This window comes from Novipirellula aureliae, from assembly GCF_007860185.1.
GTDB lineage: Bacteria > Planctomycetota > Planctomycetia > Pirellulales > Pirellulaceae > Novipirellula_A > Novipirellula_A aureliae.
Map to the genome: position 1 here is coordinate 519,118 of NZ_SJPY01000002.1, position 230,686 is coordinate 749,803.

159 protein-coding genes, 1 other RNA gene and 1 pseudogene (2 of these 161 running past the window's edge) are annotated in these 230,686 nt (G+C 52.9%); 61 read left to right on the forward strand and 100 right to left on the reverse strand.

Annotated features, from left to right (window positions below; genetic code table 11):
* The 3 genes in view from Q31b_RS07755 to Q31b_RS07765 are tightly spaced (each overlapping or abutting the next) and all read right to left on the reverse strand, a layout consistent with a single transcriptional unit that may run on beyond the window.
* On the reverse strand, positions 1–782 hold the 5' portion of the coding sequence (locus Q31b_RS07755; RefSeq protein ID WP_231617385.1) for an ABC transporter ATP-binding protein. Its footprint begins 172 nt before the window's first position; only the first 782 of its 954 coding nucleotides appear in the window; the start codon lies at positions 780–782; its stop codon lies off the left edge, out of view.
* Positions 779–3,013 (reverse strand): hypothetical protein, encoded by a 2,235-nt coding sequence (locus Q31b_RS07760; RefSeq protein WP_146599106.1) that lies wholly within the window; start codon positions 3,011–3,013, stop codon positions 779–781. The genes Q31b_RS07755 and Q31b_RS07760 overlap by 4 nt, the downstream gene beginning before the upstream one ends.
* Positions 3,010–3,333 (reverse strand): hypothetical protein, encoded by a 324-nt coding sequence (locus tag Q31b_RS07765; RefSeq protein ID WP_231617386.1) that lies wholly within the window; start codon positions 3,331–3,333, stop codon positions 3,010–3,012. Before Q31b_RS07765 ends, Q31b_RS07760 begins: the two co-directional genes overlap by 4 nt.
* Before the next feature lie 108 nt (positions 3,334–3,441).
* Here Q31b_RS07765 and Q31b_RS07770 point away from each other — a divergent pair, with 108 nt between their 5' ends.
* Positions 3,442–4,239, forward strand: a complete 798-nt coding sequence (locus tag Q31b_RS07770) for a CPBP family intramembrane glutamic endopeptidase (protein WP_231617387.1) — start codon at positions 3,442–3,444, stop codon at positions 4,237–4,239.
* A gap of 137 nt (positions 4,240–4,376) precedes the next feature.
* Here the strand turns inward: Q31b_RS07770 and Q31b_RS07775 are convergent, their stop codons facing one another.
* Positions 4,377–7,301, reverse strand: a complete 2,925-nt coding sequence (locus Q31b_RS07775; RefSeq protein ID WP_146599108.1) for a serine/threonine protein kinase — start codon at positions 7,299–7,301, stop codon at positions 4,377–4,379.
* 166 nt (positions 7,302–7,467) lie between these two features.
* Between Q31b_RS07775 and glgA the strand changes: the two genes are divergently transcribed.
* Positions 7,468–8,964: a glycogen synthase GlgA gene (glgA, locus tag Q31b_RS07780; protein ID WP_146599109.1), complete on the forward strand. Its 1,497-nt coding sequence runs from the start codon at positions 7,468–7,470 to the stop codon at positions 8,962–8,964.
* Between the two features lie 205 nt (positions 8,965–9,169).
* On the forward strand, positions 9,170–10,426 hold the full coding sequence (locus Q31b_RS07785; RefSeq protein WP_146599110.1) for a galactose-1-phosphate uridylyltransferase: 1,257 nt from the start codon (positions 9,170–9,172) through the stop codon (positions 10,424–10,426).
* A gap of 42 nt (positions 10,427–10,468) precedes the next feature.
* Here the strand turns inward: Q31b_RS07785 and Q31b_RS07790 are convergent, their stop codons facing one another.
* Positions 10,469–12,151 carry a DUF6798 domain-containing protein gene (locus Q31b_RS07790; protein ID WP_231617388.1) on the reverse strand — a complete coding sequence of 561 codons (1,683 nt, stop codon included), beginning with the start codon at positions 12,149–12,151 and terminating at the stop codon, positions 10,469–10,471.
* Between the two features lie 15 nt (positions 12,152–12,166).
* On the reverse strand, positions 12,167–13,162 hold the full coding sequence (gene pdxA / locus Q31b_RS07795; protein ID WP_146599111.1) for a 4-hydroxythreonine-4-phosphate dehydrogenase PdxA: 996 nt from the start codon (positions 13,160–13,162) through the stop codon (positions 12,167–12,169).
* Positions 13,163–13,301: 139 nt separating this feature from the next.
* On the opposite strand from pdxA, the gene Q31b_RS07800 reads away from it, so the two are divergent.
* A complete protein-coding gene (locus tag Q31b_RS07800) occupies positions 13,302–14,918 on the forward strand; it encodes a C25 family cysteine peptidase (protein WP_146599112.1) in 1,617 nt (538 codons plus the stop codon).
* Between the two features lie 53 nt (positions 14,919–14,971).
* On the opposite strand, the gene Q31b_RS07805 is transcribed toward Q31b_RS07800, so the two are convergent.
* The 7 genes from Q31b_RS07805 to Q31b_RS07835 form a co-directional block, all read right to left on the reverse strand.
* Positions 14,972–17,029 (reverse strand): hypothetical protein, encoded by a 2,058-nt coding sequence (locus Q31b_RS07805; protein WP_146599113.1) that lies wholly within the window; start codon positions 17,027–17,029, stop codon positions 14,972–14,974.
* Positions 17,030–17,046: 17 nt separating this feature from the next.
* Positions 17,047–17,547 (reverse strand): hypothetical protein, encoded by a 501-nt coding sequence (locus Q31b_RS07810; RefSeq protein WP_146599114.1) that lies wholly within the window; start codon positions 17,545–17,547, stop codon positions 17,047–17,049.
* Positions 17,544–19,025: a helix-turn-helix domain-containing protein gene (locus Q31b_RS07815; RefSeq protein ID WP_197171129.1), complete on the reverse strand. Its 1,482-nt coding sequence runs from the start codon at positions 19,023–19,025 to the stop codon at positions 17,544–17,546. The genes Q31b_RS07810 and Q31b_RS07815 overlap by 4 nt, the downstream gene beginning before the upstream one ends.
* Positions 19,026–19,072: 47 nt before the next feature.
* On the reverse strand, positions 19,073–20,026 hold the full coding sequence (locus Q31b_RS07820; protein WP_146599116.1) for a CPBP family intramembrane glutamic endopeptidase: 954 nt from the start codon (positions 20,024–20,026) through the stop codon (positions 19,073–19,075).
* Positions 20,027–20,314: 288 nt separating this feature from the next.
* Positions 20,315–21,715, reverse strand: coding sequence for an O-antigen ligase family protein (locus Q31b_RS07825; RefSeq protein WP_197171131.1), 1,401 nt, complete (start codon positions 21,713–21,715; stop codon positions 20,315–20,317).
* Positions 21,712–22,845 (reverse strand): acyltransferase family protein, encoded by a 1,134-nt coding sequence (locus Q31b_RS07830; protein WP_146599118.1) that lies wholly within the window; start codon positions 22,843–22,845, stop codon positions 21,712–21,714. The genes Q31b_RS07825 and Q31b_RS07830 overlap by 4 nt, the downstream gene beginning before the upstream one ends.
* A 144-nt stretch (positions 22,846–22,989) precedes the next feature.
* Entirely contained in the window at positions 22,990–23,913 is a 924-nt protein-coding gene (locus tag Q31b_RS07835; RefSeq protein WP_146599119.1) for a methyltransferase domain-containing protein, read from the reverse strand.
* Positions 23,914–24,233: 320 nt separating this feature from the next.
* Between Q31b_RS07835 and Q31b_RS07840 the strand changes: the two genes are divergently transcribed.
* Together Q31b_RS07840 and Q31b_RS07845 are read left to right on the forward strand one after the other, a co-directional pair.
* The gene (locus Q31b_RS07840) at positions 24,234–24,560 is read left to right on the forward strand and encodes a prepilin-type N-terminal cleavage/methylation domain-containing protein (RefSeq protein WP_146599120.1); all 327 of its coding nucleotides are present in this window, start codon (positions 24,234–24,236) and stop codon (positions 24,558–24,560) included.
* A gap of 859 nt (positions 24,561–25,419) precedes the next feature.
* On the forward strand, positions 25,420–25,788 hold the full coding sequence (locus tag Q31b_RS07845; protein ID WP_197171133.1) for a response regulator: 369 nt from the start codon (positions 25,420–25,422) through the stop codon (positions 25,786–25,788).
* Between the two features lie 74 nt (positions 25,789–25,862).
* Here Q31b_RS07845 and lysS read toward each other — a convergent pair whose 3' ends face one another.
* The gene (lysS, locus tag Q31b_RS07850; protein WP_146599122.1) at positions 25,863–27,461 is read right to left on the reverse strand and encodes a lysine--tRNA ligase; all 1,599 of its coding nucleotides are present in this window, start codon (positions 27,459–27,461) and stop codon (positions 25,863–25,865) included.
* 414 nt (positions 27,462–27,875) lie between these two features.
* Here lysS and Q31b_RS07855 point away from each other — a divergent pair, with 414 nt between their 5' ends.
* Both Q31b_RS07855 and Q31b_RS29615 read left to right on the forward strand, forming a co-directional pair.
* The gene (locus Q31b_RS07855) at positions 27,876–29,150 is read left to right on the forward strand and encodes an MFS transporter (protein WP_146599123.1); all 1,275 of its coding nucleotides are present in this window, start codon (positions 27,876–27,878) and stop codon (positions 29,148–29,150) included.
* A gap of 237 nt (positions 29,151–29,387) precedes the next feature.
* A complete protein-coding gene (locus Q31b_RS29615) occupies positions 29,388–29,843 on the forward strand; it encodes an integrase core domain-containing protein (RefSeq protein ID WP_146599124.1) in 456 nt (151 codons plus the stop codon).
* Positions 29,844–30,455: 612 nt separating this feature from the next.
* Here the strand turns inward: Q31b_RS29615 and Q31b_RS07870 are convergent.
* On the reverse strand, positions 30,456–30,815 hold the full coding sequence (locus Q31b_RS07870; protein ID WP_146599125.1) for a hypothetical protein: 360 nt from the start codon (positions 30,813–30,815) through the stop codon (positions 30,456–30,458).
* A gap of 305 nt (positions 30,816–31,120) precedes the next feature.
* On the opposite strand from Q31b_RS07870, the gene Q31b_RS07875 reads away from it, so the two are divergent.
* Entirely contained in the window at positions 31,121–31,534 is a 414-nt protein-coding gene (locus Q31b_RS07875; RefSeq protein WP_146599126.1) for a transposase, read from the forward strand.
* Here Q31b_RS07875 and Q31b_RS28005 read toward each other — a convergent pair.
* The 4 genes from Q31b_RS28005 to dxr form a co-directional block, all read right to left on the reverse strand.
* Positions 31,512–33,926, reverse strand: coding sequence for a hypothetical protein (locus Q31b_RS28005; RefSeq protein WP_197171135.1), 2,415 nt, complete (start codon positions 33,924–33,926; stop codon positions 31,512–31,514). The two genes, Q31b_RS07875 and Q31b_RS28005, sit on opposite strands and share 23 nt — an antisense overlap.
* A gap of 440 nt (positions 33,927–34,366) precedes the next feature.
* On the reverse strand, positions 34,367–35,248 hold the full coding sequence (locus Q31b_RS07890; protein WP_146599128.1) for a deoxyribonuclease IV: 882 nt from the start codon (positions 35,246–35,248) through the stop codon (positions 34,367–34,369).
* Between the two features lie 4 nt (positions 35,249–35,252).
* Positions 35,253–37,415, reverse strand: coding sequence for a site-2 protease family protein (locus Q31b_RS07895; RefSeq protein ID WP_146599129.1), 2,163 nt, complete (start codon positions 37,413–37,415; stop codon positions 35,253–35,255).
* A 26-nt stretch (positions 37,416–37,441) separates the two neighbouring features.
* Positions 37,442–38,671: a 1-deoxy-D-xylulose-5-phosphate reductoisomerase gene (dxr, locus tag Q31b_RS07900; protein WP_231617389.1), complete on the reverse strand. Its 1,230-nt coding sequence runs from the start codon at positions 38,669–38,671 to the stop codon at positions 37,442–37,444.
* A gap of 321 nt (positions 38,672–38,992) precedes the next feature.
* Here dxr and ftsH point away from each other — a divergent pair, with 321 nt between their 5' ends.
* On the forward strand, positions 38,993–41,089 hold the full coding sequence (gene ftsH / locus Q31b_RS07905; protein WP_146599130.1) for an ATP-dependent zinc metalloprotease FtsH: 2,097 nt from the start codon (positions 38,993–38,995) through the stop codon (positions 41,087–41,089).
* Positions 41,090–41,312: 223 nt separating this feature from the next.
* On the opposite strand, the gene Q31b_RS07910 is transcribed toward ftsH, so the two are convergent.
* From Q31b_RS07910 to Q31b_RS28015, 11 genes are all read right to left on the reverse strand, one after another.
* A complete protein-coding gene (locus Q31b_RS07910) occupies positions 41,313–42,779 on the reverse strand; it encodes a dicarboxylate/amino acid:cation symporter (RefSeq protein ID WP_146599131.1) in 1,467 nt (488 codons plus the stop codon).
* A 6-nt stretch (positions 42,780–42,785) separates the two neighbouring features.
* Entirely contained in the window at positions 42,786–43,172 is a 387-nt protein-coding gene (gene acpS / locus Q31b_RS07915; protein ID WP_146599132.1) for a holo-ACP synthase, read from the reverse strand.
* 3 nt (positions 43,173–43,175) lie between these two features.
* Positions 43,176–44,138, reverse strand: a complete 963-nt coding sequence (gene trpS / locus Q31b_RS07920; protein WP_146599133.1) for a tryptophan--tRNA ligase — start codon at positions 44,136–44,138, stop codon at positions 43,176–43,178.
* Between the two features lie 137 nt (positions 44,139–44,275).
* Complete coding sequence (locus Q31b_RS07925) at positions 44,276–45,208, reverse strand: hypothetical protein (RefSeq protein ID WP_231617390.1); 933 nt, start codon at positions 45,206–45,208, stop codon at positions 44,276–44,278.
* Positions 45,209–45,486: 278 nt separating this feature from the next.
* Positions 45,487–46,506, reverse strand: coding sequence for a flagellar motor switch protein FliG (fliG, locus tag Q31b_RS07930; RefSeq protein ID WP_146599134.1), 1,020 nt, complete (start codon positions 46,504–46,506; stop codon positions 45,487–45,489).
* A gap of 130 nt (positions 46,507–46,636) precedes the next feature.
* Positions 46,637–50,512, reverse strand: coding sequence for a hydantoinase B/oxoprolinase family protein (locus tag Q31b_RS07935; RefSeq protein WP_231617391.1), 3,876 nt, complete (start codon positions 50,510–50,512; stop codon positions 46,637–46,639).
* Positions 50,513–50,597: 85 nt separating this feature from the next.
* Positions 50,598–52,397, reverse strand: coding sequence for an oligoendopeptidase F (pepF, locus tag Q31b_RS07940; RefSeq protein ID WP_146599135.1), 1,800 nt, complete (start codon positions 52,395–52,397; stop codon positions 50,598–50,600).
* A 275-nt stretch (positions 52,398–52,672) separates the two neighbouring features.
* Positions 52,673–52,978, reverse strand: a complete 306-nt coding sequence (locus tag Q31b_RS07945; protein WP_146599136.1) for a hypothetical protein — start codon at positions 52,976–52,978, stop codon at positions 52,673–52,675.
* A gap of 473 nt (positions 52,979–53,451) precedes the next feature.
* Entirely contained in the window at positions 53,452–54,444 is a 993-nt protein-coding gene (locus tag Q31b_RS07950; RefSeq protein ID WP_146599137.1) for an NAD-dependent epimerase/dehydratase family protein, read from the reverse strand.
* Positions 54,445–55,326, reverse strand: coding sequence for a hypothetical protein (locus Q31b_RS07955; RefSeq protein WP_146599138.1), 882 nt, complete (start codon positions 55,324–55,326; stop codon positions 54,445–54,447).
* A 659-nt stretch (positions 55,327–55,985) separates the two neighbouring features.
* The gene (locus Q31b_RS28015) at positions 55,986–56,177 is read right to left on the reverse strand and encodes a hypothetical protein (protein ID WP_197171139.1); all 192 of its coding nucleotides are present in this window, start codon (positions 56,175–56,177) and stop codon (positions 55,986–55,988) included.
* Positions 56,178–57,043: 866 nt separating this feature from the next.
* On the opposite strand from Q31b_RS28015, the gene Q31b_RS07960 reads away from it, so the two are divergent.
* The 7 genes from Q31b_RS07960 to Q31b_RS29330 all read left to right on the forward strand — a co-directional run bounded on the left by Q31b_RS07960 (position 57,044) and on the right by Q31b_RS29330 (position 88,262).
* Complete coding sequence (locus Q31b_RS07960) at positions 57,044–61,132, forward strand: DUF4332 domain-containing protein (RefSeq protein ID WP_146599139.1); 4,089 nt, start codon at positions 57,044–57,046, stop codon at positions 61,130–61,132.
* A gap of 230 nt (positions 61,133–61,362) precedes the next feature.
* The gene (locus Q31b_RS07965; protein ID WP_146599140.1) at positions 61,363–61,833 is read left to right on the forward strand and encodes a hypothetical protein; all 471 of its coding nucleotides are present in this window, start codon (positions 61,363–61,365) and stop codon (positions 61,831–61,833) included.
* Between the two features lie 80 nt (positions 61,834–61,913).
* On the forward strand, positions 61,914–63,407 hold the full coding sequence (locus tag Q31b_RS07970; RefSeq protein WP_231617392.1) for an efflux RND transporter periplasmic adaptor subunit: 1,494 nt from the start codon (positions 61,914–61,916) through the stop codon (positions 63,405–63,407).
* 4 nt (positions 63,408–63,411) lie between these two features.
* A complete protein-coding gene (locus tag Q31b_RS07975) occupies positions 63,412–66,483 on the forward strand; it encodes an efflux RND transporter permease subunit (RefSeq protein WP_146599141.1) in 3,072 nt (1,023 codons plus the stop codon).
* A gap of 400 nt (positions 66,484–66,883) precedes the next feature.
* On the forward strand, positions 66,884–80,893 hold the full coding sequence (locus Q31b_RS07980) for a dockerin type I domain-containing protein (RefSeq protein ID WP_197171141.1): 14,010 nt from the start codon (positions 66,884–66,886) through the stop codon (positions 80,891–80,893).
* Positions 80,894–81,892: 999 nt separating this feature from the next.
* Positions 81,893–82,744 (forward strand): transposase, encoded by an 852-nt coding sequence (locus Q31b_RS07985; protein WP_197171143.1) that lies wholly within the window; start codon positions 81,893–81,895, stop codon positions 82,742–82,744.
* 277 nt (positions 82,745–83,021) lie between these two features.
* Positions 83,022–88,262 (forward strand): choice-of-anchor Q domain-containing protein, encoded by a 5,241-nt coding sequence (locus tag Q31b_RS29330; RefSeq protein WP_146599144.1) that lies wholly within the window; start codon positions 83,022–83,024, stop codon positions 88,260–88,262.
* Between the two features lie 52 nt (positions 88,263–88,314).
* Here the strand turns inward: Q31b_RS29330 and Q31b_RS07995 are convergent, their stop codons facing one another.
* Entirely contained in the window at positions 88,315–90,159 is a 1,845-nt protein-coding gene (locus Q31b_RS07995; RefSeq protein WP_146599145.1) for a chloride channel protein, read from the reverse strand.
* A 302-nt stretch (positions 90,160–90,461) separates the two neighbouring features.
* Here Q31b_RS07995 and ssrA point away from each other — a divergent pair.
* Positions 90,462–90,839: a transfer-messenger RNA gene (gene ssrA, locus Q31b_RS08000) on the forward strand.
* 249 nt (positions 90,840–91,088) lie between these two features.
* Positions 91,089–92,069, forward strand: a complete 981-nt coding sequence (locus Q31b_RS08005) for an ISL3 family transposase (RefSeq protein ID WP_146599146.1) — start codon at positions 91,089–91,091, stop codon at positions 92,067–92,069.
* Positions 92,070–92,090: 21 nt separating this feature from the next.
* Here the strand turns inward: Q31b_RS08005 and Q31b_RS28020 are convergent, their stop codons facing one another.
* The 5 genes from Q31b_RS28020 to Q31b_RS08020 form a co-directional block, all read right to left on the reverse strand.
* Positions 92,091–92,264 carry a hypothetical protein gene (locus Q31b_RS28020; protein ID WP_197171267.1) on the reverse strand — a complete coding sequence of 58 codons (174 nt, stop codon included), beginning with the start codon at positions 92,262–92,264 and terminating at the stop codon, positions 92,091–92,093.
* Positions 92,227–93,330 carry a DUF3307 domain-containing protein gene (locus tag Q31b_RS08010; protein WP_231617425.1) on the reverse strand — a complete coding sequence of 368 codons (1,104 nt, stop codon included), beginning with the start codon at positions 93,328–93,330 and terminating at the stop codon, positions 92,227–92,229. Before Q31b_RS08010 ends, Q31b_RS28020 begins: the two co-directional genes overlap by 38 nt.
* 223 nt (positions 93,331–93,553) lie before the next feature.
* On the reverse strand, positions 93,554–94,240 hold the full coding sequence (locus Q31b_RS08015) for a hypothetical protein (RefSeq protein WP_146599148.1): 687 nt from the start codon (positions 94,238–94,240) through the stop codon (positions 93,554–93,556).
* Between the two features lie 2 nt (positions 94,241–94,242).
* The gene (locus Q31b_RS28025) at positions 94,243–94,401 is read right to left on the reverse strand and encodes a hypothetical protein (RefSeq protein WP_197171146.1); all 159 of its coding nucleotides are present in this window, start codon (positions 94,399–94,401) and stop codon (positions 94,243–94,245) included.
* Between the two features lie 36 nt (positions 94,402–94,437).
* Entirely contained in the window at positions 94,438–94,647 is a 210-nt protein-coding gene (locus tag Q31b_RS08020) for a helix-turn-helix domain-containing protein (RefSeq protein WP_146599149.1), read from the reverse strand.
* Between the two features lie 99 nt (positions 94,648–94,746).
* Here Q31b_RS08020 and Q31b_RS28915 point away from each other — a divergent pair, with 99 nt between their 5' ends.
* Positions 94,747–94,914, forward strand: a complete 168-nt coding sequence (locus Q31b_RS28915) for a hypothetical protein (protein WP_231617393.1) — start codon at positions 94,747–94,749, stop codon at positions 94,912–94,914.
* Between the two features lie 130 nt (positions 94,915–95,044).
* Here Q31b_RS28915 and Q31b_RS08030 read toward each other — a convergent pair whose 3' ends face one another.
* The 4 genes from Q31b_RS08030 to Q31b_RS08050 all read right to left on the reverse strand — a co-directional run bounded on the left by Q31b_RS08030 (position 95,045) and on the right by Q31b_RS08050 (position 97,738).
* Positions 95,045–95,320 (reverse strand): DinB family protein, encoded by a 276-nt coding sequence (locus tag Q31b_RS08030; protein WP_146599150.1) that lies wholly within the window; start codon positions 95,318–95,320, stop codon positions 95,045–95,047.
* Positions 95,321–95,362: 42 nt separating this feature from the next.
* Positions 95,363–95,635, reverse strand: a complete 273-nt coding sequence (locus Q31b_RS08035; RefSeq protein WP_146599151.1) for a DUF6868 family protein — start codon at positions 95,633–95,635, stop codon at positions 95,363–95,365.
* Between the two features lie 239 nt (positions 95,636–95,874).
* Positions 95,875–96,363 (reverse strand): hypothetical protein, encoded by a 489-nt coding sequence (locus Q31b_RS08045; protein WP_146599152.1) that lies wholly within the window; start codon positions 96,361–96,363, stop codon positions 95,875–95,877.
* A gap of 49 nt (positions 96,364–96,412) precedes the next feature.
* A complete protein-coding gene (locus tag Q31b_RS08050; protein WP_146599153.1) occupies positions 96,413–97,738 on the reverse strand; it encodes a serpin family protein in 1,326 nt (441 codons plus the stop codon).
* A 295-nt stretch (positions 97,739–98,033) separates the two neighbouring features.
* On the opposite strand from Q31b_RS08050, the gene Q31b_RS08055 reads away from it, so the two are divergent.
* The gene (locus Q31b_RS08055; RefSeq protein WP_197171148.1) at positions 98,034–98,600 is read left to right on the forward strand and encodes a class I SAM-dependent methyltransferase; all 567 of its coding nucleotides are present in this window, start codon (positions 98,034–98,036) and stop codon (positions 98,598–98,600) included.
* An 11-nt stretch (positions 98,601–98,611) separates the two neighbouring features.
* Here the strand turns inward: Q31b_RS08055 and tsaA are convergent, their stop codons facing one another.
* The 3 genes from tsaA to Q31b_RS08070 are packed head-to-tail and all read right to left on the reverse strand — an operon-like array spanning position 98,612 to position 100,410.
* Positions 98,612–99,127: a tRNA (N6-threonylcarbamoyladenosine(37)-N6)-methyltransferase TrmO gene (tsaA, locus tag Q31b_RS08060; RefSeq protein ID WP_197171150.1), complete on the reverse strand. Its 516-nt coding sequence runs from the start codon at positions 99,125–99,127 to the stop codon at positions 98,612–98,614.
* Between the two features lie 15 nt (positions 99,128–99,142).
* The gene (locus Q31b_RS08065; protein WP_146599155.1) at positions 99,143–99,766 is read right to left on the reverse strand and encodes a preprotein translocase subunit SecA; all 624 of its coding nucleotides are present in this window, start codon (positions 99,764–99,766) and stop codon (positions 99,143–99,145) included.
* A complete protein-coding gene (locus Q31b_RS08070) occupies positions 99,766–100,410 on the reverse strand; it encodes a hypothetical protein (protein WP_146599156.1) in 645 nt (214 codons plus the stop codon). Before Q31b_RS08070 ends, Q31b_RS08065 begins: the two co-directional genes overlap by 1 nt.
* 80 nt (positions 100,411–100,490) lie before the next feature.
* Here Q31b_RS08070 and Q31b_RS08075 point away from each other — a divergent pair, with 80 nt between their 5' ends.
* The gene (locus Q31b_RS08075) at positions 100,491–100,829 is read left to right on the forward strand and encodes a hypothetical protein (protein ID WP_146599157.1); all 339 of its coding nucleotides are present in this window, start codon (positions 100,491–100,493) and stop codon (positions 100,827–100,829) included.
* Between the two features lie 62 nt (positions 100,830–100,891).
* On the opposite strand, the gene Q31b_RS08080 is transcribed toward Q31b_RS08075, so the two are convergent.
* The 10 genes from Q31b_RS08080 to Q31b_RS08125 all read right to left on the reverse strand — a co-directional run bounded on the left by Q31b_RS08080 (position 100,892) and on the right by Q31b_RS08125 (position 110,204).
* The gene (locus tag Q31b_RS08080) at positions 100,892–101,218 is read right to left on the reverse strand and encodes a DUF1580 domain-containing protein (RefSeq protein WP_146599158.1); all 327 of its coding nucleotides are present in this window, start codon (positions 101,216–101,218) and stop codon (positions 100,892–100,894) included.
* A gap of 41 nt (positions 101,219–101,259) precedes the next feature.
* Positions 101,260–101,490, reverse strand: coding sequence for a DUF1580 domain-containing protein (locus Q31b_RS08085; protein ID WP_146599159.1), 231 nt, complete (start codon positions 101,488–101,490; stop codon positions 101,260–101,262).
* Positions 101,491–101,921: 431 nt separating this feature from the next.
* Entirely contained in the window at positions 101,922–102,599 is a 678-nt protein-coding gene (locus Q31b_RS08090) for a hypothetical protein (protein WP_146599160.1), read from the reverse strand.
* Positions 102,600–102,790: 191 nt separating this feature from the next.
* On the reverse strand, positions 102,791–104,080 hold the full coding sequence (locus tag Q31b_RS08095; RefSeq protein WP_146599161.1) for a lipase family protein: 1,290 nt from the start codon (positions 104,078–104,080) through the stop codon (positions 102,791–102,793).
* Positions 104,081–104,085: 5 nt separating this feature from the next.
* Positions 104,086–104,487: a DUF6508 domain-containing protein gene (locus tag Q31b_RS08100; protein WP_146599162.1), complete on the reverse strand. Its 402-nt coding sequence runs from the start codon at positions 104,485–104,487 to the stop codon at positions 104,086–104,088.
* Between the two features lie 265 nt (positions 104,488–104,752).
* The gene (locus Q31b_RS08105) at positions 104,753–105,826 is read right to left on the reverse strand and encodes a DUF4917 family protein (RefSeq protein WP_146599163.1); all 1,074 of its coding nucleotides are present in this window, start codon (positions 105,824–105,826) and stop codon (positions 104,753–104,755) included.
* Between the two features lie 37 nt (positions 105,827–105,863).
* On the reverse strand, positions 105,864–107,783 hold the full coding sequence (locus tag Q31b_RS08110; protein ID WP_146599164.1) for a helicase-related protein: 1,920 nt from the start codon (positions 107,781–107,783) through the stop codon (positions 105,864–105,866).
* Positions 107,783–108,553 carry a BREX system ATP-binding protein BrxD gene (brxD, locus tag Q31b_RS08115; protein ID WP_197171153.1) on the reverse strand — a complete coding sequence of 257 codons (771 nt, stop codon included), beginning with the start codon at positions 108,551–108,553 and terminating at the stop codon, positions 107,783–107,785. The genes Q31b_RS08110 and brxD overlap by 1 nt, the downstream gene beginning before the upstream one ends.
* 2 nt (positions 108,554–108,555) lie before the next feature.
* Complete coding sequence (locus Q31b_RS08120; RefSeq protein WP_146599165.1) at positions 108,556–109,842, reverse strand: ATP-binding protein; 1,287 nt, start codon at positions 109,840–109,842, stop codon at positions 108,556–108,558.
* Positions 109,839–110,204, reverse strand: a complete 366-nt coding sequence (locus tag Q31b_RS08125) for a hypothetical protein (protein WP_146599166.1) — start codon at positions 110,202–110,204, stop codon at positions 109,839–109,841. The genes Q31b_RS08120 and Q31b_RS08125 overlap by 4 nt, the downstream gene beginning before the upstream one ends.
* Before the next feature lie 51 nt (positions 110,205–110,255).
* Between Q31b_RS08125 and Q31b_RS08130 the strand changes: the two genes are divergently transcribed.
* From Q31b_RS08130 to Q31b_RS08150, 5 genes and pseudogenes are all read left to right on the forward strand, one after another.
* Positions 110,256–110,819 (forward strand): alpha/beta hydrolase, encoded by a 564-nt coding sequence (locus Q31b_RS08130; RefSeq protein WP_146599167.1) that lies wholly within the window; start codon positions 110,256–110,258, stop codon positions 110,817–110,819.
* Between the two features lie 71 nt (positions 110,820–110,890).
* Positions 110,891–111,321, forward strand: a pseudogene (locus tag Q31b_RS28030) (DUF2199 domain-containing protein).
* 34 nt (positions 111,322–111,355) lie between these two features.
* The gene (locus Q31b_RS08140) at positions 111,356–112,042 is read left to right on the forward strand and encodes a class I SAM-dependent methyltransferase (protein WP_146599168.1); all 687 of its coding nucleotides are present in this window, start codon (positions 111,356–111,358) and stop codon (positions 112,040–112,042) included.
* 146 nt (positions 112,043–112,188) lie between these two features.
* Positions 112,189–113,127: a hypothetical protein gene (locus tag Q31b_RS08145; protein WP_146599169.1), complete on the forward strand. Its 939-nt coding sequence runs from the start codon at positions 112,189–112,191 to the stop codon at positions 113,125–113,127.
* A gap of 669 nt (positions 113,128–113,796) precedes the next feature.
* Positions 113,797–113,985 carry a hypothetical protein gene (locus Q31b_RS08150; protein WP_146599170.1) on the forward strand — a complete coding sequence of 63 codons (189 nt, stop codon included), beginning with the start codon at positions 113,797–113,799 and terminating at the stop codon, positions 113,983–113,985.
* 6 nt (positions 113,986–113,991) lie between these two features.
* Here Q31b_RS08150 and Q31b_RS08155 read toward each other — a convergent pair whose 3' ends face one another.
* The 5 genes from Q31b_RS08155 to Q31b_RS08175 all read right to left on the reverse strand — a co-directional run bounded on the left by Q31b_RS08155 (position 113,992) and on the right by Q31b_RS08175 (position 118,631).
* Complete coding sequence (locus tag Q31b_RS08155) at positions 113,992–114,441, reverse strand: hypothetical protein (protein ID WP_146599171.1); 450 nt, start codon at positions 114,439–114,441, stop codon at positions 113,992–113,994.
* Positions 114,438–115,223, reverse strand: coding sequence for a class I SAM-dependent methyltransferase (locus Q31b_RS08160; RefSeq protein WP_146599172.1), 786 nt, complete (start codon positions 115,221–115,223; stop codon positions 114,438–114,440). Before Q31b_RS08160 ends, Q31b_RS08155 begins: the two co-directional genes overlap by 4 nt.
* A gap of 468 nt (positions 115,224–115,691) precedes the next feature.
* A complete protein-coding gene (locus Q31b_RS08165; RefSeq protein WP_146599173.1) occupies positions 115,692–116,453 on the reverse strand; it encodes a class I SAM-dependent methyltransferase in 762 nt (253 codons plus the stop codon).
* The gene (locus Q31b_RS08170; RefSeq protein ID WP_146599174.1) at positions 116,450–117,673 is read right to left on the reverse strand and encodes a DUF3419 family protein; all 1,224 of its coding nucleotides are present in this window, start codon (positions 117,671–117,673) and stop codon (positions 116,450–116,452) included. Before Q31b_RS08170 ends, Q31b_RS08165 begins: the two co-directional genes overlap by 4 nt.
* A 55-nt stretch (positions 117,674–117,728) precedes the next feature.
* On the reverse strand, positions 117,729–118,631 hold the full coding sequence (locus Q31b_RS08175) for a UDP-2,3-diacylglucosamine diphosphatase (protein WP_197171157.1): 903 nt from the start codon (positions 118,629–118,631) through the stop codon (positions 117,729–117,731).
* Here Q31b_RS08175 and Q31b_RS08180 point away from each other — a divergent pair.
* The 3 genes from Q31b_RS08180 (at position 118,630) to Q31b_RS08190 (ending at position 120,913) form a co-directional block, all read left to right on the forward strand.
* Positions 118,630–118,941: a hypothetical protein gene (locus tag Q31b_RS08180; protein WP_146599175.1), complete on the forward strand. Its 312-nt coding sequence runs from the start codon at positions 118,630–118,632 to the stop codon at positions 118,939–118,941. The genes Q31b_RS08175 and Q31b_RS08180 overlap by 2 nt on opposite strands.
* Positions 118,931–119,686 (forward strand): HAD family hydrolase, encoded by a 756-nt coding sequence (locus tag Q31b_RS08185; RefSeq protein ID WP_146599176.1) that lies wholly within the window; start codon positions 118,931–118,933, stop codon positions 119,684–119,686. Before Q31b_RS08180 ends, Q31b_RS08185 begins: the two co-directional genes overlap by 11 nt.
* 381 nt (positions 119,687–120,067) lie before the next feature.
* Positions 120,068–120,913 carry a glycosyltransferase family 2 protein gene (locus tag Q31b_RS08190; RefSeq protein WP_146599177.1) on the forward strand — a complete coding sequence of 282 codons (846 nt, stop codon included), beginning with the start codon at positions 120,068–120,070 and terminating at the stop codon, positions 120,911–120,913.
* 38 nt (positions 120,914–120,951) lie between these two features.
* Here the strand turns inward: Q31b_RS08190 and Q31b_RS08195 are convergent, their stop codons facing one another.
* Positions 120,952–121,509: a hypothetical protein gene (locus Q31b_RS08195; protein ID WP_146599178.1), complete on the reverse strand. Its 558-nt coding sequence runs from the start codon at positions 121,507–121,509 to the stop codon at positions 120,952–120,954.
* A gap of 169 nt (positions 121,510–121,678) precedes the next feature.
* On the opposite strand from Q31b_RS08195, the gene Q31b_RS08200 reads away from it, so the two are divergent.
* Together Q31b_RS08200 and Q31b_RS08205 are read left to right on the forward strand one after the other, a co-directional pair.
* Positions 121,679–121,879 (forward strand): hypothetical protein, encoded by a 201-nt coding sequence (locus Q31b_RS08200; RefSeq protein WP_146599179.1) that lies wholly within the window; start codon positions 121,679–121,681, stop codon positions 121,877–121,879.
* On the forward strand, positions 121,873–122,610 hold the full coding sequence (locus tag Q31b_RS08205; protein ID WP_146599180.1) for a hypothetical protein: 738 nt from the start codon (positions 121,873–121,875) through the stop codon (positions 122,608–122,610). Before Q31b_RS08200 ends, Q31b_RS08205 begins: the two co-directional genes overlap by 7 nt.
* Positions 122,611–122,693: 83 nt before the next feature.
* On the opposite strand, the gene Q31b_RS08210 is transcribed toward Q31b_RS08205, so the two are convergent.
* Entirely contained in the window at positions 122,694–123,953 is a 1,260-nt protein-coding gene (locus tag Q31b_RS08210) for an esterase-like activity of phytase family protein (RefSeq protein WP_146599181.1), read from the reverse strand.
* Positions 123,954–124,330: 377 nt separating this feature from the next.
* Here Q31b_RS08210 and Q31b_RS08215 point away from each other — a divergent pair, with 377 nt between their 5' ends.
* The 6 genes from Q31b_RS08215 (at position 124,331) to Q31b_RS08235 (ending at position 128,910) form a co-directional block, all read left to right on the forward strand.
* Positions 124,331–124,579, forward strand: a complete 249-nt coding sequence (locus Q31b_RS08215; protein ID WP_146599182.1) for a hypothetical protein — start codon at positions 124,331–124,333, stop codon at positions 124,577–124,579.
* Between the two features lie 462 nt (positions 124,580–125,041).
* Positions 125,042–125,218 carry a hypothetical protein gene (locus tag Q31b_RS28045; protein WP_197171159.1) on the forward strand — a complete coding sequence of 59 codons (177 nt, stop codon included), beginning with the start codon at positions 125,042–125,044 and terminating at the stop codon, positions 125,216–125,218.
* A 55-nt stretch (positions 125,219–125,273) separates the two neighbouring features.
* A complete protein-coding gene (locus Q31b_RS08220) occupies positions 125,274–125,609 on the forward strand; it encodes a DUF3302 domain-containing protein (protein ID WP_197171161.1) in 336 nt (111 codons plus the stop codon).
* A complete protein-coding gene (locus Q31b_RS08225) occupies positions 125,606–126,727 on the forward strand; it encodes an HlyD family secretion protein (RefSeq protein WP_146599183.1) in 1,122 nt (373 codons plus the stop codon). Before Q31b_RS08220 ends, Q31b_RS08225 begins: the two co-directional genes overlap by 4 nt.
* A gap of 28 nt (positions 126,728–126,755) precedes the next feature.
* Entirely contained in the window at positions 126,756–127,880 is a 1,125-nt protein-coding gene (locus tag Q31b_RS08230) for an HlyD family secretion protein (RefSeq protein ID WP_146599184.1), read from the forward strand.
* Positions 127,881–127,941: 61 nt separating this feature from the next.
* Positions 127,942–128,910 (forward strand): hypothetical protein, encoded by a 969-nt coding sequence (locus Q31b_RS08235; RefSeq protein WP_146599185.1) that lies wholly within the window; start codon positions 127,942–127,944, stop codon positions 128,908–128,910.
* 42 nt (positions 128,911–128,952) lie between these two features.
* Here the strand turns inward: Q31b_RS08235 and Q31b_RS08240 are convergent, their stop codons facing one another.
* From Q31b_RS08240 to Q31b_RS08250, 3 genes are all read right to left on the reverse strand, one after another.
* Positions 128,953–129,384: a hypothetical protein gene (locus tag Q31b_RS08240; protein WP_146599186.1), complete on the reverse strand. Its 432-nt coding sequence runs from the start codon at positions 129,382–129,384 to the stop codon at positions 128,953–128,955.
* Between the two features lie 198 nt (positions 129,385–129,582).
* Complete coding sequence (locus tag Q31b_RS08245) at positions 129,583–131,271, reverse strand: efflux transporter outer membrane subunit (protein WP_231617394.1); 1,689 nt, start codon at positions 131,269–131,271, stop codon at positions 129,583–129,585.
* Positions 131,272–131,358: 87 nt separating this feature from the next.
* Positions 131,359–132,609: a carbohydrate porin gene (locus Q31b_RS08250; RefSeq protein ID WP_197171166.1), complete on the reverse strand. Its 1,251-nt coding sequence runs from the start codon at positions 132,607–132,609 to the stop codon at positions 131,359–131,361.
* Positions 132,610–133,180: 571 nt separating this feature from the next.
* On the opposite strand from Q31b_RS08250, the gene Q31b_RS08255 reads away from it, so the two are divergent.
* The 3 genes from Q31b_RS08255 to cls all read left to right on the forward strand — a co-directional run bounded on the left by Q31b_RS08255 (position 133,181) and on the right by cls (position 136,515).
* Positions 133,181–133,798, forward strand: a complete 618-nt coding sequence (locus Q31b_RS08255) for a MarC family protein (protein WP_197171168.1) — start codon at positions 133,181–133,183, stop codon at positions 133,796–133,798.
* A gap of 462 nt (positions 133,799–134,260) precedes the next feature.
* Positions 134,261–134,881, forward strand: coding sequence for an HdeD family acid-resistance protein (locus tag Q31b_RS08260; protein ID WP_146599190.1), 621 nt, complete (start codon positions 134,261–134,263; stop codon positions 134,879–134,881).
* A gap of 179 nt (positions 134,882–135,060) precedes the next feature.
* Positions 135,061–136,515, forward strand: coding sequence for a cardiolipin synthase (gene cls, locus Q31b_RS08265; protein WP_146599191.1), 1,455 nt, complete (start codon positions 135,061–135,063; stop codon positions 136,513–136,515).
* 99 nt (positions 136,516–136,614) lie between these two features.
* On the opposite strand, the gene Q31b_RS08270 is transcribed toward cls, so the two are convergent.
* Positions 136,615–137,241, reverse strand: a complete 627-nt coding sequence (locus tag Q31b_RS08270; protein WP_146599192.1) for an RNA polymerase sigma factor — start codon at positions 137,239–137,241, stop codon at positions 136,615–136,617.
* Between the two features lie 168 nt (positions 137,242–137,409).
* On the opposite strand from Q31b_RS08270, the gene Q31b_RS08275 reads away from it, so the two are divergent.
* Together Q31b_RS08275 and Q31b_RS08280 are read left to right on the forward strand one after the other, a co-directional pair.
* Positions 137,410–137,985, forward strand: a complete 576-nt coding sequence (locus Q31b_RS08275; protein WP_146599193.1) for an ECF-type sigma factor — start codon at positions 137,410–137,412, stop codon at positions 137,983–137,985.
* The gene (locus Q31b_RS08280) at positions 137,982–139,715 is read left to right on the forward strand and encodes a serine/threonine-protein kinase (RefSeq protein WP_146599194.1); all 1,734 of its coding nucleotides are present in this window, start codon (positions 137,982–137,984) and stop codon (positions 139,713–139,715) included. Before Q31b_RS08275 ends, Q31b_RS08280 begins: the two co-directional genes overlap by 4 nt.
* A gap of 121 nt (positions 139,716–139,836) precedes the next feature.
* Here the strand turns inward: Q31b_RS08280 and Q31b_RS08285 are convergent, their stop codons facing one another.
* Positions 139,837–140,967: an AI-2E family transporter gene (locus Q31b_RS08285; RefSeq protein ID WP_146599195.1), complete on the reverse strand. Its 1,131-nt coding sequence runs from the start codon at positions 140,965–140,967 to the stop codon at positions 139,837–139,839.
* Positions 140,968–141,357: 390 nt separating this feature from the next.
* On the opposite strand from Q31b_RS08285, the gene Q31b_RS08290 reads away from it, so the two are divergent.
* The 10 genes from Q31b_RS08290 to Q31b_RS08335 all read left to right on the forward strand — a co-directional run bounded on the left by Q31b_RS08290 (position 141,358) and on the right by Q31b_RS08335 (position 162,149).
* The gene (locus Q31b_RS08290; RefSeq protein WP_146599196.1) at positions 141,358–143,613 is read left to right on the forward strand and encodes a serine/threonine protein kinase; all 2,256 of its coding nucleotides are present in this window, start codon (positions 141,358–141,360) and stop codon (positions 143,611–143,613) included.
* Between the two features lie 531 nt (positions 143,614–144,144).
* Positions 144,145–145,347 carry a DUF1559 domain-containing protein gene (locus Q31b_RS08295; protein ID WP_146599197.1) on the forward strand — a complete coding sequence of 401 codons (1,203 nt, stop codon included), beginning with the start codon at positions 144,145–144,147 and terminating at the stop codon, positions 145,345–145,347.
* Positions 145,348–145,475: 128 nt separating this feature from the next.
* The gene (locus Q31b_RS08300) at positions 145,476–145,661 is read left to right on the forward strand and encodes a hypothetical protein (protein WP_146599198.1); all 186 of its coding nucleotides are present in this window, start codon (positions 145,476–145,478) and stop codon (positions 145,659–145,661) included.
* 460 nt (positions 145,662–146,121) lie between these two features.
* Positions 146,122–147,930 (forward strand): alpha-L-fucosidase, encoded by a 1,809-nt coding sequence (locus tag Q31b_RS08305; RefSeq protein WP_315860383.1) that lies wholly within the window; start codon positions 146,122–146,124, stop codon positions 147,928–147,930.
* 354 nt (positions 147,931–148,284) lie between these two features.
* Positions 148,285–150,450: an alpha-L-fucosidase gene (locus tag Q31b_RS08310; RefSeq protein ID WP_146599199.1), complete on the forward strand. Its 2,166-nt coding sequence runs from the start codon at positions 148,285–148,287 to the stop codon at positions 150,448–150,450.
* Between the two features lie 262 nt (positions 150,451–150,712).
* Entirely contained in the window at positions 150,713–152,857 is a 2,145-nt protein-coding gene (locus Q31b_RS08315) for a right-handed parallel beta-helix repeat-containing protein (RefSeq protein WP_146599200.1), read from the forward strand.
* A 233-nt stretch (positions 152,858–153,090) separates the two neighbouring features.
* On the forward strand, positions 153,091–154,650 hold the full coding sequence (locus tag Q31b_RS08320) for an alpha-L-fucosidase (RefSeq protein WP_146599201.1): 1,560 nt from the start codon (positions 153,091–153,093) through the stop codon (positions 154,648–154,650).
* 104 nt (positions 154,651–154,754) lie between these two features.
* Positions 154,755–156,347 (forward strand): hypothetical protein, encoded by a 1,593-nt coding sequence (locus Q31b_RS08325; protein ID WP_146599202.1) that lies wholly within the window; start codon positions 154,755–154,757, stop codon positions 156,345–156,347.
* A 138-nt stretch (positions 156,348–156,485) separates the two neighbouring features.
* Positions 156,486–159,152 carry a GH116 family glycosyl hydrolase gene (locus Q31b_RS08330; protein WP_231617426.1) on the forward strand — a complete coding sequence of 889 codons (2,667 nt, stop codon included), beginning with the start codon at positions 156,486–156,488 and terminating at the stop codon, positions 159,150–159,152.
* Positions 159,153–159,182: 30 nt separating this feature from the next.
* Entirely contained in the window at positions 159,183–162,149 is a 2,967-nt protein-coding gene (locus Q31b_RS08335; RefSeq protein ID WP_146599204.1) for a right-handed parallel beta-helix repeat-containing protein, read from the forward strand.
* A 69-nt stretch (positions 162,150–162,218) separates the two neighbouring features.
* Here the strand turns inward: Q31b_RS08335 and Q31b_RS08340 are convergent, their stop codons facing one another.
* The 35 genes from Q31b_RS08340 to Q31b_RS08505 form a co-directional block, all read right to left on the reverse strand.
* The gene (locus Q31b_RS08340; RefSeq protein WP_146599205.1) at positions 162,219–162,707 is read right to left on the reverse strand and encodes a Dps family protein; all 489 of its coding nucleotides are present in this window, start codon (positions 162,705–162,707) and stop codon (positions 162,219–162,221) included.
* Between the two features lie 293 nt (positions 162,708–163,000).
* Entirely contained in the window at positions 163,001–167,854 is a 4,854-nt protein-coding gene (locus Q31b_RS08345) for a chemotaxis protein CheB (protein ID WP_146599206.1), read from the reverse strand.
* A gap of 66 nt (positions 167,855–167,920) precedes the next feature.
* Positions 167,921–168,289 (reverse strand): hypothetical protein, encoded by a 369-nt coding sequence (locus tag Q31b_RS08350; protein ID WP_146599207.1) that lies wholly within the window; start codon positions 168,287–168,289, stop codon positions 167,921–167,923.
* Positions 168,290–168,678: 389 nt separating this feature from the next.
* The gene (locus tag Q31b_RS08355; protein WP_146599208.1) at positions 168,679–169,833 is read right to left on the reverse strand and encodes a putative glycoside hydrolase; all 1,155 of its coding nucleotides are present in this window, start codon (positions 169,831–169,833) and stop codon (positions 168,679–168,681) included.
* 209 nt (positions 169,834–170,042) lie between these two features.
* A complete protein-coding gene (locus Q31b_RS08360) occupies positions 170,043–171,551 on the reverse strand; it encodes a sulfatase family protein (RefSeq protein ID WP_146599209.1) in 1,509 nt (502 codons plus the stop codon).
* Between the two features lie 345 nt (positions 171,552–171,896).
* Entirely contained in the window at positions 171,897–173,057 is a 1,161-nt protein-coding gene (locus Q31b_RS08365; protein WP_146599210.1) for an alpha-L-fucosidase, read from the reverse strand.
* 53 nt (positions 173,058–173,110) lie between these two features.
* Positions 173,111–175,300: a putative glycoside hydrolase gene (locus Q31b_RS08370; protein ID WP_146599211.1), complete on the reverse strand. Its 2,190-nt coding sequence runs from the start codon at positions 175,298–175,300 to the stop codon at positions 173,111–173,113.
* A gap of 64 nt (positions 175,301–175,364) precedes the next feature.
* On the reverse strand, positions 175,365–176,855 hold the full coding sequence (locus Q31b_RS08375) for an alpha-L-fucosidase (RefSeq protein WP_146599212.1): 1,491 nt from the start codon (positions 176,853–176,855) through the stop codon (positions 175,365–175,367).
* A 71-nt stretch (positions 176,856–176,926) separates the two neighbouring features.
* Positions 176,927–179,098, reverse strand: a complete 2,172-nt coding sequence (locus Q31b_RS08380) for a hypothetical protein (protein ID WP_146599213.1) — start codon at positions 179,096–179,098, stop codon at positions 176,927–176,929.
* On the reverse strand, positions 179,099–179,263 hold the full coding sequence (locus tag Q31b_RS28050; RefSeq protein ID WP_197171170.1) for a hypothetical protein: 165 nt from the start codon (positions 179,261–179,263) through the stop codon (positions 179,099–179,101). It abuts the gene before it with no gap.
* Between the two features lie 59 nt (positions 179,264–179,322).
* Entirely contained in the window at positions 179,323–180,567 is a 1,245-nt protein-coding gene (locus Q31b_RS08385) for a hypothetical protein (protein WP_146599214.1), read from the reverse strand.
* A gap of 217 nt (positions 180,568–180,784) precedes the next feature.
* Positions 180,785–182,197, reverse strand: coding sequence for a sulfatase family protein (locus tag Q31b_RS08390; protein WP_231617395.1), 1,413 nt, complete (start codon positions 182,195–182,197; stop codon positions 180,785–180,787).
* Positions 182,198–182,201: 4 nt separating this feature from the next.
* Positions 182,202–183,767, reverse strand: a complete 1,566-nt coding sequence (locus Q31b_RS08395) for an alpha-L-fucosidase (RefSeq protein ID WP_231617396.1) — start codon at positions 183,765–183,767, stop codon at positions 182,202–182,204.
* Positions 183,768–183,815: 48 nt separating this feature from the next.
* On the reverse strand, positions 183,816–186,005 hold the full coding sequence (locus Q31b_RS08400) for a right-handed parallel beta-helix repeat-containing protein (RefSeq protein WP_146599215.1): 2,190 nt from the start codon (positions 186,003–186,005) through the stop codon (positions 183,816–183,818).
* 68 nt (positions 186,006–186,073) lie between these two features.
* Positions 186,074–188,200: a hypothetical protein gene (locus Q31b_RS08405; protein ID WP_146599216.1), complete on the reverse strand. Its 2,127-nt coding sequence runs from the start codon at positions 188,198–188,200 to the stop codon at positions 186,074–186,076.
* Between the two features lie 63 nt (positions 188,201–188,263).
* Positions 188,264–190,366 carry a glycoside hydrolase family 20 zincin-like fold domain-containing protein gene (locus tag Q31b_RS08410; RefSeq protein WP_146599217.1) on the reverse strand — a complete coding sequence of 701 codons (2,103 nt, stop codon included), beginning with the start codon at positions 190,364–190,366 and terminating at the stop codon, positions 188,264–188,266.
* 75 nt (positions 190,367–190,441) lie between these two features.
* Positions 190,442–190,852, reverse strand: a complete 411-nt coding sequence (locus tag Q31b_RS08415) for a hypothetical protein (protein WP_146599218.1) — start codon at positions 190,850–190,852, stop codon at positions 190,442–190,444.
* 356 nt (positions 190,853–191,208) lie between these two features.
* Positions 191,209–192,585: a sulfatase-like hydrolase/transferase gene (locus Q31b_RS08420; protein ID WP_146599219.1), complete on the reverse strand. Its 1,377-nt coding sequence runs from the start codon at positions 192,583–192,585 to the stop codon at positions 191,209–191,211.
* A gap of 26 nt (positions 192,586–192,611) precedes the next feature.
* Positions 192,612–194,078, reverse strand: a complete 1,467-nt coding sequence (locus Q31b_RS08425) for a sulfatase family protein (RefSeq protein ID WP_231617397.1) — start codon at positions 194,076–194,078, stop codon at positions 192,612–192,614.
* A 10-nt stretch (positions 194,079–194,088) separates the two neighbouring features.
* Complete coding sequence (locus tag Q31b_RS08430) at positions 194,089–196,458, reverse strand: PDZ domain-containing protein (RefSeq protein ID WP_231617398.1); 2,370 nt, start codon at positions 196,456–196,458, stop codon at positions 194,089–194,091.
* Positions 196,459–196,510: 52 nt separating this feature from the next.
* A complete protein-coding gene (locus Q31b_RS08435; RefSeq protein ID WP_146599221.1) occupies positions 196,511–198,064 on the reverse strand; it encodes a sulfatase family protein in 1,554 nt (517 codons plus the stop codon).
* An 83-nt stretch (positions 198,065–198,147) separates the two neighbouring features.
* Positions 198,148–199,962, reverse strand: a complete 1,815-nt coding sequence (locus Q31b_RS08440; RefSeq protein WP_231617399.1) for a DUF5060 domain-containing protein — start codon at positions 199,960–199,962, stop codon at positions 198,148–198,150.
* Between the two features lie 86 nt (positions 199,963–200,048).
* Entirely contained in the window at positions 200,049–201,410 is a 1,362-nt protein-coding gene (locus tag Q31b_RS08445; RefSeq protein ID WP_231617400.1) for a sulfatase-like hydrolase/transferase, read from the reverse strand.
* Between the two features lie 17 nt (positions 201,411–201,427).
* Positions 201,428–202,906 (reverse strand): alpha-L-fucosidase, encoded by a 1,479-nt coding sequence (locus tag Q31b_RS08450; protein ID WP_146599222.1) that lies wholly within the window; start codon positions 202,904–202,906, stop codon positions 201,428–201,430.
* 47 nt (positions 202,907–202,953) lie between these two features.
* Complete coding sequence (locus Q31b_RS08455) at positions 202,954–205,596, reverse strand: carbohydrate-binding family 6 protein (protein WP_146599223.1); 2,643 nt, start codon at positions 205,594–205,596, stop codon at positions 202,954–202,956.
* A gap of 47 nt (positions 205,597–205,643) precedes the next feature.
* On the reverse strand, positions 205,644–206,849 hold the full coding sequence (locus tag Q31b_RS08460) for a putative glycoside hydrolase (protein WP_231617401.1): 1,206 nt from the start codon (positions 206,847–206,849) through the stop codon (positions 205,644–205,646).
* Between the two features lie 1,076 nt (positions 206,850–207,925).
* Entirely contained in the window at positions 207,926–209,311 is a 1,386-nt protein-coding gene (locus Q31b_RS08465) for a sulfatase-like hydrolase/transferase (protein ID WP_231617402.1), read from the reverse strand.
* Between the two features lie 77 nt (positions 209,312–209,388).
* Positions 209,389–211,647 carry a right-handed parallel beta-helix repeat-containing protein gene (locus Q31b_RS08470; protein ID WP_231617403.1) on the reverse strand — a complete coding sequence of 753 codons (2,259 nt, stop codon included), beginning with the start codon at positions 211,645–211,647 and terminating at the stop codon, positions 209,389–209,391.
* 90 nt (positions 211,648–211,737) lie between these two features.
* Positions 211,738–213,261, reverse strand: a complete 1,524-nt coding sequence (locus Q31b_RS08475; protein WP_146599224.1) for a sulfatase family protein — start codon at positions 213,259–213,261, stop codon at positions 211,738–211,740.
* A 306-nt stretch (positions 213,262–213,567) separates the two neighbouring features.
* Positions 213,568–215,712: a right-handed parallel beta-helix repeat-containing protein gene (locus Q31b_RS08480; RefSeq protein WP_231617427.1), complete on the reverse strand. Its 2,145-nt coding sequence runs from the start codon at positions 215,710–215,712 to the stop codon at positions 213,568–213,570.
* A 52-nt stretch (positions 215,713–215,764) separates the two neighbouring features.
* Positions 215,765–216,712: an alpha/beta hydrolase gene (locus tag Q31b_RS08485; RefSeq protein ID WP_146599226.1), complete on the reverse strand. Its 948-nt coding sequence runs from the start codon at positions 216,710–216,712 to the stop codon at positions 215,765–215,767.
* Between the two features lie 8 nt (positions 216,713–216,720).
* Positions 216,721–218,535 carry an arylsulfatase gene (locus Q31b_RS08490; protein ID WP_146599227.1) on the reverse strand — a complete coding sequence of 605 codons (1,815 nt, stop codon included), beginning with the start codon at positions 218,533–218,535 and terminating at the stop codon, positions 216,721–216,723.
* 110 nt (positions 218,536–218,645) lie between these two features.
* Complete coding sequence (locus Q31b_RS08495) at positions 218,646–220,103, reverse strand: alpha-L-fucosidase (protein ID WP_197171176.1); 1,458 nt, start codon at positions 220,101–220,103, stop codon at positions 218,646–218,648.
* A 99-nt stretch (positions 220,104–220,202) separates the two neighbouring features.
* Positions 220,203–221,978, reverse strand: coding sequence for a LamG-like jellyroll fold domain-containing protein (locus tag Q31b_RS08500; protein ID WP_146599229.1), 1,776 nt, complete (start codon positions 221,976–221,978; stop codon positions 220,203–220,205).
* 3 nt (positions 221,979–221,981) lie between these two features.
* A complete protein-coding gene (locus tag Q31b_RS08505; RefSeq protein ID WP_146599230.1) occupies positions 221,982–222,551 on the reverse strand; it encodes a sigma-70 family RNA polymerase sigma factor in 570 nt (189 codons plus the stop codon).
* Between the two features lie 656 nt (positions 222,552–223,207).
* On the opposite strand from Q31b_RS08505, the gene Q31b_RS08510 reads away from it, so the two are divergent.
* The 8 genes from Q31b_RS08510 to Q31b_RS08545 form a co-directional block, all read left to right on the forward strand.
* Positions 223,208–223,546: an ArsR/SmtB family transcription factor gene (locus Q31b_RS08510; protein WP_146599231.1), complete on the forward strand. Its 339-nt coding sequence runs from the start codon at positions 223,208–223,210 to the stop codon at positions 223,544–223,546.
* Positions 223,547–223,683: 137 nt separating this feature from the next.
* Positions 223,684–224,229 carry a rhodanese-like domain-containing protein gene (locus tag Q31b_RS08515; RefSeq protein WP_146599232.1) on the forward strand — a complete coding sequence of 182 codons (546 nt, stop codon included), beginning with the start codon at positions 223,684–223,686 and terminating at the stop codon, positions 224,227–224,229.
* Positions 224,217–225,041: a sulfite exporter TauE/SafE family protein gene (locus Q31b_RS08520; protein WP_146599233.1), complete on the forward strand. Its 825-nt coding sequence runs from the start codon at positions 224,217–224,219 to the stop codon at positions 225,039–225,041. Before Q31b_RS08515 ends, Q31b_RS08520 begins: the two co-directional genes overlap by 13 nt.
* Positions 225,042–225,069: 28 nt before the next feature.
* Positions 225,070–226,494 (forward strand): MBL fold metallo-hydrolase, encoded by a 1,425-nt coding sequence (locus Q31b_RS08525; RefSeq protein ID WP_146599234.1) that lies wholly within the window; start codon positions 225,070–225,072, stop codon positions 226,492–226,494.
* Positions 226,495–226,582: 88 nt separating this feature from the next.
* Positions 226,583–227,650, forward strand: coding sequence for a cytochrome-c peroxidase (locus tag Q31b_RS08530; protein WP_146599235.1), 1,068 nt, complete (start codon positions 226,583–226,585; stop codon positions 227,648–227,650).
* 41 nt (positions 227,651–227,691) lie between these two features.
* The gene (locus tag Q31b_RS08535) at positions 227,692–228,180 is read left to right on the forward strand and encodes a bacterioferritin (RefSeq protein ID WP_146599236.1); all 489 of its coding nucleotides are present in this window, start codon (positions 227,692–227,694) and stop codon (positions 228,178–228,180) included.
* A gap of 485 nt (positions 228,181–228,665) precedes the next feature.
* The gene (locus tag Q31b_RS08540; protein ID WP_197171178.1) at positions 228,666–230,153 is read left to right on the forward strand and encodes an alpha-L-fucosidase; all 1,488 of its coding nucleotides are present in this window, start codon (positions 228,666–228,668) and stop codon (positions 230,151–230,153) included.
* 91 nt (positions 230,154–230,244) lie between these two features.
* A protein-coding gene (locus Q31b_RS08545; RefSeq protein WP_146599238.1) for a hypothetical protein crosses the window boundary here: on the forward strand, positions 230,245–230,686 show its start. 1,805 nt of this gene lie beyond the right edge of the window; 442 of the gene's 2,247 nt are visible here — the first part of the coding sequence; its start codon is at positions 230,245–230,247; its stop codon lies beyond the right edge, outside the window.

The following is a 230,686-nucleotide window of genomic DNA, read 5'->3' on the forward strand; positions in this document are numbered from 1 at the left end:
GAATGGACGAACGCGTGTTTCGATAACAACTCCACCGCCGCGTTTACATTGGTCGCAACCTTTAGACGCACCTGACGATCGGGCTGCAAATTTTGCCGGATCTCGTCTACGGAACCCGTCGCCAACAATTGGCCACGTTCGATGATCCCCAACCGATCACACATCTCCGCTAGCTCGGTCAAAATGTGGCTGCTAATGAGAATCGTCTTTCCTTCGGCTGCCAACGAGCGAATGATTTGCCGAAGCTCAATCCGAGCACGCGGATCGAGCCCCGCCGCTGGTTCATCCAAAACCAAAACGGGTGGATCGTGAATCAAGGCTCGACCTAAACACAACCTCTGACGCATCCCCTTGCTGAGACCTCGAATCGGTTTCATCGCTAACGGTTCAAGCCCAGTGAAGTGCATCACATAACGCAGCCGCCGCATGCGGTTTCGTCCGACCAAACCGTACGACCGAGCAAAGAAGTCGAGGTACTCGATACAATTGGTATCGGAGTAAGTGCCGAAGCCATCCGGCATGAACCCCAATCGGCCACGAACGCGATCTGGATCATTGACACTCGATAAGCCATCGACAAGTGCATCGCCCGACGTCGGCAATTCCAATGTCGCCAAGATCCGCATACTAGTCGTTTTGCCTGCCCCATTGGGGCCGATATACCCGAATACGCTGCCGCGAGGCACCGAGAACGAGACATGATCGACCGCTCGTGTTGCACCAAAGTCTCTACATAAATCGTGAAGCTCAATCATTGCAGCATTCGATGGCGTCGCGATCATGGCAATTCCCCCATAATGACATGAACAGACTTCTCGGCCTCGGGGCGATCGATGCCGAGCGATTCACTCCGTAAATTCGTTGTCGCGATGAAGGTTCCCTTTGGCAACGCACCGAGCCAACGATTCAAGTTTTCCTCGACTGCCGAGATCGCAACCCCGGAACTTCCTCGCCGATAATACGAATAGGAAAGCGTCGGAACAAAACTTGCCAACCGAAGCGGCGAAACGTTGATTTGGTCTTGGACGCCTTTGCCGCTGAGCGGTTCCATCTCGACGGTCGATTCGGGCTGTACTTGGTCAGCTTTCCATAACCGCCCTTGGTCGTCGCAAACGACAACCGCTTCGATCGGCGACGATGAATTATTTTTGGCACCAATGGCATCGTTCGTCATTGAAAACGTCACCAACGGTGCCGAGCGAACAGGACGTAGCGACAGATACTGGACCTGAGCGCGACTGGGCAGGAATTGCCCCGTAAAACGATTCTGGTTTCCAAGATCCGAGACCGTCCGAAGCGACGTCGAATTCCCACTGCTACCGTAATACTGATTCTCTGCCGGCTGACTCAAGACAGGCAGTAGCTCCGTTTCTTCGGGAACCAGAATCCCGTCACCCCGTCCGACGGCTGAAAAGTAAGTGGCTCGGTCGTGATGGACCAAATACCCCGCATCGCTATCTTGCCAAGTGATTTGACGTGCTCGGACGCGAGTCGCAAAGCCATCCGCAAGAATGGCTGACATAAAAAGCCCTGCAGTGACGAGAAACGCAATCGCAGGTGCAACGAACAACAACAAGTAAAGCCGTTGCTTCCGTCGGAAAAAGATGTAGGCAACTGGGCCGACTACCAAGATGAACAACGTGTTGATTAGGAAAAAAATCTTGACGGGTGGTCCACCAACCGACTCGATCAGCAGACTCCAGTAGTGATCGTCACCGTAGCGAACATCGATGCCATTTCGCTCAGACCAATGGAGTTGCTTATTGCCAGAAAGATCGGCAACGGATTGCCACAGTTGAAAGGATCCTGGAAATGGATCCGTTCGTTCGATCGCAACAATACGGCCTGTACCGTAAGCTACCGTTTGAATCGCCTTGGCCAGTTGATCGGGCGGCTCAAACGCGATGCTTGGATGTTTGACCGCGACCATCTTGTCGTAAATTTTCCTTCGCAGTTCGAGCTCGCGGCCATTTTGGTTCCATTGCCAATCTTGCGATTCTTTGCGAACTTCGCCCCAAGCTTCGTACAACAGGTCACTCGTGTCATTTTTCAGCGAAAGGTATAGACGAGCGATCGACTCCGGCTTGCGAACCACCTTGCTTTCGATTGTCGACCAATTCAAATCGGCGAATGCACTCGGTAATTTCGCGGCATCGTAGACCCACAAATTGCCTCCCGCTGCCACAAAGTCACAAAGGGCAGCAAACCGATCCGTTGCCGAATCCTCCGCAACTTCGATGAGCGTTGGCCCATGAATCAAGATCACATCCAATTGACTGTAGCCCAACCACGAAGGGAACATCGCACCCGGCGTGATCGATCGAAATTGCACAAACGCTGGCTGGACTGCCTCGGCCCTCTGGCGTGACGCCACGTCCGACAAACGAGAAACCTCAACATCTTCGGCAATCGGACCTTTGACGCTTTGGCCACTTCCGAGCAGCGTCACCAAGGTTCGCACATCAGGAAACGGACCGAGGTTGGCCCCCTTTAAAGGATGGATAATGCCGACGGTCATCGTTTGGTTGGCAATCCGTAGTGGCATACTGCCCACGTTACACGTTCGCCGATTCCCTTGGATCGTTTGTCCAGGCTCGTTGACGATCACTTCCAATCGGTCCCATGGCACGTAATAGGGAACGTAACAAACGAACGTTTCAGAGACCGACGCTTGAGGGACGGTGACACGTGTTCGAAACAGGAAATCAAGATCTGATTTCGATTGAGAAATGGGCCGAAGCGTAAAATCAAACGTTCGATCGGCTATAAACCGGCCTGCCGGGGAAGCGAACGTGAAATAGATCGGTTGGTAACCGTTGGCTGGTGATTTGGCCATTTCAACCGCAACGGAAAAACCATAACGGCTCGGGTTGGTGGGTAGCGTCGCCAAAGAACTAGCGTTCGGCTCAGGCGATCCGAGACGGTCGGCTGCACGACCCTGTTCGGAGCTTGCTGAGGCGTAACCGAACATGATTAGCACAACGCAGCAGCAGAGCATGCGATTGGCGATCATTCGGTCCCCTCCGTTTGCTTCGCAGACGCCTTCATCGTATCCGTTTGTTGGAACGGCTCAATGATCGATCCTGATAGTCGAGCCAGCGCCGAAGCGACGCAGAACAGCCCAGCATACAAGGTGAAGCAGCCGATCGTTGCTGCCAATATCACTGCAAAGACCTGAGCCCAAAAGACGTTCCCCGAGAATCCTGCTTGTAGCAACGCCATCACGACTGCAAATCCAGCGGTCAACTTTATGAGGAACATAAGCGACAATTGTGGGAACAACCGCTCATGAAGTGGCTCGCTATTGGAATCGGTCGTCAAGGGAAACTCCATGGAAAAAAGGATAAAGCCTGCAAAACGGTTGTGCTCACCAGAATACCACGTATGGAGTAGGCTGGGTCAAGGAGCCTTTTTTTAGGTGACACCGACCTGGCAAAAAACATGGCGATGGTTGCAATTCATTATCTGGCAAATGCCGTGTCTCCCACTGATTTCCCCAGCCAAAGTCGTCGATTTGCCAATCCTGCTGAGATTTGCGAAAACGGGGGTGGGGGGATGGCAAAACGGTGTGGGGTGTTTAACCTTTGGGCTATGGATGAAAATGAAGATGAGTCGATCGAACAATCCGCCGATGATCTGTTTCTAACTGCCGTTCTGTTTGAATCGGCCCTGGGGTTGATCGCGCTGCTGCTGGGATGGCTACTCGGCCCCGATACGCGGGCGATGATCCCGGAAGCCAACGCGGACGGTTGGATGTCGATCGGATCAGGGCTCGCGTACGGTGTCGCGGCAGCGGTCCCCATTTTGATCGCAATTGAGCTGGTTCGACGATTGCCTTTCGAGGCAGTCCGTGAACTCGAGCGGCTCGGCGATGACGGCATGCTCAAGACGCTGTTAAATTTGGGCACTGCCGAACTATTGGTGATTAGCCTATGTGCGGGCGTAGGCGAAGAACTATTGTTTCGCGGCTGGTTGTTGCCTTGGTTGGCAAACGGAGGAGCCGAAGCAGCCACGGCGACGACTTTCGAATGGGGTTTTGCCCTCGCTGCTTCTTCGATCGCTTTTGGTTTGGTCCACCCGATCACCCGTTTATACATTGTGTTAGCTGCCTTGATGGGACTTTACTTCGGTGGGTTGCTCTTATGGACAGAAAACCTACTCGTTCCGATCGCTGCCCATGCTACCTACGATGCCGTGCAGTTGATCATGCCAAAGTTCAAGGCCGACGCTCAAGGCTGAATAAGCTTCCTACGAGCCCCCTTTGTTCTTGGCCGCCGAGGCTGTGATTTTCTGTAGCGAAACTCAGCCAGCGTTTCGGCGGCGGTCAACAGGACGTCCAAAAGACGAAGATCCTGGCGACTTTCGCTACCGATCGGTCATTTAAATTCGGATGGTAGTTCGTACCGACCGTCGGCAGCTTGGCGAGTGGTGATTAGTATCTCATTCTTGCCACCATTTGCGTTCCCTTCGCTGACAACCCAAATCAAAGCCTGCTTCGGATCGTGAGATCCCGTAGCCGTTTTGTCAGGATTGGCCCCGAGCAATAGATCGGTGAGGATCGTTCGAAAGGGCAGATTCACTTTGTTGAAGCCACGAATTTGCTGGTTCTGCGTAATCCCCATCTTTTGCAAATCACCACCGACGATCCGCACTTCCGGGACGTCGGTGCCATCGGGTAGACTTGCTGCCAACTGCTCAACGATGATATCCACGCCGAACTGCAACGATTCTTGATCGAATGCAACCGATATCTCTTGATTCAATAGCTCATCAAACGTCAGCACTTTGGCTGGCATTGGTCCAACACCTTCGGTTTGGCTCGGCATCGTGTTCATTGCCAACGCAGCTGCCAAGCTGACTTGGGCCGCAGCATTCTCGGGCAAATAGACGTTGCCGATCGCAGTTTGGTCGATCACTCCGAAACGCGATTGATCCTTGACAAAGCGAAGCATGGTAGGAAGCCGGTTGGCAAGCAATCGCCATGAAGCATCGGGAACCGAGTCAAGAATAAAATCTTCCGCCCAGGCCGGTGTCGCATCGATCGCTTGCCTCATTCGCTGCATCAACACTGGACTCGAAACGCCGCCGCTTGGGCTAAAGCGAAGCTCGGCGTAGAATTTGGCGTCGGCAAACGTTGCCGTAAACATTGCCGCCGCCACATCAGGGATCAAGAGCGATTTGAGGTGTGACTCCCATCGCGGTGCTGCTGTTTTTAATATCGCTCTCGCATCGCTGAACAAGAAGTTCGGAGTTACCAAGACGGCCAAGTCGGATTCCGGGCTGGTGGCATCCCAAAGAGATTTCAGATTCCGTGACAAGCTAATTTCCGAACCTCCAAATTCAGCGACTTCGCTGATGCGATCAATGCTGCCGACTGAAAATTGGCTGATGGGGCCGCCGGATTGCTGGTCCCCCGCGTTGACATAGTAGGCATCGACACCAAGTTGATCGCTCGCATAGATAGTCGCTCCTTCTGCCGTGCGCGAAGCCACCGCTCCCCATGAATCGACCAATTGAGCCAGCGGCATGGGCGTGCGAAGGGTGACCGCGAGTGAGCACTGCGGCCACCCCTCCCCAGTGGCGGAGTCGTTGGATCGGTGCAACGCGACGGCCAATCGAGCGATCGAATCGACCGGAACCTTGGCCCGCTGTGCCGCGGCTTCGATCAGCTCGTTCAAATCAGGTGAAAAGGCCTCCACGATCCTCTGAAAACCACCCTGCGTGCCCGGCGGCGGCAGGTTGACGACAAGAATGACCCCAGGACCAGGCGGCAACATCGACAAGGAAGCGGAATCGTTGCTCGGGTAAGGCGGTTCCCAAAGTAATTTTGGGTCGTCGACGATGGTGTATCCCGATTCCTCTTCCTGTGACTCGGGTTCTGCCTCGGCTGTTTGCGGTCGGCTGGTCGGCGGCTTCCACGGAGGCATCGCTGCCGATGGTGAGACCGGACGAGTGCGTTTTTTGACTGTAATCGTTGTTTGAGCAGGCCCGCCGACCAACAATGCGATCACCAACATCAACACAACCAATCCCAACCCACCTAAAACGAAAGGCGCCACGCGACGTCGTCTCCTTCGTCTCGAAGCCGTTTGAATTGGCTGCGTCGTTGTCACGCGTGGCTTGGGAGCAACAGATGCTATCGGTGCGGCGGGCGTTTGCCTTGCGGCGGGCGTTTGCGTCATTGCGGGTGCAAGGGCTGACACCGGAGGTTTTACCGCGGACTTGGCCATTGGCAATGGAACAGAATCCGGCATCGATTCGGCCACTCGCAACGCCTTGGCAAACTGATCCGCGTTTTCGAAACGAGACTTCGGGTCTTTCGCGATCGCATAGGCAATGACCCTAAGCAGCGGATTGCCGTAAACGCCTTGCTCAACGGCTTGAACGACGTCCTCGGGTATCGTGGTCTGATGCAGAGCACGAAGCTCGGACTCCGAATCGGACTCATACGGGAACCGACCTGTTGACAATCGGTAAATCAAACACCCCAAACTGTAGATATCCGTAGCGACCGAGGTCAAAGCGGGTTCCCCATGTTGCTCAGGAGCCGCATAGAACCGTGGCGATTCGAGCGTATCGAGCCAATTTGGCAAATCACGCAGCAAAATTGCATCACCTTGTTTCGTAATCCAAATGCGATCGATACGAACACTACCGTGATAGAGCGACTCACGGTGTAGCGAATGCAAGGCATCGGCAATGGCAATCGCAATTCGATATACCTGTTTCCGCGGCAGCCCTTTCCGCGACGCCACAGGCTCGCGTATTGACATTCGTCCACCACCACTCAAACACTCAAACAAACAAGCGCCTTGCGGCAGCGGCGAAAACACGACCGGCAGGTCGCCGATCGACTCAATTTGAAGCGGTTGTAGTGACCGAGCTTGGACTTTCGCGTGAGCATTCACACGATCGGAATATCCGTCATTCGAATCCGTCTCGTTGGGGCGAGCGTTCCGAAACAGAAAACCGTCAACCTTCTTGACATCAACTTTCTTGGCATCAATGGGTCGGTCGCAGACAACGGTAACCCAGTTTCCGAGCGGCGATGGTGTTTTTTCGTCGCGAATGAGATAGCGACCGAGCCTCAGCGTGATTGCATCGTCAGCCACCAGTGCCTTGGCTTGAAAGGGTGTAATTTCTTCGCATTGGACGAGATACTTTGCCAGCGAAACCGCATTCGATGGTGGAGAGCCGTTGTTTGACAGCGCGTACTGGGCAGCATATTGCTTACAACCATTCGCATCGGTCAGACCGTTCCGAACTAACCGGCTCCAAAACTCGCTAAGGGCGACCGCCATCAAATATCATCACTAGGGTGTAAAAAAACGTTAACTTTGAGCTACATTCTAACGGAGTTATATTGCTCGGACGACCATCGCGACCAATTCCTATCGTATCATTGATGGCGAATCGAGTGCATGACCATTCTAAATTAAACGCAGCCTCCATCGAACGAGTCAAATCTTGAATATCGTTTACTTAACGACCGAAGCGGTACCATTCGCTAAAACGGGCGGACTGGCCGATGTTTGCGGAACCCTACCATCAGAAGTCGCTGCGTTGGGGCATCAATGCACGGTCATCATGCCAGCTTTCCGAAGCATACGCCACACTGGTCTAGCGATTGAAACGACGAATATCACATTCGCCATTGCGATGTCCGATCAAAAACTGGTGGGTGCTCGGCTACTCAAAACGACATTCCGCGATGGGAATGTCACGGTTTGGTTTATCGAGCAACCGCAGTATTTTGATCGCGATTCGCTCTACGGTACCGCTGATGGCGATTACAGCGACAATGCGGAACGCTTTACATTTTTCTGCCGAGCGGCCTTACAAGCCATCGATCGAATCGGAGAACCGGTCGATATCGTTCACTGCAATGACTGGCAATCGGGATTGGTTCCCGCATTGATGGCCGCTCGCCCCAAATCCTATCCCTGGATTGCCAAAGCTCGGACGCTGCTGTCAATTCACAATCTTGCCTATCAAGGCCAATTTTGGTCAGAAGCCTTTCGCTTTACCGGGCTCGATTGGTCTCATTTCAATCATGAGGAATTCGAGTACTTCAACCAACTCAACTTCTTAAAAACAGGGATCGTTACAGCGGATCGAATCAGTACGGTAAGCCCGCGATATGCCCAAGAGATTTGCACGGTTGAGCAGGGATGTGGTCTAAATGAGATTCTGCAAGGACGATCGAATGAATTGCATGGCATTCTAAATGGCATTGACGAATCGATTTGGAATCCGAAAACCGATCCGAAACTCGTGGTCAATTATGATGTGGACACTTTCGAACACGGCAAACGGGAAAACAAGGAATCATTGCAACGACGTTTTGGAATCGATGTAGACGATTCCTTACCGTTAATCGGAATGGTCGGGCGATTAGCTTCTCAAAAAGGCTGGGACATCATCTTGCCGGTGCTGCGTTGGCATCTAAGCGAAAACCGTCCGACTCAATGGGTAGTACTTGGCAGCGGGGATCCCATCTACGAAGCCGAGTTGCGATTGTTGGCGGAAGAGTTTCCTGGTCGGCTTGCGCTTTACTTAGGATTTAGCGACGAGCTCGCTCATCAAATTGAAGCAAGTTCTGATTTGTTTTTAATGCCAAGTTTGTATGAACCGTGTGGTTTGAACCAACTTTACAGTCTTCGCTATGGAACGGTGCCGGTAGTCACTCAAACAGGCGGCTTGGCCGATACGGTCATCAACACAACAGCGGAAACGTTGGATAGCGGCACCGCCACGGGGTTCTTTTTGCCGACACCAAGTGCATTGTCACTCGATGAAACGATTGGCCGAGCATTGCAGCTTCGCTACCACCAACCGGAAAAATGGAAACAAATCGTAAAAACCGGAATGTTGATGGACTTCTCTTGGAGGAAGAGCGCCGACCAGTACATTGAACTTTACGCTAAAACAATTGCCCTTAAGAAACGATCGGTGCTACCGTAAACAGGCAATGCTCAAAACCGCATGAAAAAATCCTGTTTTTCCTTTGCAACCGGTGCCCCAAATGGGTTACGATCACAGCGCCAAGTGTCGATGTTTTGATTTGTAGCACCCGCATTCATTGCGGTTCTTACCACCAGAAAATACATCGCCTGGTTCGTACCACCCAAAATCGTACTGCCAAATCAAACCGATCGTGAAGTGACGCGTGATCGAGAAACTACAATCGAATACGTTGGAGCAGCAAATCAGCGCTCCAATTCAAATCGTAGAATCGCCGGATTTACTCGCTGAGGTTGGGGTAGCCGAATCGAGGCTCGATCCAATCAGCGGCGAATGGACCATCTTCGCGACCAATCGCGGAAGCCGGCCTGATCAGTTTGGGTCAGCGAAAAGCGTTGCGGCAAGAGAGGACGTTGAATGCCCATTCTGCACAGGCAACGAACATACGACGCCTCCTGCATCCTGGGCTGCCCGCATTGATTCACGCGATCAGTTTCATGTATTCGGAGATCCCTCCGACGTTGATGCCCTCGACTGGAATGCTCGCGTTGTCCCAAACAAGTACCCCGTTGTTGCCCGTCGTGCCGACGAGTTGAGAAACCATTCATCAACCCACGGTATGGCGGATTGTCGTCAAGCCGGAAATCGGCCGCCACCCGCATCCGCTAACGCAAAATCCGAAGCGAAAACGAAACGCTCTGCGTCACTGTTCCAATCCCGTCAACTTACGGGCGGCCACGAAGTCATCATCGAATCCCCCAACCATGTTCAATCGATCAGCGAGCTTGATTTAAGCGAAACTCGGCTGATGTTATACGCCTACCAACAACGGCTGCGTTATTGGCGGAACCAGCCGGGCGTCAAGTACATTAGCCTGTTCAAAAATGTTGGAGGCGATGCCGGCGCGTCTTTGCAACATAGCCATAGCCAACTCATCGCCATGGACCAATTGCCCAACTCGGTGTCGAACGTTTGCGACCGCATGAGCGCTCACCAAGCCAGGACCGGTTGTTGTCTGCAATGCGACTTGGTGCGGGCAGAACTCAAACAGAAAACTCGCATCGTAGCTCAAACCGATTCGCTAATTGCTTATTGTCCCTACGCCAGCCGTTTGCCGATGATGATTCGCATAACGAGCAAATCGCATTTGGACCATTTCGATAATTTACCTGCCACATCGCTCGACGAATTGGCCAGACTACTGCAAAGGGTCACGCGCTGGCTCGAGGCGATCGTCCCTGGTGCAGCATATAACGTGCTCGTACATTCCCGCCCGCCTGGATTCACCAGCAATTGCGAAGCATTTCATTGGTCGATCGAGTTCTTTCCTCGCATCAATCGCATTGCCGGTTTTGAATGGAGCAGCGATTGCATGATCAACACGGTATTGCCAGAAACCGCCGCGAAAAAGTATCGTCGCCGAGCCGCTGCCGAAGATCCTCGGTTAGTGCTCGAACGATAACCCTCCCGAAATCAGTTAGCGGACGATACAATATGCCCCTGCTTAAGGTTGCCCCTGCTTAGGTTGCCCGTGCGGCAGCTCATACACCGCATACGTGTCGTTGCTGTCATCGCCAAGCGGGTAGAGTTGAACGAGCGGCAAGTGATTTCCGACCACGCGGCGATCGACGACGATCATGTCGACGCCATAACGTTCTCGATAGGCTATCAAACTCGAGTAACGAATGGTAACCCGAACCGTCCCCAACCGTTGTGGAAAGACGTCTCGAAACCTTCGATACCACTCAAGCAAATCCATGGTGTTTTGAGGGACGTCTTTCCAATTCACCACTTCCGCTCGCTCGGCATACCATTTGAACGTTTGCTGGTGACGTGGCGTCAACAGCACGGCATCCGACCGCGTCGAACTTCGCACCCATCGACAAACGGCTATCCAATCTCGCCAGACGTCTTGTTGCACTTCGGCCGGTGCATCGGCGTCCCACTGTAACACACGATTGCTGGCCGCAGGAGGAACGGGCAGGTGAATCGAACGCTGACTACTGAGCAAGAACAGTCCTATCGCAAGCGTCATCATCGCGAAACAAACTCGGCGCATCGGCTTTTGGGCGTTGCGGCTGAAAATGCCTCGGACGACCAATAGCGACAAGAGCAAGGGAATGACGGCATCGGATAAGCGGAACCAATAGTAGCGAAGAAGCCGTGCCTCCAAATCGCGGTCGACAATGGTCATCCATCCGAGCAATAAGCCGATCACAGCGATCGCGAAGGCCCCCATTGCAAAAGCTTGCAGCCGATCCCATTTCGCCTGTTCCTCCGACGATATGGCTGCGAACCCAAATTGTCTGTCGATCGCTAGCGATAAGCCCACCGCTGCAAACGTGAGGACGCCAAACCGGAAATACCAAATCGGTGCAAAGGCGGACGGCACCAAATGGTGACTTAGCCGAAAAAAAGTATAGATTTTGGCTGCCATCGTCGATTGATCTGGTGGATTTCCGATCGTCAACCACACGGCAGGTACGACACCGAACAACGCAATGGCTCCGCCGAGAAAGAGATAACGCGTGAAGAAAGGATGCCGACTTGATCGCTTTCGCTCGGTGATCCACCATGCGATCGACGCAGCGATCACCGACCAACCACCTGACAAAACGTGAATCGCGGAGGCCGTTCCCAACAGAACCCAAACGCGATTCCACCGTCGATCGACCATCTCCGCCATCGCCAACAACACGAACCCATAGGCGGGCACTTTCGCTTCAATGCCACCGATCACCCATTCGCCAGCCAAATTTCCATACTCAACCCCAGCGATCCAAAGGATCGCCACCGCCAAACAAGCATAGCGAACATCGAGCAACTGACGGGTCAACCGCTGGACCCCAACGGCGATCAACAACCATCCGACAATCCGCCCCATCCAGGCGGTTGTTTCGAGCGAAAAGAAAAGCGTGGGCCATCCAAACAGTGCATAGAAGACTGCATGGGCTTTCCCCGAAGAAGCGAATAGATCGTTTGCGCACCACTCAGGTTGCCAAAAATTCTTAGCCTTGACCAAGTAGTGAGCTTCATTGATCATCGGCGGTGCATCGCCCGCGTAGATAAAGCAGAGGCAGACCAGTAGCAGCACCTCGACGATTGTTTGCCTGGACAGGGGCGAATCGACGTTCTGCATATTAAGACGAGTTGGCTTTTCAACCTGGTTGTTGGGTTGCGATTCCATGAACTGGCTCACTTCCTAATTGTCAGAAGTGGGGCAAGAAAGATCGATCGCCATTTGGATGGCCGCCATCATACTGGTCCTCTTCGCTACGCCCTTCCAGGCCAAATCTAACGCGGTCCCGTGATCGACGCTGGTTCGGACAATCGGCAATCCGAGTGTTACATTCACGGCATCATCGAAGGAAAGAGCTTTCAGGGGAATCAACCCTTGGTCGTGATACATACAGATGTAAACATCAACCTTCTCTCTCATCATCGGAGTAAAAGCCGTATCGGGCGGCAGCGGGCCGATGATCTCAAGCGCGGTTGACGCCGCCCACTCTCGGCGGACTCGGGTCATCGCAGGCTCGATGATCCGCGTCTCTTCACCATGACTAAATAAACCGTTTTCACCGGCGTGCGGATTGAGGGCACAAACAGCAATCCGTGGCGACCGGCCAAGGCGCCGGTAAAGAGCGTCCGCTCCGTGACGAATCGCTCGGGCGACTAAATCGATCGACAATACCGTGGGGACGTCAGCAAGTGGGACGTGAATCGTCGCCAACACGCACGAGATCGTATCACTGGTCAGCATCATCGAGAACTCATTGGTCCCCGTACGATCGGCCAGCAGTTCGGTATGACCGGGGAATTCAATTCCGGCTGCGTGCCAAGCTTCCTTTTGAATGGGGCCGGTTACCATCGCGGCCGTCTGGCCGGTCATCGTCGCATCCATCGCTCGGCAAACGGCATCGTAGGAAGCTTGCCCGGTGGCTGCCGTGAATCGCCCCGGTTCGACTGCCGAAGCGCCATCGATCGGGACGTCGATCATTTCGGGAATCGACAGGTTTAAGCGTTCGGCGACCCGCTGCAGCACGTCGAGGGGTCCGAACAAAATCGGCTGACATCGCTTGGCAATTGCCTCCGACGTCGCGCACGCGATCGATAATTCGGGGCCAATTCCAGCCACGTCGCCAACAGAAATCGCGATTTTCGGAAGTGGGTATGACTTAATTTTCGTAAAATCAGACATTGATCTAGCGTCAAAAAGACAATTTCGTTGTGATGGTGAGATTCGTTGTAGCTGTATGGACCTGCTATAAATAGCTTTTCAATTCCGTTGAGTGCTACAATAACAAGGTAAGTCTACTCTTATTAACCCCTCGGTTTGAATGACACGCAATTCCACTCATCGAGTCATTTCCCGCCCCTCTGCTGAGTGGGCCGGTCACGATTCGTCGGTGATTTTGATCATCACCTTTTGTCTGTTTCTCGCCAGCACGCTCCTTCAACGCTCCCATGCGTCGGATATTGTGGTCGTTTGTCCCGACGGCTTTCGCACATCGATGCAACGATGGATCGATCACCGACATCGCGATGGTTTGACGACCACGACGATTGCAAGTTCTTCCGATTGCGAAAGTTTGCGGCGAAAGATTGCTCAGGCGGCAACGGCCCAAACCCGCTACGTCGTTCTCGTCGGCGACACACCGGTGATCGGATCATCATGCAACCCTCGTTTCGAGACTCCAACTTCTTACCATGCAACGACGGTTACTGCGGCATGGGGGTCGACGCCAACATTGTCAAGCGATTTGTCGTTTGGCGACCTGAATGCAGACGGGATTCCCAACGCCGTTGTCGGCCGACTTCCAGTAAACAACGTCGCGGAACTCGATAATTTGGTGAATCGCATCATCGCTTACGAAACCACTCCCGACTTCGGGCTTTGGCGAGGCAACGTCCAATTGGTGGGCGGCGTCGGTGGGTTCGGTGGCTTGATCGACACGGCGATCGAATCCGTAGCTCGGACCATGGTTACCGGAGTGTTGCCAGCCGAAACTCGTACATTTGTGAGTTACGCCAGTCCCAATCATCCGTTTTTCCCTAAGAACCAACCCTTCACCGAGGCGGTCTTGGCCGACTACGAGCGAGGAGCCCGATTCTGGGTCTATGCAGGTCATGGTTTCGTCACCGAATTGGACCGTGTCCCTGCAACCGCCGCAGGCCGACCGGTACTCGATGTACAAAGTGTCAAACGGCTTCGTCGTCCGGCTTCCAGTTCACCGATCGCGTTGTTGCTTGCCTGTTTCACCGGCGCAATCGATGCAAGGGAGGATTGCTTGGCCGAGCGGATGCTATTGACCGATGGCGGTCCGATCGCCGTCTTTGCCGGCAGCCGAGTTACCATGCCCTATGGGAACGCCACCGCAACGATCGGTTTAATCGATGCGATCTATCATCAAAAAATGCGTAGGCTTGGCGATGCATGGCTTCAGACACAACTCGACATGCAGCGAGACACGGAAAATCCTGCAGATAAATTAGACACCAATCGATCGACAGCGCGATTGATGATTGACGGATTGGCGACGATGATCAGTCCTTCCGGAACCAAATTGGTCGATGAAAGGTGTGAACATACGAAGCTCTACAATTTGCTCGGCGACCCGACGTTGCATTTGAATCCTCCGCTGTCTTTGTCCATTGATGTTGCTTCCGGGTTTGATCCCGGCCAATTGATTTCTGTCGATGCCGTCAGTCCGATCGATGGCGAATTGACACTGCTTTTACATCGTCCACTTGGCAGCGTTCCCGACGACGAAGCCGATCCGAACGAAACCACGGTAGCATCACTTACGCAGAAGATCGTTGCCAATCAGCCGACAGTAAACGAAATTCGTGTCCCCGCAATGCTGAGCGGTCCGCTCACGGTGCGGGCATTCGTGAACGGCACGACCGCATGGGCAACCGCCGCAGCGAAGACTCGGATCCGTGCTGTCCGATAGCCGATTTCCAGAGATGATGCCACGCGATTTACCTCAGCCAGCTGTGTGATCCCCTAAAGCAATATCTTGGGCATTTGCCGGACCACGAAGCGAGGCAGCATCATCATCGCTCGATCACTCTTGGGATCATAGAGGATTCGAAATGTATCGGCGGTCGCCCCCGCCATCGTTGCCTTTATTCGAGCAAGCCGTTTGTCACGCCCTTCACCGAGCGGCTCGGTCCAAACAAGCGTTGACAATCGATCGTACGAGGCATCGGTTCCTACCCACCAATGCTTTTCATCGACGACTCGAACCTGTACCTCGAACGGATCGAGCAATCGCCTGAAGACTTCGCCTGCGTTATCCTTGGCGTATGGCATCATCAATTGCTCCGGTGACAAGCGGCGACGGTTGGCATCGAACCAATTGACGACGCACGTGGCCTTGTTTTGGCGAGACACTCGGCGCAGCAGGCCTGCGATGGTAACTGGAGCGTACAACGGCGGACCAAGATCACCGTCCGAAAGTACCGGCCAATCCGCTTTGGGTGACGTAACGAAATAGGCCCATCGCGAAAAACTCTTTTCCTCAATCTTCGGCCCGATTCCTCGAAGACGACGCATGGTATCAACCGCTAGCATCAGCAGTTGTTGTTCGGTCCGAGTCGCAGGAGTTTTTAATTGGTCGAGCTGGTCGTCCGAATCGTTCTCTGCCGTGGACATGAATTGATTGAGTAGCGAAATGACCTCACCAGCATCATCGCCGAAATCGTCGAGCGTGGTCACAGCCTTGAATCGATCGGCGAAAAGCTTGTCGTCAATCGTTAGCACAATCAAGGACTCTTCGATACTCATCTTGCCGCCAAACGATTCACATAGCTTCTCGAGATGCTGCTTGGCTGACAACGTTCCGCGCGACGGGATAATAGGGTCGGCCACATCGATTTGCATGATGTCGAGGGAAACCCAATCGAGTTGAATCGGCACTCCCGTTATTTGGCTAATCAGCAGAACGAAGTCGCCCAGCGGGTAGCCTTGCGAATCGATTGCAAATTCGACCGACAAGACCCGTTTTGCATTGATGGTTGGAGGTGGTGTGGCGATCATCATCGGATCGAGCGTCTCTTCAGCGGCTTCCTCTAAATCGGCTCGATCCAAACCAGGCGGGGTTTCGATCGTTGGCGTCACCTCATTCGCCTCGCCATCGAGATCCAAGAGATCTAAAAACGGCGCCAAACCCTTGGGGATTTCTCGGAGTTCAGGACTCGGATTTTCGTCGTCTGGCGGCGCCGCGGGGGACGCATCGCCTGATCCGGGTGGCGAGGACGGCTCGCGAGCAGGTTCGACCGAAGGATCGGGTTCCGCAAGCGGATCGATTGGCATCATATCGATCGGGATTGCCCCCGACCCGATTCGCTCGCTCGATGGCTCTACGTCATTCGGCTCGCTGGTTTCGCTCTGTTCGCTCTGTTCGCTAGTATCGGTATCGGTATCGGTATCGTTATCGTTGTTCAGCGGTTCCGCTTCAGGATCGGCCTCGGCCTCAGACCGTGGCTGCTGCGGTTCATTTTCGTTGAGCTCGAGGGCACTCGATTGTCGATCGTTTTCAAGTGCTGGGGGCGTCTCGGTGAGCCCAGCTTGCTGCGTGCCGCGAGATCTGACAAACCAAACAAAGACGAAGACGGCCATCAGGAACGTCGCCGCCGAGACGGCTGCAATCAAAGCAACTTGCCGTTTCTGTTTCGTTCGATCACTTTGCCAAGCGTCGGGTGCGACTGCTCCAGGTGCATCGTCGAACGTTTCCTCGGCGACCGAACCCGACCCTTGAAACCCGCCATCGGAGGCTGCCGCAATGTTCAATGAATCGGGTGCATCAAGATCCGTTGCCGAATAAGCGTCACGAGTGATCTGGTCACTGTCGACGATGCGACTTCCAATCGCGACTTGGCTCGGTGTGGCAGGTTGAGTGGCAGGCTCGGGCGGCTCACCAGAATTCTCTTTCGGTGCATCAACCTGGACCATTGATCCACACTTTGGACAGGATGCAATGGTACCGATGACAGCCGGATCCGAAACTCGTAACCGACTACCACAAGTCAAACACTGAACGAAATAAGGTACAAATGACAACCGTCAACTCTCCTGAGCTACATTCTATGTCTGAAATCTTTGCTATAAAAGCCTAGCCGCCTACCGATTGCTTTGACAATGGCTTGCAAGTCCTCCGGTTGTTGCACCTGTAGCGATGCACCAAACTCGGAAAGCATGATCTGATACTTTTCGGGGATCGAACTCGTTGCAGCGATCTGCAGCCCGCTCCCGTTCGACGTTTGCAGCATCGTGATCCGCCTGCACTGCTCCATCAAGGCTTTTGGTGTAACGCTCCAGACAACAACGATATTGGATTGTCCCGCCTTTTGACATTGCATCGCCAGCGAGAGACCTTGATCGGGCAATGCAGGTTGAACAATCATTCGATGATTCAAAAAAAGTCCATCAATGCTCGCTCGAAGCGTTTCGGTCCATCGCCATCGGTTCTCGTTGCCATCCTCACAGACGATCCAACGGATGTCGACAGCGGAATCCGTATTTCCCGGAAAGGCCCTGATAGACGGGTTGGATTTTGCGGACTCGGTTGAGTGATTCATTTTCCGTCGCCTCGCTTGAGCGAACGGTTTGCATCCTTTTTCGCTTTGGATGCTTCGATTCGTCGCAGTAGGCGGGAACGGGTAATGCCCAGCGAGCGGGCCGCTTCAGCACGGTTGCCCTCGGCAGCTTCTAACGCTGTTTCAATAAGCCTACGCTCAAACACTTCCAACTTTTGATCCAGAGAAACACTTTTTTTCTTTTCGACTCTTGATTGGGAACGAGGGTGGTACGAGCGAATCGACAAAGGCAAATTATCAGGAGTTAGCGTGTCGCCAGATGCGGTTCGGAACGAATGACGAATCGCGGCATCGAGTTCGTCATAGTTTTTTGGCCAGGGATACTTAACGAGCAAATCCATTGCCGCTCGGCCAATCCGTTCGAGCTGACCCTCCTTGGCCGCGAAGCGGGCGTGCAGGATCGCCGTTGCAATCAAAGGGATATCCTCGACACGAACCGATAGCGGCGATAGCGTCACGGTCAAACCGCAAATGATTTCCGCCAAATCTTCGACAATCGTAAACGCCGGTTGATGCGGATCCCCTACGAATGAATCTCCAGCCGATGATTCATTCGTCTGCGAATCACCGATCAATGATTCAGAGATTGTCCTGACATGGTGACTGCACAAGCCGATGATCCGAAAGCGACCTTCAAACAGCTTGACCAGATGAACCAAGTGGCGCTGAGCATCGAGCGGCATTTCATCCAAATCACGAATGATCGCGGTCGCTAACGTTTCATTGGAATCGGTCAACCCACTGATCGCAGAAGCAATGGTTGCATCGAGTAATTCGGGATCCATCAAGGCACCGTCGACCAGCACGAGCGGTTCACGTGGTGAGCTTTGCAGATGGATTCGGCGGGCAATCGATTCGCCTGCACAACCGGGTGGCCCAAACAAAGCCAAATGCGTCCGGATCGATGCAGCGACTCGCAACCGCGAACGAATTTGACGCGCTTCGGCAGATTTGCCAATCGTGGCAAGTTCGGCGATCGACGTATGCTGTTTACGCCAAGTATCGAGATATTGTCGTATCGCGGCCGCGTCTTCCAGCTCCTGGTTTAACTTTGGACTTAACGAGCGGTCTTCAAACGTTCCTCCGATTGCCAACGCGACTCCTCGACCGTCCTCTCGATCTGAATTCCCAACGCGAATAAAACGGACGTCCAACGGTTGAATCGGCTGAAACGACGGAGACGATTCCGCCGATGCAGGCGATCCTGGCGTTGATTTTAGATAGGGTTGAACACGCAGGGATGCCGTACCACGTTGATACAGCCCCGGTGGTGGCGATAACGATGCCGCCAGTTGATCGAGCGGGTCGTCCGAACAAGGGCTACCCGCGATACACCTTCGATTCAGTAGCGTTTCAACGTCGATACCCAACCAACGTGCCGTCGATGCGGACAAGTAGACGAGCATACCCTCCGCGTCGATCGCCCATACTGGGGCGTCGGATGCGTCGAATAAACGCATCAACGTTCGAATCTTTGTGCCCGATCTGGTCATAGTAAAACTTGTATTCACGCGGTAGCGACTTCCGCCGGACGCCCGAAGTAAATCGACGCCATAATCACGGTGGTTACCCCTAATACCCCCATCCCTAAAATCACTAGAAAAATGGCAACCGTGGGTGCTCCTACCATCTCGGCTTGCTCCGCCGGAGCCAAAGTGACGGCCACGACACTGATAAAGTTGTTAACGAAGTGAGCCAGCATCGCGGGGAACAACGAACCACTGCGCCAACTCAACCACCCCAAATACAAGCCAATGGGAAAGACTGCGATGATGTGAACAAAATCCATGTGGAACGCAGCGAACAAAAAGGAGGATACCAGAATGCCCAACAGAGGCCCCCAGGACTGGTTCAAGCGAGTTTGAACATAGCCGCGAAACAGCAACTCTTCACAAATCGCAGGCGTCGCTCCGATCAGAAACGCGATCGGAATCAGAAAACCGGTTTTGCCGTGAAAACGGAATGCTTCGCTCATCTGTTTCAAACTTTCGCTGTCCTGCATAAAACTGCCAACGATCATCGATGAGACCATGCCAACGAGCGGCGTCGCAAACGCTGCAGCAATCCATACCCAAATCGGCCAATGACCACGGACCAACGACAACCGCTTTCGCATCTCCACCGGCGATAAATAGGCGGCAATCAACGGCGGTATAATCATCGAACATTGTGGCACGAGAATCAGCAGCACCATGCCAACGCGAGATTCAAAAACCTTCGTCGTGTTGGCTGGATCCGCAAACATCGCTGGCGATGGGCTACCATGAACGATAAAAAACGCCAAAAAAGTCGCCACAAAACTGACAAACAGGAAAACTCCCAACGAAATCCCAACCACTGCCAACGGTGTCCACCAACGAGGACGCCGAGCCAAAGAGGCGATAATGATGGGTAATTCATCCTTCCCGTCCATCAAGGTCTCCGGTGGAGGATAGGGAACGGGTGGTAACGATGATTCCATAACGAAAAACCGGGATAATGGGGCGGGCAAGCGAACGTTAAATGACCGTTTCTCTAGTGTAAGCAAAACACCGAACGAGGCGAACCTAGGCGAACGGCAGAAAAGCTAACCCATTGTATAACAAGGCGGCTGTTTTGACATTTCGGTTTGCAGTGCCAGGATATCACCTCTCTTGTCCGCCCGATCGGATGTCGCTAATCGTTGGACTGCAAAATAGTCGTGATCGCTTGCGCTTCTTCGTCCTTTTTTTTGCCTCGCATCTTTTGCCTCTCCCAATCCAGCGTCAGCCTAACGCAACACGGCAATCGGCAACCCCGTGCCCGAAATCGTGACTGGCGGAGACGCTAACGGACTGGCATTCAGACTGCGGCCATAGACCGTCACAGCCAAAGCGGCGATAAAGAACATGAACATGTTCGACATCGGAATCATCGTCACGTCCTGGAACATCCCGTTGCAGAAGTAACCGGCAAAGCCGCCGAGCCAAATGAATCCGGCATGGCGGGCCATTTGCGATTTCCCTTTGTCGTTGACCATTTGCCACGAGACAGCGGTCGTAATCGTTAAGATACCAAGAAACAACAACAATCCGACCAAACCCGCGTCCACCAAGATCGAAAGAAAAATGTTGTGTTGCGTATACGGGCGAGCTTGATCGAGCGGCAATCCGTAGGACCGAACCGTGTGATAGGGTTCGCTATTCTCAAGATAATGGCCAAATCCATGGCCTAGAATCGGACGTTCTTTGAACATTTCCCAAGCCACGATGGCTAACAAGGGACGTAGTTGAACCGATTTTTCGGCGTCGGCAGCACTCAGATTCTTATCACGCTTCATTTGCATAAATTGATCTTTTAGCCCGGCAGCCCCCGCCGCTCCGAGCAGGAACATCGACGCCAACCCGAGAACTCGAAGCCAACGTGGTGAATAGACCCAAACAATAACAGCAACCGCCGCGATCCCCCCCATCCACGAGCTTCGCGTCAGCGTGCAATAGATACCCGCCAGAATCAACGTTACCAATCCGGCATAGGCAAATTTTACCCGGTGGTTCGATTGGATGAACCCAAGAATCGCTATGACCAAAGAAATCGTCATGACCACCGCGTTGCCCGAAGGATTTAGCAGCGGTCCCCGAGCGCGTCCAAAAAACTCCCAGATCTTTCCGTTGACGATGTAGCGTGGAAACACCAACGCATGAAATCCTGATACTTCAAGGATTGCGGTGACCGACAAGTAGATGCCTAACCCAAGCAACAAACGTTCGACCCACTTCATATCCTTCGCTGTAATCTCGCTGACACGCACGACCGCGTACGTTCCAATCGGCATGGCTACATAAAACAGCCATCGGGCAATGGGCGAATTTTCTTTCGCACCCGGCCCACCCATCAAAGCACTTATGAGTAGCCAACCCATCCATGCGATGACGGCGATATCAATTCTCGTTAAACGCGATAAAACCAATTCGCCTTGACGTAGCCGCACCAAGACGAGTCCGAACATCGCCAACCACAACACCCGGTCGACTGTGATTGGAATCGGAGCTGGGATCGACAAAAACGCGGGCCCTACCACCGTACCAACCAACAACACCATCGTTGCCAATAGGATCGTTCGCCCGTATGTCAACAACGGACCGATCCAAACAGCAGACGCGATGGAAAAGAGGACGATTAGAAATATCATCGCGACATACCTTTGCCTGGAGTATCTGCTTGGCTCAAACTTACTGCCTGCTGGGACGACCGCCCGCCCGTAAAAATTGCAAAAGCGGTTGGCAGTACTCGCTCCAGCAACCATCCGGCGGTAAAGCATCCTATTACCGTGATTGGAAACAAAATCCAAAACCGCATGGGTACTTCAATCACGCGATCTGCGATTCGATAAAGTGCGGTTTGCAGGGGAAATTCATGGACCAAATAAACGAAAAATGCCAGACCCGACAATCGAGAAAGCAACGGACTTCGAAGGTGCCAACTGATCGCCCACATCGCAACCATCCCACACAGAATCGATGCCTTTTGAATCAATAAACTGGTGATCGTATACTGCTGCACATACCACGAGTCATAATCGGGCTTTAAGATCAATCGAACGAGAATCAAGCTAAACCAGAGCAGGACGATGCATGCGGTCAAGCTGCGCCGGAAATTGCCCAACTGTACGAGCCAATCCACATATTTCGTCGCGATTGCACCGAGACAGAAAAAGAACAGCGTCTCGATGTTTAACAGGTAGAGTTCTCCGATCACTGGAAAAGGCTGGAAATGAATCATCCATAAAACCGCCAACCCTATCAAAAACGATTGATACGTTTTTTCGAGCAGCAAGCGAAGTAATGGTGCAACCGCCACAAGCACAAACAAATCTCGCAAAAACCAAAGCTGTACCGATTGCGGATTCAAAATCCATTTGGCGAACAACTCACCGCTCGAAAGTGGAACGGGGTTACCTTCCGCCTGGCGTACAAACCACCACGCAAGTATCCCTATCGCACTGATAATCAGGTACGGAATCAACAGGGTACGACTTCGCTGCCGCAGTTTTCTCAAGTAACAACTCAATGTTCCTTGGTCGCTAAGAAAGTAGAAAAATCCTGCCGCGAATGCGAACAAAGGGACGGCAACCCGGGCGACTCCCCCCGTCAAAAACGCTTGAAGAAGCTCGTTGGTCGAAGCGTCACCAATGCTCGCCGATACCGGATAGGCTGAGCCGTAATGGATCGCAACCACGAAAACCGTTGCGAAGAATGCAACGACTTGGAAGGATTGTTTCGTTTCAGCAGACAACTCGATACGCAATGGAGGAATATCCATTTGTGACGTTTGAAGCAGATTTACGGACAACTCCGATTTGCTCGGAGCGAACCGCTTGGCCGCGGCTTGGGCACACAGCCTGCTGAAACATAAGTCAGGCTAAGTAAACCGCAACGAAAATCTAAAAAACATCCCCATGTCAGCCTACATCGATCCGCAGGTGACCATCGATACCTTTAACGAGGCAGCTAGTTGTGCGATTTCACCACCTGCAGAATAGTGGAAAGAGATTTTCAATTTTTCATTTGCGGCGATCTCAAATGGCGATTCGATAGGCAAAACCAAACATTGGTTCGGCCATGTGATCGCCTGTTGCTGCTCCTCATCTATCGCCAAAATGTTCTGAGTGACAAAACGCACCGCATTGACCGTTGCGTCGATGCTCGCTTCACAACCTTCAGGAAACTTGAACTGCATCGGAATCAACCCATCATACGTGATCGTCGCATAGGCGGATAACGGAGCAATTTCCGTCGTGCGTGACTGCTCGATTAGCGGCGCCTGGAACATTGGAACCGGCGCATGATAACCCGCGAAGTCGAACGATTGATGAACCGGCTGGGCCATCAAAATCGAGGCCTCGGGAATAAAGACAGGCAACTTCGGACCATGCTTTTGGCGATATCGCTTTTTGAAGCCAGCGATCACTTGAGCTTGCTGCTCTCGCAACAATCCAACATGAAGCATCTCGCAAACGACCACGTCGACTGGCTCATCAGGCACATACTCGGATGCATCCATTTGAATCACCTCGATTTGGTCCTCAAGACCGTTTTGCAGGATCAGCTTTTCAGCAAAGTTGACGAGTTCGGGATTGCGTTCGACACAAACGACCTGCGCTCCGCAACGAGCGGCAAAGGACGATAAAATGCCAGTGCCGCCACCAAGTTCAAGCACCCGCATCCCTGGAGCAACGAGGTAATTGATCGCATCACGAAAGGCAATGACACGATCATCATCCTGAAGCATATTGTAGTGATACAATAACGGAATGTATTGGCCGAGAACATGATCGCCTGATTCGGATGCCAGAGGGGAAATAGATCGTGAAAGAGTCGACTGGTGCATCCTTGCCTTCGATAGAAATCGTGAAAAACCGTTTATTTCCAACCACGCTGAAATTAGTCGGTCATCCTAGAGAGATACAGCTTGGGAACCAATAGCAATACAGCACCCCCATCAGAATCCGATGCCAGATATTTCCCGTTGCAAGATTGTGAAAATGCGGGCGATCATTCAAGGTTGTCTTGATTGCTTTTCTAAAATTACTTGGAACCAATCAACGCATTGGTGGATTTCTGACCTAGGTTCTCAGTAGATAGATAAGGAGCGTCTCTCACAGACATTCTTCTCAACTTGCAGAACCGACTATTCACGGAATCAACACGATGAAACGTATAAAAACAAGCGGTTTTTCGCTTCTAGAAGTGATCGCAGCAGTTATCATTTTGGCAGTCGTCGCGGCGGCAACCGTAGCCACTGTAGCTCCAACGCATCAAAAGAACACCGACAACCTTGCCGAACGAGAAGTTGCGACCCTCAACAGTATGGCCCAGACCTACTTCCATGAAGTCGGCACCTATCCTCGAAACGTCAACGATTTGGTTACCCAAAACTATCTCAATAACGTGACGACTGCGGACAAGGCTCGCATCAAGAGTATCGTGCAAAACTATACCTACCATCGCGCAACCGGTGAATTCACCAAGAAGTAGATTTGCGATCACGCTAGCGATCCACTTGGTATTCGAAACCCTCAAACACATAATTTCAGCCTGCGGACTCGCGAGGTTCGACGTCATCAAGCAAACCGTTTGGTGGAAGCCGCCGTCGCACTGGCACAACCATCAAGTAATCAGCGTTGGTCCGAATTAGCGATTTTTTCGACACTTCTCGCTAATCGCCACCATCAAACTATCCGCCCCCAACGACCTTGCGTCGTTGGAGCGAACGATTGTTAGCTAAATCCTAGTGTTTTTCACATGATCGACCCCAACGGGCTTGCCCCGTTGGGTGAGCGAGATCTGATTCACCAACGGGACAAGCCCATTGGGGTCTTACTTGACAACGGTGCTGTTTTTAGCTGCCAATCGTTGGCTCCAATGGGGCAAGCCCATTGGGGGCCGCTGCAACAGTGGTGGCGATTAGCGAGAAGTGTCATTTTTTCCAATCAACAAACAAAAAATCGATGTCGCACAAATGCACCTAGCTGGAAATACCGGTTGTAACGCCTTGCGGAAGAGTAAATGACGCCAACTGCACCCTGTCGCTCGACTCACCGTCCTGGTTTGCGTAAGCGAGCTATATTTCACGAGTGCTTCGTCAAAAGATACCTTTCGGGTTGCATTTTATGTGGCTGTGGCTTCCAGCCGCAGCGTACTGAGGCAAGATGCCCCTGCCACTGTTTTGCCAAGTCTAAAATCAAGCGGTGACAAAGCACGAGGTTGTAATCATTCAACATCAAGGTGGCGTTACCGGACCATTTCCTGCCGCCCCTCTCCGTTGCGGATCTCTCTGTAGTGGATGGAGGAATGCTGAAGTCTATTACGGTCAAGAAGGATGGAATTAGTAGAAATGACAATTGTAATTGCAGAAGACGATCCCGCTTTTCGAAGCGTCCTGGCGTATACAATGAAACGCATAGGTTTTAAGGTTGAGTGCTTTGGAGATGGCGATGCGGCCTATGGCCGTTTGCAGCAGGGCAACGTTGACCTACTGATCACGGATCAACAGATGCCGTTCTGCAGCGGTGTTGAACTACTAAAGCGAATCGCCTGCGATCCCTCTCTCGCCGGTTTGCCAGCGATCCTATGCACCGCAAAAGGACTGGAACTTGATGGTGGCCAGCTGCGATCTCAGTTCAACCTGCTCTCCATCGAGCACAAACCGATCAGCCCCAGGAAACTCGGTAACTTGGTCGGGAATTATTTCGCCGCTACGTAGCGAACGTCGCCAAGACTTTCGTCGCCCTGCCGTATAAAACGAGACGCTTGACGAGTTTCGCTACTCGAGATGTCTTAGGACTCCGGTCGTAGCACCGGGAACAAGATCACGTCGCGAATCGAGCGTTGCCCGGTTAACAACATGACCAACCGATCGATACCGATCCCCAAACCGCCCGCGGGTGGCATCGCGTATCGCAGAGCGCGAACGAAATCGTGATCCATCTTGGCCATCGAATCCTCTTCATCCTGGCCTTCCAATTGAGTTTCGAACAATGCTTGTTGCAGATCGGGGTCATTCAACTCCGTGTAAGCATTTGCGACCTCCATCCCCAATACGAACAATTCAAATCGCTCGGCAATTTCCGGGTTGTCTTTTTTTCGTTTCGTTAACGGACAGATACTTGCAGGATAATCGATAACAAAGATTGGACCTTCGAGCGTATCTTCTACCTTCTCTTCGAAAATCTCGTTGCGGACGACATCCAAGTGTTTGTCGTCTGTCTTGATGCGAAGTTTCTTCGCCAACTCAAGAACGGCTTTTTCGTCAGCGGGATCGATCCCGGTCGCTTTCGTAAACAGATTGGCGTAGGTTTCTCTTGCAAATGGCAGCGAAAAATCGACCATTTTCCCATCGAACTCGCGTTTGAATCCGCCACCCGTTGCTTCAATGGCCGAGGCAATCAAACGTTCGGTCAAGTCCATCATCGACTCGTAATCGCCATACGCTTGGTAGGCTTCGAGCATTGTGAATTCTGGATTATGACGAGGGCTTAGACCCTCGTTGCGGTACACTCGTCCGAGTTCATAGACCCGTTCCATACCGCCAACCATCAATCGCTTCAAATGCAACTCGAGTGCGATCCGCATGAACAATTTCATGTCGAGTGCATTGTGATGGGTCAGGAACGGGCGTGCAGCGGCTCCCCCGGCGACGGTGTGCAGCGTTGGACCTTCGACTTCACAAAAGTGATCGCCATCGAGTGTTTGACGAATCGCTTTGATAATCTTGGTGCGGTTCATAAACGTGTCGATCACGCCATCGTTAAAGGCCAAGTCGGCGTATCGCATCCGCTGGCGTAAATCGGGATCGGTCATCCCTGCGTGTTTTTCGGGTGCCGGTTCGAGCATTTTGGTTAACAGGAAGAGCTTTTCGGCAAATACGGTTAACTCGCCCGTATTGGTCCGCCCCAATCGTCCTTGAACACCGATCAAGTCACCAAGATCGAACAATTTGGCCAATTCAAAGTCCTGTTCACCCACTTGCTTTTTGCCGATGAAAATTTGGATATTGCCCGTCCAATCTCGGATGTTCAAAAAGAACAGTTTGCCTGCCGAACGAGCCAAGCGAATACGGCCTGCGACGCGGACGGTCGGCCCCACTTCTTCACCAGGCCCATTTTCGTTTTTCCAACCGCGATAATCGAGTGATTCATCCTCAAAATCGGGAAGCTCCATTTCGCTCCCCTCGGCGGTAACGAACTTGACCTCGCCAGCCCGGCTTTGACAATCCGAGATAAAGAGTCGATCGTCAAAACGACTTCCATACGGATCGATCCCCATCTCAATGATTTGGTTGAGTTTCTTCCGTCGGGCGACGCGTGGGTCCGTTAAGTCCTCGTTAGCTCGGTCGTTACCGTCATCGGATGGATTGTCGTCAGGTGTCTTGTTCATGGATTTTGAAGGTCGGGTCGGTGTATTGTGTGAACACAAAGGAATGCTAACGTGTCGAAATATTAAGCAAGATTGTCAACTTCATCGCCAAAATACGCAAGGACCAGATAGGGAAATGTGAAAAACAGCGGCAAACGCGGACTTGGCAATCCTTGGTGTTTACTCCTAGAGTGAAGACGACCAGCGTATGCATAGCAACTCGTTGCCAGGCTCCCGCCTTGCGGCGAGATGTTTTCCTCACGCTGTGCTCGGTAGGCAGGATCCGCCAACGATTGTGTTCTAAGGCGGGTGCCTAGGAACCATTTCATTCCCCCACAACGGTTCGTTGATTTGAAAACGCTTGAACCTGTCCAACCGCGAAAACGCCGTCCGACGAGCGATCCGGTTGCCGATGATATAGTTGCCAATGAAACAGTGACGACTGATTCCGTCGCCGATCATTTGGCGACGGAAAATACAGAGCAGTCGTCGAAGCCAAAATCGCGGTTCGCCGGCTCCGCCTGGGAGCCATTGACGATACCGCTTTACCGGGCGTTTTGGATCGCTTCGTTTGCTTCGAATCTTGGGACATGGATCCATGAGATCGGTGCGGGATGGTTGATGGCAAGTTTGGATCCATCGCCTCAAATGGTCGCTGCGGTCCGGACGGCAATGACGCTGCCAATTGTCTTCTTGGCAATCCCCGTCGGTGTGATGGGAGACCGAATCGACCGCCGGCGGCTGTTGATTTTGACCCAATTGATTCTATTTTCCGCAACCGCCTCGCTGGCAACCTTGACGCTGTCTGGAATCATCACCTCGTGGATGCTACTTGGCTTGACCGTTGCCATGGGCATCGGAATGGTGATTCATGTTCCGATCTGGCAAGCGTCCGTTCCTGAACTCGTCCCTAAGAAGCAGTTATCGCGCGCCGTTGCGCTCGGCAGTATTAGTTTCAACCTGGCCCGGGCGGTCGGGCCGGCAATCGGTGGGTTGTTGATTGCGATAGCTGGTCCTTGGATCGCCTTCGCTGCCAATGCATTGTCGTTCGCCTGTGTACTGAGCGTCCTGTTTGCTTGGAAGCGAGAACGACGTGAATCGTCGCGTGGCTTGTCGTTCCAGCTTTCACTTTATCAAGGGCTTCGATTTGTGACAAGAAACCGCTCGATGCGACATGTCTTGATCGGTGTGGTGTTGTTTATTTTGCCCGCCAGTGCGTTATGGTCACTGCTGCCGCTTGTAGCGAAACAGCATTTGAATTGGGGGGCGAGCGGTTTCGGATTTCTGGTGGGCTGCGTCGGCGCCGGAGCCGTCTCGGCCGCTGCGCTACTACCGCGTTTGCAACATCGGTTTGGAATCGACCGTACGATCGCGTTCGCGATGGCCGGTTTTGCAATCGGATTGTGTTTGCTAGGGATGACAACACAGGTTGTCTTAATCAGTGCCGCAACGCTGACCATGGGCGCTTCGTGGATGATCACATTGACCAGTCTGAACGCAACGGCACAGGTCATTTTGCCAGGGCGTTTGCGAGCACGCGGGATGGGGTGCTACCTGACCGCAATGGCTTCTTCGATGGCACTCGGCTCGGTCGTATGGGGCCGATGTGCCGAAATCACCTCGGTACCGAGCGCTCAAGTCGCTGCGGCCGTATTGCTGTTTCTCTTTGCCGGCCTAAGTACAAAGTTCGCAGTAGGCGATCACCTGTAGACTGATCGCCTGCAGGGTGATCGCCTGCAGGGTCGACGGAGCAAGGTTAGGGATTCATTGCCAATTTTAATCTGATGAGACGTCATGCCCACACATTCGGCGCGTCGCTTCGATCGTCCCGAACCCACCGTCACAGAGTCGAAGAATCAGGCTGCCTATGGTCGTTAATCTTCACATGTGTGGTGATTCGGTGTCCAATCTGAACGATCGATCCTTCACAGCGATCGTGGCCCTTCGATGACATCCCACTCATTAGCCCAGCTGCTCGGCTCGCTGGGGGCTACGAAGTCACGCAGTCGACCGCATGTTTCCAACGACAATCCGTTCTCGGAAAGCCAATTCAAAACAATGAAATACCGACCTGAATTCCCAAAGCGCTTTGGTTGCTACGAAGATGTCCTACGGTTCTGCCGGAAATTCTTTGGATGGTACAACAACGAGCACTATCACAGTGGCATCGGCTTGCTGACTCCAGCATCGTTGCACGACGGCCAAGCCGAGGAAATCATTGCTGCAAGAAAATTAACGCTTCAAGACGCATGGAAGAACAACCCCGAGCGTTTCGTGGGCCGCATACCGAAGCCCGAAAGGATTCCAAAAGCAGTTTGGATCAACGCACCCAAACGAGAGCGTGAAATAAAAGACGAAGCCCCTCAAGCAAATTGCCAGAGGCTCCTCAAGTCACGTCTTTGACGCACCCTCGATCCGGTTATCCCTCAATGGGTTGCGTCTCCGCAGAGCCCACGTCTGTTTCACCAGACTCTTCAAAGGTAAACAAACAAAACACTTTGAACACCCGAGTCATGCCAAAAAAAATCTCGGGGGTTCGGGGGCTGGCCCCTGATCAGCCTGAACTTTTACACTAATCGTGAATTAAAGTTGTCTCACTATCGTTGACACATTCCGGGGTCTGCGGATAGTTGATACTGTGTCAGGGGACCAGTGACAATTGGTTTAGCATGTACGAAAGCGAGGAACTCGGTGGTCATTAACCACGGAAAAACCTCGGTCCACAGGTGGGCCCTTGCCCCAAGCTGCGCATATGTTTGCCTCTTCTAGTCTTTAAACAAGCTTCGCTTGTTTAAGGACTAGGTTACCTACTTAACTTTGGTTACGAACTGATGAAAGACGGAATCACTCGAATCATCAACGGTCAGCTCTAACGCTCCCTCTTTTATCTCCGTGCCTTCGTGCCTCTGTGAGAGCCCTCCAACACCCAGTCCAACATTCCCAAATCGATCCGAGACATAATTTCTGATCCTCGCGAAGCGTTCCCCTTGTATTACGAGGCTGCGTGATGGGTTCTCACAGAGGCACGAAGGCACAGAGGAAAAAAGATGAATGAGAACCCTCCGATGACAACGACACCAACGCAGCTTGCGTCTGCCGGATCCTGTGCAAAAGCTCAACAGGATCGTGCTCATGTTGGATGAACGAGCCGGACAGGTTGCCTCCGCAGTGTGCAACATAATCAACCTGTAGACTCCCTGGAGCGACGTCATTCCATTCAGAAAAAGTCTTAACCGCGATTGCCGCACGGATCTTTTTCTTGGGTCGAATATATTTTTTTCCAGTTGCCTTCTCACGTATCGGTCGGAGGAGTCGGTCGATGGTCGCGGCACTTGCCGACAGCACCCGTGTTCTCAGGGATTCGTCAAGATCCATGTGGCCATGCGATTCCATCGATTTGAGTAACTCTGGCAGAATCGCTTTGAGACGTTTTCAGCATAATCGATCAGAGGATTCCCAAAGCGTAACAAGCACTTCCTTAACCGCGCGGTCGTAAATTTTGCGGCCCACTACTTCGCAATCGACAGAGGACGAAGCTTCTCGGTGAGCGAGCACCCGTAATGCGTACTTGCGTTGGTGCCCGGTAATCGTTTCTTCACTGCCAGCACTTGGGGTGTTTTGCTCGACTGTGGCGGGTCAACAGCGTTTGTATCATCATCTGCCTCAACGACACCCGAGCGATGAGAAGCAAAATCGAGCCGATGAAAGATCTTGCGAAGAGGCTTCGTAAGAAACCTGACTTGCTTTTGAATTGGTTTCGAGCCGATAGGGCCTTGTCATCAGGGGGTGTCGAGGGATTTAACAACAAACGAAAACGGATCACCAGAAAATCCTACGGATTTCGGACTCAAAACGCCTACGAAATTGCGTTGTATCACAACCTTGGCGACCTTCCAGAGCCCAAATTCACCCACAGATTCTTTCTTCTGACGAGGCCTCATTCAGGGCTGCGACAATGGTTGGCTTTTAGTGAATTATCGGGTTCAAGCAACAGATGCAGATTTGGTAGCGAAAAAGATCGAAAGACGGTTGGCGATCGAAACGTGATGAAACAAAGGCCGTACAGCAAGACTACAACGGTTTTGTATGTCTGATTTCGATTGGGATGCTTGTGATCGCGTCTTCGATGCTGAGTGCTTCACTCGTTTCGGGGGTTAATCGCAAACGCCAATTGACGCGGTAACTTCCTGCCTCAAGGAACCTTTCGGCGGCGGTTTGCCACTCAGCAAACTCAATCTGATTGCCGTCAAGGAATACCCGACCCCGCTCGGTTGCCGTGTTCGGCAACAATAGGAAACGGACGGTCGTGGGCTCAAACAGAACAAAGCTACCCGTGAATTCAATTTGCAAATTCCGTTCTCGGACCACCCACACCTTCTCAATCTTTTGCAGGGTGTCGATTCCCAAAACGGCGCCAGGCGTGTAGACAAGTTGAACAGGTGTTTTCTGCCCATCACTTGTCACTCGTCCCATCATTCCGAACTCAAACGGTTCCATCGTGGATGATTGGTCGAAGGCCAAATCATCGGTCGGCAAATTTGAGTTCACACTCTTTGAATTGGGTTCCAGCGAATCGGAGTCTCGATCCCGATTCATTGCCATCCGCAAATACGCTGGCAATTGAGCTTCCATTCGTTCGACTTGTCGCGTGTTCTCTAATTGAGCAACACCACTTAGCGAATTGGTTGCCTTTCGTTTCAAGACGACCGCATGGAAAAGCAACGAGTCTTTGGCTCGCCCATCGGCTCGTTTCGCAGCACTCTCCCAGCGATTGATCAGCGCAAACCATGCTTGCGATCCGAAATCTTGATCGGATCGGCGCAATTCAATCTCCTGCTTTGCAAGGGATGCTAATGTTGGGTCCGACGTATTGCTCAACCATGCAAGTCCGCGATCCCACCGCCGGAGCATCAAACAAAAATATCGCCCTGCAACACCAATATCCAAATCGGAAGCTTGCTCAAGCGAATCGAGATCCATGGTCTGGACCTTTTCTGCGATGCGTTTGGTTTGATCGATACTCTTCTGAAAAGACAAAACGTCAGCGATTTCGGAATCGCTAAGCGTTTCGGCAACAACACGAACTTCAACGAGTAACGCAAGGCAAGCATCGAACGCTTCACGCTGCAGCCAATCATCCGCTTGAAGCATGCCTTCATTGAAAATCTGTTGACGGGCTAGCAGTGTCATTGCTTGATTTCGCTGCAACACAAAGGCTTCGATCTTCGCAACAAGCTCTTCATCACTCGGCATACTAAAATCGGGTGACGACGCCGGCTTGGTGATATGGACTGGCTCGGGAACAGGCGTAGGTGCAGGAGCAACTACCTCAACGGTGGGCAAGTCCGTGGTTGGCAATTGCATGGTATCCCCATCGTCGCCACTCAAATCTAATCCTGCGAATGGATCGGGGGCGAATTCAATTGGATCCCCGTCTCCCAAATCATCCATCGGATCTACGGAGCCTTCTTCAACCGGGAGTCCTTCAACCGGGATTTCATGATCCTCTTCGGTCGCTTCGATCGGTTCTTCGGTTAACTCTTCGGTTAACTCTTCGGACAACGGGGGCAGCACACTTTCAACCACCTCACTCGGAGGTGCCGTTGCCGGTGTGGTTGCCCGAAGAGAATCCTCCGTCGATTCCGGAGCGGTTGGAGCGGTTGGAGCGGTTGGAGCGTTTGGAGCGTTCGGAGCGTTCGGAGCGTTTGGCTCCAGCGGTACCAAGTGAGTGAGTTCGGAATCCTCAAGCCCGGCGGATGGCGGCGGGTTATCGCTCGCCGCACCACGATCAAGGATCCCAACGGACGCTTGCAATGGCTCAGGCGACTCTTGCTTTGAGTCCGGCAGGGATCCAGCAGACGCTCGAATCGGCTCGGGTGAACCGACCGCATCCAACCGATGCAGCGTTATCGGATCGGATTTGGGTTTAAGCTTGATCAAACCCAGCATCGTCAGAACAACCAAACCGAGGAGCGAAACAATCATCCATGGATGTTCAATTGTTCGTCGAACCGAATCAACATGTATGGGATAAGGACGGCGACGGATCAAGTCTTGTGCATCAAGACTTCGCACCAGGCTAATGAACGAATCGCGATTGTAGTTCGTGGTTGAAAAGACCGATTCGTCTTCAAAATCCGTTGAATCAGACAAATCGTCATTTCCATCGGCATCGTCTTGGTTGCTCGCGGCCTTGAAAGCGGTCACCCCAAACTGGCTCGGATCATGCGGCAACGTCGTCGCTTGCAGAATCCGCCCGACCTGGGCCCGCTGAAGAAAATCGGGCCGTTTTCGTGGATCGAGTAGCCGATAGGTTGACGTCACAATGCGAGACAGTTGCAACTCGTTTTGCAACGATGGGGCCGACAATTGGGATTCAGCCAACGATTGACTACTACGCGCGGCAGCCTGGCGAATCACCAATGCTCGGGATTCGTGAAGCCGCACGCCAAGACGTCGAAAGTCTTCGATGTCGAGATCGTTCATTTCGATGTGAGTGAGTTGCACGAGAGGAATCGGAGGAATGGATGATTGTCATCGTGTTCGGACAAGCGTCATTAGAATAACAATCCAAGTCGGATTTCCCAGCTTTCACAAGGAGTGATTCTGCTCCAAGAGCTATCCGACACCATTCTAACCTGCACAAAGACGGATGATGTCCCCTTGGCCGACTTGCCCAATATTCTACCCGATAGACACGTTAGAAGGGGATGGGAAACGAGCGAATTCCTGACTCAAATCCTCTGATTCGTTCGTTTCCGTTGCACGAGGGATAGCAAGCAAAATTTGCGGAGCGAAAAGATCGATGGGGCAAACGCTCGAACCGAAGCCCCTCCAACCGACCGTAGAGCGAAATGCACTCCACTGCCAGCCCCTAACGGGAAAGAAAGCAATCGAAAGGTTCCCGTCCGCTGCTTTCCAGGGCGTCAAATCGATGCGACTAGCTCACGAAGCGTCCTCAGGTTAATCGCATCCCAATCTTCGCCACTTGCCTCATCGACCCCTTTTTCCGTTTCTAAGTAACCAGGGATGGATCTCAGCAACGGATCAGAAAAAACATTGCGAAAGCCCTCAAGACCAATTTCGCCGCGACCGATATGCTCGTGACGATCGACCCGGCTAGCCAGAGGTTTCTTTGAGTCGTTCAAGTGCAATGCGTGGATCGAGTTTTTTGGCAAACCATCGCGAAGCCGTTTGTGAAATTCCGCATAACCCGCTGCAGTGTTAATTTCGTAACCAGCGGCGAAAGCGTGACAGGTATCCAAGCACACGCCCAAACGATCACGATTGCCAATCCCCACCAGCATGGCTTCAAGCTGCTCGATCGAATGTCCCAGACAAGAACCTTGACCCGCGGTGTTTTCTAAAAGCAACCGGCAAGTCCCCGGCTCGACGCGTCCGAATGCCTCGTTCACCGCGTCGATGATTCTGGCAATGCCTTCCTGTTCGCTGCTCGTCGTGAACGCGCCCGGATGCACCACCAAACCTTCGATTGACAAATCGTTGCACCGAATCCATTCGACAACCAGCGCATCAATTGACTTTTGATACAAATCTTGTTTCGGTGAAGCCAAGTTGATTAAGTACGAAGCATGAGCGATTGGATGCGAGAGGGATGACCCCGCCATCGCCTTGTTCCAATCGGCAATGTCGTCTTGGGATAGCGGTTTGGCATCCCAGCGATTGTTGTTCTTGGTAAACACTTGGATGCAGTCACATCCCAGAGCACTGGCTCGTTCGACACCTTTGCTCAACCCACCAGCGACGGAGACATGTGACCCAAATAGAAAACTCGTTTTCGGCATCATTGGCTCACAATCGCCGTAGGATGTCGTTGGTAAACACAACCACCATCAATAGCAGGATCGTCAACACACCAGCCATTGTGAGTCGCATTTCCAACTGTTCATCCAATTTCTTCCCACGGATTGCCTCGGCAGCGAGGAAAACCATGTGTCCACCGTCGAGTGCTGGTATCGGCAAGAAGTTCAAGATTGCCAAGTTCATACTGAGCATGGTCAGGAACAGCAATTGAGGCGAGATTCCCCGTTCGGCTTCGTTCTTGGCGATGTTAACGATCTCTAGTGGACCGCCGACATGACGCATCTTCACGCGTCCTTGAGGGATCATGCGCAGAAAACGAAAAACGTCACTCAGCCGGCGTCCGGCTTCTCGGACACCGAGCGACAAGGCAGCGGGTATCGAATCGGCCTGCTGAATCGACTCGCTTGCCGTCAACGCCAAACCACGCTCGCTCCAAACCCGATCATCACGCTGGACCGTCATGGTCGCTTCGATCGTGTGTCCATTGGAAGGACGAATCGCAAGAACTTGCACCGGAGTTCCCTCGGGCAAGATTTGAATCGTTTCCATCAAAGTGCCGAGGGGCAATGAGCCATCGACGGTCCATCCTTCGCGAAGTTTTTCGAGCAGCGGGTCGTATCGCTCATCCTTTAATTCAGGCGGAAGCTCCGCGTCCGATGCCACCAACCGAATCTCATGTATCTCGTCGTCGACTTGAAGCTCTTGATCCGAAGGGGCTTGGTCACCCCGAATCAAATCGGGTAGCACACGCACAATATCGGTTGTCGGTTGATAGGCGAAGCCGAAGCGATTGATCGCGATGTCGCCTCCGATACCAGAGGTGGTTGATAGCGTTTGAAGAGTGGTTTCGGGATTGAGTTCGATATCAAGTTCCTTCGCCTCGGCTGCTTCTCCACGACGCACGGTGAAGGTTACCGCTTCGCTCGATGACGATAATTCCAGCGGCAACCGATAGGCGTCAAGTTGGGTATCGCCGTCTATTGCGATAATTTGGTCACCGATTTCCATACCCGCCTTCGCCGCAGCACCGTCGTCAGTGAGGCTGGTGATCGGGCTGAGGCCGAAACGGAAACCGATCGTCTTGGCACGTTGGGGTGGCAGTTGGACCGTCCGCTTTGACCCATCCGCTCGCTCGATCGTCAGCTCGATCGTTTTTTCAGGATGTGAATACAGGTAGTCGAAGAAGGGAGTCGATGGAACGATCAAATCCGAATTCACGGCGATGCCGTCATAAGCTACGATGCGTGCTCCCGCATCTTCATTCGTCAGAACTTCATCGGCGGCACTGCCAGGAACGGCCGCGGATTCTTTGTTGAAAATCAATGATGTCGGACTGGTAATTCCGATCATCCGCAAATCGTTGTTTTCGGGATGCGGTTCGGTTCGGAGCTTGTAGTGGCGAACCCCATCATCGTACTGAATCGCCAATTCGATCGGTTTTTCGGGATTGTCGAGCCCTTCGGTCAAAATCGCCATTCGCATTTCACGGAAGTGCATTTGATCGTCGGTTAAATTGCCCACCGAAATGACTCGGCCGCCCGGTTCGATCCCCGCCCGCCAGGCAGGTCCACCCGGCGTGACGCCACCGATAATCGCGGGGTTGTAGGAAACGCCGTACCCGAAAGCGAGTGCAGCAAAAAGAGCCCCCGTAATCAAGTTCATCACGACACCGGCACTGATGATAATCATCCGCTGCCAAACCGGCTTGGCCGGGAAACTTCGCGGATCAAGCTCGATCGGTCCCTCTTCATCTCCGTCGCCGTTCGACGTTTGAATTCGTTTCGCTTCTTCTTCAAATTTTCGTGGATCGTCGTCCTGCCCAAGCATTTTGACGTAGCCGCCAAGCGGCAAAATTCCGATCCCATATTCCGTTTCACCATAAGTAAACTTGCCCAGCGTTCTTGGCAAGCGAATCGGTCCAAGCTTGATCGGAACGTCAAAGCCGACATAAAACTTTTCGCATTTGACCCCGAACGTCTTGGCCGCAAGAAAATGGCCTAGCTCGTGAACAAAAATAACCAAGCCAATTCCCAATGCGACTCGGCCCCAAAGCGATAGCTGCGACAAAAACGCGATCAGGTATCCTGGGTCATCCGTTGCTGCAATCGGCATCACGAAACTGGTGAAATAACTGAAAAAATCAATAAACATAAAGAGTTCTGTATCGGTTTTGTTGGTTACTGCGTCATCTTACGAACTTCGCCGCGAGCCCAAGTATCAAGCTTGAGCAGGGTGTCGAGCGATGGATTCGCATCAAAAGTGTGGTTATCCAAACAGGTGCGACAAGCCGCCACGACGTCAGTAAAGCGGATTTTGTCTTCCAAGAATAGACCGACTGCTGCTTCGTTTGCAGCATTTAGCACCGCGCCAGTCGTTCCACCTGCCCTGGCGACCTCAAAACCGAGGTCTAAAGCAGGAAAACGATCTCGGTCGACCGGTTCGAGCGTTAAATCCCAACGTTGCGATCGATCCAGTGTCGGTACTTCGCAGGGCAGTCGTCGGGGATACGTCAAAGCATACTGGATAGGTAGACGCATGTCCGGTGGGCTCAATTGGGCGATCACCGATCCGTCGTCAAACTCGATCATGGAATGGATGATCGATTGTGGATGCACGACGACCTCGATTGCCTCGGCAGGTAAATCGAACAACCAGCGAGCCTCAATCACTTCAAGTGCCTTGTTCATCATTGACGCTGAATCGATCGTAATCTTCGGCCCCATGTCCCAGGTTGGATGGTTCAATGCAGACTTTAAGGTTGCATTTTCCATCTGCTCGACCGTCCAACGACGAAACGGTCCCCCGCTAGCAGTCAAAACCAGCTTTTTCGGCTTGCAACACTTTTCGCCCAAACACTGGAAAATGGCCGAATGCTCGCTGTCGATGGGAGTGACTTCACCGCCGCTGCGTTGGACCATCCTCTGGACAAGCGAGCCAGCAACGACCATCGTTTCTTTGTTGGCAAGGGCGACACGTTTGCCAGCCTCCACTGCTGCCAGCGTACTCTCGAGTCCCGCTCGACCGACGATTGCGGCAACCACCACGTCGACCATCGGGTCGCTGGCAATTCGGACAAGAGCTTCCGGGCCGAGACTGACCTGACTCTGACCCGACGATCGCCCGAGCGGGTGACGGGTCGAAAAATGGGGTGCTAATTCCGGATCGGACAAGATAACATGCTCGGGAGGATGCTCCAGCGCATCGAGACTCTCGCCGAGTAATTTCATATTTCCATGCCCTGAGGCAGCAAATAATCGCCACCGCGACTCGGGATCAACCTTGTCTAAATGCCTCAGAACCCCCAAAGCCGCTGTCCCGATACTGCCGGTTGCCCCCAGAACGGCGACTCGTGTCGTCGCCATTTCGCGGTTGCGTTGCTCATTGATCGCGGTTTCGGTTGGCAACATGACGACGGAGAGAACCAAAAAGGGAAAAGAGATGTAATGAACGATACGTTAGGTTCGAAAGAACGGTTCCCCTAAATTAGACTTGTCCCGCCGCGATGGCAACCAAAGTGTTGACAAACGGACTTGCGGTAGTGGATCTTGTTAAAGATCCCGATTGGTTAACGATCCCCGCTTGTGGAAGATCCCCGCTTGTGGAAGATCCCCGCTTGTGAAAGATCCCTGTACGTGAGGATCCTCAACAAGATCCACGGCGGCGGGCAACATTGTTTTCCTGCATTTGAAATCTGCTAAAGCGAAACTCACAGAGCGAATTAGAATTATATGAGTGATGAGAAACGAAAGAAAAACCATTCGAATGATCCTCGCAGCGGGGGGAACGTCTGGTTGGTTCTGGCAGTGGTGGTCACGGTGGTGCTGGCCAGCGCGTTTCTGTTTGGTGATACCGAACGGCGTTTACGCTATCCCGATTTGTTAGCCCTACTCGAAAAAGAGGCGGAGTATCACGACCAGACGCATGATTTAGTTGTCTCGTCTGATATATCGAGTGAAGATCCCGAGGCGCCCGTTCGCTCTCTAACCGTACCGTCAATCACCGACCCAAAGATTTGGGTCGAATACAGTGAACCGAAGCAAATCAAGGTTGCCGAGGATACGATCACCGGTACCGTCATGTATCGGGAATTGGGCACCCAGGGCAGTACGTCGAGCGAACCCGCGAAGCGACTTGCATTCAAGACGATTCGTACGATTCGAAACGAGGCCGAGGATCGCCAACTGACCGAGCTACTCGCCGCGTCAAACGTCGTTTGGGACAATGATCGGCCTAGTCGTTTCTTCCAAGATCATTGGCCCGAATTGCTGATGATCGGAGTTTTAGTGATGTTAGGAATCATGATGCTGCGGCGGATCAGCGGTGTCGGTTCGCCGATGTCGTTTTCACGAAGCCGGGGAAAATTGTACGGACAAGACGATTTGCCGATCTCGTTTGACGATGTCGCAGGAATTGAGGAAGCGATTGACGAAGTTCGTGAGGTCGTCGACTTTTTGAAGAATAGCGAAAAGTATCAAGCACTCGGTGGCCGCATCCCCAAGGGTGTCCTGCTCGTCGGCCCGCCGGGAACAGGAAAAACACTTTTGGCCAAAGCAATCGCCGGGGAAGCGGGCGTGCCCTTTTTCAGTCTTTCAGGAAGCGACTTTGTCGAGATGTTTGTCGGCGTCGGCGCCGCTCGCGTTCGCGACATGTTCCAACAAGCGACCAGTCGTGCACCGTGCATCATTTTCATCGACGAGTTAGACGCACTCGGCAAGAGCCGCAGCGGCAGTGTCGTCGGTGGCCACGACGAACGCGAACAAACGCTCAATGCCCTGCTCGTCGAAATGGACGGGTTTGATTCCAATTCCGGAGTTATCATCGTCGCCGCAACCAACCGCCCAGAAACACTCGACCCGGCACTGCTGCGTCCCGGTCGTTTCGATCGTCACGTACTCGTCGATCGTCCGGATGTGGGTGGCCGTGAAGAAATCTTGAAGGTGCACGTAAAAAGTGTACGCTTGGATGAAAACGTCACCCTTCGCGAGATCGCCTCGATTACACCTGGATTCGTCGGCGCTGACTTGGCAAACTTGGTTAATGAAGCGGCGTTATTGGCCGCCCGCGCCGAAAAACAAACCGTGGGATTGCAAGAGTTTAATGAAGCGGTCGAACGAGTGACCGCAGGACTCGAGAAAAAGAACCGCGTGATGAACGAGGACGAAAAAATCCGCGTTGCCTACCACGAAGCAGGCCACGCGATTGTCGCTGCCGCCCTTCCCAACACCGACCCCGTTCATAAAGTCAGTATCATACCACGCGGTTTGGCAGCTCTCGGTTACACGATGCAGCGTCCGGAATCAGATCGATACTTGATGACCAAGTCAGAACTCGAAAGCAATATGAAGGTGTTGCTCGCGGGAACCCTAACCGAAGAGATGATTTTCCAAGACATCAGCACCGGCGCTCAGAACGATTTGGAACGATGTACCGAAATCGCTCGCAGTATGGTGATGGACTACGGCATGAGCCGGATGGGTCGGATCAATTTCCGGCGTAGTTCTCGGTCACCTTTCTTGGCGGGCGGCGGAGGCGATGGTTTGCAGATGAATCATAGCGAAGACATGGCGAAGATGATCGACAAAGAGGTAGCCAGAATCATCGAAGACGCTCTGATGCAAACACGCGAAATCCTGGAGCAACGCCGCGAAGTCCTCGAAGCAGTCACCCAACGCCTACTCGATGTGGAAGCAATCGATTCCGAAGAGTTGACCCAGCTCATCAAAGACCACTCGAAAGGCCCATGGCTCGTACCAGGCACCGTTACGGAAAAACCGAAAGCAGTCCTGCCTCCCGTCGAACCGGATGCTGCAAAAATCGGAGATTAGCTGTCGTGCTTTGTCACCACTCGATTTCCGGCTTGGCAAACGAGTGGCTGGGGGATCTTGCCCCAGCAAGCCACTGCCACAGCGGGTAGGCGTTTGCCGACGCAGCGAAGAGATCATGGCGGTTTGATACTCCAGCTAAGTCAACAACCGTCCCACCTCTACCAAACGGAGTTTGGGGGAGGGTGCAGAAACCCGGACGAAACTCATGATTCCGAGCGATTCGTTATGCCGCGGCGTCTTTGACTTCGAGAGACTCGACGACGGCACAGCCACACGAATCGCTCCATACGTTGACGGCTGTTCGAGCCATGTCGAGGACTCGGTCAACCGCCAAAATCACGCCTTGCATTTCAATCGGCAAACCGACCGCGTGCAAAATGATCGCCATCATCACCAAGCCCGCGTGCGGAATCCCAGCAGCTCCCACACTGGCCAACAACGCCGTCGTTGCCACCACAATTTGTTGGCTGGCGGGCAAGTTCATTCCAAAATGTAGTTGAGCAATAAACAACACGGCAACGGCTTCATACAACGCCGTACCGTCCATGTTGATCGTCGCACCGAGCGGCAAGACGAACGACCCCGTCCGGTTGCTGATCCCTGCTCGTTCTTCAACGTTTGACATCGTGAGAGGCAAGGTTCCGTTGCTGCTGGCACTACTAAACGCGGTCAATAGCGCTGGCGACATCGCTTTGGCATATTCATACGGACTTCGCTTGGCAACGAATTTCAAAATCAACGGCAGCGTGATCAAGGCATGAAAGCCGAGCGCCAACGAAACGGCGACCACATACCAAGCCAAAGCAAAAAAAACGTTCATTCCCTGTGTCGCCGTGACGGCTGCGATCAAAAAGAAGACGCCAAGCGGAGCCAAACGGATGATCGCCATGGTCATCGCCATCATCACTTCGAAACCGGCGGTCGCGATGTTCCCGACTCGCTCAAGAGTCGCCCCCCCCACCGAAATCGTGAACAACGCGAATGCCACCGTAAAGGCGATGATCGATAAGTAATTCGGTGCGACGAACGCGTGCAGTGGATTCTTGGGAATCATCGCTTCGAGTTGATCGAACAAAACGTCCACCAAAGAGGCTGCTTCGGCAGGCTCGGTCACCGCTTGCTTTACCTCCGCACCGCGAAGCCCAGGACGAACCAAATTGACCGCAAATAGACCTGTCGAGATCGCCAGCAAACTCGTGCATAGATAGTACAAAATCGTACGGCGAAACATCCGTCCAATGCCCGCCGAGGAACCGAGCCCTAGGATACCCGTCGTTAAAGAGGTGACGATCAGGGGCACGGCCACCATCTGCAACATCCTTAGAAACAGACCACCAATCTTCGAAAACCACGCCCCCACCTGCTTTGCGAAGCTGCGGCCATGGTGATGATAGACCGAAACCGCGATCGGGTCCGTTTTCTCCAGCATTTCGATCGATGCAAACACGTCGGGGTTCTTTGAAACCGGGTCGATGATCCGCTCCGTCGTTTTGCCTTCCTTATCGGTGTAGCGTATTGTGGTCGAAGAACTCGAATCGTTCACTTCTGCCGAAACGATTGTTTTTGGCAATCCATCGGCAGCGGTAATCTTGACCGAACGTTGAGAGCACGTCAGGTTGAGAGTAACACCGAGTAACGATCCGGCGATCATGCCGATGAAGATTTGCCAGTGCAGTGCGAGACGAAACATAGGCAATCAATCCAATTCATCGGTTGCGATCACGTAAGCGGTCGCGTGAGTACGACAAACGCCAAGTGATACGTGTAGTTTAGTGATTAGATGCGTTTCGGCCCAAAGTTGAGCCGCACCAGACAAGACAATTTGTGCTCCATGGCCGCTGTGAACCGTGACGGAAATGTCGGTCCAACGCACGCCTTGGTGGCGACACCGCATCGACTTCATCACCGCTTCCTTCGCTGCCCACCGCGTCGCAAAATGCTGGGTTGAATCAACGGTTTGGATACAGTATTCGACTTCATCGGCCGTATAGACCCGTTCCAAAAATTGCTCACCATGCCGTTCGATCATCTTCGCAATGCGAACGCATTCGACGATTTCCGTTCCGATTCCCAGAATGGTCATAGGTTAACGTATTCCACAAGCCCTTTGGGCACGACTGAGCACTTCGGCGGCAACTTTTCGGGCCTTCTCCGCTCCGTCACGAAGCGTTTGGTGAACAAAATCGAGGTTGGCAACCAATTCGTCGCGTCGAGCGCGGGCGTCTTCAAAGTACGCCTCACTCGCTTCGGCGACCGCCTTCTTTACTTCGCCGTAACCAAATCCGCCGCGGCGATACATTGCAGCCATCGACTCAATTTCACTCTCCGATGCAAACAATCGATATAGTTGAAACAAGTGGTCGTCCGCGGGTTCTTTCGAGTCTTCCATCGGGCGGCTATCGGTCGTAATCCGCATGATTTGTTTGCGAATTTGTTTGACGTTCCCGAACAATGGCAAGGTATTATCATAACTCTTGCTCATCTTTTGACCGTCCGTTCCTGGAACCTTGGAAGAATGATCGAGCGTTTTCGCATCGGGTAAGACAAACGTTTCACCATACGTATGATTGAAGCTACCGGCAATATCGCGGCAAACCTCGATATGCTGAACTTGATCTTGGCCAACCGGAACGATCTTGGAATCGTAAGCCAAAATATCAGCGGCCATCAAAACGGGGTAGGTAAACAATCCGGCATCCGCTGTCATGCCTTTCGCCTTTTTTTCCTTGTAGGCGTGGCAGCGTTCGAGAAGTCCCATCGGCGTGCCCGTCATCAGCAACCAAGTCAATTCGCATACCTCGGGGACATGCGACTGAAGAAACAGAGTCGCTTTGTCGGGATCCAAACCCAGGGCCAACAAATCGAGTGCGGCGTCAATCGTGTATTGACGCAGGGATTCGGGATCGCGAACGGTCGTCAACGCGTGCAGATCGGCGATAAAGTAGAACCCATCGTTTTCCTGTTGCAGATCGATGTATTGGCGAATCGCTCCAAAAAAGTTGCCCCAGTGAGGCCGCCCAGTTGGTTGGATACCAGAAAGTACACGCATAGAAGTCATCCCATACTGAAAGAGTGAAAATACCGATGCCGCATTCTTATCAATCACAACGTTAGAGTCCAGGCTTTAACCGATTCAAGCGGCGCGCGGAGCGGCTAAAGACTGGAATCCAACTCCTAAAAGATCGCTTAGTTGCGGGTCAGATCCCAACCGTCCAACCATTCGGTCTTGACGTAGGTCATCTCGAAATTCTTCTCGAGTCGCTTGGCCATGTCGAGCAAATGGCCAGCACCATAAAAGACGGCGACCCTCTTTTTCCCTTGCTCAAGTTCGTCTCGAAGGATGCCAAAAGCTTTCGCGTTACGACCTTGGATCAGCGTATCTTCACCGTTTTCGTCGCTCATGCCAGCGGTCACGGTGTCGATATCAACCATTTGCCGCGCCATCACCTGTTTCATTCGACGAGCACGATCGTCGCTGAACAACGCCAACAACAAACCTGCTTCACCACCGTTAGCCGCATTGGTAGCCATCCCGGCCCCCATCATCCGGGCTCCCATTTTCCAAATACTGTCTCCACGACGATTAAAGTCTTTGGCAAACTCCTCGGGACTCATGTCAGCATGGCGGAAGTTGGTGGCCATATAGTCGATCTTTTCAAGCTGGTACTCCAAGTTCAACATATCTTTCATCCCCGATTGCATCGATGCCAAGATAGATCGACGTTTTTCCAAATCTTCGGGACGAATTCGCGTTCCGTCGGGGGCAACCAACTCGTAAAGCACGGTGTCGTAAGTCGCCAACCGCTTCTTGAGTTCCTGGTAGTATTCAGCTTGGCCAATATGGACCACGCCCACCAAATCGACTTCTTGGCCAGCAAATGGAGAACCAGGCTTTCCGACGTACTGAACAATCGCCGTTTGTAACGCTCGTGATTTGCCTTCTTCCGTTTCATCAACACGAAGATAGGATCGCTCGGTTTTCTCCGGTGTTTGCGACTTCTTGTCCGTTTTTGCCACTTCCGGTGCAACCGCGGCCGGCGGTTGTGCACAGGCGACGTTGACGAACAGAAATTCGCCAAGGAGGACGAAAAAGAGGTAACCAGTGGTATGTCGCTTCATCAGAAAACTCATCAAGTGAGGTTAGGGGGTTCTGTCTGCTCTTATGATAAGGGTATCCTCCCTAACCGGCAACGTTGCTGAATCAATGACATTCATTCGATGCCCCCCCTCAGCCTTACCCGTTCCACGCTGCGTTTTGGAACACCGGTTTTGGAGCACCGGTTTTGGAGCACCGGTTTTGGAGTACCGGTTTTGGAGTACCATCGAAGAAGACTGTAGCGGGAATCATATGGTTCGGAGCTTTCGGCGAGTTTCTCTACACTCATCGCTTGTGAACATCAGTTGATGTACTCGTCTTCCTCATCACCTGTGGGGCGAGAGATTTCGCCGGTGTCTTCGAGATGGCGAACGATATCGACCACCTTTTGTTGGACCGATTCAACTTCACTCAATCGAACGCTACCAAGATACTCCATTTCCTCGCGAAGATTGTCAGCCGCTCGCGTGCTCATGTTTTTCATGATCTTGTCTTGCAGCGTTTGACTCGCCCCTTTCAACCCCATCGCCCATTGTGCGGTTTCGACATTTTTGAGTAGCGATTGGATATCGCGGTCAGCCAGTTTCGAGATATCTTCAAAGACGAACATCAAACGCCGAATGTCGTCGGAAAGTTCAGGGTCGTCATCGGAGAGCGCTTCCATAATTGTCCGCTCGACCGATCGTTCAACAACGTTCAAAATCTCCGCGACGCTCTCGACACCGCCGGTGTTGCTATGTTGTTGGTTGACCATGCTACTGAGGCGCATTTCGAGACCGAATTCCAATTCGGCAACGGCATCGGGGCTACACCGTCCCATCGAGGCAATTCGGCGGATGACCTCAAGTTGCTTTTCGGCTGACAAGCCGCTCATCACTTCGGAGGCATAGTTTGCGGGAACATGACTTAACAGAAGTGCGATCGTTTGCGGATGCTCTTCACCAATGAACTGTAATAGCGTTTGCGAATCGACTTTTTTGATAAAACCAAACGGAGTGGATTCGATCGTTTGTTGCAGATTGCCAATGACTTCGGTCGCATCGCGTCCGAGAGCTTCGCGGATCAGTTCTTTTGCCCGCTCCAACCCGCCAGGGCTGGCGTAGATCGAACTCGCCTTACTGGTCAAAAACTCAGCAATCACGACTTCTTGCTCGCTGCCACCTACCGACTCAGTCTGTGCGATCATAATGCTAACCGCCTCAATCGCTCGTGGCGGCAATTGGGCAAGCACCCGAGCGGCCGTTTTCGTCGGCATCGACATCAACAACACAGCGGCCTTTTTAAGGCCTGGTTCCTTGAACATGGTGCTAGCGGTTGACATCAGCAGGACTCGAGGAAAAAAGGCGATAAGGCGAAAACGTAGTCGGTTATCATCTATCCATCGTCGTTCCAAACCGCAAATCTGACCCACTCCCCTCGCGGTCACAATTGTGAGGGTTATTTGTCATTTGTCATTTGTTATTCTCCTGACTCCCTGACTCCTGCCCCCACCCTCCTCCGCCTGGGGTTTCGATCAAGAGAATGTCACCGGTCTCGACCATTGTCGTGACTGCATAAGGTAGGTCGATTCGTTTCCCCTTCTTGAATAGCGAGTTTCTACCTATTTTACCGGCATTGCCACCGTCGATTCCGTAGGGGGGGCGGGTTCTTCGGCCGGTAATTAACGATAGCGTCAACGTCTTTCGAAACTCAATTTCCCGAATCATGCCGTCTCCTCCACGCCGTCGTCCATCCCCTCCACTCCCCCGTCGAATTTCGAACCTCATTAGCCGGAGCGGTAACCGTGACTCCATCACTTCGGGGTCGGTGATGCGTGTATTGGTCATGTGAGTATGGACAGCATCAGCCCCGTTGTCATCGTTGGTCGCTCCGCTTCCGCCGCCGATCGTTTCGTAAAAACCAAATGTTTCGTCACCGATGAGTAGATTGTTCATCGTTCCCTGGGATGCGGCCGCAGCGTGCAATGCGCCGAGCAACACGTCGACGACTCGTTGACTCGTTTCAACGTTGCCTGCGACAACCGCAGCACATCGATTTGGATCATGATTCGCAGGCGGATTCAACAAACCCGAGGGGATGAGCAGATCGATGTCCCGAAGCACACCATCGCAAAGAGGCAATTGGGAATTGCCTGAGACAGAGCGGATCACGTACAAAACGGCTGCCGTAATGATTGCAGGTGTTGCATTGAAACCGTGCGGATGCACGTCGGCAGTTCCAGCAAAGTCGATAACAAGTTGAGCGTCCTTGCGTTGGATCGAAACAGCGATTTCGGTACCATCGTCAAGCGAATCCGAAAACGTCATCGAATGCTTTGGTAAACCGCGAATCCACTCGGCGACGGTATCCGCTGCAACCTCAAGAATCCGCTGCATGTAGTGATCAACGATTTCGACCGAATAGAGTTCTGTCATTTCTATCAGTCGACGAACTCCCTCCTCGCCCGCTGCTTGCTGAGCCGCGATGTCGGCCAAGTTCTCATCAGCGTTTCGAGACGGATAAGGTCCGCTGATGAGATGCTCCCTTAGCTGTTTTTCACGACAAACACCGTCTCGAACAAAGGCGAAATCGCGGATCACAATTCCCTCCTCTGCTAAGCAAACGGCATCAGGAGGCATCGAACCAGGCGTCCGCCCACCAATTTCAGCATGATGCGCGCGGGTTGCAACGAAGAAATCAGGCCGACCGCTAAGAACGTGCTTGTCACAAAACACAGGCGTCACCGATGTTACGTCGGGCAAATGCGATCCGCCCGCAAATGGATCGTTACTCAAGTAGCAATCGCCTGCGAACATGACCGGATATGTTTTCATCAGATGCCGAACCGTATGCCCCATCGCTCCCAAATGAACGGGCACATGGGGTGCGTTGGCGATCAACGATCCGTCGTGTCGAAAAACGGCACAGCTATAGTCACGCCGGTCTTTGACGTTGACGCTAATACTCGTTCGCCGCAGAACTTCTCCCATCGCATCGGCAATCCCTTGCAAGCGACGGGCGATAATTTCCAGCAGCACTGGGTCGGTCTCCGCCGAAACGCTCTCGGTCGGTAACGCGACCGACGAAACCGATGTCGATGGCGTTCGACGCAACCGGATCGTACCATCGAACAGCACTTCACCGTTCCAGTCTGACTCGACGATCAGCGTCGATTCGCCACTGATAATCATCGCCGGCGCCGTTATCGTATCACCTGGTTTCAATTCACATCGATTGACCACGCCATGATACGTTTCAGAATTCGGCAACGTTGTTTTCGCATCGGGTGAGTCGGGATCGAGCTGCTCTTGCTGCGATCCACTTTGCTCAGCCACGATGGTCGCTTCGCATCGTATCGAAACGCACTGGACCAATCGATCGCTGCGCCGGTAACCAAACGTTTGCTGGTGCTTTTCGTGAAACCGCCTGCCGATCGTTTCAAGTGGGTAAGCGGCTAGCGTTAGGGTCGACTGAGTCCCCACGTAGCGGACATCCACCTCGTAATCGTAATGAACGTCTCCCTCTGCAAATCGCTCGGACTGTAGCTCTTGTAGCGTTTCGATTTTCAATTCGCCACAAAGTTGAGCAAGTACCTGCGGGGTCGATCCATCGATCGTCTGATAAACCCCTCGCGTGTTCACTCGACCGACTTCGGCCAACCCCATACCAAGTGCACTAAGCGTGCTACTATGCGGATGATCGATGATTTCGTTCATTGACAGCGCGTCGGCGACGTGGCACAGGTGTTGTCCAGCAGCACCACCGAATCCTACCAGCGTCATTTGCCGAACATCGTTGCCTTCGGCTGTACTAACCGTTCTAACCGCCTCGGCCATGTGAGTGACCGCGATCTGTAGAAAACCTTCAGCCAAAGCTTCGAGCGAATCAGGCGACAAAGAGTCGGGTAGTTTTGCAGCAATCTGATTGAGTCGTTCGGTCGCCGCTTGGCGATCGAGTGGGAAGGGGAAGTGGTCTTCCGACAAACGATTTAAAATTAGATTAACGTCGGTTACCGTGAGTGGCCCACCGCGGCCGTAACAAGCGGGTCCAGGCGTTGACCCGGCACTTGCGGGTCCAACGGTCAAACGTCCCTCTTGGAAATCACAAATCGATCCTCCACCTGCCGCGACGGTCTTGATATCCATCATCGGCGTCATTACGCGAACCCCCGCAACTCGCGATTCGAACCGTCGCCCGACACGTCCACGATACCGACTAACGTCCGTACTCGTGCCTCCCATATCGAGACCAATCGCAGCGGACACATTGGCTGATTTGGCGACATGAGCAAGAGCGACGACGCCGCCCGCTGGCCCCGACAAAATACTGTCGCGGCCGCGGAACGCAGCCGCGGTCACCAAATTCCCCCCACTGGTCATCATTCTCAAACGGCACTTGTCAGGGCCACCGAATTGTTCTTCCACGCGCTGAACGTACTCTGCCAAAATCGGATTCAAATAGGCATCCAATGTCGTCGTTTCGGCTCGCGACACCATTTGGATAAGCGGTGCGACTTCACTCGAACGACTAATCTGCTCGAATCCAACCTGCTTGGCGATTCGCTCAGCGATCTCTTCATGGACGTCATTCAAGTATCCATGCATAAAACAGATGGCAATCGATTCGACTCCGCCCCTGCGAAGCTCTTTCAGTTCTGATCGCAGATGCTCTTCGTCAAGTGGAATGAGCACGTCACCGCTGGCATCGAGTCGTTCTTTGGCTTCGACAACCTGCTCGGTCAGCGGCGAGAATTTCTTGATGACTAAATCGAATAGCTCGGGACGATCTTGATCACCAATCCTCAGCAGATCGGCAAACCCCGCTGTAACGACCAACGCGGTGCTCGATCCCGTTCGAGTTAGCAACGCATTGGTGCCTCGGGTTGTGCCAAGGCGCACATCAAGCGGTGGCAGTTCGTCGCTTAGTGAGATCCCCATCAATAACCGAACGGCCAAGACAGGCGCTTCGATGTTCGGATCGAGTTCGATGATGCTGTTTGGAGTAACACAAACGTCATTCGGAACCGGCTTGTCCAACTCAAACGCAACGCTGCCAGAATCGAAACGCTTGATCTTTCCCAGAACCATTGATTGACCGTCATGACCAATCGATCGCATTGTACAACCGCCCCAAAAACCTTCGGGCAATTCGCATACAACGGGATCAGGAGAAATGACGATGAATTTCGCATGGACTTGACGGACGACAGGTAAGCGAATCACACCGCTGCTGAGCACTTTCATGCTCCTTCGATTCCCATCTTCAACCACAAAGCAATCGGTAAAGGTTCCACCCACGTCAGCCCAAACTTGGACAAACTGTTTCATTTGCTGGTCCGTATTCTTCATTCATTAGCCATCTTACAATGTCTCTCTGCTCACCGTGCGAAGCGTATTGACAATACGCTTCCCGGCCGGAGAGCAGCGTGACAATCTAGATCAATGAATCCAACTCATCGGTCAATTCACGGAACCGGCTCAAGGTGGTAGCGACTGGCTGCGGTTCGGTCATATCGACTCCAGCATCTCGCAGCAAATCGAGTGGGTCTTTGCTACATCCGCCTGACAAAAATCGCAGGTAGTCGTCGAGCTCCGTTTGCCCGCCCTCGAGAACACGCCGCGACAAAGCAACCGCGGCGCTCAATCCCGTCGCATACTTGTACACATAAAACGCGCGATAGAAGTGAGGGATGCGAAAACACTCGCGTTCCAATTGATCGTCGATCACAAAGCCGTCACCAAAGTAAGCATTCAGCAAATTCCGATAGACATCGCGGAATGCTTTCACCGTTAACGGTTCCCCAGCTTCCGCCATCTCGTGAGTGATCTTCTCAAACTCGGCGAACATCGTTTGCCGGACCACGGTCGCACGAATTCCATCGAGTTCATTGTTAATCAAATACGCACGCTCCTGATCATCCGCTGCGTTTTTGAGTAGATGATCGGTTAGCAATTGCTCATTGAACGTGCTGGCGACCTCGGCAACAAAGATCGTATAGTTGTAGTACTCAAACGGCTGATGACGCGCGGAATGCCAACTGTGCATCGAATGCCCAGCTTCGTGGGTTAACGTAAACACATCGTTAAGCACTTCTTCTTTGAAATTCATCAAGATGTACGGATCGGCATCAAACGTACCACAAGAAAACGCCCCGCTTTGTTTACCTCGGTTCGGGTACCGATCCGACCAACGACCACGAAGCCCGGCCTCTAGAACACCAAGGTATTCATTGCCAAGGGGCGCAAGTGATTCGAGAATAAGATTGACCGCCTGATCCCAAGAGTGTTGCTTTTTGATACCGCTAAGGATAGGAACGTAGGTGTCATAGTGATGAATCTTGTCGATCCCCATCTTGCGTCGTCGAACATCCAAATAATGGTGGACGTTCGGAAGCGAATCACGTACGGCGGTAATCAGGTTGTCGTAGACATCGACCGGAACATTGTCAGGGAACAGAGAAGCTTCGAGACTCGATTGATAGTTTCTTGCCCGTGCATAGTAGACATCGCGTTGAATGCTACCGCTAAGGGTCGCGGCGAGCGTGTTTTCATGCTCGACAAAAGATTGGTAGTATTGGTGAAATGCTTTTCTGCGAACCTCACGGTTGGGGCTAATCAGAAATTGGCTAAAGGTGGCGTGGGTCAATTCAACTTTGCGTCCATCGGCGTCTTCGATTTCACCAAAACGGAGGTCGGCGTCATTGAGTTGTCGAAAAGCATTGCCAGCGGCAGATGCCATCTCGCCTTGCATCGCCAACAATCGCTCTTCATTGTTGGTCAAAGTATGAGGCCGATAGCGAAGCAGACGCTCGAGCTGCAATCGATAAGGCTTCAGCTTTTCATCAGCGATCAACTCCGCCATTCGGGCTTCGTCAATCGCCAACAACTCAGGCCGAAAAAAACTGGCTGCCTGCCCAGCCCGCACGGCCAAGTTTTGAAACTTCATCTTCATCGCCTGGCTTTCGCTATCGCCTTGATCCTCCGTCGTTCGCAGGAAAGCATACGTCCCAACCCGCTCAGCCAAACGATCGAATTCACTGTCAAAGGCTAAGGCCTCGGCTAACACGTCTGCGGATTCGCCAAGCCGTCCGCGAAAGGTTGCGAAGGTTGCGATTCGCTCATCAAGCTTCTCACGCTCCGTTTCCCAAATCTGGTCATTCTCAAACAGACTCGACAAATCCCAACAATCTTCGCTCTTGACTTCATTACGGCTGGGCAAAGTGGCAGTGGTCATCGATTGAAAACTCCGTCGAAAAAGAATGACTGTTGAAAAGAGAATCGGCACGCATTGTAGCGAAGGAATCAAAAAAGAAACGCCCCCAAGTGAGGAGGGCGTTGATGACAAAGTCTAGCCGCTAGAGAAGTGCTAGGTGTGTAGCCGCTAAGCGACTAGGTAAGCCGTGAGAAGTCAGCGAAAGCCTCGAATCCTGGGTCGTAGAAAATCGCCGAAAACTCGGCCACGAAGTGATGCCGGACGAATGTCCTGTTCCGCGACGAGAGCGATTGCCTCTAATTGTTGCTAAACCCGATCGCCATCATCGCATCACGCCCAAGTGGATTCTTTAAGAATTGTTGATGACACTCTGGACATAAATCGTAACGCACAATTTGGGCCGGTAGCGAAAGCGGAAAATCCAAGTCGTCATCCGCAATACCTTCGAGGACTTGATGCAGCTCCGTTAGATGATCAATGTCTTCATCAAAATCAGCAAGAGCGGGATCAGAACTTGCTTGGATTTCAATTCGCACTGTGTAACGAGTTTCGTGGCAAGCATCAATCTCTCGTTTGCAACGATCGCATGTATAGTGAATCATGAACTGAATATCCTGTCCGCAAAAGGAATAATCTTGAAGACGCTTCGGCGCAACTCGTCAAACGAGCTCAAAAAAAAACGAAGCCCGTATGTCTTGCACTCCCTTTATGGTAGTAACGAATCGTAAGTGGTCGCAAGTCAAATTAAGCTTTCTTTCTCACAAAGCGACAACATTTGCATCCGCGTCATTTTATGGCTTGACAAACAGACGTCGATCGTGTTTAGCGATTTTCGCATCTTTCTAAAACGCATACTCCAACACTTCGCCACCCAATCGATTTACCATACGATTGAACGATACGATTGAACGTCGTTGGATCCATCTCCGATTGTGATGGTCATCACGGCTCCGTCACCCAATCGTAGAAGCGATACTTGGTTGCCTTGGAGTTCACTTCGCGTCTTGTGCGTTTCGCCAGGGTGTTAAGCTCTATTCTCGGAGAGCAAAGCGACAAAGGGAAGAAAGCCTGAGCCCTACTTTTGCAGGGACCGGCGTAGGCTTTCGAGCCCTTCATCCATGCTGACCCGGACCCGATAGCCGAGTCGTTCTTTCGCTGCAGAGATATCGAAGTAATGGTCTTTTGCCAATTGAGCAGCAACAAATCGTGTCATCGGCGGTTCGCTGCGGCGGCCCGTCATTCGGTAAACCGTCTCAAGTGCGGCACCGATGCGATAGGCCGCCAGAAAACTGACCTTTTGCCGCGGCGGTTTCACACCACCGATTTCACATATTTTTGCAATCCACTGCCAACAATCGACCGGCTCGTCTTGGGCAATGAAATAGGCTCGTCCGCCAGCCAATGAGGGATCGTTAGAGAGCGCATCGAGCCCGTCCAGATGGGCTGCTGCCGCATTGCTGACATGCACGGTATCGACCTGATTCGACCCGTTACCGACAATCCGCAGTCGGCCCCTGCGGGCTCGATCGATGACTCGAGGGATCAAATGAGGGTCGTCGTCGCCCCAAATCAGATGGGGCCGCAAAGCCAACGTGTGAAGCTTGCCGCATTGGTGAGCTCCGAGCACCGCTTGCTCTGCCAGCGCTTTGGTGTGAGGGTAATGGCATAGCCACTGCTTCGGATAGGGGACGGTTTCGTCAACGCCTTGCTGATGCTCGCCATCGAACGTGACACTCGGACTGCTGGTAAAGACCAGTGTTCGAATACCGTTTTCACGACATGCCGCGATCACATGTTCGGTTGCGGCGGTATTGGTTTGGTAGTAGTGCTGCCATGGTCCCCATACACCGGCGACGGCCGCGGTATGGATCACTGCGTCCACATCACCAATATTCGCCAAGCAGAAACCAGCATCGGTCAAATCGCCGCGGCGATGTGTCATTCCCAAACCTGCAAGCTCAGGATACTCGGATCGCGAAATCCCGATCACTTCGTCGCCGCGTTGGCAAAGCTGGCGTACGATATGGCTACCCAAAAAACCGCCGCATCCAGTTACAAGTACACGCATCTAAAAGGACTCAGGTGTCGATGGCAATTTGGAAATTTTCAACAGCACGACCACTTGTTGTTCGACATTGTCAACCGATTTGCCCGTCATCATTTCCTTGCCAAGCCCAAAACTTGGATAGGATCCTGAGATCAAAAACACGTCACCCTCGGCCGCTTCGAAGTTGATATCGAGATAATCGAGTGACCACGTCTCGCGGCTTGAATCGATCCGAAGTGCCGACTCACTGCTAACCCATTTGTGCTGCGTGTTGCCATGCTGAACCTCCGGCCGGCAACGAACCAGTACCTGCCCCTCCATGACCGACTTGGTTGGCGTGATCGCTAGCAAATACTGCGGATCTTGAAGTGTCTTTCCTATGGTCGTTTGGTTCCTACTTACGAGGGTAACGTGTGAGCCGCTACGAGGTTGACGAAGCGGCAGTTCGTAGCGTTTCCCCAACCGCATTGGAATACGATTGACACCGTGCGAAACCTCGCTGGCAACGTCGGCTTCACTCAAGAACATATCGACAACATCTTGAGGCCCCGACATGTCTGACAACCGCGATTCGAATTGATCTTGGCGAATCACCTTTCCTACTCGAAGCCCGTTAGCGGCGAGTCGTTCTCGTTGAGCTGGTTCGATCACCATTTCATCAACCCATTGCCAAAGTGAGGCAATGCGATCCTCGTCGACAAACTCTGGTTCAATTGGATGAAAAGCCACATCAATGACAATCGACCGGCTGCCTTCGGAGCTGGACGTCAATTGACGATGGCTTGAATGAGGTGTCGAGTTTCCATTCGAGCGATCGATCCACGATGCGCAGCCAGCCATGGCCGATGCCATTGCGAGAACGGAAAGCGACAAGAGAGTTGAGAGGGGTAATGAATTTGGCACGGAATCAATTTTCAGTAGCGGCGTCTCTCCGAGACGCCAAATTTTCCCAAGTACAGATCAGTAGCGGCGTCTCTCCGAGACACCAAATCCAAAGTACACTTCCATAGCGGCATCTCTCCGAGACGCCAAATCCAAAGTGCACATCCGTAGCGGCGTCTCTCCGAGACGCCAAATCCAAAGTACACTTCCGTAGCGGCGTCTCTCCGAGACGCCAAATTCAAAGGGCACTTCCGTAGCGGCGTCTCTCCGAGACGCCAAATTCAAAGTGCACTTCCGAAGCGGCGTCTCTCCGAGACGCCAAATTCAAAGGGCACTTCCGTAGCGGCGTCTCTCCGAGACGCCAAATTCAAAGTACACTTCCGTAGCGGCGTCTCTCCGAGACGCCAAATTCAAAGTGCACTTCCATAGCGGCGTCTCTCCGAGACGCCAAATTCAAAGTGCACTTCCGTAGCGGCGTCTCTCCGAGACGCCAAATTCAAAATACACTTCCGTAGCGGCGTCTCTCCGAGACGCCAAATTCAAAATACACTTCCATAGCGGCGTCTCTCCGAGACGCCAAATCCAAAATACACTTCCATAGCGGCGTCTCTCCGAGACGCCAAATCCAAAGTACACTTCAGTAGCGGCGTCTCTCCGAGACGCCAAATCCAAAGTGCACTTCAGTAGCGGCGTCTCTCCGAGACGCCAAATCCAAAGTACACTTCAGTAGCGGCGTCTCTCCGAGACGCCAAATCCAAAGTACACTTCAGTAGCGGCGTCTCTCCGAGACGCCAAATCCAAAATACACTTCCGTAGCGGCGTCTCTCCGAGACGCCAAATCCATCCAAAATCCTTAGCCGTTTATGGCTCACCCGTTCTCATGAGAGCCATCGGAATCGTATTCTTGCGTGTCTCGTATTCTTGCGAGTCTCGGAGAGACTCGCCTACTGGTTTCTTGCAAGTCTCGGAGAGACTCGCCTACTGGCTTCTTGCAAGTCTCGGAGAGACTCGCCTACTGGCTTCTTGCAAGTCTCGGAGAGACTCGCCTACTGGCTTCTTGCAAGTCTCGGAGAGACTCGCCTACTGGCTTCTTACGAGTCTCGGAGAGACTCGCCTACTGGTTTCTTGCAAGTCTCGGAGAGACTCGCCTACTGGCTTCACGTTACGACGTTACTACTTTCCCCGTCAAGCTCGACAAGGACGAAAATCGCGTGAAAGGTTTGGTTTTGTTATCATACCGACGACGCAAACAAAAACGGCTTCTCAGAAAAATTTGTAGGTTAATAGGAAGTTAATAAGCAGTTGTGGAAGTTTTTTTGAGGCATCGCAGGGCAAAAGGAATGTCGCTTGGCCCCGGTAAAACAGCTTGTTTTGCCGAGGCATTTTTTTGAATGTCAGATTGTTGATGCGTCAAAAAGCATTCATTTTGCCTTGCGATGCCTGAAAAGCCTAGCATTCTGTACTAGGGATTGATGAATCAACCCAGGGATCCTTCGGTAGAGCCACTAAAACGCTGGAGCCACAAAAAAAAGTAGAAAATGGGGGTAAGATCGTCGAGTTTCACAGTTTCTCTATTTCGGAAAAATAGCGATTTCGATTAAAGTCCGTTTTCATCCCCGCAGATGAGGTGGACGGATCGGCATGATTTCCGGTCGCAAACCATCCGCAGCACAGGAAGGTGCTGGTTTGCTAATCAACGTCCGTTTTCGAATTATCGTGGCCATGGAGGAGCCAGACCATGCTTTTAGAACGCATCGACATAGACGCTCACGGATCCCTTCACCAGGTAGAATTGGGACCTTTTGCTGAACACCTCAACGTCATCTATGGTCCTGAGCGTTCGGGCAAGACGGCAATCGCTCGGTTCATCCGCGACTCGCTCGTCGACCGTGATTACCCCTTGGGTATGATGAGTTCTTCCTCCGGCCGCGTCGTCTGGGCTGACCGAAATGGGCTGCTTCATTTCCGCCGCGAACAGGACGGAACCAAGACCGGTCGGCGAAGCTTCGAGTTTGAGTCGCGCGGCAACACGTCTCACTATTCACATTCTCCTTACGACCAATCGCTTCGCCATAGCTGGATTGGATCTGTCGGCGTCCAATCGACTGCCGCCCAATCGGCTCGCGCTATTCAACTGCCCGAATCGCTCGTCGACGGCGTTTTGACCGATACGACGATTGTCAATGTCGCTCGAGTCGTTTCCGCATGTCTCAAAAATGGGCTCGACTCCCCCGAAACCTATCGAACGCTTCCGCTCTCCGGTTCCGACCCCTTCTATGAACGCAATGGCTTCACTTCCCCCACGAGCGGACAGGCCGAGAATGAGCATCATGCGGATTACGATTCATCCAGACAGCACGCGGGACTTCGCAGTCAATTGGCGGAAGTCGAAACCGAATTAGCTCGCCTTGAAGAGACATTCCCATTCCATCAATCATTTGACCATAACGCATTGGTCTCGCGACGTAACGAATTGACCCGCCAACTAGCAGGTCATCCATCAAACCGCTATCACGAATCGAGTGTCCCGTATCAGGAAAGCCGAGCATCACGTGAACGACTAACGCAATTACATGATCGAATCAGCCAACTACGTGCTCGACAAAGTGAACTACGACATTGGATCACCGACGTCGATTCACAGCTTCGAACCTCGACGACAACAAATGAATACCGGTACGAACACGCGATTCATGATGAGAATTTGCGTCGTAACCTCGACGACTTGGATGCTCAATTGATTCGTTGGCGTCGGACACTACTTGAAGTGCGTGGTTTACGAGAAGCCATATTGGCAACCCGATACAACACCACAGCCCGGCCCGCCCATGTTCATCCTACGGAGGCGAATCACGCTGAGACTCGAGACGACTGGGCTGGTTTGCACTCGACGAGCGAATTAGAGCGTCGAGTCGATTCGGTTACTCGTCAAATCGATTGGTTGCTTGAGCGCTACGCAGTCGCAAACGAACGCAACAAAGATTTCAGCCTCGATTGGTATTCATCACAGCCGATGTCGGCAACGTACCCAAGTCGATCACTCGAAGAAACATTGCGTACGATCCGAGACGAACTGCGTCACGCTTCGGCATCGACCGATGCCGCATCCGAGACGGCGAAAGACCTCCATGAACTCGACCGTAGTGAGCAGTGGCTCGTGGCGACGATGAACCAATTGACTCAGCATCGCGAGTCGCTGATCCATCGCTACACGCCCGTCGAGAAAAAGCAGACACAGAAGTGGGCGAACCATCATCAATACCTGCACGGGCGGTATCAAGGTGAGCGAGCACAGCGGGAAGCGGAACTCAATCAAGTCACAGTGGAACTCGAAGCTTGTTTGTCCGAAGCGATGCAAATTCGCCGTGGACTACATCCGACAGCGACGATCGACCGTGATTCGCTGGCCTATCACGAAGCCCCGATCACTCGCGAAGCCCTGACGCGTGAACTTCGTTTGATCGATGAAAAACTGTCTCGTTACTCTCGGATCGTTTGGCTGCGAACGCGTGCTTCCGATTTACGCGACACGCTCCGCACGACACGCGTACCTCATCTGCAAACCCACTCACCACTTGCAGGATCGGCCAGCCGTTGGCTATGCCGCATTTCGGGCGGACGATTGCGTCAAATCTCTTGGCCGACTGCTCACCTAGGGCATGGAAATGTCCATGATGCCAGCCATCGAAGTGGCGTTCAAATTGGTGATCGCGATGAGGAACATTGCTCACCCGGTGACCGCGCCTTGGCTGTCCTGGCCGTTCGCATGGCAGCGGGCGAGCTACTAGGACGACTCGGCCGAACGGTGCCGCTCGTCATTGAAACCACGCCTGATATCATAGCATCGCATGTCGACTATCGTGATTCGTCAGGCTACCCGACTGGCTTGGCGTCCTCCTTTTTCCAACCTGGGGATGACGGTCGGTTCAATCATCCCGTCGCCGCAACGCTGCGAGATTACGCTAACTCGGGCCGCCAAATCCTGCTGCTCACTAGCGACGCTGCCTTGGCCGAACAAACCACTCGCGTCGGTGCCCGTCGCTTCAACTTACACGCTCACCGAAACACTCAACCTCACCGTCCTCTGTGGCGTCCACACTATCAATCCGAAAACTATGTGGGACCCCATCCCCATTTGTACGCGGACGTGAATGTCCCATTGCAGGCAACCGCCCGTCACTCTGAAGGCGGTGGTGAATACATCAATCGCAAGCTCGATGCCGCATGGCAAGATGCTTACGAAATGGTCGATCATGAATACCAAGATCGCTCTCCTGATACGAAGCATCGCAACGGCTACTTCTATACCGATTCCTACACCACGGCCCCACCCGTCTCTGAAACGGCGAAGTCGCATCCGCTACGATCGGTTGAGAATCGTTCGCTTAGCCAAGTCGATCGGCACGATGTCGCCGAGCCTGCTTTTTTTTTAACCGTTGACAGTCCGATCGACCAAGCTCCGTCGGTCGACTCGGTTGCCGCTGCTCGACTGCGCGGCTTGAACGTCACTCATGTCACGCATCTGATGCAACAAGATGCGAACCGGCTATCCGATGCACTCGGATTAGCCGACGTGGACGCATCGACGATTCGCCGCTGGCAAAGTGAATGCCGGCTCGTTTGCCGCGTTCCCAAACTTCGCGGCTTCGACGCTCGAGTCCTCGTCGGCTGTGGTGTCACGACTCCGTCACAATTGGCTGCGACCCATCCAACGGACTTGCTCCAACAAGTCGAAGACTTTTTGGCAACCGAGGAGGGTCAGAAAGTGCTGCTGAGTGGAAGCAGCCGCGAACTATCACGCATCACAAGCTGGATCGCTGCCGCCAATAGCTGGGGCGTCGAAAACTCAACTCGCTATGTCGACGGCCGGACCGTCCGCCGTAGCACGCACATTGAACGGCAAAACGAACATCCAATCGCTGGTCGCGACGTCGCCTATGACACCTACCGTGAACCGATTCGCTACGGTATCCGCAACGTCGGAGCATCGCGTTCCAACCGCTCAAGCGGCTTGCGATCGGAGCGATCAAGTAGCCGCAGCGGCCAGCAAACCAGCGACCGCAGCCGCTCCAACGGCAATACCAATCGCAGTGCAAGCAATCGCACGGCCGGAAGCAAACAGAGTCGCCGAAGAACGCGTGCTTCCGAACGGCCCAGCCGCGGTGTTGTTCGAATGGAACGCAGCGAGACCGAGTCGCTTCCAAGTGAAACGACTCCCTCGTCAGAAAGAAGCGAACGGGCAAATCGAAGCGAGCGGGCTACTCGAAGCGAACGGGCTACTCGAAACGAACGGGCAAATCGGAGCAACCGGGAAACCCGAAGCGAGCGGACGAGACGTTCCAACCGCATCCCCCGAACCGATCGAACGACGGAGTCCACCGCGGCTGAATTGCGTTTCTATCTCGAGCGTGGTAGCGACGTCGTCGATGCCCCGTCGATTGGCCCGCGTATGGCCGAAAGATTAAACCGAATTGGTATTTTCACGGTCGATGATCTGATCAACGCAAATACGCGATCGGTTGCCGAAAAGTTGAATCACCGCCGGGTCGATTCCGACACCATCCTGTCATGGCAACAACAAGCAACCTTGGTATGCCGAATCCCGATGTTGCGAGGCCATGACGCACAGCTACTCGTCTTGGCTGGCGTCACGACGGCCGAAAGGGTAGCCGCTCAAACACCAGATGACTTGTTTGCCATCATCGACCCGATAAGTCGATCACGGGATGGCAAGCGGATCATCCGAGGCGGAAAGCTGCCCGATAAGGCTGAAATCACCGAGTGGATCACCTACGCAAAGCAAAATCGCGTTATCAAAGCAGCTTAACACGGAAAAGTCTTGATTGACCGGCGTGTGGCGGATAAGATCCTTGTCTGTCCATTTGAGATTAGAACCTCCATCGTTAAACCGCGAGCCTATCAGGCCGCGGTTTTTTGATAGAACGCGGGAAACACGATCGCGGCTTAACGATGGCTTAACGATGGCTTAACGATGGCTTAACGATGGCTTAACGGTGGCTCGACGAGACATCCGACCCAATGCAGCAAGATAACAACATGCTATACACGATTCATCAGGCGGTGATAAGCCGTTCGATGTTTGCGTGGATACTCTGCATTGTTCTGCTGCCATTGCCCGTGCCTGTCATGCACCAGCATGATGAGGTTCGGACGCCTCAATCGCTTTCGGATCACTTGGCTAGCCAGCATAATGGTTTGTCGTGCGAGCAATTAGCGATTGACGATCCTCATTGGCACTTCGTACTGCCGCAACCTTTCCGCGGTGAAGATTCTCATCAAGACAAGTTGCCAGTCGAGCACCCCGACTTTGTCTGCTCGGGCATCAGACATCTTGAAATCGGATCGACATGCGAAATTTCATCGCTCACATGGACGTTGGTCGCACTAGCAAGTTCTTGCAATCAATGGAGCACTTGCCAAGTCTCGACATCGGATCCACGTCTCCGCGATGCCTTTGATGCGTTGCACATTCAACGCTGCGCATTCTCTTGTGTCATGATCTGCTAAATCAGGTTCCGGTCATTTGTTTAGCTCGTCGCCGCCTAGGTATTCGAGCATCGACAGGAACCTTACTTTATCAAGACACTATGAAATCAAAAACCACTTGGGGCGTATGCATTGCGCTCTCGGCAGTGATTGCTGCCGGTTGGTATGCTGCCAACCTTACACGCAGCGAAACGAACGAACCGCAGACTGCCGAGCCTACGTCCGCAGCCAATCTCGGCAAAGCGCCTTCACCGATTGCCTCGCGACAGGTCATTCGATTGAACGCTACGATGCAATCGGCTGCAGGAATGAAGGTCCAACCAGTCTCTCGGAAATCCTTGCAATTAGCTCGGATTTTGCCAGCAAGATTCGCCTACGACGACACCCGACATGTCTCCCTGCGAACGCCAACCGAAGGCGTGATCGAATCAGTACGGGTCCAACCAGGGGACCGAGTCGAGGAAGGACAAGCGGTGGCGATACTCCGAAGCCCTACCATTGGGAGGGCACGCAATCAAGTCTTGACGAACCAGGCGAACCGGAGGATCGCTGAAAAAGCGTTTCGCTGGGAAGCTGACGTTCATGAAGGTGTCGCCAAACTAGTGAAACTAATCCGTAGCGGCGCCTCAATGGAAACCATCGAACGGAGTTTGAAAGACGAAACGCTTGGCGACTTCGGCGGAAAACTACGAAGCGCCTATAGCCAAGCGAGATTGGCCAGCGATATCGTCGAATCGATCGGACGCGCTGGCGATCAGGGAGCAATCAGTGGTCGACTGGTTCTCGAACGCCGAAGCGACCAGCAACAGAAGCAAGCGGTACTCGAATCGACGATTCAACAGTCGTTGTTCCAAACACAACAATCGCTAGCTCAAGCACAATCGAAACTTGATGCTTGCGACCGAGAACTTCGGATTGCCAAACAAACACTCAACACGTTACTCGGAAGCACCGTCGAATCAACCGAGGATTTGGACGTCTCCCCAAACGACCCGAACGTTTCACGATTCACGATTTGCTCACCGCTAGCCGGAACCGTCGAACGCCGCGTCCACTCAGCGACCGAGCGAGTGGCGACGCAAGATGAGTTATTTGTGATCGCCGACACGAGAATCCTGTGGGTGGAAGCCGACATTCGCGGCAACGATTGGGGTGCGATTGATGTGGCTACTGGTGACACCGTCTTTGTCTCAACCCCTGCGTTCAATACTTCCTCACTCGTCTCACCGCCGCAATCTGCAATCGTCGTATTTTGGGGGCGCAACGTTGACCCATCGAGCGGCTCGATTCCGTTGGTCGCCCAAATCGATAATTCCGCTGGCAAGTTCCGCCCCGGCATGTTTGCTCGCATGACCGTTCCGACGCAAACACTCGAAGATGTCATCGCCATTCCGGAATCTGCCGTTGTCGACATTGAAGGACAAGACAGCGTTTTCGTCCAAGTCGATGGCGGATATAGGGCGGTTGCGGTCGACGTCGGCGAGCGATCGAGTGCCATGGTTGAAATCCGCAGCGGGTTGACCGAAGACGAATCGATCGTGGTCGCCGGTGCCTTCATCCTGAAGAGCGAACTGCTTCTCGAAGGGGAGGAATAAACCGATGTTACAAAAACTAATTGAGTTCTCCTTGAAGCATCGGCTGCTCATCATCATCGCAACGCTGTTCATGGCAGCATTTGGCGTACGCAGTGCGTTGGAACTACCGCTTGATGCGGTTCCCGATTTGACGAACACGCAAGTCACCGTCATCACATCGGCTGGATCCTTGCCGCCAGTCGAGGTCGAGCGTCAAGTCACCTATCCGATCGAATGGACGATGGGGGGACTTCCCAATGTTGAAGAAGTTCGCAGCATCTCGAAGTTTGGATTGTCCGTGATCACGATCGTCTTTACCGAAGGCACCGACGTGTACTTCGCCACCCAGCAAGTGGACCAAAGATTGTCGGCTGCGGCGGCCAGTTTACCGGCGGGTTATGGACCGCCTGAACTTGGCCCGATGACCACCGCACTAGGCGAGATATTGCAGTTCGAAGTCCGTAGCGATTCGACTTCGCCGATGGAACTTCGCACACTGCTCGAATGGGATATCGCGCCCAAATTGCGGGGTGTGGATGGCGTTACCGAGATTAACGTGATGGGCGGATTTTATAAAACGTTCGAAGTTCGCCCCGATCCAAACGAGTTGGATGCTCAAGGCCTAACGCTCGAAGACTTATACTCGCGGATCGAAGCGGCCAATGCTAACGCGGGCGGGGGGTACGTGATCCATCACGAGGAACAGCGGTTTATTCGTGGTCAAGCCTTGCTCAGCGGCGTCGATGACTTGAAAAACATCGTGATTCGTCGCAGCGAGAATGGATCACCACTACTGCTATCGGATATCGCTGAAGTCGCGATCGCTGCGATGCCCCGACAAGGAGCCGTTAGCCGAGACGGACGCGGTGAAGCCGTCACAGGCATGGTGATGATGCGAATCGGTGAAAATTCGCGAGACGTCGTCGCGCGAGTGAAAGAACGAATCGATGAAGTGCAAACAACACTGCCCAGCGACGTATTGATCGATGTCATCTATGACCGCGAAGCTTTGATCGATCGAACACTCCAAACCGTCCAGAAGAATTTGCTCGAAGGTGGAGCACTCGTAGCGATCGTGTTATTGATCACGCTTGGCAGCCTTCGCGCCGGAATGATCGTTGCGTTAGCGATTCCGCTGTCGATGTTGTTCGCGTCGAACATGATGCTGATCTTCGGAATCTCCGCCAGTTTGATGAGTCTCGGGGCGATCGATTTTGGTTTGATCGTCGACTCATCCGTCATCATGGTCGAAAATTGTGTCCGCCGACTGGCCCAGAACAACGAAGGCAAAAGTCGTTTGGCGATCATCCGTGATGCTTCGATTGAAGTACGCGGCCCGACGATGTTTGGTGAGATGATTATCTCGGTTGTTTATATTCCAGTGCTCTTGCTCGAAGGCACCGAAGGAAAAATGTTTCGGCCGATGGCATTGACGGTTCTGTTCGCGCTGCTTGGTTCTTTCATTTTGTCGATGACGTTGATGCCCGCATTGGCATCTTTGTCGCTGCCCAAAAAACCGCACGACAAGGACTTGTGGCCAATTCGAATGATCAAGAAAGTTTACCTGCCGATCGTAGGTGTTGCGGTGAAATCACCAGTCATCACGCTGGTCTGTGCGGCCAGCGTGTTTGCCGTCAGTGTTCCGGTCGCTCGGAATCTGGGAGCCGAGTTCATGCCGAGGCTCAATGAGGGGGACCTGCTCGTCGAAGCGGTACGGCTTCCCAGCGCATCCTTAGAAGGTGCGGAAGCGATGGCACAACAAGTCGAATCGCTGCTCGTCGCGATGCCAGAGATCAAAACGGTTTTCACCAAGACGGGACGACCAGAAATCGCCAACGATGTCATGGGCGTTCACCAAAGTGACGTTTGGGTCATGTTGAACCCTCCGTCGTCTTGGCCGCAAAAAAAGTCACGCGAGGAGCTGATTGCCGAGATGGAAACCGTGCTCAGTGATCGGGTTGCTGGCGTTGCCTTCGGGTTCACTCAACCAATCGAAATGCGAGTCGATGAGTTGGTCGCAGGCGTGAAGGCGGATGTGGCGGTTTTAGTTTACGGAGACGATCTGGAAATCCTCACCAAACTTGCGAAACAAATCGAGCGAACACTCAAAGGTATCGATGGATCGGCGGATGTAAAAGCGGACATTCAATCGACACTGGCAACCTTGACCATTGTGCCCGATCGCGATGCACTGGCACGCTACGGAATCGATGCGCAGCAAGTGATGGACGTCGTTGCGGCCCTCGGTGGCCGTCCGGTTGGCGAAGTCTTAGATGGCCGAGCCCGTTTTCCGATTCGCGTCCGCTTACCGGAGCCATGGCGTGACGATGTCGAGAAACTACAACAGTTGCCGGTCGCTCGTGCTGGTGGCAAACCAGTCCCGCTATACGAATTAGCCACGATACAGTTAGAGCAAACCCCACCAACGGTCGAGCATGAAAATGGACAGCGTCGCACCTACGTCTCCGCCAACGTGCGAGGACGCGACGTGGCCACCTTCGTCGCTGATGCGAAAGCAGCCGTAGCCGAGTCGATACGCTTACCCGCGAATTACGAAATCCGCTGGGGCGGTGATTTTGAGAATCTACAATCCGCATCCAGGCGGTTAATGATCATCACCCCGATTGTCTTGATCGTCATCTTTTTGTTGCTCTACACAACGTTTGGTTCCGCATCTTTGGCCGCGTTAATCTTTCTATGCGTGCCGATTGCGGCTAGTGGAGGCGTGTTCTCGCTAATGCTACGTGAGATGCCGTTTAGTATCGCGGCGGGGGTCGGTTTCATCGCCCTGTTCGGCGTCGCCGTCCTCAACGGGTTGGTCTGGGTCAGTGATGCAGAACAGCGTCGGATCCAAGGCAGCAGCAGGCGGGAAGCCGCATTGAAAGCAGCCGACGCCCGACTTCGCCCCATCCTAATGACCGCGTTCGTCGCTAGCCTAGGTTTTCTTCCGATGGCATTATCGACCAGCGACGGAGCAGAATTGCAGCGACCGTTAGCGACCGTCGTGATTGGAGGACTGATCACCAGTACTTTGTTGACCTGTGTGGTCATTCCCGCTATCTACCCTTGGTTCACCAGCAGACTAGCCGACAAGTAGGCTGGGTCACTGAGTTCTTGCGACGAAGACCCGCCAACAAACCGAGTCAACGTTTGTTATCTAATCCCAACAATGCGCACACGTTCACTATGGGGCGGGCGGCAGTCGATTAAAAACAAGTCCAATTTAGTTGGACGGGCCCTTTCGATGCTTCGAATCACGGCCGTTTTCGTCCGCCAGAGCGAAAACCGGTTGCGAAGTCGGTGAACGCTCGAAGTGCTCATTTTTTTTGTTTCCTACGAAATGCCCAAAGATTTGTGCTATGCTCGTGACGGCGTCCACCCAACCGAATTGCGGGGTCGCGGAGCACCGGAGCGAGGGGATGCTCTCGATTCGAGGAACACCACGCTACCTAGTTAGTCCACCACCAAGCCGTTCATCCCTATCCGATAGAAGCCGAATGCGTATTTCAAGCCCTGAAGCGAAACCCCGTCGTTCACGATCCACTCGTAGGAGCCACGCCAATCGCCGCCGGTTTTCACTCGAACAACTTGAAGCTCGGCAAATGTTGGCGGCGTTTATCGTTAACGAACCGCTGCGAAATGTTGAACTTCAACGTAGCGGCAACCATATCCAAGTGGTCAACGCAGCCAATAACACCGATGTCATCCTGTCGGTCGCTGCCGACGATATCGACAACGATCAAATAACGATCGCGGCGGCATCATTGATCGTCGATTCCGCGGTCAACCTTGACGGCAATTCGCTAACGGTTCAAGCGGGCCGAATCGAGTTATCGAGCGGTACGATCACGACGGATGACACAGCGTTGGGCGGCGATGCGGGCGATGTGAACCTAACCGCTCTCCAAATCATGATCGGGCCTGGTTCGACGATTGATACGAGATCGGCCGCTGGTGGGCTGAGTGATGGAACGGTGGCGCTGACCGCTTCCGATCGGCCTGACGATCTGGCGGGCGAGTTCCGTGATCTGATTACCGTAGTCGACGCCATGACTCGCGCTGCCAGAATTGATTTGTCGGGCGCAACGATCCGAGGACGTGATGTGACGTTGAAGGCCGACGGTATCACTTCGACTCGCTGGGATGATGTCGGTGCCTTCAAAGACAACGTGGGCACTCAGTTGACAGATCAATTGAATGCGATCCCGCAAATCGGGCTGAGTATGAACTCGCCAATATCGGGTCAGGTCAAAGTTCATTTTGCGACTGCCGAAATTGGGCTGTTGAATTCCACCATCAACAGCAGTACGTCGGTGACGATTGGTGCCACCGCGGCGGCCGATGCGTCGATCAATGCGGTAGCGATCAATGGAACGGGTAGTGGTGGATCAAAGATTCTAGTCTCGATCGCGATGAGCACATCCGATTCGACCGCGACGGTGGGACTGGAAGGAACGACAAACATCATCGCCGCTGGCCGAGTCGACGTGACGACCAACGCGACCAGTAAAGCTAAGGTCGTTGCACGAGCGGATGCGAATGGTCGTTCATCGAGCAAGTCGGTCGAAGGTGCGTTCAATATCGCTGGCGCGTTGACCGGCGAAACGTCAAGGATCAACCTCGCTTCCGGTGCCAGCATCGTTGCAGGTGACACGGTCAATTTGGATGCCAAAGGAAACGTTGAAAATAATGTCAAAGCAACCACCTCGGTGTTCCAAGATGGCACCGGTGGGTTGTCACTGAGCGTCGGAGTCGACTTCGCTGACATCATCTCCGAAGTCCATGGCACAATCACTAGCGGAGCGACTGGCGACGGCAGTCGTTTGTCGGTGACGGCAGCCAACGTCGATGCGGCCAATGACCGAATCACTTTTAATGCGGTCCCTGCGAGTTTGCCGATCAAGGTGGGCGAGAGGATCGAGTTTAGTGCCGGCAGCGGCGATCTTGGCCTCATCGACGGTAAAGAATACATCGTTCATGACGTGACGGCACCCGTCGCCTCGACGGCGGGCAATGTTTCCCAAACGGTTCGTTTGGTGGCGGCAGAGAGTATCGACTTGGATAGCCGCCAAGTTCCCAACGATAGTACGCATACGCTGAAAAAAATCGCAATCATCAAATTCAATCAAGCCGATGTCAGTCGTGAAGCCGGTTCAGGCGACGGTTTGATCAACCTTGCCACACTGCCAGCCTCGGTCACCCAGATCGTTTACTTGGGGCCTGACATCGAAGTGAACGAAGACGCGACCGCGATTGCGGGTTTGATTCAAAATCAAGCCTACGACGTGGTGCGAGTCGCGGGCAAAGTCAAGTTACAACTTCCCGGCACGACCACACCGATCGACTTTGTCGCTCCCGAAACAAGTACACATGGCTTCTATTTCACCGAGTCGCTGCAATCGTTCTCGCCCAACACCGATGTGAACAATGACCGGGAAACGATCACCCTTCCCGCTGGTCATGGATTGGAAACCGGCGATTTGGTGTTCTACGGCACCGATCCGACCCGAACCATTTTGCGTGACATCAAAAACTTTGGCACGGGCAATACTTCCATCGAAACACTGGGCACCGTATCGCTGCCCGATGCACCAATCGATGGTTTGGAAAACCAGTACGGTTACCGCGTTGTGATCGATCCTGGTGCTCCGAATCAAATTCGTTTGACCACATCATTGTTCGCTGCGACCGCGGCTAGCATCCAAGACTTGAATGCCAATTCGGGAACGGGGCACGCGTTTTCACGCGGGGATGCCAACCAAGGGGTCATTATGAATGCATCGCTAATCGCCTTTAATGGGGCGGAAGCCGGTGTGACACTTAGCGACGCTGAACAGCCGTGGGCCGAGGTGGCGATCGGTGCGGCCAGTGGCCAAGTCGATCGAATCGCTACCGGCGGCTATGCTCTAATCAATGGAATGCGGACGGGGGTCAACAATAACTCGGTTGACAAGGGACAGGAACAAACGGGCAGTAGTGCGAGTACACGAGAAACGGTCGATTTGGCTAGCTCTACCGCCGTCATGTCTTTCAACCATGACGTGTACGCTCGCATCATGCCCACAGCCGTGGTGACATCGGCCGCCGATTTGATCGTGGATGGAAAGATCGAGCAGAAAACAAAACTCACATCAACATCGTCCGCCACACGCCGCGGTGTTGATGATAATGAAGCCGGCAAGGATCCTCAAGAAGACGGTGACACTGAAATCTCGTTGGCCATCGGCGTGGGCATCTATGACAACGACTCGGACGCGACGATTCTTTCCGGTGCGACCACCGATGCGAACGACCAAACGATCGTCAAGGCAAACGTCGATTATCCGATGCTCGTTGAATCGGTGACCTCCGCGATCAACCCCTTAGAAATTCTTTCCAGCGGCGGCTTGAACGGCATTGGATCGATGCTTGATGGCAAGATGGGATTGTCCCAGTTGTTCAATGTCCAAATCGCGACAGTCGCGGGATCGTCCGGTGACAAATTTGTACTCGCCGGTGGCATCGGCGTTACCGATTTCACGAACCGTATCCGTGCGACGATCGACGACAATGCGCTAGTGAATCAAAACGTCGACTTGAGTACAAATGACCCCTCGGTTTCCGTGTTGGCGGATTTGACGGGAGTTCAAATTGAAGTCGGCCAGATGGCTTCGTACAACTTGGACATCAAGGGCTTTGCCGAAGCACTGATCGGCTCCGAAGGAAGCCCTACGACGTTCCTCAAGCAACTCGCCAACCCCTTTGGCGTTAGCGGCAAGAACGCGGCGGGCGGTGTGCTACTATTGACTTTGGCCGATAACGAAACGATTGCCTCGATTGGCAGCGGCGCGAAAGTCATCGCGGATGGTGCCGTCACGGTCAAAGCGACCAGCGACTATGACAACTTGGCCGTCGTTCAAACGGGTGCTGCGTCGACCAGTTTTGGCTTCTCGGCATCGATTGTGGCTGCGGATATCGACAACAAAACGCACGCTTTCATCGCCGACGGTGCCATTATCACGGCTGGTTCACTCAACGTCGCTGCGACCGACACGCTGAATCGGATCGCCATTGCTGGTGCGATCTTGAAGGGCAAACAAACGGGCATCGGGGCATCGGTCGGTGTCAATTTGATCGACCAAGACGTTGCCGCCTACGTCGGTCGGGCTTCGACGATTGCCGATGCGGTCACTCGCCTCGATGTGACGCTAAACATCAGCGGTGCGGTCGATGTGACTGCCAAGGCCGACGGCGATTTGTTTGCATTGGTGATGGCGGGTGCGGTACAGGGGTTTGGTAACACCCCGGCCAGCGGCGCCGCGGGTGGCGCAACCACCAACGCGAACGCGAAAAAGATCGGTCCGATTGCCTTAACAATCCCCGTGGCGATCAACAATGTAACGACCAATGTGTCGGCTTACATCGACCACCAAAAAGTCCGTTCGCTCGACGCGAATGTGAAAGCCGACTCGATGGTCGAAATTCAATCGGTCATCATCGGAGCATCGTTTGGGATCCAGACCGAAGCGACCGGAAATGGCAAGTTGAACCTTGCCGGTGCCGGCGCGGTAGGGATCAATACGGTCGTGCAGAACTTGGCGGCGTTTATCAAAGACAGCGACGTCGAAACGACTGGCGGTCGGGGCATCAACGTCAAGACAGATGACAAATCATCCGTCTCAGCGGACGCGGGCGGCTTTGGGATCGCACTGTCCACCGCCGAGAGTAGCCGTGCCGCGATCTCGTTCGGCGTCTCGTTCGCCTTAAACGATATCAGCGGTAACAACACCGCTACCATCAATGATTCGGTGATCAACGTTTTGGCAGGCAATATCGATGTGGAGGTCATGTCAACGTCGATCGCCAAAGCGTTGTCGATCGCAGGCGGCGTTTCGGTAAAGACGGGACCCGGCAGTGCCGGATCGTTTGGCGGTGCCGGTGCAGTCGCAATCAATGATATCGGAAAGACAATGTCCGCTGGAATCGTCAACAACGGTAACGTCACCACCGCCGCTGGAAAGATTGATGTTCATGCCACCGACATGAGCGATATCGATGCAGATGCAGGTGGCTTTGGTATCGGAATTAGCGGGGGTAGTGGCAACAGTATCGCAGGCGCGGTGGGGATCAGTGTCGCGCTCAACGAAATCGGCAACACCATCGAAGCCAAGATCGATGGCTCCAATATCGATACCAAGGGACAAGTCGATGTCATCGCTCATTCTTCGGGAGCGAAGATCAGGGCGGTGTCCGTCGCAGCGTCGGCAGCCGGCGCAGTGGGCGGCGGAGTCAGCGTCGCACTGAGCGGTGCCGGCAGCGGCGCAAATAATGCAATCAACAACCAAATCCTCGCATCGATCTCCGATAGTACCGTCAATGTATTGAGCGGCGGAGGAGTATCGGTCCAAGCCCTCGATACTTCGTCGATCGTGTCCACGGCAGTGGGTGCCGCGATTGGTGTCGCTGTCTCCGGTAGCACCGGCGTTGGCTTGGCCGTCGGCATCTCGATCGCATTTAACGATATTGGCATCCAAGCAACTGCGTCGGTTGTCGATTCAACGGTGACAATCGACGGTTTCTTTGGATTCGATGTGCTTGCCAACCAAAGTGCTTCGATCACATCGACCGCAGTCGCCGCGTCGGTTGCTGCGGGATTCGGAACCAATGGCGTCGGCGTCAGTGGTGCGGGAGCGGGAGCGGTCAATAAGATTAGCAACAAGACGATCGCCAAGATTGACGGCAGCGATGTGACGGTCGGCGGAAACGTGTCTGTCCTCGCGAAAGACAACGCCACGATCGAATCAAAGATTGTCGCAGCCGCGGCCGCCATCGGTGCTGGCACCACAGGCGTTGGTGCCGCGTTCGGTTTCTCGTACGCTGAAAATCGCATTGGCGATGCCGACACGTTCAGCGACGATCCAACCGCGATCGGCGCTCCGAGTGCGGCCCAGGTCAAGGCGTATATCAACGAGTCCTCGGTGACTTCGGGTGCCACGATGGACGTTCGTGCCAACTCGACCGGTTCGATTACATCGGATGTTTCCGCATTCAGTGTCGCCGCCGCGGGTGGTGCGAACGCTGTCGCGATCGCGGGGGCAGGGGTTTCCTCAAGCAATGACGTGGCGATGGAAATTGCTTCGGTCATCCAAGACTCCACTGGCAGCGGGATAAAGGCTGCCGAATTGACTCTGCTAACCGAGGACAGTAGCACGATCACGACGACTGTCACTGCAGCATCATTGGCGGTTGCACTTGGCGCATTTTCGGGGGCGGTTACGGTCGCGGTTTCCGGTACCACGGCGAACATTGAAAATAAAGTGCAATCCGCCATTCGCCGATCCACGGTCTTGGCAGAAGGATCCGTCAGGGTGCTCACAACCGAGAACGTCAATGCCAATGCGACCGCGACCGCTGCGTCCGCGTCCACCAGCATCGGTTTGTCGCTCGCCGGCGGCGGTGCAATCGCCTCAGGCACGATTGCATCGATTGTCAGTTCCGAAATTGCCGACAGTCGTGTGACCACCTACGGTGAACTGAGTGTTGACGCAACCAATACTGCAACGTCGGACATTCAAACCGCCAGCACAACGAGAAGCATTGGCGTGATCGGACTAGCCGCCAACGGCTCCTCCGCGATCAGCACCATCACTCCGGATGTCGACGTTGCGATTACCGGTAGCAGTATCAACGCCGGGACGCTGGGGCTCAATGCAAAAAACAATCCACTGGCGACTGCCGACGCGGCCGGTTTGTCCGTCAGCACGGGGGCAGCGATCGGTGTTTCCATCGCCAGAGTCAATCTAGGTGGATCGGCCAACGCACTGTTGGAGAGCGCCGGCAGAGTCGTGAACGTTGACCGGCTGGTCATGTCCGCGACCAATGAACAAGAAGCTCCGTCGCGAGCCTTTGCACAAGGTTCCGCGGGCGGTCTGTTGATTGGCGTCGATGCGACGGTCACCTCGGCGACCAATCTGACGAACGTCAACGCCGTGATCGCAGCCAATTCGGTGGTCAACGCGATTGGCGACATGACAATCACCGCAAAGAATTTTACGAACCAGGATTCGGATTCAAGTAGCCTCGCCATTGGCTTGATTGCCGCGGGAATCACTCGGGCCGGAGCGAAAAGCGATGTTTCCACGATCGCACGAATCCATTCCGGTGCTCAGGTCAACGCAGGCAGTTTAACGCTACAAGCCACCGGGCGAGACCAAAACATCGCCAACACGACATCGGGAGCAGGCGGTGCCATCAGTGGTGCGGTGGCGCTGCCCATTACCAACAGCTTCAGCAATGTGCTGTCGGAAATTGCCGATGATGCCCAAGTCAATGTCATTGGCTTGTTGAGAACTCCCGCCAAGCACGTCGCAGTCGTCAATTCAAGGTTGACCGCTGCAGCAGGTGGTTTGTTATCCGGCAGCGGTGGTGAACTGTTTAACGAAGTCGTCAGTCATGTTGTTTCGCGAGTCGGTGATCGGGCGAAGGTCACGGCGGGGTCAATGGAGGCAACGGCACGAAACGAGATTAGCAAAGCGGACCTGGGGAAGGCCGGCAACGTCGACGCCACCACCGGTGGATTGTTCGCAGGCGTCGGAGTCGTCAGCAACACCAACCTGTCACTGACGACGCTCATCGACATTGGTGACGGTGCCATCGTGACGGTCGGTGATTCGGTATCAGCTCACTTGGACATGACCGCCCTGAACGTCATCAATGTGACGGATCAACTCACACTACGCAGTGGCGGACTCGCCGCAGGCGGAAGCAACAATGCCTCGATTCGCACCTTGGTCGATGAAGCGGAAGTGGCAATTGGGGCGAATGCGAAGCTGTCATCCACGGGGACGATCACCGCATCCGCGCGAGGCCAAGGCGTGGTAACGATACAAGCCAATGCGGAAACCTATGGTGCGGTCACCGAAGTGAGGGGCGGTTCAACGATCAGCGTAATGCCGACCAATACTGTCATGGTTGCTGCGGGAGCTAACTTGACGGCGGATCGAGATATCCATCTGTCGTCCGGCACCGACACGGCATCCAATCGCGATCTCTACACGATCCATTCACGAGTCGACACGTTCGCCGGTAGCCTGATTCCGCTCGACACCACCTACGCCAATGCCGATTTGATCCAAGACAACCAAGTCACGGTTTCCAGCGGCGCGGTCGTCCAATCGGCTGGGAATATCCGCTTGCACGCCGAGCGTTTTGGCGATAATGAAGTGATCGCACAAGTCAAAGCGGTCAACGATTACAACGCCCCCGTCGACAAGACAAATGGGGTTGATGGATTGTTTGCTGCCGGTGGTATTGAACAATTCAAGGGCAATGCGATCAGTAGCGCCAGCGGCATCGTGACCATCGAGGGGACGGTGCGAACGGGTATCAAGCGAAATCAAGTGCTGGAGATCCAATCGGTCACCCGGGCCAATGTTCCTGCCGATACGCCCGACTCTCCCGATCTCTATACCGTCGTATTGGCCGGACGTTCGACCGACGGCATTGGCTTTACCAAGAAACTGACTCCAGTTACCTCATCGCTGGATATTGCGCTCGCAGAGGCCTATCGAAACCTTGGTCTGTACTCAACCAATGGTACGAGTGCAAATCCAGAATTGGTTGCGTTTTACAACAACGAAATCACTCGGATCAATGACAAGCTCGCGGCACAAGGCTTGCTGGATACATCCACAGGGACCGAAGTGCCCGTGTCCCGAGAAACATTGACGTTGGTCATCGATCCGGTCATTGCTCAAGCGGGCTCGATCGACATCGTTGCCGACGAGCGTCTTGGCAGCGGGACCCTTGACGCACCGGGCGATGCCAGTGTCGAGATCATCAACCGCTCGTTCGTGTCGCTGGAGTTGTCAGGTATTGAAATCCCTGATCAAACCGGAGGCGTCTTTCTTAACTCCAAAAACGTCACGGCCGTTGCTTCAGCTGTACCGCTTATTTTGGTTGACAATGTAGCCGATGTGACTTCGCCGAGCCTAACCAATAACGGCAGTCTCGATTTGACTTGGCCCAACATCTCACTCAATTCGGGTGGCGCGATCAAGAATCTTGGTGGCGACGTGACGCTGCGCAACTTCCAAGCGGGTGCCGGCAACATCTTGGTCAATGGCACAATCCTGGCCAGCACACCTCGCATCTTCGCTGGCACGCAAGGGGCGGCATCCTTCAATGCCGGTGACAACAACTCCGCACCCTACAGCACTGGCGGAGAAGCTTACAAGAATTGGAATAAACTGTCTCGAGATGGGCTTGGCGTCGACGGCCAACCACTCGGACCAGGCTCGGGAATGTTTCCGCCCACAGAAGCCTCGCTACAGGACTATCTGAATCAAAGCCCCGACCAGGTCAATATCTTCGGGAATCGAATTTTTGTCACCGCACAATATATCAACCTCAATGGTGTGATGCAAAGCGGCAACGATGAGTACAACCTTGTGATTGGCGATGCAACCAACGTCGAAATTGAATCGCTCCGCAGTTCGTCTGGGAGCGAGATTCGAGATCTGACAAGTGTTTCCGATGGCAACTTCATCCTACAATACGACTTCGGCAACGATCGGATTCTTGTCCAAGAAGTCCGTTCGGGCGGCGGCTATATCGATCTGACCGGCAGTATTTCCAACACGCACAATGGCGAGTTGCGAGTGTTGGGTGGCTATTCAAGGATCAACATTGACAATCAAACCGATCACGACATCGAGCTAAAACGTCTGGATGTTTCCGAGCGAGGCGACGGAGTCGTGATCATCAAAGATTTCAATAAGGGCTCGGAAACCAATCCAGGCGTTTCGATCTATCAAGTCGAAGGCAACAACGTCTATGCACAGACGCCCGAAGGCACCGACACTCGGCCTCGCGCCTTCACATTCCAGTACAAGCCCAAAGATGGGTTGCGATATGGTTGGTCGGTCGCCCAGGACTTGGCCACTCGGACAGAGACCATCTATCGTTCCACAAACCTTTTGGGAATCAAGGTGCCGACCAACATCTTTAGTCAGCATACAGATTCCGCTTCGAGTCCTCGCCTGCTCGAATCGGGTGCCTACTTCTATACCGATACGAATGCCGCCATCGGTGACTATGACTTCAACTCCAGCCTAGTGGATCTCAATGACAAAACCACGTCCGGAGGCAACCGGTATCTTTGCAGCATCCCGACTGCAATCGGTTGTTTGGTCCCGGCAACTTACGAGACGACGGAGATCCGCGAGACAGGCACACGTTTCATTGCCACTCATTCAGTCGATGCGGATCGCCCGGTCGACATCAAGTTCCTCGGCCAAAACGAAGGGGCGATCTCGATCCACTCGGGCGGCACGGTTTTTGTCTCCGGATCAATTGGCAATGTGAGCGGGCAAACGTCGATCACCAGTGATAAAGGAGTTGTCCAACTGTCACCCACCGCGACGGTTGGTGGCCGGATCATCCGCATCAAGGCGGGGGACGCAATCGGATCGGTCGACACACCCCTGTTAACGAACATCACCGATCGCTTGCCCTCTGACTTTGTCTCCGATCGAGGTGCGGTGGGTACGACCACCACCGTGGGTGAAACCCAGTACGTGTTGGTGGCCGCCGGACATACCGCTGGCGGGACACCAGGGTCGGTCTATCGGTACAAGGGCACACGCGAGTCGATCAACCTACGCAACGAAGACTTCTCGAATACTGCGAAGTGGTTCGAGCTAACACTGGAAGCCAACATCGGACTGCAAACCACCAGCGATGACATCACAGTCCGTGAAGTCCAAGGAAACATGCCTGTGGAAGTCGTTGCGGTCAGCGCGCCGGGCGTCCCCAGTTTCGCTGGCAATGTCTCACTGACCGCCCAAGATAGTATCGTGTATGGGTTCGGCCGGTTTAGTCCTCTCAGCAGTTTTGTGGTTGGCACCTCCGTTAACTTGGTCGCGGAAACCGGCTCGATCGGCAGCATGAATGATCCGTTCCAAGCTGCGTCGGACTTCTTAAACGTTAACAAAAATCCCGGCAATAACTTCAACGCGAAGGCGGCAGGAGACATTTGGCTTGAATTAAGCGAGGCGATCTCGGTCGATACCATCGAAGCTGGCGGGGACGTGCATATTACCTTCGACGCTTTCGACGGCGGTTCGCTGATCGACGGAAACACCGTTGCCGTTCGCGATGAGCGGGCTATCGAAGATGTCGCTGCGATGGTCTGGAGCGACCTTCAACTGACCGTCGATCTGGGGGCCAACGAAAAACGCAACGAACGAATCGAAGCGATTGCCGCTACCCAAACCCAGTCGTATCAGGCGTACTGGAATTTCCGTAGCCAGCAAGCGGATCCAGCCGTTTATGATCCCAACTTCGGCGTCATGCTCGTCACCGAAGAGCGAGCCTTCTACGAACAGCAATTGCGAGAGCAAGGAACAGGTAACGGACTTGCTGGGGACGAACTGAATGCTTTCGTGACCGCCGGCATCACCACATTGGAAGCGAATCGATCGGCCCAGTACCACGATTTGCATGATGATTGGGGACCACTTGGCGATGCCTTTGATCCCGAGTTCCGCTATACGCTAACGGCGGAAGAGACCAAGGCGATTGACGATACGACCAAGATCTGGACGGTCGAGGAATTATTGAATCTGCAATCGGCAGCGTTCTTGAACGTGACCGATACGGAGTTTGTGATCGAAGAACCGAATATCATTGGTGTTAACATCTACCTGGATGTTCCAGACGGAATCGGACAATATCAAAACGGTTATACGATTGAGAGGTTTGCCGAGGATGGCTCACCAAACTTGTTGACGATCGAAGAGAGAGCAGCGATTGCGGCGGCAGAACCGGGCGATATTGTCTTCCTCAAGCAAGCACCGTCACAAGTCGTCGCTGAGATCCAGGATAACGCGATCATTCTGACTGAAACGTCATCCACTTGGTCATCGCTCGGTTTTGTGATCGGCGACTTTGTTCATCTTGAAACGAACACTCGCGATACGACCGACGACGGTGTCTTCTTCGAAATCCAGTCGCTCGACAACCAAACCATGCGGCTGATAACTAACGATCGCTCATTGCAAAACGATAGTCCTCGACCGATTCTGGTGGCTCCCGTCATCGCCGAGTCGGCTGCCCGCGATTCGGCGACCCATATTCGCGTGCTGCGTCGTGAAGATATCGACGTCAACGCATCCGGCACTGTCAGTGCAGAGTCAACGCGACATATCTTCCTCGGTTCCGAGACTGATATGACAATCGATGGAGTCTGGGCGGGTGGGAACGAGCGATTGCAAATCAAAGTCGGTGGTTCGCTCAATACGACGGACGCCTTAATCGTCGACTTGATAGGGGGACGCATTGTCCTAGAGGCCGCGCGTGGAAATATCGGTTTGGAAGACGATGCAGTTTTCATCGACTCTTCCGAAGAAGGCTACTTAATCGCCCGAGCGCAAAAAGAAATTGTCATCATTGAAGAAAATGTCGACTTTGCATTTTTCCCAGCAAACCTGCATGTCAACCAAGTTTTCTCGAAGGAATCGTTCGTTAACCTAAGTTCTTACGACGGGATCCTGGACGCACTAGGCACAGACGAGACCAATGTGCGAGGAACCGAGATCAATCTGCTTGCACAATTTAGGATCGGAACCGAAACAGATTTCCTTGATATCGACTTGATTGGGGAAGGAACACTCACCGCAGCCGCCGAAAGCAATATCCAGATTTCGGAAACAAACGGAAACCTTAACCTGCGTCAGATCTACAGTGCGAACGCTCACGTTTCTCTCGTCGCGGATGGCTCTATTCTGGACGCCGTGGATGTCGAAAATCCATATGATCCAACATCGGATGATGTCATCGCGATTCCAGGAAATCCCGCTATGGACATTTATGCGGGGAACATTTCACTGGTCGCCAAGCATGGATCGATAGGCGTCGCCGGTAACGAATTGGATATCAAAACATCAGCTCCCTATTTGCCGGAAGATCAGTACTTCAGTTTGACGACCTCCAGTGCGCTCAATACCTACATCATCGAGACGATTGACCCCAGGGTGGATGATGACGGCGTTCCTTTTGAAGACAACGACCTTTATCTCAACACGGTCACGACCGATGGTGCAACCGCATTTATTACGGCACCGGGCGGGAGTATTTTCAACGCTTTACCCGATGGCCAGGTGAATGTGTCGTCCGGCAAAGCGTGGCTGTTCGCGCTACAATCGATCGGCACTCCGGACAAACCGATTCGGACGAAGGTCGGATCGATCGAAGGTCAGGCCTATCATGATACGGTCGATATTATCAACGAAGGTGACCTGATTATCGGCGGTGTGATGGAGCCGTTTGGCGATTCGTTCGCCGGCAAGGGCCTCGACTCCCGAAATGATTTGAATCTGAGCGTCACCGGTTCGATCCAAATTGACGAATTTGTATCGTCGTTTTTTAAATCGACGATCCGAACGCCAGGCTCATTGACGGTTGGCGTGGATGGTGGGATTTGGTCGGACGAAGAAGCTGACTTGATTGTCGAAACCGACCCCAACGCACCGACCCCGGCAATGGTTGATTTTCGTGGCACCGTCATATCCAAACTCGTACGTATTCAGACCGGTGGCGGCAATGACCAAATCGTCGTCGCGCCGAAAGAGGTCGACGGTGCCCTACAAATCGAATCAGGAGCTGGGGACGATGAAATCGAAACCAACGGCCAACCGGCAACGATCGACGGCGGAGCCGGTAAGAACGTCTTGAAAATCTTCGGTGGTGGCACGCATTTGGATCTTTCAAAATTCGCCGACAACTCCATCAAGTCGTTCGATACGATTGACATGCGAGGCACCAGAGCGAATCGCATGTCGTTCGCACCTGGCAAAATTGTTCAAAGCACGCCGGGATCGCCTATCGAATTGTTGCAAGGCAGTGGTGACAAAGTTGATTTCGGTGTGGGTTGGAAGCCGGAAAAACCGCAATTGATCGGCGGACTGTTTACTCACATCATCAGCGATGGAACCGCGAAGTTCCAAGTCAGGAACGCGGCCCCCTACTTGAACCCCGCGAATCCTTTGGACGTCAACAGCAGTGGTGGCGTTTCGGCATCCGATGCGATCATCATTATCAACTTGCTCAGTAACCGAGTGTTGCCGGATTTATCCGCACCGATCACCGCACAAATGTTGGCGACGTTCAATTACATCGACACCAATCATGACGGCAAGTTATCGGCATCCGATGCTCTGGCGGTCATCAACTTCATCAACGAACCGGGGACGACGCCCGCTCCTGTCGGCGAGAAGGTGATTGCGACACTCGCTCAAGACGTGTTGCAGAGGGCGGAGCGAAAACGTTTCCGTACAGCGGAGGATGAAATACCCCGAGAACTTATCCCAACGCAAACCATCAAGACACATCTCGGGTTCGATCAAGTCGCCTTGACCGAGACGGGCGAACCTTGGTGGCAAGACGATGCGTCGCAAGAGGATGAAGAGGACGCGTTGGGGCTGGAGGAGACGATTGGGATGCTTGTTGGGGAGGGGGTGAAAGACTGATTCACCCACGGGGCAAGCCCGCGGGGGTCTACACGTTCCGAAGGCAGCCTTGGTAGCTGCCAATCATTGGCTCCCACGGGACAAGCCCGTGGGTGGCCGTCCCCCACGGGCTCGCCCCGTGGGAACGAACGAATGTCAGCTAACAAAAACAACCACCACCCACTACAACCTCCCCCACGGGCTCGCCCCGTGGGAACGAACGATTTTCAGCTAACAAAAACAACCACCACCCACTACAACGTCCCCCACGGGCTTGCCCCGTGGGAACGAAAGACTTTCAGCTAACAAAAACAACCACCACCGCCCCATGCCCCCCACGGGCTCGCCCCGTGGGAACGAAAGACTTTCAGCTAACAAAAACAACCACCACTCACTGCAACGTCCCCCACGGGCTCGCCCCGTGGGAACGAACGAATGTCAGCCAACAAAAACAACCACCACCCACTACAACGTCCCCCACGGGCTCGCCCCGTGGGAACGAACGATTTTCAGCTAACAAAAACAACCACCACCCACTACAACGTCCCCCACGGGCTCGCCCCGTGGGAACGAACGAATGTCAGCCAACAAAAACAACCACCACCCACTACAGCGTCCCCCACGGGCTTGCCCCGTGGGAACGAAAGACTTTCAGCTAACAAAAACAACCACCACCCACTGCACCGTCCCCCACGGGCTCGCCCCGTGGGAACGAACGACTTTCAGCTAAAAAAACAACCACCACCCACTGCACCGTCCCCCACGGGCTCGCCCCGTGGGAACGAACGACTTTCAGCTAAAAAAACAACCACCACTCACTGCAACGTCCCCCACGGGCTTGCCCCGTGGGAACGAACGATTTTCAGCTAACAAAAACAACCACCACCCACTGCACCGTCCCCCAAGGGCTTGCCCCGTGGGAACGAAAGACTTTCAGCTAACACACACGACAACCACCACCGCCCCATGCCCCCCACGGGCTCGCCCCGTGGGAAGCAAAAGTTCGGTAACCTATACCCCATGACACTCAAACCCCTCTACTTACCCGGCAACATCAAACCCGCCTATCGGCTTCGCTACGGATGGACCGGCTGGACATCGTCAGGCGATTTTCCCGCCATTCCCAGCGGTGGCCTCGCGGAACTTTCCGACGCTTGGAAACGCGACGCGATGCGACTGCTTCGTCATCGTATCGACGGAAATCAAATTCAGATGTTGTTCAGCACGAAACCGAGCGTCAGCCCAGCGTTCGTTGCACAGCGTGGCAAAGGGCGTCTCGATCACTATTTTCGCACCTCACCGATACCCGTTGTATTCTCTCGTAAAGTCGCCGTCCGATCGATCGGCGAAAATACGAACGAGCAAGTGCTTCACTACATCGCAAGGCAAGTCGAGAAGGAACCGTTCGTCGATCCTCAATTCGCTAATCGCATCGCGCCGTTTACAAAGCGTTTCGATGATGTGGATGTCAATAAGCCGATCGAAGTAAAGCGGGGACGCTATTGGTATGGATTGCATTTAGTTCTGGTCACTTCCGAGCGGTATCGGTTCAAGCAGCTTGATGCCTTCGAGCGAATCTTTCGCTGGTGTCATGCGATTGCGAGAAAGAAGGAGTACCGCTTGGGTGCCATTTCCGTGATGCCGGATCATTTACACCTTTGTTTGGTAGGCACGATCGAACAGAGTCCTGAAGCGATTGCATTGTCGTTTCAGAACAACTTGGCCTATGCGTTTGATCAAACGCGGATTTGGGAGCCAACGTACTATGTTGGAACGGTGGGTGCGTATGACATGGGTGCGGTGCGTAGGGTGAGGACTGATTCACTCACGGGACAAGCCCGTGGGGGTCTACACGATCCAAAGGCAACCTAGGTAGCTGGCAAACATTTGCTCCCACGGGACGAGCCCGTGGGGGGCCTCGTCCGCCGTGGGAACGAAAGATTGACAGCTAACACCCAACCAGCCCTAACCGCTCCCCACGTCCCCCACGGGACGAGCCCGTGGGGGGGCGGTTTTGGCGGCGCAGCACTGTTGGTAGCTGGCAAACATTCGCTCCCACGGGGCGAGCCCGTGGGGGGGCGTTGTGAATTTAGAGATTGCTCGAGACGTCGAACAACTTCAATGCATACTTCTTCTTACAAATTGTGAAATGATTACCATGACATTTACCTCCTCCCTCAACTCTCATCACCGGCGCTCCGTTCGCCATCTGGGTAAACGTGTACTTCGCAGCAATCACCGTCGGCGTCTCCGTCTCGAATCGCTCGAAAACCGTCGCCTACTCGCTTCGATCATCGTCAACACACTCGACGATGTTGTCCAAGCGGATTCGCAAACGAGTTTGCGCGAAGCGATCACCCAAGCCAATGCGAATCCTGATGCGGACATCATCTCTTTCGCTTCGCAGCTTCAAGGCTCCCGGTTGGAACTTCGGGATAAAGTAAACAGCGAATTCGGAAATACCATGCTGACCATTTCTTCCGATATCACCATCGTTGGTCCGCTGGAAATATCTCGAGATACCGATGACGGTGACGCGAGGTTGTTTTTCGTCGAGTCGTCAGGAACATTGACGCTCGACACGCTAACCGTATCCGGTGGAGAAGCGGTCGGCGGAAAAGGTGGTGACGCGGACGGTGGAGGTGGCGGTGGTGGTGGCGGATTTGGCGGCGCGATTTTTAATGTTGGCGTACTCCACATCGTCGATTCAACCTTAACCAACAACGTCGCTCGCGGCGGAGCGGGCGGACGTAGTGGTATCGATGGACTTGGCGGCGGCGGTGCCGCTGGCGGGTCCATCCGCCGCGATGCAGCCGATTCGACCACGGACACCGGAGCAACTGGTGTCGATGGATCGGGCGGCGGAGGAAACAAGACAACCGGCGCCGGTCGTCCGATCGGTCGATTCACGGTTCAATTTGGGGACGATGGAAACGCGACAACCGCATTTGGGGCGGGTGGCGGAGGCGGTGGTTTTAGCCAAATGACCACCTTCGCGCCCGACACGTTAGCTGGCGGCGGCAGCGGCGGTGGCGGCGGTTTTGGTGGCGGAGGTGGAGGCGTAGGAGATTCGGCGGGTGGCGAGAATGTGGTCACTCAGGATGCCGCCGACGGAGGCTTTGCTGGCGGAGAGGGACGCAGCGCCGGAGGTGGTGGCGGCGCTGGACTCGGTGGAGCCATTTTCAATAACTTTGGGACGGTCTCGATTCGCAACAGCACTCTCTCGGCAAACTCTGCCGTCGGCGGAATGGGGGGAGAGGGAAATGCTCGGGGAACGAGTTTTCAAGGTCAGTCAGGATCCGGATTCGGAGGAGCGGTCTTCAACCGAAGCGGCAACGTCACCATCTCGCAAACGACGATTGTCGACAACCTGGCTCGCGCGGGCAATTTCGGTGACGGTGGTGAATCACAAGGAGGCGGGGTCTATCACTTGCAGGACAGCTCCGGGACGGCAAGCCTGAGCCTGACCAACACGATCGTGGCGAATTCACAGTTCGATCGTTCGGATGTGGTCAACGACGGCGGCAGTGTTACTGGCAAGGCGAATTTAATCGAGCGACATGACGGCTTACCTGATGATGTGATCGCCAGTTCCGATGACCCAAAATTGGGATCGCTTGAAAGCAATGGTGGGCCTACCGCAACACACGCACTGCTTGCTGACAGCCCCGCTATCGATGCAGGGTTCGATGCCCAATCGACGACGCCGGAGCACACCTATGACTTAACCAGTTCACTTGATGATGCGAACAACGGCAGTTCCCTTGTTTCTCTCGGCGGCGCGGTCACCGCCAGTGGATACCAGTTCGGACCCAATCAAGGGTTGACCCTTTCGGGCGCGAACATTGATGCGGCGACTTACAGTATCGAAATCACTTTTTCGTTGAGTGAAGTGGATTCGTACAAAAAGATTATCGACTTCAAAAATAGCGAACTCGATTCGGGTCTTTATGTCAGAGCCAATCAGCTGAACTTTTATGGTTCCTCCGGATCGGTCGCTTCCGGTGGCACAATCCAGCCGGATGTTAAGCAAACGCTTCTGTTCACTCGTGATCATGCGACAAAATTGGTCGTCGGTTATCTGAATGGTAGTGAAGCGATTCGCTTTACCGATTCATCCGATCTTGCCGTCTTGTCGGGACCAAACAAAATAGTACGGTTCTTCGAAGATGATCGCGGGTTCAACGAAGCATCGGCTGGAACGGCTGCCCAGATCACGCTCTACAACTCGGTGGTTGGTAGTGGTGCAACCGTGTCCGCCTTCGACCAACGTGGCGAATCGTTTGCTCGGATCGTCAACAATGTCATCGATATCGGTGCCTTTGAATCCCAAATCGAAGTCGAAAACACCGCTCCGAATGTTTCCTTTCTGGGCGACCTGCGCGTTCCCATCAATACGCCCACGAAGCCGATCGCATTTACTCTGTTTGACGAGCAATCGTCCGCGGACAAGCTCACCCTTAACGTCGTTTCTTCCAACGAAACGTTGGTCCCCAGTTCCGCCATCACGCTCGCGGGCGTTGCCGGTAACCGCACCCTGATCGTGAATCCGGCCGAGGCTGAATCGGGAACCAGTACGATCACTGTCACGGTGACCGATCCAGGCGGGTTGACCGATCAATCGCAGTTTGTGATCACGGTTGATCCATCGAACTTGAGTATCAACTTTATCTATCTCGATAGCGGCACCGGGTTTGACGATCCTGTGTTGGGCCAGGCAAGACGCGATGCACTCGAGCGTGCAGGCAGGACATTCACAAGCTGGTTTGACCACAGTGGCGTAATCGACATTGAAGTCGATCCGTTCACTCCAAATGAAAACACCACCGTCCTGGCGAGTGCTGGCGGCTATTATCCGAGCACAAGTAACCCCGGCTTTGGCAACCCATCGCCACTCGAGGTTGAATTGCTTACCGGCGTGAACAACTCGCGTGCGGTTGCCTCAATGGGTGTTAACTTTAGCAACCGCAATAATTTCGCGTTTGGCGATTCGATCAATAGCAACCAACAAGACTTCCACGCGACGATGCTGCATGAGCTAACGCACGCTTTCGGCTTCTTTGGCAATATTCGCTCCGATGGAAAATCGGACTTGCGCGGGCGAGACAATGTTTGGGGACCGTACGACCAATTTGTCGCCGACAGTAGCGGCGTAGCGATCATTGATCCGGTCACATTCCTGGTGGACAAACCTCGCTGGGACGCGGCAAAGTCCAACTCGCTAACCTTTATCGGTCCCCATGCGATGGCAGCCAATGGCGGATCGCCCGTGCCATTGTATTCCCCTTCCGTTTTCAATATCAGCGACAGTGTTTCGCATCTCGATGACGATGCGGCCGGAATCAGTAGCCGGACTCATATGATGACATCGATTGCCTTCAAGGGATTAAGCGCGCGTGAATTTCATCCGATCGAGCGTGGCATCATGTTGGACCTGGGTTATAAGTTGACCGGCATCGCTGACGATTCGCCTACGCTTTCGCAAGTGGACGCGCAAAGCATCGCGGTCAATACGGCGACGTCGTCGATTCCGCTAACCGTCTTCGATGCGCAAACCGATGTCGATGATTTGACGATCACTGCGACGTCTTCCAATACCGCACTGGTTCCGAACTCCGCTGCCAACCTCACCCTCTCGGGCACCGGTATCGGTCGCGCGATCACCGTCACTCCCCTGCCAAATCAATCCGGAAAAGCCACGATCACGATGACCGTGACCGATGGCGATGGACTGACTGACACACAAGTCTTCGAACTCAATGTCGCTGGTGTCACGGGTGGTCTCGATCTCGATTTCGGCGATGCCCCCACAGCCGCCCAGACAGGCTTGGCCGCAGATTACCCTGTCACGATTGCCCAAGATGGTGCCCGCCATGAAATCAGCGACTTGTTTCTAGGCTCGCTAATCGACGCCGAAACGGACGGCATCCCTGACGCTCAAGCCGGACAAGGCGACATCGGTGGCGATGACAACGACAATACCGCCGACGAGGACGGTGTGTTTGTGCTGGCCAATATCTTCACGACATCGGATACCGTGATCACATCCAGCTTTGAAGTGATCGCGTCGGCCGCAGGGAAAGTGGATGCTTGGATCGATTTTGACCAAGACGGAATTTGGCAAGAGAGCGAACACATTCTCGATAGCGTTGATGTGGTCGCCGGGAGCAATGTGGTCAGTTATCAAATTCCCGCCGGTGCAACAGCGGGTAGCACGGGGGCGAGATTTCGCCTTAGCACCGTTGGCAATCTGCTGCCGACCGGCAAAGCCGACAACGGCGAAGTCGAAGATTACATGGCGTTAGTCGAAACCGCAAACGCCAGCATCTTAGAGCTAACATCCGTCTCTTCGGCAGCGATGACCATTGAATCGATCGGCGGTGAAGTGATCGCTCGCCAGGACCAAACGTTTCTGTTTCGCGGGCCGCTATCCGCGGTTGGATACCTAGACTATCTAGGCGGTGACGATGACGGCACGTTGATCCTGACCGCGTCGCCCAGCGTCTTTACAAACGGAATCTTCTTAAACGCAGACGCGGGCAACGACACGTTAGTTTTGTCGGGAACAAGCCCCATCCTGGATGTGGCCAGCTTGCCAGCCAACTCAATCGTGGGATTCGAAATCATCGATCTGTTGGCCGCGGCCTCTGGTAAGCTCATCCTTCAAGAAAGCGATGTCACGGGAATCCCCGATGCAGGTAAGACACTGCGGGTCCAGATGGACCGAAGTGATATGCTCGAGCTATCAGTTGACACCACCAACAACCGCGACAACCGGTATGCGGTCACGGGCACTCGAGTCATTGATGGCAAATTGGCCGTCCAAGTCAAATCCGACTCCGCCAGCTTAGAGATATCAGGACTCAACTGGACCAACCCGCTGAACCGTTTCGATGTGAACAATTCTGGTAACGTCTCCGCAGCGGATGCGTTGGCGATTATCAACGCGCTGAGCGACCCCGTGTTTTCGGGGGCGGACGGGACGTTGATCGATCCCGCCAGTGTAGTCGATTTCTCGATTTCGAAATTTCTGGATCCAACGGGAGAAGGCAAGCTAACGGCGAATGACGCATTGGTAATCATCAACTTCCTCAGCGAAGTATCCTCCCCGCCCCCAGCCGCCGAGCAGATCGTGACGACACTTGCACAAGACATTGTCCTCGCAAACCACCGATCAGAGACGAAGTCTACACCCGAGCAGCCGACGCCAGTCGATGAAGCCCCTCAAACAGTATTCACCCATGCTGCTGATGATGAAGTCTTGGCCAGATTCAATCCTCGAGCAATTCATTCCTACGTCCGTGAAGTCGAACTTGCACAAGCCGACGAAGATGAGTTCGATTTAGAATCGACCATCGCAATGCTCTCTACCGAGCGACGTTCAACGTAGCAAGATCGTCTTGAGGCTTTCGTCCCGAGCTACCGATGGCGGCGGAGCCCGTCTATTCCGCAGCCGCTTCTTTGTGTTCCATCAAGCGTTCGTTGTAGGCAGAGATAACCTCTTTTCGGCGAACCATTCCAAGTAGTTGTTTTTTGTTGTTCGGATCCATCACGGGCAATTCTTCGACATTCATCGAAGTGAACCGTTTCAGCGTCGTATTCAAGTCATCGGCAGGACTGACCGAAACAAAATCGGTGACCATGATATCTCGTGCGACCGCCAATTCCCACAACGCATCATCATACAAATAAGACCGCACGTCGTTGTCGGTAAAAATCCCGACCATCGCACCTCGGTCGTCGACGACTGGAAAGTAATGTTGGTGGTCTCGAGCGAGGCGATGCACGATATCATCGAGCTTTGTGCCTTCGGAAATCAGCTTAATTTTGCGTTCCGGTCGAAAGACATCTTTCACAAGAAGTCCCTCGAGAACGTCGATAATGAAGTCGCCCCGATGCGCCTTGGAATCCATTCGCGTTGGCACTTGCTTGCGGTACAGCGTCCAATTTTGGCTCGTTACAAAGGTAAGAGTTACGACCAACATCGTTGGAACGAGTAGACCGTAATCGCCTGTCATTGCGCGAACCATGATAATGGTTGACACGGGTGCCCGCGCGACTCCGGCAAAAAAGCCAGCCATTCCCACGACAGCGAATGCCTCGGGTTCGGTAACCACCGATGGCCAAATCTGTTCAAACCCCAATCCAACCGCTGCGCCCACACATCCGCCGATCACCATCGAAGGACCGAAAACGCCTCCCGAACCGCCGGAACTAATCGTCAGGGAAGTGGTCAATATTTTACAAAACGCAATCGCTAGTAGCAGCGGGATGCCTATCTGTGACGCTTCGGTAAGCGCGACTTGTAAAGTACCATAGCCGGTGCCAAGTGTAGCGAGTACCCGAACGTCGCCACCAAAAACTTCTAGGAGTGCCAAGGCGATTAAGCCGGCCAATCCAGCACCGATCGCAGGTTTGATGTGCGGGATGATTGGGATTTTCTTGAAAACATTATGAGTTCCATAAAACGTCTTCACGTAAACGAGCCCCACCAACGTCAAAACGATCGCCAAAAAGGTGTAGGGGATCAACTCGACCGGCGAGTTGAAGGGGTGTTCAAGTGTGTCACCGAAAAGCGGCATGAAGCGAGTTTCCACGGGCAACGACTGCGTGAAAACGCTATAGGCAACAATCGAAGCGGTCGCCGCCGGAACGATGACATCCGCTTCCATATCGGCATCGCTGTAAAGGATTTCGCCAGCAAAAACGGCGCCTGCTAGAGGAGCACGGAAGATCGCTCCCACACCCGCCCCCATACCAGCGGCCAAACAGATGCGGCGATCACGGTGCGACAACTGAAGCTTCGTCGCCAACCAGGAACCAAAACCAGCCCCGATTTGGGCGATCGGTCCCTCGCGTCCACCACTACCGCCTGTGCCCAAAGTGATCGCAGATGCGATCGTCTTCACGAACGGAATTCGACCTCGGATACCACCACGTTTGTTGTGGAATGCATCGATCGCGGCATCGGTCCCGTGACCTTCCGCCTCAGGAGCAAACGTGTAGATAAGCAAGCCGCAAACCAAACCACCGAGAACCATGATCAAGACGATCATCCAAGGAGCCAGTGGCCCCTCGGGATGTGCGAAAAGGGCATGTTCACCCGCTGCCTCAGGGGGCGTGTAGCCCGCATATTGGGCCAACGTCATATGGACGACCAATTGCCCGAGAGCCTGGAAAGCGATCGCCCCAAGACCAGCGACCACTCCAACAAGTGACGACAAAACAATCCATTTGCCGGAGGCGCGAAGGTCAAAGGACGCCAAAAACGTACGAAGTGTGTTCACAAAACCAGAGTGAGTTAGATCGAATTAGCTGCGACGAAAGCCAAATAGAAAAAATAGGATGAAGTGACGCCGTTCACTCATGCGATGAAAATAGCGTCTCAAGAGCGAAGCGACAACTGCTTAGCGGAGCGAAGCCGACAATCGCATGAGATCTTTTCGAAGTTCGATTTACGCGACGAAGACAAAAATAGAGTTAGCCGGTTTGCCGTTCGCCCGTTAGCCGGTTAGCCGGAATCCTGACGCGATACCGTTGTCAAATCGATCCGAGATTGCTACAATTGAGACAAGTAGATTCACCAACCGGGGGCGATTTGGATTCGACCGGATGACAAGAAGCAAGGCTCGCGTGTCGTGGTTGATCAGTTGGCCACGTTAAAAGCTGATCAAAAACTTTACTTGCAGACGAAAGTTTCGCAATGGCCGCCTAATAACAGGCAGCCCGGACTGATGGGGACCGCCGGAGTCGCCTGAATGTCCGTCACAATTCCGGATCGCCCGCTGTCCTACTCGAGACGCAGAGGGTTAAATTCGATTCGAGTTAGCGGAGTGCGGAACCTGTCAAACAGTGCCGCATGAAGCGAAAAGGTCTCTTCGAGAGACCATAAATAGTTTGACTACACACGTAGACGGTCTCGTGGATGCATCGCGGGACGCGGGTTCAATTCCCGCCGCCTCCATCCTTAAAAAGGCACTTGGGATTTTCCTAAGTGCCTATTTTTTTGGCTCTTCAGAAGAATTAGTGGGTTGATTTATGATTTGCGCGACTTGTTTGGTTCGTACGATTGTCGATTGGTCAGCCGTAAGCAAACACTCTCTCGGGGCTCCGCAGAATGGGGCCGCCCCTTTTTCTATTTTTTGAATGCATCAGGCTGGCAAAGTGATTATTGGTATTGGTGACTAAACCTGCCAATCAACCAAGAGCCAACCCGATGCAACTAAAGACTACCTTCAATCGCGTGACAAACTACAAGCCTTTTGTTGTCGATCGAGTTCAATTCTCTGAAAATGATATTGAATTATGGATTGAAGTCACAATGCGTCCTCGTGAAAACGGACTCGCTCGGTGCTCTGGCTGTGGCATGCGGTGCGGCGGCTATGACACGATGCCACAGCCGCGTCGGTTTGACTTTATTCCGTTGTGGATGATTCCCGTCGTGCTAATTTACACCATGCGACGAGTCAATTGTCCAACGTGTGGGGTGAAAGTGGAGTACGTTCCTTGGGCAGATGGGAAAAGTCCTTTGACAGCAGAATTGAGATGGTTCCTGGCCGGATGGGCTCGTCGGATGAGCTGGAAGGAGGTGTCGAGTTGTTTTGGGATGTGTTGGGAGTATGTCTACAACTCGGTAGAACATGCTGTTTCCTGGGGAAAAAAGCATCGCGACCTTTCAGGGATCGAGTCGATTGGGGTGGATGAGGTCCAGTGGAAAAAGGGGCATAAGTACCAAACGTTGGTTTACCAAATCGATGAAGGGCGAAAACGTTTGCTGTGGGTTGGTCCCGACCGGACCCCCAAGACTCTACTTCGTTTCTTTCGTTTTCTTGGCAAAGATCGCTACTCCCAGATTCAATTTGTTTGCAGCGATTTGTGGCAGGCTTACGTGAAAGTTATCGCCAAGAAAGTGCCTGACGCGATTCATGTTCTGGACCGCTTTCATGTGATGCAAAAAATGAGCAAGGCAATCGACAAGGTCCGCGCTGCGGAAGTCAAACAACTCAAAGCAGACGGTTTTGAAGCAATGCTTAAGGGCTGTCGCTGGGTACTCCTGAAGCGGCCCGAGAACATGACAGAAAAGCAAACGATCAAACTCGATGAGTTGCTGCAGTACAACCTACGAAGCGTTCGCAGTCACTTGATGAAAGAAGACTTCCAACAATTCGGGGAATACACTTATGTCCCAAGACCGTGATTGGTCTTGCCTGCCGGTTCTCTATTGGTCGTATTCTTCAGCCAGTTTCTCGAAACTGCCAACATTAAACAGCGACAACATCCACTGATTCAGGACTAGTGTCTCGTCGAATCGGAGTGGTGCGTTCTTCTTCTTTGCTGCTCTGTTCTTTACTATTTCATTTGTCTTCTCTATCTGCATTTTTTTCATCATCATCGTTTGCAGCTTCATCCGCTTCTTCTTCGTTAGCGTCTTTTGCCGTTTCGTCTTTGTCAGCCGTATCATCGTTCGCTGAAGGTGGGGTGGCTTGCTGTGGCTCTGTGTCAGTCTGGTTCATTTTGACTGGAGTTGCCGGTTCCGTTGTTGCTGTTGTTGGCAGTAGTGCTGTCGTTGCTGGTGCTATTGACATTGATTGTGTTACTGCCGGTGTGGTCATTGGTGGCTGATACTCGATGATGACTCTGGCAGGCTCGGGCTTTTGAGATGTAGCTGGAATCCAATGATCAACGGACTTCTTGGTAGCCACTGACATTAACAGTGCCCAACCAAAGCTAAGAAACGTCCCAATGATGATGTATTCAGCCAGTTTTCGATGACGAGACTCTTTGATCTCACCAAAACGGAGAATTGATTTTGCTGCGATGAGGAAGCCAATGCCTGTTGGATGCCCAATCAGAATAAGGAGCATGGTCAGGAATCGCTCTAGCCAACCAATGTACATCCCTCCGTTTGTGAGACCTTCTGTTAAATAGTCACTCTCAGGACTTCCGTTGTCGGTTGCGGGCTTTTCAGATTTCCTAAGTACAATCTCACTTTCCTTCTCGATCTCTCTTCTGATTGGAACAGTTAGCTTTCCAATCAGGATGCCACCAGCCGGTACTACGACGATATAGCCAGCAATAAGGCATTGGGTAGCGTAGAACCATGGAAGGTAAGACGACGCAAAGAACTTCGGCCACCATCCATTGGCTGCCACGTCGTGGCAAAAGTAGCTAAGTGCGATCAAAGCGATGACATGAGCAATCTGGTCAACGACAAAGTACAGCCATTTGTCTTCATTTAGGCTGATCTTGAGTTTGTCAAAAATCAGATGGCTTCCAAAGACTCCCAACAGAAGGAAAAAGTGAAAGTTACCCAGTAAGATAAAAGACATGATGGTGATGATGCCAACATGGAGCAACAAAATCTTCCATTGTCTTTTGTTATCCACCATCTCTTTGTTCTGGAATGGGAAATCCCCTAGGAAATGGGCTGCTATTAATGCAAGTAGTGTTTCTTCCATATTATTCAAGACAACCTTTTTTGGTTGTCTCGTACCAGACAACCTTTTTTGGTTGTCATGGCTTGGAACACCACTTCAGGTTGTATTATCCAAGTTGGTGACTTCTGAGTATTTTTCGTTTGAATACAACTGAATTGAACCACCTGATCGAATGGAAGCAATTCGGGTTGCATGGCACTAGGCAACCGTTTTGGGTTGCAAGCATGGCTTAGTTCTATTTCCATCATTTCTTACCTGCCCTGCTTCCAATTGCAGTTTTCCAATCTGTCTTTTCAAACATTCGGATTGCATTACGAAGAGCATTCCAATTGGCACCATCCAATGCCTTAGTCACGGCCTGCTTTGTTATCTCTGGCTCTACCTTGCTTGCCATCTCTTCGTGGGTGAAGTCTTTCGGATTCAAAGCCAATGTAATGATCGATGCTTGCCTCGCAGTCCAGCCCGACACAACGACATCACAAAGTTGTCCGACAACAGGAAGCCAATCTGAAAGTAAGCCAGTGGAACCGGGGGACTTGATTGTGAGGTTGGAATATTGGTTCATCTCATCGAGGGCATGACCAGACAACACAAAAGCTTCACCCGTGGACAGTGAAACTCGTTTCGTAGAGATGCTGTCCACACGACCAATTCCAATAGAAAGTCGTGTGTCTGCCATTCCCTGTGCAATCAGACCAGCACGAAGCAGAACACCAACCCTGAGTGCCATGGATGCGTCTGATAGCAACAACTGCCAAGCATCTCCTCGAAAAAACTCCACATTGCCTTTGACAACACCCCGTTTCCATTTCTTGGCAACATCAACCCAGTCATGCAAACACTCACGAACTGATTCAAAGTCACCAGTATCAAGTAACGTTGACTTAACGATGTCACCAGTGATCACAGAATAAATTTCGGTATCATTCATGGTTAAACGTCCTCCACGTCGAACACGAGGTATTGGAATTCTTCTTGGATCAGGCGGACTTTCCAAGTTTGGTCGAGGCGACGTAGGTTCTCGATGTTGTTGTCGCCGTTGACGCAAAAGATGCCGTACACCTGCTCTTTGGTGTTGTAGGGGGGTGTCATGAAACAATTTCCAAAGTCATCTTTTGACGAAATTGCTCAGCGTTTCTTTGTTGGTCGAGGTTTCTGTACTTGCGTCAAAAGGGCATCAAGTTCTTCCCGCCTAAACAATCGGTAATCATTGACCGGATGCCGATGTGCCACGATCTTTCCGGCTCTCTCCCAGTTGCGGAGTGTGTTCGGAGAGACGCCCAAATACTCTGCCGCATCAGAGATTCGCTTAGCTTCGTCACTTGACGGTTCCTTCATTGTGTCGGAACATGGTTTATGATTGGCTAACCTTACCAAAATTGTCGTTGTCAGGGAATCATGCAAAGCTCATTTCAGGGTTGACCAAATGGTGTTTCGATGAAAATCCTTTTCCTCCACGGTCGGCAAAGCGTCGTTGGCGGCGTTAAGCCAACATACATAAAAGATGTGGACACGAAGTCCTCACCCCAAGCCTCGATGACGACGATTTCGATGCTGCCGTGCGAACCGCTCAGGCCGAGTACGATCAGTACCAACCTGATGTAATTGTTGGTTCATCTCGTGGCGGTGCAGTCGCCATGAACATCGACAATGGAAACACCCCACTCGTTTTGCTTTGCCCCGCATGGCGAAACTGGGGCACGGTCACGACCATCAAGCCGAACTCGGTGATCCTTCATTCAAGCCAAGACGATGTGATCCCGTTTGGCGACTCCGAGGAACTCATCAACAATAGCGGCTTGCCGTCCAGTTGTTTAATGGAAGTGGGTACTCGTTTCATCCGATCTCCGTAAACCGGTTCAAAGTCGGCGATGTGGCAAACGACTTCACGAGTTGACCACTTGCCCGCAATTGGCTTTGCATCGAGTTGCTCTTTGCTCATTCCGGCAATGGCAGCCTGTAACCGTTTGGGACCATCCAAAGACTCTTCAATTGCTCGTTCGATTTCCATTTTCCTGTCTCCAATGTAACACGGACCTAACGACTTTAAAGGCTACTGGATCTTTCGCAAAACGAGCTTGATCGAGATCCATGGGATTAGAAAAAAGATGAAGATGCCAAGCTTCAACAATCCCATTCCACAGTAGAAGATCAATTCAAGTTCGTGTTTGCTCAGCCCGGTGATTGGACCATGAAGCTTGAACATGAACTCGCCCATCAATTGGGTTGTACCGAACCCAACGAAGAGTAGGACAAGACCAAGTATCCAGCATCGCAGCAGTATGCTTGAAAGCGTAGTCAACAAGTCTTTGGTTTGATCGGTCATTTGGGACACCCTTTCCTAAACTCAACCACAATCACGTCCAGTTTGGATACCAGTTTAGCTAATTCGTCGATCATAATCTCTTTAAATTTCCTCTGGCTAAAACTACCTGATCTGGCACCGATCAATGGGAAGCAATTGACTGAAATCCATCTGCACGTTCTTTGACAAGCAAGATCTGGTCATCACGAAAAATGGCACCACGCACATCTACTTTTGGAGTGGCGTATGCTGATTTGCGGTCACGATTGGTGTCGTTTGCTGTGATGTTCATTTCGATTGAGGTCTTCGAGCCGAGATTGCACAAAATCCGCAAGATTACCAGGATCGTCCGTGCCAACACGCAAGATACTTTTTCGTAGTTTCAAAACCACACAATCTCGCCCCCACAAATTCCAGACCCAACCTCCTCTGAGGCTCATGTGAATGCCCCAGCCATCAAGGATCGTCGTTCGTCCTATTTCGACGCTTTCGATCTCCGAATAGGGGACTGTTCGACGAAACAAGGGTAATGGGCCAAAACTTATCGATAGTTGGTCCCCTTCATCTTCGACCTCTAGGTGATGAAACGAGGCTGCCAAAAAGAACATCAATATCCCGATGAACGGGAACATCCACTGAATCACCGGCTCATTGCGAAACCCCCAACTCAGGATCAAGAACATGACGCCAAGTGCATAGAGCAAAAAACATAAGGGCGATCGCTGCGTGTGATTGTAAGTGCCATTCATCGATTGGGATGCCTTAATACGCTTGCTGCTCTTTGTTGATCCAATAATACTACTCTAGCGGATTGGATACTCTTCCTAGAAACATAATCGCCTGCGTCCGGTTGTCACGAATCATGAAGACAAACGGATGATCCGCTCGGAACACGGGTGGTTGTTTCGGTTCTTCTTCCATTGCAGCTGCCAGTTTCATCACAATTCCAGTCGCCGCAGCCGCCTCGGTCCCTTGCTCATTCACGTCAACAAAGGCTTTGTGAATCACTGCTGAAATAAACAGATCCCTTCCACCGGTCATGCCAGAGAAGTCGGCGGCGTCTGGATCAAATGCTGACTTCATCCCCATGGTCTCAAGCGTGCTGCTCATTTCGAATTGAGATGTTGTTTTGAACTTTGGCAAAAAAACTCGCACTTCGTCTTCATCCCTGACACTCGCCATCCACCGCTGCAAATTGGGGGAACTCAGTTTCGCTTCAAGGTCGGCAAGACCATCGACTTCCTTTGGAAGCAACACGACCATCGACAGGCTGCCATCACCATAAGGCAATTCGAGGATTTGAATGTCATCGACATCGCCATATTGGAACTCATCTACACGGTGCATCAACGGGGCTTTGATCGTGTCCGTCGCCGTGAGGTGAAAGTCTTCAACTTTAGTGAGTCTTTCCTTAAACGGATCTCTCCAAGTGCCGTAGAAGTAAACGGCGTTCGTCAGAACGAGTCTGGTGTCCGAAGTGATTGCACCTTTTGGTATGAGATCCGTGATCTTGTTCTCGGTTTGGTCTTCAACCCAGTCGTTGATCGTTTGACGAGCGTTCTCACGTTGGGCGAAATTCAATTGAGCAAGTTCCGCATCGTATTGATCACGAGTAACTCTCAAGAAATCGGGCTGAAATTCGAAGCTTTCCTTGCCCCACAAGCGATTCGCCAAATTCAGCTTTATTCCTTTGCTAGGGTCGGGTGACCTCCAAAAATCTTGCAACGTCTTCATCCCCTCATGCAGTCGTTCATTGGGCATTTGGATGTGCAGCGTATTCGCCATTTCAGCCTCCGTCTCGCCAGCGGCACCGGCGTAGGTCATCGCTAGGGCGGTCGATATGCTGCTGGGAGAAAAGAAGAGATTACCTTCCTTGGTTTGCAATTGTTGGTACAAGTCCAAGGCGAATTGGTTGCTACCGTCTGCAATCTCTGACAGGTCAGCCACGATGTTCAACGGTGGGCGATCATCAGGGTTTGAATGGTAGTTTTGCAAGGCAAGTTCGATCCACTTTAGATGTGCTTCGGCTTCTTTCGCCTCCGCTTCTTTCTTACGAGCTTCTTCAGATTGATTGCAGCCAAAGCAAAACACAGTAAACAAAATGCAGATTGTCCACGCACGCATTGCTAGTCCTTTTTGTAAAATAATATTCTAGTCATTGTCTGTCGTCGGGCGTGGAAATGCAAATGGGCAGACTGCTAAGTTAACAATCGCTATCATGGTTGAAACATGAAGCGGGATTAGCCACATGAGAAGCCCTATCACTATTTGCCAAGTAGTTACCGCTGTTCTTGTGGTAGATTGCTGCGAATTCGGGATTGATTGTGTCATTTGTGATCTTTCAAACTGCTAGTGTAGAAAAGGATTCGAGGTGGGCCTCTACTCAAAATTGATTTTTCCAAGCTTATACGACTGCGTGATGGACAAGCCCTACTGGGCGAAATATCGACAAGAGCAACTTGCCAGTGTTGACGGTGAGATTCTGGAGATCGGGGTGGGGACGGGATTGAACCTGAAGTATTACCCTGAGCATATCCGCCGAATCGTTACCGTCGATCCCAATCTGGGGATGAACAAACAATTCCGACGTCGCATCGACCAAAGCGGTATGGAAGTGGATATGCGAGTCATCAGCAGTGAGCTGCTTCCGTTCGACGACGGTTCGTTTGATTGTGTCGTCACCACGCTCACGTTGTGCAGTATCCCTGATGTGAAGCAAGCAATGGCCGAATTGTTTCGAGTGCTGAAACCTGGTGGTCGCATCCTATTCTTGGAACATGGCATCAGCCCCGACCAAAAGGTATCACGATGGCAAAGACGGCTGAATGGACTTCAGCGATTTTTCGGCGATGGTTGCACGTTGACGCTCGATGTGCCTGAACTGTTCTCGACTCAACCATTTACGTCCGTCGAGATCGACAGTTTCTATATGGCCCAAACGCCAAAGATCCATGGGTTTATGTACCGTGGAGTGGCGACAAAGTAATCGTGAGTCCGTTAACCTCCGGTCTTCCCCAGCCGCTCGGCGACCTTGGCGTCTTCCACCGAATCATAGCCGGGAACGAAAGGTTTGATGTCGAGAATGGGTGTGCCATCAAAGGCATCGGTTTTCTCGATCTCGATGACATTGTCCTTAATCGACACGATTTTACAGAGCGTCAGAGCGATGAGATTCGGTCGAAATGGGGATCGAGTTGCAAACACACCGGTTAGCGGATTGTCTTTGTTGCCTCTCGGATGAACTTGGAGGATCGCTCTTTTCTCGGGGGTATCATTGTTGCTGAACCACCAGAAAACTTGGATATGGGAATAGCCGTCGAGTCCCAGCAAACCAGCTTGGAACTTCTTATCAATGACGATTCGGGTCTGGCCGTCAGTGTTCTTGAAATGCCCAATGGGGTGAACAGCGAACGATGGTGAAGGCATCTCTGGCGGTTCCTCTGCGATAGTCTTTGAAGAAGTAAATGCTAAGGCAGCAATTGAAACAGCAAGGATCAAATTGAACGGTTTCATTTTTCGGTTCCTGTTCTAGGTGCGTTGTTGCAATTCAGGGCAGTTTTTCTTTAGCCATTGGGCTGCGGACACAGCATCGGAACTTCCGGTTGACTTTCCTTCAATTTTCTGTTGTGCCTGCCTGATGCGACGAGACACCATCTTGCTCTCGATGGCTTCGTTCTCTGCCATACCAAGTTTGCTGAGGATATTCTTGACGCTATCACCAGCGAAAATCTCCATTATCGGATCATCCAGCGAGATGTGATGAGAAAACCGACATCGGCACGGTAGCTCATCGGCGAACTGTTCGAGACGATCATCAACAGAAGGCAATGGGTGTCGTTCGCCAACGATAACGTCGATGATTGCCGACTCATCGAAACCTAGGCTGGCAGCGAGATCGGCATTTAGACTACTTGCAAGCACCGCTTTCAACGGCACGTCCGATTTCCAATTGTTGGCGAACTCGTTGAGACGTGCCAACACATCTGGGAAATGTGCAACAAGTAGAATGGCGACAGTTTCGGATTCTGAGCGTTCCACTGCCTCCTTTTGCAAGCCGGTGAACTTGGCATCCGTGGTCATCCAGATCCGATCAGGCGTGACCTCGACGTTTGTTGGTTTCTTACTGCCGAACAGAGCATCGAATAACCCCATTAACGCATCTCCTTAAGTTCATTCACTTCGCCACGCAATCGTCTAACTTCATTTCGAATCTGATCAAGTTGCTTCATGATGTCGTGCATCACGTCGTCGCCAGGAAGCTTCTGGCGTTCATGCAGTTCCCGTTCAGTGGCTTCGGCTTGTTCAACAACCTGATCGGCAACATCATGCAGTCCTGCTTGGTGTAAATGATCGATGGCAATCCGCATGTGTTCTAAACGTTGGGCAATTTTGTCCTGGGGTGTAGACTCTTTATGAACGGGCTGACCCGAAATTGCCCGAAGCTTCATCTCAACTCGTTCAGCCTGTTGTCGAACATCAGCAAGCCGCTCTCCTTTCCCCACAATTACTTCGAGCTTCTTCTGCTCTTGATGGAGTCTCTCAAGTAGTCTCTGTAATTCCACGATCTCGGCTCTATGCTGATCAGGATCATGATGCTCAAGCTGCCCAGCTTCTTCTAGCATTGCCATGGCTTTACGCTTTAGATTTGTAGCTTTTTCTTGGTGACCGTGTTCAGCAAGCTCGGCGGCTTCTTGGCGCAAAACTCTAGCTTTGTTCCGAAGCTCATCCGGTTCAGAAGCCCAGGTGATCACAGTCATAGTGAAAAACACGACAATTGCTAACTTGATGGAGGACAAGAAATTTCTCTTTTTGAAATTTGGCAGATTGTTCAAACTGACCTGGACCGATTCAAGTAAGTATAGCGAACGAGAATCCAGTGGTTATCGGTTTCCAGGTGCAATTTTGTATTTCTCGTGATCCAGCGACCTCCAACAATACCAACTTGCTACCGAAGCATAGCGATAGTATGCCAACCGGCACAAATCGCAATTCCGCTGCGACAATTGAAACGGATCGCAACGATCCGTTCGTTTTGCTTTTGAAAGAGATCGGTGTTGAACGCAAGGACGTACCGGCTTTGACAAATGGAGATTTGAGTCGGATCGCTAATGTTGATCTTGGCACGTTGCACGGCTGGCAATTTTTTGATCGGGATTTGCCCGAAGAGGCATTGCAGAGGTTGCGAGATCATTTTTGTGAATATCGAAGCGAGTGATTCCATTTTTGATGAAGACCGTCTCGACCTTGTTGGGCCGAGACGGTTAGCACAGGCACTTACTAAATACCCATCTCCTCCAATTCCTTCATCGCCCGCTCGTGCCTGCGCCGCTGTTCACGATGTGTGATGGATGGCGGCGTGACAACTTCAACTTTCCCGGTCAGTCTGTCGAAGAACCTTTGCATCGCTTCAAGGCTCGTGCATTTGGTTCCGCCGACTTGGATGGTTTCGAGGCGAACTCTCATTCCATCGTTGGCGATCTTGCCTGCTTGAGCCCAGCGAAACAGCGTCGATAGATGCAGCTTCTTGCCGTTCCTGACTTTCGGCAGGCGCTTTGTGGCTTCGGAAAGGGAAACAACTTCTTCATTGAATACATCAATAGCCATATCGGTCTCCAAGTTTGTTGTGAAAGAACATCGTCTCAGGTCTACCGGCGATTCTCGGTAGTCGCTGAAATGAAACGTGTTACGGCTTGCTTACTCGTTAGAATGCGAGAACCAATTTTCACAGTCTCTAGCTTCACACCACCGACACCACGGAGCGTCCAGCGCCAAATGGTGCTGATGTGTGGACGCTTCTGACCTCCGACCTTTGGCAAGCACTTCCGCACTTCGGATAAGGAAATGACATCCTCTGTAAGAATGTTCAAATCTGCCATGGTTGATCTCCTCAAGTTAGATGAATGAATGATGCGAGTTCGATTCGCACCGAGAGGCATTGATCTTGAGGCAGGGCCAACCGCTCTGCAAACTTTCTGAAGTTCAGCCAGTCACGTCAAGAATTGTGTGATCGCATTCGATCTGGCGAACCCGCCTACTTCGTAAGGACATTCGCTGATCGTTCCAAGATTCCAAATTTCTCAGTTTCCAGTTCGTTTGATCAGAAAACTGAGATGAAGTTGGCACTTTGAAACTAGGGTGCTAAGTCTCTGTCTACGAACCGCTTCAGAGGGTAGATGGTCAGGGCGAACTCAGCGTTGGCCCTGAAATGGTGCTCATCCCTTAGCTTTGGATTTGCAATTGCGTTACGCCAAATCACCACAGGACGTTTGAATATCAACGAAATTTAAAATCCGCCGCAATCGAAACTTCACTCACCCAGCGTGAAGAGCAATTCGGCATCCTTCTCAACTCCGTAAGCGTCAAGAAATACGGATCTGCAAAGCTCAGCCACTTCTTCCGTGGTCCCGTCAACCGGAAATGACAAGTGGCGAGTTTCAAATTCAGTTCCTTCCTCGGTTATGGTGTCAACTGTGGGCTCGATTTCTCGCTTGGACAGGAAAGCGAGAACTGGAACGACCTGCTCCTTCTTTGTCAGGTAGAACTCGATGGTGTAGCCTTCATCGCCATCCGAAACACTAACTGCCGTGTATTCGTCTTCGGCTAACGAAACAACTAGGTAGGCGTGAGGCGACCGGGAGTTCGCTACTCGTTCGACATAGTGCTCGATCTTATCAAATCCCTGAACCTCCAAATGCTGTGTCTGGGGAGGGATCATGTACAGCAGCCCGACCACGAACGCACCTGCACCTAGGAGCAAAGTCATGGAAGGCCAGTAGGAGGTCGTGACTTCGAGGCGACACCGTTTACCGAATTCCATGTAGCTTTGAGACAACGTGACATCCCCCTCGTCAACTTGTTGCCCAGGGTTGTTCTTGAGATGACGAGCCAGGGCAATCGTCGAAGTCAGGTTCAAAACCGCCAGCAGAATGGCAGGCGTCAGTCCCACAATGACCAAAGACCAGATTGCGACCTTCAAGAGATTCATTGGCGTAATCGATTTAAGAGGGTGTTATTGGAACCGCAGGCTTCCTAGTTATCCAACAGTCGAAAAACCATGCGACCATTGAAACACTTGGGGAAGTCTACTTTCATGAAACCATTTTGTAGCATCGTTGTCGTGATTCGTTCGCCCGTGTGATTCATTGGGCGTTTGTTCCGTACAGATCGAGTCCATATCTAATCTGACTTGAATCGATGAGTTCTTAGTTGCTCAACCATTTCTCGGTATGAATCGAGAAAGTGATCCTGCCCTTGAATGAATATTCCTTGTACGACGAGATTGCCATCTTGGTCGTATGCTGGTCGCCCTGCTTGCTCCAAGTCCTGAATCAACTTGTCGAGTTCTTCGTCCGACATGGGATCGATGTAACCACTTTCGGAAGGATCGATTTTAGTTTCGGTTTGCCCGTTGCCACCGTACATGAGCAACCGCTTGGATCGCTCGATCTCAGTTCCATTCCACCAAACCATGTGTCCGAAGTGCTGGTATGGACTGATCAACCTTGTGATCGGGTCCATCTGATTGACAAAGAATACATACTTGTCATCGAGCTTCTTCCTGAGGAATTCCGCAATGTCCGCACGCACAGCCTTGGGTTGGCCAAAAGTCATGACTCCAGCAATCGGGTACTCATCGTTTTCAGAAAGCCGGTAAGCACAAACTACCGCCAATCCTCCACCGAGGCTGTGGCCCGTAATCCAAACTCGCTTTGACTTGTATTGTTCCAAAAGTTGTAACACTTGGTCGTGCATGGGATCGTAACCATTGACGAAGCCGCCGTGCATTGAGCCCTGTTCTGTTCTGACCTTTAAGAATCGGAGGTCTTGCAATAGATCGTACTCGTGACTTTCGGTTCCCCGGAGTGCGACAATTGCATCGTCACCGGCGTCAATGACATAACCCTGCATTGCCCCAGCATTGATCGACTCTGATTCCGGGAATCCAAGTTCACTGATCAATTTGCGAGCGTCAACCGGAGACTTGTATGCAATGTCGCTTAGTTGAAGCGTTAGATTTGCCACCGGCCAATCACTGCTTTCGTCTGTCGTTGACCAGTCGAGCGCTAACAACTCTTGGGGCGTTCGCTCGACGACTGGAGTTGGTTCCCAATCCGTCCGATCCTCGATGTCGGTCTCGACTTTCGATGGGCGTGCATAAATCCCAAGAAATGCGACGAGAAATGCCCCAGCGAGGGTTAAGACACCGATGCTCAATCCGGTTGATCGGGCACGTTTGGGCAGAGTCCAGAAGAAGTTCACGACCAATAAAAGAACTAGCAACCCAACGCTGAGAATCGCAATATATGGAGCATGTCCGGTGAGGTAGGTTCCACCGGCGAAAGCCAAGAACGCCAAGCCCCAAAAAACGAAAGCCGACTTCCAGTGTTCATGACCAGACGCCAGGTAGCAAATGATGGCTCCCGCAAAAAAGCAGATAGCTGCTATTACCAACAATATCGTCGTCATGATTGTCAAACTCCCTCGATTTCGGTTCGGATCGTCTTCAAACGTCGCAAGAGCAACACGACATGCCCATTCTCAAACATGTCAGCAAGATGGCCCTCACAGAAACGATCTTTGCGAACGTGAGTCGTAAATAGCTTTCGGATTGTCTGAGCATCCGCTGTGTCGATTATTGATGGTTCATCCACGAACTGCACAGCCGACTCTTGCCATTCGGTCCAGTCGAACTCGGGCGAAACCCAGTTCTGACGATAAAGTGCTTGATAAAACTCATTGACCACATCAGCAAACTGAAACCACGGAAACTGCCCAGGTCCACCTTTCCATTCGCCAGCAACAAATCCATCGGCTTCAAACCGTTCAAGGCATGGGAGAATGGCGTCGATTTGTTCGGATGTTACTGGTGTCATTTCAGGATTCTATAAGTCATTCTTGCCGTCGATTCGGTGTTGTTGACGGTCAATAAGTGCCTTCCCCGTCTTTAGGTGGTTACAATATCGCCGAACAGCGGTTAAGAAAAACTACAACGGATGACGCCATTACCAAGTTCATCGACAAAACCGGGAGTGGAGAGCAAGTCGATAACCGACTTGACCTTATCACGGTGCTCTGACGAAAAATCGACCCATCCGATTCCTGACACAATTATTTTGCCTCTCCGTTACTTGCCTAATGTCAAAACGTCAGGCTCTTTCCTGACCCGTCTGGGGCATCCCACACGACTGCCGTAGATACGTCGTAGTATTTAATCTCAAGTTCGTTTCGCACACGTTTGGCTTCTAACAGCGTCTTTCGTTTTTCGAGCATTGCCGCAACGTGCTTTCGAGTGTCAAGGTTGCTTGGACTTTCGGGATCACCAAAAAGCCCAATGTAAGCTCTTTTCAGTTTGCGATTTTGAGCAAGGACATTTGCGATGTGTTGATCACTCTCCCCGAAAGATAGGCCAAGTGTGACGAGACAATTTTCAATTCGTTCAAGCTTCCCCAAGCAGTACGACAAATAACCGCTGTTCTGAATCTGTATCAGCTTTTTCTCAGCAGTTCCTTCAGCCACGAACAAAGGGTACTGGCCCACATCAAGTGCTTCTCGAATTCCTTCAAGTAAGTGCTTGCCGGTTCTAACCCAGCTATGCTTTCTCACTTGCCCGCCCACTGAATAAAGGTGCAATGCTCCGTGGATGAAAAATATCCCTTTGTCACCGCCAACATGTTCGCTGAACACGACGTATGGAGCATCAGGGTCATCTATGTCGTAATCGAAGCCGTCTCGTCCTCCGAGCCGATCATGGCCGTGCATTTCGACCCAATAAAGCAGCAGGTCATAGTTGGTGCAAAAAATGTTGTGGTATGGTCCCAAGAACTGAACGCATGTGTCCTTTTTCTTCCCAGAAATATCATGCGCATGGTCAGGGTGAGTCTTGGCAATTGCATCTACCAATGCTTTCTTTACTGCGTCCAAGTCCGTGAGCATCGCACTCGGCGTAGCTCCATCGATCAGTCCATAGTGTTGAGCGACCCAATCTGCGTCTTCCAGAAGTCGCATCACGCCCTCAAAGTTGTTCGTCCCCAGCCTGTCGAAAACCGACAGGCAAGAATCTGGAAGGCCGTTTGCCTTGGCATGTTCAAACAGGCTGCCGTAGGCGAAGCATGACTCGCAGGCCACACTGAATCCATTCCCCAACAGAAGGTGAGCCCGGCTAGGACCTAGTTCGGTCAAAACCTGATCGTAGGAAAGTAAGTCCAAGTTCATGCTTCGTTTTTCCTGTCATATTCCAATTTGTATTTTTTTAGCCCTGAACAATCACTCGCCTTAGTTCTTGCAATGCTTGTTCAACTGCCTTCCGGTCATTGAACCTCGACGTAAAAACTTCGGCTGAGCGTTCGTCGGAAAGGCATTCGGAGAACTTCAGGTTCTCCATGGCTTGGATGTTGGGGATTGGTGTTACGTTGTCCGGTTCGATTTCGTCGATCAGGGCGGCGATCTCGTTGAGTGATGTTGCTTTGGGGAATATCAGCGAGAGGTTGTCTCCCTTTACATCACAGTGCGGTTTCAGTGCGTCAGCGAGCAGCGTGTTGGCGATGCCACCAGCGAAGGTCCACCAGCGGAGTTCGCCATTGGGCTGGAGGACGACGGAAGTTGATTCCGCCGATATCGAAGGAAACTCTTCTCGGATCTCGGCAAACTGTGTGGCGGTTCGGTTTGACCATGACGGATCGTTGTCGTCACTGCTGAGGATTCGTCGGATTCTCTGGCATACTGCTTGGCTGAGCATCTGACCTTCTCCTAGCCAACGTGATTTGCCTCTCTGGTCGGTCGGTTCGACGTGAGCGATTTTTCGTTTCCAGTCCAAGTGCTTTGTCTTCCAACTGCGGCCAGCGAGTGCGAGTATCGGTGGGCCGTCATCGTCGTCCTTCTTAAAGAAAGTGGACTCGTGGACGAATCCGAGTTCCTTTTGTCCCGACATCACTCGAAACAGCGGCGGTGATGTGAACACGGAAAGCAGGTCCATGAAGTTCTGGCGACCAAAGATCGACTCACCTGCTGGTGCAAAGGAGATGATTCCGTTGTCGTCCCACAGGATGAGCTTGGCGATCATGTATTCGAGCAGTGCTTCGACTCTCTCCACTGGCATCTGGCTAAATGCGGGAACATCTGCGACCCAAGAAAACCACTGCGACCTTCCAACTCCACGTTCCTGAAGGATTAACGCCATCAGTTGTTGGGCCAAAATATGATACGGGCACGGTGGAGCTTGGACCGGCTCGACATACTCTCGTCGCCAAAGTTCAATTAACGCCGCTGCACGAAGAAGTCCTTCGTCATTCGTCGCCAAGAACAAACAGTTGCGAGTCGTATTTGATCTTCGGCCAGTGCGTCCCATTCTTTGTAGAAACGAGGACACGCTTCCGGGGGCATCGATTTGGATCACTCGGTCGAGGTCTCCGACATCGAGACCAAGTTCCAATGAACTGGTCGCCACGATCACGCAATTTTGGCGTTGAGCAAAAGCTTCTTCTGCCTGCCGCCGCTCATCCAATCCAACCGAACTATGTGAGACAAACGTGTCTACCCCATAGCTGCGAAGGGAAACGGCCAACTGCTCCACCCGTGATCGGCTGTCACAGAACACGAGACGCTTCTCGCCTTGATGCAACAGGCTGATCACTCTGGCGGCGTTACTCAGCGAACCGACGAAGTCCAGTTGAACATCAGGTTGCTCATCACTGCTACCTCTCGGCCAGACAACCTTTTGTGGGCGCTGCGACCCGGAAGACAGCCAAGACAACATCTCATCGGGATTGCCCACCGTTGCAGACAATCCGATCCTTTGAAGATCGTGTTTGGCAAGCTTGGCGATTCGGGTAAACACCGATAGCAAGTGCCAGCCTCGGTCGTCACCAGCGAATGCGTGAACCTCATCGATGACCACCACCTTGATGTTCTTGAAGAAGCGGTGGTGGTCGATCTTGGACGAAACCAGCATGACCTCCAGAGATTCCGGTGTGGTAAGCAACAGGTCCGGTGGTTCGGACAGTATTCGCTTTCGCTCACCTTGTGGAGTGTCGCCATGCCACAAGGCGGCTCGGCGTCCGACCAACTGCATGTATTTGTGAAGTCGCTGTTCTTGATTGTTCAGCAACGCCTTGATTGGGCTGACGTAGAGAACCGAAATTCCTTCCCAAGACTCATCCAACATTTGTGACATCACAGGGAAGACCGAACACGTTGAATCGTCTCGATCTCATCCAGCACCAACACCAACCCGGAATACCCGGAGTCCTTCAAGATCAGCAGCAACCCACGAAGGAAACTCAACGCTGCGAAGTGATCTACGTCCCCTTTGACTCCCGCTGTTCGCTTGACCGAAGCAGAGATATGCGGCTGTCCTGCCAGCCATCCCGCTAGTCCTTCTGCCGTGGCGTGATCATTGGCACGCTGAGCGGCTCGATAGGATCGTAGTGCAGCGGAAAACTGAGGAGTCGCTCGTGTGATTTCAACGAGTCGTTGTTCAAGCAACTCGTCCGACTTCTCGGCGAGCGTTTCGACATCATTGGGATCAATTGTCCCTTCGGCCAGAACGTCTTCTTCCAGCCCGTAGAACCAACCATCGATGACCGAGCGGAAGGCTCCCAAGAAGCAGTCCGCCGTCGAAAGTTGTTCCATGGCTCGGCGATAAACAGTCTCCAGTTTGTGTAACGGCGTTTCTGTTTCGCTGATTTGCACCTCGGCGGTGGCGAAACCGTTCAGCTTTGCTTGTTCCTGAACCCAACGCCCAAAGAATGTTTTGCCGCAACCGTACTCGCCACGAACCGCTTTGAAGATTGCCCCGCCCTCAGCCACGTCGTTGAGTTCAGACTTAATGGTCTCCTCAAATGGACTTAGGCCGACTGCCAGAAAGTCCAGTCCACGCTGTGGAACCGTACCCTTCCTCAGAGCGGAAATGATCTCTCGTCGTTTTTCGGGGCTAACTTCCATAATTACTCAACATCAAACTGTCGTTTTAACTTGGCGATATTCAATTCCACTTTGTTTTCCGTGCGATCAATCACGAGGATCTCGTATCCATCCACATTCAGGACTCGCCGGATGTTGGCAATCACCTGATCAAGCCTTGCCGCAGGCATACTGGTTTCTTTGATAAAGGCACCGGGAGTCAGGAAACCTCCCGCCGCATTCAGTGTTTCAAGAACCTGACGGATGACTGAATCCTGTGGCGGGTGTCTCTTGATCTTGGATTTCTGATCCTTGTATGCCTGAGACGCCAGCAGCCGATCAATCCAGTCCGCACTGGCTGGCAACACTTCAACTGGGGCAGGTTTTGTCGCTTCCTTTGCTGATGGTTCATCCGGCTCCAAATTATCGAACAGTGTTGGCGGGCCAGCAGGCACAGCCACATGAACGACGGGTTCTAGTTCCACAGGCGATGCCACGGGGGCTGGCGACCACCAGTCGGGAAACGGGTAGGCGCACTGTTTCAAGTTGGAATAGTCGCTGCTTCTATCGGTGAGCAGGACCAGTGGGCACACCATTTCCTGTGGAGTCGCTCCACCGTGATACCCATGCTGTTTGCGTTTGTAGTGAATCGTTTCCGTCCATGGCACAATGACGCTGTCAGCCGGAATGACACGTTTAACATCGTCCCACTCCCAAACCTCCTTGGCGAGATGCGACTTTTTTGGATCACCCTCAAATCGATCGGCGTACTCGCTACGAGCACGTTGAATCGCATTCGGATCCAGATTATCGATCTTCGCGGTTTCGCAAATCTCGGCGGACCAGTCGATAACTGGCCCAGACACGATTTCCCACAACTTTCGTTCTTTCTCCGGGTGCTCGGCCAAAGGTTTCTTGTGGCTGCCGACTCGCACGTAACGGCGCCCCGAAAAAGCAACCGGGGCGGTGTTCGCAGCCTGTACCTCGAACATCACCATCGGCAGTCCGTCTTCCGAATCGAATTCAAAGATGCGAAAGTTGATTTTGGGAGCCAGTCGCTTGTTCAGCCAAGGTTCCAAGTCTTCGTTGCCTTGCCCTTTTTGCTGGCGAGGTTTGAAGCTTGTGCCAACGATGTTGTGCGTTCCGTCTTCGATGCCCCAAACGATGTAGCCAAAAGCCTGACTTTCAAGCGCAGCAACATTCGAGATCGCAGACAGGTATTCTCCAATCATCTGCGGGTCGGAATAGTTGTGCTTGAACTCTGCCCACTCTGTCTCGGCGGGTAAGTCTCGCAGTTCAACAAGTTTTGCTCGAAGCTGCTCTAAATTCATTCAGATTCCTCTTCCAAAGTCCATTGGATCGTGACCCGTCGGTTGGGATTCTCACCCAGCTTGCCAGCCAGCTTCTCCGTCAATGCCGACAGGTCGCTTCCCGACATGCGTTCGGTTGATCCTGAATCGAGTCGTTTCCAGCCGGGCTTCGTGGGAGGAGGATCGGGGATCGGAGCAGGACCGGGGTCAACCTTGGGTGGTCGTAACAATTTCACGGCTCGACCTTCGGCATCCGACAACTTTGCCGGAAGACCGCCAGCCAGAGCGAACTCGTCCATCATCAAGCTGTCACGCAGATCATCGATCAACAAAGTCGCATCGGTTTTGCGACGGTCGTTGATACAAGCTACAGCTTCAAACAATTCCCAACGGTTGGGTTCCAGCAGGCTGGCCAGTACCGTTACGTTCCATTCATGGCAGACATGTTCGCTGAGTTTGGTCTGAACTCACTGTTTGTTGAGTATCGGGAGTACGGACGCTCCACTGGCGATGCTAAGTTGGTCGCCATGCTGGGTGACGGCGAAGCGGCGATCAAACAAGCTGGCATTGCTCCAGACAAAGCGATTGTCTTTGGTCGATCAATTGGTTCACTCTACGCCATTGAACTTGCTTTCCGCCAACCGACAATAGCGGGACTGATTTTGGAAAGCGGCATTGCCGATCCGTATGAACGTTTTCTGGTCAATGCTGACCTTTCATCGGCAAATTTTTCCGATGATGAACTCCGTGCCGAAACCAAGAAACATTTCAACCACAAAAAGAAGATGGCGGGGTATAAGAATCCGTTGCTTGTGATGCACACCGAGAACGATGGGTTGATCGACATCTCCCACGCCGAGCGAAACTACAAATGGGCTGGTTCTAGGCAAAAGCAACTTCTGCGATTTCCAGTCGGCAATCACAACACGATCTTTGGAAGGAATCATGTCGAATACTTGGACGCTGTCGAGAGTTTCTTGCGGAGGGTTGATTCGTGAGCAACGAGATCGATAAACCAGATCTTGGTTTTCACTGTGCCAGTTGTGGGATGTATCACGATCATCTTCCGATGGACTTTGGAGCGGAAACGCCAGCGGCATACGACTCCATCCCGAAAAGTGAACGAGATGCTCGGTGTGAACTGACACCTGACTTTTGCGTGATCGACGAGAATGAATTCTTCATTCGAGGTTGCTTGGAAATACCCGTACTCGATAGCCCACGCCCGTTCGTTTGGGGCGTTTGGACTTCAATCAGCTTTAAGAGTTTTCATCGCATGGGTGAAATCTGGGAATCCCTGGGCGAGAGTCGGAGCCTCCGTTTTTTGGATGGCTTTGTACGATCTTGCCGCTTTACCCAGATACTCTTCTGCTAAAAAGTCATGTTCACACCCGACCTATTAGTCAGCGACCATTGGTCGAACTTGAACCAACAGATTACACACTGGCTGTTGACCAACGAAAAGGCATTACAATGGATCGTGTGCAAGAAATTGCATAGGCACTGCTGCATCCGAAATAGCTTGAATAGATTGATGAAACTTGTCGCAGATAAAGAACTCGAACAATCCTCGGTCGTTGCCAATTGCAAAATGAACCGAGAGAGAAACTTGCTCGGGACGAATGGTTACGAGAAAGACCTTCGTTTCAACCCACTCGACTTCCTGGGAACCATCGTTGCCAAACAAGGGAAAGCAAATTGGCTGGATCTCTGTTGTGGATCGGGCAAGGCTCTCATCGATGCTGCTGCAATCGTGGACACGGAAAACTTGCCAATCGAGATTATTGGCGTCGATCTGGTCGGCATGTTTCTACCTTCAAGCTCGAATTGCCTTGAGTTAGTGGAAGCCTCGCTGACGGAGTGGGTGCCAAATGGAAAGTTCGATCTGATCACCTGTGTCCATGGACTGCATTACATTGGCGACAAGCTTAAGCTTGTTGCTCGGGCAAGAACGTGGTTGTCTCAGCAAGGAAAATTTGTTGGAAACCTGGATGCTGACAACTTGTGGCTCGGCGATAGTGGACCTGCCAATCAAATTACAGCCGCTATTCGGCGTAGTGGGATGGAATATTCATCTCGCACACATCTTCTGAGTTGCAAAGGTTGGTGTGATGAACCTTTCCCACTTTCGTACCTCGGTGCCGATGATAAAGCAGGACCGAACTATACGGGACAAGCCGCCGTCAATTCGCACTACACTTTGAGTGATTCATCGGACTAGGACAACACCAATTACAAAAAAATCACGTTTAAGATCGCCCTGCCGTCAGACATTTTGAGCCTGATCAGATGGAACCAATTCGTCAATGTTGTTTTGTCTTAAGGTTGCGAAGCCATGGACATGTATTTTGATCGAAAGAAAGCCTGATGTTAAACGATTTCAACGAGCGGCTTGCGATAGCGAAAGCGAACCTCCGTCAGAAAGACAAACTTGATTCGATGTTGCGTTCAGCCCAGCACTCACTTGCCGAATCAAGAAGGAAGCGAGAACAACTCAAAGATATCCTTACGAAAGAACAGGCCGATGTCGATGCGTTGGAAGGGCTGAGCGTCACCGGATTGTTTTATGCCATGCTTGGAAGCAAGGAGCAGAGGCTCGAAAAGGAGCGGCAAGAGCTTGTCGCAGCGAAACTGAAGTACGATCAAGTCGCAGGCACAGTTGAAGACCTTAGCGACGATGTGAAGCGATTGCAAGAAGCACGCTCGAATCTGGGAGATGCCGACTCTAGGTACCAACGAGTTCTAGCCGAAAAAGCGGAATATCTCACTACGAACGAGAGCGACGTGGCGAGGAAGCTCATTGAGCTTACGCAGCAGATCGCTGATTTGACGGCAGATCAAAAAGAACTTGATGAAGCCGCTGTCGCTGGTCAATCCGCACTCAGGTCCGTTAATGAAATCCAAAGCACACTCGCTTCAGCAGCCAACTGGGGAACGCTGGACATGTTCGGCGGCGGAATGCTCACAACGATGGCAAAGCACTCAAGAATGGATGCTGCCAAGAATCAAGCCAGAATTGCTCAACGAAAACTGCTGCGATTTGAAGAAGAACTTGCGGATGCTGATGAACGTCTTCAGGTGTCATTAGAGATTGATGGATTCTCAAAATTTGCTGACTACTTCTTCGATGGTTTGATTGCCGATTGGATCGTGCAATCAAAAATCAATAAAGCAAAAACAGAATGCTCCACGACAATCTCTCGTGTGAAAGCAGCGATTCGCAAGTGCCAGCGTCGCTTGGAGTCGGTTGAATCTGAGATTGAATCGCTGACTGAAAGCAAGAGAGAATTGATCGAAACGGCGTAGCCACCGCATTGTCCGATCTGGCACATTGCCTCTTTGGGAAACCAGTGGCGGTGCAATCACGAGGTTCAAACACGACAAACAAAAAAGCCTCGCTGAGTCACAGCGAGGCTTCTAGAAAATTTAAAGATTGGCAGACCAACACTGGATTCAGTTCGTCGTTTGTGATCCTTGTTTGCCTAGCAAGGCAGAACGGCAAGGCGGCACTCGGGCGGCCTTGCGGCGTTCGGAATTTGCGATCATCGTTTCGTTGAACGCATCTGTGCTGGTAGCGATGTTAGCCGATCACCTCTTAACACCGTTGGGCTAACATCAAAGTTAAGATCGGTTTGAAAATGGAACACGGAAACGATTGTGGCGACTGCTCAGAAGTCGCCTGCCATATACAACTTGGTGGATCAAGCATTTGCCCCTCCGTTTGATGTTCTTTCAAAAAACTCGACTCGCTGCTGACACTAAACAATACAACACAGTCAATTCTGGCTCTGCTGATTTTTGTTTCGTTTCCGTTGAACTGTTGTTTGTGCAAGCGGGATTCGCTAATCGGGTAAACTCTGCGTTTTGGAAAAACGGAAGTGCTAGTACGTCAATGAAATTGGTTTAAGATAAGAAATTGGAAAACTCACCGATTTGAATTTTGGCTTGTTAAGGTGTTTTGGGAGAGGAGTGATCATGGAACAGAAAGTTGTTCGAAAGCTAGAAAACGAGATCGAAGATGCGATTGCCGATGTCATTGTCGGCATGGGACTCAAGAGATTGCCGCTCTTACCATCAAAGCAAACCATGCACTTGATGGCAAAAGCGGCAGTTACTGTTTACGAAACTGCCGTTGAGAACGCTATTGGAGATTCCAACGAGTGATTCGACTCATGTTCTGATCTCACGAAGTTTCGCTGCAACCATCGGGCTGAAGAACAGAACCAAAAGTCCGATTGGCATCAATCCACCTTGAAGCAGATTGTAGTCAGCAGCAAGCCGTTCCCACGATAATCCCACAACGAATCGTCCAAAACACAACTCGAATGTCACGGTCAAAAGGAGCCAGATTGCTCCCACCACGAGTCGTTCCAAGCGGCTCTCGGCTCCGATCCAGCGGATACTGAAGTAGGCGATTACGAGGATGATGGCGGAACCAGTGAAAACACCGATTTGGTTGGATCGAAACTCACCGAACAGTGGCACAAGAGTAATCGCTCGAAGAATGCCGTGGATAATCTCAGCAACAATCAGGGCGAGCCAGATCGCTAGACTATGGACGACAATGCGTATCCGACTTGCAGCTTTCAAGACGCCAACAACTTCAGGTTCACCAGTCATGGCTTGACCGCACGAGTAGCGATGAACGTGTCGAGGTATTTTGACAAAGGATCGTTGTCAGACTCGGGATACCGATCCTCGTAGAATCCTGTTAGTAAAAAGCCAGCATTCAACTGACCACCGATTTGATCCTCAAGAGTATGGCCAAACTCAAGTGGCTTCCCCGCATTGATCACATCCTCGATGTGTTTGTCGTTCCGATGGTCAAGATCCGAATAGGGAAGTGAGTAGCGGACCTCCAAGTTTCCGTTCTCTTTACGTTCATCGTCAAAGATAAACCGCACCGGATTGGTGAACCCAGCCATCAGGACGCCGCCACTTCGCAACACTCGATAGCATTCACGCCAAACAGGAAGCACGTTTGGTGCAAATGTATTCGAACAAGGATGAAAAATGAAATCGAACGAACTCTCGGCGAAAATCGAAAGGTTCGCCATGTCGCCTTCGACAAACTTCATGGTGAGACCATCACGCTGAGCAACAAATCGATCTTGGTCCAATTGCCGTGGAGAATTGTCGAACACCGTCACCGTCGCACCCGCTGCGGCGAAAAGGGGGGCCTGCTGACCACCGGCTGAAGCGAGGCATAGTGTTTCGGTCCCTTGAAGCGGCGGAAACCATTCACTTGGAACTGGCTTTGTTGGCGTTAAGACGACGATAAAGTCACCTGAACGTGCTTTCTCAACCCTTTCTTCACTGACAGGACTCGTCCATTTGTTGCCCAAATCGACGTTCTGATCCCACGCTCTTCGGTTGTGATTCAAGATACCTAGAATATTCATCGAATTGCGATTCCTTTAGCCTCGTCCACCTTCACAGCATGTTTCACAAATCGTGTGGCAAGCAGAACATTGAAGCTTCGCACGAATCTCAACCAAAGAACCTCCACAAACGGGACAGGCTGGTTTGCATGATTCTCGGTCGGTCTTGTCACCGCTGTTCTGCTTCGCTTGATTCATTGGCTCTTCCTCGCTGATTACAGTATGCTATTTCGGATTGCAGAAGGATTCTATCATTGATGGTTCGAAAAATGCAACATATTACCCGATGAACATTAACGATGGCTGATCCGAAAGGCATACACCTTATTGTCAATCTGAGTGCATCGCAGACAAGACGACGACTCAAGGGGTTCGGGCATGGCGTGCGAAAAATCCAGAGTGCAGGCAAGAACCAAGCAATCATCATCCACACAGCCACGGGTGAACATCTAATGGAACTTGAAGCAAAGTTCGCCGATGTGGGCTCGGTTAATGGTCGTTCATCGGTTTGCGAGCGATCAGCAGATAATAGGGGGCTTTCAACAGCGGCAAATACGGGACACTTCCCTGGCGTTCCTCACACCTGATCGGCTCGAAACGTCGATGCAGCATCGCCAAATGATCACCGTTCAAAAACACATTGTCAGCGGCGAACCACAAGGGCCAGAAGGTTCGTCGTAGCCAACCGTGTTGCTGTCGCTCAGCATCAGCGTACTTGCGTGAAACATAGAAGTCGGTGACAGCGATCGTGCCACCGGGTTTCAAAATTCGCTCGGCCGTCGCAATGGCCTCGAACCAATCCGGAATCATGGTCAACGAATAGGAAAACGTCACCACATCCACACTGGCGTCGGGCAAGTCGACCCTTGTCGCATCGGCTTGCATGATTTCGACATTGGTTATGCCTTCGGAGCCCACCCTTTGCTTAGCGACTTCCAGCAGTGAGGGAGACAAATCGACCAAGCACACCCGATCGAGTTGGGTGGTCTGATCGGCGACCGAAAACAGGTTGTGCCCGGTGCCCGCTCCCATGTCGACCCACGTACCGCCCACGGGCCAATCAATCCAGGTCAACAATTCCGCTCGTCCGTGCAGCAACCGAGCACGGAACGAATCGTAGTCACCCGCTTGGCCCTGATAGAAGTTCTCTAGTCTCTGCGCGTGCGAGTCTCCTCGCACGGGATGGCAAAGCAAATGCCACAACACACGCAAGTCGGAGCGACGCGAGACGGGCTTGATGACTTCACTCATCCTGCGACTCCCCCACATTCGACCTCACCACAGATGTCCGCGATATAGAAGCTGCCGTACGTGTTGACTCGGTCTCGCGAGTGCAATTCCTTGGCAAGATCGTCTTCATATCGCAGTCGTTGACCGATAGGGAATGGTTTCCCGTCGCGTCTTACCACTAGCGAGTCGACGAAATCGACCCTCAGTGCAGCACTCCGCCATAGCACTCTCGCTTGTGGTGCCGCACGATCGACAATGCTCTGCCATTCCGACGCCAGCAGTGTTGGAAACCGATCGTAGAGCCAATCCATGTGATCAAGCAAAATGAACCGTGAGATCTTCCCGCGGTGCCCGCTCAAGAAACCCTCGACCGTGTTGGTATGTGCTTCCACACGATCGACCAATCCATCTTGCAGGCGTGAAAAACCATCGGCCGTCAGATACTCGGGACAACAATCCCGCGTGTATCGACCGGTCAAATACACTCGCCAGAAGTAGTTGTCCTTTAGCGACATATGTTTGAACACCGTTTCGATACGGTCCTGGATAAATGTGCCAATGCCACCGGGGTACCCACGATCAATCTGCAGTCGTTGGCTGCGAGGAACGCCAAGCATTGCCATGGTCGTGTCGCGACGAAGTGCCCACCGCAGCGGTCGAGACCACAACAGATCGTGTACGCCGCGTGATTCATAGATCTCGCTTTGTTGCTGGATCGATTCCGCCGCCAAGATCTCCGCGATGGCTTCGCTTAGGCCCGGCGGTCGATTGAGATAGCCGTTGATCATCCACGCAAACAGTCCTGCCGTCCCACGAAAATAGAAGCTATTTCGACGATGCGTTCCATCAAAGAAGTTGATGCGACGATCCCAAACCGCCCGATATTCAGGCATCAATTGGGGGCGGACTGCGTTTCGATAGAGGGTTGCCCATTTCGGATGCACGCCCTCACCGAAGACCGCAAAGAAATCGTCATAGTCGAGACCACGAATCGCTGCGACCTTCAATTCCAGCAAGGCATTCTGCAATGGGTTCATGTCGACCGCAAACACGCGACGCGGCGATTGCAACGCATAGTCCAACGCGTTGCAACCTGCCGAAGTGATCACCAAGACCGTGTCGTCTGCGGTCAGGCGCAGGGCTTCGCGATCGATGCGAGGATCTTCCCAGCACGTGTTGTAGACGAGATTTTTTCGGTGGACGATGGAAAAACATTTGTTACCAAACCACTTAGCGACCATTGATTCTTCTTGATGACGAGGTTGAGATGTTTGTGAGTGAAAGCCCTCGACTCCCTCAGGCAGCACATTCTTCAGAGAGGCGTTTGCGAACCGCAACCGTTAATGGTTGTGGTTCAATCGGCAACTGACAGTCGCTTTTTTGCGACATCGATTTTTTAGGCAAATCCAAGACCCTGTCTTCAGCGTATCGCTGAACCAGCCGAATCTGACCATCATGCCGTTCGACTAAGCCAGTGCAGTTTTCCACCCAATCGCCCGTGTTGCAGTACCACATGGAATCGGAAGCGATAATGTCAGGCGTGTGGATGTGTCCGCAAATCACTCCATCGCAGTGACTCGTACGAGCGTGAGCCATAATTTTAGATTCATAGTTACTGACAAACTTAATGCATCGCTTCACACGATCTTTCAGCAACGCGCACACACCGTAAGGATTGGTCGGATGTTCCGATTCGCCGCGTTTCGAGCATCTCCATCGGTGGAGGCGTCGATTCAAACTTAGGCAACCGTCATAAAAAGCGGATGACCCCTTTGACGCCCACTGAGCATTGGATTCCACACAATCAAAAAGATCACCATGCGTCACTAGAAATCGCCAACCTTGGGATGTAACGAACACGAATTCATTTGCGATCCTCAGTCCCTGGTTCTCACTCATCAGCCCGGATCGAAAAAGAGGGTTACGCAAAAAAGCGTCATGATTTCCAGGAACGTAGAAGAGCTGAGTGCCTTGACGAGACCAACTCATCAGATGAGCGATGACCTCGTTGCATTCGGCCGACCAATGCCAAGCGGTGTTGAATTTCCAAGCATCGATGAAGTCACCGACCAAGTAGACAGCCTCGGGTGAAAACCTCTGTAAGAACGCGAGGAACTCACTTGCCTGCGAATGTTTGCACCCCAGATGCACATCGCTCACCATGAGTGTCCGGATTGGTTCTGCGGTTGCTCGATCCATGATCACTTCCCTTTTTTTCAAAGACACGACGTACAATGACGCTCGCTTGAATCCTGAAGTCTTTCCGGATCGTATCACTCGCTTGTGTCGATCCCATGAAGGTTCAACACAGGTTTTGGTAAGTTTCCAGTATGCGGGAAGCGGTCTCTTCAGCCCTTGTCGAAGTGGACCATCCCTCTTGCAGCGGAAGAGCGGACTTCTCATGCTGACCATTCAACTTGATCGTCTCCGGCAACGATCCGAATCTGCCGACGCGGCACCGCCCGAATCCGAAGCCAAATTCTTTAGAAAGTCTCACTATGTCGTTTAGAACCAACGGAAGGTACGATCTTGTCATCTGTGACATTGACGGCTGCCTATCACCGGAATCACACGCCCCGATCAATATTTTGGGACTGTCGAAGATCGCCGAGCACAATCGGCGTGCGATTCAAAATCGCGATCGGCCTGTCGTTACGCTCTGTAGTGGCAGACCGATTGGCTTTGTCGAGTGTCTCTGTCGGCTGATCCAAAACACGCTGGTTCCCTGTATCGGGGAAAACGGCGTCTGGCTCTGGCGTCCGGCCGACAACTCGTTCGAATGCGATCCGTCTATTTCTGACGAGCATCTCGAAGCCGTTCATGAGGCACGGAAGCTTCTTCGGTCGCTCTATCAGTCGAGTGGGGTGATTCAGCAGCCGGGAAAATCCGCGTCAGTGGCACTTTATCATCCCGACACGGCGTATCTACGGTCCATTGTGCCGACCATTGCCGAGGAGTTTCAGAAACGGAACTGGCCAATACGCGTTTCGATGACGTGGCTCTACATCAATTGCGATCTTCAGCACATTAACAAGGCGACGGCGATCGATCGGCTGATGATTCAGACGGGATTTGAACGGGAACGAACAGCAGGGATCGGCGATACGATGGGTGATCGGTTTATCGCGGAGCGTGTTTCGTGGTTCGGGTGTCCAGCGAATTCCGAAGCCGAAATGAAGGGGACAGCCGACTATGTTTCGCCACACGACGAAGTGGAAGGCGTCCTGGATATTCTTAGGGAATTAGAAGGATAACTTTCGCTTCTCGAAACCATTGCGATTCCCGATGGTATCGGGCACAACCGCACGGACGGACGCACGCACGCACGCACGGACGGACGGGCGGGCGGACGGGCGGACGGGCGGACGGGCGGACGGGCGGACGGGCGGGCGGACGGGCGGACGGGCGGATGCAATGGTGAAAAGGGAGGGAGCCCCCCCGAGAACTCGTCGCATTTTCCCACAGCCGCTACAATCGGAACGACCCGAAAAGTCGGCGACAAAGTTACGTTGGCTTCCTCCGGTTAGGCTTATTAAAATGGCCAAGGTTCGTTTGCTAAGCCAAGTTTAACTGTGACGAAGCGGTTGTCTGAAAACCGTCATGCCGCCCATTTGAATCCGCACACTGAGCCTGATATGCCAACCGACACCATCTTTGACGAGTCCACTTCCGAGTGGGCGATCGATTCGATTGATTCGATTGATTCTACGGGAGACGTGATTCGGCGAACGGAGAGCACTCTTGAACTGCTGGCCGACGCAATCAATTCCGCTTCAGAAGTCAGGCCACTGAACCGCTACGACATATCGATTCTCATACCGGTCTACAACGAACGCGAAACATTGCCACAGGTTCTCAAGCGAATCGATCAAGTCATGCCGACTTCGACCGAGACGATCATCGTGGATGATGGAAGTACGGATGGAACCCGCGAGTGGCTGTTGAACTTACCCGAGCGTGCGAACCGCAAAGTCATTTGCCGTGGACGCAATCACGGAAAGGGATCAGCCGTACGATTAGCGATTCGCCATAGTCGAGGCGGCATTGTTGCAATACAAGATGCCGACTTAGAATACGACCCCGCAAACCTGCTGAGAGTCGTATGGCCGATTCTTGATGGAGATGCCGAGGTCGTTTACGGGTCTCGCTACTTGCAGCATTCCTCCGATCCATCTCTGATGCATCGACTTGGTAATTGGCTATTGACCAGGGCGAGCAACATGACGACAGGACTTCGGTTGACCGATATGGAAACCTGTCACAAGGCGTTTGATGGCGACCTCATCCGCTCGATTGCCTTGAAAGAATGTCGTTTTGGTTTCGAACCGGAAATCACTGCGAAAATCGCAGCACGCGATGTCGGAATCTTAGAAGTTCCGACTCAATACGAAGGTCGAAGCAATACAGAAGGGAAGAAAATCGGTTGGCGAGACGCCGCTTCGGCGATAGCTTGTATGTGGCGTTACCGCCACGGTGAATGATCGGCGCCGGCGAAGTATGGCGACAATCGAAAGTTGCGTTAGCCGTTGCCCGGCAAGGACCGCTTGAATTGCGGTGTTTCGCTCGGCGGAATCTCGATGTCATGCTCCTCTTGAAATCGCCGTCGATCGACTGCAGATGCGTAGTAGCGTAGCCAGGTGTCATTGTCTTCGATGCACCGCCACTCCAGAAATTGGCCCCGTGTTGCCAACTTCTTTTCACACGATGGCAAGATATCACGGTAGATAATCTTATAGAGTTCACGATCGTTCAAATGGTCCGTAAACCGCAACACGATTTGCTGAGAGAACAAACGATCGACCGTATTGGCCAGCAATCGTGGCAACGCTGCATCGGAAACGCTTTCAGGTGCTGGCAATTGCATCGGAGGATCGAACCAATCCGAGATCGCTAACGCCGGCGCACGCTCCCACGCCAACATCGAAGCGAGGTACTCGTTTTCGGTCTGCAGTGGCATCCGTTGCAACGCGAACCCTTCAACCGAGTCATCTCGATACGGTTCAAGTTCATCACGTAGGCGGGCATTGGCCAACATCAAGTCGACTTCATCGACCACGGGGCGGCTCGTCTCGCTCATGTCCATAGATAGGAAGGCCTAAGGTCAAGTATTTTCAGAAATTCAGTAATCAGCATGATCTACACACTGGCGATGGTCCAATCCGTCGCCGTGCGGTGCCCAACATTCGCTGGTCACATTATCGATAGTATCCATTGGGGCGCGTCACTCAACTTGGTATTTAGCCAAAATGGGTTTTTCTTTCGAAAAACAGCGAACCGGTCCTCACCTGATCGTTACGAGCGGAACGTTTTATCAAGAATGGATCGCCATGACGGTCGATCGAGGCCATAAACTTGACATCTCGGTCTCAAAAGGCAATAAACTGCGACTTGTCGCTCTGCACCGAAACAAACTCAAACAAACGACCACGACGTACAAAGCATGCTAGACACCAATGCCTTCGCGGATGCCACGCTCGACCCTCCTGGAAAAATCGCCGTCATCGGTGCGGGCCCCATTGGGATCGAGGCGGCTCTCTACGGTCGATTCTTGGGCTACGACGTGACGCTCTATGAAGCTGCGGAAATCGGACATTCGATGCGTGGACGGCTCGAGGAACCGTTCCCGATGATGCCGCACGACGCACTATCACCATTGGCCATCGCTGCGATCGAAGCCCAATCGGGCGAGAAACTACCGCTGGCGTTACCGATGACGTACGGGCAATGGATCGACCAAGCCCTCATGAAATTAGTCGACGGCGATCTACTAAGAGGCCGCCTCAAAACACACTCTCGAGTCACTCGAATTGAATTGTTGCCCCTTGACGTCGAAGGCTCTCCAGACGAGGACAGCGATCCCGAAGAGGATACGGAACGAGGCGATATCCCACCCGATTTCCGTCTTTGGATCCGTTCACAAGACGATCCAGCAAAAGTGGATGCGGGCCTTTCGATTGAGACCGAATCGGTCATCGTGGCGACGGGGGCGAATTGCGATATCGAGTGCGAGTTCCATCCGCCGTTGGAGTATTTCTTTCGCCTTGGTGAGGCATCCGCTGCAACGGGCGACGAAAGCCCCAGCGATTATCTCGCAAGATGTCGCCGCGAAATCACGAGAGTGTTTGCCAACCTAGGTGGCCGAGCCGATTTGGATCTGTATCGGCCTCGGCGTGTTTAGGGGGCAGGGTTCTAGGGGGCGGGTTTTAGGGCGTGGGGTTCTAGGGCGTGTGCTTTTCGGGCGTGTGGCTCCAGGACACGTCGCTACAGGTCAACGGCAAAGCAATAGAGTTCACTCGCGAGACTTGGATCGAAATCGTTGTCACAGCAAACCCAAAGCGTGCGTCGCCCGTCAGCAAGTGGTTTCCCCCAGCACATGCCTTCGGGTTTTTCGGTAGCCAAATCGCCGCCAAGACCAAATTCGGGATCGAGCAGATCGATAAACAACTGCTTCGCCACCGGGATCGTGCCCTCCGGAAGTTCACCTGCCTTCATTGACTCGACAGCCGAAAGATCCGTGGCATTTGAGATATCGACCAAGAAAATATTTTTATGCTTCGCTAGTTTCCCGCTGTGATAGTCACGCTCGAGCACCAAAAATCGCGATTCATCCACCGCCAAAATCTCACTCACTCCCAACGAAGGTTCCTCGAGTGGATAATCAATCTCAAAGGTATTTTTGACGACGGGATTGGAAGCGGACAGATCACTCGAATCCATCACAAGCCACCGGCAATGCGTTCCAAAACACATGCCATTTTCGATCGTTCCGTCCTGCACAAGCGAGCTTTGGGGAACCGCGACGACCCGGTTTCCACTAGGCGTCAAGGCAACACCTTCCAATCCTCGATTCGAAGCAATTCCAGTATGGGAACGTCCACTTTCGGGTAGCATGTAGCGAAACCGCTGGGGTAGTTGAATTTCCGATTCGATGCGTCCTGAGCGGTTTGCGATTACCAAATGGGGACCATACTCATCACTCACAAGCAGCGATCCGTCGGCTAGAAAACGAAGACCTTCGGGATCCATTGCGGTCCATTTTTCGCGTCCGTCTTTACTGCGTAGATCTTTCTGGTGAGCGGTTAAAGAGCCGACAACCGATTCGCCCGCAAGATTCGAAAACATCGTTGTCGAAACGAGATTGAACGTGATCTTTTTGGTTGAGGAGTCGACGGTGAGATCCACCTCGTGAAACCGGCAGGGGTAGGAGACTTTCCCATCACCTGCCCCCCGATCCGCTAGAAGCAGGAATCGGTCGCCCGTGCCTGTGTACTCCATCGCCGACAGGCCCCCAAGAAAATCGGCATAGGAGCCATCTTCAAGCTTTTCATCCAAGCCACTGGCATCGCGAATATGACCGTCCAGGCGCAGGACACCAATGAGTTCAATTGGTTGAGAGGACGCTTTTGAAGCTGTTTTCGCGGCAACCAAGCGATTCTCTGCCGCCAATGCAGGCCTGGCAAACGGCACGACCAACAACATGAAAACCCATACGGAGTTCATCCAAACTGACTTCATCGTCATCGACTGTTTCCTATTCAACTTTTATCTGGCATCGCTGACCAAAATACGTTCTTAGTCGCGCGGCGGAATTCTAGAAAGACAGAGCTCGATTTCGATTGAGATCTCATGAAGAAACAATGAAGTTTTCTTGAACGACGTCCCGGGACCATTCCATTTGCTCCATTTGCCTGTTGCATTTTTGCAATCTAGCCGTAGGCGTGGTGAAATCCCAAAACGGCGAAATTGTCAATAAACCAAGAAAAGCAAGAAAAGCGATCGAAGCGATTTGGAATTGGCTTATGCGGAACCTTCGCTCGTAAGCGTACCGCGACGGCTCGGCAAATCAGACAGATGCCCGAAGAATCCAATCCTAATCGCGGATCGGACGGGAATGCGTGATGATGGAGGTCAATGAAAAACAAATCCCTGACTTGTTTAGCGAATTGCGTCGCGACCCCGAATGGTCCCTACCGACCCGGTTACAGATCGCGGCTTGGCCCGTCATCGCAGCCGCCGTACGGCTGATCATGAGCTACGGCCTATTGGTTTATCAACGCAATGAGATTTCTCAGATGCAAACCGTTGATAGGAAAACGCAAGCCACCGTTGTTGCGACGAACATTCGCGTAAGTCAGCTTGATTGGTAGAAATGGTTTGCGAACACGCTCGGGAGCCCCCTTGGTCGGAAGTGACTCCAATCTCTGCAATGGTTAAGGGTGGATGGAAACCGGAGCAGGCTTGTGCCGATCCGACGGTGTCAAGTTCGCCAACCTTGACCAAGACGGTGAACTCTGGTTCGGAACGTTTGGCGGTTTGTGCCGGATGAGAGACAGCAATTCACTCGATGGCGAGAAGACCTACCGAATCCACCTTCCAGCTAACCTTCGAGCTAACCTTCGAGCCAAACGATTTTGGGACAGAACGATTTCCGATAACCAGACATGTTCGACGTAGCAAAATTGGACTGATTTTCTTTGGGGGCAAGCGTGCAACCGCAACTCAGATAACAATCCTTGCCCTCTGGTTTTATCAGTCCGCTTTTCCCTGGCTTCCTAGCCGGTTAAGATTGGCTACATCGGAAGGATCGCGCCGATGTTTGTTGGCGGGCGGTGACAGGTACTCCAGACCGAATCGTCGTCGGTGGCCGAATTGTCGTCGGATTTGTGACGATAGCAGAGAAGACGCGGATGTGGCATCCGACGGCAACATCGACAGCATCCTGGGGTGGAATGCTCCGACCACTTAAAGAAGTGGCAACCTTGGCAATACAAAACAGTGGCTTATGAAACATGAAGCTACAGAACGCTCTCCGGCTAGGATTCAACATCAAAGGTAGTCATCGTGCTCGATAAACTCGCACTCTTCATCATTTTCGCTCTGCTGGTCATGATTGCAGCGGCGATCGTGATCATCGGATCCATTCCGGGAAAGATCGCTCGCAAACGCAACCATCCTTGGCCCGATGCGGTCAACGTGGCCAGTTGGATTGGGTTGGCCACCGGTGTCCTTTGGCCGTTGGCTTTCATTTGGGCATACTTGCCGGTACCGGCAAAATCAGGAAGCGGCTCAGCCGACGCGGGTAGGGACGAAGATTACGCGAACCTGAAGCATCGGATTGCCGAGTTGGAAGCCGCGACGAAAGAACTGCAGTCGCGGCCGCCGGAGGGCTCCGTATGATCACGGTCATGCTAATAGGCTACATCGCATGCGTGATCGTTGCCTTCAAGGTCATCAAGATCAAAGTTTCCACCACGTCGATCGCGACATCTGCCTTTGTGGGTGTCATTATTTTTGCTGGCATTATCATTGTCTGGCAACAGGCAGCCCCGATATCGGAGCAGATGATTCTGCAGCGGCGCGTCTTGCAGGTCATGCCGGATGTTCGCGAGTTCGTTTCCAAGGTCCATGTTGAGGGAAATCAATTGGTCCACAAGGGCGACCCGATTTTCGACGTCATTCCGGACCGATTCCAAGATGCTGTTGTTGAATCCGCGGGGCAGCTTGCCGCCGCCAAAGCCACCGTGTCACAAATGGAGTCCGCGGTGACGGCCGCAGAGGCAGCCGTCAAAGGGTCGTCCGCCGACACGGCCGCTGCCAAGGCACAGCTCGATACAGCACTGGCGTTACAAGCAAGCGAAGCCGGCGCGATCGCGAAACTGAAGATCGCCGAAGCACAGCAGTCGTATGTCGCGGCCCAGGCCAGTTACCAAGTCGTCGCCGCGCAACTCAAGAAAACGAAGTTCTCGCTCGCCTCAGCGAAGCAAGCAGTGGATGCCGCACAAGCGGGACTGGACATCGCCAACTTCAATCTCGAAAACTGCCAATACACCTCACCGATTGATGGCAGGATCATGAACTTGCAAATCCGTGAAGGAACTCCTGCGGCACGTTGGCGTTTTGCATCGATCGGCACGATCGAGGACATGTCCGATTCCTACATTCTGGCGATCTACCCACAGAACCTCTTGAGCAAAGTCAAGGTGGGTGACGACGTGGAGATCGCGTTCAAGCGGCTCCGTGGCCAACTTGCGACAGGCAAAGTCGAAGCGGTCTTAAAATACACAGGCGAAGGCGAATTGATGCCAAGTGGCGATCTTCCCGTTGCCGCGACGATCGGATCAAAGGGAAAACTGGCCGTCAAGATTCGGCTTGATGACGAAGAATTGGCGAAGAAGTTGCCCTTAGGGGCGGCGGGTGCTACGGCGATTTATACCGACTTTGGCGGGGCGTTTCACATCATCACCAAGATCACCGTTCGCGTCAAAGGTTGGATCTACTTCATCTTGCCGGGTTAGAACGCACACATAAAGAAAGAGTTCAATAATGGTCACGATCATCACGATTGGCTACATTTGTTTGGTTATCATCGTATTCAAGGTCCTGAGGGTCAAAGTGACTCCCACGACGGTGGCCACGGCGGTCCTGACCGGTGTGGTCGTGCTCGGTGCGGTCATCATGGGGTGGCAATTTTCGGCTCCGATGACCAGTCAAATGACCGTCAACCGCAACGTGATCCCACTACTAAGTGAACAGGATTCCAAAGAGGTTATCACGAAGATTCACGTCAAGTCGGACCAGCTGGTCACGAAAGGGACCATCCTGTGGGAGACGGACAAACGGCCCAACCAATATGCGTTGAACCAGGCCGCTGCCCAGTTGGCCGTTGCGGAAGCGAACGAATCGGAGCTAGAGGCGGCAGTGGAAGTTGCGGCGGCAACCGTGCAGAAGGCCAAAGCCAACCAGGACTATCAGAAAGCGACTCTGGACACGGCGATCGAGATTCAGAAATTGGACCCTCAGGCCGTCGCCGCATTGAAAGTCGAAGTCCAACAAGAGATTTACTTGTCGGCACGAGCTGCGGTCGACCAAGCAATCGCGGGGCTGCAGGAAGCGAAATCCGCCCTGCAAAGTGCCCAGGAAGGAATCAAATCACTCAAGGCCCAGGTCGCGATTGCTGAGCTGAACTTGCAGCAAAACGATGTCATCGCACCCGCGGACGGCTATGTGATGAACATGCAAATCGTCGAAGGCACCGTGACCTCCACGGCGATCTCATCCGCACAAGGCATTTTCGTGGACATGTCGGAGACCCAAGTCGTCGCTGTCTTTCCCCAAAATCTGCTGGCAAACGTTGAACCAGGGAACCTCGTCGAGATCGCATTTAAGAGTCGGCCAGGTCAGATTGCGACCGGCAAGGTCATTGCCGTTCTGGAGTTTTCCGGCGAAGGGCAGTTCGTCACCACACCTGTCCTTCCGATCGCAGCCGATGTGGGATCGAAAGGGATGTTGGCGGCCAAGATTTCGCTGGACGATAAAGTGGCCGCCAAAGAATTAGCCCTAGGAGGCGCCGGTAGCACGGCGATCTACACAAACACCGGACAAGCATTTCAAATCATCACGAAGATCGCAGTTCGGCTGAAAGCATGGATGAATTACCTTCCCGTTTGAAAGTTCCGAATCTCGGCATCCGTCTGATGTTGCACTTCGTTATTTAATGTGAGCCTTTGAGATGCGTCAACGAAACACGATATCCGTAGTCATCCTGAGCGTGCCGCTGTTCTACTTCTGCGGTCCGACCTTCGCGCAGTTTCCTGGGTCGCCGAACGTTGGTGGCCCAGATTCGGCTCGCAGCCTTTCGAGTCCGCGCAGCGACCTGGGGTTTCGCAGCGACCCGGTTGCCAATCCCTCACCCTCGTTGACGCCCAACGAAGTTCTCCATCCGCGTGGTTCACTCGACTCCGGCCAAGTGCTAAACCCGAAACCATCGCTCAACCGACCTCGCACGGGAGGCGATCATCCACAGGCGAATCGCGACAGTAAGACGGCAGCCGTCCGAGTTCAAACCGCACGACCGATCATCGACGAAAACACGACCGGTGACGATGCGGGTCCTTCTGCAACCCAAGCGACAACATCCAACTTGCCCGCCGGCGAACAGATTCTCATTGCAGTGGTGGCATTGGACGAGCAGCTTGCGATCGTTGCACCGAATCAAGCATGGTCAAAGCGTCTGTCGCTCGATACGTTGCGAACCATTCCCGTACTGAGTGATCAGCCGGCAAATGACGAGCAAAGAGCGGGGCTGGAGAAAATTCTAAAGACCTACCTGGCGGTTGAAAAAGAGGAGCAGTCCACCAGCGTCAACAGGCTTCCGGAATTCAAGCGAACCCTCAAAACGCTTCAACAATACCTTTCACCTTTGGATGTTCGTCGGCGTAAGAAGGCATTGGCGGCATTTGGGCAGATAGCTAGCGACCTGGCTTGGTATAAGAACGGCGCAGATTGGGCTGAATACTTGGTCCCACCAGAGTTGGTAGCCGGCGATGGCAAAAGCCCGCCGTCGAAAGAATTGCTGGAAAAGCAACTCAAACGCTACGCCAAGGTTTCTGGCGACCCGGCCTACAAAAAAGTCTATTCGCTTCCTGGTTTTGTGCCGGCCTACCAAGCCGTTAAGTCCTTGGCATCGAACGGAAAATAAGTTGTGGCAGGGGCTTCCAGCCACGGTACCGTTCGCGTGGTCTTAGCGTTTCGAAAACTCAAACGGCAACTTTGCCACAAACACGGTCGGCGTTTCTGCGGTCTTGTCACCTGCTTCGGCTTTGGCTCGCTGGGGCTTGGCCACGATTGATACTGGTGACACGATTCGTGCTGATGACACGACCGGTGACAAGCGGCCGGTGTCCTCAAGCAACAGCCCGTCGCAGGAGATCTCGCCGCGTCCGCTGCAATTGCTCCCTAAGCCATCCCCCAGTAGATCGCAACGCGGCGAATCGCAAACTTTCGGCAGGCACTTCTGTTCGTAGTCATCGGGACCGAAGCAGAGCGGAACGCGGACGCATGGTTCCGTCTTGGGACAATAGTCGTCGCGTTGCAGGCAGAGCGGAACGCGAACGCAGGGCTCCGTCTTGGCACAATAGTCGTCCGGGCACCATTTGCCGATGCAATCGGGCACGGGACATCCAAACAGCTTGCGACGTGGTTCGGCGGTAGATGCCGTTGTCGTCCAACAACAGACGAAACTGGCCAGGATGAAACTTATTTTTGGTATCGTATGGATCATTTCATTTTTCACGTTGGTAGCGTTTGTGGCTTGCTGCCGCCGTTCGGGCAGATCACTGGGGCTGGGGCACCTCAAGTTCCGATGCGTGGGTTAACCTTTCAGCAATTCCAATTCATCGTCGGTCGGTACGGGTGGCAGCATACGATCCTCATCGTCATCTGCTGAATCCTTCCCGTCGCTTTTACCAGCATCCTCGTCGGTTTCCGCTGGTTCGTCTTGTTCCAGCGTCACCTCTAGGTCCGAGTTGCCCTCGTCGGTCGTCGTCGGATAGGAATCATCCTTCGAGAACTCCTCAATCATTGCCAACGGACCGCGGCGGATCCCGTATCGAATTTCCCAACCGCCTCCGAGAGCCTTGTAGGTGGCGACCATCGCTTGGGCGGCATCACTTTGGACGCTCGCCAAAGTATTTTGGGCTTGGACGAGGGCGCCTTGCAGGTTGTAGACACGGTTAAAATCGGTTGCGCCGCTGCGGTACTGCGCGAGGGCCAAATCAACCGACTTTTGCGAGGCAGTGACCGCCTGGTTCGCGTATCTCAATCGGTCCAACGATTTCAAAAACTGATTGATTCCATTCTCGACTTCCGAGTTTGCCTGCAGCACGGTTTGCTGGTAGTCAACCGCCAATTGTTGGAAGCTTGCGTTTTGCAAGTTGACATTGTTAACCAGGCGTCCGTAGTTCAGGATGTCCCAGTTAAAGCCGGGTGAGATCCCTCCGCCCACGCTGGATGATTTAAACAGATCTGAAAAATTCTCTGACTCCAGTGCGATCGAACCAACGATCGAAAAGTGGGGAAGAAGGTCAGCGGCAGCGACGCCGATCGCGGCACTTTGAGCGGCGACTTGTCTTTCGGCGGCTCGTACATCAGGCCGACGGCGCAACAGATTAGCAGGCACCCCCACCACAATGTCCGCCGGCGGTGTCGGAATCGGACCCGCTCCCAGTTCGGGTGTCAAATCGCGAGTCGGGATCCCAAGCAATACACAAAGGCGATTGTTGGCACTGCGGACCTGACTCTCGTAGAGAGGAATCGACTGCTGGGTGTTCGACAATACCGTCTGGGCCTGCGTGACATCCAACTCAGTCACCGCGCCGCTCTTGAACCGGACCTCGGCGTAATTCAGTGATTGCTCCTGGATCTTGACATTGTCTTGTGCATATTGCAGTTGCTGTTGAGCCGTCCGCAAATCGATGTAAGTGGCCGCGGTTTCGCTCAGCAACGATAGAAGGACATTGTCGTAGTCTTCAACCGACGCATCCAAGCTGGCATCGGCCGACTCGATATTCCGTCGAAACTTTCCCCAAAAGTCGACTTCCCAAGCGGCCGAAAGTCCTAACGCGCCAGTACCATACCAATGGTTGGGGGGCGAATTGACGATATTCTCGCTGATCCCTACTTGGGTGAAGCTACCGCTTGCTTCTTGCTGCTGGGGAAACAAACCACCGATTGCAATCGCACGAAGGTAGCGAGCCTGCAAGACGCGAAGACCAGCGGATTTGACCGACAGATTCTGCTGATAGGTCTGCTCCATCAGCCCGTCAAGAATCGGGTCATTGAAAGAGGCCCACCAGTCGGCATAGTTGGGCAGTTCGGCGCGGACGCGTTGATCGTACTCGTCGATCCAAGTATCGGCAATCGGCGCCGCTGGCTTGCAATACTCGGGGCCAACCTTGTATCCATTGTCAACGTAATTACGCAAGCTGCCGGTGTGGGCGCAACCTGTGAACATCGTGGCAAAACCGATGAGAGCGATCCTCAACGATTTGCGAGCCGTCATCCTGCGGCGCCTCGCGCAGCCTGGTCGAGCAGGCCTCTTTTCTTTGAACCGTAGCATTTCCGGAAACTCCATTTTCCTGATTCGGTATTAAAAGTCGATGCGTGCTCGCACGCCGGGGACAATTGCGGTGCCGAGCGTCGCTGCATTGGGTTCCACCACTTGCAGGTCGAAGGCGACATGGAAACTTTCATTCATCGCGACATCGTAATACAGCTCGACACCTTGTCCGTCACTCAACAAGTTTGCGATGACAGGGCCGAACTCGTCGCTGATTCCGGTGTAGTACCAACCCAATCCAAACGTATCGTCCCCGCGGCCAGGCAGTTGGCTATGGCCACCAACACCGGCGCTCGCGAACCATGCGATGGGGTTCGGATTGCCATCGGAAATCCCAGCTCGACCAAACATCCCCCAGCCTCGTGAGCTGTCGCATGGATCTTGCCATAGAAACTGATCGGCGTTCCAAAACAACGACCACGAACCTTGCTTGGCAGCGATCGGGACATCGGGAATTGTGATCCGGCCATCTTGTTCGAGGTTGTCGTAGGTGGCGCTGCTCCAGCTTCCGCCAAACCGTTGATGGCCTGGGAGCCCAAAGAGATTTGTCGGCAGAGCCAACTCACTGACAATCACAGCGCCTTGAGCAAAGAGTTCGCTGATGCCAACCGTCGTCCCGGTGTCTTCGGTGTTGAGCACCATCAGTGTGAACGCTCGCTCGCCGTCGCGCATCAAATTGAATCCCGCTCCAAGTGTTGAGAAAGGAATGGTCCTTGTCATGGCCGGGTTGTAGTTCAACGCACTACTGAAAAACTTCTCAGAACCGTTGCCATCTGCGAACCGATTCGTGTCGAATTCGAGCGTATCCAGTTTTCCGAAAAACAGTTCGAGTTGGTCGGAGACCTCGTAGTTGAACAGCACTTGCGTCAACGCGAGATCGTACTTGTCGGCATCGGGAAGATTGGGAAGCAGGGCGACGGGAACGATGGAGCCTGTTGCGGGATTGACCGTCTGGGCGAAGCGATGCTCGGCCCCGAGTTCGATCGTAAATCCCTCGACATCACAGAGTTTTCCAAAGTCGATGCCGATGTCATAGTCGCCGTGCCCACCATAACGAAACTTCCGCTCCAGCCCACCGCTGGAAACTCCCTGATAGAGCTGGCCAATGGAACCCTCGAAGGTGATTCCATATTCTTCCAGCGACGACTTCGCGTGCTGTCCATCTTGATCGTAACGATCACAGGCATCGTCGCACTGTGCTTGCAGCGGGTGAGACAACGTCAGGCAACTCACCGCAGAAAGCAAAAGGACCACGGTGATTCGGATGATGGAAACATTCACGGAGACTCCTTTCATTGATTTGTCCGTTCTGACGTGACTGTAGCTCCCAGCCGCAGTCCTGATCAGATCACTAATGCTGGAAGCCCCGGTCACGCGTTAGAATCCATCTTGAAAAGTCGCAACGAAGTCCGTTGTCGAAGCATCCTATCTCCCGCGCGATCATTCGGCCACAGCCAACCGCCCCGCAACACCAAACTCGCAACGACCGCCTCGTCGCTATCCGATTCCTTCGTCGCAGAACATCAATGGGGTTGAGTTTGACAACTCCGGCGGCACGAAATGATATTCCCTTGGTGTGGGTGGTAACGATTGTATGGCGCTGGAAAGCGAACGACAGAGGACGACGCGTACTTCGAACCGTCGGTCAGGGGCATGTCTGATTGTGTCGTGAAGATCAAAATGCGGTTCTGCATGCATGACTTTGATGGTTGGGACTTCGGCGCACTCGGGAAGGACACGAAGTTCGCAGCGACGTATTGTCGTGATCTTGACAAGCAGGCCAAGGTTGGCGAGAACACTTTGGAAAATCGATGGTTCAGGCTTGAAGGAACCCAACACAACCGAAGTGACCATGCAAAACTACATCCAAGCAACGGTAACCGTTCTATCACTCGTCAATCCAGCCATATGCGCCGCGATTTTCAGCAAGATCACCAGCGGTGAATCGGGCCGGGCTCGGATGGTCTCTGCGACCAAGGCCGCCTTGGTGATCGTCGTCATTCTATCGCTCGCCGCACTGGGCGGGGCGCAGTTACTCAAGGCGTTCGGCATTTCGCTTTCCGCATTCAAGGCCGCGGGGGGGATGGTGCTAGTGTGGATGGGTTTCATCATGCTGCGCGGCGACTCGTCGCCGACATCGTCGTCGGACACTGCGGACGAACCGAACTCGGAACCCGAAAGCCCCTCGCTTTCACCACTCATCCTGTTTGCAGCCAGTCCCGGAACGATCACCGGCGTGATCACGCTTTCGGTCACGCATGCGAAAGACGGTATTCCGGTCACAGCGCTCGTAGCGATTATTGCAGGTTTGCTAGTGACATGGCTGGCGATGATTCTGGCTGGACGAACTGGCGGCAATCAAAAGCCGAGCTTGTTTCACGACGTGGCCAGTCGCTTCATGGGCTTGATCGTCTTAGCCATGGGGGTGCAATTTGCACTCAGCGGGGTATCGGAATTCCTTCAACATTAGAAAAGAAGGCTCTTGATAAGAAGTTGTGAATGAAAACGGGTCGGCACGGGTGGGTCGGCTTGACGCATAGCACGGCCTGCTGGCTAATCGCGACGGTGGTGCTGAATGGATTAGTTGCATCGTCGCGACTAAGGCTGCCGCCCACGACGTAAATTGGGCAATCCGGTTGTTCGATACCGGAATCAGCCAGATTTCATTTCAAATTGGTGTATTCTATCCGACGTTGACCTCGATCACTCGTTTTTTCTCTTTTCGAGGGATGCTCAGGTTTCGATGGACTATACCCTCTGGGGATCGCAACTAGAATCGAAGCCGACGCTGTCATGACAGATTTTCGACCTTCCGCCGGCATCGGCTTCATGGCATCGACATTGCAAAAGAACTCAACAACCGATGCGGTATGACTTGTACTCATCACGGAACCACAATTTACAAAAACCTAGAAGAACGAGGAGCGACATCATGACGACTGAATTGACGAATTCTCAAGCTGAGATTGTTGAAGTTCGCAAACACGAATTGGCTCATTTAGCAAGAGAATGGTGGTGTTTTCTTCTAACCGGCATCTTCCTCGTTATCGGCGGCATTGCCTCGATCGCGTTTCCCTGGTTCACCTCAATCGGCGTGGTGATGTTTTTGGGCGTGATCTTGGTCATTAGTGGCATTGCTACGGTTATCACTGCGTTCTGGGTTGGAAAATGGGGGGCCTTCATGATGCAGATCTTGATCGGGCTTTTGTACATGGTGGCGGGATTCGTCATCACGGACGCACCAATCGCATCGCTCGCACTAATGACGCTCATGCTAGCCGGATTCCTCGTCATTGGCGGTGGCTTTCGTATCGTCACGGCACTGGTGGAAAAGTATCCACAGTGGGGCTGGTCCCTGTTTAACGGCGTGGTCACCTTGATGTTGGGGCTGATCATTTTCCGAAGTTTCAGACAGCTCCCCGAAGAGCCATCGGGCGTTCTATGGATCATCGGGTTGATGATCGGGATCGAATTGCTCTTCAACGGTTTGAACTGGATCATGTTGTCCTTGGCGATCAAGAAACTGCCAAACTTGGCCGATACCCAGGCGTGAACGAGCGCATCCGCTCGGTGGGCCGGCGTAACGATGGGGTAGTCCTCGCCTACTTTAGGCAAGCGTTCAATCCCTTGGGAACGGAAGCCTCCAACCGCGGTGCGCGTGCCCCCGGCGACGGAGGGTTCCCCCGGCGACGGAGAGCATGATCTTAAAAATTGCCTAGAGGATTGAACGGAATGAACAATGTCCTGATCACGACCGGTCTGCTGACGATCGCGCACTTCCTGTTGCAAGTCGCATTCGTCGTGCGTGTGATACTGCGGCCGCATCGTCAGCCCGCTTCTCGCATTGCCTGGATCGTCGTTATCATTGCCGCTCCTGTTGTGGGGATGATTGTCTACCTGTTATTGGGCGAGACGAATGTCGGACGATCTCGTGTGGATCGAATGAAAAAGTTGGTAGCCCGCTTATCAAGCATACCGCTGGGGACCGAGGATCCTGACGGCCGAGGGGGCGCCGACGTGCCCCCCCACTACGCCCATCTTTTTCAGGCGGGGAAATCCGTCAACGGATTCAATGTTGTCGGAGGAAACCGAGCGACGTTGATGGAGGACTCCAATTCCACGATCGAATCGTTGATCGCCGACATTGATGCAGCCGCATTGCATGTCCATCTGATGTTCTATATCTGGCTTCCGGACAATAACGGATGCAAGGTTGTCGAAGCGCTCAAGCGGGCAGCCCAGCGCGGAGTCACATGCCGCGCAATGGCCGACGACCTTGGATCACGGACCATGATTGCATCGCAGCATTGGCAAGCCATGAAGTCCGCAGGTGTCCATCTGGCAGCCACACTTCCGCTGGGCAATTTGTTGTTGCGTCCATTGCATGGTCGCATTGATCTGCGAAATCATCGCAAGATCGCGGTCATCGACAACAAGATCACCTATTGCGGCAGCCAAAACTGTGCCGATCCCGAGTTTCTTGTAAAAGCAAAATATGCCCCCTGGGTCGACGTGATGATGCGTTTTGAAGGGCCCATCGTTCAGCAGAACCAAGTGCTGTTCGCCAGCGATTGGATGAGTGAAGTGGATGAGGACTTGAGCGATCTGCTACGTGAACCACAAGACGTGCCGACGACAGGGTTTCCTGCCCAGGTGATCGGGACGGGGCCGACAATACGAACCTCCGCGATGCCAGAAATATTTGAATTGTTGATGTACTCGGCCCGCCGCGAGCTCGTCATCACGACGCCTTACTACATTCCCGACGAGCCAATGCAAACAGCACTTTGCGCCAGCGCGCGGCGTGGCGTCGAAACGTCGATTGTCTTCCCAGCCCGCAACGATTCGTGGATCGTCGGCACGGCGAGTCGTAGCTACTATGAGGACTTGCTTGCGGCGGGGGTGAATGTGTATGAGTTTGAAGGTGGGTTGCTGCACGCCAAAACATTGACCCTTGACAGAGAGGTCACTTTGATTGGATCTGCAAATATGGATCGTCGTAGTTTCGAGCTAAATTACGAGAACAATATCTTGTTCTACGATCCAACCCTGACGACGGAGATGCGACAGCGTCAAGACGATTACATCTCGCAGTCAAGCCTAGTGAGTCTCGAGTCGATTGCGGCGCGGAGCTGGCGTCGTCGATTGATTGACAACACCGTCGCAATGTTGGGGCCCGTGCTCTGATCCCGTATTCGCGGTGGCTGACGCCCAATGTCTAGATTGAATCGCCGCTCAGCGGCTACGTCCACAACATGCTCAGCCTTCGGACTTTCACGAAATCGTCTACCGTGGTTTGCGACTCTTAGCGGTCAGGTTTGATTCACAATCAATCTTCGCCAGTTCGCGTCGTAATTCATTGCGAGCACGTGACAACCGACTGCGAACCGTGCCCATTCCAACGTGTAGCGTGTCGGCAATGGCTTGGTAGTCCAATCCATCGAATTCACGCAGAGTTAGGATTGTACGGTGGTGGGCACTCAATCTAGCCAACGCCTGGTGCACCTGCTCGCGATCCTCGTGTCGCTCGGCAACCGCAGTGGGCGATTCGCGTTGACTCGTCCTCGCCGACTGGTGGGTGTTGATGAATGAATCGAGGGACCTTGTGTTATTCTTCATGCCCACTTTTCCGCGTCGACAATTGAGCGCAATACGATGAATCCATGTGTAGAATCCACTTTCACCTCGAAAGGAGCGTAGGAATCGAAAAGCCTTGAGAAACGTTTCTTGGACGATATCCTCAGCTGTGGCACGGCATCCGACGTTCCGAAGCATCGAATGAATGAGCCGACATTCGTATCGCTGCACGAGTTCACCAAATCCGCTTTCATCGCCGCTTAACGCGATATCAATGAGTTCGCGATCCGAAACCGTCTGTTGCTCCTGAGCAGTAGGATTTAGCATACACTTCATGAGAAGACCTCGGAGGAGTTAAACTGGAACTCGGTAGTAGACGATTGCCGTCGAGAGGATACGCGGCGCCATCCGGTGCTGTCCGCAGTTTTTTTCTAAAATTTCCGAAGGAAAACGAGATTCCAGCTTCATTTCGGTTGAATTCACCAACGATTGCGACGTTTGAACATGCATGCAGATAAGATTGACGTCACGGAAACGCTCGCCCAGGTCGCCGGGGGTGATCACGAAGCGGCGGATCGATTGTTGCCACTGGTGTACGATCAGTTGCACAGGCTCGCGGGCAGCATGCTGAACCATGAATCCGCTGGAAATTCGCTTCAGCCCACGGCATTGGTGCACGAAACCTATCTGCGCATGGCCGATCAAACCCGAGTCGATTGGCACGGAAAGACTCATTTCTTTGCGATCGGTGCCAAGATGATGCGTCGCATCCTGGTCGACCACGCGCGTGGTAAGAAACGACACAAACGTGGTGGAGACATGCCGCGTATCCCGCTCGCCGACGACCTGTGTGTCACCAATCGCAATGATGAAGACGTGTTGGCTATCGAGGAGGCTTTGGAGAAACTGGCAAAGTTGGATCCCCGGCAAGCGAAAATCGTCGAACTGCGTTTCTACGGCGGTTTAGAAGTAGCCGAGGTTGCTGAGGTGCTCGGTGTCTCCAAGCGAACCGTTGAATCCGAGTGGACGATGATCAAAGCTTGGATGCGACGAGAACTCTCTGGGGCTTCCAATTCGTGAGTCCCGAACAATACGCCGCCGCCAAAATCGTTTTTCTCAAAGCGATGGGTCTGCCTGCGGATCAGCGTGATGCGATGTGCAAAGTCGAGGCGGGTAGCGATCCCGACGTATTAAACGAAGTCCGAACGCTGCTCAAGCATCACAACGACGCTTCGCTGCTGAAAACAATGGTACCAACGAGCGTGCCGACACCATTGGTAGACACCGACGAATTGCCACGAACGATGGATAGTGTGGAGCCCCCTGGGTCACCAATTTCCAGGCAAAGCGGCGGTGTTTCTCGAATCGACGTCGTCGATGATCGTTCGGCATCCGACCTTGAAACGAGGATGAACGCGTCGACGCGTCAATTCCTAAGACAACGAATGATGATTGCGGTCACCGTTCTAACACTCGTGTTGATTGCAATCCGTTTCGGAGCCCTAATCTTGGGCGACCCCGCTCGCGATAATGCCGTTCGCTTTGGCTTGGTGTTCATCTTGGTAAGTGTTTTGTTGTTCTTGAAGTTCAAGCAGAACGTATCTTTGCGGACGCTGCGTATTTTGGTAGCCATTGTCATTGCCATGCCCATGCTCGAAGTGATTGAGATTCAGATTCAGGAATGCGAAGACCTCGCATTGGCGGGACGACTTGTCGAGATTCCCGTTCTGATGCTGAGCATTCATCTGGTAACCGCACTGCTGATCAGCCTCTATTCGACCTTTCTGCCTTCCACTTGGAAACGTACGGCAATTGTAACCACCTTGATGGCGCTGACGCCCTCGCTCGTTGCCTGGATCCAAGGCAGCGTTAGTGAGAGTCTTGTCGATGCACGCATGGTCCCCTTTGCGGGTCCGCTGTTGACAACCCTAACGGCGGCCGTCGCCACGGCGGGCGCTCACTTTGTGCATCGCATGCGGTTGGAAGCGGAGGATGCACGCAGCTACGGCCAGTACCGATTGCTCGAAGAGATCGGCCGAGGTGGAATGGGCGTTGTCTACCGGGCCGAGCATCGCATGCTCAAACGCCCGGCCGCGATCAAATTGATTCACTCTGAATCTGCCGCACAGGAGAATGAGATCAAACAGTTCGAGCAGGAGGTGCAAATCTCGGCAACGTTGACACACTGGAACACCGTACAAATCTATGATTACGGAACCACCGAGGCAGGTGACTTTTTCTACGTCATGGAATACCTGGAAGGCGAAACGCTTGCTGAACGACTTCGCCGTGAACGAATTCGCCGTGAACGACCGTTGAATGAATCGGAAATGAAGGCGATCGCATTGCAGTTGTGCGACGGCCTGGCCGAAGCTCACGCCAAAGGGATGATCCACCGAGACCTCAAACCTGCCAATATCTTTCTGGCGAACATCGGCGGACAATCGAATGTCGTCAAGATCGTTGACTTTGGTTTGGCGGTTGTCGTTTCGGACGACATGCGAGTACGAGCAGCCGGAACACCGGGCTACATGTCACCCGAGCAAATCACGGGAGGCACACTGGACGGACGGAGCGACATCTATGCGATCGGATGTGTCATGTATGAATGCCTAACCGGCCAATCGGTCTTCCCATCGAGCCGGTTGCATGAAGTTCTGCAGAGCCATCTGTTCAAAATCCCCGACTTCAACGATCTCGATTCGATTGCCCCTGCTTTCCGACCCGTCGTACAAAAATGTCTCGCCAAACAGCCTGACGATCGCTTCGACAACGTCAGCGAATTGCGACGATGCTTAGCCGATGCCTAGTGCCAGTTGCGTTTCGACGGCAGAATTCAGACATCCGAACAACTTCGGTCCTACCAAGCATTTGTCTTCTCTCCGATTGGAGAGATCGTTTCGCGTTGTCGATCCGCATCCAATTCGCTCCCTAAACCATTGCACTGGAGCTCTCGGTATCGTCATCGGATGGGAACCGTCCTGCCATCAGATCCGCAATTGGCTTGGTCGAATCAATTCGTTGCAGCAGGATTTTTAGTGCCGCCGTTACTGGCGTGGCAAGAAACATTCCAATGATTCCCCACATCATTCCCCAGAACATCAGTGCAACAAGAATGGTCACCGGGTGAAGATCAGAAGAGTCCCCCATAATCTTGGGCTCGATGACATTGCCGCTGATCGCTTGAATTGCACAGCTAACGGAGATTGCAGCGACCATCCATCCGATACTACCGGTTGGATCGAGAATGATCAGCGGAATGGGAAGCAGGCTAGCGATAAGCGGTCCGACGTTGGGGACGAAGTTGAGCAGGAATGCCAGAACGCCGAACGTAAATGCCATCGGAACGCCGAACATCCAAAGCGAAATACCGAAAGCGAATCCGGTGAATATCGAAATCAACGTCTTAAGCCCAAGATAGGAGCGAACTTGCTCATCGATTTCGCTGATCATCGGAGATTTGTAGCGAACGGTTTTCCCACTCAGTAAAAAGAATACATAGATCAGGACAACCACACTTGTCGAGACCAGACTAATCAACGCTTGGGAGAGGATTGAGATTCCATCACGGACAAAGGCGTCGACGAAATCACTGGCGTCACCCTTGGACGACCTGTCGGCAGCAACCGGGACAGGTGCCTCCGGCATCGGTTGCGTGGCATCCTGCGAAGGCCGTACCGACGCCGTCCGTGTGCCTATGCGTTGACCGAACGATTGAACATGAAGCTCTGCCCAATCGACGATTTCCTCCACTCGGTTTCGGTAATTCCGTGAATTCTTATTGAGGTCGACCATCGATAGCCAAATCGAAAAACCGAACACGAGCAGCAGAGCCACCCCCGCTAGAAATGTGATACCAGCAGCAATGATGCGGTTCACCCCCAAACGCCTTTTAAGCGCATTCAAAATGGGACTGACGCCACTCACCACGAACAACGCAACCACCAAGGGCACCAAGACAGGACGAAGCCAATAGATCGAGAAGGTCACGGCAACCACAGCAAGGACCGCGAGGCTAACGGTTTGGATGCGGGCGGACGACGGTTCATCAGGTTGAATCATGCCTACAGAATATCACGAATCCGCTTGATGAGTAGTATGCCTGCTATGACGTCTACCTAAAAAGACGACACCCCAACTCCATCATCCTCATTCCCAGGAGCGTCTAAAATGAACGAAAACGAAATCAGCAGAATCATCGTCACGGCAGCAATTGAAGTTCATCGTTCCTTGGGCATCGTTCCTTGGGCGGGCCGGGCTTACTTGAATCCGTCTACGAAGAATCTCTCGTCTACGAAGAATCTCTCGCCTACGAAGAATCTCTCGTCTACGAAGAATCCCTCGCCTAGGAAGGCGAGACAGACAGATAATGGAGAAAGATTCTAGCATGAGAGCGACTTTCGATTATGCTGGCGGGTGCGACCTGCGACTCTCCACCCTTTGCCTTCGCCCATGAATCCAATCGAATTATTCCGCCGTTCGGGGTCCAAACGATCACATCCACAGGCCCATATGACATGGGCCTCGCGAAGCATCTCCATGACGGCTACCCGCACCGGGATGTTTCTTAGGAAGCAACTTTGGATCTGGCCGATTGTCGCAGTCGTCATGCTATCGATGATCGGGTACTTCGTCCGCGGCGCCATTGAATCGACGATCAAAGCAAACGTAAGCTCAGGATTGCAGACCCTGCTCAATCTCGAAACCGGGATGTTGGAAAAATGGTTCGAGGTTCAAGAGTCGGCGGCAGAGGCACTAGCCAACGACGCATCCGTGCGAAAAACGGTGTATGCCCTACTCGACTCAGAAAGCGTCGAAGCTTCGAATCAATCCGAGTCAGAATTGGATCTCCATAAGATTTTGGCTCGCGAGCTCGCTCCATCGATGTCTGCGCACGACTTCGTTGGCTACATGTTGGTTGATAAGTCGATGTCAGTCGTTTCGTCCTCGCACACAGCATTGACCGGCGAACGCCAAGTCACAGAATATGCGGAATTCCTCGAACGTGCACTCCACGGCGAATCGTTCGTTTCACCGCCGTTTCCGAGCGTGGTCATGATGAAAGGCGTTGATGGTCGCCCCTGGATTGGAGTGCCGACGATGTATGCATGCGCGCCGATCCGCGATGCATCCTTTCAAGTCGTCGCAGTCCTAGCACTGCAAATACGACCGGAGCGGGAATTCACACCAATTCTGCAATTGGGCCAAGTCGGTGCCGCTGGTGAGACCTACGCCTTTAACAAAGAAGGCATCATGATCAGCAATAGCCGATTCGACGAAGAACTCATACTGCTCGGGCTATTGCCAGACCGCACCGACTCGCAATCCATCTTGCAGATGTCGATACGCGATCCGGGGGTGGACATGACTCAAGGCCATCGCCCGAATCTTCGCCGCTCGGAAATGCCGTTAACGATCATGGCCGCTGACGCGATCGCCGGCAACGCAGGAATGAACGTCGAAGGTTATCGAGATTATCGTGGCGTTTCGGTGATCGGTGCTTGGCGGTGGTTGCCAAAGTACGAAATCGGAGTCGCGATTGAGGTTGAAACGGCACAAGCGTTCCGACCACTGATGATTCTGCAAAGAACGTTTCTGATCATCTATGGACTGTTGATTCTCAGTGCGATTGCGATCTTTGTGTTTACGCTCGTGGTCGCCCGCTTGCAACGTCAATCACGCGAAGCGGTGATCGAAGCTCAGCAACTTGGGCAATACACACTCGACGAAAAACTCGGTGAAGGAGCGATGGGCGTTGTCTATCGAGGGCATCATTCAATGCTGCGGCGTCCGACAGCGATCAAGCTCCTGCACACCAATAAAGTCAATGACGCCTCGATTGCCCGCTTTGAACGCGAAGTCCAAATCACCTGTCAGTTGAACCACGCCAATACGATCGCAATCTACGACTACGGTCGAACCCCCGAGGGTGTGTTCTATTACGCAATGGAGTATCTCGATGGAATTGACTTGCAAAACCTCGTTGGCAAATACGGCCCACAATCCGAGGCTCGGGTGATTCAGATATTGCTGCAAATGTGCGGTTCACTTTTCGAAGCCCACTCCCAAGGCCTCGTACACCGAGACATCAAACCTGCCAATATCATGCTCAATCGCCGTGGTTGTGAGCCGGACGTGGTTAAGGTCCTCGACTTCGGCTTGGTCAAGGCAGTCGATCAAACGGATGGTGAAAACAAGGCTCAGCAAGGCTCGATGTCGGGAACACCGTTATACATGTCGCCCGAATCGATCCAGGCGCCGATGACGGTTGATGCTCGTAGCGATATCTACGCGGTCGGCGCCGTCGGCTATTTTTTGCTGACAGGACGGTCCGTATTCGAGGCCAACGGCATTGTCGAGTTGTGCCAGAAACATATCGATGAATCGCCCGTCGCCCCGTCGAAACGAGCCAACATCCAAGTCTCCGGACAACTCGAAGATGCAATCATGAGTTGCCTGGAAAAATCACGCGCCAAACGACCGCAAACAGCGAGAGACCTAAGCGTGTTGATTTCCAAGTGTGAGACAACTAGCCGATGGACGATTGAGGATGCCGACCGTTGGTGGGGACGGCATGAACGTGGCTCGCAAACCTCCACACCCAACCCGTCGGCCGTTAATCCAGCCGTGGCAATGGAAGTAACCATGGATCAGACAATGGACCAGACCATGGATCCGGAAACGGCCGAGAAAAAGACGGCCGAGTAGGCTCGTGATGCAACCTTCAGCGATTGAGGTGGATTGCGTCGGTTCCAGGACAGCGCACGTCGCCTGCGAGCGAAACCCCCGTTGAAGCCGAAGGGCCTTGCGCTCGTTTCGAGCAGTGCTTGCTCGCTGGCGTTCGCAACGCCCCCCAATGCCATGCGCCCCCACCAAAACAACACGCGAGAACCATTGCACACCCCACCTACAGAGGTGCGTCCTCCATCAACCGACGGCTCGGCTCCAAAAAAACCCTCTCTTGTCATCTAAAGAGATGACAATCAAGAAATTCCCCAATGGTAGAATCATACCCACTCAGGCTCGAGATGGTGCCATCTCACGCCTGAATCCCGATGCGAGGTAGTCATCGAGACAAGGCTTGTTTCCCGTAGGCTCCTCACATCTTTTTTTTAGCGGTCCTGGATGTCATCACACGACGCCCGTCTATCGAGGGAGTCGTGAGTAGGAGGGTGGCGAGGCACGCGATCGAGAATAATTGTCCTGAACTTGTTTTCACTTTCCACAATGAGGTTTTCTATGAGTTATGCAAGAGTCCGACGAGGGTTCACATTGGTAGAGCTACTCGTCGTGATCGCCATCATCGGCGTTCTGGTGGGGCTGCTACTACCCGCCGTGCAGGCGGCCCGCGAGGCAGCCCGCCGAATGAGTTGTAGCAACAATTTCAAGCAGATTGGCTTGGGGATCCACAATTACCACAGTGCGTTCAACCAGCTGCCGACCCATGGGACCGGCACCCACTTCGTTTTTTATGGCAATTATTGGAAGAGCAGTAGCGATAATGGTAGCAGTGTTCGCCTGAGTATGCTCGTGCCAATTTTACCCTTCATTGAGCAACAGGCGTTGTGGGATCAAATTAGCAACCCACTTGTCGGCCGAACGGATGGGGCGGCGACTGGTAAAGGGACTCCAGGCGACCCATGGCCGGCGATGGGCCCGGGACCCGATAAGATCAATTACCAACCCTGGGTTACCGAACTGCCAACTTACCGCTGCCCGAGCGATCCCGGGACGGGCTTGCCCGCTCTTGGCAGGACCAACTACGCAGCCTGTCTTGGGGATTCGAGTCTGAGGATCGCAACGGGTCCTTGGCATCGATTTAGGAGGCCTAATCGAGTTATAAAATCGGACCCGAAGGCCACGGAAGCAAAAGCCGGGTGTCGCGGATTCTTTAAGCCGCGTGACGAAGGGGCCTTCCGTGGCTGTCTTGATGGGCTGTCCAACACGATAGCGATGGGCGAGATCATTAGTTACTTGGGAGACCAGGATGCACGAGGGATCCCACCGGAAACGGGTGTCAATTCAATGAACAACCCCTCCATTTGCACCGACAGCGCCCTGCTCGATCCAGAGCGTCCGCAGTTTTGGAGTACCGCAGCGAAGCAAGTAACCGACAGTACTTTCGCCCGGGGATACATGTGGGCCGATTGTTTGGCCCTCCAATCGGGCTGCTTAACGGTTCTTCCGCCAAACCGAGAGATCTGTGGACCCCAGGACTCCTGGTCAGGCTCAGCGACCTTCACCGTCTCAAGCCAACACCAAGGTGGTGCTCATGTGCTTATGGGTGATGGTGCGGTCAAGTTCATCACGGACTCCATCGAGGCCGGAAACTCTCACGCACCGATGGTTCAACTGGCTACCGCAGGCGATAAAAGTCCTTATGGGCTCTGGGGTGCTCTTGGGACTCGGGCTTCCAAAGAAGTGATCAACGAAGAGTTCTAAAGATAGAATCAACCTAACTTTTGCGGAGCATTTCAATATGCAAGGTGAAAGTTAGACGGAATCATTTCCAGGAATCGGTGTCAATGATAAATCGAATTTGATTAACAGTTTTTTTAAGGATTTGAAGTATGCAATTGCGTGTATTTGTGTTGTGCTTGGGGGCAGTTCTGTTCCTTGTTGGCTGCGGTGACGACAAGCCTCGTACTGTCGTCGACAGCTCCGATTTGGAAGGGATTCGCGAATACCAAGCCATTCAGGACGCGAATGAAGCGAAGATGGCAGCGGAGTTGGCGGCTGAAGAGGGTGGTGGCTAGCATCGACGATGGCCAGACCGTTGGCAGCTGGTTTCGATGTTTCGTTGCGAAAGCAGGAATGGAGGGGACGACGAGTGCCGTCAACCGATGGCACAGTCGCTCCCTCACCGCTTTGCTTCAAAAGAGTTGACTCCCGCGGCGAACGTCGCGGCTCGCAAGATCTGCTTGATCAACAAACGATCATTCGATCTCGACCATGCTCGTCTCTACAAGTAACCGCTTGAAGGGAAGGTATCCCCCGAAGGGGAGCCGAAGAAAAACTATCAATCATTGCCTGACGATTACGCCGAGCCGGCATGCGGTGTTTGCTTGAGGCTCGGAAAAAAAAGTAGGCTTTGGTCGAGAAAGGGTCAGACCTTCTCTGAACAAGCCGAAAACGAAAAAAATAGAATATCCACAAAACGGTTAGGCCCGTTCCGGGCAGCGTCTAGACCGCTGAATATTAGTAGGAAGTCATGTGATGAAAGCGTACTTACTTGGTTTGATTGGCGTCGCGCTCTTGGCGGGAACTGCCCCGTCCGCAGAGATGGACACGATGTGGGGAGAAAGCACCGTCAAACTGCGCGCTGAAAACGCCGAGCGTGGAGAGCTTTTCGATGAAGGCAACTACGCAATGTTTATCCATTGGGGACTCTACTCCCAACTGGCCAATCGAGTCGATGGAAAGACCTACTATGGTATTGGCGAGTGGATTATGGATCCCAAAATGGCTAATATTCCCGCGGAGGAATACAAGGAGCTAGCAGGAACCTTCGATCCAACCGATTTTGACGCCAAATCGATCGTGCAGTTGGCGAAGGACGCGGGGATGAAATACATCGTCATCACCGCCAAGCATCACGACGGTTTCGCCATGTACCACTCCAAGGCATGTGACTTCAACATAGTCGATTCCACGCCCTGGAAAACGGATCCGATGGAGGAGCTCTCTGCTGCCTGTCGCGAAGCCGGCCTCGGTTTTGGTTTCTACTATTCCCATAGCCAGGACTGGACTTTTCCCGGTGGGCGAAAAGGACCAACGGTGGACGAAAACGGCAAACCGGCAACCTTCGACGACTACTTCACCAAAAAGTGCCTGCCCCAGGTCGAAGAACTCACGACCCAGTACGGCCCGATTGAACTGATTTGGTTCGATACCCCTGGAGGCATGAAGAAGGAATATGTGCAACAGCTCGTCGATATCGTGCGAAAGAACCAACCCAAGGCTCTCGTTTCAGGACGAGCAGGCCATGATTTGGGTGACTATCAAACACTCGGCGACATGGAAGTGCCGCACCATAACGTCGAGGGGATGTGGGAAAGCGTCGACACGACCAACGATTCTTGGGCTTATGCTTGGTACGACCAGCGATGGAAAACGCCCAAGAAGATCCTGCATCGCTTGATTTCCTGCGTGGGCCGCGGCGGAACCTACATGCTCAACATCGGTCCGACGGATAAAGGCGCGGTACCCGACCGAGCCGCCCGCTCACTACGCGAGGCGGGTGAATGGATCCACCGCTATCCGCAGGTGGTCTATGGCACCGATGCGTCTCCATGGCAACATGCCATGCCGTGGGGTGATGTCACGGTACGAGGGGATCGAATGTTCCTAACCGTTTTTGACTGGCCAGACTCGGGCCAGCTGTTTCTACCCGGTTTGAAGACGGAGATCGTATCCGCGCACCTACTTCATGACGAAGAGGCCGAACCGATCTCACACGAATCCGTTAGAGGATGGAACGTCTTTGAACTTCCGAGCGGCGCGCCAGAAAAATTGGTTTCTGTCATTGAGGTTAAGTTGGCCAGTTCGCCGGAAGTCGATCCCACTTTTGGGCTGGACCCGAACAAGGGAACGGAAATTCTTGCTGAGTTCGCAACGGTCGACGGTGCAAAGATCGTTAAGCATCGTTGGATGGAAAAGTTCGGCGAGTGGCTATGCGTCCATCCAGCGACGAACTGGAAGACTGGGGGTAAGGCCGTTTGGGAAGTCGATGTCTTGACGCCAGGCGACTATGACGTCCGGCTCACCTATACGGGCGAAGGACGATTGGTCTGGGGGGTCGATGTCGTTGGCGGAGAACACATCCAAAACCAGCAGAACGCCTCACACAATTACCAAGAATTTCCAATTGGCTGGCTCCATTTTCCAGCACCCGGAAGATACAATGTGGCCGTCTCCTGTCTGGAAGGTAACATCGAAAGTTCCAGACTCAAGTCGATTCGCTTGATACCGCTGAGCGAGTATCAGAAACCGTCGAAGCGGGTCGCTTCAACCGCAGTGAAGTAAACCAGCAGCCTGAGGTGGTTTCGTTTCAATGATCCGTTTCATCACGGCATTAGGCATCTTGCCGTAGTGGATCTTGTTAAAGATCCCCGAACGCTAGGATCTTTAACAAGATCCACTACGGACAAGCTAGGATCTTTAACAAGATCCACTACAGACAAGCAAGGATCTTTAACAAGATCCACTACGGACAAGCTAGGATCTTTAACAAGATCCACTACGGGCAAGCAAGGATCTTTAACAAGATCCACTACGGGCAAGCTAGGATCTTTAACAAGATCCACTACAGACAAGCAAGGATCTTTAACAAGATCCACTACGGGCAAGTCTCCACGGACAATCAACAACTGTCATCGAATGAAATACCTACTAAGAACCCTTTTGATTGTGATCCTGGGAACGCTTCCGTCTCAGGCGGATGAAGCCCCAGGAAAGCCTAGCAAAAAGCCAGCTCAGGACACGAGTTTTGAGTATCGATTTCCGAAGGACTTGGAACAAACGCCGGACTCCATCGTCCGCCAGAAGGAGTGGTTTCGCGATGCCAAGTTCGGGGCGTTTATTCACTTCGGCGTGTATTCCGTTCTGGAAGGTGCCTACAAGGGGAAGGTTCAAGGGCCTCGCTACGCCGAGTGGATTTGGGCGGACGCAAAAATATCGGCGGCCGAATACCGTGAAGTGGCGATGACGTTTAACCCAGTCGAATTCGACGCGGAGGAATGGGTCCAGATCTTTAAAGATAACGGCATGAAGTATGTCGTGATTACCTCGAAACATCACGATGGTTTTGCGTTGTTCGATTCCGCTGTCAGCGATTTCAATATCGTCGATGCCACGCCGTTCAAACGAGACATCATTAAAGAACTGAGCGAAGCTTGCCACCGGAATGGCCTTAAGTTTGGAGTCTATTATTCACAAGCGCAGGACTGGGAGGATCCGGACGCGCCCGTGATGTCACCGCGGCGTACCCGCCGCGGTGTGATGCATCCAGATCTTCCACAGGGCTTTAAGCCGGATTTCGACAAATACCTCGGTGAGAAGAGTCTTCCGCAAGTGGAAGAGTTAATGAAAAACTATGAAATCGACCTGGTTTGGTTTGACACGCCAATCAACATGACCTTTGAGCGTGCCAAGCAATTTACAGACGTCGTTCGCAAGTACCGTCCGAATTGCTTGATCAACTCTCGCCTGATTCAACAGGGGAGAAATAGGATTCTAGCGGAGAACCTGGAGCTATTCGATTACATTTCGGTCGGTGACAAGGAAGTGCCGACGACGAAGTTGCCACTTTACTTTGAGTCCCCTGACAGTGTGAGCACTTCGTACGGCTACAAGACGTTCGGAAATCATCAATACCATAAAGAGGTGGAGATGATTCACCGACTCGTTCACACGGTGTGCTCCGGCGGTAACTACCTGCTAAACAACGGACCGATGGGCAATGGTAAAATTGACCCCGAAGCGGTTCGTCTCTATGGCGTGATCGGCGATTGGATGAAAGTCAACGGCGAGTCGATCTACGCTACCATTCGCAATCCATTGCCTGAGCGACCGCAGTGGGGCGACGTTTCGGCAAGCAAGGATGGCAAGACGCTTTACCTGCATATTCTAGAGTGGCCCAAATCGAGAGCGATCACCGTCGACGACCTGCCGTCCGCAGCAGCCTCCGCTACCTACCTGGCAACCAGCGAAAATGCAAACTTTGCTCAGCAAGGTAAGTCGCTCGAAATCACGCTCACGGCGAAACCACTCGACCCGTACGACACGGTTGTCAAAGTGACGCTGCAAGAATCCACCGATTCGGAAATTCGTTCGTCAGGCCACTCCAACCCCGCAAGGGATGCCTGGGCTAAATTGGCGGGGAAGTCTGTAGGGCGTCCCGAATTTGCTTTCGTTGAAAACGATCCAGCCCTGCCCAATGTGCTGATCTACGGCGATTCGATCTCGATCATGTACACACAGCGTGTTCGCGAGAAACTCAAGGACAAAGCAAACGTCTACCGACTGTATTGCAACGGCGGTGATTCCAGTTCATTCATTGCAAAGATGACAAAGATGCACGAGGCAATGAGGGACGAGAAACTTGATCAACCGTGGACGTTCGATTGGGACGTGATCCAATTCAATATTGGTTTACACGATCTCAAATACATCTCAGCAAATAAACTCGATAAGCAAAACGGGAAGCAGGTTACGACGCTCCAAGAGTACCAAAAGAATCTCGACGAAATCGTGGGTTACTTGAAGAAGCTCGCTCCCGAGGCAAAACTCATCTTCGCAACCACGACTCCCGTTCCCGAAGGTGAACCAGGCCGATTTGCCGGCGATGCCGTCAAGTACAACAAGGTGGCCGAAGAGGTCATGAGTAAATATCCGGAAATCACCATCAACGATCTCTACTCCTTCACCAAGCCGAATCAACAAGTTTGGTGGAACAAACCAGGCGACGTCCACTACAAGCCAGAAGGCCGTAGCGCCCAAGGTGACGAAGTCGCGCGAATCATCCTTGAGTCGCTCGCCCACTGAAAACGTTCTGTTGGTGACATCCATCCAAACATCCATCCATCCATCCAAACCCTATCCAATGGTTGGTCGTTCACACGCCGATCGTGGCAATCGCTTCGGTCCGCGTGACCAAGGGTACGAAAGTCTTGACGACTTCCGCTACCGCCCAACCTTGAAAACAAGTAACTCAAGCAACGAAGTCTCTTCCATCCGATGACACTTCGAGCGGTGGTCTTTGTGCCCTCACCTCACACGGTTAAAGAATTAGACAGGACCTAAAAAGATGAAACAACTCATGGTATTGATGTTGGCAATGCTGGCCAGCAACGTTTGTAGCGCCCAGGCGCCGCAGGCTGATTTCTATGTTTCGGTCGATGGCTCCGACAGTTGGTCAGGTACCCTCGCTCAACCCAATGCGCAGGGAAGCGACGGACCTTTCGCAACCTTGTCGCGCGCTCGCGATGCTGTTCGCATCTTGAAGGAGAACAAGTCGGACGACATCGCCGTGCTGATTCGCGGCGGAACGTATCCACTCGACCAAACCGTCGTGTTTGGCTTGGAAGACTCCGCAGAGGGCGATGCAACGATTACCTATGCCGCCTATCCGGGAGAGACCCCGGTGTTCAGTTCCGGGCGAGAAATCACAGGCTGGAAAAAAGTAACCGGCGAGCTTCCTGGTCTACCCGAAGATGCGGTCGGAAAACTACAAGTGGCCGATGTCTCGGGCAAGTTCTTGACGCTCTATGATAACGAGGGAATGCTACCACGCGCACAGTCGGAACGCTTTGTGCCGTCGGGGAACGCTACCGAACTTCGTTTTCCCAAAGGGCGTTTAAAAAACTGGCCAAATGTGACCGATGTGGAAATTGTGGTCCGCCCTACTCGGCTTTGGACGATGAACGTGCTACCCCTCGTATCGGTTGACGAAAATGCCGGGGTTGCCCGCACCGCGATACCCGCGACGTATGGGATGAACAAAATCGGCTGCTGGGTCGAGAATGTATTGGAGGAACTCGACAAGCCAGGCGAATGGGTACTCAATACGAAGGAGGGAAAGGTTTACCTTTGGCCTCGGGGCGATTCGCCTGTCATGGCTCCTCAGTTGATCGAGTTTATCCGAGTCGAAGGGGAAGTCGATCAGCAAGGCCCCGAAGATACGCCCGTTCGCAACCTTGTCTTCCGCGGCCTCACGTTCAAGCATGGCGAACGGTATACACTGGCGAAGGACGATGCAGGGACACAGCACGACTGGGATATGTTCGACAAGGACAACGCGCTCTTTCGTCTGCGTGGAGCCGAGAACTGCGCCGTTGAGCAGTGTCATTTTCTTTACAGCGGAAGCGGTGCCATCCGCGTGGACCTGCATGGCCAGAAAAACAAAATTACCGACAACCACATCGAACATCTTGGCGGGGGCGGCATTCTCCTCTGCGGCTATGGTCCTGGCACCAAGGACGTGAACAAAAACAATCTCGTCTACAACAACGACATTCATCATATCGGCGAAATCTACTGGCATTCACCCGGAATTTTCCTTTGCCAAAGCGGAGACAACCGTATAGCGAATAATCTAATTCATCATACAAATTACTCAGGAATGATTGTTTCCGGAATCGTAACGCGATTTTTCGTGAAGCAAAACAAACGCGAATCAAGCCGTGCCATCCGCTGGCATGAAGTTGGAAACGTGCCGAACAATCCCGACCTGGAAGACGTTCGCCCCTATTTGCATACACGCAACAACCTCATTGAATACAATGAGATTCATCACGTCATGCAAATCCTAGGTGACGGCAATGGAATTTACGTTCGCGGCGCTGGTGCAGGCAACGTGATTCGCAGCAACTACATCCATCATCTGGTCTCCGACATCAACGGGCAGAGTGGGATGCGGACCGACGGAGGGCAAATGGATACCCTGTTCACCGGAAACCTGCTCTACAAATGCAAGTCGCAAGGGATGACGTTAAAGCTGAACAACCGCTTTGAAAACAACATTGTCGCCGACGTCATTGCGCCACGCGGTGTCTATCTGAAAATCGTCGAAGGCCCCATGAAGGGCGCGAGCAATAAACGGAACATCTACTATTCAACATTGGCAGACTGCGACTTTATCTCTGAGCCCGGTGCCGGAAAGGGATTGGTAGGCGAAGACCGTAGAGGTCGTGTGGCTGCGCGGATGACAGACATCGATTCGGACTATAATTTTTACTACTGCAAAGCAGACAATCGCATCGGGGAAGCGACGTTAAAAAAACTGCAAAGCGATGGTGGCGATACCAACAGCCAGGCAGTTGATCCGATGTTCGTCGACCCGGAAAACGGTGACTTCCGATTTAGACCGGATTCACCTGCGTTGAAGATGGGCATTGTGCCAATAGATCTATCCAAAATCGGCCTTCGTGACCAAGCGCCAACGAACCAGTAGCAACACACAAACTAACCGAGTGCTTTGGCAGGGATGAGAATTACGGTTGGCAGTAGTGGATCTTGTTAAAGATCCCTCATGCGGAAGGATCTTTAACAAGATCCACTACCCTAGGGGGAATCGTTGACAAAGCACTAATGCGTCAAACGCAACTCAAGAATAGAAATCATTGATCCAACGCAAACGCACAATCAATCTGGACACTTACGATTCGTTATAAACGTTTAAACACCATGGAATATCAGAGCAAAACAATGAAGAACCACAGAATGAAGACTTGGAGCTACTTGCTGCTAGCGGCGTTGATACCGAGTGCGACGAGCGTTACTTTTGCGCAGGAGGCGAACCAGTCATCCACCAAGGTATACCAACTGCGTCCCGATGGCGTGACCGCCATCATCGCCTCCAATGGGGCACTGTCCGGCAACGCCAAGCGACATTCGAGGAGCAGCAATGTGGTACACGGTTTTGATTCGCCACAGGACACGGTGACCTGGACGGTCAACGTACCGCAGGACGATGAATACGTCGTCGACGTGCTCTACAGCAAGCAAGAACAGGCGGAACTGGAGGTTAGCTCGGGTGACTCTGTCCTGACGGCTCCATCCATCATCAGGACCTGGGACTACCGCCCCTTCTTCTGGCGTCAGGAGTTGCCCGGTACCATGCATCTTAAGGCTGGCGAGAACCAGATCACTTTTCGCGTGCCTGATGCCAAACCGGTGGCAACTTCAGGTAGATCTCCACGGTTCGGCCAGGGTGTGACGGAAGATTTCCACCTGTTTTCCATCGAATTGGGCACGGCCGCAGCGCGTAAGGCAGAAGTGGAGCGGGCCAAGGCGATTCGTGGCGATGCCTCGTGGATGATCGAGGGGAAATATGGCATCTTCGTCCATTGGTCGTCACAGAGTCGCGGTTTCAATATTGGTGAAAAGAGAGCGGACTGGTTTCAAAAATCGGTGGAGATGTTTGATGTCAACGTGTTTGCCGATGCCGTCGAACGCACGGGCGCCTCTTGGATTACCTTCACCGCGACACACCAGGGATTCTATTGGCCCGGCCCTAACGCCGCCATCGACAAGGTTGCTCCAGGACGCACGGCCGAACGCGATTTGCTGGGCGAAATCATCGACGAACTGGACAAGCGCGGCATTGCCACCCTGTTCTATCTACACACCGGCTATAACGGCTACGACCCCAAGGTATGGCGTGAGGCTCTGGGTGCCAACGATCCGGACACCAAGCGTTTCAGCGACAATATCGAAGCGATCCTACGCGATTGTAGTCTGCGTTATGGAGAGAAGCTGAAGGGCTTTGGCTATATGGACGGCGCACTGGCCTGGGATTATCCCCTCAATCCATCGTGGGAAGGCTGGGCCCGTGCGATCAAGGCGGGCAATCCCAACGCGGTGGTCGGCCTCAGTACCAACCGAGGACCGGCGGTCAGTCCCTTTAGCGAACTGGGCGTCACCGATGGCGGCAGCGAACTACGACAACCTGATCCCCAACTCTTCGGCCCAGGCAAACAACTCGGCGACGTCACTCCTGCATGGTGGTGTCTCATGGACCGGGACGGTTGGTTTATCAATCGACCGATGAATGCTAAGTGGGGACCAGGTCCGGTACATTCCACCGAGGAATACGTTGACTTCTTCAAACGTATGGCAGAGGCCAAGATTCCGGTGACCATCAACCTGGTTCTAACCGCGGATGTCACGGATGATCACCCCGTCTTCAATCCCGAGTGCATTGCCGTGATGGAAGAGGTACGCAAGGCCGTTCATGGCAAGTAAGCAATGATTTATTACGGACTCGAAACTTAATACCATTGCCGTTATCGCGGGAGCCGTCGTTGTCGGTTTTCGTACAGACGGCCATTTCAGAGAAGGAAAAATCAATGAAGCGACATCTTGTGACAATACTGATCTTATTGACCGCAAACGCCTGGTGTGCTCGATCAACGCAGGCTCAGGGAGAGAGTGTTCCGTCGGATACGGCTGAAACTCTCCCAGATCCCTTGCTAGGCAAACGCGCTGACTGGCTCAGAGGCTCGTGGGGACTCAATTGGAAACCGGTGAACTTGTACAATGGGCGAAGTGAAAGCCTCACCATTGACGATTTCCTTGACCAGATCAGTGGGCTGAAGACTATCGATTATCTTCAGCTACATTTAGGGGATTCACACAAGAATTCATGCGTGCATCTGGGCACGCATGATTTGCTGGAAAGCCTGTGGCAAGGCGACACGAATGCTCGTGGAAACCCCATCAATCTCGTGGTTCCTCGCAAGTCAGCCGGAGAGGATCCCTTCTTGAAAATGCTCAAGGCGACCAAGGCGGCCGGGTTGAAAACACAACTCTATGTCAATTCCGCGAACATGTTGGCGTTCACGGGTCAAAACCCGAGCGCTTTCCCAAATATCACGGAGCGGTGGAAAGCTTGGTGCGACACCAACCCTGAGGCTCAGGCTTTCATCGCCAGCCAGCCGTACCATACCCATGCCCGGTATCCGAATCGGAAATACATGTTCTGTTATGCGGAGTTTGTGTTAAAGGATTACTCGATCCGCTATGGTGATTTGGTTGATGGTTGGTTGTTCGATGCCGGTCACCAATTCATAGGAAGAAACGGCGACAATCCTACGAGTGGCAAAGCGGAGGATCAGAGGCTCTACCGAGCCTTTGCTCTCGCTTGTCGTGCTGGGAATCCCAATACGGCGGTTTGTTTTAATAACGGTCCCGAGAGAGATACCGAAGAGTTGAATCCGTTCTCGGAAGCGACGCGGTACGATGATTATATGTTCGGCCATCCTTACGCTCCCCGGGTAAGCCTGGGGGATCATGCTTCGAGGACCTATGAAAGAAACTACGCGCACATCCAAAAGATCACCGAGACCGGTGGCAACGTCCATGCCGGCGGGGCCTGGACCTGGGACGACAAGGTTGTGGGGCATTTTGATCCGCCCATGAGTAGCACCCGTTGGAATACCGGCTCGACGCCAGGGTTAACCGATGAAGAATTTCTGCTCTGGAATCTGGAATCCGCCAGAGGCGGCGGCGCCATCTCTTGGGGGGCGCCCCTCGTAAGACCCGAGGGTGCGGGGGATGAATTGCTGATCCAAGATTGGGGCATGGCTCAGCTAGCCTTGATGGATGAGCATTTGAGTATCCACCAAGCTCCCGGTGCGCCGAATTGGTCGCGGGCAGAAACCTACCTGCCCGATGCCACGATGAGCCAGGCCTATTCACGTACGCTGGTGGAAGGTGTCGATTTCTGGGATCCTGAAGGGGAGAATGTGACCCTGAGCTTAGTGGACGCGCCGACTTGGTTGAGCCTCAAGCAAGACACCGCACAGCCTGGACATTGGTTGTTGCAGGGCATGCCCACGGAAACATCGGAAACGGAACACAAATTCCGTTTGCGTGCCGAAGATGCGACGGGCGCGACCGACCGTTGGGTGGAACTCAAGGTGGGGGCGCTGGCGATGTAGAGCACCGTCGCATCGCGATCCACAACGTAAGGATTGTAGTCCATCGCTAGGAAAAACATCCTGCGATAGAGAATTTACCGAGTGCTTGAAGTAGAAAAACCGCTCGGGAACAGGAAGAGAGAGAATCGGTTTTTGACTGTGAAAGGACGGTTTATTTTAATGTATCCACAAGCGCGGCTTCAAGTTGTATTGGCCGTCTGCCTGCTCGCTCCTGCAGCGTTTGCAGTAGATCCTGGCACCTTGTATCGCAACACGATTCCCAAGGACAAGCAACTGGATCCGGCCTGGGTTCAATCGCTGACCGAGCGGGGGCATGCTCTCGATACCGGAATTGCTGGTTCGAAGCGGGATGATTCGCTGAAATTCATCGGTATGCCAGTCGGAGGCATCGGCTGTGGCACGGTCTATTTGAGCGGCGACGGACGCCTCTATGTCTGGGATATTTGGAGTCAGGGATACGCTGGCGTCCTGCCCAATACGACCGAGTCGCCGATGGGGTTTCCCGGAGGCACCAGGACCGGACACGTAAATGCAGCGAGTGGATCAAGCTATTTAAACCCGCCGACCTTTGAAAGGTTTACTCCAGACTTTTCACAAGGGTTCGGTATCAGGTTTCAGGATGGAAGCCTGAAGGAATTCAATGCAGGGGGATGGGAGTCAGTCGAGTTTACCGGTAAATGGCCGATTGGAACGGTTTCGTATAAGGATTCCACGAGTCCGATCGATGCCGAATTGAAGGCCTACTCGCCATTTATCCCGCTGAGCCTAGACGACTCAACGATGCCGGTCACCGTATTGAGCTATCGCTTGACCAATGTGTCGGATCAGCCCGTCTCGGCGGAGCTTGTTGGCTGGCTTGAGAACATCAGCACGGTTGCGGTTGCAGATCAACAAGGGGCGTTTCAGAGCGATCCACGGTTTACCTCTGTCAGCCATCACTGTGAGATGCAACTTCCGGCTGGGCGAGGTAAAAATGCGGGGCTACCCCCATCGGTTCATAAGGGCACGATGGCCATGTCCTATCTGGGGGCTGGGAAACAGACAGTCGTCGAGCAGATCCCGGGGATTGCGGCGAATGTGGTCTTGGAATCGGGACAGAGTCAGGAATTCACGTTCCTTGTGAGCTGGCATTTTCCAGTGGTCCGAGTCCGAGAACAGCTTAAGGATCCATTGGTCGCCTATAAGAATGAGTATGCCTCTCGGTTTAAGGATGCGCTGGCGGTCGCACATCATGTGGCCAAGAATTTTGAGCGGCTCTCATCCCAGACCTTGCAGTGGGTGGATACCTGGAATGATTCCACCTTGCCGCAGTGGCTGCTGGATCGGACGATGGCGACGGCCGATACTCTGCAGACAGCGAACTGCTTCCTGCTGGCCGATGGCAACGGCGGGCGTTTTTGGGCCTGGGAAGGCATTGGGGTTTGCCATGGCACCTGCACTCACGTTTGGCACTACGCCCAAGGAATGGCCCGGCTGTTCCCATCGCTGGAACGCAACCTACGCGAGAAGACGGACTTTGGCTTCGCACAGTTGCCCAACGGCGCGGTGCCGTTTCGCGGGACAATCGACGGCGCCGAGGGCGGGGGTATCGCCATCGACGGCCAATGCGGCACCGTACTGCGTTCCTATCGCGAACACTTGCTCAGTGCGGACGACTCATTCCTGAAAACCAACTGGCCCAAGATCAAGCTGGCTCTAGAGTACCTTATCGACTTCGACCGTAACGACGGCGATTTTGACGGCTTACTCGATGGCAAGCAACATAACACGTTGGATGCATCGTGGTACGGTAAGGTCCATGCCATCAGTTCGCTCTACCTTGCCTCCCTACGGTCCGGTGAGGAAATGGCCAAACGAGTTGGCGATACTGAATTCGAGACGCTGTGCCGCGGTCTATACGAGAAGGGCAGTAAGGGAATCGAGACGCTGTATAACGGAGAGTATTACGTCCAGGAAGAAGATCCGAACCATCCCGAGGCCATCGGCGTGGGACCGGGCGTTTATATTGATCAGGTCATTGGACAGTTCTGGGCCAATCAGCTGGGGCTTGGTCGCTTGTATAACGCCGAGCATATGCAGTCTGCCTTGAACTCGCTGTGGAAACACAACTTTGTGCCGGACGTCGGAACTTTCCGCGAAACCTTTCGTGAAGGACGATTCTATGCCTGGACCGGTGACGCCGGATTAATCATGTGTACCTGGCCCAACGGTGGGCTGCGTGAAAATTTCAGGAACCACCGGCCGTATCGATATTTCAATGAATGCATGAGCGGCTTCGAATATCAAGCTGCGGCCCACATGGTTGCCGAAGGAACGCCACAGCTGGTGAGGCAGGGCTTGGCCGTTACCCGCGCCATCCATGATCGCTATCGCCCCGAAGCACGCAATCCTTACAACGAAATCGAATGCTCCGATCACTATGCCCGCGCCATGGCGTCCTACGCGGTGTTCCTGGCCTCTTGTGGTTTTGTTTACGACGGCCCAGCAGCGATGATCGGCTTCGATCCCGTCATCGGTCCCGAGAACTTCCGGGCTCCATTCACTGCTGCCCAAGGCTGGGGTTCCTTCAGCCAAACAATCGATGGCGGCAAGATGACGGCTGAACTCGATGTGCACTGGGGCTCGCTTTCGCTCAAGACACTTCGCTTGAATCCTCGTGATTCGAAAATCAAAGAGGCCACCGTGACGCTTGGTGGCAAGAAATTGAATGTCAAGCTGGTGAGGAATGAGATCGGTGTCTCCGTCGAACTCGCCGAGATGGTATCAATTTCCCCCGGACAAGTATTGGCCGTGGAACTACGTTAGTACAAAAAGTGAATACAAAAAGAGAAAGATATGCATAGGCAATTTTGTTGTTCAACCGTGGTTTGTCCGTTTTTGATCACCGTGGTGATCTCAGCGGTAATCACCATGGGAAATGGTGCTGGGTCAGCCCAAGCGGACGAGATCACAGCTCAGGTGACCTACTATGTGTCGCCGAGTGGCAATGATCAAAATTCCGGGACGGAAGCCGCGCCCTTCAAGACGATCGAAAAGGCACGTGACGCGGTTCGGAAAATCAATCAGTCCATGACCGGCGATATCCTGGTGCTTGTCGAGGGTGGTGAATACCCCATCCATTCCACCATTGATTTTAGCGAGATCGATTCGGGCAAGAACGGCCACACGGTGATCTATCGTGCCAAGGCCGGGGAAACACCTCGATTGACCGGCGGTGTGAAGGTCACGGGCTGGACACCAGTCGCCGGAACGAACCTTTTTCAGACCAAGGTCACTGCCGTAGAAAACTTCCGCCAAATGTATGTCAATGACAGTAGGGCACAGCGCGCGGTCAGCGCAAGATCCCATCGAGGAAAAGATTTTTTCCATGATGATTCAGGTGCTCAGGTCGGTTTAATTCTGGATTCGTCCTCGATTCCCAACTTTGAGAATCCTGGAGATATGGAATTGGTCCAGGTGTCCAATTGGTCTTTCCATCGTGTGCCCGTCAATCGTTTTGCTGCGTCTGGGCCGGGCGAAATAGCGATTGTGATGGATCAACCCTACTTCGCTTGGTCACTGAAAAGCACAGGCCACAATCGGTTTTCGTTTAAGAAGCCTTTTTATATTGAAAATGCCTACGAGCTCTTGGATACACCGGGCGAATGGTACTTCAACCGAAGCACCGACACCCTCACCTACTGGCCTCTACCAGGAGAGGACATGTCCACCACGGAGGTATTTATCCCCAAGACCGAGACTCTGATTCGAATCAGAGGTGCATCGCTCACCGAAAAAGTAGAGAACCTCCGTTTCGAGGGATTCACCTTCGCCCACACCACCGAGCTGCGGGCCTCGACCGCAGGCGCCTTTGCGCAGCAAGCCTCGAAATGGAGCGATGGAGACGGTGGCTATGCCATGACCGAATCTTCGGACTATCGCCCCAAGGCGGCCGTGTGTCTCGAAGCGACGGATGGTATTTGTTTTAAGAACAACGTGTTTAAGCACCTAGGTGGAGCCGGTCTCGATGCACTCAATGGCGTGAGCCATACGCTGATCGAAGGCAATCGATTTAGAGATATTTCGGACTCGGCCATTGCGATCGGCGATTGGGAGCATGTCTATTTGAACACAGGCAACACATGCCGCCGGTTCCCCCAAGCCTCTTCCAACGGCACCATCGAGGTTCAGCTCAAACGCGTTGACGAACACGAGGGCGAAACCGAGATGGGACTGGCCAATGTTACGAATTCTGGCAATCTCATCAAGTTCATCCACCATGACAACCACTGGAAGATCGCCAAGGTGACTGCCGGCGAGACCACCGTGGTGGCAACGGGGCCGGCTTACCCGATCGCCAACCATACGGACTACACAGTGAAATTTGTTGTGAAGGGTTCCAAGCTGGAAGGCTTTGTCAATGGCGTGTCCCAATGCAGCGTTGACGATCCCACTGGATCGAGAGGCACATTTGCGTTGGTCGCAGATAACGCCAAAGTGCGTTTTGATAACGTCCAATTGTTGAACGTGGACAATAAGAGCGTCGCTCAATATGACTTCGACGTCGATCCATTTCCCGATTGGTTCAATATAGGCCAATGGAATTGGGTCACCGAGGGAACGACCTGCATGGAATTCGATGACCTTGGCGTGCTCGATGAAGAGGTCTGTGCCCAGAACTGGATAAGGAACAACACGATCGAAGATACGGCGCGAGAGTACTGGGGTGCCTGTGCCATCTCGGGTTACATCACCGATCGTCTGGTGATTGAGCACAATCGCATCCATGACACCAAGTACAGTGGTATTACTCTGGGATGGGGCCATGGCAACCACCCCGATTCGACCACCTGTAAAAATAATGTCGTACGCTTCAACGATATCTCGGACTTTAACCAGCAGTGTTATGATGGCGGTGCGATCTACACGACGGGGCAAATGCCCAAATCCCTCATCGAGTACAACTACCTGCATGACTCGGTCTATAATCATCCTCTCCGAGGCATTCAAAACGACAACGGCTCGGGCGAGATTGAGATTCGCCATAATGTGGTGGAGAATGTCAAGTATCCCGACGGTAGAGATCAGCGTTGGCTACAGTATACCCAACGCCTCTGTTACGATTTGTGGGCGCACGACAACTATACCAATTCCACGGACCAACGCCAAAACGGCGGCCCCGATTGTCGCATCACCGAGACAACGGTGTACACGGACGAAAATCGACCCTCCGTCGCCTACGCAATTGCCAATAAAACCGGGCCGATTGTGCCTGCGGAATTTGCAGAGGATTTTGAAACGGGAACCGATGCTTGGTCGAACAACGGGGGCGACTGGTCGGTCATCTCCAACGGAGATCACGCGTTTCAGGTCGACAACAGCTCAGGGACACGCTATGCCTTTACGGAGGGTCGGTACGTAAATGTCTCCGTTGAGACGAAATTAAAACTGGATCAATCCTACGCTCCAGATACCGGCATAGGCGTTATTGCTCGCTATACAGACAACGACAATGTCTATCGCTTTTTCCACAACAAGGAATCATGGAAGCTACTCAAGAGAGTCGGTGGAACAACCTCAATCTTGGCCGAAGGACCGAAGGCAATACTCACGCCGGGCACAGAGGTCGATGTGAAGTTTGTTGTCAACAACTCTTTGCTAGAGGGCTATGTCAACGGTGTACGACAATGCCGTGTCACCGATACCGATCTAGTATCGGGTCAATGCGGACTCTACAGTTTCAAATGCAAAGGTTCTTTTGACGATGTGGTTATCCGATTCATCGACTTGGATCTGCCGAGCGGAACTTTGACCGCTCGGTAAAACTCAGATCAAAACCGCTTGCCGGATCTACTTACCCATCGCCGACGAGAAAGAATATCGGTTTATCGACTACTCTTCCTGCGCCTGTAGCATCCACAAGTGTTTTTCGAGTGGTCCTGCAATGCCGATGCACATGTCTTCACTGACCGGGTCAAGATCGCCAAGTTTCTCGATAGCAGACCGCAGTTCATCGATCGTGGTTTTCATCGCATCGGCAACATGAGCAATCGTCGGTCCAGCCTTAAGAAAACCTTCAGGATACTGCTGCAAGTCGCTTGCCGACGCAACCGATCCAGAGCGACCATCGGGAGCGATGCCGAGCGTCGAAATGCGTTCAGCCACCTCGTCACTGGCCGCTCGTACGGTCGCGATGATTTCATCGAGTTGCAAATGAATACTGCGGAAGTTGGGTCCCACGACGCACCAGTGAGCCTGCTTCATCAACAGCGCTAAGTCGATCAGGTTGGTCAAATTGCGTTGCAGCAAAGAGGTGCATTCTTCGTTCTTTTCGTCATTGAGAACGTCGCGTTTGAATTGAGTTTGAATAGTCGTTGGCATCTTAGAGACTCCTATTGGGTGGATCGGATGAATGTTTCGGAAGCAGCTAAATGCATATTCCGTGCCAACTCCTAGCCCGAAGGCTGCCTACATGCTCGTTTTCGGCATGGAGCCTACGCACAAGCAACATGTGGCATGTAGAGGTGATCGATTCGCAGGCATTCTGTCAGATCCTCGAGCAATGCCATGCCAGTTCAGGATCGAAGCCAGCAAACCGAGTCTTCCTAAGGCGTCCTGGGAAACAATAAGCTTGCAAACGAAATGCCCTCTGCAAACGTTATTGTTTTGACGTCCTACGAAATCATCTCGGCAATTTTTTGTAACATCGCGGCGTTGTCGATAGGCTTGCTAAGGTAATCGTTACATCCGGCTTCGAGACATTCGTTCATATCGCCCTGCATTGCGTCGGCAGTCAGGGCGATAATTGGGCCAGCGTAGCCAAGCTGTCGTAATTTTCGAGCGGTTTCGTAACCGTCCAGGTTGGGCATCTGCATATCCAAGAGAATGAGATCAGGCAACTTGTTCCTTTCAATGGCCCCCACGATGTGCTCCACGGCGAGTTGCCCGTCCTCACATTCCTCGACCGTTGCCCCTGCTTTGGTCAGAATATGATTGCTGAGAAAGCGGATGTCGCGTCGGTCGTCCACGATCAAAACGTGGCAATTCAAAGCTTCAATAGCAGCAGCGTTTCCATTTTCGCTCGGTGACAATTCGCTTTTCCCCTCGCCGCTCGAATGATCCACCAGCGGTTGATCGGCGATGTCTCCCGTTGTGATTGAGACGGTGAACGTGCTGCCGACTTCCGGAGTACTGCTGGCCGTAATCTCACCGCCCAACATCTCTGCGAGTCTTTTGCTGATCGCCAACCCCAACCCTGTGCCGCCGAAATGTCGCGAAACGCTCGAGTCGCCTTGGGAAAATGGCTTGAACAGACGATCGAGCTGTTGCTGGTTCATACCGATGCCGGTGTCGACGACATCGAAGTGCAAAAAGCCTTTTGCAGGGGGGCAGAAGCCTTCCGATGTCTCGGAATTCGACAGGAGAGGCTGCGGCGTACCACTATCGAATCGGACCCGAATTTGGATGCGGCCTTCGCGAGTAAACTTGATTGCATTGCCGACCAAGTTGATCAAAACCTGCTTAAGCCGCTTAGCATCGGATTCAATCACTTGAGGCAATTTCCCATCGTACTCAACGGTTAGCGTCAATCCGCTTTCCTGGGCACGGACGTCCATGATGCTTCGGACGTCTTCGATCACTCTGGTCGGATCGAATCGCTCACGTTCGACTTCAAACTTGCCGGCTTCAATTTTGGACAGGTCCAAAATGTCGTTGATAATTTCCAGCAGGTAGTTACCGTTATGACGGATCGTTTGCAGGTATTGTTTCGCTTCCTCGGCGTGAACAAACTCTTTTAGCAAATCGGCGTAACCGAGAATTGCGGTCATGGGTGTGCGAATTTCGTGCGACATATTAGCGAGAAACTCGCTCTTGGCGGCGTTGGCGGCTTGGGCACGTTGTTCGCTCTCGCGTAGAGCGGCGGATTGATCATGTTCTTTGGTCGAATCCCAATTGACGCCATACATTTTGACCACGTTTCCAGCTCGGTTGCGGACCACTTCGCCCATGCCATTCATCCAACGCACTTCGCCGTCTGGCCGGATGATACGGAATTCGGCATCGTAGGAATCGCTTCCGTCCACGGCGGCCTGCCAATGCGACTTCAATTCATCGAGATCATCGGGGTGAACGATTGAAAACAACATTTCAGTGCTCGCTTCTTGCTCGGGATCAATACCAAGCAAATCATAGAGTTGCTCCGTCCAAATGCTCTTTTCGGGCGTCCATTCCCAGGCGGCCATTCCCCCAGCACGCATCGCCATTTCCATTCGGCGGGATGTTTCCTTCAACGAGCGTTCATAGGCAGCACGTTCACGGATGTCGACGCCTGATGGGATCAGATATTCCACCTCTCCGGCCTCGTTCTTCACAGGCGCAATCATGAAGTCGATCAAGACGCCTTCTTCACCATGAGCAAACAATGAAACGTCGAACCGCACAAATTCACCCGCCATCGCGCGATCCATCGCGTCACGCATCCTTTCGGCGACCTTCGGATCGTAGCTCCACCATGGTGTGTCGGTGAACCGCTTTCCGACGACTTCCTCGCGGCGAGTGCGTGCGATCTCGAGCGATCGGTCGTCGATTTCCAACAGAATACCGTTGCGATCAATCACACCGACTAACCCGAGTTGGTTATTGATCACGCGGCGTAGATGCGCTTCACGCTCGGCAAGCTGCCGAGTAAATCGCTTTGGTTCGGAAATGTCTTCAATCACCGAAATGAAATGAGCGGGCTGGCCTTTCAAATTACGGACCAGCGAGACGGTCAGCCGCGTCCACACATATTCACCGTCGCGACGGAGGTAGCGTTTCTCCATCGCATAATAATCGATTTCCCCCGCCAGCAATTTCTCTTTTTGGAAAGCATCTTCGTCGAATTCATCGGGATGCGTGATCTCTTGAAAATGTTTCTGCTGGAGTGTCTCGAGGTCGTAGCCGACAATCTCACAGAACCGTGCATTCGCGTTGATCCATCGGCCATCGAGCCCCACGTGCGCGATTCCGACAGCCGCGTTATCAAATGTGGCACGGAATCTTTCTTCGCTTTCTTGCAGTTCGGTAACATCGGTAAACGTCACTACCATGCCCCTTAAATCACCCGCATAAGATTGATAGGGCAAGACACGACGGATGAAAGATCGGCCCGATGAGGTGACCACCGTTGCTTTATCAACACTCCCTTCGTGTAGCGATTCCGGACTTGGTAGGGGTGGCATCAAAACGACGTTGGGAACAATCTGAGTGAGTGGGCGTCCAACGTCGGTGGGAATCAGACCATAGATTTCAGTCGCAGCGGGAGTGAAACTGCGAATGTTGAGATTTTCGTCGAGGAAAATGGTGGCAATGCGAGTGCTGCGAAGCAGGTTCTCCAGATCGTCGTGAGCGCGGGCCACGGCGTCACCACTCGTGCGAATTTCTTCCTTGGACGTTTCCAGCTCTTCGTTGGCCGATTGCAACTCCTCGTTCATCGACAAGAGCTCTTCGTTGGACGATTTTAACTCTTCGTTTGCAACCTCCATATCCTGCATCGTGCGTTCCAAATCGCTGCGCGTCGTTTCAAGCTCCCGTTCCATTTGAGCAATGATGGCATCGGCATCCTGGTTACCGGTCGCCGGCGAGTCGGTCATTTTATCGTCCTGCTCACGCCGGATCGGTTCTCCCACATCATGAAAGATGACCATCATCAATTCATCTTGCTCGCCCAACTGCGGCATCGGTTGCACGGTCAACATCACCGGCTGAATGCAATCGTTGTCGCGAATCGACAAGTTTTCATGCGTCACTTTCCTCCTCGCGTTGATTGCTTCATTGATCGCCGCGCGAAGGCCGATTCGCAAACCAGGCAATGCCATTTTGACGATATTGTTGTGAAAATCGCCGCCCGATACCGCCAAGTATTTCGAAATGCCGTCGGAAGCATTGAGCACCTGACCCGCTTCGTCGATCACCACCGCTTTTGGGGTGAACTCGTCAAGAAGAATGCGTTGCCGAATACTGTTCAGATCGACGGCTTCATCTGGCTGCTTGGCGCCGGAATGGATCGGCTTGACCTCACCGCCGCGGACGGCAAGCGTGCTGAGCGATCCCGTCGCCGTTCCTTTTCGCTGCGAGATTCGAAACTTGGAATCAAGGGCTCGGAACAGTTCACCATGCGATGAAATCGTTTCGCTCGGACCGAGAAACAGGAACCCAGAAGGTCGCAGCGCATAGTGAAAAAGTGGAATCAATTTTTCTTGCAGATGAGCTCCCAGGTAGATCAGTAGGTTGCGACACGAGATCAAATCTTGCCGTGAAAAAGGTGGATCACTGATCAGGTTGTGCTTGGAAAAGAGAACGCGTTCACGAACCTTCTTAATGACTTGATAGCGTTTGCCGCGTTTGACGAAGTAGGATTTGAGACGCTCGTGACTGACGCTTTCTTCAATTCCCGATGGATAAGTGGCCGCACGCGCGGTGTGCAATGCCCGTTCATCGATGTCGGTCGCAAAGATTTGAAACTCGGGTGGGTTGTCAAGCTTCGAACAATACTCGTGACACAGGATCGCAATGGAGTACGCTTCCTCGCCCGTGCTGCACCCAGCAACCCAAAGGCGAACAATGTCGTCGGGCCCTTTGTTTTCGAAAATACCCGGTAATACGCTCGACTGAAGGGCATCGAAAGCCTCCGGATCACGGAAGAACGCGGTCACACCGATCAACAACTCTCGAAACAACGCCTGAGCTTCGTCTTCATCACCTTGCAAATGCACCAGATACTCGCTGGCTGTCGCGATCTTCAAAACCTGCATCCGCCGCTGAATACGCCGCGTTAATGTGGCGATCTTGTAATGCTGAAAATTGTGACCGGTCACCGACAGCAAATGCTCGGTGATTCGTGGAATGGCCTCGCCGACCTGTTTGTGAACCTTTTCGACCATGGCGTCGCCACCAAACTCGTTCACATGTTCGGCGTAACGTAGCAATTCAGCCGCGATTTCACTGGGGCGGCAAACATAATCGGCTACGCCGGTTGTGGCCGCGCTACGAGGCATGCTGTCGAACTTGGCGGACGTGGCATCCTGGGCAAACGTCAAACCGCCCGCGTCGCTGATCGCCTTTAAACCCACGGTCCCGTCGCTACCAGCACCCGATAACACGACGCCAACCGCCCGATCACCTTGGTCGCGGGCCAACGCATGAAAGAAATAGTCGATCGCCGCAAGCGGACTTTGCCCTGTTTCAAGCATCGTCGGCCGCACGGCTCCGTTCTTGACATCCAAGTACTGCTTAGCCGGTGCGAGATAGATGTGACCCGGCCTGAGTTTCTTTCGTCCGGAAAGTTCCACAACGGGCATCTGCGTCGTCGAGGCGAGCAGATCACTCAGCAACGATTCACTCTGCGGGTCGATGTGTTGGACAAAGATGATAGCAAATTGCTCACTGGTTCCCACATGCTCCAGTAGCTCTTGAAACGCCTCGAAACCACCAGCCGATGCGCCCACGCCAACGATGAGTGTCTGTGCTTTTTTCTTGTGATCTATCATGCTTGCTCGTTTACCGACTTAACCCGAAGAGGCTGCGATTTATTGGTAGCGAAACTCGGCAAGAGTTTAGTCAACGGTCAAAAGAACGTCCAATCGCCTAAAGTCTTGGCGACTTTCACGACTCGATAGGACGCGATTCAACCCGGTTTCTGAAAACTCACTGCCTTGACGGGATGGAAGAATTTCTAGCCTATCGATGCCAGTTTGGATACCGACTTCGGTCGGCTGTTCTGTTCGCGTCTCTCGAGACAGTTGACGCATGACATTCCGGGCAGCCTCCAGATTCCTAAACCGCCCGTCGGCTCCATGGATGTCTGCCGCTAACGAAACGGTGGTCGCGTTTAGCTGTGCTGAATACAGAATAAATAGCACAATTGTGGTCCGATGCAACGCAGACATTTCAAGTGCACGATAGGTTCTGATCTGTTCTTGCATGAACCAACTCCGTTTTGAGACTGAAATCCACGAATGCTGACGACACGAGGGCCTAATCCGAACAAACCTACCATTTTTAGGGCGTCAAAAGAATGGCTTGTGCACCCATTCATTGCCCCCATTCATGATTATTGACTCCAGGTGCTGAGTGCCAAATCAACGAGGTCGCCTTGCGGCTGATAGTGAACAAAAACCCAGAACCTCTTATTAATGACTGGCAAGCTATCGAACATAAACGTGTCCGCTGTCATGGAAACGAAGGAATCCGTCGGAGAGACGTTTAGCCCGGATTATTCATGGGCTTGCAGACTGTTTTTCGAGCAATGAACGTAAACGCTTTAAGGCGTAGACGTTAGAAAAACAATTTGCAAGCCCATGAATCATCCGGGCTAGTGCCAATCGATACGAGCTTCTCTTGATTCCAGATCAATCCAGACATGGGCGTGTTCAAAGTCACGCTCCAACACCCAGCCGTCTTGCTTGGCATCGGCCAGAGGGGGGCCTAGTTTCTTGTCCAACTCCGGATACCACTCCATGCAGCCAAGCCTCATGCGATAGCCCCAGTTGTAGACGAAATAGGAATGTTCTTGGGCGCCCACGAGAAAGGCCGCTAGTGCAAAGGTGATGTTCTCAGCAGCCAGCCTTTTCTGCTCCTCCAGAGGCTTGCTCATCGCGGCCCTGTCGATAAAAGTAAAACCGGGCCAGCCCTTGAAGGCAACGATTTTTCCCTGCTTTCCAGCTCGGCTCATCTCTTGGATATCTTTCAGCATGCTTTCCTTGGACCCGCTATCGAAGTGGCCGAAATGCTCAATCATGACCGCGTCGATGTGCTCTAGGTAGTCAACGCCGATTTGCAGATTAGGTGTGCTGCGAATACCGTTGTAGAAGATGAGTTTGTCCTCACCGATCTTGCTGCGGGCCTCTTGGATCAATTCGGCAAGGCCCTGCTGAATCGCATCGAACTTCTCTTGCCCCCAGATCGCTTTGTTCGCCTCGGCTTTGATTTGTGGTAATGCGTCTAAAAAGATGCCATCACAACTGCCCTCAACCACCGCGTTCTGAGCCACGTCCGTCCACCAGGCCCTGACCTCGGGGTTGGATAGATCATATCGTTTCAACCTACTATTCTTAAAGTCTAAGGTCCCATCCGCTCGCTTAAGCCACCATTCTGGATGTTGTTCATACTCCTGGTGAGCCCGAAACATGCCGTAATCGAGAAAGGTATTCCAGTAGAAGATGACTTTCATCTCAGGGTTGAACGCCTTCAATTGCCGAGCTTCTTGCTCAATCCCATCTTCGGTGTATCGGAACTGCTTATTGGCATGTCCCTTTTCGAGACAAATAAAGCTACCGTGGGAGGCCACGAACTTGGCCTCCTCTGGCGTCATCAGCGGACCGTCTTTGGCAAAGTGGAATCCAACCGGAACGGTGTCCCAACGAAAGGTCGGATAATGCTCGGTCGTTCTCGATTGCGCAAGCGTCGAGCCTGGAGCCAGCAGGAACGAGACAAGGATTACCAGAATGCATCTGTGGTTCCGATTCATTTTCTATTTCTCTTTAGGTGTTCCCAGCTCATGCCAATCCAACGATCAGCATACACACACACAGACGCCAAACCACACTTGGTTCTGCATGCTAGAAATACTTTCCACTATCGCTCTTGGTCGAACACCTCCCCGACCGCCTCGGGAAGTTGCATTACACATCCAATGATGGGGCAAACCTAAAGTTTATCTTCCCCCCGTTATCGCTATCACTTCGGACCACTTTTCCAAAGCTTGATTCGATCAACATCGTTCTGGTCCGCCACTCCATCGGTACTTCGTCCGCGCGCAACATCCGCTTCCAATTGTTCGAGCAGGCGTGCCACCACTTCCGGCTGTGATGCATAGAGATTGGTGGTCTCGCTAGGATCATTTTCCATGTCGTATAACTGGGCCATCGGGGCGTCCTGATTGGCCGCCTCAGCTTCCTTCGGGGACGTCCAGCCACCCGATCCCCTTGCCAGTAGAAGTTTCCATTTGCCTTGGCGATAGGCAAAATGACCACTAATGGAATGATGCACGACCCCATTGCGAGTAGACACAATAGGCTTGCCCTGCAAGGCCGGCAGAAAGCTGACGCTGTCGACTCCAGCCGTGGGAGGAGTCGATGTTCCAAGGATATCCGAACAGGTCGCCATTAGATCGGTGAGGCAGATCGTTTGGTCGCACTCCGACCCTGCTTCTACCCTATTCGGCCAACGAACGATGAACGGAATGCGGTGCCCGCCATCCCAAAGATCGGATTTAGAGCCTCGATACTGGGCACTGGAATAGTGCCCTTGAGCCTCTAAAGCGGGAGCATCGGAAGGATTTGCCGAGCAACCGTTATCGCTGGTGACCACAAAGAGGGTATTCTCTCCAAACCCAGCCGCATCAACAGCGTCGGCAATCCTACCGATCACGTGATCGGTCTGCATGACGAAGTCAGCATACGGCCCCAACTCGCTTTTCCCCTGCCACTCCGGAGCGACCGAAATCGGCGAGTGCGGCGAGGTCAGAGCCACATAGAGAAAGAACGGTTCGCCAGCTTTTTGTTGCTTGATGTAGTCGGTTGCTTTACGCCCTATCTCAGGCAACACGTCCACGGCCTCAAAGTCAGCGTGGGCAGGTCCCTCTCGGTTTTGCCAAAAGTTTTTCCGAACCGTACACTCGCCGACAAATCGATCATTCTCAATGTAGATATAAGGGTGCATGTCGAGCGAAGCCGAGATGCCATAGAAATAGTCGAAGCCATGGTGGACGGGACTGTCGGTGATAACGCCTGTCCAATCAACATTGCTACCCTGACGATTGGCTGGCTTGCCGTCGGTCGTGGGCAGGCCCAATCCCAAATGCCACTTCCCAACCGCAGCCGTGTGGTAATCCTGCCCTTTTAGAAAATCGGCAACCGTGACACGGTCTTTATCGATCAAGGGTTGACCGTAGCCCATCAATACAAAGGTCTGCAGGTGGGTACGCCAATTATAGCGTCCGGTCAGGATACCATATCGAGTCGGCGTACAAACCGCTGAACTGGAGTGGGCGTCAGTAAAGACCATTCCCTGCGCTGCCAATTGATCCATTCGGGGCGTGTCAATTTTTCCACGCTCCGGATTCAGACAATGGACATCGCCATAACCGAGATCATCCGCAAGGATGTAAACAATATTTGGCGTATCCGCCCAGCCGGTCGTCCAGCCGAACAATACCATCGTGATTGCAAAGATACAAGTTTTCATTTCTGCTTTATTCCTTCATAACAATATAAATTTGGTTCCAACGCTCTAAAGCCTTCATCGATCCATTCAACAACGCGATCGCCTGCAACAACCCTCAACAGAAACAACCTGTCGGAGCGGTTGGTTCCCTTTGAGGGTCGTGGATCTTTAACGGGCTGTCGATTTAATCGTTTAACGCTTAGCCGAAGGCGTCAGCTTTTCCACAAGCGGTCGCCTATGGCTTGGCGTTAAACAATCAGTCGAGTCAAACCGATTAAATCGACAGCCCGTTAACAAGATCCACTACTGCCAAACTGATTCCCATCGCTGACAAAGCGCGGGGCTCATTATACCTTCCCTAACACACTATTGTGCCCGCAAACGTTTTCCGACTTCTTTTAGAGTAACAATGTCTTCAGGATGAATCGATCCATCAGGCAACGGTCCGGTATTTAGCAAGAGATTGCAATTCTGGTCACCGGCTGCTTGCAGCATTTCCATAACCTGATCCGGCGTCTTGTGCTTCCCTTCGTCAGTTTGCTTGTAGGCCCATCCGCCCGGTTGAAGCGTGTCGCAGATCTCATTGTGCTTGACTTTGTTCTGATCCCAGGCGTGTGCAGCGAGATCGCCGACCTTGTCGCCATACCGGTTGCGAAGTCGGTCGGCCATCGAGCGCCCTTTGCGTTCGGGTGCGGCGAAGTCCTCGGTTCCCGTGCACCCCTGTTTGAAGCTGATCAAACAGTTCGGCTGAATGCTGCGCACCATCGCGTAAATCTCATTCAGCGGGAAAAGGTCAGACTGCATGAAGTAGCTCGTACAGGTATCAAACCATACCCCGGCAACAGGACCATAATCGCTCAGCAGCGTGCGGAGATGTCCCTTGGCATCGTCCAGATACTTCTGCAGGTCTTCAACCTTTTCGAACTTGTACTGTTCGGGTTTGACCTCGTAAGCCGGACGATAGTATTGGCCGTATTCGCGTGAGAGGGAGTAAGGATGGTGCCAGTCCATCGGTAGGGAGTAATAGAAGAAACAGCCCAGGCCTTTTTTCTGGCATTGAGCGGCCAGTTCTCCGCACAAGTCACGTTTGGCCACCGCCATGGAATTCCAATTGTCGTTTTTTGAATCGAAAAGGCAGAATCCATCATGATGCTTGCTGGTCAGGTTGACGTACTTCATGCCCGCTTCGAGTGCGAGATCGGTGATGAAGTCGGCGTCAAACTTTTCCGGATTGAACCGCGCCGTCAGTTTCTCGTATTCCGGGACCGGTATTTTCGTCCTGAATTGAACCCATTCGCCTTGTCCGAGCATGGAGTACAAGCCGTAATGCATGAAGAGTCCAAAGCGGGCATCTTTGAACCACGCTAGCGCAGCTTGGTGTGGATCCTGAGCATAAAGATCCTCATACCCCTTTAAATAGGAAGGGATATTCGTAGCCTCATCCTGTGCATAAAGAGGGATTCCGCCAGATGCGATGACACCTCCAAACGCCAGTCCCGATTTCATAAAATCACGTCGGGTTTTCATATTCGCACTTCCTTTTCTTAGCATTGAGATTTTGTAAACGTCTTCATTATTAATTACCGCTCGAGGGCCCTACGCACGGGTGGGCGTTTTGGGAATGCGGCATCAGGCGTGGACTCTTCACGTGAAAACGCTCGGAAGGTCGCTTCAGCCAAGGAGTTGTCATCACCGGAACAAACAACCATGCCCGCCTCCACCTTTTCAGCCAACGAGAGGTCGACTTGCGCGATCTTCGTCCAGGTCTCTCCATCCGCGGAGGCGTACCCAGTGAAAGTATCACCGATTCGAGTCAGCGTTGCATAAGGCCCCTGGGCAGGAGGTAATGTACCCGCGGAGCGCAGCTCACCAGCCGTGGTTGAACGGTAAACCATATGCATCTGCCCCGACGGATCTCGAAGCACCGCAACCGTCCGGGCATCAGGCAAAAGAACGGTGCCATCGCGATAAGCAGCCGTGTAATCCTCTGCGAAATCAAGTTCCGTTGTCATCGGTTCATTCCGCTCGCGGAACATGATCCCCGACCTGGCACCGGCATGGGAATCGTCCAGAGCCTCGAGCTTCGCAGCGAGTTTGCCATCCCCGTAGTGAAGGTCAGAGAGATAAAAGAACTTGTCCGAGACGCCTGAAAGATGCCCGCTTCCTTGCAGCGTATAGGTATCGTCTGTTTTCGAAAAACCACTGCCGTCTAAAGCTGGGCTACCAATGTCATTCTTCCAATAGACCCTGCTTACTGTACTTCCGGAATCAGGTTTCAGATTGAAGAAAACATCGCAATGTTCAAAGCCACGGCAGTAGATCCAGTTGTCTTTAATAGCATCACCGAACGGTTTTCCCAAGGGCCGGTTGAACTGGTCGACGTAGTCGGTGATCCACATCCAATCCGGTTGCGAAGCGTCGACCGTTGGCGCCCAATAGAAATAAGCATACTTCTCCGCATAGGTTAAATAGATGGCTAAATTTTCATCGACGCGATCCTCCACGTTGCGTTTGTCTGTCGCGTTATGGACGGGATTCCTCAGCATCGTCAGCTTCTGGTTTCTTCCGCTTTCCTGAGCCAACGCAATGGCGTTGGCAATTGCGGTTGCTCCCCCTGCCCAGCCTTCCCGGTAGGTACCATCCAGGTAAGGGATGCGGTCGCGATTGTCGCCATTATTGTTCATGCCAAACTTATCGTCCGTCGAACCATCATAGAGAGGCTTGAGCATGCTGATCGGAACGCCTTTCTTATCGATAAAATAGCCGTCAATCGGAGAACCGTGCTCCCAGTTTTCGAAATCTTGAAACGGTGTGACCCCGTCCGCAGCAACCCCTTCGACCAGTCCCATCATTTTGTGACACACGCCAGCCCACCAAGCGACTAGCTCAGGATTTTCCCGCTGGAAAGTGGGCAGCCTACCTCGAATGACAAAGTCCGGATCAATGTACTCATCCCTCTTGTCCTCAATCGAATCATCCACCCCATTGTGACCGAAATAGATGCGTGAGTTCCAATAGTAGAGAACTTTGATGTCAGGGTTTACCTTCTTCAGTGATGTCGCTTTTTCCCAATAGCCTGGCATCCCACCATTCGCCTTTTCCAGCACCACGATATCGTAACGGTTGGCAACTCGTTTGTACTGTTCGGCTGTGAAAGGAGTAGGCTTTCGGATCAGCATCGTCCTGGGGACGCGATCCCACGAAAACTTGGGAAAGGCACGTTCAAGCTTAGCCTGCGTTGTTGGTTGATAAGGGGTCGGCCCGTAAGTATGGCCATCCGGCAGATCGGCAAAAGCATGATCCGGATCTTCGACCGTTAAGGCGGGGTTCCTCACGACGAAATTCAAACGCAGGTTTCCGTCGGCAACACGCGAATCAAGTTCCTGCAACACCAGTCCATGAGCGGAAAGATCCACACCGTCTACCGTTACGTTTTCCAGCGTAGAGACGGCCCCATTAAAATCAACCACCGCATTGAACTGTAGCGTTTCCGCCCCGCCGTCTCCGAGAAAACTGTTTCCCGTCCAGCTAATCTGATACACCCGGTTCGAGCCATTATCGACGCGTTCACAGGAAAGATCCGACGAGCCAAGATCCACGCGACGGTATCCGTTGGCCAGCACCAAATCCGTATCGTTGCCGGACGTCGTTCCGGCCTGTGGCCGTAACGTGATCCAGAAATGACTGTTCCGTCCGGAATCGTCCGCAGCCTGAGCCAATCCGATGATCAGCATCGAGATACAGACTCCAAACAAACCTTGATTCTTCATCTACTTGGACATTCTGTAAATTGAATTTTCTGATAATTTCCCAAGCCGCTCAGGTAGCACCGTCCTACCGAATGCTTTCCTTCACTTCTCGCATGACCTGCAAAGCCTTTTCGCCGACGGTTCCATCTTGAAAAATCGCCATGTTAATGGTGACCGCACCGCCATTTTCCATGCAGTCCTTGATATAGGAGCTCAATTGTTCCGAGGTGAATTTTGGATCGGGTATTCCCGATTTCCGTGCCATCCAAGAATGCTTCTCCATGGTCAGCAAAACCTGAAAGGGAAGATTGGGGGATGGTCCATTTTTCATGAACCCATTCACAGGAACTGCGATCGGTTCCTGCACCTCGCCCGGCCAATAATCCTGCCAAGGAGAGACATCGGGCCAGATCCAAGCGTTCAGACAAATCAGCCGATCCTTGTTTCCCGTTTTTGCGGCATTAAACAAATCTTCGAACGGAGTTTGCGGATACTCTTTAAAAATTGCGATCATCGTATCGAACCAATAGCCGGCAATTTTATCCCCATACCGGTTGCCCATTTCCGTAAGAATATCGTGAACGTTCGCAACGAACGCCTCTTTTTGCTCAGGCGTTGCCTGCCCATACCGTGGAAATTTAAAACCGAGCGGCCCATTGATATAGCAAAGAAACCGAATGCCTTTCTCATTCAGCGCATTGGCCATCTCCTCTATCAAGTCGCGCTGCGTGGTTTGGCCGGGATGAATTCGCTCCCAGCTTTCCAGCGGCGCCGGACAATACGATTCCGCATGACCGATCGTGACGTAGACATATCCCGCGCCGGTTTCTTCGACCATGTCAGCCCATTTTTGCACATCAAAATCATTCACCGCCTCTTCGAATGTTTTCCGAGGGCCTTCTTGCTGTACACATTGCGAGGTCCAGTGAAACATCAATCCATAACCGGCTTTGTTCATCCAGTCGAAACTTGCCCTGGCACTTTTTGCGCGAGCCTCATCGCTTAAGATCGTCGCTTTCTTCGAAACCGGCAGCAACTCCAGCGTACGGAAATCAATGACCACCCCTTCTTTTTCGACTTCCGAGGTGGAGAGCGTGATCTTTTGCTTGCCAGCTTCTAAGGCGATGACACCGTCTAGTTTGACCCGTTCGAAGTTGAGCGGTTGCTGAACGGCAAAATTCTCACCGCCCGGGAACGGGCCCGATGTCTGGTTTACAGAAAATGGATAGGTGTCCGTAGCCGTTTTGACAAACAGGGTTGTTCCATCGCCAATTTCGCTAACACTGGCAATCAGATAGAGCTCGTACTCATCCGTTTCCGGAATCTCAACGTCCCATGTCAACGCGGCATTGCCTGTCCACTTCGTAATCCCACGCTCGATCACCAGTTCAACGTCGCTCTCCGTCTCGGCGACTTTATTGTTATGCAAATAGACACTGAGCGGCGAACTGAATTGAACCTCAGCCGACTGCACACGACTTAGCCCCACATACGGAACAGAACAAAAAACGCCCGCCCCAAGCAGGATGCAAACACATGTTGACTGCCACCTTTTAAACAAACTCTCACACACCATGACTACACTTTCTTCTTAAAATTTATATTTTCATTATTTATGCGATATTCCAGCATCGCTCCGGCAAAGACTTATCGGGCTTTTCTTTGTTTCGTCCGATCATAGGTTTCCGCCACCGCGATATCGCGTGCGACCTCTTCGGACAAACCCTGCCAGGAGAAAATCCGGTTTCTCATCTGAATCGTCGTCACCGGCTGGTGATGAGGCTTGGTCACCGCGACAAGATTCTGCCAATGCTTTTGCGCACGTTTCAAGGTAGCGACAGCCTCCGCTTGTTTCTCTTTATCTCCGTCTGCGCGGTACTGTTCCAACGCCACGGCAGCTCGTAGTTTTTCAGCAAAATACAGACACTGATGGCTCCAGGCCTGCACATCCATGATTTCGCATTCCAGCGTCGGATGATCTCCGGTAACCGTTTGAACGATGCCAAGCGCCTTTTCGCCGATCCCCTGTAGCTCATCAGCCAGCTCCAGCGGCGTAATCAGCTCTTCGTCGTGCGTCCCATTACGCTCCGCCTGCACATAGTCAAGCACACTAATATATGCGGGATCGAGAACGTCATAATCCATCAGTTCTTCCAAAGATAGAAACGGTGATTTTTTATCATCGTATCCACACTTTTGGTACCGAGCGGTCACCAGCATGCCCTCGGCATACATCGTGAAATCCCAGGAGTTATCGACATAGGATGCGAAACGCAGCGGCATTTTACTGGCCAGTTTAAACGCCTCCACCATCTTCTCACCGACACCCTTGCCATAACGTTGATCAAACTCAAGCGCAAACACTTGATCGGTCGTCTTCGGATCGTACAGCAAACGCCCCCACTGCTTGTAGAACAGCCACTGACGTTCCCAGGCATAATCCCAGGTCACGTGCTCATGATCCGGTACATGCGTGTATTCCTTTCCAGGGAAGTAACACTCCGAACCAACATAATACCCGCCCACATACGGTTGTCCGTTCAGCTCAATGTGCTTGCGGATAAAGTCCGGCTCGCCCCAGCGCAGAATATAAAAAGATTCATTCCGCATCATCCATGTCACGGCATAGTTCTCTGGCAGCGGATTCCGATAAGCATCGGATATCGATCCGCCATGTACCTGAATCAGCTTCGGCGTCGAATGCGCATGCGACCAGTTAAACTTGATCTCCACCCAGACCGGGCCGTCGACATCTAGCGAATCGATCGCATTGCGTGTCATCTCCTCGGTCGCACGATCCGTTGAGCCGCCGCTGTTCGCCTGCGCGGTGAACGGAACACGATGAATAAACTTAATCTTGCGGTCGGCCGCTTTCATGCCTTCAACGAACGTGCGGAAAATCCACTTTTCGCGATCCTCCGCCTCCATGCCATTCATAGCCTCGCCCAGACTGATCCCCAACCCCGCAAGGTTCGGATACTCATTGATCACCTGCGTCACACACTCCTTGGTATAACGCTCCATTTCGGGACTGTTCTTGGCCTGAGTGTAGTGAGCCCCGGTATCCTTATTCATTTCGGGATCATAATTATCCACATATCCTTCGGAACCAAAAATATTCCAATTGACCAGGTAAACGTCGATTCCGCGCAGTTTTGCCTCTTTAAACAATGTACGCCAAAAGGTCTGCCACTCCGCCAGCTCCGCATCATCAAACGGGCAGGCCTTAGGAAAATTCGTGGGCCGAATCATATACGGGAAAGGATGCAGCGACCAAAGAGTCAATGCGTTAAAGCGATTTTCCGCCATCATGTCGAGAAAGCTTCGCCAAAATTCCATGTCTCGCAACGTCTCATGATGCAAAGCCTGTAGCTCCTCACTTTGACGATACGATGACCATGGCAGGTTGAACTTGATGGCGCGAAACGGAAACCGCGGATTGACCGTTTTCTCCGGTACTGACTCTAACCCGTGAATCCCAATCATATCGGCCAGTTCAAGAAGCCCATACATCGCGCCGATCTCATCGATCGCGCGAACCTCAACTCCATCAGCTGTTTTCGCTAACGAAAATCCCGCTTCGACCAGCGTCTTGTCCGCCCCGTTCGGCAGCAACGTTACGCGAATCGCCTCATCGCCTTCCGCCGCCGTAGGGTCTACAAAACCACCGGTGTCTCCCTTTTCCTTGAGCGCGCTGAGCACCCGCTCACCGCCAAACGATTGAGCGTAAGATTCCGTATTCAATACAACATCAACTGACTCACCATAACCGCAGGCACAAACCGCCAAGGCGACCACAAATCCAAACAGTCTCATCATTTATTTCCCTCGGATCTCTTTACGAATCTCTTCCATCACCGCCATGCATTTCGGATTAAAAATAGGATGCTCATCCGTGACCTCCGCCCTCTTCTCCGCAGCGTTGACGGATGAAGCCATCGTCAAGAGACACGCCGCCGACAACAGCCAGCACAAGGTATTCATCTTATCTCGGTAACTCATATACTCCCCAGAGGAACTGGCTTGATTATCGATTTGACCGTCTATCTTCTTTTTTCAGGCGAGGTCTGCCCATAGGCCTGCCAAGCCTTTGCAAACGTGCTATCCGGCAACCAATTCGCCGTTGACTTGTCACCCTCATACTGATCGTATGAGGCCACATTCAGCGATTGCCGGCCGCCTTTTTCAAAATTGTAGACGTCGCCAAGCCATCCTTTTTCAATGTCAACCGGTTTGAGCGAGCCGTCGTCATTGAGGCGAACCCGCATGGATGCTTTCAGGAAATCGATGACGAAAGCCCAGGTCGATTCGGCATCCGCAGGGCCATGCCCCACACCCCCTTCCATCATCATGCACATCGCCGCATTCCGTTCGCTACGCAGCGTCGCAACCGTCTGGTCCTGGCGAGCATTGAGAAGGTATTTGTCTGCGGTTCCGCACATTACCAAAGCTGGAACCTGCTCCGTGTTCGGAAACTGCAAGTAGCTCGAAAAGCCAGGGTGAAAAGCGACCCATGCAATGGTTCTTTCCGGCCAGTCACGCGGAAAACTGGCGGAGAATGCGGTGCCGTTCGAGTGCCCGAACGTCATGATCGGTGCGGTCGCTAGCTCGGGGTGACCACACATCTCCGCCAACTTCTTAATGTGCTCCTCCAGCACCGTCACCGATGCAACCCCGCGTTTTACCGGATCGCCGTCCATGGCAACCAGAGCTAGCTGCTCCTCTTCAGCGAATTTCTGAAGAATTGGCGTCGTAATATTTCCAATGCCGTGCATCGAGATATAAAAAGCCGCCTTCACCGTTTTGACGGACTCCGGAATGTACACATAAAAATGGGCATCCGTTCCGGTTCGTTTCCCAACAATCGAATTCTTAGGGTCCATCTGAACGACAAAGCCGGTCAGAGAGCTGACCATCAACTGCGGCTTCAACTTCACCACAATCGGCATGGGCTGTGAAAAATAGTCCATGGAGTCAATTTTTATCTGACGGGTACTATGCCCATTGCGTTCCACTTTTAAGGTAGCAATCCCACCACCGCCGCGTTCTTCGAGCGGTTCCTCAAGAGTGAATTCCAGGGCAAACTCGCCGTTGCCATCCGTGCGAGCTACCGCATTGACCGGCAACAGCGTTACCGTGGCGTCATTCAGCCAGTTGTCATCGGTATCCATCACCTTGCCTTTAAGAAATACCGTTTCGCCTTGAGCAAAGGAAATGCCGCCGAGCAGCGTTCCAAGTATCAGCAAACGGGTTAACCAAATATTCTTCACAACGTTCATCTTACTCATCTCGTTCTTCTTTTTTTTCCCACCCTCGTCCCCTGTCCAGCCGTACTTATTGCACGGCTCTTCGGTGGTACGGGATGTCGTTTCCATAACGGCGGTAGCGGTGAGCCGATGGCTGTAAGGCCACGGGCAGTAACGCGAACGCCCGAATGCTTAGGGACGTTCGATTGATAACTTTATCACTTGCAAATGTTTGCGTTTCCCAAGTTTCGTAGTGGCGTTAGTAGTTCAACGTTCCTCTTTTCGGTGCCCCCTTTTGCCCCTCCCACCATTCGTTGGGACCTTCCGTTTCAATCTGCTTCCAAAGCTTGAAGAGGATCTGTTTCATCTCTTCTGTTTTTTCCGGCATCTTGGCGGCGAGATCATTTTCTTCTTTCCAGTCTTTTTGGATTTCATAGAGCTGGAATTCGGTCATCGTATCATTGCCGACAATCTTCCAATCACCGATGCGCATGGCAACCCGGTCGTTCGGATGTGAAACGTGAGTACGCCAAAACAATGGAATCCTGCGTTCAACCGGTTTGCCTTCAAACACTGGCAACAGACTCACGCTGTCGATCGTGCGATCCGTCGGCAGCGGTACGCCGGCCATATCGAGTGCCGTTGCAAAAATATCGGTTCCAATGATGGGAATATCACTCGTACTTCCAGCCGCAATGTGTCCTGGCCAACGAGCCAGTCCCGGCACTCGGATACCACCCTCATGGTCGCTGCGTTTGCCGCCACGAAGTCCGCCAGAGGTGCCGCCATATTGCGACACGGGCCCGTTGTCGGACGAAAAGTAAACAAGCGTATTGTTCGTCGCGCCGATTTCATCCAAGGCATCGAGCACGATGCCCAGCCCATGATCCATTTGGCTGATGTTCCCCATGTATTTGCTGTTTTCATGCCCATTGTAGAGCTGCATGAAACGAGAGTCGGTGGCAATCGGCATATGCGGTTCATGGAACCAAACGGAAAGCACAAACGGTTTTTCGGGATTGCGTTTCTCCTTCATCCAACTTGCAGCCTCCGCTGCAACAAGCGGTGCGGAGTATCCCTTCAGCTCGCCAACCGGTTCGCCGTTGCGAAAAAAATTATCCGGATTCTCATGGCTGGGGCTTGCGTTGTTCTGAGTATACATCCAGTAGTCATAGCCATGATCGCCAGGCTGAGGGTACTCGGGATTATTAAACTGTGGCTTCGCCAGCAAATGCCATTTCCCCACATGACAGGTCTCATACCCAACACCCTTTAACAGTTTTGGATAGGTGATTTCGCTCGCCCGCAGATGCGCCTCATGATTGCCTGACAAATGTCGCCACACACCATTGCGATAGGGCGTTCGCCCGGTAAGAATCGCCGAGCGTGAAGGAGAACAAACGCCGCAGGCAGAATAACACTGCGTGAACTTCATGCCCTCCTCCGCCAGCCGATCCATGTTTGGGGTCTGAATCAACTCATGGCCGTAGGTTCCTGAATCCCCCCACCCCATGTCATCGGCGAGCAAGACCACAATATTGGGCTTGTTTGCCGAACTGCCGCCAGCAGGCGAAGCCTGGTCCGTTTGCGCAGATGCGGCAACACTAAGCAGCCATATCGATACGATGGTCGCCATTCTCATCATTGTCTGTTTCATAAAACCGTTTCTCATTCGACTAATTCTTCAATGTAATACGAAATCCATTCACATACTGACCCGGCAACGTTTTCGGCAACGGGATGTTTAGACCATCGCTCGAGCGTTTCCATTCAATGTTCTCATCACTGCCCATCAGCTCGATGGCGGCAATATCTTGATCGAGTAATCCACCGGTCGCCAACGTTTTGATGAGAATATCATTTGTCGGCGGAGCTAACAGGAAGGCATAAAGAACTCCGTCTTTCTGAGTAAAACGAATGTCCTGTGGGGAGAAGTTCTTATGGTTTTCCCCCTGACGGCCATCCTTAATTTCCAATGGCCCCTCGCCATAGGTTTTCCATGGACGGGAGCCATAAATACCCTCTCCGTTCATCTTTACAAAATCGCCGAAAGCGGTCAGGTAAGCGGCCTGATTTTCGGGCAGCGTGCCGTCTCCCCGCAAAGCGACGTTGAGCATCACGACACCGTTCTTACTGATCGCATCCACGGCGTTTCCGACCATCACTGGAATAGCCATTCGATTCACAGCCCCTTTCCGATAGAACCAACTACCGGAAAGATCCGTTGCCCACATCCAGGGCTGTGGCTTGATTTCTCCTGCGCCGCCGCGCTCTACATTCGGGGTATAGGCGCGTTTGTCCTTTCCGCCTTTGGCAGAGAAAACGACCGTCTGTTTACCATCATTCTCTTTCCGATCGCGGTTCAAATAAGACGAAAACAGTTTAAGGCCTAAAGACTTTCCGGTCTTTTCGTTGGGATAGGGACAGTCATTGTTAAACCAATCGGGGTCATACTTGTCCATAATTTCCCAACAACGGTCATACCAGTGTTGATTCCAACTATCGGAGTGCTTATAGCCGGAGGGATCATATTCCAGATTAAATAGCTTCGCTTCGAGCGTACCGGGGGTCTGATATTGACGAGCCGACGCAAAGAAGCTCGGCGACCAATACAGATGGGTAGAGATACCAAACTTGAGCCCATGTTTCTCCGCCGCCGCCTTCCATTCCTTGAGCGTATCGCGTTTGGGTCCCCTATCCACCGAGTTCCAAGGGTGGAACGAATCGTACATATCGAAGTTGTCGTGATGACAAGCTACCGGCATAACAAATCGAGCACCGCAGTCTTTAAAGAATTGAACAAGCCCATCCGGATCGAAGTTTTCCGCCTTGAACAAAGGAACCAGATCTTCATAGCCGAACTCCTCGACAGGTCCATATCGCTTTTCATGGAATGCTCTCAGATTTTCATTCATGTTTCGCTGTAAACCTGATTGTCCATTTGATGGGCCGTACATTCGCCGGCCGTAGTGCGAGCCATCGCCGGGTCGATTTTCGTCGCTTGCCGAGGGAATCCCCCAATGCATCCAAACACCAAACTTGCCATCCAAAAACCATTCCGGCACATCATAATTTGCCGCCATCGATTCCCAGGTGGGTTCAATCTCGGCAGCGTGGACAGAGAGAGGAAGGCAACTGAGACATAACGCCATCCAACGAATTGTTAATTTCATTGGTCTTCTCCGCCGGTGGTCTGTTTGAAAAAATTTCAGTGAAAAAGCTATTGCGGTGGCTAGTCTCACGGTGACTCTACTTAAGGTGTGAACTCGTATAGTAAACTTCCGATAAGATTACCGAGGTCCTGCTTCATTGAGAGGGAAAGGTTTGAATCCAGTTTTCAATGCCGGGCTATCATCTTGCAGACGAAAGTCTCCGTTCGCCGGATCTGTAAAACCGGGATCGGCAATGACCGAATTACGATCGTTGCCCAGAGCTCGCCACTTCTTCCAACTCGTCACCGGCTCGTTGGGCTCGTAAAGGCGACTGAGACAACGGTCTTGTGCCCCCAGAACCTCTCCGGCTATCGACCAGACAAGATTGCTGTCGGCCTTGAAGCCCCCAGGGGTATTGACACGATAAGCGTATCCCCCGGCGTAGATTGGCGTCCCGTCACTGAGCAAGATATTGTTGGTCAGGATGAAGCCGGTGTGCGGCTGAGCTTTGCCCATCATGACCACGCTGGTATCGGCAAAGGCGAAGATATTGTTACGGACGATGTTGTTCTTGCCGTAGTGCTGGTTGAAGCAGGCATGGCGACAGCGATAGGCCAGATTGTTCTCGATGAGAATATTGCGGGAGCCCTCATCACAATAGATTGCCCAACCGCCATATTTCCCGGCCCAGATATCGTGAAAGCGGTTATGACGGATCACCGTTCCTGTCTGGTCGCCAAGGGTGTAGATGCCCCCCAGGTCACTAAGCACGGCCCCGTCCCCGTTGGTCCAGCGCCCGATGTGGTGGATGTGGTTGTGCTCGAAGCGGTTGCCCGTAGCCAACCCGCGACCGTAGCCCCAGGTCCAACCGCTGGAAATGCCCGAGTAATAGAAGTTGTAGATCTCGTTGTGATGCACGTTGTTGTCCGGACTCTGTCCAATCCAGATCCCCACGGCACAGTGATAGTAGCGGCCACCGTCATAGATGCGGCAGTCGGCGATTTCATTGTGACTGCAGGCGTCCAATGGGTTTTCAAGTACCGGTGGAAAATCGGTCCGGTCGGGATTCTCTTTGTCCGAAGGCGGACGGATCTTAGGACCGATCAAGAAACCGCCGGCACCCAAGTCATGAATGTCACAATGCAGGACTCGGTTCTGTTCACAACCCGGCCCGATCTCGAGAGCGTAGTTACCGATGGCCGTGATCTCACAATCTTCAAAGCTACAGTTGCGCGTATCCAAAAGACGCACAGCACCATCCATTTGGATATCAGCTTGGCTATAGCCAGAAGGCCCCTTATCGCGAGGCAGCACCCACGTCGTATGGCTAAAGGTCAGACCGCGAAAGGCAAGATGCTCGACCCATTTCTCCTGATCCGCATCGCCTTCAAGTTGGAGCACCGTCACCAGGTTGGGGATCATGGCCACGATTTCGGACTCGTCGGGTAAGGGATAGTAGTAGAGCTTGTCGGCTTGGCGGTCGAGATACCACTCGCCCGGCTGATCCAGCATGGCTCGCCCGCCCTCAAGGTAGTAATGGTCCTCGACTTCCAGAGCTCGACCACTCTGCTTCGCACATACGATCTTTTGGTTCTCGCGATCCACACGGTCCAGCGGCATGTGGTACTCCAGCCACTTGTTGAAGATCACCGCAACCCCGTCCTCAACCCCATCAAAATAGTGGGCGTCTGTCGAGGCAAAACGAAAGTCATAGGTCTTAGCCCGCTGCTCGGCCGCCGAATTCTTTTCGACCAAGGGAACATCCGGAATCTGAAGATAGCCTTGATTGGGCGTGCGCGACTGGGTGGCCCGGTGACCATTGACCCACATCTGCTCAAAAGGTTGGTAACCGCCAGGCAACTGCGTTAGATCCGCAACCACCACCGCGTATCCGTTGAGCTCCGCCGTTTGCCAATGCTCGACCTTACGCCCGCCGCTGATAACCACCGCCTGATCGTCCTGGTCCTGATCACCCCAGGAACGATAAATCACCGGCGCCGTTTGCGTGCCGCTATCGCGAGCATCCAGCACGAAGGGCTTTTCAAGGAGATATTCGCCGGGAAGAACGCAAATCTCGATAGCTTGCTGGCGACGTTGTCCTTGGGGCAGATCACGGATTGCGCTGCGAACAGCCTCCAGACTTCGGAAGGGGCCGTCCGCCCCGTGGGATGATGGATGCTCCAATGTTCCTGACCAAGCGTCGTTCCCCTCGAGCGACACAAAGAACCGCAGAGGTTGAGACGATTCCGCAGCGCATGGAACCATACCAACAAGAAAAGTAGCAATCGCAAAACAAACAACCTGTTTGAATGAGCCTTCGTCTTTCATAATTCAACCCTTATGCTTTATTTGATGTTTTCGTTCAATCCGCCGCCAATCTCTTTCAACTTTCACGGCTAGCCCTCATCCCCAGCCAAGACGGAGTACTCCCTTGAAACAGCGGCGTCGTGTACATGCCAGTCTTCAAAATTTCGAGTTCTCAGCATGTCCGCGCCAATGAACATCCCGTCCATGATCCGCGTGTAGTTCTTCCAATGCCCCTCGGCTTTGCCCAGGGCGGTTCTCGCGTCCTCGTTTCGGTCCGCCGCCTTGGCCGTGGCGGCTCTAATTTTCTCAGCGTAATAGAGACTCAGATAAGCCTGGGCATGGATGCTCTTGATGTTGACCTCCAGATCGGGATTCCCAGCGGACGAGATGGTCGCCAGCTTCTTGATCGCGGATTCGGCCGCCAACTGGACCTTGTCCGCGACATCGTCGGAACTGAGGCCGTCTGGGCAATCTCCAGCGGCGCTCTCCTCGATACTGCAAAGCTCTGAACCGATAGACGGTTTGGCTTTGATAAAATCCTCAATCTTGAGAAAGCCCTTATTGCTCTGGCACAACTCGGGCCACCAATTGAAGTCAAAACAAAGGGTTCCCTGGATGACCTCTGCGGCCAAAGGCAAGCCGCGCGACGCATCGCTCCAGGCATCAAAAAGAGTCGCTGCAGAAACGTCCGGATATCGGTAAGCCAATTCGTTGAGGAAGACTTGATCGGATGTTTCGGGATTGTAAGACAAACGCCCCCAGAGCATCTGCGTGTACCACAACCTCTTGATGTCCAGGATATTCTTGTGGACATCGGCCTTGCTGTAGAAATCTCGCGTGGCCGTCCAGCCATCCGACCCGTAGAAGAACCCCTGGATGTATTTGTCCTTGTCCGGAAAGGCATTTATGTAATCACGCGCGAACTGGGGATCGCCCCAATGCAAATAGTAAAAATCGTCTTGCCGAACTTCCAGCCACGTCTTCTTTTGGGTTCTGGCCAAATCCGCTGGAACATCGCCGTCCTTGGTATAGATCAATCGCGGCGCCGGCGCGGAATACATATGGGCCGCCGAATACTTGTACGACATGTCCAAACGCACATTGGGCAGAGCCAGCATCGGTTCGAAGTGGCTCATTATTTGCGAGATTTCGGCGTAGTGCCACCTGTGAATGAACGTGATGTCTCGGTCAGGGTGGTCCTTGGCGTAGTCCATGATCCCCTGGCCGTACGTGTCCCACATCCACTTTCCCTCGGCCTCCGCCGACAGGCGATTCATGTTTTCTCCAGCAGTGACGCCCACCCCGTCCAAGTCGGGATAGGTCTCCAGCATCATGCGGACAGCCTTGCGAAAGTACTCCTTGGTGGCTTGGTTTTTCGGATCATTGTTGATCCCGTTTTTACCCTCGGCCCCATAGGTGTAGATGTTCCACGTAATGAAATAGATTTTGAAGCCCCGACTCTTTCCATAAGCCATGACCTTTTTCCAGAAGGCGACTTTCTCGGTGGGACTCATCTTTTTGGCGTATCCGTCAAAACCCTGGACGTCCTCGACAGCCTCTTCCATATCCAATAGTGCTGGGAAGGGATGGCTATTCCAGATCGACAGCACATTGAAGCGAGCACGGGCCATTTCATCGAACCATTCCTCCCAGTAGGCCATGTCCCAAACGGCGGGGATCGCTTCCTTCGCGGCGTCGCCTCCAAAGGCCTGCGATAGGGACTTTTCGCCGTAACCGACATAGGTCGGGACACGCGCATCAAGAGGCAGGTTGTATTTCACCCCGCGATTCTTGATATACGGGGCTTCCTGGCTGTTGTAGGTCTTCGACATATCGTGGAAGCGGATATTCTCGGCTAACTGCAAACCACCGTACATCAGACCGTCCGCGTCGCCGCCGAGCACCCAGTAACTCTTCGGCCCCTTCGTAGCGGTTCTCAACGCATAGGCCTGTTCGCCAAGCCCGGATATCGTCGAACTGCCCTGAAGGCTTAGCACCTCACACGCGATGCCATCCGACGCCAGGCATAATACAATCTTTTTCTCGGCATAATCAACGCTCAACTCCGACAGCGGGTTTAGTTCCGCCGTATGCCCCTTTCCTTGCAAGGCCGTCTGGATCTCACTGGCGGCGAACTCGGATTGAGGGACCTCGCTGTCAAAAAAAATCCCTACCACGTCGCCGGCGACCGGCGATGTGAGCAGCAACACGAACATGATGGGATACAGTACTTGATATCCCAGGGTTATTTTTTTCATTGGTGCATCTCCTAAAGAATTCTAGTTTCGTTCCGCGATTCGGATGTCCTGCTCGACCTGTGGTAATTGCTTGCGCCATGAGTACTCCTGATCGAACTGATAGGGCATCACGGGGACATTGTACTTCTCGACGTGCTCAACCAATTCAAGCCAACACGCTTTGGCCTTGGTTAAATGCGCAATGGCGGCCTGTTGATCGGCTACGTTCTTGTCTTTGCGGTAGCGGGCTAACGCCACAGCGCCTCGGAGTTTTTCGGCGAAGTACCGACCATGCCAAGTCCAACAGATGATGTCATTCAATTCGATCTGCAAGGTCGGTGATTCGGATTGACCCGCGTTCTTGGCCGCCAAACGTAGGGCTTCCTGACAGTCGGCGTCGAGTTGATTGGCCAAGGTCAAGGGATCGATTCGTGTGGGATCCCGTATCCCCTGATTCACGGTTTCGTCGATGCTGAGGTAGAGGCTCTCGTCTAGGACGGGTTGTTTGATCAAGTCGTTGACCGTGATGAGCTTGCCGCCGTTCTTAGCGAAGCCCTCGCTGTAGAGCGTTGCATCCCAGGTGGCTCGGTAGAAGGAGCCCAAACGGTTGGCGCCGTTCGACGCCAGGATCCAAGCCCGCAGTAGTTCGGCACCGTCGACGCCAGGGAATTTATCTTGCAAGGCGGTGGCGAAGGCGTCGTCGGGAGTTTGCGGATTGAAGAGTAAATTTCCCCACACCTTATAGAAGAGCCATTGCCGCTCGAACGCATAGTCCCAGTGTCGGTGTTCGTCGCGCGTGATGTAATCCTTGGCCGGGATATAGCATTCCGACCCGATGAAGCAGCCGTCCGTATAGGCTTGGCTATTCAAGCGAATGAACTCTCGGATGAAATCGGGCTGGGCCCAACGCAGGACGAAAAAATCCTCGTTACGCATGGTCCAGATCGCCTTGTACTTGTCCGAGGGCGGCGTCCAATAGGTATCGGTCAACATCCCGCCGTGAACAATCGATAGTCGGGGTGAGGTATGCCCGTGGGACCAGTTAAACTTGAATTCAATCGAGACAGGATCGTCCATGCCCATCGTCTCAATGGCTTCACGCGTGATCTGTTCGGTGGTCACGCTGACCGATCCGCCCGACTTCTTGTTCGCCGAGAGCGGCGCTCGGTATATCAGACGAGCCTTGCGGTCGGCGTTCTTAAGTCCCGCGATGAGGGTGCGATCTACCCAGTCACGTCGCTCCTCGGAAACCATACCTCCCATCCGTTCGCCAAGAGTCAGACCGATCCCGGTGAGATTAGGGTATTCGTTTAGCGTTTGGGTAACGATCTCTCGCGTGTATTGCTCAATCGCTGGCGAGGTAACGCCGTCTCCAAGGAACCGAGTGCCTTCGAACGACCCGCCCTCGCCATAATGTTGAGAAAACTCCTCTGGCAAAAAGATATTCCAATTGACCACATACGTGTCAATGCCACGCTGCTTGGCCATCTTGAACAAGCCATGCCAAAAGGCCTGCCACTCGGCCATTTCCTTCTCGGTAAACGGAGAGGACTTGGGGAAGTTGGTAGGACGAACCATGTACATATAGGGATGCATGTTCCAGAGCGATAGCACATTGAACTTGTTGTCGACCATCATGTCTAGGAAGGCTTCCCAGAAGGCAAGATCACGACAGGTCTCCATATGCAGGGACAAGTGCTCACCGTCACGATAGGAGTACCACGGCAGATTGAACTTGATGGCTCGGAACGGATAGTGCGCCTCGATGGCTCTCTCTTGAAGCGTCTCGAGCGTCCGCCCTTGCCTTAACTGGGAGTCGATATCCAGGATGCCATACATGACGCCCCGTTGGTTCCGGGCGGCAATGGAGTAGCCCTTGCCCTGCCTGCAAAGGGTGTAACCATCGTCAGCCTCCTCGCCGGGATCTTGCTCAATGCGCAGGTCAAGGTCCGCTTCCGATTCGCTTGAGACGCTAAGACTTACGCCTTGAGCCGCCAGGGTTTTTTCGAGTCGCCCGAGTGCAAACTCGATCTCGGGGGAGGTCTTGGGGGCCGATACGGTCAGCGTGCTTGCCTCGCAAAAGCCGGCACACATCAGAACCGCCAAAACAACAAAACTAGTTACATCTCGTGGTCGCAATTTCATGGGTAAGCTCCAGGCTTGGGCGCATAGTAGTCATACATTCGTCCGAGGTTTAGGGGCAAAGCCTCAGCAGTTTACTTAGCCCAGTCTAATTGTTCGGATGAACTTGGCATAGCTTCCGCCGGGTTTTCCCCGGCCGAAGCAACAACCGTAGTGCACAATCACGTTGCGGTAATACAAAATCTTCGTGTCTGGATTGACCGCCTTAACGGCTCGGGCTGCCTTCAGCGTTCCGGCATCCACCGCGCCGAAGTCCGCATATCCCGTGGCCTTTTCAAAGGTAACGAGTGGGAAGGTCGCAAGATGTTCAATCTCTTCATCGGTGAACGCGGTATCCTTGCGGATATGCACGTATAGGGGAACGGTATCCCAGGAGAATGCCGGCATCCGATCCGGATTCGTGTTAGGTGAAGACGTTTCAGCTGCGTGAATCGCGCTGAGCGATCCAAACAGTATGGCAACAAGGGTCACTGCGCATCCATATTTCATTCCGTTTTCCAGCTTGCGTATTGTTTTTCTTCATGTTGTGTTTGACGTCGCTACCTAAACACTCCACCTAGACCATTTTTTTGCCAACATTTTAGGCCACGCCCATGTACGTGACTTTTGAATATGTGGCACAGGCTTCTGAATATGTGGCACAGGCTTCTGAATATGTGGCACAGGCTTCTAGCCTGTGGTCATTGGAAGCCCGCGGTTGCTGAAACACAGACGAGAAGCCCGCGGTTGCTGAAACACAGGCTAGAAGCCTGTGGTCGCTGGAACACAGGCTAGAAGCCTGTCGTTGCTGCAACACAGACTAGAAGCCCGCGGTTGTTGAAACACAGGCTAGAAGCCTGTGCCACTTAGCGTTTTCCCGGACTTAAACAGGTTGGATCCGCCTCGGTGGGTAGAGTGGCCTTCCAGTCGAGCACCATTTTGGTCAGCCGCGACACGACTTCTGGGTACTCTTTCGACTGATCTTTAGCGATGTCTTCGGCGCGATCGGTTTTCATATTGTGCAACTCGACACGTTTGCCGTCGAAGGTCGTCACCAGTTTCCAATCCCCCTCGCGGACGGCCAAACGCGGCCACCCATCAGGCTCGCCGCCAGCGCCCGTATGCAGCCAGAAGATCGGCCGGGTGCGGGTAATGGTCTCGCCTTTGAAGGCCGCAATCAGGTTTTCCCCGTCGCACGGTGCGTCGGCAGGGAGCGTCACGCCGGCGGCAGCGCAAAAGGTGGGCAACAAATCCACGGCGCTGAATACGGTTGTGTCATTCTTTAGTCCTACTGCCGTGTGGCCCGGCCAGCGCACGATGAACGGTGTGCGTATGCCGCCTTCAAATAGGTTGCGTTTGCGTCCGCGCAAACCGCCGGTCTCGCCGACACTGTAGTAGCTGCCATATTTGCCGGGTGTTCCTTTGGCCGTGCTGGTGCGTTCCGGGCCGTTGTCGCTGGCGAAAACCACGATGGTATTATCCGCCACGCCCGCTTTGTCGAGAGCGGCGAGCACCTTGCCCACATTGTTGTCACCATCAGTGATGACGGCGGCATAAATCCGTTTCTGCTCATCCTCGACGTCCTTCCATTTCTCCAATGCTTCGGGTGTCGGGGTGTGAGCGGTATGGCTTTCATGAATCCACACGTCTACGAAAAACGGGCGATCCTTGTTGGCCTCGATGAACTGCGCCGCCCGGTCGGCGATGTCATGGTATTGGATTCCCGGACCCGGCCCGTGAAAAACCGCCGATTCGTCAATGCCGTAGTCCGCCATTTCCGGTTGGCCAGGCACATTATCCTTGGCCATGTGCCATTTACCAAAGTGGGCCGTTCGATAGCCAGCAGCCTTGAGGTAGCGGGGCGTCGTGGGCGCTCGAGGGTCCAGCCAATCCGGCTGCTCCGGTCCCGGACGGCGGGCTCCGAACACACTGTTAACACCGTAGCGGGAGGGATAGCACCCGGTCATGGCCGCGACGCGACTCGGTGAGCAGACAGGATTGAGCACGTTGAACTGCTGGAAGTCGACCCCTTCGCTGGCAAGCCGGTCAATATTAGGTGTGTGTACCCAAGTACTGCCGTGGCAGGATAGATCGCCCCACCCCCAGTCGTCGGCGTAGATAAAGACGATGTTGGGTTTGGCGGTCGGTGGTGGGGTATCCGCGGCTTGCAGCGTGGCCAGTGGCGCATGCAACAGGCCAGCAAGCAGGAGTGCCGATTTCAGGGCGTTGATGACCGTTTTCATAGAGACTAACTTTCTTCCGGTTTGGGTTATTTTCGAATCTTGATTTGAGTATCGTTGGCCTGTTTCGCACCCGGGGTGCTGCGACCGTTGGCGATGATTTGCTCTAGCTCCTTGGTCAGGCGGGCAACGGTTTCAGGATGTTCGGCCTGCAGATTGTTGGATTCGGTAACATCCTCGTTGAAGTTGTAGAGCTGGGTATCGGGCAAGCGTTTCGCCTCGGCACTGTTAGGCTTCGGGTCGCCAAAGCCACCAGAATGAGAACAGAATTCGAGTTTCCAATTCCCCGACCGAATGGCGAAGAAGCCCATGAAGGAATGATGCACCACGGACTCGCGAAGCGGGCCTTGGTCCGTACCCAACATCGCAGGCAGGATGCTGACGCTGTCTTCCCCGGCGTTATCGGGAAGCTTGGCTCCCACGATGTCGGCACAGGTGGCGATGAAATCGGTCAGACAGATGATTTGATCGCTCCGACTGCCGGGTGCTACCTGTCCGGGCCAGCGTACGATAAACGGCACGCGATGGCCGCCGTCAAAAACATCCCCCTTCATCCCCCGAAAATCGCCGCTCGGAAAATGTCCCTTCGCCTCCAAGTCAGGATAGCGGGCGGCCGGCGAGCAACCATTATCGCTAGTCATGATGACGAGGGTGTTGTCTGCCACGCCCGCCTCGTCAATGGCCGCAAGGACCTGACCGACGGACCAGTCGGTTTGCATCACGAAGTCACCATAGTTGCCAAGACCGCTTTTGCCTTCCCATTCCTTGCTGGGAACGATCGGCGTGTGCGGTGAGTTCAGCGGCAGATAGAGAAAAAACGGCTGATCGCTCTCCGCCTTCTCAGCAATGAACTCCACTGACTTGCGCGTCAGCATCGGCAACACATCCACCGCTTCAAAACTCTCCACCGCCGGGCCCTTGCGTTTATAAAACGCTTTGGTCGTGTTCAGTGGTTCAGTGAAATGGTCGTTTTCAATGAACGCATAGGGTGGCATATCTAGCGACGCGGCGATGCCAAAAAAACGATCAAACCCGCAGGAGATCGGGCCGGAGGGAATCGTGGGCGATGGCTCTCCTTTGGGGATACCTAACCCGAGATGCCATTTGCCGATGCAACCCGTGGTGTACCCGTGCTGTTTCAGCAACTCCGCCACCGTCAGCCGGTCCGCTGCAATGAGCGGAGCGTCGAACCCGTGCAACACCCCTTTTTGCAGACGCGTGCGCCAGTTGTAGCGTCCCGTCAGGACGCCGTAGCGGGTCGGCGTGCATACGGATGAACTGGTGTGGGCATCGGTGAAGGTCATTCCCTGAGCCGCCAGCTTGTCGAGATGAGGGGTGGCGATTTTACCACGCTCGGGATTGAGGCATTGCACATCGCCATAACCGAGGTCATCGGCAAGGATATAGACAATGTTGGGTTTATCCGATGCGGCATGTGCCACCACGCCGACAAGGCAGAAAAGTGCCAGCAACATTGTTTTCATTAAGGATTTCATGATTCGTCTCTTAAAGAGCCACCTTCACTTCGATCTCCTGCTGATTGCGAACCACCTTGAGCACCACCGTGCCTGAGGCCGCATTAACGAGGCGGTTGAATTGCCTTAGATTGGTAATCTTTCGATCGTTGACCCCTTGAATCAGATCGCCATCCAAAAGTCCCGCTTTGGCCGCGGCAGAGCGAGGCCTAACCTCTGAAAGAGCGACCCCTCCTTCCTCCTTGCTCACGCCATAAGCCGAGAATTCTTCTCCCGACAGATCGCGTAGGGAGGCTCCGAGCCAAGTCGTTTCATTGGCGGCAGCTTCGCTTGCTCCGCTAGGATACCCCTTCAGCGTGGGGATCACGGGCGTCCGGGCGATGGCCTTGAGCGAAGGCTTTTTCACTCCGAACTGATCCATCGGGAAGTTTTTAAACCCGAGCTTCAGTGCCGGTGATCCGTCCTTCACACGAAAGTCACCTTTGGCCGGATTTACAAAAAGCGGATCAGCCACGATCGAACCTTCATCCCACCCGAACTTATTCGTCAGGCTGCCACCGAAAATCAAATTACCACCTACTCGTTTTCCAAAGGCCGTCTTTGTAGGTGTGCGAACGCCTTTGTAGCTGCCCATGAAAATATTGGCATACACTTCATCTCCACTGTTTGCATACCAAACGTGCGGATGGAAGCTGTTATTGACCGCAATATTGTTCCACGCATGGCGTCGGAAGCCTTCACGCAGTTTCAGCCCACCGCTGAGCATCAGATTGTTATAGAGGTCGTAGTTGCTCGACCCGTCATCGAGGTCAATGTCCCAACCGTGATCGCAGCGCCAGCGGCTGTCGCGAATGGTCGTTGTCTTCATGGCATCGAGAAACGGCATCGTCGGATCCTTATCGATCTCTCTCTGCGAAAGACTTCGATCCGAGTGCCAGAAGCGATCTCGGCCCCAAGAGTTGAACGATCCATGGTCGTGCGTTTCGAGCACCGTATCAAACACGTCGCAACGTTCGATCAAATGGCCGCCCCATGCACCGTCGCCGATATTAATCCCCGAGCGGGCACAGTCATATACCGAACAGTCGCGCACCGTGATTTCGGAAGCCATATCCATCATCACCCCGGCCGGCTGACGCTCAACGCGGCCAATACCGTGAATCAAACAATCCTCGACGGTTCCAAGGCTTGGATAATTATCCGTTTTCGGACCAGGCGTTCGGTCAATTTTTGTCAGGTCATTCTTTTGACGGTATTCAAACAGCGGGTCACGCACCGCATCCGGATCGCCGACGAAACAAACACCGCTGGCACCCGCATCATGAATGTGGCAGCCCTTCACCAACGTATTGCGATTGTAGTTGTTGACGAAAATCCCGTTGCCACCCACCTGGTCAAACTCGGTGTCGAGAATCTGGATGTGTTCGGTGCCCGTCAGGAAGAACGCGCCGCCGCGATAGATCGCCCAATCCGAACGCAACATCGGCTCCTTGGTGTCCATGAAAGTACGCGCGGCATGGCGTACAACAAATCCCTGCAGCGTGATGTATTTGACTGGGTTTCTTGCTGAACCTTGAAACTCAATGAGATGACGCAGACGCACCACTTCCACGGTGGCTTTCGAGAGATCGGTACCAGACTCCGGCTTATAGTAAAGCGTCGATGTTTTCGCGTTATGAAACCACTCGCCCGAAGCATCGAGTTCCTCGAAGACATTTTCCACCATGCGGAAATCCTTATGCATTCCCATCTGACGGTTATTCTGCCATCCACCCTCATAGGTCACCTCGCCCTTGGCGTCCTTACCGGTAATCAGATAGTGATATCCCCCCCAGCGTTTGGAGTGCATGGCATGGATATAACCGCCGGTCGGGTCCGCCCAGTTGGCAGCACGCTCTTTGGCAAAAGCGTCGGCCGCATAACCTTGATAGGCCTCGGTTTTTTTAGCGGCATCATAATTCGGGTAGCGCGCCATACGCTGGTTTTTACCGTTGATAAACAGCTGGTCGATATCAAGCCCGTCTGGAGTTTTCGCCTGAAAGATTCCGTTCTCGTAAGGTTTCCAGTCGAGGTCCAGCTTGGAACCGCCGCTCAGCACCGCAGCCCCCTCGTTGACCGCCTTGTAAACAACGGGATTCTTTTCACTGCCCGAGTCTTGTGGTGTAAAGATCAAGGTTTCCGGCAGGTAATAGACTCCGTCCGCAACATGCACGGTAACCGCTTCACTGCCCGCTGACGCACGTGCCAATTTCTGGGCCGCGGCCAGCGAGGCAACGGGCTGATCGGAAGTGCCTCGATTCGTATCCGAGCCAGTCACTGCGACATAGATATCCGCCGCATCGGTTGCGGACCCTATCGGTCCGGCCAGGGCAAATAACAATGCCAAGGTCTGCATCTTCATCGTTGTATCCTTCATCGTATTTAAATTAGATATTTTCGTCGGGGTTTTGCTCTTACTTCTCGCCACTTTTCCAAAGCTTGATTTGATCAACATCATTTGCGGCCGCCGCACCCTCCGTACTACGTCCACGCGCGATGTCTGCCTCTAATAGAGCGAGCAAGCGTGCTGCCACTTCCGGTTGCGACGCATAGAGATTGGTTGTTTCGCTGGGATCGTTTTCCATGTCGTAGAGCTGCGCAACCGGAGCGTCGTTCTTTGCTGCAGCGTTTTCATTCGGAGCAGTCCAGCCACCGGACCCTTTGGCAAGCAGCAGCTTCCACTTGCCCTGTCGATAAGCAAAGTGGCCGCTGATGGAGTGGTGGATGATGCCGTTTCGGGATGAGACAATCGGCTCGCCTTTCAGTGCCGGTGCAAAACTCACACTGTCTTCGCCGGCATTTTTCGGCAACTCCGCGTCGGTTAGGTCTGCACAGGTCGCCATCAAATCGACGAGGCAAATGGTTTGGTCGCTTTGACTGCCTGCTTTGATTTCGTTCGGCCAACGAACGATGAACGGCACCCGATGCCCACCATCCCATAAATCGGCTTTGGAGCCGCGGAACTGCGCGCTCGGGTAGTGCCCCTGCGCTTCCAAATCGCCAATTCTGGCCGCCTTTGAACAGCCGTTGTCCGCAGTGACGATGACGATGGTGTTATCGGCAAATCCAGAGTCGTCCACGGCCTTTATAATCTGACCAATCACATGATCGGTCTGCATGACAAAATCGCCATAGGTTCCTAGTCCGCTCTTTCCCTTCCAATCCGCTGTCGGAACAATGGGGGTGTGCGGCGATGGAAGTGGGATGTAAACAAAAAAGGGCTTATCACCCTTCTGCTCCGAAATAATCTTCACGGACTCCTTCTCCAATTCGCCCAGCACATCAATCGCCTCGAAGTCCTCACCGGCAGGACCAGGCCGACGGAAGGCTTTGGCATGTGTGCCGGCGGTGACCCAATTGCGATCACGAATCCACACGTAAGGGGGAAAGTCCAGCGATGCGGGGATACCAAAAAAGGAATCAAAACCGAGATCAACCGGACCTCCCTGAATGGTTCCCTTCCAGTCGATATTTGAGAGTTCCTCGGGAGCAGACGCACCTTTGCCCATCCTTGCTCTCAGGATCGCCGTCGATTTTGGCGCGGCTGGTTTCCCATCGATCGTAGCCATTTCTAGCCCTAGATGCCATTTGCCGATCATGGCGGTCTTGTAACCGTTTTTTGCGAGCAAAGCCGGCACGGTCAATCGATCCGTCGGGATAAGAGGTTCGCCGTAGCCATTGAGAACACCGTCTTGTAACTTGGACCTCCAGTTATAGCGTCCTGTCATAATGCCGTAACGAGTCGGCGTACAAACCGATGAGCTGGTGTGCGCATCAGTAAAGATCATTCCTTCCGACGCCAACCGGTCCATGTGCGGAGTATCGATCTTACCTCGTTCCGGATTCAAGCAATGCACATCCCCGTAGCCCATATCGTCGGCGAGGATGAAGATTACATTGGGGTTCGAAGCCGCATGAGCGGTAAGGCCAAGAGAGGCCATCACTACGAAAATACATAGTCGTTTCATTTTAAGTTCCAATATTTTGATTTCACAAATGCGATGCAGCAAACGGCACCTAAGTTAGCTGATAGTATCGATCCGTCACATTCTTAACGCTTCAGAAGAACAACCCAATCCTGTCCCGGCGTGCTCGGTGGCATTCCCAAAGAGACATTTTCCTCGCCACCGGTAACCGTCTTCGGAGTTCCGTCGATCAAATCTCCGCCCGTACGTGGATTAAACCACTGAACGGAAAACGTTGTTCCCGCGGCGTTGGACAGATCCACCTTGGCTTCACCGCCGTTCTTCAAATAAAGCAGATAGACCTGGCCTTCATTCGCCAAAGCCCAGTTATCGTCACCGATCGCCAAATCGTCATTCGGCTTCATGCCAGCAATGTCCTTCGCCAAATGTTCATTCATAAATTTGGCGGCGTGCCCGATCGGCTTCCAGCAATCCTCGTGGACCGCATAGTCGATGTGCTTCACATCATCCTTACCAGTATAAAACTCCATATGCCCGCCGGCCAGAAGGGCGCCCCAAACGACATCTTTGCGAATAAGGTCCACCAAATTATTCGGCCTCCGTCCCCACCAGGGTTCATTAATCGCAACCACCCATTTGTGGCCGCTAGCGGCACTCTCTTCGACCCATCTCAAAACCTCATCGTGATTGCTGAGCATGTTTTTTCTCGGTACGACTAAGGTCTGCAAACTAGCACCCGTGTAGTCCTTGTATCCGATCAACTGAGGAAAGATATCGTCAAAGACACCGCCTGGACCATTGTGCACGGTAATGTGATCCTGATAACAAGTCAGCGCCCGAATTCGGCTCGCGAATTCTTTCCGCTGGGCGTGGGTATTCGGAACGTGGAACCCTTCACCTTTGGCCTGGTTCTCCTCACCCACATTCCATGTAACGGCCATGTGATGCCCAAAGCGTGCAATCAGCTCGCGATATAAAATCTTACGAGCATCGGAAAACGTTCCCTTCCCATCCCGGTCTTCGAGATAGTTGGTGTTCTCGGATTCGGAAAGCTGGAAATGCACCATCAATCCCATCCGGTCAAAATGAGTAAAAAGCACCTCCCACTGGCCTAGCTTTGAGACGTCGTACACATCGATGTTATCCATACCGGTCCACGGCCAGGCCTCTTTGCCATCCCCATAGGCATTCATGCACAGGAAATAGTGTGAATTGAGCCCCAGGGCTGAAAGGTAATTGATCAACCCAATGATTCCCTTGCCTTTTTCATTCGCCCAGGTTGGATCGCCGGGTTTCCAATCTTTGATATTTGGCGAATACAGATCGTTTTCATGTCCGGGGGTTCCATCAAACTCACCATACTCCAACAGCACTTCGGGACTGTTAACGCCGCATTTAATGAAATAATCACCATCCGCAAACCGCAGGTAGTGTTCACCAACATACTCCAGCTTCCCTTTGGCCCTAAAATCCTTTCCCGACTTATCCTGCGGTCCAATTTTAAAGCTTCCGGTCTCACCGTCGGGAGCGGTTCCGCCCGTCCCGCCGGATAGGTTCGCCGCCACATTCTTCCCGGTAACAAAGCTGACCTTGTAGTTCCATTCCCCTTCCTCTCCAGCGGCAAAGCGTGTTTTCCATTTGTTTCCGCTTGTAGCAGAACTATTGGCCGGGTCGCCGTCCGCATCGAAAAAACCGGGAACCTTGTATTCCTTGCCACTCGGCGAAGTGAACGTTACATCCAACCTGTAGTTTCTAAATACAGCAGACGATTCATCGACCTGTGGTCCATCGAAGACGACCTCAATACGATGCCACTTTTTTATCGTGCCATCGGCATTTCGCTCGCCATCAACAACAGCCGCAAATGATGAAACCGACACCGTGCTGAGCAACAGTGCGCCGATTGCGACCAAGTAAAAACTCAACTTAGCTAACTTCACAACATCAACTCCTCTAATTTCTTATTCTGTATATTGGTGTTCGTCTTACTGGATGACTCTTTGGATTGTCCCGTCTTCCTGGACATTTAATTCTCGCCACGCGTCGGGCTGACACAGTTGGGGTCGACTTGGGTGGGCAGCGTAGCCTTCCAGTCGAGGATCATCTTCTTTAAACGGGCGACGATCTCCGGATGCGACTTCGCCAACTCATTACCGGCATCTTCCGCGCGGTCGGTTTTCAGATTGTGGAGCTCGACGCGTTTGGTATCCTCGGTCATCATGAGCTTCCAATCGCCGTCGCGAACCGCAAAGTGCGGCCACCAATCGGGCTCGATTTTAGGGCCGCGCCATTCCCAAAAAATCGGACGCGATCGCGTGATCGTTTTTCCTTGCAGGGCGGGGAGCAGACTCTCGCCGTCGCCTTGATAATCGGCAGGCACTTTTACCGCCGCGGCGGCACAAAGCGTCGGCAACAGATCGACGGCGGTCAAGACCGTCGTGGCGTCCGTCACTCCGGCGGGCGTGTGCCCCGGCCAACGGACAATAAACGGCGAGCGAACACCGCCTTCATACAAGCTCCGCTTCTTGCCACGCAGGCCGCCGGTTTGGCCGATGCTGGCCCACGTACCGTAGCCCGAGCCGCTTTTTTTGTGCTGCGGATCGGCGTGGGTCCATTCTGGTCCATTGTCACTCGAAAACATGACGATGGTGTTGTCCGCCAAACCTTCTCTTTCCAGTGCGTCGAGAATCAGGCCAACCGCATTGTCGCCGTCGGTGATGACGGCTGAATAAACCTGTTTCTGCTCATCGAGATGCTTCCACCTTTCCATCGATTCCGGTGTAGGTACATGCGGCGTGTGACTTTCGTGTAGCCACACATTGACGAAGAATGACCGATCTTTGTTCTCCTCAATGAATGCGACCGTGTCCTTTGCTGTATCGTGCAATGGCTCCGGCTTACCCCATCCCGTTCCACCGTTGAAGACGGCGTAGGTGTCGTAGCCATACGCCTCCGGCTTCGGGGCTTCCTCCACTCCACTATTGGTCAGATGCCACTTACCAAAATGTCCTGTGCGATAGCCTGCCTGTTGGAACAATCGCGGTAGCATGGTGGCCTTTGGATCGAGCCAATCGGGCATGTTCCGGTTACGATTCGCCGAGGACGAGGCGAAGTGCTGGTGCACCGAGAACCGCGCCGGGTACTTGCCCGTCATCACCGCGGTGCGACTCGGCGAACAGACGGGGTTGAGCACATTGAACTGTTGAAAGTCCATCCCCTCACTGGCCAATCGGTCAATGTTCGGAGTCTTCAACCACTCATGTCCGTGACAGGAGAGATCCCCCCAGCCCCAGTCATCGGCATAGATGAAGACGATGTTGGGTTTGTCGGATGCAGCATGCGCCGCCACGCCTGCGATGCAGCAAAGCGTCAATAACAATGATCTCAACAAGGTTCTCGACATCATCATTCCCCTGTCACCGCTTGAGGTAATGACTGTCGGCCAGCACGGTTACTTTCCCGAATATCGGTATGTCTCATTCTCCGATTGGTATACCAGTGATACTTCCCTTTGGCATCCGGATCGGTGACGATGGGTGCATCATACTCCACAGCAATCACAGTGTCTCTTGTATCCAGCGCCTTCGCAGGCACTTCAATCGACGTGACGTTACCGCTTGCGTCGTAACTCACCGGCAAAGCCTCACGCTTCGGATCTGCCAGGAAATAAGCCTTGGACGGCTTGCCAACGATACCATTAAACTCAATGCCTTCCGGCTTCCACTCCAAAACATGCAGATAGAGGGTCTTGTCCTTTTGCGTCATCGCTCCCCACCAGAAATCGTAATCAACCGGTGAGTAATGGGTGCCGTAGATCGACTCGCCGTTGACTTCCATCCATTGGCCGACTTCTTTGAGTCGCTCGATCTCTTCAGGTACCAAGGTTCCTTCCGGAGTCGGGCCGACATTAAGCAGGAGGTTCACACCCCGCGCCGCACACAGTGCCGTAAATTCAATGATGTCCTTGGGGCTTTTCCAGGCATCGTCGGTACGGTCGTAGCCCCAATTGTGGCGCATGGTCATGCAGGTCTCGGTGTCTTCTGTCATTCGCTTCTTGGGAAGCATCCGATCAGGAAGTGATTCAAAGTCGGCGTACGTGCGCTGCCCGACCGGCACTCGACGACTGTAAAGACGACTGCAGATCACCGCATTGGGTTGCAGCTCGCGTACGCGTGCGCCTTGCGCGTTGGCTTCGATGACATCATTACCGCCCACATCAAACCAGAGGACCGCCATTTCGCCATAGTTCGACAGCAGCTCATCGAGATTTGTCTCGACCAGTTTTAGATACTCCTCTGTCGACAGTGTTCCGGCGTTACCTCTACCTCGTGAGCGGTGATACCAATCCTTGAACTGGGAGTAGTACACTCCAAATTTGATTCCCTGCTTGGCACATTCTTGTGAAAGCTCTTTGATAATATCGCGTTGAAACGGAGTGGCTTCCATGACGTTATAATCGGTGGCCTTCGTCTCAAACAGGCAAAAGCCGTCATGGTGTTTGGAGGTGATGACCATGTACTTCATGCCCGCCTGCTTGGCGGTCGAGACCCACTTTTCGGCATCAAATTCGGTGGGATTGAATTTTGGTGCCAATGTATTGCGGTATTCCTCTTTTGGAATATTGGCACTATTCATCAGCCATTCCGCACTGGCCCCTCCCTGTTCCTTGCCATAGTCCTTGCCCTTCCATTCCCCGCCCTGAACGGAATAAAGCCCCCAGTGGATAAACATGCCAAATCGGGCTTCACGCCACCAATCCATGTGAGAATCGTCGGTGCGACTGGGACTGGTGGTGCCGTTGTCTGGGTCGGCAGCAACAACCGCCGGAACGCTTAAGAGGCAGGCTTGAACCACCGCCAGGAGGATAAACTTATTCTTTTTCACATGATTTACTTTGTTCTTTATTGTTGCTAAATCGAAACTGGATGGGGTTATTCAGAAAGCAGATTTAAGTGGTCCAAGCGAGCGAGCGGTCTGTCAGCGGAAAGCGTTATGTCGTTGACCCCTTTGTTCAACTGCACCGTTTTACGGTCCCATGCCCAAGTCGTATTCCCTGATGTACACCAGAAAACAATGTCACCGAGCGTTTCTTCATTCACACTCACTGCTACCGGGTATTGGCCTTCTTCGAGTGCATAGCGGAACTCCATCGTATACAACCCGGCTTTCGGAGCCTCGTATCTCCATGTGATCGTTGACGCTTCGGTTTCCGGATCAAAGTCAACATATCCACTTCCCGTGAATCCGGACGTTTCATTCGCCGACTTTCCGTTTTTGAAAATGGCATCCTCCGCCTCTAGTATAACCCCGCCCTCGGTAACCTCCAGCGAAGCGATTTGCGCATCCGTTCCACCAGCAATTTCGATGTCATGCAAAACATCCTTCATATAGCTGCGCCAATCGCTATGTCCAATGCGGTTCATCCAAATCGGATTAGTATAACGAGTCATCGCCGAAGCGACATACAGTCGCCAATATTTTGCCGCCGACTGCAACTCATCGATCGCACGCTGTTGGCGATCCGCATCGTTGTTTTCTCGATACACCGCTAACTCCGCCGCACCGCGAATCTTGTGAGCATAGTATTTGCCCATATAGGCCATCGATTGGATATCTCCTAACGTCAACCTCAACTCTTTATTCCCACGATGTTTCATCTCTGCGATGAGGGCTAAGGCCTTTTCAGCGTGAGCATGGATTTGCTCTGAAACATCGATAGGCGTGACGCCATCGTAATCTGGGTTCGTCCCGTAATCTCGGATCGATTGATAGCCAGTGGTGCTCAGTGGATCTAAGCTGATGAACCGGTTCACATCGTGAAAGCCTGTCTTCGTTTTCGCGAAACCGGGTCTTCCCTTGCAACCTTCGATATACCAATGAAGGTCGAGCGGGCCCCAATGCAATCCGGTTGTTTTCGGATACACCATCGATGCTTCCTGCCAAGCCGCAAAAAGATCCGAGGCTCGAACTTGAGGAAAGCGTTTCTGTATCACCGCGATAAAACGTTCGTTTGGCATCTCGGGGTCATAACCCAACCGCCCCCAAATCATCCAGTGATACCAGTGTTTTTCTAATTCGATTTGCCGCGTGGGATCCGGCTCGGTGCTAAGGAACTCGCGTCCCCACACATATTGATCCGATCCGAGATAGAATCCTTTGGATACATCATGAGGGATGTTCTTAATGAAGGTTCTGACAAAATCGGGCGCGCCCCACCGGAAATAATAAACATCATCATTTCGTAACGTCCAAGTCGTTTTGACATCGTCGCGTTCCCTTAAGGTTTTAACAAAGTCCTCATGAAACGGCATGGTCAACGCACTATACACGTGAGCCTTTGCATACTTGAAACTGAAAATGAACTCGATGTTTGGGTGGTCCATCAACGGCTTGAATCGATTCAGAACCGCATCGACGCCGGTATCATGTTGCCTGTGAATAAACATGATCTTGCGATCGGGATCCTCCGCCAAGGCATCCAGTACACCCTGCCCATAGGTTTCGAAGGCCCAGTCCTCTTTTTGCTCCACCGAGTGCTTGCGCATGTTCTCGCCCGGAGTCAGCCCAATGCCGGCCAAATCCGGATACGTCTGAACCATCGCTTTTACGCTCTTACGGAAATAGTCTCGTGTAATCGGATTATTGATGTCGTCATCAATTCCGTACTGTCCATTCGTCCCATAAGAAAAGATGTTCCAAGTGATGATCCAGAAGTCCACATTCCGGGACTTGGCGTAGGCCATAACGCGACGCCAAAAGTCAATTTTCTGATCGATTGTCAGTTGATGAAGCGTCTCGGTCTGGCTCAGCATTTCATCGTCGACCAAGCCGACGCCCAGCCCACTGTAGAGTTCTTTAAATTGAATTGTACTCCGCTTAACATCATCCAAGGCGACCTTCTCGTAACCTGGCACCTTCACCATCGAAGGAAACGGGTGCAGTCCCCATAACGAAATATGGTTGTAGCGAGATCGAGCCAGCTGATCGATGTAGTCGGTCCAGAAGTCCCAACTCCACATCTCGTAGATATTATGCTGGCCCGCATCGGACATGTCCGAGTAACTCGGCGTACGCAGATCGAGCGGGCAATTGAACTTCGTACCTCGCTTGGGCATATAAGGATTTTGCTCGTCATTTTCGATCGCAGTCAATCCACCCGCGGCTATGATCTCCGCGATTTCCAAGCCACCGTACATGACGCCTGCCGAATCGGCTCCAATCAACCAATAGGCGATTCGATCGCCCTCTTGAATACGACGGATAGCAAAACCTTCGGACTTGAGTCCCTGCGGTAAGACACCACCCGCCTCCTGAAACGCGGAGACGGATGCCGGGTCGTCGAGACGCGTTAGAACAATACTCACGACCGAATCCGACGGGAGCAACTTTAGCGATGCTATTCTCACCACCACATCCCCATTCGACCGCAATGCTTCCTCAATATCTTGCACTGCGAATGCAGCCATGCCATCGCCTGGGTCGCTTACCACATTGACTTGAGTCGCCCAAGTTGTTGGAACCGCGAACAAACAGACACTAAGCAAAGCACACGTTCCGATTGCGTATTTCTTCATCTCATCACCCTACCTTATTGGCTAAACTGTCCACCGCTGTTTCTTCCCTAACGCCAGGTAATTTTGGCTTCCCTTGTTTCGGTATTGACCCAAACGCTGGCATGCTCAAACTCACGAGTGAACTCCCAACCATCAGGCGTGGATCGTTGGTAAGCCCCCTTGGGCGGGCCAAGTGTTTTTTTGAATTCAGGATAGTCAACCAGGGCACCGGATGACAGTTTCCACCCCCAGCTGTACATAAAATACGAGTAAGGCTGCGCACCGATCAGATAGCAAGCATGGGCGAACTCCAACTTCTCCTTGGAGAGCTCCGGCATGTTCGGCTTCATGTTTCCTCGGCTTGTCCCTTCAACCCCTAGGCGGAATACGGAAATCTTTCCGTCCTTGGCATTTCTTAACATATGCCCCCATTCGGAAAGTAAACTCTCCTTGTTGGATTTCACGGCTGCATAGTTTTCAAACATGATCGCATCACTGACAGGATAAACATATTTTGCGTCGTCACTGTAGGCATTGTTCGCCAGTAGAATTTTGTCAGGACCGATCGCCTGTTTGAGCGCCGCCATCATCTGGCCCATGGCCTTTTCAACCTCCGGCCTCAGTTCCTTATCGCGATACATGATGTTGCCGTGCATTTGGTCAATGAAGGCACCATCGCAACCCGCGTCTTTCACTCCGGTCGAAACCGTTTTCACCCACCAGTCGCGGAAATCGGGATTCAGCACGTCGTAGCAAAAAGCAATGCCAAATCGTTTGATCAGTTCACCCGTTTTGGGTTGGGTGATTAGGAACTTCTTTAGCTCTGGATGTGCGTCGATACGCTGACTGGTGAAGTTTTCGTTGTACGAGGTGTAAGGCCAAGCAAAGGCAGCGTTGAAGTAAAACAACACCTTCATGTCCGGTTTGATCTTCTTAAACGCCGCCGCTTCATGCTTGGCACCTAATTCAGCGGCACCGAGTTGCCCCATCCCATGTGATTTTTCGATGCACAGAAAATCCGTTTGCTCGGCAATAAAACGAACCTGCTCAGGACGGAGCACACGACTCTTATCGCCAAACATGAGATAGCGAGGCGTGGTTTCCCAACTGAATTTAGGATAGAAGTCCTTGGGTACAAATTGACTGCCATCACTGTTGATCAAAGATCGGTCATTCTTCTGGTCGTTTGGCGTTTGCGCGCAAACCACCCCGGCGCCTACGCACAGCACCATTCCAATCCAACCCGTCAGGACTACATTTGCATGTTTCATCATATCGTCTTTCAATGTTTATTGAAAATGAGAACCGTAAATTTATAACTTCGAGTGCTTCAACCACATTAAAACGTGGGGTAGGCATCCTGCCTGCCAATCCGTCGTTGTCGTAAATCGCAGGCTGGAAGCCTACGCCACGCCAACCTTTACTTGTAACGTAGTGGATCTTGTTAAAGATCCTTCCACATGAGGGATCTTTAACAAGATCCACTACGGCAACTGTAAATCGCAGGCTGGAAGCCTACGCCACATCAACCTTTACTTGTAACGTAGTGGATCTTGTTAAAGATCCTTCCACATGAGGGATCTTTAACAAGATCCACTACGGCAACTGTCGTAAATCGCAGGCTGGATGCCTACGCCACATCAACCTTTACTTGTAACGTAGTGGATCTTGTTAAAGATCCTCCCACATGAGGGAGCTTTAACAAGATCCACTACGGCAACTGTAAATCGCAGGCTGGAAGCCTACGCCACGTCAACCTTTACTTTTAGCGTAGTGGATCTTGTTAAAGATCCTCCCACATGAGGGATCTTTAACAAGATCCACTACGGCAACTGTCGTAAATCGCAGGCTGGAAGCCTACGCCACGCCAACCTTTACTTTTAGCGTAGTGGATCTTGTTAAAGATCCTCCCACATGAGGGAGCTTTAACAAGATCCACTACGGCAACTGTCGTAAATCGCAGGCTGGAAGCCTACGCCACATCAACCTTTACTTGTAACGTAGTGGATCTTGTTAAAGATCCTTCCACATGAGGGATCTTTAACAAGATCCACTACGGCAACTGTCGTAAATCGCAGGCTGGATGCCTACGCCACATCAACCTTTACTTTTAGCGTAGTGGATCTTGTTAAAGATCCTTCCACATGAGGGATCTTTAACAAGATCCACTACGGCAACTGTCGTAAATCGCAGGCTGGAAGCCTACGCCACGTCAACCTTTACTTGTAACGTAGTGGATCTTGTTAAAGATCCTTCCACACGAGGGATCTTTAACAAGATCCACTACGGCAACTGTACGGGTTGGACTTAAATCCTATTTTGGAGAGAAAGTCTGATGGAACATTCTGGACTACTCGTCACCATCCTCTTGTGTGTTTCGATTCCGCCTAGCTCCACTTCGAACGGTGGTCGGATCGGGGGTGGTGGGCAGGGTGGCCTTCCAGTCGAGCACCATTTTGGTCAGCCTGGCCGTAATTTCGGGGTGCGTTTCTGAAAGATCTTTGGCGATGTCCTCGGCGCGATCCGATTTCAAGTTATGCAATTCGGACTGGGTGCCGTCGAAGTTGGTTACCAGTTTCCAATCGCCGTCGCGAACCGCTAGGTCCTCGGATCGATACCTCCAGAAAAGGGGCCGGGTGCGTGTCACAGGCTTCCCATTGAAAGCCTCCAATAGATTTTCGCCATCGCCCTCAGCCTCCGCGGGAGGAGTCACTCCGGCAGCCGCGCAGAAGGTGGGCAGCAAATCGACCGCGGTTAATACAGTGGATTCATTCTTCATCCCGGCTGGAGCGTGACCAGGCCAACGTAGAATAAACGGCGTCCTTACCCCACCTTCAAAGAGACTTCGTTTGCGGCCACGCAAGCCGCCGGTTTCTCCGACACTGTAGTAACTACGCCAGGCCCCCGGTTTTCCTTTCTGGGTGGCATCGCCGGTGTCCTCCGGCCCATTGTCACTGGAAAAGACCACGATCGTATTCTCTGCGATGCCGGCTTTATCGAGAGCATCAAGAACCATTCCAACCTTGTTGTCGCCTTCGGTAATGACCGCCGCATAGACTTGTTTTTGCGGATCGAGATGCTTCCAAAGCTCCAGGGGCTCGGGGGCAGGTGTATGGGCCAAATGACTCTCGTGCAGCCATACATTCAAATAAAATGGCTGGTCCTTGTTCGCTTCAATGAACTGCACCGCTCGTTCAGCAAGTTCGTTGCCACTTTTGGGAACCTGTGGACCAGGGCCGCCGTAAACCGCCGATTCATCGATTCCGTAGTCGGCCATCGTCGGCGTGCCCTTACCCATATGCCATTTGCCGAAATGTCCCGTCCGATATCCGGCCGCTTTCAGAAAACGCGGGGTGGTGGGCGCTTTGCCGTCGAGCCAATCAGGCATCTCCGACGCCCGATTGGGGCCAAAAATATGGTTGATGCCAAAGCGTGAAGGATACCGTCCGGTCATCGCCGCCACGCGACTGGGGGAACACACCGGATGAAGCACGTTGAACTGCTGAAAATCAATGCCCTCACTGGCCAGCCTGTCGATATTGGGAGTCTTCAACCAGGTGTTTCCATGACACGACAGATCCCCCCATCCCCAGTCATCGGCATAGATAAAGACGATATTAGGTTTGGCCGGTGGAACCGGGACATCGTCCGCACGCACCACGGCCAACGGAGCGAGCAGCCATGCGATCAAAATCGTGAGGGTCTGTTTCATTGCATTGATTGAAAGGTTATTCATTGGTTGCATTGATTGAATTTCGGGCTCCATGGGATACCCCTTTATAAATGGCAATTCCCTTGCCTACACATCAGCGATCACTGTCCGAGCGAAGAACGATCCTTCAATCGCCCCATCTTCGAAACATCCAGCGGCTCAATCCCTAATTTCAAGGCCGGACTGCCAGGCCGAAAACTAAAATCGCCGCCTGCCGGGTCCTCAAATAGAGGATCGCCAACGAGACTCGCCTGCTCCTTGCCGACCGCCCGCATCTTCGCGAAATGCTCATCCATCCAGTGCGGGTCGGTTGGATGGTAGTAGAGGTTTGCATCCATCTCTAACGTCTCGAGTTTGGGTCCTCCCGTCGTCTGCCCTTTTCTCATCGTTTCGGATTGGGCAAGACCACCCTCAGGATTCGAGATGATGATATTTCGCTCCACCTTGGATCCTGTCACCGGGACCCACTCAAAGCTGATGTAACCGTTTCTGGGCATCACGACGGGGTCCACAATGAAATTGTTGATGATGTCGTTTACCCCCTTGGAGGCGATACCCGCTGCATGGCCGCCGTTGTTGTAGAGGACGTTGCCGTAGATAAGCGTCTCATGCTGGTCATCATCACAACGGATGGCCGCCGGCAGAGAATGCGAAAGATTGTCATGCAAGTAGTTGTAGCGGATGATATTGCCCGTCCCCGTTCCCGATACATAGACGCCGTTTCCGTCCGAGAGCAACTGAACCGCATGGGAAATCTCGTTGTATTCAAAAAGATTGTGCCGGGAATGGAGATACTTTTCGCGAAGCTTCCAGTTGGCGTAACCACCCCGTCCCCTTCCGCCATTCCCTTGAGCCAGCTCTTGGCGACGTACGGTCTTGCCGCCGCCTGAGCGGGTGCTGATAACCACCGAGCAATAACCGCTATGGTGGATTTCGTTGTGTGTGATTCGATTGTGCCCACTTTGCCAGGCCCACAGGCCCGGTGATTGCCAGGTGATTTCGCTAAAATGATGAAGGTGATTATTGACAATCTCGTTATGGTGATTGGCGTCTTTGGTACCGAGTCCATAACCTACCAGCAGAATCCCAGCCTCACCCAGATGAGCGAATTCAGAGTCCACGATACGATTCCGTTGGGCATGCAGGTCCAGACGCAGGCCCGTACCTCCAGAATCAAGAAAGCGGCAAGCCGTCACCCGGCAATCTTCGGCTCCCCGAAAACGAAGTAGCGCGGTAGGTCGATCGAAGATATCCCAAGAGTGTTGCAATCCCCAACCTGCCAAAGCTTCATTGCTGGTCCAAGCCCAGCGGTCTGCGTGTGAAAACGTCAGTCCAGAAAAAGCAATGCCACGCACCGGAGTATCGGTGGGGCCATCATAATCGATTTCTCCCTCGACACGAATCAATTCGCTAGTACAGGGTGCCAAAATCCCGCGAGGAGCTCCATCGGTGTCCGGATCGGAGGGCCACAAATAGATTTTACGTGTTGTCGTGTTGACGACCCATTCGCCGGGTTCATCGAGTTCCTCAAGGACATTCTCAACCCACACCGATGCGGCGGAATCACCCATCAAATTTAGAAGATAAGGTGGCAGGCTTCCCATCCGACCAGCCGCCGCGACTCGAGTCTTGGCTATCCCAGCCTCCTCGTCGACCGATTCAAGCGGGAGCATGTTGATTTCATAGGCGACCCCTGGCCTAACTTGGATTTCCACGTCGCCCAAGTTGTCCCAGTTTTTCAACGCACCTTTAGGGAAGTGCAATGTTCGGTTGTCCCCGTTCTTGGTCGGTAAGAACCCCTCACCTCTGGCACGATTCAACCGTCCCTTGGCATCATAGAGAGTGTGGAATCCATCCAAACCGCTGGGTATCTCAGCGACCCAAACTTTACCAACCGATTGGGCAGGCAATTCCGCTGGTGCGGTTTCCAATCGTTCCCAACCGGTAACCGGCACCCCTGCACTGATGACGGGGTTTTCTCCAGGAAAAGCGGCGAAGGTCAAAAAAGCAGAACTCGTTTCCTCACCGGCACCATACGGTTCAAGCGATACGTCGCCAGGCTCCGCAGGAGAACCGTCTTCTATTCCCAGCACCAAGGTTTGGTTCAACGGATGACGTCCTTCGCGAAGCGTGATCACGGCGGGCTCTGTATTGCCCGCTTTACGCAATGCTCGAACCGCCGCCACCGCCTCAGGAAGCGATCCATAGGGTTTCGTCAGGCTACCATCGGCCTGGGCATCGCCGTCGACGGACACATAGATGTCAACGGCATAACTCTCAACTGGCGCAGCCAAAACCATCAACAACAGTATCCACTGAAATCGATTCTGTAGCCCAAAGAACTTTGGTTGAGTATTCATGTTTCGGTTTTCTTTCTAGGTTGTTGCTTCTTCTGCAAGTCGGATACAGGTTTCGATCCTTATCGTTACAATCGCCGGTCGACGTCCGTATTACTCTTCGTTGTTCGTCCTATTGTTGCGTTGTTTTCTGGCTCCCTTCTGATCCCACGGGACCGTCCGATCGAAGAGTTCGGCAAACTGCTGATAATTGTTGTAGGGAACCGCCTCCTGCTTCCATGAATCCAGTTCGGCATCGTATTTTTTGCGCATGGCCTCAAGGATCGGAGCCGCCTCCGGGTTGGTGGCCATATTCGTCATCTCCATTGGATCTTTGGTTAAATGGAACAACTCCTCGGTCGGCTGCATCGTGGAATCACCATACCACCAGTAGGTATATTTCAGATCCTTGGTGAGAACGGTTAACGCGGTATTTGCCCCATTTCCAAAGACATTCATAAACGCCATCTGCTCGCGCACGTCGGCCGCGGGGTCGTTCAACAGCGGCAACAGACTGACGCCATCCATGTTGTCGGGAATCGGCAATCCCGCTAGTTCCAGTATCGTTGGTGCAAAATCGATGTTGCCGGTCAGCGCCGGGCTGCGCAGCTGTTTGCCAGCCGTGGGACTTCGAGGATCAAAGATGATGAGTGGCCCATGCGATGACTCTTCATACGACAACTCTTTGGATGCCAAGCCATGGGCCCCGGCGAAATAACCATTGTCGCTGGTGTAGATAATCACCGTGTTGTCTGCAATTCCTTGTTCCTTCAGCTCGTCACGGATCATTCCGATGGCGACATCGATGGCATAGATCTGTTGATAATATTTCCTCATCTCGCCGTTGTAGTTGGTATCGTAGTGCCAATCGACGAATTGTTTGTATTCCCTCCCCGTCCGGCTTTGGGGAGCCAGGTGTTCGCCGTTCTCGCGTCCGAAGTTCGCGGGTTTGGTAAAGGTTATCCCAGCGTAGACATCGTCAAATCTCGGATCAGGCGTCGCCGGTTTGTGGGGTGCTTTAAAACTGATCGAAAGACAAAAGGGTTTCTTCTGCTTTACCCCTTCACGAATCACATCCTTTCCGAACGCCCCATAGGAGAGCGTTGAATGCGGATACTCCTCTGCATATTTCGCCATGGCGCGGTTTTGTTTGGTAACGTAGCTCGACTGCCCCGGCGCACCACCCCAGATGTCGAAGTCGCTCTCACACATTCCCGGCTTGCCATTCTGTCCCCGTCCCTCGACGACAAATCCGAACTTACCAGCAAATGCCGTCAGGTAGCCCGCGTCGCGGAGCAGGACGGGATAGGATTTCGCCCAAACTTCGGGCCTCATATTTCCATGGCTAAAATTGGTACCGGTTTTGTATTCATACATTCCCGTAAAGACCGTAGCACGACTGGCCATGCAGATGGCGGTCGTGTTGTAGTGCCGATCAAAGATCAGGCCATCACGTCCCAACGCGTCCATATTGGGAGTCACCATCTCTGGGTTTCCGTAGCAACCGACCGAATCTAAATTCTGATCGTCTGCCATCAGATAGATGATATTGGGATGCTCAGAAGGAGGCGCCGCGATCGCAAGTTCGGCAACCAGGCAGCACGTTCCAAGTAGGACTGTGGCTATAAATTTTCTCATGTTGTCCATGTCTTATTCAAATAATTGATTTGTGGAAGGCTCTCGATTCGTTATCAACCTGTGATCCACGAAAACGTTTCGATTGCTGTTGTTAATAAAATTCAACTCGATGTCGGTTGCTTTTGCGTTAACGGAGGGATCAGCACACCCGCATCTGTGACAACACGCTCGCCCCCACTGGCGACCTCCGACCCTGGTTGGAGTCAAAGGCGCCACACCGGACGGTTGATCGCGACGACAATCTAGTCGATTGCCCGGCTACTCGATTGCCCGGCTACTCGATTGCCCGGCTACTCGATTGCCCGGCTACTCGATTGTTTGTGGGCTACGCAATCCGATTTGAGACATATCAATTGGTACGATGCCCATTTCCAACGCGGGTGAACCGGGTTGGAATCGAAAGTCGCCGTTTTCCGGGTCGACGAACATTGGGTCTGTCGCCCGACTGTTTGCGTCCACTCCATCGGCTTGTTGTTTTTCCAGCATCTGTTGTCCTAATTCTGGAGCGACGGCGCAGTAGTAGATATTGAAATCCGTATCGGCATCTTTCGCACGGGCTAGTCGACGCCCTCTGCTATCTTCGGTTTTCCTTCCATTCCCGGGAGCCAATTCATCGATAAATACCGATTCTTGGTTGACCGAATAAAAGACGTTTCGTTTGATTACCGCGCCCTCCAACGGGCCTTCTCGCAGCGACATGTAGTAGCCTCGAGGCGGGGCAAGCACGTCCACTACCAAGTTATTTTCGGCACGATTATTGAGTTTTAAAATGATCCCTTGTGCCATGCATTTGTAAATCAAATTTTCAGCGATCAGCGTATCACGTTGCCCTCCATCGGTTCGAATCGCCGCCTGCATCAGCATGGGAGTGACCAGGTGGTGGATATAATTTCGACGGATCACATTGCCCGCACCCGCTCCGCGAATGTAGATTCCGTTGCCGTCGCCCATCGTTTCCATAACGTTGTGAATCTCGTTGTATTCGATGGCGTTGTCATGCGAGTGAAGGAATGGTCGAACATCTTCTAGCGTCGGATTCCTAGACAGGTTACCTATTTCATGCCTCCGAATCGTTCGACCTAGCTCGCGGCCGTTCTTCGCGAAAAAGTGGGTCATGCATCCGGAGATGATCATTCCACAGTAAGGCATATGATGGATCAGATTGTTCGCCACGCGATTCTCGCCACTCTGCCAAATCATGATGCCAGGCGAATGCATGTAGATTAGCCCCATATGATGAATGTGGTTGTTGTCGACGAGATTTTTTCGATTCACATCCTTGGTGCCCGGACCGTAGCCGCAGAGCAGGATTCCAGCGCCTCCCATATGCTCGATATGGTTACCGGTAATCTTGTTTTCCTGTCCATGCAGATCGACGCGGATCGCACCGCTGCCACTATGGGCAAAGTGACATTTCTCAATCGTGCAATTTTCGGTTCCGCGCAGGCGAACCAAGGCATTGGCTTTATCGAGCATATCCCAATCATGCTGCAGCCCGGCATCGTCCGCGGTGAGCTGATAGCGTTCGCCATGCATGAACGTCAGCCCCACGAAACGCAGATTCCGCACCGGCGTGTCGGTGGGGCCTTCCTTGTCGACCTCGCCTTCGATACGAATCAACTCCGTCAATTGAGGAGCCAAGACGGTCGTCTTGTTTCGCGGCCAAAGGTAAACCTTGCCCTCCTTCGTATTGAGAACCCATTCACCGGGTTCGTCGAGTTCCTCCAGAGCATTTTCAACCCAGCACGACTCGGTAGTCGGCAGGAAATGAAGTTTGTTCATGGCGTAGGTTGCATCGAGTGATGTCCTGGCCAACTGTTTTTCTTCATCGACCGACTCCAATGGCAACACATTCGAAATCCAGGCGTGATGCGGACGGACAATGATCTCCACATCTTCCACGTTGGGCCAATTCTTCAATCGGCCCGCTGGGAAGTGCAGCTGATTGCGACTGCCCCCACCGAGCGGGATAAACCCTTCGGATCGGGCTCGCGGGAGTAAACCCTCCGCATCATAAAGGGTGAAGAATCGATCGGAGACATCGGCCACCCAAATGTTGCCATTGGCTACCGCAGGTAGGCCAGGCAGTGCATCGGTTACTTTCGTCCATCCCTCGATCTCTTTGCCCGAGCTGAATACTGGCGTCTCGCCAGGATACGCAGCATAAGTGACGGTCGAATCGCCCTGCGGAGAATCTTGTATTCCAAACACAACGGTTTCGCTGAGTTGGTAGGTTCCCTCGCGAACTTCGACAACAAGATCCTCGGACGGACGCGTTCCCATCTCTCGAATCGCGTCACGCGCCCGCTGCAGTGTGGCGAATGGACCATCTGCGCCTTCATCATCGGGCGTGGGCAAGGTACCACTCCAAGCGTCGGAGCCATTGGGGGACACATAGAAATCCGCAGCGTCTAGGTAATACTCGGTTCGAGTACTAACGACACCGAACATCATCAATGTCAACACATAAACGTATCGTTGATTCATTAAGTTTCTCATGGAGTTAATCTTGTTGTTTCAATGGTGTGACCTTCTGCAATGCGTATTCCGCGCTAATGCGTTGAATTTCCTCCACACCTGGAACCGGGTCTCCTCCGGCTTTCCTCCAATTATGGCCAGCGTTCTTCACGATAATCATTTCAACATCAGCTCCAATGCGATCCGCCTTTTCCTTCAAATGAATCGCATGCGGCAGAGGGATCGTCGCGTCGGTATCACCTTGCAAAACGAGCATCGGAGGACTGTCCTTCTTGATCCAGTAGTAGGAACTCATTTCCTCGAAGGCCTTCGGATTCTTTTTGTAACCGTTATCGTCACCCGTGATCCTACTGCCAAAGCGATTAGGATTCTTGTCCGAAAAAGTGGTTTTAAAAAGGTTGACATCCGTAAAATCAGATGGTCCATACCAAGAGATTCCCGCGCGTGGTTGAACATCGATCTCAGCAAGTTTCGGATCACCGACAAAGTTCTCGGGCGAGGCATACGTTAGCATTTGAGCGAGCTGCCCCCCCGCCGAGTCGCCAAAGACGACAATCCGATCCGGATCAATGGAGTATTGCTCGGAGTTCTGTTTCAAAAAACGCAGTCCATCCATCGCATCCGTGACGCAATCACGCATCAGAACACCCTGTCCCTTCTTGCAGAGCCGGTAGCTGATCGACACACAGACGAATCCATTTTTTGACAACTGGCGAAACATGGGCAGCATGAGTGGCTGCCCGAATTTCTCTTTGTTCCCTGCGGCCCAGCCTCCACCATGCACGTAGTAGATCACCGGCGCCTTTTCCGACACCTGGGTTTCAGGCATGTAGATATCCATCAGCAGCTTTCGCTGGCCGACTTGCTTGTAGGGAACATCGCGGAAACTTTGCCCATCCCACTTTGGCGTCTGGGCATAACCGATGCTTCCGGTCACCAGGACCAGCAAAAGAATCTTTAGAGTTTTCATCATCTCCGTTTCTAATTCCTTACCTGTGGTGGAACACGTCCATACGAGGGATCATAAACGGGAATGCCCATGCCTTGCGGAGTTTGCCAACCGGCTTTCGGTTGGTGCGTCACGTAGGCATAGTACGGCGTGGCGGTCTGGCCGGGGCCAATGAAGACAGGGGCGAGTTTGGTGATACCCTTTTTCAACGTGACCTTGAAAGTGACCTCTTTGGCCCCTGGGGGGATGTCTTTGATCTCGTCGACATCACCGATACGCAGTCGCGCCTGTTTGTAGTTGAAAGCCTTGCCATAGGTACCGTCGTTGATGCCCTTGTCGGCTTCAACGGGCCAGCGGCGTAGCGAGATTTCATAGTCGCCGTCGCGTTCGACCTCGATCGCCCAAAACGATTCCTCTGCAACCGCCCCTTGTTTAATGTGTCCCTGGTTCCATGGCGGAAGTTTGTCGATCAGCCAATCGTGTGACGAAAGCGAAACAATGGGCGAACGATCGGACCCGATAACCATATAGCTGGTGAGGTCGTGCTCGGAAGAAACGTCGTCCCAAAACTGATCGTACTCGGCCCGTAAACGTTCGACCACTTCCGGATGCTGGGCGGCCAAATCGGTGGCCTGCATCGGGTCGGAACTCAGATCGTAAAGTTCCTTGCCATTGACCAAACGCCAACGGTCGGTCATCACGGCGCTCTTGCGCCATTTGATCGGGTCAACCACACGCTGTGATTCAACCACCAACGCACGATCCGGCCAATTCGAGCCATCGCCGTGAAGCAGGTCTGCAATACTGCTGCCATCGAATTCGATCTCGGGCGCCTTGAGCCCGCAAAGATCGATGAAAGTGGGTAGGATGTCGATGTGTGCCGTTAAACGCTCGATCGATTTTCCTGCTTCGACCTTTCCGTCGGGCCAGCGAATGATAAAGGGGACACGGTGACCGCCGTCGTACTCGGAATTCTTCATCCCACGCTGACCGCCGTCGTAGCCACGTCCGTCTTTCAAACCGCCCGCGCTGCCGTTGTCGGTCATGAATACCAAAATGGTATTGTCGGCGATCCCCTGGTCATCAAGCAACTTCATGAGCTTGGCCAAGTTGTCATCGATGTTGGTGATCATCCCGTAGAATTCAGTGATCGAAACCTGAGGATTTCCTTCGTAAGGCTTGGTGTATTCCTCGGGGCAGTAGTACGGACTATGTGGCGCGTTGGTAGAGATATAGGCGAAGAACGGCTTGTCTTTGTTGGCCTTTATGAACTTCATCCCCTCGTCGAACCAAACGTCCGTGCAGAAGCCTTCGAAACGCTGGTGCTTTCCGTTGACGATGTAGGTGTCATCGAAATAATCGTTGCCCCAATAATCGGGCGCTTGGCCGACACCGCCAGCTTCATGGTAAACACTATGCTGGAAGCCCCGGTCCTCGGGACGGTAAGGATAGCAGTCGCCAAGATGCCATTTGCCAAATAGCCCGGTGACATAACCGTTGGCACTAAAGACATCAGCCATGGTTGTTTCACGCCGTCGCAACATATTGCGGCCCTGAACCGTGTGCCAGACGCCGACGCGATCGGAGTAGCGACCGGTCATCAGCGCCGAGCGAGTCGGGGCGCACGTGGGATCAACGTGAAAGTTGTTGAGCAGTGTTCCCTGCTTACACAACTCGTCGATGGTCGGAGTTTTGATCGCTGGGTTACCGGTGAAGGCCACATCGCCGTAGCCCTGGTCATCGGTAATGACAATCACAACATTCGGTCGGCTTCCTTCGTCTGAATAGACCGAAGGCGCCATCACGACGGAGAGCATCAAGAATTGAAAAAAACGTCTTACTAACATGGTGACCCTTTGGAAAAATTGGTTTATTGAGTTGAATGTAGGTGTGTGTCGATTGCGCGAGTTGCCAAGCTAAATATTGCTTGGCGATTCGCTAGACATGGTTACCGTTGTTACTCCGAGTTGCCTTGCTCACTGACGGATTCTTCCAACGAGACCTTCACAACGGTGTCATATTCATCGAGAGGGCCCGCGGGAAGCGTGAGTTTGAGAACGCCATCTTCTTGGACAATGTCCGCCTTTTCGCCTGTCGCCAAATAGGCCGCAGAGTTAACAGCCGAGGACAGGCCGTCCACGGAAAGGACGCCAGACTCGGGCCACTGAAGAATATGTAGGTAGAGCGTCCTGCCATCCTTGCTCGCCGAGATGTCGCCCCACTCAGGACGCTCGGCCAAAGGATTGCGGACCGTCGCGTAAATCGATTCGCCGTTGACCTTGAGCCAGTCGCCCATGACGCCGTATATCCGCACGGCCTCAGGATCGAGTTGGCCATTGCCCATTGGTCCGTTGTTGATCAACGCGTTACCGCCAGCGCAAATGGTGTGTACGAAACGATGAAGCATTTCTTCGGGGGTGTGGTAATAGCAGTTCCCTTTGGTCTTGTATCCGAAGGAGGAGCTAACACTGTCAGGCGACTCGACATAAAGCGGAAGTTTCCGCGTGGGAACCTCTTTATCGCCGATCGAAACATAGTCATAGTACGGCAAATATCTCGCTTCGATCTTGCCTCTGCCGGAATGGATAATGCGTGAGTTGATCAGGCAGTCGGGACGATATTTGCGAACCATGTCGCTAAACTGCTTGACTCGCTCGAGATTCATCCCGACGGGTGTATCAAACCAGATCAGATCCAGCTCATAATTCTTCACCAGCTCTTCCACTTGCGGGAGACTCTTTTTCATGATGTATCGATCCATGTCTTGCTCGAAGTCTTCCGGCAACTCAGGATGGATATCGTGGAGCCCTGCTCGTTTGTTCAAGAAGGGGGCATCAGGCTCATCCCAGTCTTGAGCTTGAGAGTAATAAACACCGAATTTTAGTCCTTGACGATGACACGCCTCGCTCAGCTCCTTGATGATGTCGCGTTTGAAGGGTGTATAGTCGACGATGTTGTAGTTGCTAACCATCGATTTGAAGAGCGCGAAACCATCGTGATGCTTCGACGTGATCACGACATAGCGGATGCCAGAATCCTTGAAGGTCTTGGCCCACTCGTCGGCATCAAAGTCAGCGGGATTGAACTGCGCGGCGATTTCGTGGTATTCCTGGGCCGGAATCTTGGCGGAGATTTGAATCCACTCCGAATAACGAAACCCGGAGCCACGGCCCTGGTACTCACCTTCCAGGGATGAGTAGACACCGAAGTGAATGAACGCGCCAAACTTGGCGTCACGGAACCACAGGTTTTGCCGGGCGATCGAATCCGCTGTCTGCTTCAAGTCCTCCGCAAAGCGATTTTCAAAACCCGCGCTTCGCTGCCCTGCATTGGACCTCTTCGGATTGACGGTTTGAGCCTGCAACGGCAGGACGCCGACCATCATAATGAGCAGAGGGAAAGCGACGGTTTTCATGTTTAATCCTGGTTGTTGGTGGTAGTGTTGCTTTGGCAAGGTGGAATCCATGCCGCTGAATATCCATGCCACTGAATGATGATCGATAGGGTGGAGTCGTCATGGCCGCCCCACTTCGTAAATGTGACGAATTTCCTGGTCGTCCAATGCCTCACCAAAGACGATCAGTTCGTCCATGCAACCATTGAAGTTGCGAACCTGTCTCCGTAGGCGTTCTGAGTTTTTCAATGTCGAGTTGACCGGCAGACTCCAGTTTCCAATCGTCGCGTTGCCGATCGTCAGCAATCCCGACGCCGCCTCATGCAACGCTTCTCGAGAGGCCAATTCGCCATTCACGTAGTGCGAAACTCGCGATTTGCTGTTGTCGTATACCGTTGCAAGATGCACCCACTGGCCCAGCCGAAACAGATTAAAAATCGAGTCGGTCTTGTATCCGTACTTGCCTTTCACAGGGTGCTTCACCCCGAGAATCAGCACGCCATCCCCGCGAATCTGCCAGTGAGGTCCGTTCGTGTCAAATCCGTCCGTTAGTAGCAGTGAATTGAATGATCGATCGAGCCCATCGACTCGTAGCCATGTTGAATACGTCAACGACTCGAATTCTCCCGGCAGGGTGACCCGCACGCGATCGCCTGGTCGTTTGAACTGCAACGATGTCTTGCTTGGCCAGCGTCCCTCCGACCACTCACAGCCAACGATCGCACCTTCAAGCATTGTGCCATTGGAACCATATCCGATCAAAAGCCGGTCGTCGGAAACGTTGCGATCGAACGGGAAGTACGCAACCACTCGCGGATCGTGCAGCAGCGAATCACGAAACATCCTCCATTCGAGAAGGTGTTCTTGTCGCCGCAAGTGAGCCATCGTGCTTAATCGATTCGGCGTCACGAAATCGAATTCGCGAGTGTCGATTTTTCGCGACTCGCCACCGTGATCCAATGACACCGCGTCGCCGGCGGTCAGCTCGCGTCGCGTCGTCACATTGCGATCGGACATGGCATCGTAGAGCTCCACGGAACCATCAAAGACGTGAACTTCGGTGGATCCATCAACCGCCACGTCGACGCCGAACTCCGTGCCCAAATCCACCAACTCCACCGTTGGCGCCAGCACCGCAAATCCTCGAGCCGGTTCAGGAACGTGGACTCTCAGTCGCCCTGACCGGCAAATGACACGAGAATCATCCAGAATCTCAAGCGAAGCCGGCCCCTCGGCGACAACCGTTGCTCCGCAGTAGAACTCCAATTGCAGCAATCCAGCGCTCCACTCTAGCAAACCCGGTGGAATCGTTTCGCCCACTGCCCAATCCACCGTTTGTGCGCCCTGTAGACCGGAAACTCGTGTCAGCACGGCAACCCCGGCGTCACTCGTTTCTTCCTCGCCACGATTGATCCTCGTAATCGCTAAATCATCCTTGCCCCGCTGCCTGTCGTTCTGAAATATCACACTCGCCAGAATCACCAAGGCAACCGCTGCGGTCATCCAACCGGCGAGGCCTCGTGCGACCTGCCAACCCGACTTTTCGTTACTCGCGGAAGCCTGTCTCAGCTGCCCGGAAGCCTGTTTCCATTGCCCGGATGCCTGCCTCAACTGCCCGCAAGCTTCGTCACGCGCCGATGCCATCACCTGCTCAAAAAACCTGCCGGTGTCCTCGTTGGCGTTAAGGCGAACCTTCAGGGCATCCATGAAACGGTCAGCGTTTCGCAACGGATCTTCGTATTGAGACAACCGGTCGCTCATCGATAGATGCTGACGAAGCCGTGTCAACAACTCTCGGTCATCCGACACAATCTCGGTTAGCTCATCCATCTGCGCCGCAGTGATATCGTCATCCAACAGCAGGTGCAGCAATTCATCAAAGCGATTTTTTGACATCCATCAGCCCTCCACCGTCCGTAGTTCGATACACTGTTTCAGCTGCTGCCGAATCCGCGACAACGATTGTCGCACCGCAGCTGGCTTCATGCCAAAATGATCCGCAAGATCCGGAGCTTTCCATCCGTCGCCATAACGCCCCGACACCAACTCTCGGCTTTTCGGCGCCAGCTGCTCAACGCAATCTCGCAGCACTGGAATGCGGCCTTGTTCCCACGATTCCGGTTCTGGCTCAGTATCCGCCGCACCGACGAGCAAGTCCGCCAACCCTTGGTGCAGTAGACGTTGATGGCGTAGCTGCTTGCGAAGTTCGTTCCGTACCAGATTCCGAGCAATCCCACGCAACCATTTCCCGTAATCCCTCTGCTGATCAAACGAATCTCGCTCGCGCCAGGCAACCAAAAACGCTTCTTGAGCCAAATCGTCCACCCAATCGGGGTCCACCCCTAGCGTCCGTACATAAGATCGCAATTGCTGATGCTGCTGAGCAACCAGCTCTGCAAATTCAGGCAATTCTGCAAATTCAGGCAGATCTGCAGTTTCAGGCGAAAGGGTGGGATCTTGGGGTCTCATACTATAACTTTGTCGCGACGCGTTAAAGTGTGACAATGGATTAAATGTTCACCGTCGTGAGGGGTTCATCTTCGGAATCACAGACGAACCGATTCTTCACTCGGTAACCATCAACCACTTCCGACAAATTCTCGTTCGGCTTGTTCTGGCTTGTTCTGGCTTGTTCTGGGAAGCCACTTATGGGGGGGCAAGGCTGGCGTTGATCGGGAACGCAGCGACAAAGAACTCGATTCGATGGAGCGCCGCATGACAGTAGCCTGAAAAACACATTCGACGTTCGAGACCAAATTAACGACCACCAGAACGTCGCACGGTAAACGATTCTACCTTTAAGAAATGTCGTGTCCATCCTCTGTTTGAATGAGATGGCGGCTTTTTCAACTTGTCTCTGCGCAGAATTCGGTGGCACAAGAGGTATCCGTTCTGCCGTTTTTGAAGAAGAGGCGATGCTTTTTGTAGCGAAAAACGGCCAACAGTTTCGGCAACCGTCAAACAGACACCCAAATGCCGAAGGTCTTGGCGACTTTCGCTACGCGACAGGACGCGAGTGAGTCCCGTTTCCAAAATGATCACCCCATTGGAAAATTGAGAAAAAGACTCATTGACATATCGCAAGGTGACGATATATTAGACCTATTGAACCTTGGGGAGATGTCATGGCTACTGCAAAACCGACGAAGCAATCGAAGCCGCTTGGTAGCGTCCAGGCGTTTGCGGCTGCGGCGGAGTGTTTGAAAACGTTGGCTCATCCCGTTCGCTTGAGAATGGTCCAGTTGTTGCTCCACGGCCGCTATACCGTCGGCGAAATCGCGGAGGACTGCGAAGTTCCCGACAATGTTGCGTCGGAAAACTTGCGTTTGTTACAGCGGTGTGGCTTTTTGGACAGTGAGCGAGAAGGCCGGAAAGTGTTCTACGAAATTGCTGAATCGCATTTGGCAGAATTGATGAATTGTGTGGAAGGGCGATTTTTGAATGGCCAATCCAAGGATCAATAATGTGAAGTTGATGATGTGAAGTTGACAATGCGAAGTTGACGAGGCCGATATCGGCCCCTTTTTTTTAACCAAACATATCGTCGCCTGTCGACATTACGACAATTCAGGGCGGCGTCACACCACCACGGGAGAACTTGATGCAAACGATCGATGTGAAACAATTGGCAGCGGAACAAAGCCGGAACGAAATTGACGTCATTGATGTACGCATGCCTACGGAGTTTCGCGAGATTCACGCCGAATGTGCTCACAACGTTCCACTGGACTCGCTCGACCCCAACGCCGTGATGGCGTCCCGAAACGGATCGGCCGACCAGCCTTTGTATGTGATCTGTCGCAGCGGCAATCGCTCGGAGCAAGCCTGTAAAAAATTCATGGACGCTGGTTTCAAAAACGTTGTCAACGTCGAAGGTGGCACGACGGCATGGGACAAGGCGGGACTTCCAGTCGTACGTGGTAAGAAAGCCTTTCCACTGATGCAGCAGGTGCAATTGACGGCCGGATTCCTAACCTTGCTCGGAGTCGTGTTGGCATACTTCGTCCACCCCTACTTTGCCGGACTCTCTGCCTTTGTCGGGGCCGGGTTGATGTTTGCCGGAGCGACGGGCGCCTGCCCGATGGCTTCTGGACTCGCGAAGATGCCTTGGAATCAATGCGATGGCGGAGGCTCATGTTCGGCCTAGCCATCCTGTTCGGATGGGTTGTCGGTTTTGCACTGGGACTAACCGGTGGAGGGGGCGGCATCTTCGCGGTACCCCTGCTTGTTTACGGACTGGCGGTTGCTCCTCGCGAGGCCGTCGGTATCTCACTGGCCTCGGTCGGTGGCACCGCTTTGTTTGGTACGGTGCCTCGACTCGTTCGCGGCGAAGTGGAACTGCGTACAGGTTTGCTGTTCGCGGTCGCTGGGATGTTGGGGGCTCCAGTCGGCTCGTACGTGTCGACGCTTGTTCCTGAGAACATGTTGCTGGTGATGTTTGCCGGGCTGATGTTCGTGGTGGCACAGCGGATGTGGTCCAAGGCTTGCAATCCAATTTTACCGAGTGGCGTTTGCCCCACCGAAAGCGAACCGGGGCCAGATCGAAGTGCTTGCCAGCGTGACGCCGATGGCAAGCTTCGACTGACGTCGCGATGTGCCCGACTGTTGGTGCTGGTTGGGCTAATGACGGGCGTACTGTCGGGCCTGTTCGGTGTCGGAGGTGGTTTTGTGATTGTCCCGGCGCTGGTGATCTTCAGCGGTATGGCAATCCATCAAGCGGTCGGAACCTCCTTGTTCGTGATCGTTTTGGTAAGCATCAGTGGCGTAGCGTCGCACTTGGCAAACGGAAACGAACTGTCGTGGGAAACCACCCTGCAATTCATGGTCGGAGGTTTTGCAGGCATGTGGCTGGGCGGCATCGTCGCTAAGCGATTGAAGGGACCGACGCTTCAGAAGACATTTTCGATTGCGGTTGTGTTGGTCGCGATTTTTGTGATTTTCAAGACAGTGGTTTTGTAACCAATACGTTTCACGGGAGAACCGATACATGTTGCTCAAATATTTCTATGACGAAAAACTCGCCCACGCTTCTTACATGGTTGGATGCCAGCGGTCCAAAGAAGCGATCATCGTTGATCCAGGCCGCGACATCGATCCGTACCTTGCAATGGCAGAGAAGGAGGACATCAAGATCGTCGCAGTCGCTGAGACTCACATTCATGCCGACTATGTTTCGGGAGCTCGCGAGTTAGCCGATCGAGTCGACGCGAAGTTATATGTCTCCGACGAAGGTCCAGCCGAGTGGAAGTACCTGTACCTAGACGATTACGATAGCATGCCAGTTCACGACGGTGATCACTTCATGATTGGAAACATCCGGTTTGACGTTTTGCACACCCCCGGCCACACGCCTGAGAGCATTTCGTTCCTGCTGACCGACCAAGGGGGGGGTGCCAACAAACCGATGGGCATTTTTACCGGTGACTTCGTGTTCGTCGGTTCAATCGGTCGACCGGACCTGTTGGAACAAGCTGCTGGTTTGATGAACACAGCCGAACCTGGTGCACGCGATTTGTTCAAGTCGACCGAGCGATTCAAAACGCTGCCCGATTACTTGCAAGTCTGGCCGGCTCATGGAGCGGGAAGTGCATGCGGAAAAGGTCTTGGTGCCATACCATCGTCAACCGTTGGTTACGAAAAGCGGTTCAATCCGGCACTTCAGTTCAACGACGAAGACGAGTTTGTGCGTTACATCTTGGCGGACCAACCGGAGGCGCCGAAGTATTTCGCGGTGATGAAGCGAGTGAACAAAGCAGGCCCGCGGATTCTTGGCGCCGATCACCATCACACCATGCTTGATCTCGCCGGTTTGGCGGATGCGGTCCAATCGGGCACCGTCGTCGACATTGCCCCAGCGTCCGAATTCGCCAAGGGACATGTCCCCGGCACGATCAACATCCCACTCTCGATGCTGTCGCCTTGGGCGGGTTGGCTGGTGGACTACGATCAGCCGACGCACCTGATCTGCGAACCCAATCAGCTCGAAGAAGCGGCGAGGCTATTGCACAAGATCGGTGTGGAGGAAATCGCGGGTGCTTTCAATGCGAGCGATGTCCGATCGAGCGACTTGGCAACCGAAGTCTACGCAACCGGCACACCCGAGGACTTGTCACACAGTGTCGAAACGGGTGACGTAAAATTGCTCGATATTCGATCCAACGATGAGTGGAAAGAAGGTCACATCGAGCAAGCGGAGCACCGGTTCCTTGGTCGTCTACCAGAGCACCTGGACGAATTGCCACGCGATAAAAAAATAGTCGTCCAATGCCGTAGCGGGGCTCGATCGGCAATCGCGGCGAGCGTCCTGCAGGCCGCAGGTTTCAAGAACGTTGTCAACCTAACCGGTGGCTACGTCGCTTGGAAAAGTGCAGGTCTGCCAAGTGTCAAAACGCAACCTGCGATGAGCGGCTAATTTGAACCATCGCGAAAATCGCACGATCGCATCACTCATGCCCCCCCCGCGTTCTCTCCTAGCAATCGAACAATCCAAACCTCGAACCATGAAATACTCAGTCACATCAATCGTCCAACACCTCGTCCTTCTCGCTATCTCGCTTGCTGCTGCACAAGCTTATGCCCAAGACTTGGAGGCGATTCCCAAGACCGCCGCCAAGCGGGGGGATTCGAAAGAGAAGATCGAACTTGGTAAGAGTCTTTACTTTGATCCACGACTCTCTGCTACCGGTACCGTTTCCTGCAACAGTTGTCACAACTTGATGGAGGGCGGTGACGATGGCCGTGCAACGTCGATGGGCGTCGACGGCCTGACGGGACCTCGTAATGCACCCACCGTTTGGAACTCCGTCTTTCAGGCCTCACAATTTTGGGACGGCCGGTCGGCGACGCTCGAAGACCAAGCGAAAGGCCCGATGGTTGCCAATGTTGAAATGGGAATGATCGGACATGACCAAGTGGTAAGCCGCATCAAAGACATCCCCGGCTACGTGGTGCAGTTTGAAGCAACGTTTGGAAAAACAGATTCCGTTACGATTGAAAACGCGGTCGACGCGATTGCTGCCTTCGAGCGGACTCTGATCACGCCCAACTCAGCTCTCGACCGGTATCTCGTTGGCGACAAACAGGCCATGAACGAGGCCCAAATTCGCGGCATGGAACTCTTCGAGTCGACCGGCTGTACCGAATGTCACGCTGGCCCGGCACTCAACGGCTGGCAACCCGGAAGTGACGCCGAGTTTGTCGATTTTCCCCGATTTGAAGATTCCCCCTATGTCGAAAAGTATGACTTCGTTGCGGACGTTGGACGCTCAATGGCAACGGGGGATAACGGGGATGACCATTATTTCAAAACGCCGACCTTGCGAAACATCACGCTGACGGCCCCCTACTTCCACAATGGTCGTGTCAATTCATTGACGGAAGCCATTAGGGTGATGGCGTCCACGCAGCTTGATGTTAAATTCACAGATCAAGAGCTCGCCGACTTGGCGGCTTTCATGGAAGCATTGGAAGGCGAGTTTCCAAATCTCACCTTCCCTCGACTCCCATCACGTTCAGGCGAATCGGTTATTCACGCTTCGCTCAATGCTGGTCCCAGCGACCAGGGCTAACCATTGTTTTTCCTCCAACACGAAAGAGATGAGCACAAACCATGTCAAAGAAACAAAAGAAACAAACGATCGAGAATCTTCAGCGAGCATTGTCAATGGAACTCACTGCGATGCACCAATACCAACTGCACGCATGTGTGCTGGATGATTGGGGTATGGATCTGCTGGCGGCCAAAATGCGTGAAGAGTTGCAGGAGGAACTCGGACATTCCGAGGAATATCTCGTCCGTATCCTGTATTTGAACGGTGATCCGAAATTGGATTTGGAAAAGACGCCCGTCCGAGCAACGTCGCTGAAAGAAATGTTTGAAACGGACCTCGCGGATGAGAAGGAAGCGATCGAGTTTTACACAACAGCTTCCATTGAGGCGAGCGAAGACCGCGACATCGGCACGCGGCAACTCTTCGAGCGAATCGCCATCGACGAAGAAGGGCACGCGAGTTGGTTGGAATTGCAACTCGACTTGCTCGAACGAATGGGCGAACCGGCCTACATCGCGAAACACATGTCAACCAATGCAGCCGAATAGATCACCCATTCTCTTTCAACCATTCCCAACGCAGCCATCGCTGAGGCTGCACCATGGCAACAGACGGCATCAAGATTAGAGCTCACCTGAACCACTGGTGAGCCCTTTTGCTTCCGTCGGGCTTGCCCCGGTTCGGAGCAACCACTCGGAGCAACCATGAATGCGAACCTTCCCGCTCGCCCCGCCCCCACGAATCGCCTGCCACGATTCGTGGGGGCGGGGCGACCGTCTTTGGGGGGGAAGCTTCCGTAGCCACCAGCGTTTTCATCCGCCCAGGCAAGCTCGCGAAAGAACGATAGAGGCCCCCCCAGAATTATTCTGTTCGAACAATCGAATAGGGTTTCTTTTCTTGCGAGGATGAATATGATGGGTGGGATATTCCTCTGTAAGAGCAAATGGAGGCTGTCGACAATAACCTTGGGTTGGCAACTTTGCATTGGCAACAACGCGCATTCACAAACCATCGAACCTTTCTGGAGCCTAGAATGAAGAACCTGTTTTTTGTTGTCCTTGCACTACTGCTGTTCGTCCCCAATGTTGCAGGTGCCAGCGAGGGTACCAGCCCGACGGACACCTCTTCCGAGCTCGACACTTTAACGGAGCAAGGGGATGATGGAACGGATACTGCAGCGAACACAAAAGACAGGATCGCCTGGTACGAAAGCCTTAAATACGGGATGTTCATTCACTACAACATGCCCACTTTTCATGGGGCCGCATCGATGGGCGCCAACTGTAAAAGTGCAGAGCCAGATCCTGATCCCAAAAAATGGAACCCAACCGGTCTCGATACCGATCAGTGGATGGAAGTTGTCAAAGCAGCTGGCATGAGTCACGCCATCCTTACCGTAAAGCATCATCATGGGTTTTGCCTTTGGGACAGCGCCCATACCGATTTCGATGTTGCAAGTAGTGGAAATACAACGGACGTCGTCGAAGCATTTGTCAAGTCTGCTAGAGCTGCAGGCATAACTTATGGATTTTACGTTAATCTTGGACGAGACATCCATCACTGGGGGTGCAATCACCAGGTGCGGACAAATTCGCAATTTGAAGAGTTTCAGGAAAACATCGTTGAAGAACTACTAACGAAGTATCCGGATTGTGACATGTTGTGGTTCGATGGTCCCGCTGTGTATCCAAACAACCAGAACATGTACGATCACATCAAATCAATCAACTCCGATGTCATCGTCATCAACAACTTTGGCGACAAGCCTGGAAATGTAGGTTGGCCTTACGATGTGGGGCACTATGAATTCAATTTCAGTTCACACAATTATGAGCAAAACGAGTCCCACGGTGGAAAGGATTATTACGTTCCCAAAGGTATCTGCCACTCAATCTACAACAGCTGGTTTTGGAGACCGGGACTAAAGCTTAAGACGCAAAGTTCGCTCAAGGAACTCCATAAATTGATGATGGATAAAGGGGGGGTTGATCTGGTTAACTTGGGACCCAATCAGGCTGGGGTGATTCCTCACTCAGGGCAATCCAACCAACGACAGCATATGATCGATCTTTACAATGATTTATTTGGGGTCGCCCCCCCCATCGATGATCGCGATGAATCCATCACCTACGAAGGCAGCTGGAGTGAAACGGGAGATAGCAGTGATTACAACTCAACTTGCAAAGTGAGTAGCACGGAGAATGATTATGCTGAGTATACCTTCACCGGCGAAGCGATCAAACTAGCTGTAAGGAAAGGGCCATCATGTGGGAAAGCGAACATCTATATTGATGGTCAGCTTGACGAGACCATCGATACTTACAAAGCCTCGACTCAAGGCGCAGCATACGTCTATGAAAACCATTCTTTATCCAACGCGACGCACACGATAAAGGTTGAGGTATCGCATGAAAAAAACACGTCTTCCACTGGCCATGATGTGAACATCGACTTTTTTGAGTATGGCTCGATCGGTGGTGTCACATCAGCGTCATCCTCCGTCCCCACACGGATGGAATAAAGGTATTCTTACCGGACACCTTCATTCCCTCTCACCTTCATTTCCTCTCACCTTCGTTACACAACGGAGACCTAGCGGGGAGGTTAAAATCATGGACATAAAAAAACACCTCGTCTGTTTCCTTTCGGTGGTACTGTTGCCTGCCCAATGCGTTTTGGCCGGAAATATCATTGACACAGCGGATTACCCCTACTGGAGGCAACTCGCTTCCAGTTCGCCTTTTTTTGCTGCGATGAAAAGCAACGCGATCGATGCGGCAAACAATGGCACCGAGACACGCGATGTGATGGGGGGCTGCGCCCTTGCTTATATCTTGGATCCGGAAAATAGAGCTGGATACATCGATGGCATCAAAGAGAAATTCGGAACCCGGATTACAAACATGACCATCGGCACCGGGGCGGCCACCTCTTCGGTTCCTTCCCATGAACTGTTTTATGCCTTACTGGCACTCGATGTGATTCGTTCTGATCTGGATTCAGCAACGCTTCGCCGCTTTGAATCCGTTCTGAAAAGCAAAATCATGGATCTCT

Bases quoted from the DNA above. Each gene is read 5' to 3' on its own strand.
- Q31b_RS07760 (WP_146599106.1), bottom strand. From the start codon at position 3,013: ATGATCGCCAATCGCATGCTCTGCTGCTGCGTTGTGCTAATCATGTTC.
- Q31b_RS07765 (WP_231617386.1), bottom strand. From the start codon at position 3,333: ATGGAGTTTCCCTTGACGACCGATTCCAATAGCGAGCCACTTCATGAG.
- Q31b_RS07770 (WP_231617387.1), top strand. From the start codon at position 3,442: ATGGCGATGGTTGCAATTCATTATCTGGCAAATGCCGTGTCTCCCACT.
- Q31b_RS07775 (WP_146599108.1), bottom strand. From the start codon at position 7,301: ATGGCGGTCGCCCTTAGCGAGTTTTGGAGCCGGTTAGTTCGGAACGGT.
- Q31b_RS07790 (WP_231617388.1), bottom strand. From the start codon at position 12,151: ATGGAATCGCAACCCAACAACCAGGTTGAAAAGCCAACTCGTCTTAAT.
- pdxA (WP_146599111.1), bottom strand. From the start codon at position 13,162: ATGTCTGATTTTACGAAAATTAAGTCATACCCACTTCCGAAAATCGCG.
- Q31b_RS07800 (WP_146599112.1), top strand. From the start codon at position 13,302: ATGACACGCAATTCCACTCATCGAGTCATTTCCCGCCCCTCTGCTGAG.
- Q31b_RS07810 (WP_146599114.1), bottom strand. From the start codon at position 17,547: ATGAATCACTCAACCGAGTCCGCAAAATCCAACCCGTCTATCAGGGCC.
- Q31b_RS07815 (WP_197171129.1), bottom strand. From the start codon at position 19,025: ATGCGTTTATTCGACGCATCCGACGCCCCAGTATGGGCGATCGACGCG.
- Q31b_RS07820 (WP_146599116.1), bottom strand. From the start codon at position 20,026: ATGGAATCATCGTTACCACCCGTTCCCTATCCTCCACCGGAGACCTTG.
- Q31b_RS07825 (WP_197171131.1), bottom strand. From the start codon at position 21,715: ATGATATTTCTAATCGTCCTCTTTTCCATCGCGTCTGCTGTTTGGATC.
- Q31b_RS07830 (WP_146599118.1), bottom strand. From the start codon at position 22,845: ATGGATATTCCTCCATTGCGTATCGAGTTGTCTGCTGAAACGAAACAA.
- Q31b_RS07835 (WP_146599119.1), bottom strand. From the start codon at position 23,913: ATGCACCAGTCGACTCTTTCACGATCTATTTCCCCTCTGGCATCCGAA.
- Q31b_RS07840 (WP_146599120.1), top strand. From the start codon at position 24,234: ATGAAACGTATAAAAACAAGCGGTTTTTCGCTTCTAGAAGTGATCGCA.
- Q31b_RS07845 (WP_197171133.1), top strand. From the start codon at position 25,420: ATGACAATTGTAATTGCAGAAGACGATCCCGCTTTTCGAAGCGTCCTG.
- lysS (WP_146599122.1), bottom strand. From the start codon at position 27,461: ATGAACAAGACACCTGACGACAATCCATCCGATGACGGTAACGACCGA.
- Q31b_RS29615 (WP_146599124.1), top strand. From the start codon at position 29,388: ATGACATCCCACTCATTAGCCCAGCTGCTCGGCTCGCTGGGGGCTACG.
- Q31b_RS07870 (WP_146599125.1), bottom strand. From the start codon at position 30,815: ATGGATCTTGACGAATCCCTGAGAACACGGGTGCTGTCGGCAAGTGCC.
- Q31b_RS07875 (WP_146599126.1), top strand. From the start codon at position 31,121: ATGAGAAGCAAAATCGAGCCGATGAAAGATCTTGCGAAGAGGCTTCGT.
- Q31b_RS28005 (WP_197171135.1), bottom strand. From the start codon at position 33,926: ATGAACGATCTCGACATCGAAGACTTTCGACGTCTTGGCGTGCGGCTT.
- Q31b_RS07890 (WP_146599128.1), bottom strand. From the start codon at position 35,248: ATGATGCCGAAAACGAGTTTTCTATTTGGGTCACATGTCTCCGTCGCT.
- Q31b_RS07895 (WP_146599129.1), bottom strand. From the start codon at position 37,415: ATGTTTATTGATTTTTTCAGTTATTTCACCAGTTTCGTGATGCCGATT.
- dxr (WP_231617389.1), bottom strand. From the start codon at position 38,671: ATGTTGCCAACCGAAACCGCGATCAATGAGCAACGCAACCGCGAAATG.
- ftsH (WP_146599130.1), top strand. From the start codon at position 38,993: ATGAGTGATGAGAAACGAAAGAAAAACCATTCGAATGATCCTCGCAGC.
- Q31b_RS07910 (WP_146599131.1), bottom strand. From the start codon at position 42,779: ATGTTTCGTCTCGCACTGCACTGGCAAATCTTCATCGGCATGATCGCC.
- acpS (WP_146599132.1), bottom strand. From the start codon at position 43,172: ATGACCATTCTGGGAATCGGAACGGAAATCGTCGAATGCGTTCGCATT.
- trpS (WP_146599133.1), bottom strand. From the start codon at position 44,138: ATGCGTGTACTTTCTGGTATCCAACCAACTGGGCGGCCTCACTGGGGC.
- Q31b_RS07925 (WP_231617390.1), bottom strand. From the start codon at position 45,208: ATGAAGCGACATACCACTGGTTACCTCTTTTTCGTCCTCCTTGGCGAA.
- fliG (WP_146599134.1), bottom strand. From the start codon at position 46,506: ATGTCAACCGCTAGCACCATGTTCAAGGAACCAGGCCTTAAAAAGGCC.
- Q31b_RS07935 (WP_231617391.1), bottom strand. From the start codon at position 50,512: ATGAAGAATACGGACCAGCAAATGAAACAGTTTGTCCAAGTTTGGGCT.
- pepF (WP_146599135.1), bottom strand. From the start codon at position 52,397: ATGACCACTGCCACTTTGCCCAGCCGTAATGAAGTCAAGAGCGAAGAT.
- Q31b_RS07945 (WP_146599136.1), bottom strand. From the start codon at position 52,978: ATGATTCACTATACATGCGATCGTTGCAAACGAGAGATTGATGCTTGC.
- Q31b_RS07950 (WP_146599137.1), bottom strand. From the start codon at position 54,444: ATGCGTGTACTTGTAACTGGATGCGGCGGTTTTTTGGGTAGCCATATC.
- Q31b_RS07960 (WP_146599139.1), top strand. From the start codon at position 57,044: ATGCTTTTAGAACGCATCGACATAGACGCTCACGGATCCCTTCACCAG.
- Q31b_RS07965 (WP_146599140.1), top strand. From the start codon at position 61,363: ATGCTATACACGATTCATCAGGCGGTGATAAGCCGTTCGATGTTTGCG.
- Q31b_RS07970 (WP_231617392.1), top strand. From the start codon at position 61,914: ATGAAATCAAAAACCACTTGGGGCGTATGCATTGCGCTCTCGGCAGTG.
- Q31b_RS07975 (WP_146599141.1), top strand. From the start codon at position 63,412: ATGTTACAAAAACTAATTGAGTTCTCCTTGAAGCATCGGCTGCTCATC.
- Q31b_RS07980 (WP_197171141.1), top strand. From the start codon at position 66,884: ATGCGTATTTCAAGCCCTGAAGCGAAACCCCGTCGTTCACGATCCACT.
- Q31b_RS07985 (WP_197171143.1), top strand. From the start codon at position 81,893: ATGACACTCAAACCCCTCTACTTACCCGGCAACATCAAACCCGCCTAT.
- Q31b_RS29330 (WP_146599144.1), top strand. From the start codon at position 83,022: ATGATTACCATGACATTTACCTCCTCCCTCAACTCTCATCACCGGCGC.
- Q31b_RS08005 (WP_146599146.1), top strand. From the start codon at position 91,089: ATGCAACTAAAGACTACCTTCAATCGCGTGACAAACTACAAGCCTTTT.
- Q31b_RS28020 (WP_197171267.1), bottom strand. From the start codon at position 92,264: ATGATGATGAAAAAAATGCAGATAGAGAAGACAAATGAAATAGTAAAG.
- Q31b_RS08010 (WP_231617425.1), bottom strand. From the start codon at position 93,330: ATGGAAGAAACACTACTTGCATTAATAGCAGCCCATTTCCTAGGGGAT.
- Q31b_RS08015 (WP_146599148.1), bottom strand. From the start codon at position 94,240: ATGAATGATACCGAAATTTATTCTGTGATCACTGGTGACATCGTTAAG.
- Q31b_RS28025 (WP_197171146.1), bottom strand. From the start codon at position 94,401: ATGACACCCCCCTACAACACCAAAGAGCAGGTGTACGGCATCTTTTGC.
- Q31b_RS08020 (WP_146599149.1), bottom strand. From the start codon at position 94,647: ATGAAGGAACCGTCAAGTGACGAAGCTAAGCGAATCTCTGATGCGGCA.
- Q31b_RS28915 (WP_231617393.1), top strand. From the start codon at position 94,747: ATGAAAATCCTTTTCCTCCACGGTCGGCAAAGCGTCGTTGGCGGCGTT.
- Q31b_RS08030 (WP_146599150.1), bottom strand. From the start codon at position 95,320: ATGGAAATCGAACGAGCAATTGAAGAGTCTTTGGATGGTCCCAAACGG.
- Q31b_RS08035 (WP_146599151.1), bottom strand. From the start codon at position 95,635: ATGACCGATCAAACCAAAGACTTGTTGACTACGCTTTCAAGCATACTG.
- Q31b_RS08045 (WP_146599152.1), bottom strand. From the start codon at position 96,363: ATGAATGGCACTTACAATCACACGCAGCGATCGCCCTTATGTTTTTTG.
- Q31b_RS08050 (WP_146599153.1), bottom strand. From the start codon at position 97,738: ATGCGTGCGTGGACAATCTGCATTTTGTTTACTGTGTTTTGCTTTGGC.
- Q31b_RS08055 (WP_197171148.1), top strand. From the start codon at position 98,034: ATGGACAAGCCCTACTGGGCGAAATATCGACAAGAGCAACTTGCCAGT.
- tsaA (WP_197171150.1), bottom strand. From the start codon at position 99,127: ATGAAACCGTTCAATTTGATCCTTGCTGTTTCAATTGCTGCCTTAGCA.
- Q31b_RS08065 (WP_146599155.1), bottom strand. From the start codon at position 99,766: ATGGGGTTATTCGATGCTCTGTTCGGCAGTAAGAAACCAACAAACGTC.
- Q31b_RS08080 (WP_146599158.1), bottom strand. From the start codon at position 101,218: ATGGCTATTGATGTATTCAATGAAGAAGTTGTTTCCCTTTCCGAAGCC.
- Q31b_RS08085 (WP_146599159.1), bottom strand. From the start codon at position 101,490: ATGGCAGATTTGAACATTCTTACAGAGGATGTCATTTCCTTATCCGAA.
- Q31b_RS08090 (WP_146599160.1), bottom strand. From the start codon at position 102,599: ATGAATCTCTTGAAGGTCGCAATCTGGTCTTTGGTCATTGTGGGACTG.
- Q31b_RS08095 (WP_146599161.1), bottom strand. From the start codon at position 104,080: ATGACGACGATATTGTTGGTAATAGCAGCTATCTGCTTTTTTGCGGGA.
- Q31b_RS08100 (WP_146599162.1), bottom strand. From the start codon at position 104,487: ATGACACCAGTAACATCCGAACAAATCGACGCCATTCTCCCATGCCTT.
- Q31b_RS08105 (WP_146599163.1), bottom strand. From the start codon at position 105,826: ATGAACTTGGACTTACTTTCCTACGATCAGGTTTTGACCGAACTAGGT.
- Q31b_RS08110 (WP_146599164.1), bottom strand. From the start codon at position 107,783: ATGTCACAAATGTTGGATGAGTCTTGGGAAGGAATTTCGGTTCTCTAC.
- brxD (WP_197171153.1), bottom strand. From the start codon at position 108,553: ATGGAAGTTAGCCCCGAAAAACGACGAGAGATCATTTCCGCTCTGAGG.
- Q31b_RS08120 (WP_146599165.1), bottom strand. From the start codon at position 109,842: ATGAATTTAGAGCAGCTTCGAGCAAAACTTGTTGAACTGCGAGACTTA.
- Q31b_RS08130 (WP_146599167.1), top strand. From the start codon at position 110,256: ATGGCAGACATGTTCGCTGAGTTTGGTCTGAACTCACTGTTTGTTGAG.
- Q31b_RS08140 (WP_146599168.1), top strand. From the start codon at position 111,356: ATGAAACTTGTCGCAGATAAAGAACTCGAACAATCCTCGGTCGTTGCC.
- Q31b_RS08145 (WP_146599169.1), top strand. From the start codon at position 112,189: ATGTTAAACGATTTCAACGAGCGGCTTGCGATAGCGAAAGCGAACCTC.
- Q31b_RS08150 (WP_146599170.1), top strand. From the start codon at position 113,797: ATGGAACAGAAAGTTGTTCGAAAGCTAGAAAACGAGATCGAAGATGCG.
- Q31b_RS08155 (WP_146599171.1), bottom strand. From the start codon at position 114,441: ATGACTGGTGAACCTGAAGTTGTTGGCGTCTTGAAAGCTGCAAGTCGG.
- Q31b_RS08160 (WP_146599172.1), bottom strand. From the start codon at position 115,223: ATGAATATTCTAGGTATCTTGAATCACAACCGAAGAGCGTGGGATCAG.
- Q31b_RS08165 (WP_146599173.1), bottom strand. From the start codon at position 116,453: ATGAGTGAAGTCATCAAGCCCGTCTCGCGTCGCTCCGACTTGCGTGTG.
- Q31b_RS08170 (WP_146599174.1), bottom strand. From the start codon at position 117,673: ATGGTCGCTAAGTGGTTTGGTAACAAATGTTTTTCCATCGTCCACCGA.
- Q31b_RS08180 (WP_146599175.1), top strand. From the start codon at position 118,630: ATGATCACTTCCCTTTTTTTCAAAGACACGACGTACAATGACGCTCGC.
- Q31b_RS08175 (WP_197171157.1), bottom strand. From the start codon at position 118,631: ATGGATCGAGCAACCGCAGAACCAATCCGGACACTCATGGTGAGCGAT.
- Q31b_RS08185 (WP_146599176.1), top strand. From the start codon at position 118,931: ATGTCGTTTAGAACCAACGGAAGGTACGATCTTGTCATCTGTGACATT.
- Q31b_RS08190 (WP_146599177.1), top strand. From the start codon at position 120,068: ATGCCAACCGACACCATCTTTGACGAGTCCACTTCCGAGTGGGCGATC.
- Q31b_RS08195 (WP_146599178.1), bottom strand. From the start codon at position 121,509: ATGAGCGAGACGAGCCGCCCCGTGGTCGATGAAGTCGACTTGATGTTG.
- Q31b_RS08200 (WP_146599179.1), top strand. From the start codon at position 121,679: ATGGGTTTTTCTTTCGAAAAACAGCGAACCGGTCCTCACCTGATCGTT.
- Q31b_RS08205 (WP_146599180.1), top strand. From the start codon at position 121,873: ATGCTAGACACCAATGCCTTCGCGGATGCCACGCTCGACCCTCCTGGA.
- Q31b_RS08210 (WP_146599181.1), bottom strand. From the start codon at position 123,953: ATGACGATGAAGTCAGTTTGGATGAACTCCGTATGGGTTTTCATGTTG.
- Q31b_RS08215 (WP_146599182.1), top strand. From the start codon at position 124,331: ATGATGGAGGTCAATGAAAAACAAATCCCTGACTTGTTTAGCGAATTG.
- Q31b_RS08225 (WP_146599183.1), top strand. From the start codon at position 125,606: ATGATCACGGTCATGCTAATAGGCTACATCGCATGCGTGATCGTTGCC.
- Q31b_RS08230 (WP_146599184.1), top strand. From the start codon at position 126,756: ATGGTCACGATCATCACGATTGGCTACATTTGTTTGGTTATCATCGTA.
- Q31b_RS08235 (WP_146599185.1), top strand. From the start codon at position 127,942: ATGCGTCAACGAAACACGATATCCGTAGTCATCCTGAGCGTGCCGCTG.
- Q31b_RS08245 (WP_231617394.1), bottom strand. From the start codon at position 131,271: ATGACGGCTCGCAAATCGTTGAGGATCGCTCTCATCGGTTTTGCCACG.
- Q31b_RS08255 (WP_197171168.1), top strand. From the start codon at position 133,181: ATGCAAAACTACATCCAAGCAACGGTAACCGTTCTATCACTCGTCAAT.
- Q31b_RS08260 (WP_146599190.1), top strand. From the start codon at position 134,261: ATGACGACTGAATTGACGAATTCTCAAGCTGAGATTGTTGAAGTTCGC.
- cls (WP_146599191.1), top strand. From the start codon at position 135,061: ATGAACAATGTCCTGATCACGACCGGTCTGCTGACGATCGCGCACTTC.
- Q31b_RS08270 (WP_146599192.1), bottom strand. From the start codon at position 137,241: ATGAAGTGTATGCTAAATCCTACTGCTCAGGAGCAACAGACGGTTTCG.
- Q31b_RS08275 (WP_146599193.1), top strand. From the start codon at position 137,410: ATGCATGCAGATAAGATTGACGTCACGGAAACGCTCGCCCAGGTCGCC.
- Q31b_RS08285 (WP_146599195.1), bottom strand. From the start codon at position 140,967: ATGATTCAACCTGATGAACCGTCGTCCGCCCGCATCCAAACCGTTAGC.
- Q31b_RS08290 (WP_146599196.1), top strand. From the start codon at position 141,358: ATGAATCCAATCGAATTATTCCGCCGTTCGGGGTCCAAACGATCACAT.
- Q31b_RS08295 (WP_146599197.1), top strand. From the start codon at position 144,145: ATGAGTTATGCAAGAGTCCGACGAGGGTTCACATTGGTAGAGCTACTC.
- Q31b_RS08300 (WP_146599198.1), top strand. From the start codon at position 145,476: ATGCAATTGCGTGTATTTGTGTTGTGCTTGGGGGCAGTTCTGTTCCTT.
- Q31b_RS08305 (WP_315860383.1), top strand. From the start codon at position 146,122: ATGAAAGCGTACTTACTTGGTTTGATTGGCGTCGCGCTCTTGGCGGGA.
- Q31b_RS08310 (WP_146599199.1), top strand. From the start codon at position 148,285: ATGAAATACCTACTAAGAACCCTTTTGATTGTGATCCTGGGAACGCTT.
- Q31b_RS08315 (WP_146599200.1), top strand. From the start codon at position 150,713: ATGAAACAACTCATGGTATTGATGTTGGCAATGCTGGCCAGCAACGTT.
- Q31b_RS08320 (WP_146599201.1), top strand. From the start codon at position 153,091: ATGGAATATCAGAGCAAAACAATGAAGAACCACAGAATGAAGACTTGG.
- Q31b_RS08325 (WP_146599202.1), top strand. From the start codon at position 154,755: ATGAAGCGACATCTTGTGACAATACTGATCTTATTGACCGCAAACGCC.
- Q31b_RS08335 (WP_146599204.1), top strand. From the start codon at position 159,183: ATGCATAGGCAATTTTGTTGTTCAACCGTGGTTTGTCCGTTTTTGATC.
- Q31b_RS08340 (WP_146599205.1), bottom strand. From the start codon at position 162,707: ATGCCAACGACTATTCAAACTCAATTCAAACGCGACGTTCTCAATGAC.
- Q31b_RS08345 (WP_146599206.1), bottom strand. From the start codon at position 167,854: ATGATAGATCACAAGAAAAAAGCACAGACACTCATCGTTGGCGTGGGC.
- Q31b_RS08350 (WP_146599207.1), bottom strand. From the start codon at position 168,289: ATGCAAGAACAGATCAGAACCTATCGTGCACTTGAAATGTCTGCGTTG.
- Q31b_RS08355 (WP_146599208.1), bottom strand. From the start codon at position 169,833: ATGAATCGGAACCACAGATGCATTCTGGTAATCCTTGTCTCGTTCCTG.
- Q31b_RS08360 (WP_146599209.1), bottom strand. From the start codon at position 171,551: ATGAAAACTTGTATCTTTGCAATCACGATGGTATTGTTCGGCTGGACG.
- Q31b_RS08365 (WP_146599210.1), bottom strand. From the start codon at position 173,057: ATGAAAACCCGACGTGATTTTATGAAATCGGGACTGGCGTTTGGAGGT.
- Q31b_RS08370 (WP_146599211.1), bottom strand. From the start codon at position 175,300: ATGAAGAATCAAGGTTTGTTTGGAGTCTGTATCTCGATGCTGATCATC.
- Q31b_RS08375 (WP_146599212.1), bottom strand. From the start codon at position 176,855: ATGGTGTGTGAGAGTTTGTTTAAAAGGTGGCAGTCAACATGTGTTTGC.
- Q31b_RS08380 (WP_146599213.1), bottom strand. From the start codon at position 179,098: ATGATGAGACTGTTTGGATTTGTGGTCGCCTTGGCGGTTTGTGCCTGC.
- Q31b_RS28050 (WP_197171170.1), bottom strand. From the start codon at position 179,263: ATGAATACCTTGTGCTGGCTGTTGTCGGCGGCGTGTCTCTTGACGATG.
- Q31b_RS08385 (WP_146599214.1), bottom strand. From the start codon at position 180,567: ATGAGTAAGATGAACGTTGTGAAGAATATTTGGTTAACCCGTTTGCTG.
- Q31b_RS08390 (WP_231617395.1), bottom strand. From the start codon at position 182,197: ATGAGAAACGGTTTTATGAAACAGACAATGATGAGAATGGCGACCATC.
- Q31b_RS08400 (WP_146599215.1), bottom strand. From the start codon at position 186,005: ATGAAAGACGAAGGCTCATTCAAACAGGTTGTTTGTTTTGCGATTGCT.
- Q31b_RS08405 (WP_146599216.1), bottom strand. From the start codon at position 188,200: ATGTTCGTGTTGCTGCTCACATCGCCGGTCGCCGGCGACGTGGTAGGG.
- Q31b_RS08410 (WP_146599217.1), bottom strand. From the start codon at position 190,366: ATGAAATTGCGACCACGAGATGTAACTAGTTTTGTTGTTTTGGCGGTT.
- Q31b_RS08415 (WP_146599218.1), bottom strand. From the start codon at position 190,852: ATGAAATATGGATGCGCAGTGACCCTTGTTGCCATACTGTTTGGATCG.
- Q31b_RS08420 (WP_146599219.1), bottom strand. From the start codon at position 192,585: ATGAAAACGGTCATCAACGCCCTGAAATCGGCACTCCTGCTTGCTGGC.
- Q31b_RS08425 (WP_231617397.1), bottom strand. From the start codon at position 194,078: ATGAAATCCTTAATGAAAACAATGTTGCTGGCACTTTTCTGCCTTGTC.
- Q31b_RS08430 (WP_231617398.1), bottom strand. From the start codon at position 196,458: ATGAAGATGCAGACCTTGGCATTGTTATTTGCCCTGGCCGGACCGATA.
- Q31b_RS08435 (WP_146599221.1), bottom strand. From the start codon at position 198,064: ATGAAACGACTATGTATTTTCGTAGTGATGGCCTCTCTTGGCCTTACC.
- Q31b_RS08455 (WP_146599223.1), bottom strand. From the start codon at position 205,596: ATGAAGAAATACGCAATCGGAACGTGTGCTTTGCTTAGTGTCTGTTTG.
- Q31b_RS08460 (WP_231617401.1), bottom strand. From the start codon at position 206,849: ATGATGAAACATGCAAATGTAGTCCTGACGGGTTGGATTGGAATGGTG.
- Q31b_RS08465 (WP_231617402.1), bottom strand. From the start codon at position 209,311: ATGAATAACCTTTCAATCAATGCAATGAAACAGACCCTCACGATTTTG.
- Q31b_RS08470 (WP_231617403.1), bottom strand. From the start codon at position 211,647: ATGAATACTCAACCAAAGTTCTTTGGGCTACAGAATCGATTTCAGTGG.
- Q31b_RS08475 (WP_146599224.1), bottom strand. From the start codon at position 213,261: ATGAGAAAATTTATAGCCACAGTCCTACTTGGAACGTGCTGCCTGGTT.
- Q31b_RS08480 (WP_231617427.1), bottom strand. From the start codon at position 215,712: ATGTTCGGTGTCGTTAGTACTCGAACCGAGTATTACCTAGACGCTGCG.
- Q31b_RS08485 (WP_146599226.1), bottom strand. From the start codon at position 216,712: ATGATGAAAACTCTAAAGATTCTTTTGCTGGTCCTGGTGACCGGAAGC.
- Q31b_RS08490 (WP_146599227.1), bottom strand. From the start codon at position 218,535: ATGTTAGTAAGACGTTTTTTTCAATTCTTGATGCTCTCCGTCGTGATG.
- Q31b_RS08495 (WP_197171176.1), bottom strand. From the start codon at position 220,103: ATGAAAACCGTCGCTTTCCCTCTGCTCATTATGATGGTCGGCGTCCTG.
- Q31b_RS08500 (WP_146599229.1), bottom strand. From the start codon at position 221,978: ATGTCAAAAAATCGCTTTGATGAATTGCTGCACCTGCTGTTGGATGAC.
- Q31b_RS08505 (WP_146599230.1), bottom strand. From the start codon at position 222,551: ATGAGACCCCAAGATCCCACCCTTTCGCCTGAAACTGCAGATCTGCCT.
- Q31b_RS08510 (WP_146599231.1), top strand. From the start codon at position 223,208: ATGGCTACTGCAAAACCGACGAAGCAATCGAAGCCGCTTGGTAGCGTC.
- Q31b_RS08515 (WP_146599232.1), top strand. From the start codon at position 223,684: ATGCAAACGATCGATGTGAAACAATTGGCAGCGGAACAAAGCCGGAAC.
- Q31b_RS08520 (WP_146599233.1), top strand. From the start codon at position 224,217: ATGTTCGGCCTAGCCATCCTGTTCGGATGGGTTGTCGGTTTTGCACTG.
- Q31b_RS08525 (WP_146599234.1), top strand. From the start codon at position 225,070: ATGTTGCTCAAATATTTCTATGACGAAAAACTCGCCCACGCTTCTTAC.
- Q31b_RS08530 (WP_146599235.1), top strand. From the start codon at position 226,583: ATGAAATACTCAGTCACATCAATCGTCCAACACCTCGTCCTTCTCGCT.
- Q31b_RS08535 (WP_146599236.1), top strand. From the start codon at position 227,692: ATGTCAAAGAAACAAAAGAAACAAACGATCGAGAATCTTCAGCGAGCA.
- Q31b_RS08540 (WP_197171178.1), top strand. From the start codon at position 228,666: ATGAAGAACCTGTTTTTTGTTGTCCTTGCACTACTGCTGTTCGTCCCC.